Genomic DNA, 230686 nt, shown 5'->3' on the forward strand with positions numbered 1-230686 from the left:
CTCATCTTTTCCGATTTTCTCTAGAACAAAGGACTTCGTCGCCAGCAGCGCCGCCGCCCTCGTCAGTGAGCGGACTTATAAGAGAACACCCCCAAACAAGTCAACAGACGTTTTTCAACAATTTCCACTTTTATCGTAAGTAACTGGTTTTAAACGATATTTTTCACCTCACCTTACGGAAGCCAGCAAATCCACCTTGCACCACCTTCCTATTTTCCCCCGTCCCAACATCGGATAGGGTTGTTTTATCGGCGCGCCATCGACTAAGGCCGGTCCAGTCATATTTGTGAGAGATAGGAAAGCCCGTGCGTATCCTGAAAGAAGCCGTCATCCCTGAACTTCCCAACTATTATCGTGGCAAGGTCCGCGAGAATTACGACTTGCCGGACGGCAACCGCATCATCATCTCCACCGACAGGCTGAGTGCATTCGACCGTATCCTCACCTGCATTCCTTATAAGGGACAGGTCCTGACTGAGACCGCGCGCTACTGGTTCGAAGAGACCAAGGACATCTGCCCCAACCATATCGTCTCCTATCCCGACCCCAATGTGGTTATCGGCAAGCGCTTGACCATCCTTCCCGTGGAGATCGTCGTTCGTGGTTATCTGGCCGGCACCACCGGTACATCGATCCTGACCCTCTATAAGAAGGGTGAGCGCAGCATGTATGGCGTGACCTTCCCGGATGGCATGAAGGACAACCAGGAACTGCCCGAGCCGATCATCACCCCCACCAGCAAGGAATTCGACGGCGGGCATGACGAACCGCTGACGCCTGCGGAGATCGTCGAGAAGAAGCTTCTCACAGAAGAGCAGTGGCAGACGCTGTCCAGCTATGCGCTGGCGCTCTTCAAGCGCGGCCAGGAGATCGCGGCCAAACGCGGCCTGATCCTCGTCGATACGAAATATGAATTCGGCACGGATGAAAACGGCACGATCATTCTGGCTGACGAGATCCATACGCCTGATAGCAGCCGTTACTGGATGGCAGACAGCTATCACCACGCCTTCGAGACCGGCGCCCGCCCGATCAGCTTCGACAAGGATTTCGTCCGCGCCTGGGTGGCCGAACGCTGCGATCCCTATAAGGATGACATTCCTGAAATCCCGGAGGAATTGGTTCTGCAGACATCTCGTGTCTATATGGAAGCCTACGAGCGCATTACCGGTCAGGCCTTCAAGCCAAATGATGACGACGCAACGCCGCTCGACAGAGTGAGACGGAACCTGGAGCCCTATTTCCCCGGAGCCTGAATGTGACCAAGGTTGCCGATAGCAATTTGACGAAAAGCGGCGAGGCGGTGGTGAAGAAGACCACCCGCCCTCGGCGTTCCGGCGAGGAAACCCGCCGCGATATTCTGGCGATGACCGACCGGCTGTTCCGTGAACGGGGTTTTTCTGCCGTCGCGATTGCCGATGTCGCCGCCGCACTCGGCATGTCGCCTGCCAATGTCTTCAAGCACTTTCATTCCAAGATCGCGCTGGTCGATGCGATCATGCTTCAACGCATCAAAGTCTTCGAAGAGAAGATGCATCTCCTTGACGAGACCCACACGCCGCATGATCGGATGCTGACGCTCGTGCGCACATTGATGCAAAACCATCGCAACGACCTGACCGACAACCCCTATATGATTGAGGTCTTCCTGCAAACGCCCAAGCGCGAGCTTTCCTGCGGCGCGCATTACCACCAGGTGCTGACACAGCAATTCGCCACCATTATCGGCGATGGCATTCAGCAGGGTATCTACCGCCGGGCAGATCCGGTGAAAGAAGCCACACTCGCGCTGACGGTGCTCTCCTGCGTGCTGCATCCCCTGCTGATTTCCCGCGAAGATGTTGGCATTTTGGCAACACGATGCGAGGATGTCGTTATGATGATTGATCGTTCACTGAAATACGCACTTGAAAAGTGACGATTTTAAATTTACGTCACTTACAACATTTCAACGCTTGGCCTGATCTGACGGGATATTTGCGTCGTTCAAGCTTTCAGACAAGATGAGTGCAAGTGCCGCCTCCAAACCGGAGGCCCAATTTTTAAAAAGACCGATCGACCGCAGCCATAGTCCTTCATACTCCAATATGAGAAAATTGATGACACGACGCCTTCAAGCCCTTTTTGCGACTGTTCTCATGGCGGGCGTCCTTTCGGGCTGCAGCGATAGCGGCGATGGCAAGGATGCCGGAGCCCAGCAGGCCAAGCGCCCGCCCTCGCCCGTCAGCGTCATCACCATGAAAGAGGGCGAAAATCCACTGACCACCGTGCTACCCGGTCGCGCCAGCGCCTATCAGAGCGCCGATATCCGCCCGCGCGTCTCCGGTATTATCCGCGAAATTCCCTACAAGGAAGGCAGCGAGGTCAAGCAGGGCACTGTTCTCTATCAAATCGACGACGACACCTACGGAGCCGAGGTCGCGCAGGCACAGGCGACCCTTGCCAAGGCGCAAGCAAGCATTCCCGCCGCGCAGGCAAATTTTGCGCGCTATGAGCGTCTGGTGAATAGCGGCGCCACCCAGATCGAGTTTGAAAATGCCAGAACCACGCTTGCGCAGGCGCAGGCCGATGTCGCGCAGGCACGCGCCGCACTCGAAACGGCGCAGATCAATCTCGACCTCACCAAGGTGCGCGCGCCCTTTGACGGCATCGTCTCCTTCACCAATGTTACCGTCGGCAACGTGGTGACGGCCAACCAGACGACGGCATTGACGACTCTGCGCCGCATCGACCCCATCTATATCGACCTGATCGAATCGAGCGCCAATCTGCTGCGCCTGCGCGATGCGATCGCGGCCGGAACCATCGGCAGCGGCGAGAAAAAGGCTGGCATTCACCTGACGCTGGAAGACGGCACCGAATATAAGCAGGACGGCAAGATCGACATGTCCGACATGGCGGTCAGCGAAACGACGGGCACGTTCTCCATCCGCGCGCTGTTCGACAACCCGAACGATCTCATTCTGCCGGGCATGTATGTGCGCGCCACGCTCGCGATCGGCAAGGAAAAGGGCTTCCTCATTCCGCAGAGAGCGGCAATGCGAAACGCCAATGGCGAACTGACGGCAAAGTTCGTTGGCGCGGAGAACAAGGTCGAAACCCGCACCTTCCCCAACAGCCGCCAGTCCGGCAACTCATGGCTGGTGACGGAGAACGTCAAGGATGGCGACAAGCTGATCGTCGACGGCTTTCAGTGGATCACCGAGGGCGTGACCATCGCGCCGGTCGAAGCCACTATCGACGATCGCGGCATCGTGGTTCCGCAAAAGCAGGCCCAGCCTGCTGCGCCCGCCAAGTAAGACCGGCATTATCCAAAATGTCCGGCTCAACTGTTCAATTCAGATAAGGCGCAGTCCAGATGGCTCATTTCTTTATCAAGCGCCCTGTTTTTGCCTGGGTCATTGCCATCGTCATTATGCTTGGCGGCGTCCTGGCGATCTTCACCCTGTCGATTTCGCAATATCCCGATATCGCGCCGACGACGGTGCGCATCAGCGCGTCTTATAATGGCGCGAGTGCCGAGACCGTGGAAAAATCGGTGACGACCGTCATCGAAGACGGCATGACCGGCCTCGATGACCTGACATATATGACGTCGACATCATCGACCGGCAGCGCCACCGTCACGCTCACCTTCGGCAACAGCATCCTGCCGGACATTGCCCAGGTTCAGGTGCAGAACAAACTTCAGCTGGTTCAGTCGCAGCTTCCAGATGTGGTCCAGCAGCAGGGTATCGAAGTCAGCCGTTCAACCTCGTCGATCCTGATGGTCGGCGCGCTGATCTCCACCGATGGCAAGCGCAACTCCGCCAATCTCGGCGACGTGTTTTCCACCCGCGTCGAAGACCAGATCAAGCGCCTCGAAGGTGTCGGCAGCATCAACGTCTTCGGCTCCGAATATGCCATGCGTGTCTGGCTCGATCCCTACAAGCTGAACAAGTATCAGTTGACGACCGCCGATGTAACCGGGGCGATCCAGAGCCAGAACACCCAGGTTTCGGTCGGTTCGCTCGGCGCACAGCCCTCCGTCAAGGGTCAGCAGCTGAACGTTACCGTCACGGCACAGAGCCAGTTGACCACCGTTTCCGACTTCGAGTCCATCATCCTGAAGGTGGAAAAGGACGGCGCCACGGTTCGCCTCAGCGATGTGGCCCGTGTGGAAATCGGCCAGGAAAGCTATGGCGGCGATTCCCGCTCAAATGGCCGCCCTTCCGCTGGCTTTGCAGTGAACCTTGCGACTGGCGCGAACGCGCTTGATACGGCAGCCCGCGTCAAGGACGCTCTGACGAGCGTTGCAGGCTCGCTGCCGGAAGGCGTGGTCATCGAATATCCTTACGACACCACACCCTTCGTCAAGCTGTCGATCGAGAAGGTCGTCCACACGCTGATCGAAGCCATCGTGCTGGTCTTCGTCGTTCTGCTCGTCTTCCTGCAAAACCTGCGCGCCACCTTCATTCCGATGATCGCCGTGCCCGTCGTTCTGCTCGGCACCTTCGGTGTGCTAGCGTTGACCGGCTACTCAATCAATACGCTCACCATGTTTGCCATGGTTCTGGCAATCGGCCTTCTGGTGGATGACGCGATCGTCGTGGTCGAAAACGTCGAGCGCATCATGTCGGAGGAAGGTCTCTCTCCGGTCGAGGCGACAGAAAAGTCGATGGGCGAAATCACCGGTGCAATCATCGGTATTGCGCTGGTCCTGACTGCCGTCTTCATTCCCATGGCCTTCTTCGGTGGTTCGACCGGTATCATCTATCGCCAGTTCTCCATCACCATCGTTTCGGCGATGCTGCTGTCTGCCGTTGTCGCCATCGTGCTCACACCAGCGCTCTGCGCCACGATGTTGAAGCCGGTCCATGCCAAGAAGGAGCGTGGCCCAGCCGCCTGGTTCAACCGTAATTTTGGTCGCACGACCGATCGTTATGTCGGCAGCATCGGCCATCTTCTGAAGCGCCCGGTTCGCGTCACGATCCTCTTCCTCATCGTGGTGGGCGGCTGCGCCTGGTTCTTCACCCGTCTGCCAAGCTCCTTCCTGCCACAGGAAGACCAGGGCGTGCTCCTGACCATCGTGCAGCTGCCGACAGGCGCCACGACAGAGCGCACCAATGAGGTGGTGAAGCAGGTGGAAAGCTATTTCCGTGAGAAGGAAGCAGGAAATGTCGAGTCCGTCTTCGGAGTTCTTGGCTTTAGCTTCGGCGGCTCTGGCCAGAACAATGCCATGGTCTTCACCAAGCTGAAGGACTTCTCCGAGCGCACGGCACCGGAAGCACATGCCGCAGCGATCGTGCAGCGCGCCATGGGCACCTTCCTGTCATTCCGCGACGCGCAGGTCTTCCCGCTGCTTCCCCCGGCAATCCAGGGTCTCGGCACCTCCAGCGGCTTCTCCATGTATCTGGTGGATAGCGGGCGAAATGGTACGGCTGCTCTGACCAACGCCTCGAAGGAACTGATCCAGCTTGCAAACGGCAATCCGAATATCAGCTCGCTACGCTCCAACAGCCGTGATGCCGAATCGCAGATGAAGATCGATCTCGACAAGGAAAAGATGGGCGCGATGGGCATCGATCTTGCCTCGGTCAACCTCATGCTTTCGACCATATTCGCCGGTCGCGACGTCAATGACTTCACCCTCAATGGCGAGCTGAAGCCGGTCTATGTGCAGGGTGACGCGCCCTACCGCATGCAGCCCGACGATCTGAAGCACTGGTATGCCCGCAATGCCAGCGGCGAGATGGTGCCATTCTCCTCCTTCAGCAACGTAAGCTGGGTAAACGCCGCTCCCACCCTTGCACGCTTCAACGGCACGAGCGCCATTTCGCTGGACGGCGCTGCAGGTGCCGGTGTTGCCTCGGGTGATGCGATGAACGAGATGGAACGGCTGACTGCCAGCCTACCCGGTGGCTACACCGTAGCCTGGCAAGGCATTTCCTATCAGGAACGACTGTCGGGGTCGCAAGCGCCTATGCTTTACGCGCTGTCTATTCTGATCGTGTTCCTGTGCCTTGCAGCGCTGTACGAGAGCTGGTCGATTCCCTTCTCGGTCATTCTAGCCGTGCCGGTCGGCGTACTGGGTGCGGTTACCGCAGCCCACTTCCTCGGCCAGTCCAACGACGTCTATTTCAAGGTGGGTCTGCTGACCACGATCGGCCTTGCCGCCAAGAACGCCATTCTCATCGTGGAGTTTGCGAAAGAACGGCAGGAACATGGTTTGAGCCTGCTGGATGCCACGCTGGAGGCCGCAAAGCTGCGCCTGCGACCCATTATTATGACATCTCTCGCCTTCATTCTGGGCGTCGTGCCTCTCGCCATTGCAACCGGCGCAGGCTCGGCGGCGCAGAATGCCATCGGTATTGGGGTGTTGGGTGGTATGCTTTCTGCAACACTGCTCGGAATTTTCTTCGTACCGTCCTTCTTCGTCATCATCAGGCGGCTTTCTAAACGTTAACAACTTTTGAAATATGCTAGCAATGCAGAAACAGGCTGATAAGAAGTATGGCAGATTCGTAAACGCTGCCTCTTCCGTCAGCACACAGCAAACATGCTCGCTTCGACTGAGAGGCGCCTCGTGCGCCGCACCAACCGGGATAACCACATGCTGTCACTTCGCGCGACCATTCCTTTGACACTGCTCCTGCTTTCAGGCTGCGTTGTCGGCCCTGACCACAAGGCGCCGGAAACCCAACTGCCAGCCAAATTCGCCGAAGGCGGTAAAACCAGCAATGGCGACATTGCGACGGTGGCATGGTGGACGGCATTCAACGACAGCCGCCTGAATTCCTACGTCTCCACGGGCCTCTCCCAGAACCTCACCGTTCTTCAGGCGATCGAGCGTATCAATCAGGCCGAATCGAACATCACGGTCGCTGGCGCAGGCTCGCTTCCCCAGCTCGGCTCGACCTTCCGTCATCAGACGCAGGGCAGCAAAGGCAGCTTGCCGAGCACCAATGAACGGGTGAGCAACACCACCAGCAACGCCTTCAATGTGTCTTGGCTGCTGGACCTCTTCGGTCGCTACCGTCGAGAAAAGGAAAGCGCCGCAGCCTCGCTCGACGCCGCTTATGCAACGGCGGACGTTCAGCGCCTGACGCTGATCTCGTCCGTAGCGTCCGCCTATATCGACGTGCGCTACTATCAGGAGCGTCTGGCAATTGCCCGCCAGAACCTTGGCTCGCGCCGCGAAACTCTCGACTTGACCAAGCTGCAGCTGGAAGCGGGTGCCGCGTCGCGTCTCGATGTCGTCCAGTCCGAAGGTCTGGTGAACTCGACGCTGGCGCAGATGCCGACGCTTGAAACCAATTACCGCCGTGCCGCCCACCGCATCGCAACGCTTCTTGGCATGCCAGCCGATTCGCTGGTTGTCGAACTGCAGCGCGGCGCGCGCCAGCCTGTGGCCCGCGCTATTCCGCGCACCGGTATCCCTGCGGACCTTATTCGCAACCGTCCGGACATTCGCGCAGCCGAGCGTCAGCTGGCCGCAGCCGTTGCCAATATCGGCGTTGCCGAAGCACAGCTTTACCCAAGCATCACGCTGAGCGGCTCGATCACGCCAAGCTACACCCGCATCAGCGGCGGCGCACGCGGCACGTCCAATGGCTGGGGCTTCGGCCCCACCATCACGCTGCCGATCCTCGACGGTGGCGCTCTGCGCGCAGGCGTCGATATTCAGAAGTCGGTCGCTCGTGAGCAGTACCTTGCCTGGAAGCAGACCGTGCTGAACGCCGTGGAAGAAGTCGAAAACGCACTGACGGCGCTCAACCGCGACCAGCAGACCGTCAGCGCCTATCGCAAGACGGTCGATTCCTACAAGGAAGCCCTCTCGCTTGCGACCGCGAGCTACCGCGACGGCGCCTCCTCGCTGCTCGACGTTCTCGATGCACAGCGCAACGTCTCCGACGCGCAGGCGAACCTTGCCACCGCGGTTCAGCAGGCAGCACAGGATTATGTGGCGCTGAGCGTCGCACTCGGCGGCGGCTACGCCGTGGGAACACCCAACTCGGTCGCAGCCGTCAAGGTCGCGTCCAACGTGCCGAAGGGCATGTAACGATCTCACCATTCCGGTGTTTTCAAAATCCCGCGGCCCTGGCTGCGGGATTTTTGTTTGTGCGGAGGGTTTGTTCGTGGATGGACCAAGGCGATGACGCCGTGGATAGACGCGACCTCTCTTCCGTATTCTTGATGTGCCGATCACTCCCCTTGCTCTGCCGCTCCCCTCAAGGAGGGGAGATCCGCACGAGGGGCTCTTAGAGAGCCACTTCTGACAGCAGCTTGGGACAAGACGGTGCAATGGTTCGATCCACCTTGAGCGGGACATGTGCAGCAGGGGCAGAGGGGTTGAGGCTCGTCTCGGGGCTTTACCTCAAGCGTTGAAGTGGGCTGACACAACAAGCCAACCCCTTCCTAAAGCAGATGTCTCGTTTTAGGCGAGCCAGCACTTGCCTGGGGCCGAGGATACATCTCTTCCAACCATGGCGTCGCCCCACCTCCCCCAAAAACAAAAAAAGCCCCGGATCGCTCCGAGGCTTCTCGATCTCAAATACGTGCTCGCACTTAGTTCTTGGCGCGCTCGACGTAGGAGTTGTCTTCGGTCGCGACGACCACGCGCACACCGGCGTCGATATGCGGCGGGACCATGGTGCGGATGCCGTTGGAGAGGATCGCGGGCTTGTAGGAGGACGATGCCGTCTGGCCCTTGACGACCGGCTCGGTCTCGACGATTTCCAGCGTCACGTGGCGCGGCAGCTCGATGGCGAGCGGGATGCCTTCGTGGATGGAGAGCACGCAGGTCATGCCTTCCTGGAGGTAGGCCTTCTGGTCACCCATTGTCTCGGCATCGACGACCACCTGGTCGTAGTTTTCCGGGTTCATGAAGTGGAAGCCTTCGCCATCCTCATAGAGGAACTGGAAGTTCAGGTCTTCGACGAAAGCGCGTTCGACCTGCTCGGTCGTGCGCCAGCGCTCCGATACCTTCACGCCGTCGACGATGCGGCGCATGTCCACCTGGGTCACGGGCGTGCCCTTGCCGGGGTGGAAGTTATTGGCCGTGAGCACGACGTAGAGCTTGCCCTCGACTTCGAGAACATTGCCCTTGCGGACGGATGAGGCGATAACCTTGACCATATGATTTCCTTGTAACTCAATGAAATGCGTCGTAAGGACGGCGCGGCTGCACTGACCCGATGGACGTTTTGTCTGTTTTCTGGGGCGCAACTACCTTAATTCCGGGAGAATTGCCAGCCTTTCAGACACGCGAAGCGAAAACTGTCATATGGTTTTCAAACGGGCGGCGCTGAAACAGACATTCAACCGGTGGATTAGGCAGCGTTGCCACGCACCTTGGTCAAGAGAGACAGCGGACAGACGGGCAGATGAGCACGCGCGCAGACACAACCTCATCCTGGTGGCAACCGGACGTCCATATGGACCGCCGCCCTTTCCTGATGGGCCGCAATGCCATCCAGCGCGCTTTCCGTTCTTTCTTTGCCGATCGCGATTTCATCGAAGTCGATACCGCGACATTGCAGATTTCGCCCGGAAACGAGGCGCATCTGCATGCCTTCGCCACGACGGGCATCACCACGAGTGGCGAGAACGCGCCCCTTTACCTGCACACATCGCCGGAATTTGCCTGCAAGAAACTGCTGGCCGCCGGTGAAACGCGCATTGCCTGCTTTGCCCATGTCTATCGCAACCGCGAGCGCGGGCCGTTGCACCACCCAGAATTCACCATGCTGGAATGGTACCGCGCAGGCGAGACCTATGAGAGCCTGATGGCCGACAGCGCCGAGCTTCTGGCGCTCGCCGCAGACACGGCAAAAACCAAACGCTTTGCCTATCGCGGACGCGAGATGGATCCGTTTCTTCCGCCCGAGCGGCTCAGCGTCGCCGAGGCCTTCCAGCGCTATGCATCAATCGACCTGCTGACAACAGTGTCGGCCAATGGCGAGAACGACCGCGATCATCTGGACCGGCTGGCAAAGGCTGCGGGCATCCGCACCGCGCATGACGACAGCTGGGCCGATATCTTCAGCCGCATCATCGTCGAGAAGGTGGAGCCGGAACTCGGTTTTGGCCGTGCCACCATCCTGGACGAATATCCCGTCAGCGAAGCCGCCCTTGCCCGCCGCTCGCCGCGCGAGCCTCGCGTTGCGGAGCGCTTCGAGCTTTATGGCTGCGGCGTGGAGCTTGCCAATGCCTTTGGCGAACTGACCGATGCCGACGAGCAGCGCCGCCGCTTCGAGATCGAGATGCAGGAAAAGAGCCGCATCTATGGCGAGACCTACCCGATCGATGAAGAGCTTCTGGCAGCGCTGACCATCATGCCGGCGGCGAGCGGTATCGCGCTTGGCTTCGACCGGCTGGTGATGCTGGCAACCGGCGCGCCGAGAATTGACCTTGTGATGTGGGCGCCCGTCGCGGCCTATGGATCATGACGACACGGGCGCTGAAATCGGCTGACGATCTTCACGACGCAGGCCTCATAGACCAGGCAGCGCTGGAGCGGGTGCGCCCGGTGGCGGAGCGCTATGCCGTGGCGCTGACGGCAAGCGTGGCCAGGCTGATCGATCCGGCCGATCCACAGGACCCGATCGGCCTGCAATTCATTCCAAGCGATGCGGAGTTGCGCCAGACCGATGAGGAACGCGCCGATCCCATCGGCGACGAGGCTCATAGCCCCGTTCCGGGCATCGTGCACCGCTACCCCGACCGGGTGCTGTTGAAGGCCGTGCATGTCTGCCCGGTCTATTGCCGCTTCTGCTTCCGCCGCGAAATGGTCGGGCCGGACGGCAATGGCATGATGAGCCCGGATGAGCTCGCGATCGCCTTCGATTATATCCGCTCCCGCCCAGAAATCTGGGAAGTGATCCTGACCGGCGGAGATCCGCTGGTGCTTTCGCCGCGCCGTCTGCTGACGATCATGCAGGGCCTGCACACCATCGCGCATGTAAAGATCGTGCGCTTCCACACCCGCGTGCCGGTGGTGGATCCGCAGAAGATCGATGCCGATCTGATTGCAGCGCTGAAGGCCAGCGGCAAGACCACCTATGTGGCGCTGCATGCCAACCACCCGCGCGAGATGACGCAAGAGGCGAAGGCGGCCTGCGCAAGGCTGGTCGATGCCGGCATTGCCATGGTCAGCCAGACGGTACTGCTGAAGGGCATCAATGACGATCCGGCCGTGCTGGCGGAGCTGATGCGCAGCTTCGTCGAAAACCGCATCAAGCCCTATTACCTGCACCATCCGGATCTCGCCCCCGGCACCAGCCACTTTCGGCTGAGCATAGAGGAAGGCCAGAAGATCGTGTCCGCCTTGCGCGGTCATGTGTCGGGTCTGTGCCAGCCGACTTACGTGCTGGATATTCCAGGCGGCCACGGAAAAGCCGTCATCGGTCAGAATGCGGCGACGAAACAGGCCGAGGGTTGTTACGCCGTCTCCGATTTCAACGGGAACGATCACCTCTACCCGCCTTCGGCAGATTAAACGGGCACGAAATCTTCGGCGTTTCCGGTGCTTTGATACAACCAAGCCGGATAAACAAAAATTTCACATTTCCGCCCCCGTCCTGTCATCATAAAGAAAAATATTCTACCTATATTGATAATCATTGATTCCGAGGCAAAACCGGGATATCAGTGATTCAACTGGAGAGTGATTCTTCGGTATTCCGGGTCAACACGAGCAGAGGAGAGTGTCATGTCGAAATTTATGCGCATTGCCGCGCTCCTGGGTCATCGGATCTCGAATGCCGGGCACAAATCCACGTGTTCCCGCTGCTGTCGAATGTGGTGACTTTTTAAGTCCCCTCAAATTTTCAATTCATTCAATTCGACATTTATGCTGTGCGATCAAGCCACAGCGGGAGTATGCACCATGCAAAAGCAAGTCATCGAATTCGCAGGCGAACCGGTCGGTATCGTCGTACCGGATAACAACCGGCTGAAGTTCATTGCCGTCAAGTTCCACGTCCATGATCTGGACGAGCAGCGCTTCGACAGCGCCGAGGATGTGCGCGTTGCCATCCGCAACCTCGTGCGCAACCGCAACGTGGCAGCGCTGGTTTGAGCCCATCTTCAGCCTGTTACGAAACCACATTTGAAAAACGATAAAGGCGATGCCCGTTCAACCCGGCATCGCCTTTTGATTTTCAGCCAGTATTTTTCAATCACGACACTGAATAAGTTCTTCGGCCATTTCCTCCACCCTAAACCGCGAGACGTCCACCTCCGCACGACGTTGCGATGAGGTTCAATCCCTCCTCCCCGTCATCCTCGGGCCTGACCCGAGGATCCACGTTTTCAGGCACTTACGGGTGGGGTGATAGATCCTCGGGTCAAGCCCGAGGATGACGAACGAGAGGGTGTCGCTCTCTCCTCCCTGGAAACCCTGTGTCGTCTCAAAACGCCGTAAACGTCAGCGTCGTCAGCGAGCGCACGATGCCCGGAATACTGACGATGTTATCATTGATGAATTTGCCGACATCCTGCTCCGGGCCAAGATAGATTTTCAACATGAGATCATACTCGCCGCTGGTGGAATAAAGCTCCGACACCAGTTCGGTCTTGTAGATGGCGTCCGCAACCTCATAGGTCTTGCCGGGTGCGCATTGGAGCTGAACGAAGATGGGCTTCATGACTGGTCTTCCTCGCCAAAAGGCTGATGTAAGCGTGGCGCGGTGGGGCAAAAGCCGCCGCCTGCGCGTGTGTGACACACTATTGGCTGAGGCAGCCCGCTCTTTCAAGCCTTTGGCGTCGCACGATCCCATGGCAACGCTGCCCGCTACTATTCCCGCCCGGCATGAATTGATGACGATATGTCGATGGTCAGCGATGAAGCGCCGCGATAGAGTTTTCGCCAAAGGGCGCTTCTTCGCGCCCAACCGCCTGCCCGGCAACTCTGCCTCATGATTGTGGATGCCTCCGATGTATAACGATCCCCGCTCGCATGGCCTTTGGGAAAAGACCGCTCCGCCACCGCCGCAAACGCGCGCGCTGGAAGGGGATGTGACGACGGATGTGGTGATCGTTGGCGGTGGCTTTACCGGCCTTTCGGCGGCCCTTCATCTGGCGGAACGCGGCATCAAGTGCATCGTGCTGGAAGGCAAGGAGATCGGCTTTGGTGGCGCTGGCCGCAATGTCGGCCTCATCAATGGCGGCATGTGGGTGATGCCGAAGGAGTTGCCCAATGTGCTGGGCCCCGTCTATGGCGACCGCCTGCTGGACCTTCTGGGCAACGCGCCCTTCCTGGTACGAGAGATCATCGAGAAACATGAGATTGCCTGCGAACTGGAAAAGAACGGCACGCTGCATTGCGCCGTCGGCGAAGCGGGGCTAACCGAAATTCGCGAGCGCTGCGACCAATGGGCCGCGCGCGGCGCGCCGGTGCGCATCCTCAGCGCCGAGGAAACCGCAAGGCGGGTCGGCACGACCGGCTACACGGGCGCGCTTCTGGATGAACGCGCCGGAACGCTGCAGCCGCTCGCCTATGTGCGCGGACTGGCCAACGCCGCACTGAAGGCGGGCGCCATCATCCACACGGCAAGCCCCGTGCATGCGACGGAAGCGAATGGCGAAGGCTGGACGGTACGCACCGATCGCGGCTCCGTCTCGGCGGGCTGGATCATCGTGGCGACGGAAGCCTACAGCGAAGGCCCGTGGAAGATCATCCGCGAGGAGCAGGTCTACCTCCCCTATTTCAACTTCGCCACCCGGCCGCTCGGCGATAATCTCGCCAAGTCCATTCTGCCTGGCCGCGAAGGCTGCTGGGACACCAAGGAAATCCTCTCCTCCTTCCGCATGGACAAGGCCGGCCGCCTCGTCTTCGGCAGCGTCGGCGCACTTCGCAACACAGGCGCTAGCGTCCATCGCGCCTGGGCCAAACGCGCGCTCAAACGCCTTTTCCCGCAGCTTGGCGATGTGGAGTTCGAATGCGAATGGTACGGCCAGATCGGCATGACCGACAACGCCGTCCCCCGCTTCCACCGCTTCGCCAAGAACGTCGTGGGCTTCTGCGGCTATAACGGCCGCGGCATCGCACCGGGCACCACCTTCGGCAAAACACTGGCAGCCCATGTGGCCGGCGAGATCACCGAAAGCGACCTGCCGCTGCCGGTTTCAGAGCCCAAGGCGCAGAGTTTGAGGGCGCTGAAGGAGGCCTATTATGAGGCGGGTGCGCAGGTGGCGCATTTTGCGGGTGAGCGGTTTTAGGAATTACAACGATGCACGCTTGGCTGATATAGTTTGGACAGAACGATAAGGAAAGTAAAAACCTCGAACAGTCTGATAGCGGTCCGTCACGCGACTTTAGATCGCTTTGGCGGGCCTCATTCCTACCCTGAACTCGCTTAACTCGGCTCAATCGTCAAACAAGTCCTTTGGGCGAGGGGGTGGCACTAACGGCGCTTCTCGCCTACGACGCTCCGCATCTTCGGCCATTTCCTTCAACAAAATTTGACGGGCTAGGTCTCGGGAGGTCAAGAATATTCCGACCGCATCATTAAGATCATGATCGCTCAAAAGATCATAATCGCCTCTGTTCCAAACCTCTGGTGCCCGCTTTAACTCCACGCCGTTATCGACTTTTGGAAAGAACAAAAACTCAGCCGGGGAGCTCTGATAATCAGTGAGTGACAGAAATGCGTCCTCGCATATCGTAACAAGCAGCCGCCGCTGAAAGTTAGTGAGGTTGAGCTCACTCCAGCCGCATACAAACAGCGGAACAAGTTTTCCCCGTTCTATAATAACACTTAACGGAGACACGGGGACCGCCACATCTCGTGAAATACGAAACCATTCCTTATCGAACTCGACGAAGCGATGCGCCGCGTATCGACGGTCGTCGTCATGTTCAAAAAAGCATCGAATTAGGGCTTCGTTCTGCTTCCGCCCCGCAGGAGCGCCAGAACGAGCCGCTACAGCAAGTGCCGTCTCCATATCTATGCCGAGCTGGATTCGGTCTCTAATAGCAGTGTAGCCAGTTGCATAAGTAAAACGAGGTGAACCTTTTACGAACGATACGATCGATTTCGTGGTACTAGCCACATCGTCTTGAACGAAGCGAACCCAGTTAGGCCCGGAAGGCGGTCTGTCAAGCTTCGCAATTAGCTTCAAATAGTCGAATGCCATCAGTGCTTCACCGTTCTTTCGTACCAGCTCTTAATTGCCTCATCCGAAATCCTCATTGAGGCATTCGTTCTTGTCTCATGATTCCACGTTTGATCCCACGGTCCGCCCTCAAGGTGAGATTGAGCGACGAGTACTCCTGGCGCCATAGAGGCATACTTTGCCGTAAGCTCGCGTAGAAATTCTTCCTCTTCTGCAGCGAACTTCCATTCTGCCCTCTGCTTTTGTCCTGTATTGGGGTCTAACCACCTAGCCCTCCCAACTATAGGTGCATCACCATACTGTTTGAACTCACGGTACAATTCGCGGAATACGGGGCCGTAGGTCCAAGCTTCGATCTTCGCTGATACTAAAGGCCGCGAGAAAGCAGCGAGAAAGTCTGCATGCAAAAAATAAACAATCTTATTGATGTGCAGATTGGAGACGACCCTGCCTTCCTCCTCTGCAACATCAAGAACGAAGTTGGCGACCGCACGAACATCATACATGGCTTAAATTACTTGATTCACAATTTGTTCACAACTCTGCACTGAATTATCCCCAACTTGCGCACTTTTACCTAAATAAAAAAAGAAACGTCTCATCTTTGGGAGAAGATGTCATCCGCCGGTACGCGGCAATCCAGTTTTGCAGCAGCCATCCTGGCCAGCGAGGCTCGCTAGAACTGACTAGCAGATAACTTGTCTACTCAGAATGGCAAATTTTCGGAAAACGTCAGTAAGCGGCTTTAATCAACCCTCTGTTGACGGCTTCGGAGGCGAGGCTCAAGTGGCATAAACGGGAAACCACCGAAGCGTTCTCGATCATATGCCAGCGCTATATCCTTGCAAACATAACCCCCATCCGTTACCACCGATATATCCAACCAGATATCTCGCTTGAGGTGCAGCCATCATGACATTCCACCGCCGCATCATCCTGAAAACCGCCGCATGGGCCATCGCCGCCGCGTGCATTGTGGCACCCGCCCTTTCCTCCCCGGCGCTGGCCGCGGAGAAGGTCACTGTCTTTGCTGCGGCCAGCATGAAGAATGCGCTGGATGCGGCTAATGCCGAATTCGCCAAGGAGAGCGGCGATGAGGTTGTGGTGTCCTATGCCGCAAGTTCGGCGCTGGCAAAGCAGGTTGAGGCGGGTGCGCCGGCGGATGTTTTTATTTCGGCGGATCTGGCCTGGATGGATTATCTGGCGGGCAAGGGGCTGATCAGGGAAGACACGCGGAGCAATCTTCTGGGCAACCGCCTCGTTCTGGTTGCGCCTGCGGCGAGCGCCAAGCCGGTGGAGATCCAGCCGGGGTTTGATCTTTCGGCTCTCGTGGGCAACGGCAAGCTTGCCATGGGAGCGGTGGATTCCGTGCCGGCGGGCAAATATGGCAAGGCGGCGCTGGAGAAGCTTGGGGTCTGGTCTGCGGTTTCCGGCAAGGTGGCGGGGGCGGAAAGTGTGCGCGCGGCGCTGCTCCTGGTCTCGCGCGGGGAAGCGCCCTATGGCATCGTCTACCAGACGGATGCGGCGGCTGATCCCGGCGTGAAGATCGTCGGCACCTTTCCGGAAGATTCGCATCCACCGATCATCTATCCCGTCGCGATGCTGAAGGATGCCAAAAGCCCGGCAGCGGCGGCCTATCTGGAATTTCTGAAATCGGCCAAGGCAGCGCCCTTCTTCGAGGCCCAGGGCTTTACGGTTCTGAAGTAAGGCAAGGACGCATGGTTTGAAACGGCGTGGCGGGCTTTCACAGCCGCATCACCGCGTCAGCTCTGATCGCGTTTGTGCCGAAACGCTGCGCGGCTTTGGCCAGAAGCGTATCGCGATCTTTCAGATTCGCTCCCGGCGCTCTCGACCCTTGTTCTGTCGCATGTCGTTATCGCGAAGCCGCTGCACAGTCTTGCGTGGACCATGCTTCAGAACGGGCATCGGAACAAATCCTTAAAGCAAATCGCGCAAAGTTGCTCAGCGGTTTGCGAGAACGACAGGCGGTCAGATCGCAAGCGTCGATGTCGCAAAAGTGGGGGCGATGTTGCGCACCTCGGCGCCTAAAGCATGTCGCGCAAAAGTGTGCAGCGGTTTTGCGACAGCGACATACTACAAAACAAAGACCTAAAGCGTAAGGAGCGACTCTGAAAGATCGTGACACGCTTTAAGAACAGGAATGGCAGTTTGGACTGGTTATCGCTGAGTGCGGAAGAATGGACGGCGATACGGTTGAGCCTGTGGGTCTCGACCGTTGCCATGCTGGCAAGCCTTCCCTTCGGCATTCTCATTGCGCTGGCGCTGGCGCGCGGGCGCTTCTTTGGCAAGTCGCTGCTGAACGGCATCGTGCATCTGCCGCTGATCCTGCCGCCGGTCGTCACCGGCTTTCTGCTGCTGATCCTCTTTGGCCGCAAGGGCGTGATCGGCGCGTTTCTCGATCAGCATTTCGGCATCGTCTTTTCCTTCCGCTGGACGGGTGCGGCGCTCGCCTGCGCCATCATGGCCTTTCCGCTGATGGTGCGCTCCATCCGCCTGTCGATCGAGGCGGTGGATCGCAAGCTGGAGGAAGCGGCGGGGACGCTCGGCGCAAGCCCGCTCTGGGTGTTCCTGACGGTAACACTGCCGCTCACACTTCCCGGCATCATTGCCGGCATGATTCTGGCCTTTGCCAAGGCGATGGGCGAGTTCGGCGCGACCATCACCTTCGTCTCCAACATTCCCGGCGAAACGCAAACGCTCTCAGCCGCGATCTACAGCCTCACCCAGGTGCCGGGCGGAGATGCGGGCGCCATGCGCCTGACGCTGGTGGCGATCGTCATTTCCATGGTGGCGCTGCTGGCATCGGAGTTTCTGGCGCGCATGGTCAGCAGAAGGGTGGCCGGGCAATGACGCTGTCCTTCTCCGCCCGCCACAGGCTGGGCAGCTTCACGCTGGATGCGGGTTTTACCGCAGACAAAGGGGTGACCGCGCTTTTCGGCCGCTCCGGCTCCGGCAAGACCTCGGTAATGCGCATCATTGCCGGGCTGACGAAGCCGGATGAAGGGCGGATCGAACTGGATGGCACGGTGCTGGCCGATCGGCAAAAACGCATCTTCACGCCCGCGCATAAAAGGCGCTTTGGTTATGTGTTTCAGGAAGCGCGGCTTTTTCCGCATTTGAGCGTGGAGCAGAACCTGCATTATGGCCGCTGGTTTTCCGGCGCGGGCGCGGATGCTACCGCCTCCACTCACGTGATCGAGATGCTAGGCATCGGCGCGCTGTTGCAGCGGCGGCCGGAAAAGCTCTCCGGTGGCGAAAAGCAGCGCGTGGCGATTGGCCGGGCTCTGCTCTCCTCCCCCCGCTTGCTCCTGATGGACGAGCCGCTGGCCGCCCTCGATGAGGCGCGCAAGGCCGAGATCATCCCCTATCTGGAGCGGCTGCGCGACGAGACGACCATTCCGATCCTTTATGTCAGCCACTCGGTCAGCGAAGTATCGCGCCTGGCAGACCAGGTGGTGGTGATGAAGGATGGCCGGATCGATGCCGCTGGCCCGGCATCGGACATCCTCTCCCAGCCCGCCTTCAGCACCTATCTGGAGCGGCGCGAAGCGGGCAGCATTCTTTCCGGCAGAGTGGAGGCCTTCGATGCCGCCCATCGGCTGGCGACCGTTCGGCTCGGTCAGACAGCACTTCAGGTGCCCGCGCAAAGCGCAGAGCCCGGCAGGGCGGTGCGCGTGCATATTCCGGCAAGAGACGTCATGCTGGCAACGGTGCGACCGGAGGGTTTGAGCGCGCTCAACATTCTCGAAGGCCATGTTACAGGCATTACGCTTGCCGATGGCATGGCGCTGGTGCAGGTGGCGTGCAGCGGCACATTGATCCAGTCGCGGGTGACAGGTCTTTCCATCGAGCGGCTGTCGCTCGAAGCCGGAAGCCCGGTCTTTGCCATCGTCAAATCGGCGGCACTTGATCCGTATTGAGTGGCCCTATTGCGGGGGCGCATCCTGCGTCTTGCGATCGTCGGCTCCCCGGTTGGCTTCCAGCCAGTCGAGATCGGCCTGCAGCGTCTCGCGCATGCGCGCTTCCATGCCGCGAAAGCGCGCCAGCAGTTCTTCGCCAAAAGGCGTCAGCCCCGCGCCGCCACCCTGCTTCCCGCCGCGCTGCGATTCGATCACCGGCTCTGTGAACATGTGGTTCAGCGCATCCACCAGCAGCCAAGCACGGCGATAGGACATGTCCATGGCGCGTCCGGCTGCAGAGATGGAGCCAGTGGCAACGATATGCTCCATCAGCTCGATCTTGCCACGACCAAGCCGCTCGCCCGGTGGAAAATCCACCCGCAGCACGGGCTTGAGAGGCGGGCGCGATGGCGTGTCGCTCATGGCTGCGCGGCTCCGAAGCGATCCCGCCAGGAAGGCTGCGCGCCCTCATGGGGAAGCGCGCTCGCCTCGAACACACCGCGGGCAATGGCACGTGCCATGACCAGCGTGGCGAGATGGCAGAGTTCGGCAAAATCGCTCGGCTGCGTGAGCGCTTTTTTACCCGTCGCTGCGGCAAACATCGTGTCGCCATCGCTGGAGAGGTGCGAGGGCAGCACGGCGCGCGCCAGCCCATCATGCGCTAGGATCGAAAGCCGATGCGCCTGCGCCTTCGTCAGCACCGCATCGGTGATCACCGCGCCAATGGTGGTGGCCGTCAGCGTCACGCCCTTGATGCGAAGCGCCGTATCGGCCTGGCTGAACTGTGTTGGCAGGCCAAGCCCGCCAAATTCGCCATTCTGTTCAAAGGGGGCGGACCAGAAGTTTTGCGTGGTGCCAACCGTTGCCGAGCCCAAGGCATTGACCGCGACAATCGCCGCAATCGTAATGCCGGAGGATGTCTTGTCGCTGGCAGAGCCCAGCCCGCCCTTCACCGTCGCGGTCGTGGCACCCGTTCCGGCCCCCACGGTGCCGAGCGCAAAGGGCGCGTGCGAAGCGGCCTTGAACGCCTCGTACCCCATGTCCCGATAGGGCGAATGCAGCCCCCAATCCTTGTTGCCGCCATTCAAAAGATCCATCAGGATCGCCTGCGGCACGATCGGCACGCGTGTATTGCCCACCGGAAAGCCGCGCCCGGCCTGGCGCAACCCCGCCTGCACACCACCTGCCGCATCCAGCCCAAAGGCCGACCCACCAGAGAGCACGAAGGCATCCACCGCCTCCACCGTCATCGATGGATCGAGAAGGGCCGTATCGCGCCCACCCGGCGCGCCACCCAGAACCGAGCCGGAAGCAATCGCAGGCTCATCGAAAACGATGGCTGTCACGCCGGAGCCAAGGGTGAGATCGGTGGCATGGCCCACCGCAACACCATCAATATCGATCAGCAGATTATGCAAGGGCGGCATTCCTTCTGTTGTCCTGCCGGTATCCCGCTGTGGGGCGGTGTTGTCAATTGCGGGATAGTCACTGTTGCCGGGGGTCAGCCTCACCCGCCCTCATTCCTGTGCTTGTCACAGGAATGAGGAGAGCAGGAGACCTCGCGCAAAACATGACAAGGGTGCCACCCCCTTACCAAGCCCTCACGAAAACACCGCCGTCCCGATCACCGGCGTGGACGGTACCGCCATGTCGCGCGGCTCCATCATGCCGGAGAGATAGGCCTCGCGCCCCGCCGTGACGGCTTTCGCAAAAGCCCCGGCCATGATCACCGGATTGCCCGCACCGGCCACCGCCGTATTGAGCAGCACCGCGTCATAGCCAAGCTCCATCACCGTTGCCGCATGCGATGGGCGGCCAAGGCCGGCGTCGACGATCATCGGCACATCGGGAAAATGCGCCCGCATGGATTTGAGTGCCACGAGGTTCAGCGGTCCCATGGCGCTGCCGATGGGCGCGCACCAGGGCATCAGCACCTTGCAGCCCGCATCGATCAGCCTTTCCGCCACCACCAGATCGTCGGTCGTATAGGGAAACACCTCGAAACCCTCCTCTGAGAGGATGCGGGCCGCTTCCACCAGCGCGAAGACATCCGGCTGCAGTGTGTCATGGTGGCCGATCACTTCCAGCTTGATCCAGTTGGTCTTGAACACCTCCCGCGCCATCTTCGCCGTCAGCACCGCTTCCTTGGCGGTATGGCAGCCCGCCGTGTTGGGCAGGATGAGCCGGTCGAGTTCGCGGATCAGCTCGAAGAACTGCCCGCCCTTTTTGCCGCCTGCGGTTTCCCGCCGCAGCGAAATGGTGAGAATGTCCGTCTTGCTGGCGCGAACGGCATCGGCCAGAACGGCGGGCGACGGATAGCGAGCAGTACCCAGCAACAACCTTGAGCTGACATCGCGATCATACAATCGAAGCATGGTTCATCCTCCCTGCATCGGGGAAAGGATTTCGATCCGGTCGGAATCCTTCAATTGAAATTGCGGGCGATCTTCCGCATGGACGAGATCGCCATTGACCGCCGTTGCCAGCCAGTCGCCCTCATAGTCAAGGACCGAGAGCAGTTCTGAGAGCGTGGCGGCGGAAAGATCATGCACTTCGCCGTTGACGTGGATCCGCATGGGACACCTCCTTTTGTTCGATGAAATCGGCAGCCTGCCGCGCCATGGCTGGCGAAAGCAGGAAGCCGTGCCGGTGCGCGCCATTGATTGAGAGCGTCTTTCCCTCCTCGACGATGCGCGGAAGATTGTCGGGAAAGGCAGGCCGGATGCCGGTTCCGGTTTCGATGATCTGCGCTTCTCCGAAGGACGGATGCAGCGCGTAAGCGGCGTTCAAGAACTCCATCATCGAGCGGGCGGAAATCGGCCCCGCCTCCTCCATCTCGATCATCGTTGCGCCCACCATGAAGCGCCCCGGCTCACGCGGGACGATGTAGAGCGGAATGCGCGGATGCAGGAGCCGCACCGGGCGCGATAGCGAAACCTCACTCGTGGCGAGATAGAGCATTTCACCGCGCACGCCCCGAAGTCCTGAGAGCGATCCGACCCGCGCATGGCCGGTGCAATCGACGATGCGATCGAAGCCGCCTTCATCGGGTGGCCCTCCGCCCAGATGGAAGGCGACGCCGCTTGCCACAAGACGCTGGTGCAGCGCCGCCATCGCCAGCCGCGGATCGAGATGACCTTCGCCCTCGAAGAACAGCCCATGGCGGAAGCGCCCGGCAAGGTCCGGCTCGAGTGCTGCAATCTCATCCTCATCCACCAGGCGGTAGCCGCTGGTGCGCGAGGCAAAGCGCGAGAGTTCCGCCTTGTCGCGTGCGGGTGCGACCACCAGCGTGCCATGGCGTGTGACGAGGCCGGGTGCGGCCTCCTCCCACCAGTCGAGCGCCGATTGTCCGAGGTCGAGCACCGCCTGTTCGGCGCTCTCCCTTTCGCACCACGGCGCCAGCATGCCGCCGGCAAACCAGGATGCGCCGTGGCCGATCTGCGGCGCGGTATCGAACACCGTCACCACACATCCGCGCCGCGTCAGCTCAAGAGCAGCCGTCAGACCGGCAACGCCTGCGCCTTTGATCAGGATGCGCATTTCATTCACCGGCCACGGGCTTTTCCAGCGGCATGTAGAGATCGCCACCCTGACGGAATTTCTCCGCCATCGCCTCCAGCCCCTCCTTCTGGGCTTCTGCGCGGATATCATGGGAAATGCGCATGGAGCAGAATTTCGGCCCGCACATGGAGCAGAAATGCGCGACCTTGTGCGCTTCCTTCGGCAGCGTCTCGTCGTGATATGAGCGCGCCGTTTCCGGATCGAGCGACAGGTTGAACTGGTCCTCCCAGCGGAATTCGAAGCGGGCGCGAGACAACGCATCGTCCCGCAACTGCGCCGCCGGATGGCCCTTGGCGAGATCGGCGGCGTGTGCGGCGATCTTGTAGGTGATGACGCCCACCTTCACGTCGTTTCGGTCCGGCAGACCCAGATGCTCCTTCGGCGTGACATAGCAGAGCATCGCCGTGCCGAACCAGCCGATCATCGCCGCACCGATGCCCGACGTGATGTGGTCGTAACCGGGGGCGATATCGGTGGTCAGCGGTCCAAGCGTGTAGAAGGGCGCCTCGCCGCAGGTCGTCAACTGCTTGTCCATGTTTTCCTTGATCTTGTGCATCGGCACATGGCCGGGGCCTTCGATCATCACCTGACAATCCTTTGCCCAGGCGATCTTCGTCAACTCGCCGAGCGTCTCCAGCTCGGCAAATTGCGCCGCATCATTGGCATCGGCAATCGAGCCCGGACGTAGTCCGTCCCCCAGTGAAAACGACACATCGTAAGCGCGGCAAATGTCGCAGATCTCGTCGAAATGCTCGTAGAGGAAGCTTTCCTTGTGGTGGTTCAGACACCACTTGGCCATGATCGATCCGCCGCGCGAGACGATGCCGGTGACGCGATTGACGGTCAGCGGAATGTAGTGCAGGCGAACGCCCGCATGGATGGTGAAGTAATCGACGCCCTGCTCGGCCTGCTCGATCAGCGTATCGCGAAACACCTCCCAGGTCAGATCCTCGGCAATGCCGTTGACCTTCTCCAGCGCCTGATAGAGCGGCACCGTGCCGATCGGCACCGGCGAATTGCGGATGATCCATTCGCGGATATTGTGAATGTTGCGCCCGGTGGAAAGGTCCATCACCGTATCGGCACCCCAGCGCGTGGCCCAGACCATCTTCTCCACCTCGTCCGCCATGGAGGAGGTGACGGCGGAGTTGCCGATATTGGCGTTGATCTTGACCAGGAAATTCCGCCCGATGATCATCGGCTCGGCTTCCGGGTGATTGATATTGGAGGGGATGATGGCGCGACCGGAGGCCACTTCCTGACGGACGAATTCCGGCGTGACGTGATCTGGAATATGCGCGCCGAAGCTTTCGCCATCGCGGAGAAGCTTCTCCTGCGCCGCCTCGCGTCCGAGATTTTCGCGGATGGCGATATATTCCATCTCCGGCGTGATGATGCCCGCCCGCGCATAGGCCAGCTGGGTGACGGCCTTCCCACCCTTGGCCCGCAGCGGCTGGTTGCGCACGGGAAATTCCGGCGTCAGGCGCTCGCCGGTGGCAAAGCCATTGTCTTCCGGCTTCACATGCCGGCCCTCATAGGCTTCGACATCGCCACGTGCGATAACCCATTCTTGGCGATGACGCGGCAGACCGGCATCGATGTTCACCAGATGCGTTGGATCGGTATAGGGACCGGAGGAATCATAGACCGTGACCGGCGGTTCGCCAGCGGTGGGATGGACCGCAATTTCGCGCATCGGCACGCGGATATACGGGTGAAGAACGCCCGGCTTGTACACCTTGGTGGAGGCCGGCAACGGACCGGTGGTAACGGTTGGGGTGAGGTTTTTAGCGGCAATGTTCATCGTGAGGCTCCAAAGCAAAACAGTGGAGACCCAGTTCGAGCATGAAGACGAAAAGCGCGGGGATAGACGTGATGACGGTTCCCCGGCGTGAAGCCGGTTCTGCCAGAATGCCCGCGTTTGCACCGTCCCTACGCCAGTATGAACTGGATCAGGTTCAACGGGTCACTGCGCGCTCTAGCAGTATCTCAGCCCCTTGCCGGGACCCCCCTGGTGAATGCCGCAATCAAAGACCCGATAACGCCGATTGTCAAGCTGGCCGTGGGCGCCCCAAAAAAGCTGAATAGCGCGCAAAGCAATGTCACCGGATATTAACCGCTCCACTTATGACAATGTTATTTTTTTAAATGTAACCACAAATGACGCTATGATGGCTCTAGTTTAGGGAGATGAGCTCAGATGAATTCTACTATCCGTGACGTGCTGGCAAAGTTTGGCCAGCTTCCCGTTTCCGTCGACACGCTTGCCGACGATGCCGATCTTTATGCGGCGGGCCTTTCCTCCTTCGCCTCCGTGCAATTGATGCTTGGCCTTGAGGAAGCTTTCGACATCGAGTTTCCCGACAGCATGCTGAACCGCAAGTCCTTTGCCAGCATCGCCGCCATCGAAACCACGGTCAAAGCCATCCTCGACGGGAAAGAGGCCGCCTGATGAACCTCGCCGTCGCGCCTCACCGTGAAGCACTGAGCGCCAGGGCGGCGCGGGTGGCGGCGATTGCCGCAAAACATGCCGACGTGGTGGATACCGAAGGCCGCTTCCCGAAGGAGGCTGTTGACGCGCTTCGGCAGGAAAAGCTGCTCGGCATCCAGGTTCCCGTTCATATGGGTGGCGAAGGCGCCACCATGCTGGAGCTTGCCAATATCTGCTCCATTCTCGGCCAGGCCTGTTCGGCAACGGCGATGATTTACGCCATGCACCACATCAAGGCCTCGAGCCTTGTGGAGCATGGCGAAGACAGTGAATGGCACAGCGCTTTCATGCGCCGCCTGGCAAACGAACAATTGCTGCTTGCCTCCGCCACCACCGAAGGCGGCATTGGCGGAAACCTGCGAAATTCCATTTGCGCCGTCGAGGTGGATGGCGATGTCTGCCGCCTGGAAAAGGACGCGACCGTCATTTCCTATGGCAGCGAGGCCGACGCCATTCTCATCACCTCGCGCAGCAACAAGGATGCCGCTCCCTCCGACCAGGTGATGACGGTGTTTCTGAAGCACCAGTACAGCCTGGAGCGCACCCACGTCTGGGATACGCTCGGCATGCGCGGCACCCGCTCCGACGGCTTCCTGTTCAAGGGCGAGGCTCCGGCGGAACAGATCTTTCCCAAGCCCTTTGCCGAAATCGCGGCCCAATCCATGCTGGCCACCTCGCATCTTCTGTGGAGCGGCGTGTGGTACGGCATCGCGTCCGACGCTGTGGCACGGGCGCAGAGCTTCGTGCGCGCCGCCGCCCGCAAATCGCCGGGGTCCGCACCGCCCGGCGCGCTGCGACTGGCCGAAGTGTCGAACAAGCTGCAGATCGTCAAATCCAACGTGATTGCCGGCATCAAGGCCTATGACGAGACCAGATCCGACCCGGACAAGCTGATGTCGATGGGCTTTGCCATTGCCATGAACAACGTCAAGATCTGCTCGTCCGAGACCATTCTGGAAATCATCGACCATGCCATGCTGATCTGCGGCATCATGGGTTACAAGAACGGCACGCCCTATAGCCTTGGCCGCCACCTGCGTGACGCGCATTCCGCCCGGCTGATGATTTCCAACGATCGAATCCTGAGCAATTCCGCCAATCTCCTGCTGGTTCAAAAGCAGGATACGAGCCTTCTGAGGTAGGACCATGGACGCACAAACATCTTTCCTCGACAGGCTCTTCGACAAGGGTTTGCTCATCGATACCGGCGTGGACGGTCTCTATGGCCGTAGCGGCCAGTTCGAGGACGTGATCACCGGTCTTGAAAGCCTTGTCAGCAAGGTGGGTGCCGGCGACAAGGCCGAAGCGATCCGCTTTCCGCCTGGCATCAACCGCGCTTACTTCGAAAAGAGCGGCTACATGAAAAGCTTCCCGCAGCTTGCCGGTACCGTCCATTCCTTCTGCGGCTGCGAGCTCGACCACGTCAACCTGTTGAAGACAATGGATGAGGGCGGCGACGACTGGGCGAAAGACCAGAAGATCACCGATATCGTGCTCACACCGGCCGCCTGCTATCCGCTCTATCCGACCATTGCCAAGCGCGGCAATCTGCCCGATGGCGGCGGTCTCTACGACATCCAGTCCTATTGCTTCCGCCATGAGCCTTCCAAGGACCCGGCGCGCCAGCAGCTCTTCCGCATGCGCGAATATGTCCGCATGGGCACCGAAAGCGACGTCACCGATTTCCGCCAGCTGTGGATGGATCGCGGCGTGGCAATGATGGAAGGCATCGGCCTCGACGTGAAGCTCGATATCGCCAACGATCCCTTCTTCGGACGCGCAGGCCGGATGCTGGCCAACAACCAGCGCGACCAGAACCTGAAGTTCGAACTGCTGATCCCGGTCACATCGACGACCAATCTGACCGCCTGCATGAGCTTCAACTACCACCAGGATGCCTTCGGCGCGAAGTGGGGCTTGAACCTTGCGGACGGCTCTGTCGCCCACACCGCCTGCGTCGGCTTCGGCCTGGAGCGACTGGCGCTCGCCCTCCTTGCCAAGCATGGTCTGGATGTCGATCAATGGCCGCAGTCGGTTCGCGACACGCTGTGGAACTGAGGCCTAAGAGGTACGCATGACGGCAATTTTTCCGGCCTTGAGCCTTGAGAGCCATGTCCCTCACCTGCTCCACGCATCCGACAGGATGTGGCCGGAAACCAATTGCTTTGTTGATTTGTGGATCGAGCTTGTGGCCTCGTGCGGCCTGCCGCCGGAAGCCATGTTCGGCTTTACCCTGACGCAGGATTTCGAGGGCGACCACTTCACCTTCTTCAAGATGCCGCTGGAAGACCTCGACGCGCTTTACGGCATCCGCTCCACCGAGCTTGCGATCTTCGACAATGTCGAAACCCATATCGAAACGCAGTTGAAGCGTGGCCGGATTTCTCTGATCGAGGTGGACAGCTTTTACCTGCCGGATACCCATGGCGTGGGCTACCGCAAGGATCACGGCAAGACGACGATTGCCATCAACCGCATCGATCGCGACAATCTCACGCTCGACTATTTCCACAATGCCGGCTACTTCGCGCTGAACGGCGAGGACTATGCGGGCATTTTCCAGCATCACCTGAAGGAGAGCGATCCGCCTTTCCTGCCCTATGCGGAGTTCGCCAAGTTCCCGGAAAAGCCAGTCCCCGAAGAGCACCGCCGCGCAGTTGCCGAACGGCTGCTGGTGCAGCATTTTTCCAGACGACCGGCAAACAATCCCATCCGCGCTTTCTCGCAGGTCTTCCCGGCACAGGTGGAAAAGGTTGCCGACCGCCCCTTCGGCTTCTTCCACAAATATGCCTTCAACACGCTGCGCCAGCTCGGCGCCAATTTCGAGCTGGCGGCCAGCCATCTGCAATGGCTGCGCGGCGCGCATGCTTTCGATGATGCGGCGATAGAGGCCCTGAAGATTGCCGAAGTGGCGAAGACCGTGCAGTTCCAGCTGGCACGCGCCGTTGCGCGCCGCAAGTTCGAACCGCTCGCAACCGTTCTCGATCCGGCGGCTGATGCCTGGGATCAGCTGATGGCAAAGCTCGACGCGACGCTCGATCACACGAGCGAAGCGGCGTGACGCGCCATATCCGCCATGATGCCCTTCCGGGCCGGCTTCTGACGGAAGGCTGGCGGCTGACGCTGTCAGAGGCCAATGTCTTCGCACGCCCGTCTTATATCCCCGCAGACACGGAGACCATCGCCGCCCCCGTTCCCGGCACGGTGGCCGAGGCACTGGAGAATGCGGGCCAGTTCGACCGTTACAATCAAAAGCCGCTCAACCATCTCGATGCATGGTACCGGGTGAGGCTGGAAAAGGGCGAACCGCAGACCGCGACATTGCATTTCGATGGCCTTGCCACCATTTCCGAAGTGTATCTGAATGACGAGATCGTCGCGCATTCGCAGAGCATGTTCGAAGCGCTTGAGGTCAATGTCGAGCTCTCCGGCTCAGACGAACTGGCGATCTGCTTCCGCGCCCTGAAACCGCATCTGGAAAAGACCGGCCCCCGCGCCCGCTGGCGTCCGCAGATGATGTCGACCCAGGGGCTTCGCCTGATCCGCACCACGGCGCTCGGTTACATGCCGGGCTGGTGCCCGGAGATCCACGCTGCAGGGCCATGGCGGCCGATCCGGCTGGTTTGCCATGGCGAAACGGCTTTCGATGTGACCACCTTCACCACCGAACTGACGGAGGACGGCACGGGCGTGATTCGCCTGAGCGTCGCGACGGCGGCCTCCCATGTGGAGATTGGCTGCAACGGAACATGGCAGGCCCTTTCGTCGTCCGGCGACGGCATCTTTACCGGAGAGCTCAGGCTCGACGGTATCACGCCCTGGTGGCCCGCCACCCATGGCACACCGGCCCTGCATGAGGTGGGCCTGCGCATCGACGGCAAGCCCCATACACTCGGCAAGACCGGCTTCCGCCGCATCGAGATCGATCATGGGGCGGATGGCAAAGGCTTCGGCCTGACGATCAACGGCGTCGCCATTTTCTGCCGGGGCGCCGTCTGGTCCAATGCCGATATCGTCCGGCTTCCCGGCGCCAAAGAGGATTACGCACCCTGGCTGCACCTTGCCGCAGAGGCGGGCATGAACATGATCCGCATTGGCGGAACCATGACCTATGAGACCAGAGACTTCTTTGGCCTTTGCGATGAACTCGGCCTGATGGTCTGGCAGGACATGATGCTGGCCAACTTCGATTACCCGGCGAAAGATGAAGGCTTTGTCACCCATATCGAGGAGGAAACGGCAGACCTTCTGGCCAACGCTGCTCTTTCGCCCTCTCTCACCGTGATTTGCGGCGGTAGCGAAGTCTATCAGCAGGGGGCAATGCTCGGTCTTGGCGAGACCTTCTGGAAAGGTCCGCTGACCGAAGAGATGCTGCCGCGCTTCGTCAAAGCCCGCCGCCCGGATGTCGCCTATGTGCCGAATTCGCCCTTTGGCGGCGCACAGCCCTTCTTCACCGATGAGAAGGTCGGCCATTATTACGGCGTCGGCGCCTATTGCCGACCGCTGGAGGATGCCCGCCGCGCCGATGTCCGCTTTGCCGGCGAGTGCCTGGCCTTCGCCAACGTGCCGCAGCAAAAGACGCTTGATCGGCACCTTCCCGTTGCCGCCGTTCATCATCCGGTGTGGAAAGCCCGCGTGCCGCGCGATCGCGGTGCCTCCTGGGATTTCGAGGATGTGCGCGACCATTATCTCAAGCTCCTCTACGATCTCGACCCTTCGAAGGTGAGACGCGAGGATAGCGAGCGCTATCTCGATCTGTCGCGTGCCGCCATTGCCGAGGTTATGGAAACCACCTTTGGCGAGTGGCGACGCAACGCCTCCTCCTGCCAGGGCGCCATGGTGCTGACCCTTCAGGATCTTGTACCGGGTGCGGGCTGGGGCGTGATCGATTCCACCGGCGAACCGAAGTCGGCCTGGTACGGGCTGAAGCGCGCATTTCGCCCGGTACAGCTGATCCTGACCGATGAAGGGACCAACGGGCTTGCCGTCCATCTCGTCAACGAGACGGCGGAAAGCCGCAAGCTCACCGTCGAACTCGCCTGCCTGCGCGATGGCCTGCAACCCGTCGTCCGCGGCCAGAAGCAACTCGATCTCGCACCGCGATCCAAGACAAGCCTTGCCGCCACCGATTGCTTCGGCGCATTCTTCGACACGACCTATGCCTATCGCTTCGGCCCACCTGCCCATGATGTGACGGTTGCAAGGCTGAAGAACGCTGTGACGGGAGAGGTTCTTGCCGAAGCCTTCAACTTTCCACGCGGCCGCAGCGCGGCGTTGCATGCCGCAAACCTGAGCGCAACGACAGAGCAGACGAACGGGCAATGGTTCCTGACGCTGACCACGGATCGGCTGGCCCAGTCGGTCAATATCAGTGCCGATGGCTTCCGCCCAGTCGATGACTGGTTCCATCTGGCTCCCGGTGAGGCCAAGACCATCGCACTGATCGCTGAGGAGAATGCCCCTGCCGAGCCCCATGGCGAAATCCGGTCGCTCGGCTCGCGCCTGCATTTTGGCTTCTAATAAAAAAGTTTCGCTTCCCTACGCGATATTGTAGGGAAGCGGCTTGTTTCACCACTATGTGAACCACCATATCCTATCCCCGTTTCAGCGCTCTCCTTCCCCCTCCAGAGCCGCTTTGACGCCAGCATGAACATCCATTACCTTCCACTTTATCCGGCACGGCATAGAAGTCCTCGATGGAAAAAAGTCTGACGCGTTACATCTGGACGCATACCAAGAAGCAGCAGCTTTTCATTCTGCTGATCGTGGCGCTGTCGATGATCCCGTACTTCCTGGCCTTCGATCTGCCCAAGCAGATCGTCAACGGGCCGATCCAGGGCGATGGCTTCGAAGGCGCCAACGCCACGCAGCTTTTCATGCATCTGACGCTTAACCTGCCTTACTTCGGCACGGTCACACTTTTTCCGGGTATCGAGCTGAACCGCATGGCCACCTTGATGGGCCTCAGCCTCACCTTCCTGGCGCTCGTCATCATCAACGGCCTCTTCAAATATTACATCAACACCTACAAGGGCCGACTTGGCGAGCGCCTGCTGCGCCGCATCCGCTTCCAGCTGATCGACCGGGTCCTGCGCTTTCCGCCCACGCACTTCAAGCGCGTCAAAGGCGCGGAAATCTCCAGCATGATCAAGGACGAGGTGGAGCCACTCGGCGGCTTTACCGGCGACGCCTTCGTCCAGCCTGCTTTGCTCGGCGGCCAAGCACTGTCGGCGCTGTTTTTCATTCTGGTGCAAAATTTCTGGCTCGGCATGATTGCCGCTTTCATGGCCGCCATTCAGGTGGGCATCATCCCGAAAATGCGCCGCCGCCTGATCGATCTTGGACGCCAGAGACAGCTGACCGCGCGCGAGCTTGCCGGTCGCATCGGAGAAATGGTCGATGGCATCGGCACCATCCACGCCTATGACACCTCGAACTACGAACGCGCAGATGCCGGCCAGCGTCTCGGCCAGATCTTCAAAATCCGATACGACCTTTATCAGTGGAAATTTCTGGTCAAGTTCATCAACAACTTCCTGGCGCAGCTGACGCCCTTCTTCTTCTATGCAGTCGGCGGTTACCTGACGCTGCGCGGCAGCCTCGATGTCGGTCAGCTCGTTGCCGTCATCAACGCCTACAAGGAACTGCCAGGACCACTGAAAGAGCTGATCGATTGGGATCAGGCCCGCCAGGACGTGCAGGTGAAATACGAACAGGTCTTCGAGCAGTTCGATTCTCCGAGCATGATCGACCCCAAAATCCAGGATCTGTCTCCGGCGGCAGCTGCCGCGATCACAGGCCCGATCGTCATTTCCGCACTTTCGCTCGATGACGACAGCGGGACGCGCCTCCTCGATCAGGCAACACTTACCATCAATCCCGGAGAAACCGTGGCGATCGTCGGCAGTGCCGGTGGCGAAGCCCTGGCAGATGCCCTGGGACGCACGCTCTGGCCAACATCGGGCAAGATTTCCATTGGCGACACCGATTTCCACGATCTGCCCGAATCCGTCACCGGACGGCGCATTTCATACGTCTCGGCTGACAGCTACTTCTTCCACGCAAGCCTGAAGGACAATCTTCTCTACGGATTGAAGCATGCGCCCCTCAAACCTAAGCAGTATGAAGGGACTGAACTCGAGCACCGAAAATGGGAAGTCCGCGAGGCCAAGCTTGCCGAGAACCCGGACATGGATCTCAACGGCGACTGGATCGATTACGAGTCGAGCCCGGCAGGCCGCGAGGACCCGGAGCAATTTCTCAAATCCATGCTCGCCGTTTTGGACACTGTTCAGCTTTCGCCGGACATTCTGGAATTTGCGCTCCGCTCCTCCATCGATCCAATGAGCGACCTGCATCTGGCAGCCCGCATCGTCGAACTGCGCCGGACGCTGCGCAGCGAGTTGGAGCGGGAAAACCTCTCTGGTCTCATCGTTCCCTTCGAGCCGGACAGCTACAACACCGAAGCGACCGTCGGCGAAAACATCCTGTTCGGCACGATGCGCGATGCGCAGACCGGCAGCAGCAAGATCATCGAGAGCAAGTATTTCCTGTCGCTCATGCGCGGAACGGGTCTTTCCCATACACTCTTCGACATGGGTTATACGATCGCCGAGAACATCGTCGAAATCTTCTCCGACCTGCCGCCTGACCATCCGCTCTACCAGCAGTTGACCTTCATGACCGCGGATGACATTCCAAACTATCAGCAGATCCTGCAGCGCCTGCAGGGCAAGCATTACGATGACGCGAACGAGGCAGACCGCCGTGCCATGATCCGCCTCAGCTTCTTCTATGTCGAACCAAGACAGCGTTTCGGTCTTCTGACACCGGAAGTGATGAACCGCATCGTTGAGGTGCGCCACATGTTCCACGAGAACCTGCCCGAAGAACTGCGCGACGTGATCGAGCCTTACGATCCCGATCAGTATGCCGCATCGACCAGCCTGCTCGACAACATCCTCTTCGGCAAGGTCAGCCATCGCTACACCGACGCCTCGCGCCGTATCACCCGGCTTGTGGCCGATGCCATGCGCAAGCAGGGTGTCTATGAGCGGGTTCTTGCCGTGGGGCTTGACTTCAATCTCGGTGCCGGCGGCAAGCGTCTTGGGCCATTGCAGCGCCAGAAGCTCAATCTCGCGCGCGCCTTGATGCGGCGCTCGGATTATTACGTGCTCAACCGTCCGCTACCGGGTCTCGACCATCGCCTGCAGCAGGAAATCGTCGATAACGTCATTGCCTTCCTGAGAAGAGACGGCGCAAATCCTGCAGTTCTGTGGGTCTTGTCAAACCCGTCGCTTTCCAAGATGTTCGATAGAGTTATCGTCGTTAACCACGGTACAATTGTCGCAGACGGATCATACGAGACTCTTGTGGAAGAAAACGGTACATTCAAGGAAATGATCGCTGCGTGACATGTCGCGGGCACACGACAGCAACGTGAACCGGTAATACCAACCAGGACAGGGCTATGCTTTTCAAAGATGAAATTCAGATGCTGAAGCGCGTCCCCTTCTTCAGTGAGATGGAGCCGTCGAAACTCAAGCTACTTGCTTTTGCTTCGGACCGCGTTTCCTATCTTGCAGGAGACGAGCTATTCCGGCAGGGCGACCTTGGCGATAGTGCCTATGTGCTTCTGACCGGCAAGGTCGATGTCCTGATCGACTCGCCATCGGGCCAGATCAAGCTGACGGAAATGAGCGGCAATGCCATCGTCGGCGAGATCGCCATTCTCTGCGACAGCGTACGTACGGCAACCGTGAAGGCTTCGACGCCGGTGGAAGCGCTGCGCATCGGCAAGGAGCAGTTCTTCAAGCTGATGTCGGACTTCCCGGAGATCACCATCAAGGTCATGCGGGTTCTTGCGGAGCGTCTGACGCAGACGACGACGGAACTGAGCAAGGCACGTGCGCATTCAAGCGTTTGATAATATATTCTTCCGCACCACGATATTTTAAGAGAAAAATAAAAGTGGTGCTGCAGTCATAAAACTGAAATGCTGCATGGAGTAGGCACGCGCCATTGAATGGCGAAGAGACAACGGCACCTGGCGGAGGAGCGTTGAGACGGTGGCCGTGGCAGGTTGGGGTGTATGATGGCGTTGAATTCCGACGGAGACCGTCGGGGCAATAGACAGGAATTGCGGGTCAAGATCTGGGGAGCGCGAGGAACGCTTCCTGTGTCGGGAGAAAAATTCCACAAATACGGCGGTAACACCATCTGCATCGAGGTTCGGTGCGGCGACCATATCCTGCTCTTCGATGCAGGCTCTGGTCTGCACCCCGCTGGCATGGCGCTGAAAGCCGAAGGCGCAACCAATGTGGATATGTTCTTCTCGCATTGCCACTACGACCACATTGTCGGATTTCCCTATTTCAAACCCTTCTTCAAGCGCGAGAACGATATTCGCATCTGGTCCGGCCATCTGGCAGGGCAGAAGACCACGCGCGAGATGCTGCGCGAATTCATGAGCCCGCCCTGGTTTCCGGCACCGCTCGATATTTGCTGCGCCCATCTGGAGACGCGCGATTTCGCGGCTGAGGACACGCTCCAAGTCAAGCCGGATCTGACGATCCGCACCGGCATGCTGACCCACCCCGGCAATGCCATCGGCTACCGGATCGACTGGCAGGGCAAGAGTCTTGCTATCATCACCGACACCGAGCACGAACCCGGCAAGCTGGACAAGGCAGTGCTGAAGCTGATCGACGATGTCGATCTGTTCCTCTATGACGCAAGCTTCACCGATGCGGAGATGGAGCTTTACAAGGGCTATGGCCACTCCTCCTGGCAACAGGGGATCAGACTGGCGAAGGCCGCAAATGCCAAATCGGTGGGCTTCATTCACCACGCGCCCTTCCGCACCGATGGCGAACTCGACCAGATCGACGAGGATGCGAAGAAGGAATTTGCCGGTGCCTTCTCAGCCTTCGACGGACAGACAATCGAGCTTTGAAACAGGCAGCCGCCTCGAATAAGACCAAATAGCATTATTTTCGTAAGGCCGATCAATCGCTCGATCTAAACCCGGCGATTCAGCATTTGAATATCCATTTTCCATTGAGAGAAATTTGAGGTCGGGATTGGCGCAGTATGTGACGGAGACCTCTTTGCGACGAGCGCGGTTGCTCTCGGGTCTCGTCATGCTGACCTTCGTGGCCTGCCACCTTTTCAACCATGCGCTGGCGCTGATCTCCATCGACACTGCTGAATATGGAAGGATATGGTTCAGCATCATCTGGCTGAACCCGGTCAGCAGCATCATCCTCTATGGCTCGGTCTTCGTCCACCTCATGCTCGTGCTGCGCTCCATCTATTTGCTGCGCTCCTTGCAAATGCCCTGGCGCGAGGCGATGCAGATTTTGCTTGGCCTGGCGATCCCGTTTCTCATCATCGACCACGCTGCGGGCATCCGCTTCTCACGCATGCTTTTCGGTATCGATGAAGGTTATGACGTTGTCATCAGACGGTTCTGGATCACGTCACCCTATCTCGGCCTGCGCCAGAGCATCGCACTGGTGCTGATCTGGGCGCATGGCTGTTTCGGCGTGTTCTTCTGGCTACGTTACCGAAGCTGGTACCGGCAGGTGGCGCCCTATCTGTTGATGATCGCCGTTCTATTGCCAATCATGGCGCTTCTGGGGTTCAGCGATGCAGGGCGGCAGATGGAGATGGATCTGCCTGCCGATCACCCCCATTCGGAAGCGGGCATGCGCTCGCCCTCCGATCCGCCTCTGCCACCTGTACGCCCACCGGGCTCATCCGCGCGCCAGGAGACCATCCAGCACATCACCTTCGGTCTTCGCCTCGCCTTTGGTGCAGCCGTCATTCTCACCTTTGCCGCCCGTGCCGTCCGAGGGTGGCGGCAGCGATCGAATGGTTTCGAAGTTCTCTATGAAGACGGACATGCGGTGCGCGCACCGGCAGGCTTCAGCATTCTGGAGGCGAGCAGGCTTGAGGGCGTTTCGCATTTCTCCGCCTGTGGCGGCAAGGGCCGCTGCTCCACCTGCCGGGTGAAGATACTGGAATCCGACGGCCCACTGCCGGAACCGAGCGATCTGGAACGTGCCACCTTGCAGCGCATCCACGCCGATTCCGATGTGAGGCTAGGTTGCCAGCTTCGCCCGACGGGGCGGGTCAAGGTCGCACTGCTTCTGTCCACGCGGCAAAAGGACGACAGCCCGGCGAATGACGAGCCCATTCGGCCCGGTCGCGAGGAGGAGATTGCGGTTCTCTTCTGCGATCTCAGAAACTTCACCTCGCTCTCCGAAGCGCGCCTGCCCTATGACATGGTGTTTCTGCTGAACCGCTATTTCACCGTGGTCGGTCAATCGGTGGAGCAGGCAGGCGGGCGCATCGACAAATTCATCGGCGACGGCGCCATGGCGCTTTTCGGCCTCGACGGCAACCAAGAGACTGCCTCGGCCGATGCGCTGAAAGCAGCCTGTCTGATCCTGCGCAATGTCGAGAAGCTGAACGAGGAACTGGAGCAGCAATTTGCCGTGCGCCTGCGCGTTGCGATCGGCATTCATGCCGGTCCGTCGGTTGTCGGCATCATGGGCTATGGCGCAGCAAAAACGCTGACGGCCATTGGCGATACGGTCAATGTCGCAAGCCGCCTGGAGACGGCGGCAAAGGAGTTCGGGGCCGCCATGGTCGTTTCCGAACCGGTCATGGTCCAGTCGGGCCTCAAGCGCGATACGCTTCGAAATCGCACCATTCCCATTCGCGGGCGCAGTTCCGAGATGCGGGTCTTCCTGCTGTCGGAAGACGAAAGCTATGGCCTTTTGTCGTAACACGAACGCGGCACGATGACCGCGTCATCTGATCGAACTAGCCATGTCGCCATCAACAGCGCTTAGAAATCCACCCCGACACCCAAGGGCACATTGCCCCGCCGAATGTCCTCCGGCGGGGCTCTACATCAATTACTCCGCAAGAAATCGTTCCGCCAGGCGCGCCCACAGAGCCGCACCCACGGTCAGGCTGCCATCGGCAAAATCATATTTGGGGCTGTGCAGAATAGCGGAGTCCATTCCGTTGCCCAAGCGCAGGAAGCTGCCTGGTTTTTTTTCGAGGAAGTAGGAAAAGTCCTCGCTGCCGGGAATGAGCGGGCAGGTAGCGACCTTGTCTGAGCCGATCAACTCTTGCGCCACGAGCCGCGCAAAGTCCGTCTCTGCCTCGGAGTTGGCGACCACCGGGTAGCCGTGCTCGTAATCGATCTCGATCGTAGCATCATAAGCCTCTGCCATGGATCGGGCGAGCTTGGTGATGCGCCGCTCCAGAAGTTCGCGGATCTTCGGCTCGAAGCAGCGCACGCTCAGCGCCAGCTTTGCATACTCGGGGATGACGTTTACCGCTTCTCCCGCATGGATGGTGCCGACGGTGACGACGGCTGTCTGTGTGGGATCGATGTTGCGCGAAACGACCGTCTGAAGCGAGACGACGAGGTTGCAGGCAACCACGATGGGGTCGATGGTAAGATGAGGACGCGAGGCATGGCCGCCCTTGCCCTTGATGGTGATGTTGACCGTATCGGATGATGCCATCATCGGCCCGGAGCGCGTTAAAATCGTGCCTTCCGGTGCGCCAGGATGATTATGCAGGCCGAAGATCGCGTCGATCGGGAAGCGCTCGAAAAGGCCATCCTCGATCATTTTCTGGGCGCCGGATGGCTTTCCATTCTCTTCCGCCGGTTGGAAGATCAGGGTCACCGTACCATCGAAACGGCGAGTGCGAGCGAGATACTCCGCTGCACCAAGCAGGACGGTCGTATGTCCGTCATGGCCACAGGCATGCATCTTGCCGGGCGTCTTGCTAGCATAGGGTAGTCCCGTTTCCTCCAGGATCGGAAGCGCGTCCATATCGGCGCGAATGCCGATGCTTTTGGTTCCAGTGCCATTCTTCAGACGAGCCACGACACCGTGACCGCCGACATTGCGCGCCACCTCGTAGCCCCAAGCGTCAAGCTTCTCCGCCACATAGCGGGCGGTTTCGGCCTCTTCCAGCGAAAGCTCAGGGTTGGCATGCAGATATTGGCGCGTGGCCTTGAGCTCTGCCTCCATCGGCTCGAAATCGGAAACGCGGGCATAGTGATTGTCGTTCAGCATTGGGTCCACCAGGGTCTTGGAAAAAGGACGCCAGCCGTGAGGCTGGCGCCAAGTTGGGGAAAAATCGCACGCTTACAGGAAGCGTGAGAGGAAGGCCTGCGTGCGTGGATGTTGCGGATTGCCGATCACTTCTTCCGGCTTGCCCATCTCCACAATATGTCCGCCGTCCATAAAGACCACACGATCCGCCGCCTCTTTGGCAAAGCCGATTTCGTGCGTGACGACGATCATCGTCAGGCCCTGACTTGCAAGATCCTTCATCGTGGCAAGCACTTCACCGACAAGTTCGGGGTCGAGTGCGGACGTTGGTTCATCGAACAGCATGAGCTTCGGCTTGATGGCCAACGCGCGCGCGATCGCGACACGCTGTTGCTGCCCACCGGAGAGCTGACGCGGATAGGCGGAGGCTTTTTCCGACAGGCCGACACGCTCCAAAAGGCGCATGGCATTTTCGGTCGCGTTCTTGCGGCTCTCCCCATGAACGCCGACGGGCGCTTCGATGATGTTTTGCAACACCGTCATATGCGGATAGAGGTTGAACTGCTGGAACACCATGCCGATCTTGCGGCGTTGGCGCGCAATGCCGTTGGCCGAGAGCTTCTCCAGCCGGTTGTTCTTCACCCGGTAGCCGATCTGTTCGCCGTCCACCGCAATCGCGCCCTGCTGGATCGTCTCCAGATGGTTGATGCAGCGCAGGAAGGTTGATTTGCCAGAACCCGAAGGGCCGAGAATAACCACGACCTCACCCGGCATCACATCCAGATTGATACCTTTCAAAACCTCAAGATGATCGAAGGATTTGTGAACGTTGCGCGCCTCCACGAGAGGCTTTGTGTCTGCGATCGCGGTCAATGGCTTGCCTCCACGTCCTGAGCAGGCTTGGCGACGCCGGCATTGCGGCGGTCGCTGCGACCGTAATAGGCTTCGATGTAGCTTTGGCCGATATTGAGGACCGACGTAATCAGCAGATACCAGATGACGGCTACGAGAAGCATCGGAATGATTTCGAACGTCCTGTTATAAATGGACTGCACCGAGTAGAGCAGGTCCGCCATGGCAATGACGCTGACAAGCGAGGTTGCCTTGATCATGCTGATCAGCTGATTGCCGGTTGGCGGAACGATGGAGCGCATGGCTTGCGGAATGATGATGCGCCACAGCGCGCGCGCCTTGGTCATGCCGAAGGCCTCTGCGGTTTCCGCCTGCCCGCGATCGACCGAAAGAAGGCCTCCGCGAATGATTTCCGCCATGTAAGCCGCTTCGTTGAGCGCCAACCCGACGATTGCCGCAGTCATCGGTGTGATGACGGAGTTGGTGTCCCAGCTTGCAAGCGTCGGTCCGAAGGGGATCGAAATGGAAAGCTGCGGAAACAGGGTAGACATGTTGTACCAGAAGATCAGCTGGACGAGCAGCGGCGTGCCGCGGAAGAACCAGATGAACAGGGAGGCAAAGGAGCTTGCCAGCCCATCCTGCGACATTCTGGCGATCGCGATGATCAGACCGAGAATGGTGCCGAGGATCATGGCGATGACCGTCAGCCCGAGGCTTACATACAGACCGCTGATGACGACCGGATCGAAGAAATACTGCGCAACGACGGGCCAGCCGAAGTTTTCGTTGTTGGCAACGATCCAGGCGAAGTTCATGACGAAGAGCGCTATGACCAGCCAAAGCACGAGACGGCCCGTGCGAAACGGGGTGTGGGCAGTTGCCACATCCCGCAGATCGGTGCCACCCATGGGCGGCACTTTGGTTTCAACAGGGCTCGTCATTTTGGCAACTGGCCCCCGAGGTTGATGCCCGGCTGCTTGAGGATATTGTTCTCAAGACCCCACTTCTTCATGATCGTTTCGTAAGTTCCGTTGGCCATGAGAACCTTGATAGCATCGAGAAGAACCGGGCCTAGCTCCGACCCCTTGGGAACGACTGCGCCTTGGTAGAGATCGTCGAAGCCGTTCTTCTGTCCGACGCCGGTCAGTTCCAGCTGGCCATTGGCCTGAGAAACGAAATAGGTCAACGGCGCCTGCGACGAGAAGAAGGCATCGGCGCGTTTGGAGCGAACCGCAAGGATCGAGCTTGGCTGGTCGGTATAGGACTGCACCTCGATCGCCGCCTTGCCATCGGTCTTGCACTTTTCCGCCTGAGCCTGGATGACGCGCTCCGCCGAGCCGCCGGCCATGACGGCGATGCGCTGGCCGCAGGACGTGTCGAGCGAAACGATGCCCTTGGGATTGCCCTTCTGAACGGCAAAGACCACGAATTCCTGCACCCAATCGACAAAATCATTCGATTCTTCGCGGCTCTTGAAATCACCCACAGGCCCGAAGGCAAACTGATAGCGCCCGGAATTCACGCCCGCCAGAAGCGCTGGCAGGCCACCAACCGTCGCGTGTTCGATCTTGATGCCCAGCACTTCGCCGAGCGCATCGGTCAGGTCGGCACTTGCGCCTTCCATCTTGGTGCCGGTCACGATTTCGTAGGGAGGGAAGGAGCCGTTGTTGACGGAAATCATCTTGCCCTCGGAGCGAATTTTTTCCGGCAGTCGGGCGCGAAGTTCCTCATTCACGCTCTGCTTGGGAATGGCAGCCGTTTCGGCAAAAGCGGTTCCGGCGAGAAGAAGCCCGGCGAGCGCGGCGGAGGCAATGAGTTTCGGATGCATTTTGGTATTCCCCTTTTTGTTTGCAGCGATTGAAAGTGCCAAGGCCTGACTATCCTCGTCAGTTGACCCCGGCTTGCAGCGGAAAAAGCTCCGCGGGCGTCAAGAGGCGCGGCAGAATGCCTTGAGCGTGAAGCTCTTGAGCGAAATCGGAGATCATGGCGTCGTTCTCCTTCAAGCCGCTGACATTCCAGTTCGGCGGCAGATCTGCGGCGCAACGGCGCAACTCATCGATCATCCAGGGCGTGGTATCGGCATATTTCTCCCGCTTTTCCAGCCACATGCGCTGTGAGGCATCGATGAGCGCGCTGAGCTCGTCCATAACCCACGGATTGTCGCGCACGAACTGCGCCTTGAAACCGATCAGATGCATGCCAGGCACGTAGCCAACATCGTTGAAATAGGCGACTTCGGACGCCCGGTAATCCGGCAGAACCTGACGGAACGGCGAGTCCTGATCGAAGAAACCCTTGGGCATGAAGGGTGTGAAGACAGCATCCAGCCCGCCCTCTTTCAGCAGATCCACCATCGGGCGTTCGCCAGGTGCCGCCTCGATCCGGCCCGGACGTCCGAAACCATCCAGACGGTCGGTGATGGGATGGGCGTCCGTCAGACGACCAGCATACCACATGGCGTCTTCCACGCCCACGCCCTCGCGACGGCACGCCGCACGGGTCCAGGTATTGCCGGAATCGCGCCAGCCAGTCACACCGATCTTCTTGCCGGCAAGATCGGCAAGCGTGCGGATCGGGCTATCCTTGGTGGTGATAATGCAGCGATGACGAAAACCGCGCATGATGAAGTTTGGCATACCGATGACGCGCTCATCGCCATCATGGCGCATCTGCGCATAGCGGCTGAAAGAGGTTTCGGCAGCGTCATGCGCATCGTCTTCGGCGACATTGGCAACAAGCGTACCGACGCGATCGACCTCGATCTGAAGCCTCGGAGACGATACGTCTCCCAGAACAAGCGGCGTCATATAGTCCCAGTCGCGAAGAGCCAGGCGAAGTTTCAACGGCATGATTTAGGTCTCATTTATTTTCCAATGCCGAAAGAATAAATGTACACTCGTAAGCGCACAAATGTTATTACGTTATTGAACATTTAAAGTGAGAGTTCCAAGTGAGCGATATTTGCGAGGCCCGCTGGCTCGCCGACAGAATAACCGACAAGACGATCCGGGGCATCGCACTGGAAACGAGCGCACTCGTGCGGGCTGGCGTTTTGCCGGTCGGCACGCGCCTGCCCGCCATGCGCGATCTGGCCTACGAACTCGGCGTCAGTCCCGCGACCATATCCGAAGCCTGGAGCGAGCTACGCCAGCAGAAGATCATCAGCGGTCGTGGGCGCAATGGCACGTGGGTCTGTGCGGAGCGCTTCGTTGCAAAGCCGGAGCGTCTGGCAAGTGCTGGTCACTATGGCGCCAATGTTCTCGATCTCTCGATGGCGGTACCGGATCAGGCGTTGCTGCCGCCGCTCGAGAAAGCAATGGTCTACGCCACTTCGGTCGGCGACCTGAACAGTTACGCCCGCAGCCGGATCGTTCCCGAACTGCGAGACGCGATTGCGGAAGGCTGGCCTTACGAGCCCGAAGCCTATCTCGCGATCAACGGCGGTTATAACGGTGTCTATACCACGCTGCGTGCGCTCGTACGGCCGGGATCGGTCGTTGCCGTCGAACATCCCACCGCCATGCGCCTTCTGGATATTCTCGAAGATCTCGGCGTGAAGATCGTGCCGATCCTGTCGGATCGCGAAGGCCCCCTGCCCGCATCCTTGAGGCAGGCACTCGCCGAGCGACCCGCAGCCTTTCTCTTCCAGCCCCGGCTGCACTCGGTCACGGGACAGACCGTAACCCCGGAGCGGATGCAGGCGCTTGGAGATGTTCTTGCCGAAACCGACACGCTGATCATCGAAGATGACGGCCTGGCAGATATTTCGGCGGAAAGACCGGTCTCTCTCGGCAAGCGCTTCCCGGACCGAACCGTGCGCATCGTCTCCTTTTCAAAGACCTTGGGTCCCGACTTGCGACTGGCAGTGCTTTCGGGTTCTGCCCCTATTGTCGAACAGATCCAATCCTACCGTGCCTTCAGCGCGGGATGGACCAGCCGCGTGCTGCAAGCGGCTGTTGCCTGGCTGATCAGGGACGAGGAAGCGTCCCGGATCGTCGCGAGAGCGCGCGCGACCTATCAGGAACGGCGCGATGCGCTGGCGCGTGAACTGCTGGAACGGGGCGTCGAAACCATGCCCGGCAGCGGCATGTGTCTCTGGGTGCCGGTAGAATCCGAGCCCTTCGCGATGGTGACCCTTGCGGCCAGGAACATCGCCGTTGTACCCGGCAATAAATTCTCCATCCTGCCGAGTGCCCATATTCGCGTGGCCACCAGCAAGCTCTCGTCAGGCCACGCGCAGGTAGCCGAGGCGATAGCGCTTGCGCATCTGAGATAGGGTGGCGCGCTAGATCTTCCGGTACAGGAAGTAACGATCCGTCGGCACGGTGTCAGGCACCGGCAGTGGATCGAGGCTAGGTTCCTTCAATGGCAGTCCGCTCACCGCGATACCGCCCTTGGCCAGCATGCCAGACACGATTTGCGGCAGCCACGTGAGCGTCACCGCATCCTTCTCGTCGTAACCGGTGCCGATATCGGCATGCACAAGTGCCGCCCCGATGCCGACCCAGTCTTTCGCCGTCTGGTGGATTTCGCCGAGAACCAGATTGCCCTCTTCCGGCACGGAAGATGCGTGTGCGCCCATGGCCCGGTCGAAGGCGACGATGCGGCGATCGGCAAACAGCTCGCGCAGATGGTTGAAGGTGCGCCCATTGCCAAGGCCGATTTCCATGATCGGACCGTCAGCCGGCAGATCGAGATCGCCATGCACATGGTTCAAGATATCGCGCTGGGCGCTGAGGCGGCGGATGAAACTGTCCAGTCTGCTCATGGGAGAAGGGTTTCCAATCAGGCTTTGATGATGTGGCTGGCGCTGATGCCGCGACGGGCAAAAGCGTTGCGCGTATCGATGATCAGCGGCGACCAGCCGGCAAGCTGCTGGTAATCGACGTTGTCATGGTCGGTGGCGACCAGCACCGCGTCGAAACCGCCAATGCTGTCCTTGGTCCAATCTGCAGACTTCATGCCCATCAGATCGCTATATTCGCGGGTCTTCGGGATTTCCGCCACGTAAGGGTCATGGAAGGCAACATCGCCGCCGCGCTCGAGTATGAGCTCGATCAGTTTCAAGGACGGGCTTTCGCGAATGTCCGGTACGTTCTTTTTGTACGCCAGCCCCAGAACTAGCACCTTCGAACGGCTGAGCGCCTTGCCCTGATGCACGTCCAGCGCTTCCGCCAGTCGCCCGACGACATGGCGCGGCATGGCCGTGTTGATCTGGCCTGCGAGTTCGATGAAGCGGGTGGGCAGTTCGTATTCCTTCGACTTCCACGTCAGATAGAACGGATCGATCGGAATGCAGTGGCCGCCAAGGCCGGGCCCTGGATAGAAGGGCATGTAGCCGAAGGGCTTGGTCTTGGCCGCATCCACCACTTCCCAGATGTCGATACCCATCGCCTCGTAGACGACCTTCAACTCGTTGACGAGCGCGATATTGACCGCGCGAAAGACGTTCTCGGTGATCTTCACCGCTTCTGCCGTCGCTGTAGTAGAGACCGGGATGACGGTCTTGACCACGGAGCCGTAGAAGGCCGTCATCAGCTCAGCAGCATCCGGTCCGTCACCGGCCACGACCTTCGGAATGGTGGAGGTGTGGAAGTCGCGGTTGCCGGGGTCTTCGCGCTCCGGGGAAAAGCCGAGGAAGAAATCCTGAGCCGACTTTAGCCCGGTCTTTTCCAGGATCGTCTTGACGATGCCATCTGTCGTCCCGGGATAGGTGGTCGATTCCAGCACAACAAGCTGGCCGGGACGCAGCGTCTCGGCAATCTCGCGGCAGGTGTTCTCCACATAGGAGAGATCGGGATCGCGATATTTCGTCAGCGGGGTGGGAACGCAAATGGCAATCACATCGCATTCGCCGAGCTTGGAAAAATCGCTGGTGGCTTCGAACGTGCCGTTCTCGCAGGTACCCGCCAAAATCTCATCCGGCACGGCCTCGATATAGCTCTTGCGCGCTTCGACGGCCTTGATCTTGCCCGGATCGATATCGAAACCTGTCACCTTGAAGCCGGATGTGGCGATCGTCATGGCAAGCGGCAGGCCCACATAGCCAAGGCCGATGACACCCGCCCGCGCCTCTTTCGATTGAATGAGGTCGAGAAGTCGCTGTGCATTTGGAGAAGAGGTCAAAGCGTTTTGCGTCCTGCGCGCGAGGAAAACTTGGCCTTTCAGTTGGGCAAGAAGACCCATGGTGTCAAGGCTGCGACGGTCTAAAATACAGTTGACGAAGACGCGGCTGAAAACGCATGACTGCAGCCATGAAGATCGCGTTCTACTGCCCGATGAAGTCTCCAAACCATCCGGTCCCCTCCGGCGACAGGCTGATGGCGCGGCTGTTGATGCAGGCGATGCAGCTTGCCGGCTACGAGGTCGAGGTGGTGTCGGAACTGCGATCCTTCCTGCGCCAGCCGGATGGCGAAGAGGCAGAAGCGCTGGCGCGGGACGCGGAGCAGGAACGGCAGCGCATATCGACGCTCTGGCAGGAAACGAGCCCGCCCGATCTCTGGTTCTGCTATCACCCCTATTACAAGGCGCTCGACCGTTTGGGACCTGAGCTCAGCCGCTCATTCGCCGTGCCCTATGTGACAGCGGAAGCCTCTTACTCCCCGAAACGCAATGCCACCGGCTGGGCTCAGATCCAGGCCCGGCTTCTGGACGATCTAAGCTCTGCTGCCGTCAACATCTGCTTCACCCATCGCGACCGAGACGGCCTTATGAAGGCCAATCCTGCGATGCGCACACAGATGCTGCCGCCCTTTCTGGACACGTCCCTGTTCTGCGCGCTGGACCCTGCCCCGCAAGCGAGCCGCATGGCAACTGTCGCGATGATGCGTCCTGGCGACAAGCTCAGCAGCTATGAAGCCTTGGCGGCTGCGTTGAATCGCCTTTCCCCCAATCTCGACTGGACGCTGGCCATCATTGGCGACGGGCCGGAGCGCGATACTGTCCAAAAGATCTTCAAAGACATCTCACCGCATCGCCTCGCCTGGCATGGCGAGAAGACCCCTCATGAGATCGCAGACATCCTGTCGCATGCCTCGCTCTATCTCTGGCCCGGCCATGGCGAAGCCTACGGACTTGCCTATCTGGAGGCACAAGCCGCAGGCCTGCCGGTCATCGCCGAGCGGATTGCCGGCGTGCCGGAAGTGGTGATCGATGGAAAGACCGGCATTCTGACGGAGCCGGGGAATACGCAGAGCTATGCGAATGCCATAGAAAAGCTGCTGACCGATCAGGAAAAGAGACAGTCCATGGCGCAAAGCGCGAGAGCATTCGTCAGTCAGGAGCGCTCCTTGCAAAAGGCAGCGTCGACGCTCGACCGGATTTTGCAAGACGCCAGAGGGTACGAACTATGACGGAAAAGAAACTTCTGGAAACGCTCGACAGCTTCGCCCATCGCGGCGTTGCCGCCGACCTCTGGCTGCGCGACGACGATGCGACGGAGCCGACACCGGCGCTCGATCGACTGCTGACGCTCTCCGATCGCTATGCCGTGCCGATGACGCTGGCCGTCATTCCTGAGCCCACCGGTAGTGCTCTCGCGAAGCGGCTTGAAAAGGCGCAGGCGATTGACGTCGCGGTGCATGGCTGGGCGCATCGAAACCATGCCGGGCCGAACGAGAAGAAGCGAGAGCTTGGCTTACATCGCCCGAAGGATACCGTGCTCGCAGAGCTGCAAAGCGGATTTGAAAAGCTGCAGAACCTCTATCCGAGCCGCTTCGTGCAAATCCTGGTGCCGCCGTGGAACCGCATCGACCCGGAGATCGTCGACGCTCTGCCATCGCTCGGCTATCAGGCGCTATCGGTCTATGGCCCGGAAAAGGCATCGCCCATTCACCTCTTGAACACCCATGTCGATATTATCGACTGGCGGGGAACGAGAGGCGGCAAGGACCACGATCTGCTATTTGGCGAAACCGCCGAGCGCATTGTGGTAGCAGAGCAAGAGGCAAGAACCACTGGCATCCTTACCCACCATCTCGATCATGATGAGGCGGCATGGGCTTTTCTCGACCGCCTATTCACGCTGACCGCCAACCATCCCGGCTGCCGTTGGCGCAGCGCCGGGTCGCTGGTCGAAAAGGCTGGCTCGACGGCCTGACATGGCGCGACAATATGTCGAGTATCAAGTCGGACTACTCAGGCGTAAGCACACGAACGAAGAGCCACTAAAGCGCCTTGCGTCCTGTTGGGCGCACAAAGGACGTTTTGGTTTTGCGTTTCCGCATCGCCGATGCTGCAGGCTCTGTTTGGAAAGTGTGACGAAGATGGAATGGTTCGAGTATTTTCCGATTGTAATGTTGCCGCTGAAGCTGCTCGTCGTCGGCATCGGCATGTATTATTCGATCAAGTGGCATTACGATCAAGGCAAGCTGAAGCGCGCGGAAGACGAGAAGCGCAAGCATCAGATGGCAGCCGCCGCGAAGGCCGCCGAGGACCGCGAGATCGCCTCGGCAGAACTCCCTCAACCTTCACCATGATTTCCACGCGATCAGCAGACCGTCGCTCTTGGCGCTGGCTTCGGCACGCGCCTCTTCCACCGCACTGAAATCCGCCCGGTCTGCCAGCAACGCCGCAACGAAATCGGCCCCCGCCAGCGTCACCGATCCCGCACGCGCCACCACGCTAAAGATCAGCGGACCCGTGCCCCACCATGCGGGCGCGCGCGGCAGGCGCTCGGCAATCTCCGGCAGCGCCTGCAAGATGCGCTCGAAGACGGGATGGCCGGGCGGTGTGGCGATAAAGGAATTGGCGAGTAGCACGCTTCCCTTCCCCGTCATGCGCGGCGTTTCCTCGGCAAAGGCGGTGAGCCCCACCATGGGGAGGATATCGCCAAAGCTGATGTCGTCGCGGGCCGGATAAAAATCACAGTCGAGATAGATGCCACCAACGCGCGACAGGATGAAATAGCGCGCAACATCGACCGCACCCGGATAATCCCCGTCCTCCAGCATCTGCCGGAAGATCGGATCGGCATCGATCCCTTCTGCTTCCAGATCGGCTTCCCGCCACAGCCGATAGGCGTAGCCATTCGCCTGCGCATGTTTGCGCCAGGCATCGGTTGAGGGTGGCACTGGTTTGTTGCCGATCCAGATCTGGTGGATCTTCCGTGGCACCGCCTCGCGGTTCCTCTGTGCAATCGCTCGTCTCTCATCCGCAGAGAAGCGGCCATAGGGCGCAAAGACTTCGGGCGGCGGCACGAGAAGATATTGGTAGCCGGCTTTGGCAACCGCATCTCCTTTGGCCTTGGCGAGCCTGAGATAGGCCGAATGCAGGCGGCGCGGCAGGCCGAGCGCTGTCACCTCCCCCATCAGATGCTGGTCGTGCGCATTCGATAGCTCGAGGAAACGATCTTCTGCCGCAGCGAAATCTTTTTCCGCCAGCAACCGCCTGATGTCTGCAAGCGTTGCATCAAAAGTGGCTTTGTCCGGCATGTTCGCTCCTGAGCTTAATAACCCCGACATATCTTCGGACTAGACGTTTCCCAAGAGCCCGAGACCATGCAGAAAGCCGGAAATTTTTCACGGTTTCAAGAGCATGGACAGAGCTTATACTGTGCGATAACGTGAATATAAGGGCCGCGTGATAATGCCACAGGCAAACAACAAGACGGCAAGGGAACCTATGGCATGACTGCAGGCGCAGATTTGCTTCGCATTGAAAATCTGCAGGTCTCTTTTTCCATTATGGGCGGAAAGATCGAAGCGGTCCGGGGCGCAAGCCTGCGCATCCTGCCAGGAAAGGTCACCGCGCTCGTCGGCGAATCCGGCTCCGGTAAATCGGTCATCGGCCAGACGATCATGGGAATCCAGCCGCGCACGGCCCACGTCAGAGGTCGCGTTCTTTTTTCCGACCCTTCGAGACCAGACGATCGTCCCATCGACCTCCTCCAACTGGAGCAGGACGGCAAGCCGATGCGCGCCATTCGCGGCAACCGCATCGGCCTGATCTTCCAGGAGCCGATGACCTCTTTTTCGCCTCTCCACACCGTCGGCAACCAGATCGACGAGGCGCTGCGCATCCATTCGGTTCTGACACCGAAGGAGCGGCAGGAAAAGATGGAGGAAACGCTTGATCTCGTCGGCTTTTCCAACCCCGCCAGGATCTGTCAGATGTATCCTTTCGAGCTTTCCGGCGGCATGCGCCAGCGCGCCATGATCGCCATGGCGCTGATCTGCCGCCCGGCGCTGTTGATCGCTGACGAGCCGACCACGGCACTCGATGTGACGATCCAGGCGCAGATTCTCAAGCTTCTGCGTGACCTTCAGAGCCGGCTCAATATGAGCATGCTGCTCATCACCCACGATCTTGGCGTCGTCGCCAACATCGCCGATGAGGTCGCCGTCATCTATCAAGGCGAAATCATGGAAGCGGGCACGGTAGACGACATCTTCCGCGCACCCTCGCATCCCTATCTGAAAGGCCTGATGGCGGCTGTCCCACATTTCGATATGAAGCCCGGTGAAAGGCTTAAAGCGCTACGCGATGTCACCCTCGACAAGGAAAGCCTGATCGGCAAAAAAACCGACAGCGTCGACAAGGCGCCGGGCGTCATTCTCAGCGTCAGGAATATCTCCAAGACCTACACCACCCGCAAGTCCACATGGTTTACCGCCGGCAATGCGAACAGCACCAAGGCGGTGGATGGCGTCAGCTTCGATATCATGCGCGGCGAATGTCTGGGCCTTGTCGGCGAAAGCGGCAGCGGCAAGACCACCGTCAGCAAGATCCTGATGCGCGCGGTAAAGCCTGAAGAAGGCTCGATCACCTTCCATAGCAAGAACGGCGACATCGACGTGCTGAATGCCGTAGATGGCGATCTGCGTGAGCTGCGCACCCGCATCCAGATGGTGTTTCAGGACCCGGTCTCCTCGCTGTCGCCACGCATGACGGTCGGCAATATCCTCAGCGAACCCTTGGAAATCCACGGGCGTGGCGACTCGAAATACCGGCAGGAGCGCGTCAAGAATTTGCTGCGCGCCATTGGCCTTGGCGATAACGCGCTGAACCGATATCCGCACAGCTTCTCAGGCGGTCAGCGCCAGCGCATCGGAATTGCGCGCGCGCTGATGCTGGGGCCGGAACTCTTGATCTGCGACGAGCCCGTCTCCGCGCTGGACGTTTCGGTACAGGCGCAGATCCTCAATCTGCTCAAGGATTTGCAGAAGGATCTCGGGCTCACCTATCTCTTCATCTCGCACAATCTGGCGGTCGTCGATTATATGGCCGACCGCGTCGCGGTGATGTGCGAGGGCAAGATCGTTGAGCTTGCGCCACGCGAGACGCTAATGCGCAATCCGGTTCATCCCTACACAAAGTCGCTTCTCGCCGCCGTTCCCTTCCCCGATCTCGACCGGCCACTGGATTTCAAGACGATCGGCAAGATCAGTGCCACCGGCAAGTTCGACTGGGGCAAGCAGTTTCGAGACGAAGACAACGGACAGATGATAACGGCCGATCTTGGCGGGGGGCATCTCGTGCTTGCCAATGCCAATGCGGATGTTCGGGAGCTACGGTCTTGATTACGCGCCGCACCACCCTTGCCCTGCTCGCCTCCGTTTTCGTTCCATGGAAAGCCTCCGCCGCCAACTATATCGACGCCGATTTCTTCAAGGAGAAGCTCGACAAGGGCGAATTGCCGCCTCTCGATCAGCGCCTGCCGAAAAACCCCCGCGTCATCGATCTGAAAGCCATGGGCCGCGAGACAGGTCAGCATGGCGGCAATATCCGCATGCTGATTGGCGGTCAGCGCGACATTCGCCTGATGCCGATCGACAGTTACGCCCGCCTCGTAGGCTATGACGAAAAGCTGAACTTCGTTCCCGACATCCTCGAATCCTACACGGTGGATGAGGAGCGCGTCTTCACACTGAAACTGCGCGAGGGCCACAAGTGGTCGGATGGCAGCGATTTTACCGCCGAAGATTTCCGCTACTTCTGGGAAGACGTGGCGCTTAATCTGGAAATCCACAAGGGCGGCCCACCCATCGAGCTTCTGGTCAACAAGAAGCCACCTTCGATCGAGGTTCTCGATCCGTTGACGGTGCGCTACACCTGGGACGGGCCGAATCCGGATTTTCTGGCCAAACTTGCCGGTGCGTCGCCCGCACGTCTGTTCCTTCCCGCCGCCTATATGAAGCAGTTCCACGTCAAATATCAGACGCCGGAAAAGCTCGCCAAGCTGATGAAGAAGAACAAGGTGGACGACTGGAGCAGCCTGCACGTCAAGATGTCGCGACAGCTCCGTCCGGAAAATCCCGATCTTCCTACGCTCGACGCCTGGCGCGTTATCACCGCACCGCCTGCCGAACAGTTCATCTTCGAGCGCAATCCCTACTACCACCGCGTCGATGAGAATGGTCGCCAGCTTCCTTACATCGACCGCTATCTGCTGAACGTCACATCGTCGGAAATCATCGCGGCAAAGACCGCGTCCGGTGACAGCGACCTGCAGTTCATGAACCTCGATTTCAACGACTACACCTTCCTGAAAGATGCCGAAGCGCGTTATCCGTTGAAGGTCAATTTGTGGAAGCGAAGCCAGGGTTCGCGCGTCTGCCTGCTGCCGAACCTCAACTGTGCCGACGACACCTGGCGCGCGCTGTTTCGCGATGTGCGCATGCGCCGGGCGCTCTCGGTGGCGATCAACCGGCATGAGATCAACATGGTCTGCTTCTACGGCCTCGCCAAGGAAAGCGCCGATACCGTGCTGCCGGAAAGCCCGCTCTTCCGGCCGGAATTCGCCACCGCCTGGGCGCAATTCGATCCCGAACTTGCCAATCGGCTTCTGGACGAGGTTGGCCTGACGGAGCGCAACGATCGCGGCATTCGCCTTCTGCCAGATGGCAGGCCCGCGCACGTGATCGTCGAGACCGCTGGCGAAAGCACGCTCGAAACCGACGTGCTGGAACTGATCACCGATCACTGGCGCAAGATCGGTATCTCCCTCTCCAGCCGCCCGACGCAGCGCGACGTCTTCCGCAAGCGTGCCATGGGCGGTGAGGTAATGATGTCGGTCTGGTTCGGCATGGATAACGCCATTCCCAACGCCGACATGCTGCCATCGGGTCTCGCACCCACCGGCGACGATCAGCTGCAATGGCCGGTCTGGGGTATCCATTATCTCTCCGGCGGGCGTGAAGGCAAACCGCCGGATCTGCCGGAAGCCGTGCAACTGCTCGATCTCCTCAAGAAATGGCGCCGCAGCGTCACCGCGCAGGAGCGCAAGGAGATCTGGCTGGAAATGCTGTCGATATACACTCAGCAAGTCTTCTCCATCGGCACGGTGAACGGCGCGCTGCAGCCGATCGTTCACAGAGCCCGACTGAAGAACGTGCCGGAGAAAGCGCTGTTTGGCTTCGAGCCGACCGCTTATCTCGGCATCTACATGCCAGATACGTTCTGGTACGACGGGAGCGCCTGACATGCTCAGATATATTATCGGGCGCATTCTCGTCATGATCCCGACATTGATCCTGATCTCGATGCTGGTCTTCACCATCATCGAACTGCCGCCAGGCGACTATTTCGAAAGCTACGTCGCCGAAATGCGCGCCATGGGCGAGACTGCCAACATGGCAGAAATCGAGGAGCTTCGCACGCGCTACGGTTTCGACCAGCCTGCCCCCGTGCGCTACTTCAAGTGGGCGACCGGCATGCTGGTCGGCGATTTCGGCTATTCCTTCGAGTACCAGCTTCCCGTCAGCGAAGTGGTGGGCGAACGTCTGTGGCTGACGGTTCTGGTCTCCTTCGTCACCATCATCGTCACTTGGCTCGTCGCCTTCCCGATCGGCATCTACTCTGCCACCCACAAATACAGCTGGGGCGATTACGGCCTGACCTTTTTCGGCCTGCTTGGCATTGCCATTCCCAACTTCATGCTGGCGCTGATCCTGATGTATTTCGCCAATATCTGGTTCGGCACGTCCATCGGCCACCTCATGGACCGCGAGTATCTGAATCAGCCGATGAGCTGGGACAAGTTCAAGTCGATCCTCGAGCATCTGTGGATCCCGGTCCTGATCATCAGCACGGCCGGAACGGCGGGCATGATCAGACGCCTGCGCGCCAACCTATTGGATGAATTGCAGAAGCAATATGTGGTGACGGCGCGCGCCAAGGGGCTTCACCCCTTCAAGGTACTGACCAAGTACCCGTTGCGCATGGCGTTGAACTTCTTCATTTCCGATATCGGCTCCATTCTGCCAGCCATTATTTCGGGTGCTGAAATCACCGCGGTCGTCCTGTCGCTGGAAACCACCGGCCCGATGCTGATCCGCGCGCTGCAAAGCCAGGACATGTATCTGGCCGGCTCCTTCCTGATGTTCCTCGCCTTCCTGACCGTCATTGGCGTGCTCGTTTCCGATATTGCGCTCGCCATTCTCGATCCTCGCATTCGATTGGGAGGTGGGAGCGTCAAATGACTTCATCGATTCCGAAGCCCGGCGAGCCCTTGCCGCATTACGTCTCTACAGCGCCCTTCGATCCCTATCTGGTCGAGCCCGCTACCAGCGCGCTTGCCATGGTGGGTCGCGCATCGCAATGGAAGCTGATGTGGTGGCAGTTCCGGCAGCACAAGCTTGCGCTCTACTCCGGCATCTTCCTGCTGGTGCTTTATCTCTCGATCTTCATATGCGAGTTTCTAGCACCCTATAATCTCCACACCCGCGACGTGGAAAACATCTACGCCCCGCCGCAAAGCATTCATCTCTTCCATGACGGCAAATTCGTCGGCCCCTTCGTCTATGGCCGCACCATGAGCCTCGACATGGACAATCTGCGCCGCGTCTACACCGACGTACCGACGGACGTGCAGAAGATTCGCTTCTTCTGCCGAGGTGACAGCTACCGCTTCTGGGGACTGTTCGATTCCAACGTCCACCTCGTCTGCCCGGCGAAAGACGGCCAGATGTTTCTGCTCGGCACCGACCGTCTTGGCCGCGACGTGCTTTCGCGCATCATCTATGGCGCACGCATTTCGCTCACCATCGGCCTCTTCGGTGTGGCCATGAGCTTCGTTCTCGGCATTGTGATCGGCGGTCTTGCAGGCTATCGCGGCGGCGTCTTCGATCTGATCGTCCAGCGCATCATCGAGGTATTGCAATCGATCCCCAGCATTCCGCTCTGGCTGGCGCTTGCCGCGATCATGCCGGTGACCTGGAGCCCGATCCTCGTCTATCTGGGCATTACCGTCATCCTCGGTCTATTGGACTGGACGGGGCTCGCGCGCGCCGTGCGCTCCAAGCTTTTGGCGCTACGCGAGGAGGATTACGTGCTCTCTGCCCAGTTGATGGGAGCCAGCACCAGCCGCATCATCGGCCGGCATCTGATCCCCGGCTTCATGTCACACCTGATCGCGTCGGCGACACTCACCATTCCAGGCATGATTCTGGGCGAAACGGCGCTCAGCTTCTTGGGCCTCGGCCTGCGTCCGCCGATCACAAGTTGGGGCATTCTGCTCACGGAAGCGAGAAGCGTCAGCGTGATTGCGCTTTATCCCTGGCTTTTGATCCCGATCCTTCCGGTCGTTCTGGTCGTGCTCGCCTTTAATTTCCTTGGCGATGGACTACGTGATGCAGCAGATCCGTTTAAATGACCGGATTTGCTGCCAGCATGTTTTGCGGTTTTCCGATCAGGGCATGTGACAAGACGAGGCGCTTCGGCGCCTTCCGCATAAAGACACGCGCCGCACGCTTTAGCGGTAAGAAGAGGTTCTGCTCGTGACAGTTCGTTTAAACGATGCACGCATTCTGATGTACAGCCACGATTCTTTCGGGCTTGGACATTTGCGTCGATGCCGCACCATTGCCCATGCGCTGGTGGAGGATTATCGCGGCCTGAATGTCCTGATCATCTCAGGAGCAACCATTGCAGGCGCCTTCGATTATCGCGCCCGCGTCGACTTTGTAAAAATCCCGAGTGTGATCAAGCTCAGAAACGGCGAATACACCTCGCTCGACCAGCATATCGATCTTCAGGAAACCCTGAAGATGCGCCGTTCGATCATCTACCACACCGCCGAAAGCTTCCAGCCGGACATCTTCATCGTTGACAAGGAGCCGATGGGTCTACGGGGCGAAGTGGAGGAAACCCTCACCTATCTGAAATCGCGCGGCACGAAGCTGGTCATCGGCTTGCGCGACGTCATGGATGCGCCGCAACTGCTTGAAGCCGAGTGGAAGCGCAACGACGTGCTGAACAAGATCGAACGCTTCTACGACCATGTCTGGGTCTACGGCCCGCCGGACTTCCACGACCCTCTGGCAGGTCTCGCTGTCCCACCCGGCGTCCACGAGAAGACCGAATTTGTCGGCTTTCTGCAGCGCTCCAAGACCCGCGGCGACAACCCGAGCCGGCATGAGGGCGACTATATTCTGGTGACCACGGGCGGCGGCGGCGATGGCAGCGAACTGATCGACGACGTGATCCGCGCCTACAAGTTCGATCGCACCCTGACCCAGAAAGCGTTGGTGGTGCTTGGCCCCTACATGCCGACGGAGCAGCGGCAGAAGTTTGCGGCGAACGTTGCGGATATTCCCCAGATGGAAATCATCGACTTCGACAACCGCATGGAAGATCTGGTTGCTGGCGCTCAGGCTGTCGTGTCGATGGGCGGCTATAACACTGTCTGCGAAATCCTCTCCTTCGACAAGCCAGCCCTTGTCGTGCCGCGCATCGTGCCGCGTGAGGAGCAGTTGATTCGCGCCAGCCGCGCGTCCGAGCTTGGCCTGTTCGACATGCTGTCGCCGGAAGATGCGGAGAACCCCGAACTGATGGCGAAAGCGCTGAAGGCGCTGATGCAGCGCCCGCCACCGTCTGCCAACGGCCGCAACCTGAAGCTCGACGGGCTTGAGAACATTTCCCGCCGCGTCGCCGAATGGCTGCAACCGGATGATACGCAGAGCGCAATCTCCGCGACTGCCTGACAGTAGGGGATGCGTAAAACGGTGGAGCCGAACATCTCGGTTTGCCGTGAGCTGCCGCAAATGAAAGAAGGCACGAAGACGTGACCGCAGACAAGAAAATCGTGGTGCTGCTGAAAGGCTATCCGCGCCTCTCCGAAACATTCATAGCGCAGGAATTGCTCGGCCTCGAAAAAGCTGGCTTGACGCTCGAACTCATGTCGATGCGCCGCCCGACCGACAAGAAGCGCCATCCGGTGCATGACGAAATCCGCGCACCCGTCAGCTATCTACCGGAATATCTTCATGAGGAGCCACTGCGTGTGCTGAAAGCGCTGTGGGCCTGCCGGAATAAGCCCGGCTTCGGAAGTGCGTTGCGCCAGTTCTTCCACGATCTCGCCCAAGACTTTTCTCGCAACCGCTTCCGTCGTTTCGGTCAGGCCGCAGTGCTGTCCCATGAATGGCCACAGGACGCCGGCTGGCTGCATGTTCACTTTATCCACACGCCAGCGTCGGTTGCCGCCTACACCCATCTGATCACCGGCATTCCCTGGACGATCTCGGCGCATGCAAAAGACATCTGGACCTCAACGGACGCCGATCTCTCTTACAAGCTCGGAAGCGCCCGCTGGGCGGTAACCTGCACCGCCAGCGGTTATCGCCATCTGCAAGACCTCTCGCCCAATCCAGCCACGGTCCATTTGAGCTATCACGGCCTCGACCTCACACGCTTCCCCCCGATGGAGGGTATGCGCCCGCCACGCGATGGTTCCGACCCCGCCGATCCGGTGCAGATCCTCAGTGTTGGCCGCGCGGTGAAGAAGAAGGGCATCGACATTCTGCTGAAGGCGCTCGCCGCCCTCCCAGCATCGCTGCACTGGCGCTTTACCCATATTGGTGGCGGCGATGAGCTGGCGACGCTGAAAGCGCTTGCTGAGCAGTTGCGCATCGCCGACAAGATCACCTGGACGGGTGCGATGGACCAGAAGCAGGTGCTGGAGCAATATCGAAAGGCCGATCTCTTCGCGCTTGCCTGCCGCATCACCGCCGATGGCGACCGCGATGGCCTGCCCAACGTGCTGGTGGAAGCCTCAAGCCAGGCGCTAACCTGCGTGTCCACCAACATCTCCGGCATTCCCGAATTCTTCGTCGATGGCGAAAACGGCCTGCTGACCGAGCCGGAAAATGAAGCCGCGTTCTCGAAAGCCCTGGAGCGCGCAATCTCCGATCCAGCGCTCAGATCAAGACTGGGCGCTGCCGCTGAGCATCGCGTGCGCACCGCCTTCGATCACCGCACCAGCATCACCGACCTGAAAAATCTCTTCGAACAGGAATGGGAGAAGACCTCGTGACAATCGCCTCCGCCCCTGCCAGCAAGGCTCCCAGAGTTTTCTTCTATGTCCAGCATCTGCTCGGCATCGGCCATATTGCCCGCGCCAGCCGCGTCGCCCATGCGCTGGTGGCAGACGGCTTTGACGTGACAATGGTGACGGGCGGAACGCCGGTGCCGGGCTTCCCCGGTGAGGGCATTCGCCATGTCGAACTGCCGCCGGTCGCCGTTGCCGATGGCAATTTCTCCGGCCTTGTCGATGCCAACGGCGCGCCGGTGGACGATGCCTTCAAGGATAACCGCACCAGCATGCTGCTCGGCGCTTATCACGGCGCAAAACCGGATATCGTCATCATCGAGGCCTTCCCCTTTGGCCGTCGACAAGTGCGATTCGAACTCTTGCCGCTGCTGGCGGCGATCGAGAAAAGTCTCAAGCGCCCGCTGGTCATGACCTCGCTGCGAGACATCCTGCAGGAACGCGCCAAGCCCGGTCGTGACGAAGAAACGATCGATCTCGTCAAGAAGCACTTCGATACTGTGCTGGTCCATGGCGATCCGAATTTCGTGCGGCTGGAAGAAACCTTTCCGCTGTCCGAACAGATCCGCCAGCGCATTGTCTATACCGGCCTGGTGGCACCCGGCAAACCGACGCCGCCGCAGGAGCGCTTCGATGTGGTGGTCTCGGCAGGCGGCGGTGCCGTCGGCGGCGCGCTTCTGAAAGCAGCGCTCGCAGCCGCACCACACATTCCGGAACTCAAGACATGGTGCCTGATCACCGGCCCGAACATGCCGCAGGCGGATTTCGATGCGATCTCGGCTGAAGCCGGCGACGCCATCTCCGTCTTCCGCTTCCGCAAGGATTTCGCCAGCCTTCTCTCCGGTGCGAAGCTCTCCATCTCGCAAGCCGGCTACAACACCGTCTGCGACATTCTGCAAGCCAAATGCCGCTCGCTGCTCATCCCCTTTGCCGCAGGCGGCGAAACCGAACAAGGCGCCCGCGCCTCACGGCTGGCAAAGCTCGGCCTTGCTCAGGTGCTGGAAGAACATGCCATCGCGCCGCAGTCCATGGCCGAGGCGATTCGTGCAGCATTGGCGCTACCGGAGCCTGGTGAGATCACCCTCAATCTGGATGGCGCAAACGGCACGGCGCGTGTGCTGCGCAGGCTCTATGCGGAACATCAGATGGATGATGAGTAGGTCTCAGCCCTTCAATAGGTAATCTTCTCGCGCCTGAAGCCGAGCCCGATCAGACGGCCAGCGAGATGGGCTAGAAGTGGGAAGCGCAGGATAGCGCGAACGAAGGCGGGCGGGCCTTTGGACTTGGGTGCGGCTTCGTGATCCTTACGGTTCTTGCTGCGCATCATCAATTGCAGCTTCTGCGTGGCTTTGGTCGGAAAGGTGCGGCGCTGTTGGATAGCCGTTAGATCGCCGTCGGAGATGACTCCTCTGTCACGCAGGGCGGGCACCAGAATATTGGCGGCCGCCACCGCATCCTGAATGGCGAGATTGACGCCGACGCCGCCGATCGGCGACATGGCGTGGGCGGCATCACCGATGCAGATGAGGCCCGGCTTCCACCATTGCGTCAGCCGGTCGATGCGCACGGTGAGAAGATAGACATCATCGAAGCTCTTGATTTCCTGCAGTCGATCAGCAGGCAGCGGGCAGACCTCGGCAACCCTATGGCGAAAAGCTTCAATGCCTTTTTCGCTGATCTCAGCATAGACGCCCCGGCGCACCACATAACCGCACTGCCAGTAATCGCCGCGATCGATCAGCACGAAGCCCTGCTGCGGACCGGCATGACCCATGGTTTCGTGAGGATCGCCTGGCTGTTTCGACAGCCGCATCCACAAAACCTCGGTCGGCACGCCGAAGCGTTCGATATGGAGACCGGCCTTGTCGCGCACCGTGGAATTGCGGCCATCGGCACCGACCACCAGATCGGCCTTCACGGTGAGTGTACCGGATGGGGTGGAGAGGACCACGCCGCTGACGCGCCCCTTCGTCTCGATGAGATCGCTGACAGCGGCGTTGTGCAGCAAACGGAAACTGTCGAACTGCCCAGCCTTGCCTGCCAGGAAATTGAGGAAGTCCCATTGCGGCATAAAGGCGATGAACTTGTTTTTGACCGGCAGCCAGGAGAAATCCGCGATGGTGCGCTTCTCGCCGCCAATCTCCGCATGCAGCTTTTCCGCCTTGGTGTGCGGCAGCACCAGAAACTCCTCTGCAAAACCGAGTTGTTCGATGAGCGCAATCGTCGAGGGATGAATCGTATCACCGCGAAAATCGCGCAGGAAATCGCCATGCTTCTCGATGACCGTCACGTCGATGCCCGCCCTCGCCAGAAGCAGGCCGAGCATCATGCCAGCGGGCCCGCCGCCGACGATGGCAACCGTGGTCTCTATTGCCTGAACATCGTCGCGGTGGTCGCTTGGCATGGCAATATCCTGTGTCATCATGCCTGATCTGCAGGCGGAAGCGGCTTGTTCTTCGGATAGGGCCAACCCTTGACCAAACGGAACAACCATTCCTTGCGGGCGAAGATAAAGGCGAAGAGCATGGACGTCCAGATACCGAGCAGAAGGCCAGCGGCCACATCGCTCGGATAATGCGCGCCGACGATCACCCGCGAAATGCCGATGACGAGCGCAAGGGCCATGAAGACGTAACGAAAACGCGGGATCAACATGGCAAAAGCACCGAAAAAGGCACCCGCCGCCGTAGAATGACCGGACGGGAAACTCTCATAGAGATTGTCGCCGGTAAACGGCGTCAGGCTATAGGCGCCAATATCGCCATAAAGCTCAGGCCGTCCGCGACCGATGAGGAATTTCAGGAGATGCACGAAGATGCTGGCGCTGCCGATGGTCAGGAAGAAATAGGCAAAGAGCCGCATCGCCGTCCCGATCCTTGCCGAATAAGGGCTCGCCAGCAGAAAGCGCCCGGCAATATAGGCGAGGATGGCAAAAAGCCCGGTGCTGTAGAGCATCCAGCGGAAGGTGCCGAAATCGGTGATCGCCTTGTTGAATCCGACGATCGCGCCCGGAAGGGCCTGCGCGCGCTGCGAAATGCGCGGATCGAAAGGGATGAAGACGAGCACCAGCAGAAGAGTGATGACAAAAATCCAGCCGCTCGAGATCAAAAATCGCTTCATGAAAATCCTCTATTTATCAATGCCGTATCAGCACTTCAGCACCGCGTCGCATCAGCCACTCAAACTGCATGCTCGCGCTGCCATTAGCAAGCGGCGCACGCAGATGTCATCGATGTGGAGAAGGACGCAGTGTGGCGAAAAATTGCTGACAGGCTTTGATCTTGTTCTGCCCCTGTTTCGCTTGTAGAGCCTTGAGGGAGAGTTTCCACGAAAGCCGGATTTCATATGACACGCCAAAAGGGCAGCAACCCGCCTGAAAAACTGACCGTCCTTGGCGCCACCGGCTCGATCGGTACAAACACGCTGGATGTCATTCGCCAGCTCGGTGGGCGGGACCGCTTCGAGGTTCTAGGCCTTACGGGTGCGGGCAATGTGGCGTTGCTGTCTGAACAGGCGCGCGAGTTCGGCGTGACGCTGGCAGTCACCGCCGACGACGAGAAATATGCCGAGTTGAAGGATGCGCTTTCCGGAAGCGGCATTACCGTCGCCTCTGGCAAAAGCGGCTTGCAGGAAGCCGCAAGTCTGGAGGCTGATTGGGTGATGGCGGCGATTGCCGGCACGCCTGGGCTCGAGCCGACGCTGACGGCGGCGCGGCGCGGTGCCAACATCGCGCTCGCCAACAAGGAGTGCCTGGTCACCGGCGGCGATGTCTTCATCTCCACCATGCGCGAGGGCGGCGGCACGCTCATTCCGGTCGATAGCGAACACAGCGCCATCTTCCAGTGCCTGGAACCCCAAAACCGCGACAAGGTGGAGCGCATCGTTCTCACTGCATCCGGCGGCCCCTTTCGCACCTGGAGCCGCGAACAGATGGACGGCGTCACCGCCGAGATCGCCCGTGCCCACCCCAACTGGTCCATGGGCTTGAAAGTCTCGATTGGCAGTGCCTCCATGTTCAACAAGGCGTTGGAAATGATCGAGGCAAAGTATCTCTTCGATCTTGAACCATCGCAGATCGAGGTGATCGTCCACCCGCAATCCATCATCCACTCCATGGTGGCCTATACCGACGGATCGGTCATCGCCCAGCTTGGTTGCCCGGATATGCGCACGGCGATTGGCTATGCGCTGACCTATCCCAGCCGCGGCACGCTCGATGTCGAGCGGCTCGATTTCGCCAAGCTGGCACGGCTTGATTTCGAAGCGCCCGACGAGGAACGCTTTCCCTCGATCAGGCTCGCACGTCTGGCGCTGGAGCGCGGCGGTGTGCAAGGTGCGGTGCTGAACGCGGCGGAAGAAACAGCCTTCCACGCCTTCGTCGACGGAAAGATCGGCTTTCTGCATATGGCCGATACCGTCGAATCCGTCATGGAGAAAATGAATGACGGCAGGTCAGCTGACACGATCGATGCCATCTTGGCCGCCGATGCCGAGGCGCGCGCCTACGCCGAGGATGTCATTTCGCAAAAGCAGAAGCCCGCTTAGGCACAATAGCCGAAGATGACGCTTACAAGAGAAGACCTGCGAGACCCGCAGGCTGCAGCTGGAAAACCTGTTTTATAGTGGAAATGGTATAGAGCTGAATTAATATGAGATTAAATTATTAATGATAATTCCGACGACATAGTCGTTGGAGATATTGCAATGTTCGGTTTTGCCCGCCCGAAAGAAGATTTTCGCCGTGAGCTTGCATCGTTTCTTTTCGAGAGCTCGCCGGATGCTTACTGCGTTCTGCGCGAAGGCAGGGTCGTCGCCTTCAACGACGCGTTCCAGAAAGCCCTTCGTCAGCCGGCCGACACGATCAATGGCCTGACGCCTCCGGATTTTTCGCCGGAACGTCAGCCGGATGGGGAACGCTCCGACCAGAAGGCAAACGTGCATATCGGTCTGGCCATGAAGGAAGGATTTTCCCGCTTCGAATGGGAAGGACAGCGCCGCGACGGCAGCCTTTTCCAGGTTCAGGTTACGCTCATTTCCTGGAAGCGGAACGATGAAACACTGCTGATCGTCGTCTGGCAGGACATTGAAGAAATGATCCGGCTGCGCAATGCCGAACGCCAGCGCCAGGAACAGGCCGCACGGGAGGCAGAGGAAGACCGCGCGGCAATCGAGCAGCTGGCAGCAGGTCTTCGTCAGTTGGCCGATGGCAACTTGACACAACAGATCGACCGCGCCTTCTCCCCAAAGACCGATAGCCTCCGACAGAATTTCAACGTTGCCACAGAGCAATTGCGCGCGCTCGTCAGTGAGGTGTCGAACGCCGTGACCTCGGTGCTGCATCGCTGTCGGGAGATTGGCTCCGCTTCCTCGGAACTGGCAGGTCGCACCGAGCGCCAGGCTGCAAGCATCGAAGAAGCGTCGGGAGCACTTTCACAGATCGTCAATACCGTGAGCGATGCGGCGAGCGCCTCTCGGTCCGCCAAAAAGACGATCGCACTCGCCAGCAATGACAGCGGCGAAGGCCATGTGATTGTCGAGAAGGCAATCGCTGCCATGGAAGCCATCGACCGATCCTCCGGCGAAATCGCCAAGATCATCGGCGTCATCGATGAGATCGCCTTCCAGACCAATTTGCTGGCCCTGAACGCCGGCGTGGAAGCCGCCCGTGCGGGTGAAGCGGGCAAGGGGTTTGCCGTGGTGGCGCAGGAAGTGCGCGAGCTTGCCCAACGCTCTGCGACAGCGGCCCGGGAAATCCGCGCGCTGATCACCACGTCGAGCCAATTGGTGGAAAATGGCGTCGGCCTCGTCAACGAAACAGGCTCGGCCCTTGGTCGCATCTCTGCCCACATTGCGCAGGTCGGCGGCTCCGTCGAAACCATCGAACGCTCCGCCAGTGACCAGGAAGCCGCCATTCGCGAAATCGATAGCGTTATTGGACAGGTTGATCAGGTCACGCAGAAGAATGCGGCGATGGTGGAAGAAACGGCTGCGGCATCCAATGCGATGATCGACGAAATGGTGGAGATCGCGCGCAAGCTGCAAAGTTTCCGCACCGCCGGTGCCGAGCAAAGCTCTCGCCGCTGGGCGGCCTGACGGTTGAACGGCAACATGCTCGGCCACGTCGCGCAGACTGTTTAAAACATGCACTGGTTTAAGGGTGGAGTGACCGATTTTGGCATCTCCGCCCTTCTTATTATGACTGACAGTCAGCGCGAAATGAGAAAGACGCCTGAAGGCTTCAGAAGCGAGGGCCATTGCTGATGGCTTGATGGCTAAAATCAAGATCTGCGGGACGCCGTGCTGTCGTCCCTTTTTCAACACCCTTCCTATTATTTAAAGTTCCGGAAACGGACTTGCCACCTCCATGCTTTCCCGTTATGTCGCCTTTTGTTACGTTATTACATCACAATGAGGAAACACGATGAAACTCACGCAAGCCCTCGCCCTTTCCGTTAGCTCGCTGCTGCTTCTGTCCGCCGCTGCGGTGGCGCAGGAGAAATCGGCACCATCGAAGTCCGAAACCCACAATCACGCCCATAACCATTCCCATGGGCATTCACATGGTTCCAGCGACGTCTATAAGGGCTACTTTGAAGACAGCGCCGTTAAGGAACGCCCGCTCTCTGATTGGGAAGGCGATTGGCAGTCGGTTTATCCTTATCTCAAGGATGGCACGCTCGATCCGGTGATGCAGCACAAGGCCGAGCACGGCAAGAAGAGCGCCAAGGAGTTTCGTGAGGAATATGATGTCGGCTACAAGACCGACGTCAACCGCATCACCATCAAGGGTGAAGACGTAACCTTCTACCGTGACGGCAAGGCCACCGAAGGCAAATATGCGAGCGACGGCTACGAGATCCTGACCTACAAGAAGGGCAATCGCGGCGTTCGCTACATCTTCAAGAAGACCGGCGGCGATGCATCCGCACCGCAATATATCCAGTTCAGCGACCACACCATCGCACCGCAAAAGGCTGGCCACTACCACCTTTACTGGGGTGACGACCGCGCCACGGTGCTGAAGGAACTCACCAATTGGCCGACCTACTACCCGTCGTCGCTGTCAGGCAAGGAAATTGTCCAGGAGATGCTTGAGCATTAAATGCAAAAGGGGCGCAGCCGATAAGCTGCGCCCCTCTTTTCATTCCACGTCTTGTTGATCAGGCGACAGCGCGTGCGAGCGCGCAACGCGACCAGAGCTGATGAAGCGCTCCGACGAGCCGTTCCATATCCGCATCGGTGTGAAGTGGCGTCGGCGTGATGCGCAAACGCTCGGTCTTGCGCGGCACCGTCGGATAATTGATCGGCTGCACGTAGACACCGTGATCGTCGAGCAGGATATCGGAAATCCATTTGCACTTGGCGGCGTCGCCCACCATCACCGGAACGATATGGCTGGGATTGGTCATGTGGGGAATACCGGCAGCGTCCAGCATGGAGCGTAGCGTGCGCACGCGCTCCTGGTGACGGGCGCGCTCGAAGGGGCTCGCCTTCAAATGCTGAATCGATGCGACCGCTCCAGCTGCCAGAGACGGCGGAAGTGCGGTGGTGAAGATGAAGCCGGACGCAAACGAACGGATGAAATCGCAGAGCGCTTCCGAAGCCGCAATGTAACCACCCATCACGCCGAAAGCCTTACCAAGCGTTCCTTCGATGATCGTCAGGCGATCCATCAGTCCTTCACGCTCGGCAATGCCGCCGCCACGAGGACCATACATGCCGACCGCATGCACTTCGTCGAGATAGGTCATGGCGCCGTATTTATCGGCGAGATCACAGATTTCCTTGATCGGCGAAATATCGCCATCCATCGAATAGACAGATTCGAAAGCGATCATCTTCGGCGCTGCGGGATCGGCGGCCTTCAACTTGGCTTCCAGATCGTCCAGATCGTTATGCTTCCAGATGACCTTCTCGCAGCGACCATAGCGAATGCCTTCGATCATCGAGGCATGGTTCAGCGCATCCGAGAAGATGATGAGGCCGGGGATCTTCTGACCGAGCGTACCGAGGGTCGCCCAGTTGGAAATATAGCCGGAGGTGAAGATCAGCGCCGATTCCTTGCCGTGCAGGTCGGCCAGTTCGCGCTCGAGCTTGACGTGGTGGTGGTTGGTGCCAGAAATATTCCGGGTGCCTCCCGCACCCGCGCCACAGTGATCGATGGCGGCCTTCATTGCCTCGATGACCTTTGGGTTCTGACCCATACCGAGATAGTCGTTGGAGCACCAAACCGTGACATCGCGCTGTTCACCGTCGGCGGTGTAACGGGTTGCTTTCGGAAAGTGTCCCTGTTGTCGCTCGAGATCGGCAAAAACGCGGTAGCGACCTTCCGAATGCAAGCCATCCAGCTCGGTCTTGAAAAATGCCTCGAAGTCCATTCCATGCTCCAGAATACGTGCAAGCGTTTTCGGCCCACCTCCTTGAACCGTCAACCCCCTCGACGCCGATATCGAACCGATGCGTCAATTCGCCTCCACTTTTGAACCGTTCCAATATACTTATAAGAGTCTTGAGGAATGACAAACTTGATTCATGTCAAACCGCTAAAAAATTTGGAACCTTTTAATTCAGCCGCCGTTGAGTAGGGCACAATCGATTGGCCCGGGGAGCGCAGCCTTACAAGGGGGCTTCCAAAGAAACATTCGACTTGTTAGATATCTGCGGCGGTCGGAGGTAGCAGTCGCCGCAGACTTATTGGGACGCCTACCGAGAGCCATCGAGCTCAAATGTAACGTGGAGAGAGTTCATGAAAAAGGCTGTTATTTTTGCTGTTATGGGTCTGGCGCTGGCAAGCTGCACGCAGACTGAAAAGACCACCGGCGGCGGCGCGGTGATCGGCGCACTGGCTGGCGGCGCAATTACCGGTAACGTCCGTGGCGCAGCGGTTGGCGGCCTCATCGGCGGCGCAACCGGTTACCTGATCGGCCGCGCTTCCGAGCCTGGCTACTGCTACTACCGTGACCAGTACGGCCAGCGCTACACGGCACGTTGCCGCTAACAGCGTGACAGAATTGCATCAAAAGCCCCGGCAATCGTCGGGGCTTTTTTTGTTTCCCCGCATTGGCCCTTTTTTGGGGTGCCCCTCCTTGTCTAATTATGATTAAATTTGCGCATTAACGAAGGATAAACGGGCAGGAGCAATAATAAATGCTCAACCATAAAGCACCGCATGCCGAAAAAACGGACTGACCAACGGAAGAGTATAGCGTACTGGAGGGCAGGCACTGCATTGGCGGTGGCGGCAGCCATGAGCGTTTATCCCGTCTTCGTTCGCGAAGCCTTCGCTTTGAAGATCTTCGGCATCCAGCTATGGGGCTCGGACAAGGACGAGGCAAACGAAGTTCTCGATCCCGTCCGCTTTACCGTGACGCTCAATACGCCGGGAGCAGACAGCAAACTCAGAGACAGTCTGGAAAACAGCTCCCTGATGGTGACCGAGCCGGAAAAGCCGGCATCGGGCGATCTCGGCCTGCTCATTCGCGCCAAGGACGACCGCGACCGGTTGATCGCCGCACTTTACGAGAATGCCCGCTATGGCGGTATCGTTACGGTCAAGATCGCCGGGCGGGATATTGATTCCATTCCGCCCAATCCGACATTCAACAGAGCAGGCCCCGTGCCGGTTGTAATCGATGTGACGCCGGGCCCGGTCTTCAAGCTCGGAACGGTCAGGCTGCAAGGCGATATCACGGGGCACGACCCCGCAGATTACGGTCTGGTAACCGGCGGCGACGCGGGCTCGCTTGCCATCATCCGCGCAGGCAACAAACTGATAGACGACCTGAAGGCGGAAGGTCGCCCGCTGGCAAAGCTCACAAAGCGCGAGGCGGTGGCAAACCACGCCACCAACACGGTGGATCTGACCATGGTGGCCGAAGGTGGCCCGGTGGCGCCGCTGGGAGACGTGGCGGTCAAGGGCGACAAGGCCGTCGATCCGGACTTCATCCGTCGTTACTCACGCCTCAACAGCGGAGAGCCCTATTCGCCGGACAAGCTGCGCAAGGCCTCCGACAGGCTGCGCAAACTCGGCGTGTTTTCCAGCGTCGCAATCAAGGAAGCCAATACGCTTGCACCCAATGGCAGCCTTCCTTTGACCATCGAGGTTTCCGAAGGCAAATTTCGCTATTTTGGCGTGGGCGCGCAATATTCGACGACGGAAGGAGCAGGCTTGCAGGGCTATTGGGGCCACCGCAACCTGTTCGGCAAAGCCGAATCGCTTCGCATCGAGGGTGCCGTGACGCGCCTTGGCGAGGCATCGACCGTTCAGGACATAGACTATTCCGCCGGCATTATCTTTACCAAGCCCGGAATCTTCAATCCGCAGACGACCTTTACCGCAAGCCTCAAGGCCAAGACCGAGCACCCCGACAGCTATGATGCGCAGACGGTGACCGGATATGGCGGATTCGCGTATGATTTCAACGATTACGATACAGCAGCAGCCGGTCTCGAAGTCGAATGGGCGAGCACCGAAGACGCTTTCGGCACGAATGATTATCTGACGACCTCTGTGCCGTTGGAGTTCGTGCGAGACAGGCGCAATGACAAGCTGAACCCGACCGATGGTTTCCGCGCATCGATTTCCGCCAAACCGAGCTATGAAGCGCTGAACGGTACCATCTTCTCGTCGTTCGAGGCATCGACCACCGGCTACAAGGGCCTGGGCTCGGACGATCAGGTGGTGCTGGCCGGCAAGATCGCAGGCGGCGTTCTCTTCGGCGGCGGTTCGCTTGAGGACATTCCCACGACACGCCGCTTCTTCGCTGGCGGCGGCGGCTCTGTGCGCGGTTACAGCTATCAGGAGATCTCGCCCTATGATGTCAATGGCAAGGCCACCGGCGGCCGGTCCTATGTCGTCACCTCGCTTGAAGCGCGTGTGAAGGTGACGGAAACCATTGGCATTGTTCCCTTCATCGATGCGGGCGTGGTTTCCTCCGAAGTCACACCGGATTTTTCTGATATTCGCGCAGGTGCCGGCATCGGTCTTCGCTATGCGACACCGTTCGGGCCTCTGCGTCTTGATGTCGCCATGCCGCTGGAAAAATATCCGAGCGGCAGCAGTTTCGGCATTTACGCCGGCATCGGACAATCCTTCTGAGGAAGGAGCGTTCAAAAACGCCGGGCTTTGCGCCGCAGTAAACCCAACCCTGTCACGACGACCAAGCGAAGTGTAGATTGTCCTTTATGAACATGCTGATTCGATTGCTGAAGTGGTTCGCCTGCATCGCACTCGGGGCCGTCGCGCTTCTTGTGGTCGTGTTGCTGTTTTTTGGCTTGAGCCCCTTCGGCGCGCGATTCCTTGCAAACGAGGTGTCTCGCATTGCTTCCAGCACGGACCAGACGATCACTATCTCGCCACCGAAGGGTCTGCTGACCGGCAGATTGAGACTGGATAACGTCACCATTGCCGATCGTGAAGGCAGCTATGCGACACTCGACGGTGTGGAGCTCGACTGGTCGCCGCTCGATCTCCTGACAGGAACGTTTCACGCCGAACGGCTGACGGCTGCCAATATCCGTGTCGACCGGGCACCGCTGCCAGCATCGCAACAGGCAGAGCCAAGCTCCGGCAGCTTCTCCCTTCCCCTGAAAGTGACCGTCGACGATCTGTCGCTTCCCAACATCGAGCTTGGCGAGAAGCTGGCCGGACGCGCCTTCGCTCTGTCGGCATCGGGCCATGGCTATGCCACCTCCGACACCATCACGGCGTCGCTCTCAGCCTCCCGCAAGGATGAGCAGCGCGCGTCGATAGATGCGGATCTGGCCTATATCCCGGCTGAAAACGTGCTGAAACTTCAGGCGCTGCTGAACGAGCCGGAGGGTGGCCTGCTTGCAAACCTTCTGCGTCTACCGGGCGCGCCTGCGGTCTCCATAAAGCTCAGCGGCGAAGGCCCTCTCTCCGACTGGTCGGGGAAACTCGCCGGTTCCGTTTCCGGAAACGAAGTCGTCGCGCTCAATGGCCACCACAGCCTGGCGCAGGACGGAACGCGGCGCGTGACGCTGCAAGGCGGCGGTCATCCGGATCGGCTGTTGCCGCCGCTGGTGCGCCAGCTCTTCAGCGGAGAAACGAAGATCGACCTGGCCGCGACCATGTCGCCGGAAGGTCGTATCAGTGTCGAGAACGGCAATCTGGAAACCGGCGCGCTGATACTCACGGCATCCGGCAGCGTCGATCCCCAGGGCCAGAACGACCTTTCCGCCAATCTGATCGGAACCAACGGACCCGTCGATATCCGCCTGCCGCTGGCGGATGGCGAGCTCCAGGCGCTGGTGGATGGCATTGACCTCAGCCTGCGCGGCAACGCCGACGCAGCACGCCTGAACACCGTCGCCTCGCTTCGTTCTCTCAAGGTGCCACAGGGTACCCTTCAGGGCGTGAAGCTTACCGCAGCCAGCGAAGATCTCGACGTGGCGAGCATGACCGGCACGATCCGTACCCTGCTGTCGGTCGATCAGTCGGCGCTGACCTCGCCGGACCTGGAGCGCATCGTCAAGGCTCCGTTAAAGCTCAGCGCACCGCTGCGCGTCTCGCCACAGACCATCGCCTTTGAAGGCGCAACGCTCGAAAGCGCCAGCATCGGCGGAACGGCAAGCGGCGCCTATGATCTTTCGGCTGGAAAAGTCTCGTCGAACCTGCGCCTCTTCGTTCTGCCGTCCGTGCTTCCCCCGGCGCTGGCGGAAAAATTCGACGGCACGATTGCGATCAACGGCTATGTCGAGAGCCTGATGGGCGGCGCGACAAGTCTAGAGAACCTCGTCATCAAGTCCACCACGCTCGAAGCCAATGGCGGCGTGTCGCTCGACAATGGCGCGATCGCCGCCAAACTCTCCGGTCGGCTGCCGGCATTGGAGAAGTTGTCGCCGCAGGCCGCCGGTTCACTCGATTTCTCTCTTCAGGCAAACGGACCGATCAGCGCTGCCGACTTCACCGCAGATATCTCTGCGGCGCGCGCCACGCTTGCGGGACGTTCGCTGCAATCGCTGAAGGTTTTGGCGAGTGGCAAGGCGGATGTGGCCGCGCCGCAGGCCAAGTTTCAAGCGACCGGCACACTGGACAACCAGCCGATCGACGCCTCTGCCGCGCTGGTGCAGACGGGCGAAGGCACCGCCATTCCGGAGCTGAACGTCAAGGTCGGCCCCAACGTGATGACGGGCAAGCTGCAACTGACGCCGCAATTCCTGCCGTCCGGCGCTCTGTCTTTCGATTTTCCCGATATCTCGCTTCTGGCAGCGCTTGCCGCCCAGCAAGCGAGCGGCGACCTGAAGGGCGATATCGCCATCAGCAACGCCGATGGCAAGATTGCCGCCACCATTCGCGCCAATGGCAAAACGATCCGCAAGGACACGACAGCAATTTCCGGATTGGTTGCCGACCTCAAGGTGGACGATCTCCTGGCTCTGGCCATCAACGGCACGGTGAAGGCGCAGAGCATCAATGCCGGTGCAGCAGCACTCTCAGGTCTCGAACTCGATATCGATCACGCAGCAAATGCCACGACATTCGATCTCAATGGCCGCTATGACAATGCCCCGCTGGTGCTGAAAGGCCGGGCAGACACCGGCGCTTCGCCCATGCGCGTCGCTTTGGAAAGCTTTTCCGCCACGCCGCGCGGCATCCCCGTTCGCCTTGCCGCTCCGAGCGTCATCACGGTGGAGAATGGCAATGCGCGCATATCCGGGTTGACCATCCAGACCGGCAACGGTCGGGTCGAAGTCAACGGTAGCGCCGGATCGACGCTCGACGTCAATGCCGCCATACGCGCCCTTCCGGCCAGTCTCGCCAATGCCTTTTCACCTGGGCTCGATGCGGCAGGCACCATTTCCGGCACGGTTGTCGCCAAGGGTTCGGCCGCAGATCCCGCCATCGATTACGATCTGACCTGGTCCGATGCAGCTATTGCCCAGACGCGCGCCGCAGGGCTCGGCGCGCTGGGGATCAAGGCCAATGGCCGCTTTGCCAACCAGTCGCTCCAACTCGATACCAGCCTGACAGGCGGCGGTGGGCTGACGGTTTCCGGCGGCGGTACGCTTGGCCTTTCCGGCAACCGCCCGCTTGCCATGAGCTTCAAGGGGCAACTGCCCTTTGCCGCGCTTGCGGCCCAAACATCCGAACAGGGCCTGGTCGTCGATGGTTCGGCGGCAGTTGATATCCGCATCGAAGGCAGCGTCGCCGCGCCTTCCGTGACGGGGACGATCAGCACCCAGGGTACGCGCGTTACCGATGTGCGACGCAACCTTACCCTCAACAATCTTGCCGCAACGATTACCTTCAACCGCGATGTCGCGACCATATCGAGGCTGACGGGAAGCCTGTCGGGCGGTGGAACCATTTCCGGGTCCGGTACTGTCGGCATCAACCCCGCATCAGGGTTTCCGGCAGATCTCAGCATCACGCTGAACCGCGCAACCTACGCGGACGGAACACTGTTCACCACGCAGGCAAGCGGCACGCTGACGCTGAAGGGTCCGGTCCTGTCGTCGCCGCTTCTCGCCGGTACGCTGACACTGGATAAAAGCGCGATCACCATTCCGGAACGCCTGCCCGCATCGCTGACGGAAATCGATATCAAGCACAAGAACGCGCCACGGGCGGTGAGACGCCAGGAGGCGGAGATCCGCGCTGACGAAGGTGGCAGCGGTAGTTCATCAACAATTGGTCTCGATCTCCAGATCAATGCACCAAGCGGCATCTTCGTGCGCGGACGCGGCATCGATGCGGAACTGACCGGCAACCTGACGATACGCGGCACGGCCGCTAGCCCTCAGATCTCCGGCGGTTTCACCATGCGTCGTGGCCGTCTCGAAATCCTGACGCGGCGGCTGGATTTCACCAATGGCGAAATCACCTTCGGCGGCGGGCTGATCCCGGTTCTCAACCTCTCTGCCGATTCGAGCGTCGGCTCCAACACCGTGACGGTGACCGTCAGCGGCAACGCCAACGATCCATCTTTCGCCTTCACATCGTCCCCGGCGCTGCCCCAGGATGAGGTGATGGCACAGCTGATCTTCGGCCAGTCCATGTCCAAACTGTCACCTCTGCAGATTGCCAGACTGGCGGAAGCGGCAAGTCAGCTGGCGGGCGGGCGCTCAACCTCCCTGTTCGATAGCCTGCGAAGCAACCTCGGCATCGACGATCTCGATATATCCACCGATTCCGAAGGACGGGCGCGGGTATCGGCAGGCAAATATATCAATGAGCGTACCTATCTCCAGCTCGAGCAGAGCGGCGATTCCGGCGCAAAAGCAGTCATCAATCTCGACGTCGGACGCGGCGTCAAGCTGCGCGGCGAAGCGGGAGCCAGCGGCGAAGGTGCAGCCGGCATCTTCTATGAAAAGGAGTACTGATCAACTTATGCGTGAACCACAAGAATTCAGGTCACGTCGTTAAGGAAATCGTTAAACTTTTTCGAGTTCAGAGATTGTTAAATTTGATGAGCTAAACAATTGTTGTTGCCTTGAACCTTTCGCGGCTGTTGTGCTTTAGGATCTTGTCTTCACGCACCACAATACCGGTCCGACCAAGGGGTTGAGCCGTGACGGAGTTCACTGAATGCTCTCTCTTCCCGGGACCCATGCAAAAGCGGTCCTTGCAGCGTTAGGCCGCTCGCTGGCCGTTATCGAATTCGACACTTCCGGACATATACTCTCAGCCAACGAAAATTTTTGCAAAGCGATGGGCTATACCGCCGATCAGCTGATCGGCAAGCACCACCGCATTTTCTGCGAACCCTCCTATGCCGATAGCGATGCTTACCAGCAGTTCTGGGCGAATCTTAGAGCCGGTCGCTTCGACAAGCAGCAATACAAGCGGATCGCCAAAGGCGGAAATGAGGTCTGGATCGAGGCCTCTTACAACCCCGTCATGGAGGGCAACAGGGTCACGAGCGTCGTCAAGCTTGCCACCGTCATCACCGATGCGAAGCGCAAGGCGGCTGAAGATGCTGGTAAGCTGGACGCTATTTCCCGCGCGCAGGCCATCATCGAATTCACCCCGACCGGTGAGATCGTTACAGCAAACCAGAATTTTCTGAACGCTGTCGGCTATAGCCTTGAGGAGATCCGCGGCAAGCATCACCGCATTTTCTGCGAAGACAGCATCCGCAACGATCCGTCCTATGGCGAATTCTGGAGAAGACTGGGCTCCGGCGAGTATATGTCAGCAGAGTACAAGCGCATTGCCAAGAGCGGCAAACCGATCTGGATCCAGGCGTCCTACAATCCAATTTTTGATGAAAACGGCAAGGTCTTCAAGATCATCAAGTTCGCAACCGACGTGACCGATCGCGTCACCGCCGTGGACGATCTTGCCTCCAGCCTGACGGCTCTGTCGAATGGCGACCTGACCGGCACGATCTCAGTCTCCTTTACCCCCACCCTCGAAAAGGTCCGGCACGATCTCAATGCCTCGCTGCATAAACTCCAGCACGCCATGCGCAACGTGGCGGAAAGCACCAAGAGCATTACCGAGGGTGCGCGCGAAATCAGCGAAGCCACCGACAACCTTGCCCGGCGTACCGAGCAGCAGGCGGCAGCAGTGGAGGAAACCTCCGCCGCCTTACAGGAGATTACCCGAACGGTGGCGCAGAACGCGGAGCGTGCGGAACAATCCAGCCGTCTGGTCACCAATACGAAAAACGATGCGGAACAGTCCGGCCTGATCGTCAGCAAGGCCATCGACGCCATGGGGCGCATCTCGCAATCGTCCAATGAAATCGGCAGCATCATCAGCGTTATCGATGAGATCGCCTTCCAGACGAACCTCCTGGCGCTGAACGCCGGCGTGGAAGCCGCCCGCGCGGGTGAAGCTGGAAAAGGCTTTGCCGTTGTGGCGCAAGAGGTGCGCGCACTGGCGCAACGCTCCGCACAGGCCGCAAAGGAGATCAAGACGCTGATCGACACGTCCGCGCGCCAGGTCGACGAAGGCGTCGACCTCGTGGGTGAAACCGGCAAGGCACTCGGCAAGATCGTCACCCAAGTCGGAGAGATCAATACCAACGTCGCAGCCATTGTCGAAACCGCCCATGATCAGGCCAATGGCATCAAGGAAATCAATCACGCCATCGCAGCCATGGATACCAACACCCAGCAGAACGCCGCAATGGTGGAACAGACGACCGCGTCCAGCCACGGGCTGGCGCATGAGGCTTATCTTCTGCAGGAATTGCTCACGCAATTTAGATTTGGGAAACAATCTTCTGTTACGAATCAATCACTGCAGCCTGAACGGAAGGTGCCGGTCACACGCGCCCCTGAAAGAAAGCCGAAGCCCGCTCTCTATGCGACGTCCGGCTCTCTCGCTTTGGCTCCGACACAAAAGGATTGGGAAGAATTCTGATGGCAACGATCAATTCGACAAATTTTGGCGGTGAGACACTCGAAATCATCGCTTTTCGCCTCCACGATCAGGAATTCTGCGTCAAGACCACGACGATCCGCGAAATTCGCGGCTGGGCGCCATCCACGCCCATCCCGCACGCGCCGCCGGATGTCATCGGCGTCATGAACCTTCGCGGCTCGGTTATTCCGATCATCGACCTGGCTTACAAGCTTGGCATGAAGAGCACCGTGGCCAATGAGCGCAGCGCCATCGTGGTGGCTGAAGTCCACAACATGGTCATCGGCATGCTGGTCGATCGCGTCTCCGATATTCTGACGATCCCGGCAAACCAGGTTCAGCCCGTGCCGGAAGTATCCGCCTCCTTCGACAAGTCCTTCTCCGAAGGCATCATCGCCAACGAACATGGCATGATCTGCTTCCTGAACCTCGCCAAGATGTTCAAGGGAAGCGAGATGGAAGAACTGGCGGCCTGATACGCGCCCGACATACGAAGTCATCGAAAAAGCCGCGCGGACGCCCTCCGCGCGGCTTTTTTATGTCGCATCCATCCACGCGTAAGTGGAAAGCAGGTAGCGATTTCCGAGATTCGCTCTGCACCCTTTGGGCTCTTCTTCTGCGGCATGTCGCTCTGGCAAAACCGCTGTACACTTCTACAAGAGATGCTTTAGTCAGGTATCAAAGAGATCGTATTATTTCGTCAATTCTAAGAAAGAAACTTTTAATATTGATTTGCTCTAATGAAACCTGTGCGAGCGCAGAAATCAATCAGCCAGTGCGCAAGTAGCAGTTTCGGAAACCTTTCGTCTTTCCTCCAAACTGCCACCACGATTTCGGCTGTCCTGGGGGTCAAGATGTTTTTGCTGGGGCAAGGTGCAGATAACAGTAATATCGTGAGGGCGATTGCCGCATCACATGCCGTTATCGAGTTCGATCTAAGCGGTACGGTCCTTCACGCCAACACCAATTTCTGTTCGGAACTCGGTTACGAGCTTGCCGAAATCGTCGGGCAGCATCACCGGATATTCTGTGATGCCGATCATTGTGCCTCTCAAGCCTACCGCGACTTCTGGGAAGACCTCAAGACGGGTAAAGCCCGAACCGGAGAATTCAAGCGGCTGCGCAAGGATGGCCGCGAGATCTGGATAGAGGCGTCCTACAATCCGGTCTTTCGCGGCAGCAAGCCTTACAAGGTCGTGAAGATAGCAACCGACATTACCGCAAGGAAGCTCAAGGCAAATGAGGACAACAGCAAGCTGGAGGCAATCTCACGCTCACAGGCGGTCATAGAGTTCACGCCGACCGGACATATCCTCACTGCAAACCGTAATTTCTGCGACGGGCTGGGCTACGCTCTGGAAGAAATCGAAGGCCGTCATCACCGGATGTTTTGCGATCCAGCCTATGTCGCCTCTGATGCCTATAGCAACTTCTGGCGGCGCCTGGCATCCGGAGAGTTCATCTCCGACGAGTTCGTGCGCTACGGCAAACACGGCAAGGAAGTATGGATACAGGCTGCCTATAACCCTATCCTGGATGACACGGGAGCGGTGGTTAAAGTCGTCAAATTCGCCACCGACGTCACCCCGCGCATGAGCGCGATCACGACGCTCGGGCAGGCCCTGCGCGCGCTGGCCGAGGGCAATCTGCGGCAAAGCCTCGATACGCCCTTCGTCCCGAGCATGGAAAAGCTCAGGAGCGACTTCAACGAGGTAATCGAAAAGCTGCGTCTGACGATGCTCACCGTTGCCCAGAATGCCGAGACCATTGCATCCGGCTCATCCGAAATTCGTTCGGCGGCAGATGATCTGGCAAGGCGCACAGAGCAGCAGGCAGCCTCGCTGGAAGAAAGTGCTGCGGCTATCGAGCAGATTACCACCACGGGCGCCGATGCCAGCAGGCGGGCCGATGAGGCAGGACGGCTCGTCAGCGAGACCAAAGCCCAGGCCGAACGCTCCGGTACGATTGTGGACAAGGCGATTGCCGCTATGGATGCCATTTCACAATCCGCCGGCGAAATCACCAACATCATCGGCGTCATCGATACGATCGCCTTTCAGACCAATCTCCTGGCCCTGAATGCAGGGGTCGAGGCGGCGCGGGCGGGTGAATCCGGCAAAGGCTTTGCCGTCGTGGCACAGGAGGTACGCGATCTGGCGCAGCGCTCCGCCAGTGCAGCCAAGGAGATCCGGCAACTGATCAACACCTCGGGCCAGCATGTGGCGCACGGCGTCGACCTCGTTGGCGAGGCGGGGCAAGCGCTGCAACATATTGCCACTCAGGTGGACAGGATTGACACCAATGTTGCGGCCATCGTCGAGGCGGCCCGCGAGCAGGCCAATGGGCTCAGCGAAATCAACCACGCCGTCAACCTCATGGACCAGGCCACGCAAAAAAATGCCGCGATGGTCGAGGAGACGAATGCGGCGAGCCACGGTCTGGCGCGCGAAGCAGACGCTCTGCACCAGCTACTCACCCAGTTCGACGTGGGGCTGGCAGGCGCGCCCTCCCCTGCATCCGCGCACTCAGCGTCTGCGGCAAGGCACTCTGTGACGCCGCTTGCTGGACGTCGAAATGGCTCTGCAGCGGTAGCGCCGAAATGGACTGAGTTCTGAGGGCATAGCATGTTGCCCTCCGTTGGCCTCACACATCAGGCGTCGGTCAGAGACGCCGTGTGACGATGCCATCGCAGGAGAGCGCCGTTTTTGATGGTGAGTGGCCAGCTATCCTCTGCGCCTCCTGCCGAGGCTAGAAAAACAAAAAGCGGCCATAAAAGCCGCTTTCGTCTGAGCTTATATGTGGACGGTTGCTCAACTTAACCCGCCCGGTCCTTTCAAGCGGCGACGAGAACCTCGTGCAGGTCCGTCAACTCGTAAAGGTACTTTTCAAGCTTCGTCAGATGATCGTGGTGGTGGTTGCCTTCCTCGATCTCCGAACGGGCAGCAGCGATGCGCTTCTGCAGATCGTCAGGTGTCATGTCGTCAGCCGAAACGGCAGATTCGGCGAGCAATGTGCAACCGGTCGGCAGGATATCGGCAAAACCGCCGAAAACCACATACTTGTGCGTTTCGCCAGATGCCGTCTTTACCCGGACGATTCCAGGCTTGATCGTCGTCATGACCGGCGCGTGATTGACCAGAACCGTCATTTCGCCTTCCGTTGCCGGAATAACGACTTCGCTGACCGTCTCGGACACCAGCAGACGTTCGGGAGAAACAAGTTCGAATTTGAAAGTGTCGGCCATGGCTATTCACTTCTTCTGATTGCGCGACAGACGATGTCGCGGGGGGCAACGGCGCGCGGCGAAAAACCGCGCACCAGTTCAATCACATCAAGCGGCTTCGCCAGCCAGCTTCTTTGCCTTCTCGATAGCTTCGTCCATGGAGCCGACCATGTAGAAAGCCGCTTCCGGCAGGTGGTCGTACTCGCCGTTGACGAGACCCTTGAAGCCCTTGATCGTGTCTTCGAGAGCCACGAGCTTGCCCGGAGAACCGGTGAAGACTTCGGCGACGAAGAACGGCTGGGACAGAAAGCGCTCGATCTTGCGGGCGCGGGCAACCGACAGCTTGTCTTCTTCCGACAGTTCGTCCATGCCGAGGATGGCGATGATGTCCTGAAGAGCCTTGTAGCGCTGCAGGGTCGACTGAACCTTACGAGCCACTTCGTAGTGCTCTTCGCCGACGATCAGCGGATCGAGCATGCGCGACGTGGAGTCGAGCGGGTCAACAGCCGGGTAGATACCCTTTTCCGCGATCGAACGCGACAGAACCGTCGTTGCGTCCAAGTGGGCGAACGAGGTTGCAGGTGCCGGGTCGGTCAAGTCGTCGGCAGGAACGTAAATGGCCTGAACCGAGGTGATCGAACCCTTGGTTGTGGTGGTGATGCGTTCCTGCATCTGGCCCATGTCCGTTGCCAGTGTCGGCTGATAGCCAACGGCAGACGGGATACGGCCAAGCAGAGCGGACACTTCCGAGCCAGCCTGCGTGAAGCGGAAGATGTTGTCCACGAAGAACAGAACGTCCTGGCCTTCGTCGCGGAAGTTTTCAGCGATCGTCAGACCGGTCAGAGCAACGCGGGCACGCGCGCCTGGCGGCTCGTTCATCTGGCCGTAAACGAGCGCAGCCTTGGATCCTTCGCCGCCGCCGTGCTTGTTAACGCCGGACTCGATCATTTCGTGGTAAAGGTCGTTACCTTCACGGGTACGTTCACCCACACCTGCGAAGACGGAGTAACCGCCATGCGCCTTGGCGACGTTGTTGATGAGTTCCATGATCAGAACCGTCTTGCCAACGCCCGCGCCGCCGAACAGACCGATCTTGCCGCCCTTTGCGTAAGGTGCGAGCAGGTCGACAACCTTGATGCCGGTGACGAGGATCTGCGCTTCCGTCGACTGGTCGACGTAGGACGGAGCTTCCTGGTGGATGGCGCGCTTGGACGCAGTGTTCAGCGGGCCAGCTTCGTCAACCGGCTCGCCAATGACGTTCATGATACGGCCGAGCGTTTCAGGACCGACCGGAACCGAGATCGGCGCGCCGGTGTTGGCGACCGGCTGGCCGCGAACGAGGCCTTCGGTGGAGTCCATCGCGATGGTACGAACGACGTTTTCGCCGAGGTGCTGCGCAACTTCGAGAACGAGGCGGTTGCCGTTGTTGTCGGTTTCGAGCGCGTTCAGGATCGCCGGCAGTTCGCCTTCGAACGCAACGTCCACAACAGCGCCGATAACCTGCGTAACCTTGCCGGTAGCGCCCTCGGTCGCTGCGGTCTTAATGGGGGTAGCTGCCTGAGCCATTATCCTTACCCTCTTTCCTTACCTCAGAGCGCTTCCGCGCCCGAAATGATTTCGATGAGTTCCTTGGTGATCTGAGCCTGACGCTGACGGTTGTAGGACAGCGTCAACTTGTGGATCATTTCACCGGCATTGCGGGTTGCGTTGTCCATCGCGCTCATCTTGGCGCCCATTTCGCCAGCCACGTTTTCCAGCAGTGCGCGGAAAACCTGGACGGAAATGTTGCGCGGAATGAGGTCTTCCAGAATGGAGGCCGCATCCGGCTCGTATTCGTAGATCGCCGTATTGTTGGTCGCTGCCTGCTCGGTGGCTGGAACAGCAGCCGGGATCAACTGAAGGCCGGTCGGGATCTGGCTGATCACGGACTTGAATTCCGAGTAGATCAGCGTGCAGACATCGAACTCGCCGGCATTGAAACGGGCAATGATGTTCTTGGCGATCATATCGGCATTGGCAAAGCCCACCCGCTTCACGTCACGCAGTTCGATACGCTCGATGATGTTGGATGAGAATTCGCGACGCAGGCTGTCGTAGCCCTTCTTGCCGACAGTGATGATCTTGACCGTCTTACCCTGCACCATCAGCTTGCGGGCATGATCGCGGGCAAAACGGGAAATCTGTGAGTTGAAACCGCCGCACAGACCGCGCTCCGCCGTGCAGACGACGAGCAGATGCACATCGTCCTTGCCGGTTCCGGTCATCAGCGCCGGAGCGACATCGGCTTCCACCGCCTGAGCGATGTTGGCCAGCACGGCGCTCATGCGCTGCGAATATGGGCGGGCGGCCTCCGCAGCTTCCTGGGCGCGCCGAAGCTTCGCCGCGGCGACCATTTTCATCGCCTTGGTTATCTTCTGCGTCGCCTTTACGGAGGCAATGCGGTTTTTCAGATCCTTTAGTGAAGGCATCCGTTATCCGTCCCAGTCAGAGCCTAATCAGGAGAAAGACTTGGCGAAGTTATCGAGAGCAGCCTTGAGCTTGCCCTTGGTATCGTCGCTGATAGCCTTTTCCGTGCGGATGGTGTCGAGGATCGCCTTGCCTTCGGAACGAAGGTAGGACAGCAGACCCTGTTCGAACTTGCCGACCTGGTTTACCGCGACTTTGTCGAGGTAGCCATTGACGCCAGCGAAGATCACCGCAACCTGCTCTTCCGTCTTGAGCGGAGAGAACTGCGGCTGCTTCAGAAGTTCGGTCAGACGCGCACCACGGTTCAGCAGGCGCTGCGTGGAGGCATCGAGGTCCGAACCGAACTGGGCGAATGCTGCCATTTCGCGATACTGGGCGAGTTCACCCTTGATCGAGCCGGCAACCTGCTTCATGGCCTTGATCTGAGCGGCAGAACCAACGCGCGAAACCGACAGACCGACGTTAACAGCCGGACGGATACCCTGGTAGAACAGGTCGGTTTCGAGGAAGATCTGGCCGTCGGTGATCGAGATCACGTTGGTCGGAATAAAGGCGGAAACGTCGTTGCCCTGGGTTTCGATGACCGGCAGAGCCGTCAGCGAGCCAGCGCCCATTTCGTCGCTCATCTTTGCAGCGCGCTCGAGGAGACGCGAGTGCAGATAGAAAACGTCGCCAGGGTAAGCTTCGCGGCCCGGAGGACGACGCAGAAGAAGCGACATCTGACGGTAGGCAACAGCCTGCTTGGACAGGTCGTCATAGCCGATCAGGGCATGCTTGCCGTTGTCACGGAAGTATTCGCCCATGGCGCAGCCGGCAAACGGTGCGAGGAACTGCATCGGAGCAGCGTCCGAAGCAGTCGCCGCGATGACGATGGAATACTGCAGAGCGCCACGCTCTTCCAGAACCTTGACGAACTGGGCAACGGTCGAACGCTTCTGGCCGACGGCGACGTAGACGCAGTACAGCTTGTCGTTGTCCGGGCCGTTGTCGTGGATCGGCTTCTGGTTCAGGAACGTGTCGAGAATGATGGCGGTCTTGCCGGTCTGGCGGTCGCCGATGACGAGCTCGCGCTGGCCACGGCCAACCGGGATCAGAGCGTCGATAGCCTTGAGGCCGGTCGACATCGGCTCATGAACCGACTTGCGCGGAATGATGCCAGGAGCCTTGACGTCAACGCGGCGGCGTTCCGTCGCATTGATCGGGCCCTTGCCGTCGATCGGGTTGCCGAGGGCGTCAACGACGCGGCCAAGCAACTCGGGACCGACGGGAACGTCAACGATCGCACCTGTGCGCTTGACGGTGTCGCCTTCCTTGATGTCACGGTCGGAACCGAAAATAACCACACCGACATTGTCGGCTTCAAGGTTCAGCGCCATGCCGCGAATGCCGCCGGGGAACTCGACCATTTCACCAGCCTGAACATTGTCGAGGCCGTAAACGCGAGCAATACCGTCACCAACGGACAGAACCTGGCCGACTTCGGAGACTTCCGCCTCGTTGCCGAAATTTTTGATTTGATCTTTCAGAATTGCGGAAATTTCCGCGGCGCGGATATCCATCAGCCAACCTCTTTCAGTGCAAGCTTAAGGGTAGAAAGTTTGGTGCGAAGAGACGTATCGATCTGGCGTGAACCGACCTTGACGATGAGACCGCCGAGGATGGAAGGATCGACCGTAAGAGCGATCGCCACGTCCTTGCCGGTCACACTCTTCAGCGCCGCTTTCAGTTCAGTTTCCTGCGCTTCGTCGAGCGCATGCGCCGAAGTAACTTCGGCAACAATTTCGCCGCGGTGAGCAGCAGCAATAGTACGGTAGGAGGCAATCATGCCGGGAACGGCAAAGAGGCGGCGGTTATTGGCCACGACCTTGAGGAAATTGGCAGCAAGACCGGAAATGCCAGCTTTTTCAGCGATGGCCGAAATGGCCTTCGACTGATCTTCCGAAGAGAAGACCGGGCTCGCAACCAGACGCTTCAAGTCGTCGCTTTCATCGAGCAAGGCTTGGAACCTGTCGAGATCGGCGCTGACTGCCTCAACAACACCCGCTTCCAAGGCAAGCTCGAAAAGCGAAGACGCATACCTTTCCGCTACACCGGATGTTCCATGGGAGGTATCTGCCACGGGCAATTTTTCCCTGCTATTCATCCAAGAAAACGCAGCCGAGAGATCGGCTTCGTCAAATTCTTGAATTCGTTTCAATTTCCCCGAAAAAGGCTGGAATTCCCCCCTGCCTTATCTCGATTTCGCGGTCCGTCTAGCATAGGACGCCGGGACTCGCAACACGCGTAATAGCGGAAACCTTCTTTTGAACAAGGGGTAATGCGGTTTAATTTTCCCAATGACGCGCTTGTGACGCTACCAGCGGGAGGAAATGCTTTGAAGCCGATGTTAAACGAGGCCGAAAACATACATCAGTGGGAAAGCGGCAAGAACAACATGCACAACCATAAGTAATAAATTGCGAAGCGTTGCGCCTCCATCCGACAGGATGGAAAGCAGCGCGCCAAAGACCGAAAGTGCGAAAGCCGCCCCAAAGGCCAGATAGACCATGGGCTGGGCGAGCAGAAGCGCGGACACACCCAGGCCGAGATAAAGTCCGGCAAGCGACGAGCGGATCAACACCAGACCATCGCGGCGTTCGCCCGTCACCTGAAGCCCGAAGAGACGAAAGGTGATCATCGGCGCAAACATCACCAGCAGGCCTATCAGCGACGACAACACCGCTGCCCCGAAAGCGAGCTGTTCACCCAGCTCTGTCGGAAAATAAAACTCCATTGATCATCCCCAAATCGCGAATCCCTTGGGCCGCCTTATGCCACGGCGGGAGCGAGGCCGAAAGATGGTCGTGCCACAGCCCTTACAGGAAGCTTTGCGGATCGATATCGGTCTGCACGTGGATGGAGCCGCGCTCCTTCGGGCCATTGGTGATCATCGCCCGCAGGAAGGACTGCATGTCGGAATTGCGCTTGCCATGGACCAGAAGCCGGAAGCGATGGCGTCCACGGATCAAGGCGAGTGGCGCTTCCGCCGGACCGAGCAGCATGATGCCCGGCGCTTGCGGAGCGGATGCACGAAGCGCTCGCGCATGGGTTTCCGCTTCCGCCCGGCTATCGGCGGACACGATGATGGAGGCCAGACGCCCAAAGGGCGGCAAGAGCGCCTTTTCGCGCTCGATGATTTCGCGCTCATAGAATGCTTCCGCATCACCCGACACGATCGCCTGCATCACCGGATGTTGCGGCTGGTAGGTCTGCAATAGACCATGGCTCTTGCGCCCGGTTCGACCGGCACGGCCCGTCACCTGCGACAAGAGCTGGAAGGTGCGCTCGGCTGCGCGCGGATCACCATTGGCAAGCCCTAGATCGGCGTCGACAATGCCGACCAGCGTCATCAGCGGGAAGTTATGCCCTTTGGCGACGAGCTGAGTGCCGATGACGATATCCGCCTCGCCCTTGACAATCGCTTCTAGTTCCAGCCGCAGGCGCTTCACGCCCATCAGGTCGGAGGACAGTACGATCGTGCGGGCTTCTGGAAAATGCTTCTCGACCTCTTCAGCAATACGCTCCACCCCTGGACCGCAGGCGGCCAGATGGTCGAAGGTGCCGCATTCCGGGCAATGATCCGGCGTCGGCTCGCTGTGTCCACATTGATGGCATTGCAGCTGACTGCGGAACCGGTGCTCCACCAGCCAGCTTGAACATTGCGGGCACTGGAAGCGATGGCCACAGACACGGCAGAGCGTCAGCGGCGCATAACCACGACGGTTGAGGAAGAGCAGCGCCTGCTCTCCCTTCGCGATGGTCTTGGCAATACCGCGCAACAGGACGGGCGAGAGAAAGCCCCCACGTTCCGGCGGGTGACGGCGCATATCGACCAGATGCAGATCGGGCATGGCCGCATCACCGAAGCGCGTATGCAAATGAATGGTGTTGTAGCGACCGGAATTGCCGTTGACCTGGCTTTCCACCGAAGGCGTGGCGGACACCAGCACGATCGGGAAATCACCGATCCGTGCCCGCACCACCGCCATGTCCCGCGCATTATAGAAGACGCGGTCTTCCTGCTTGTAGGCTGGGTCGTGCTCTTCATCGACGATGATGAGGCCGAGATTGTCGAAGGGCAGGAAGAGTGCAGAACGCGCACCCGCAACCACCCTCACCTCACCCGTCACCGCCTGGCGCCAGACCCGTTCGCGCATGCGCGGCGAAATATCGGAATGCCACTCTGCCGGACGCGAGCCAAAGCGGTCTTCGAAGCGATCGAGGAAGGCGGCGGTCAGCGCGATTTCTGGCAACAGGATCAGCACCTGCTTGCCTTGGCGCAGGGTCTCGGCAACCGCCTCGAAATAGACTTCCGTCTTGCCGGAGCCCGTCACGCCATCGATCAGCGACACGGCAAAGCCGCCTTTGCGCACGTCCTCCAGAATTTCGGATGCGGCCTGCTTCTGCGGACCTTCCAGTCGCGACGGCGCATATTCCGGGTCGGGCTCCGCCACCACGGGAGGCGCTGGCAGGAAGATGGTTTCGAATACGCCCTGCTTGGCAAGCCCCTCGACCACGCTTGTGGAGACACCCGCCGCATGGGCAAGCCCGCTGCGCGTCCAGCCATGACCTTCACCGGCAAGCTCGATTACCCGCTCGCGGGCGGGGGTGAGCCGTTCAGGCCGGGCTTCGGTCAGCCGCAATCCTTCGACCATCGGCTCCGGATCGAAGGCGGCGGGCGCACGCAATGCCATCTTCGCCACCAGCCCCGGCGGCGAGAGCGTATAGGATGCCACCCAATCGATGAAGCGGCGCATCTCTTCGCGAAGCGGCGGGCAGTCGAAGGTTTTCGTGATCGGGCGAAGCTTCTTCGAGTCGACGGGCGGCCCGTCGCTCTTGTCCCACACCACGCCGATGACCTGCCTCGGACCGAGCGGCACCTGCACGATGGAGCCCGGCTCCACCACCATATCCTCCGGCACGCCATAGCTATAGGGCCCCGGCGCCGGCATCGGCACCAGAACGGGAACGGCAACGGTTGGCGAAGCGTCACCCGGTTTCATGCTGCCGGATGCAGGGCCAAATAGAGCGCCAAAAAGATCGGTCGAATCGTCTGCCATGGTTGCGGCGACATTGTCCTTTAGGAAACGAAAAGGGAACCTCTATAGCATTGGCAGGAAAATCGGAACGGTTTTCGAACACGCAATTGGGCAGAGGTCATCACGCCGTTATCAAGCCTTTAACCAAATACTGACCGCATGAGCCTATGATGGATACCCAATCGAAACGGGATGCACGACGTGGATGAAATTCTCACCTTTGCCGATCCGGAGCTTCTGGAAAAGCGCCGGGAATGGCTGGCCGGCCTGGAAGACGAACGCCGTTTGTCGCGCCACACGCTGGATGCCTATGAGCGTGACACGCGCCAATTCCTGATCTTCATGACCGGCTATAACGGCCATCCCGCCCGCATCAAGGATATCGAAAATCTCCGCGCCACCGATCTGCGCGCCTTTCTGGCTGCGCGGCGCAAAGAGGGCACAGGCGCACGTTCGCTCGGGCGCAATCTGGCGGGTCTACGCTCCCTCTTGCGCTTTCTGGAGAAGACCGGGCTGGTCAATGCCGCAGGTGCCACCGCCATGCGCGCGCCCAAACAGCCAAAGTCGCTGCCCAAACCGCTGACAGATGGTCAGGCGCTGAGGATTACCACCCAAGAGGGGCAACTGGCAGAAGAGCCGTGGATTGCCGCGCGCAACGCGGCAGTGCTTGCACTGCTTTATGGCTGCGGTCTTCGTATCTCCGAAGCGCTCGATCTTAGGCCCGGTGATTTCCCTGCGGGTGCCAGAAGTCTTCGCGTCATCGGCAAGGGCAAGAAGATGCGGCTCGTGCCGCTGCTGCCCGTCGTGCTGGAAGCGGTGGAGGCCTATCGCAAGCTCTGCCCCTATGCGCTCTCAAACGACGAGCCGATCTTTCTCGGCGCACGCGGCGGCAAGCTCCAGCCAGCCATCATCCAGCGCGAAATGCAAAAGATGCGCAGCGCCTTCAACCTGCCGGATAACGCCACGCCGCATGCGCTGCGCCATTCCTTCGCCACCCATCTTCTGGCAGGCGGCGGCGATCTCCGCACCATTCAGGAACTCCTCGGCCACGCCAGCCTGTCGACGACGCAGATCTATACCGGTGTCGATACGGCACGCCTACTGGACATTTACGACAGGGCCCACCCAAGGGCTTGAGACCTTGTTAACACATTGGAAACCATGAGCATTAACCGTCCGTGCAAATCCCCTCCCCTATAAGCCATAACACGCAGACGGAGGTGATTCGATGACCGTTCTCTTGCGGCCGCAAGGCCTGACAGCACTCTTGATGGGCCGGTTCGGCAACGCACTTCTGTGGCTACTTGCCGCCCTGCACGTGGCTGCGCTTTCCATTCTGCTCGTGACGCTCTTTACCATATCGGAGGCGGGCGCCGCCGAAAATGGCGACGTGACCTGTGGCGGCAAGGATATTCTTGTCGACATGCGAAAGACCGATCCGGCTGCCTATGCCGCGATCGTTGCCGAGGCGGAAAAGACGCCGAACGGCAGAGGCACTCTCTGGAAGATTGAGAAGGAAGGCAAGCAACCTTCCTGGCTTCTCGGCACCATGCATCTTGCCGATCCCCGCGTTGTTGCGATGCCCAAAGGCGCGAAGGAAGCCTTTGCGAATGCCCAGACAGTCATCGTCGAATCCGATGAGATCACCGACGAAAAGAAGGCTACCGGCTCACTGCTTGCCAAGCCTGAACTCACAATGTTTCTCGATGGCAAGTCTATGACCGATATGCTGTCCAAGGAGGATGTGGCAAAGCTTGAACGCGGTCTAAAGGAGCGCGGCATACCGCTGAATGCGGTGATGAAGATGAAGCCATGGATACTGTCCAGCTTCGTTGCCCTGCCCGCCTGCGAACTGGCCCGCAAGGCAAAGGGTGCCGAATTTCTCGACATGAAGCTTGCCAATGACGCTTTGAAACAAGGCAAGCATCTCGTCGGGCTGGAAACGGTGGCGGAGCAATTGACCGCCATGTCCGAGTTGCCCATGACATTTCATGTGCAGTCGCTGATCGAGATGCTGGACATGGGTGACAAGATGGAGGACCTCATGGCCACCATGATTGACCTTTATCTGAAGGGCGAGATCGCCACGATCACGCCGATGATGAAAAGCATCGACCCCACAAAGGACAAAAACTCCGATGACGGCTACGCCGCCTTCGAGCAACGGCTGATCACCGACCGCAACCACGTGATGGCGGATCGCGCCGACCACTACCTCGATGAAGGCGGCGTGTTCATGGCCGTCGGCGCGCTTCACCTGCCGGGCAATGAGGGCGTGATCGAACTCCTTCGTAAAAAGGGCTTTACGCTGAGCCTGGTGAACTAACAGGTTTCCTCAAGCGAGACCGAATGAACGTGCTTGCAAAAGGGTCGCATCGTCGTCGGCACGATGCGGCGATGAAACGGCCCAACAGCGAAGAGATAGATCCTGCCGAACAGGTTCTTGCGCCGAACCAGGGTTGTCACGCGCACCACGCTGCCATCTTCCATTTCCTGCAGATCGACGACGATCCTGAAATCCAGATGACGATCATCGAAACCGAGAACCGTCCGCTCCGGTGACGACGAAACGACAGGAAATCCGCCGGCCGATTCGCCGGCCGCAAGCGCCACCGCTTTCAGCCCGACGAGCGATACGATGCGGTTGCGAAGCGCCATCAACCCGCTGATCCATGCTGGTGGATGATCGAGAAGACGCCGGGCGATCTCGAGCGAGTGAGACTGGTGATCGCCCACCTCTCCTTCGAAGCAATCGCGCCAATCGGCACCCGGCAATATGCCGTTTAAATCTCTCACACCCAACGCCCCCGCCTTCCATCGCGACACCCATGAAAGGCACTATCGCCCTTTTCGTAAGGCGCGAATACGCGACAATCCGACGCTGCTGCGACTTCGGCAGCTTCGGCTTCAGCGTGTATTAGAGTCCGCGTACGAAAACGGACATGCATACGCAACTATTTGGCGCGCAATACATTTGCGGCATGAGCGCGTTTAGCGTGGGGCATGCGCGCCCGCGCAATAGGTATTTGATCACGTTATCGATTGAGAGGGAAAACAGATGGGCGAAGAACAAGCGTCTGAAGACACGAAGCCTATGGGGTTGATGGAAGGCGTCAATAAACCCGTATTTTTCTGGTCGGCCGGTTTGACCGCCATCTTCGTGCTGGCCGGCGTCATCTGGCCTCAGGGCTCCGCTTCCGTCTTCAGTGCGGTACAGTCATGGATTGTTACCGAACTCGGTTGGGTCTACCTGCTGTCGGTCGCGATCTTTCTGATCTTCATGCTCTATCTTGGCTGTTCCAGCTATGGCCGCATCAAGCTCGGTCCGAACCATGCGGAGCCGGACTACAGTTATAGCGCATGGTTCTCCATGCTGTTTGCAGCCGGCATGGGCATCGGTCTGGTCTTCTTCGGCGTTGCCGAGCCAATCAAGCATTTCACCGCACCGCCGATCGGCGACCCAGAGACGGTCGAAGCGGCGAGAACCGCGATGGAAATCAGCTATTTCCATTGGGGCCTGCATGCCTGGGCCGTTTACGCGGTTATCGGCCTGTCGCTTGCCTACTTCTCCTTCCGCCATGGTCTTCCACTCACCATGCGCTCGGCGCTCTATCCTCTGATCGGAGACCGCATCTACGGTCCGATTGGCAACGCCGTCGATATCTTCGCCGTTATCGGTACGTTGTTCGGCGTCGCGACATCGCTTGGACTTGGTGTGCTTCAGGTCAATGCCGGATTCAACCACGTGCTCGGCTGGTCGATCTCGTTTTGGGTGCAGCTACCGCTCATCGTCATCATCACCGCCATGGCGACCGTCTCCGTGGCGACAGGCCTCGACAAGGGCATCAAGTTTCTGTCGAACATGAACATGTTGATGGCCGTCGCGTTGATGCTCTTCGTCTTTGTCATGGGGCCGACGACCTTCCTGATGCGCGCCTTCGTCCAGAATCTAGGCGCCTATCTCGATCACTTCGTCATGCGCACCTTCTACATGTATGCCTATTCGCCGGATGAGGGTCCAAGCAAATGGCTCGGCAACTGGACGCTGTTTTACTGGGGCTGGTGGATTGCTTGGTCGCCCTTCGTCGGCATGTTCATCGCCCGCATCTCGCGGGGTCGCACCATCCGTGAATTCATCGCCGGTGTTCTTATCGTGCCGGCTGGCTTCAGCTTCGCCTGGATGACCGTCTTTGGCGATACGGCCTTGTCGCTCCACCTGACGGGCGCCACCACCGCCGTCTCCGAGGCCGTGTCGAAGGACGTTTCACTGGCGCTCTTCGTGCTTCTGGAACAGTTCCCGCTTGGACTTTACGTGTCCTGGTTCGCAATGGCGCTGATCGTCTTCTTCTTCGTCACCGGGGCGGATTCGGCAGCACTCGTCATCGATACGCTGACATCGGGCGGACGTGAAGACGGACCAGTGGCGCGCCGTGTTTTCTGGGCCATCATATCCGGTGTCATCGGCGCGATCCTGCTCTACGCGGGCGGCCTCGACGCCTTGCAAACGGCCTCCATAGCAGGCGCCCTACCCTTCACCTTCGTCATGCTGTTGATGTGCTGGGGCCTGTGGAAGGGTCTGAGACGCGAGGGTGCGCGCCAGAACGCGTTGGTCCAAAACCTGCGACCGCGCAACGCGGTCTCCTGGCAGCGACAGTTGCAGGGCATTCTGCATCATCCGTCAAAGGCAGAAGGCGAACGCTTCATGAGCGGCATCGCCACCGAGGCGCTACGCGCCGTGGCGACCGAACTGGAAAAACGTTCACTGGTCACGACACTTGGCGAAGAGCCGGGCAAGCTGAAGCTGACGGTAGCGCCTGGTGAGCCGGAGGAATTCGTCTATGGCGTGCGCATGCGCCGCTACGAGACCCCGGGCTATAGCTTCTTCGAAAGCCAGAGCAACCGCCGACGCGCCGAATATTACTACCGTGCCGAGGTCTTCCTCCTCGATGGCGGCCAGGACTACGACGTCATGGAGTTCTCAAAGGACGAACTGATCCAGGATGTGCTGGAACAGTATGAGCGCCACTTCCAGTACCTCCACGCCATTCGCGCATAGCTTGGTCTTGTAGAAATCCCGAGGGGCAGGTCGCGATCAAGTAGCCCGCCCCTCGTCTCATTTGCCCGACGCTTCAGGCCATGCGTCGCAGCAGGTTTGTGCGCCAGAGGAACTGGTGAACCAGCACGCCCAGAATGTGCAAGCCGATCAGTGCCCACAGCAGAATCTTGATCGGTCCGCCATGCAGCTCTCCTGCAATGTCATTGCCAAAGTAATATTTGCCGATGCCGCTGAGAGGCATGGCCAGGAAGATTGCGTAGAAAGCCCAGTGCGTAACCTTGGCGACCAGCTTTGCGATTGGCGGCTCGTCGGCAGGCGCCGCAGGCACCCCTTGCACCACCCGAAGACAGAGACGCACAAGACAGAGCACCAGAATGGCGATTCCGACATAGGCATGGATATTGGCTGAGAAAATATCGTCCGGCGTGATCGGCTCGCCGCGGCGCATCAACCGGTTCCAGTGCTCCATGCCATCGGAAAAGATGAGGTTGAAGAGGATGAGCAGCGCCATCATCCAGTGGAGCGCTTTCTGCGGAATGCTGTAGCCGGTGACGGACGTTGAACCCATGGACTATCCCTCTCGATGGAGTTGTTCGAAAGGCCACAATAAAAGCCGCATCCTGAAGAACAAGATGCGGCTTTCAAGCTTACCGAAATATAATGTTCGGCCCGCCTCACCTGCGAGAGAGCCGAACGCGCCGATTACATGTGGATCGGCTTGAAGAAGGTTGCGAGTGCCGCTTCCTTTACCGCTTCCGACATGGTCGGATGCGCATGGCAGGTACGACCCAGATCTTCGGACGAACCGCTGAATTCCATCAGAACCGAGATTTCCTGGATCAGTTCGCCAGCGCCAAAGCCGAGGATGTGGCCGCCGAGCACGCGGTCGGTTTCCTTGTCGGCGAGGATCTTGACGAAGCCGTCGGTGACCTGCATGGCGCGTGCGCGGCCATTGGCGGTGAAGGGGAACTTGCCGACCTTGTAGGCAATGCCCGCCGCCTTCAGTTCCTCTTCGGTCTTGCCGACGGAAGCGACTTCCGGCTGGGTGTAGACCACGCCCGGGATGACGTCGTAATTGACGTGACCGTGCTGACCGGCAAGGATTTCGGCAAGGGCCACGCCCTCGTCTTCTGCCTTGTGCGCCAGCATCGGGCCCTTCACCACGTCGCCGATAGCATAGATGCCGGCAACATTGGTCTTGTAGTGACCGTCGATTTCAACGCGACCGCGGCTGTCGAGCGCCACGCCGGCTTCGGCCAGACCGAGACCATCCGTGTAGGGCTTACGACCGGTGGAGATCAGCACGACGTCAGCTTCCAGCGTTTCGGCTGCACCGCCCTTGACCGGCTCGAACGTGACCTTGGCGCCAGCGCCGGTCTTTTCGACCGCCGTCACCTTGGCGCCAAGCTTGAAGTCGATGCCCTGCTTGGCAAACAGACGCTGCGCCTGCTTGGACAGTTCGCCATCCATGCTGCCGAGAATGTTGTCGAGATATTCGACGACAGTCACCTTGGCGCCGAGACGCTGCCAAACGGAACCGAGTTCGAGACCGATGACACCGCCACCAACGACGATGAGCTTTTCCGGAACCTTCGGCAACGCAATCGCGCCGGTGGAGGAGACGATGATCTGCTCGTCCAGATCGACCTGAACGCCTGGGATGCCAGCGACATCCGAACCCGTGGCAATCACGATGTTCTTGGTTTCCAGTTCCTGCACCGAGCCATCTTCGGCGGTGACGGATACCTTACCGGCGGACACGACCTTGCCGGTGCCCTGGAAGGCATCGATCTTATTCTTCTTGAACAGGAACGCCACGCCATCGACATTGGCCTTCACCACGCCGTCCTTGTGCCCCATCATCTTCTCAAGATTGAGCGTCGGTGCTGCAACTTCGATGCCGAGGCTATCCATGCCATGGGCAACATGGGCGAACATTTCCGATGCATGCAGCAGTGCCTTGGAAGGAATGCAACCAACGTTCAGGCAGGTGCCTCCATAGGTCGAGCGCTTCTCGACAACGGCGACCTTGAGACCGAGCTGTGCGGCCTTGACGGCGCAAACATAACCACCAGGGCCGGTACCGATAACAACTACATCATAAGCCATTGGATTTCCTTTATTGTTGGGCAGCTATCTGCCGCCGCTCACATTCAATATGGCGCCCGTCACATAGGACGCCTCGGGCGAAAGAAGGTAGAGGACCGCGTCCGCGATCTCCTGAGCTGTACCGGGTCTTTGCATCGGCACGATGGGGGCCAGATCCGTTGCACGGTTCGGCAGCCCACCCGATGCATGGATATCGGTATCGATGATGCCGGGGCGGATCGCGTTGACGCGGATACCCTCCGCCGCGACTTCCCGCGACAGCCCAATAGTAAACGTGTCCACCGCCCCCTTGGACGCGGCATAGTCCACATACTGGCCGGCACTTCCAAGCACTGCAGCCATCGACGAAATGTTGACGATCGAGCCGCCGCGCCCACCATGCTTGGTGGACATGCGCCGGACGGCTTCGGAAGCGCAACGGATCTTGCCGATGACGTTGATCGCAAACATCCGGTCGAGCCGCTCGCGCGAATACTCATCGACGCGGGCCGTCTGGTCGACGACGCCGGCATTGTTGACCAGGCCGTCGATGCGACCGAAGCGGCTATCCAATGCGGCAAAGATCGAGGCGATGCCCTCTTCCGTCCCGGTGTCGCCCTGCACGATATGGGCAGTGCTGCCATCGCGGGCAATATCATCGGCCACGCTTTGTGCCGCCGCTTCGTTGGTAGCGTAATTGATGAGCACGCGCCAGCCGCGTTTGGCGGCAAGACGCGCTGTGGCGGCGCCTATACCACGGCTGCCACCCGTCACGAGGAGAACCGGTCCCTCACCCATCAGCGCTCACTCCGCCAGAAAACCGACTGCATATCAGGCCGCTTTTTCCGTTGCGAGTTTGATGCCGAGCGCGATGAAGACCACGCCGCTTGTGCGGTCGATCCACTGGCTGGCGCTGGCAAAGGCTGAGCGCATGCGCGGCGTCGTCATGAAGAGGCTGACGCCGACGAACCATGCGATGAGGCAGCTTGCCATGACGATGCCGTAGCCGAACTTGATCATGACCGGCGTGTGGGCATGCACCACGGTGGAGAAGATGGACAGGAAGAAGAAGACGGGCTTCGGGTTCAGCGCATTGGCGGCAAAGCCAAGCGTGAAGGATTTGAGAGCGGACTGACGCTTATGCGCTACCGCGTTCTCCGAAACCTCCGGCAGTTCCATCTTGCCAGCGCGCAAGGCCTTGATGCCGATGTAGATGAGGTAAGCGACGCCGAGCCACTTGACGATATTGAAGAGATAGATCGACTGCGAGATGATCAGGCCAAGACCGAGGATCGTGTAGGTGACGTGAAACATCAGCGACGTGCCGATACCGAAGCTGGTGATGATGGCCTCGCGACGTCCGTGCACCATGGCCTGACGCATGACCATGGCGAGGTCAGCGCCGGGGGAGACGATCGCGAATGCAAAAATGGCCATCAGGGATGCAAGTTCGACCACATACTGGTGCATGATTTGACCGCCCTTAGAACATCAATACGAAGAACATCAGCAGCAAGCCGATCATCGATCCGACCCAGATGAGGGACCGGATATAAGGTATGCCCATCAGATAGAGCGGGATGTAGATGATGCGGCACACCAACCAGATCCATGCGCCGATCAAAGCAAAACCGGACGGGTCGCCCGCCATGATCACGCCGAAGGCGAGAGCGATGAAGGCTGGATAGGTCTCGCGAAAATTAGCCGAAGCGCGCTTGGCGCGACCGGCAAGCTTGCCCTTGGCCTGGCGCTCGTCATCACGCGGACCGGCATTCCACTCGCGCCCAAGCTCCTTGGTCGCGATTAGCGCCTGCAACATCACATGGATCACGAGGATCATGACGCTCAAGCCGATAACCGGCAGAAAGGGCGAAGCGGCGAGGAATGTCGGTTGCAAGGGATGCTCCTTATAGGAATTCAGCGGGATTTCACTTGAAACCCCGCTGAAACGAAAAGCAAGTCGATTAGAGATCGAGAACCAGACGTTCCGGATCTTCCAGGCTTTCCTTGACGCGCACGAGGAAGGTCACGGCTTCCTTGCCGTCAACGATGCGGTGATCGTAGGAGAGCGCCAGATACATCATCGGACGGATGACGACCTGACCGCCGATGGCGACCGGACGCTCCTGGATCTTGTGCATGCCGAGAATACCGGACTGCGGTGCGTTGAGGATCGGCGAGGACATCAGCGAACCGTAAACGCCACCATTGGTGATGGTGAAGGTACCGCCCTGCATGTCTGCCATGCCGAGCGAGCCATCACGGGCTGCCTTGGCAAGACGGCCAAGTTCCTTTTCGACGCCAGCAATGGAGAGCTGGTCCGCATCGCGGATGACTGGAACGACAAGACCCTTGTCCGTGCCGACAGCCATGCCGACGTGACAATAGTTCTTGTAGATGATGTCGTTGCCGTCGATCTCGGCATTGACGGCAGGCAGTTCCTTCAGCGCGTGGGTCACGGCCTTGGTGAAGAAGCCCATGAAGCCGAGCTTCACGCCGTGCTTCTTCTCGAACACGTCCTTGTAGCGGTTGCGCAGATCCATCACCGCCTTCATGTCCACCTCGTTATAGGTGGTCAGCATGGCAGCGGTGTTCTGCGCGTCCTTGAGGCGGCGAGCGATCGTCTGGCGCAGGCGCGTCATCTTCACGCGCTCTTCGCGAACGGCGTCCTGCTCTGCAGAAACCGGACGCGCTGCGGCAACCGGTGCAGGGGCAGCGGCAGGAGCCGACACGCCCTTGGCGACAGCAGCCAGAACGTCACCCTTCAGAACCTGACCGCGCTTGCCCGAACCATCGACCTGATCGGCAGACAGGTTGTTTTCCGACAGGAGCTTGCCGGCAGCAGGCGCTGGCGGAACCGAGCCGGAAGCGGCAGGCGCCGGTGCTGCAGCAGCAGGCGCTGCGGCAGGAGTCGGAGCGGCAGCAGGAGCAGGAGCGGCAGGAGCCGGTGCAGAGGTTGCGGCACCAGCAGCACCTTCGGCGATCTGGCCGAGGAGTGCGTCGAGGCCGACGGTTTCGCCATTCTGGGCAACGATCTCGGTCAGTACGCCGGAGGCAGGAGCCGGGACTTCGACGGTAACCTTATCGGTTTCCAGTTCGACTAGCGGCTCGTCAGCCTTGACGGTATCGCCGACTTTCTTGAACCAGGTGCCGACAGTCGCTTCGCTGACGGACTCACCCAGTGTTGGTACGCGGATTTCAGTGGCCATGTTATCGTTCCGTTATTCAGGTGTCTTTGTTGCGAGGGTCGAAGCGGGAGAGCGGTTACTCTCCCAATGCGTCTTCGAGGAACGCAGCAAGCTGCGCCAGATGCTTGGACATCAGGCCGGTCGCCGGAGAGGCGGCAGCCGGACGGCCCGTGTAACGGACCTTCTGGTACTTGGCGTCGATATGCGCCAGAACCCATTCGAGATACGGGTCGATGAAGGACCACGCGCCCATGTTCTTCGGCTCTTCCTGGCACCAGACCATCTCCGCATTGCGGAAGCGGGACAGCTCGTTGATGAGCGCCTTGGCCGGGAACGGATAGAGCTGTTCGATACGCAGCAGGTAGACATCGTCCACACCGCGCTTCTCACGCTCTTCCAGAAGGTCGTAATAGACCTTGCCGGTGCAGAGCACGACGCGACGGATCTTGGAATCCTTCTGCAGCTTGATCGGACCATCCTTGATGACTTCCGCATCGTCCCACAGCAGACGGTGGAAGGAGGATTCGCCCGCCATTTCCGTCAGAGACGAGGTCGCACGCTTGTGGCGCAGTAGGGACTTCGGCGTCATCATGATCAGCGGCTTGCGGAAGTCGCGCTTCACCTGACGGCGCAGAATGTGGAAGTAGTTGGCAGGCGTGGTGCAGTTGGCAACCTGCATGTTATCTTCGGCGCAAAGCTGGAGGAAACGCTCCAGACGGGCGGAAGAGTGCTCCGGACCCTGACCTTCATAGCCATGCGGCAGAAGGCAGACGAGACCGGACATGCGAAGCCACTTGCGTTCACCAGACGAGATGAACTGGTCGAACACCACCTGGGCGCCGTTGGCGAAGTCGCCGAACTGGGCCTCCCAAAGGGTCAGCGCATTCGGACGAGCAAGCGAATAGCCGTATTCAAAACCGAGAACGGCTTCTTCAGACAGCATCGAGTTGATGACTTCGTAACGCGCCTGGGTCGGCGACAGGTTTGCCAGCGGAATGTAGCGCTCTTCTGTCTCCTGATCGTAGAGAACCGAGTGACGCTGCGAGAAGGTGCCGCGTTCGCAATCCTGACCGGAAAGACGGATCTTGTGGCCGTCGACGGCAAGCGAACCGAAGGCAAAGGCTTCGGCCATCGCCCAATCGATTCCTTCACCGGTTTCGACCATCTGTGCGCGGTTTTCCATAAAACGCTGGATCGTGCGGTGCGCGGTAAAGCCTTCCGGAATGGTCGACAGCTTCTTACCGATTTCCTTCAGCTGCTTCATCGGCACGCCGGTCTTGCCGCGACGCTGCTCATCGGCATTGTCAGCTGCGCGCAGACCCGACCACTGACCGTCCAGCCAGTCGGCCTTGTTCGGCTTGTAGCTCTGGCCGGCTTCGAATTCCTGCTCCAGATGGCCGCGCCAGTCCGCCTTCATCTTTTCGAATTCGCCTTCGTTCATCAGCCCTTCGGCGATGAGGCGGTCGGCATAGATGCGGGCAACGGTCTTGTGGCCACGAATGACCTTGTACATCTTCGGCTGCGTGAAGGACGGCTCATCGCCTTCGTTATGGCCGAAGCGGCGGTAGCAGAACATGTCGATGACGACAGGCTTGTGGAACTTCATGCGATATTCGGTCGCGATCTTGGCCGCATAGACCACCGCTTCCGGATCATCGCCATTGACGTGGAAGATCGGCGCTTCGATCATCTTGGCAACGTCGGACGGATAAGGCGACGAGCGCGAGAAAGCGGGGTTCGTCGTAAAGCCGATCTGGTTGTTGATGATGAAGTGCATGGTGCCGGCAACGCGGTGACCGCGAAGACCGGACAGTCCGAGAATTTCGGCAACGACACCCTGGCCTGCGAATGCGGCATCGCCGTGCAGCAGAAGCGGCAGTACCTTGGCGCGCTCCGACAGCGGAATGGTGTCGCCATCCCAGACCTTCGCCAACTGGTCCTGCTTGGCGCGGGCCTTGCCCATGACCACAGGGTTGACGATTTCCAGGTGCGAGGGGTTTGCCGTCAGCGACAGGTGAACCTTGTTGCCGTCGAATTCGCGGTCGGAAGAGGCACCGAGGTGGTACTTCACGTCACCCGAGCCTTCGACATCGTCAGGCTTAAAGGAGCCGCCCTTGAACTCGTGGAACACGGCGCGGTGTGGCTTGCCCATGACGTTGGTCAGGACGTTCAGACGGCCACGGTGAGCCATACCGAGAACGACTTCTTCCAGACCGTCCTGGCCGCCGCGCTTGATGATCTGTTCGAGCGCCGGGATCAGCGATTCACCGCCATCCAGACCGAAACGCTTGGTGCCCTTGAAGCGCACGTCGAGGAACTGCTCGTAGCCTTCAGCCTCGACGAGCTTCGACAGGATTGCCTTCTTGCCTTCGGCAGTGAAGGCAACGCCCTTGTCCGGACCTTCGATGCGTTCCTGGATCCAGCCCTTTTCGTCCGGGTTGGACATGTGCATGAATTCGACGCCGATGGTGGAGCAGTAGGTGCGCTCCAGAATATCGATCATCTCGCGCACGGTCGCATATTCGAGACCAAGCACGTTATCGATGAAAATCTTGCGGTCGTAGTCGCTTTCCTCGAAGCCGTAGGACTTCGGCGACAGCTCGTTGTAATCCTCGACAGCGCTGGCAATGCCGAGCGGATCGAGCTTGGCATGCAGGTGGCCGCGCATGCGGTAGGCGCGGATCATCATGATAGCGCGAACGCTGTCACGGGTCGCCTGCAGCACTTCGGCTTCGGAGACCGGCTTGCCGGTCGCAGCACCCTTGGCTTCGGCCTTGGCCTGAACCTTCTTCTCGATGGCCTTTTCGACCGTCGCCCAATTGCCGTCGAGTGCGGAAATCAGCTCACCGCCAGCCGCGATCGGCCAGTTGTCGCGCTTCCAGGAGGCGCCCTTGGCGGCCTTCTTCACATCGTCGGGATTGTCGGACAGACCCTTGAAGAAACTCTGCCACTCAGGCGATACCGAGGAAGGGTCCTCTTCGTACCGGGCATAGAGCTGCTCGATATAGGCCGCATTCGCGCCGTCGAGAAACGACGTGATCTGAAACTGCTCGTTGGCTTCTTGCCTTGCCATTGTTTTTCCGCGGACGTGGTGGTCCGCCTCCTCAATCCCGTTGATGGTCATTCGCGACCGGTCGCTTGCATTCTTGCCGCTTGAGCATCGCCATGTTTCTGAGAAGAAACGCCGGGATGCTCGAAAGCCTCTGGTCTTGCATGTCAGACGCGAAAACCGATCGACCCATCGTGGTCAGGCTCTTGCATCCGTCTTCATGCGGCTTCGGGCAGGCTACCGTCTCCGGCCCCTGCCCGCTGCCAGATTATGTCAGTCTCAGCCCTTGAGGACTTCGACCAGCGTCTTGCCAAGACGTGCCGGAGAGGGCGAAACCTTGATGCCCGCTGCTTCCATGGCAGAGATCTTCGATTCCGCGTCGCCCTTGCCGCCGGAAACCACAGCACCGGCATGACCCATGGTGCGGCCCTTGGGCGCCGTACGACCGGCAATGAAGCCAGCCATTGGCTTCTTGCGGCCCTTCTTGGCTTCGTCGATCAGGAACTGGGCTGCATCTTCTTCAGCCGAACCGCCGATTTCGCCGATCATGATGATCGAGGTCGTGGCTTCGTCTGCGAGGAACATTTCCAGCACGTCGATGAATTCCGTACCCTTGACCGGGTCGCCACCGATACCGACAGCCGTCGTCTGGCCGAGGCCTTCGTTGGATGTCTGGAACACGGCTTCATAGGTCAGCGTGCCGGAGCGCGACACGATACCGACCGAACCCTTGCGGAAGATCGAGCCCGGCATGATGCCGATCTTGCATTCTTCCGGCGTCAGGATACCTGGGCAGTTCGGGCCAAGCAGGCGCGAGTTCGAACGGTCGAGGCGAGCCTTGACGCGAACCATGTCTGCGACCGGAATACCTTCGGTGATGCAGGTGATGAACGGGATCTCGGCGTCGATCGCTTCGATGATCGCGTCCGCTGCACCTGCTGGCGGAACGTAGATCACGGATGCGTCTGCACCGGTCTTTTCCTTGGCTTCGGCAACGGTTGCGAAGATCGGCAGGGTTTCGCCCTTGGAGCCGGTCCAGTTGGTGCCGCCCTTGGAGGGGTGAATACCGCCGACCATCTGCGTGCCGTAATAGGCAAGCGCCTGTTCGGTGTGGAACGTACCGGTCTTGCCGGTCAGGCCCTGCACGAGGATCTTTGTGTCTTTATTGACGAGAATGGACATGAATCAGGATCCTTAAAATTAGCCGTTGACCGCGGCGACGATCTTCTTGGCAGCATCGTCCAGATCGTCGGCAGCCGTGATGGCGAGGCCGGATTCGTTCAGGAGCTTCTTGCCAAGTTCGACATTCGTGCCTTCCAGGCGCACGACGAGCGGAACCTTAAGACCGACTTCCTTCACTGCGGCGATAACGCCTTCAGCGATGACGTCGCACTTCATGATGCCGCCGAAGATGTTGACGAGGATACCCTCGACCTTCGGGTCTGCGGTGATGATCTTGAAGGCTGCAGCGACCTTCTCCTTGCCGGCGCCACCGCCGACGTCGCAGAAGTTTGCAGGCTCTTTGCCGTACAGCTTGATGATGTCCATCGTTGCCATGGCAAGACCGGCGCCATTGACCATGCAGCCGATGTTGCCGTCGAGCGCCACGTAAGCGAGGTCCCACTTGGAGGCTTCGATTTCCTTGGCGTCTTCTTCGGTCTCGTCGCGCAAAGCCTTGACGTCGTCATGGCGGAACAGCGCGTTGCCATCGAAGGACACCTTGGCGTCGAGAACGCGCAGATGGCCATTTTCCATGACGATCAGCGGGTTGATCTCGAGAAGCGCCATGTCCTTTTCGACGAAGGCCTTGTAGAGGATCGGGAACAGCGACTTTGCGTCTTCGGCAGCAGCGCCATCAAGTTCCAGCGCGCTGGAGATCTTGGCGACGTCTTCAGCCGTTACACCGGCTTGCGGATCGATAGCAATCGTATGGATCTTCTCGGGCGTGTCGTGGGCGACAGCTTCGATGTCCATGCCGCCTTCGGTCGAAACGACGAAAGCAACCTTGCCGACCGAACGGTCAACCAGCAGCGAGCAATAGAGTTCGCGAGCAATGTCGGCGCCGTCTTCGATGTAGAGACGGTTGACCTGCTTGCCGGCGTCGCCCGTCTGGGCGGTAACCAGCGTGTTTCCGAGCATGTCCTTGGCGTGGGAAACGACTTCCTCGATGGACTTTGCAAGGCGAACGCCGCCCTTGGCATCGGGGCCGAGTTCCTTGAACTTGCCCTTGCCGCGGCCACCGGCGTGGATCTGGCTCTTGACCACGTAAAGCGGGCCAGGAAGCTGCTTGGCAGCAGCTTCGGCTTCTTCGACCTTGAGGATGGCAACCCCTTCGGCAACCGGCGCACCAAAGCTCTTCAGAAGAGCCTTGGCCTGATATTCATGAATATTCATGGATTATTCCCTGTTTACAGCCTGAGAGGCGATTACTTCAGCGACGGAGCGATGTTGACGCAGGCTTCGCAAAGACCGGCAACGGCACCGACAGACTTCTGGAAGGCTGCTTCCTCGTCCTTGTTGAGTTCGATCTCGATGATGCGCTCGATACCGCCAGCACCGATAACAGTCGGCACGCCGACATACATGTCGTTGACGCCGTACTGGCCGGAAAGGTAGGCGGCAGCAGGCAGAACGCGCTTCTTGTCCTTGAGGTAGGATTCGGCCATCTCGATGGCGGAAGCTGCAGGTGCGTAGTAGGCAGAACCGGTCTTCAAGAGGCCAACGATTTCGGCGCCGCCGTCACGGGTGCGCTGAATGATCTGCTCGAGACGCTCTGCAGAAACCCAGCCAAGCTTGACGAGGTCGGTCAGCGGAATGCCGGCAACGGTGGAGTAACGGGCAAGCGGCACCATCGTGTCGCCGTGGCCGCCGAGAACGAAGGCGGTGACGTCTTCAACCGAAACGTTGAACTCTTCGGAGAGGAAGAGGCGGAAACGGGCGCTGTCGAGAACGCCGGCCATGCCGACGACCTTGTTCTTCGGCAGGCCGGAGAACTTCTGCAGAGCCCAGACCATGGCGTCGAGCGGGTTGGTGATGCAGATCACGAATGCGTTGGGGGCGTACTTCTTGATGCCCGCGCCAACCTGTTCCATGACTTTTAGGTTGATGCCGAGAAGATCGTCACGGCTCATGCCAGGCTTGCGGGCGACGCCTGCGGTGACGATGCAAACGTCTGCACCTTCGATGGCAGCGTAGTCGGACGCGCCGGTGAGCTTTGCGTTGAAGCCTTCGACCGGACCGGACTGGGCAATATCCAGACCCTTGCCCTGCGGAATACCGTCAGCAATATCGAAGAGGACGATGTCGCCCAATTCCTTCAGGCTGGCGAGATGCGCCAGCGTGCCGCCGATCATGCCAGAACCAATAAGTGCAATTTTTTTGCGAGACATCGAATGCTTCCTCTTAAGCTTCAACTCAATTTTCCGCAGACGGACTGCGGCTGAAATTGTCGCACTCGGCTTAGACGCATTGGCCAAAAATGGCAACCGATTCTTTCAGAGCAAGGTTTTTCAATCGTTTAGATGATAAAATTCTTACGTAAACGTAATATATTGTGTCATTAAAACGTCATGCTGTCTGCCGCTTTTCATTGTGCAGCGCGAGATAGTCGGCACTTCGCATCTCAAACAGACGCGAGGCGGTGCGATCGAACTCGAAACCTTCGGTACCCTTTCTGGTCCCCAGAAGATCCTCCGGCATGGCCGCGGCGGAAGCGAAGAGCCGAACGGTGTGATCGTAAAGCGTGTCGATCAGAATGATGAAGCGCTTGGTCTCATTGCGGCGATCCGCGCTCAGCATCGGAATGTGATCGATGAAGACGGTATCGAACCGGTCGGCGATGGCCAGAAAGTCGGACGCGCCGAGGGGCTTCTCGCAGAGGTCGCGGAAGGTGAAGCGTGCGACCCGCCCCGCCGCTCGTGGCACGAGGACCGAGCGACCCTTCATCTCGATCTCCACCGGCGCGACGGCCTGCCCCGCAGTCAGATGATGCCAGGCCATGTCCATCGCCTGATCGGCCGCACCATCGAGCGGCGTCACATAGACGGGCAGGCTCTTGACCTTCTCCATCCGGTAGTCGATCGGGCTATCAAGGCTGACGACCTCGACATTCTGCTGCAAGAGATCGATGAACGGCAGGAAGAGACCGCGATTGAGGCCATCCTTGTAGAGATTGTCTGGCACGACGTTGGAGGTCGTCACCAGCGTGCAGCCATTGGCGAAGAGTTCTGTGAAGAGCCGGGCCAGGATCATCGCATCGGCAATGTCCGTTACGGTGAACTCGTCGAAGCAAAGCAGTTCAGCTTCGGCAAGCAACTGCGCGGCCACCGGCGGGATTGGGTCGGCCTGCTTGGTCTCACCGCTTTTCAGCTTCTGCCGGTGCGCATGGACCCGGTTATGTACATCGGCCATGAATTCATGGAAATGGCAACGCCGCTTCTTCTCGATCGGCGCCATCTGGAAGAACATGTCCATCAGCATGGTCTTGCCGCGCCCGACACTGCCATGAACGTAAAGACCCTTGACCGAAGGGGAAGATGCAGCCTTGCGGGCAAACATCCAGCCGAGCGCGCTTTTCTTCTTGGCTGGCTTGCGCAGCTTCAGATCGGAGAGGATTCTGTCGAGATGGGCCGCAACACCGAGTTGGGCGGCATCGGCCTTCAACTCGCCGGACGCCGTCAATGCGTTGAGTTGCTCAACGACACTCTGGTTATAGGCCGGCACTGGCTGCATGGAGAAAGACCCCGCGCGCGAAGCGCACGTCGCTTGAAGCAGACGCGCGCTCCCCGTCGATCTGTTATCGGCTCAGACTCAGAGGCTGGCCGTTATTGGTCGTACCGTCGTAGCGAGCGTCAGACGTCTTGTAGACGCGGCCGATCGTATCGCCTGCACGGTTCTTGAACTGAACCATCTTGCCAGAGACTTCCCAGGAGCCCATGGCCGTCAGATCGCCGGTGCAACCGCGCGTACCGCCACGCGAGCCGCTGCCGAGATTGGTGAGCGTCAGGAACATGTCGCAATTGGCGGCACCGTTGGAAACGCGCCAGTTGCCAACCATCGATTCCTTGGTCACGTCGAGCGCCGTCGTCGGCGCAGATGCCATTGTCGTGCTTGTCGGTGCTGCCGCTGCCGGCGCTGTCGGGAACTGCGACGAGCCGCCGGGAGGAGGAAGAGCGCCGGACTGGACGGAGGGAACGGGCTGAGCCTGAAGCGGCGGCGTATAGCCGGGTCCAGCATTGGAATTGCTGCTATAGTCGTAAGAGGTACGCTGGCAACCGGCGAGGCCGATAACGACCATAAGGCCCGTCACCACATATCTAACTTGCATCTCAAGCTCCCGATTCTCTTCGCTTCGGAAAATTCATGGTTACACAAAGCGGCTGAATTATTACCAAAGCCTTAGCTAACGCAAGACGCAGCAACGATAATTGCCATTTCGAGGGCATTTTAGGAAAATTCCTGGCCGCTTGCGAATAAAGAAGCCGCGACCTCGGGCCGCGGCTTGGACATGTCTCAAGGATCAGGCCACCATCAAACGCGACGCTCGACCATCATCTTCTTGATCTCGGCAATCGCCTTGGCAGGGTTAAGACCCTTCGGGCAGGCCTGCGCGCAGTTCATAATCGTGTGGCAGCGATACAGACGGAAGGGGTCCTCGAGGTTGTCGAGACGCTCGCCCGTTGCTTCGTCGCGGCTATCGATCAGCCAGCGGTAGGCCTGGAGCAGAACGGCTGGACCAAGGTAACGGTCGCCATTCCACCAGTAGCTGGGACAGGAGGTGGAGCAGCAGGCGCACAGAATGCACTCGTAAAGACCATCCAGCTTCTGGCGGTCTTCATGGCTCTGCTTCCATTCCTTGGCAGGCGTCGGAGATACCGTCTTCAGCCATGGCTCGATGGAGCGGTGCTGGGCGTAGAAGTTCGATAGATCCGGCACAAGATCCTTGACCACCGGCATATGCGGCAGAGGATAGACCTTCACCGTGCCGTTGATCTCTTCCATACCCTTTGTGCAGGCCAGCGTATTCGTGCCGTCGATATTCATCGCGCAGGAACCGCAGATACCTTCACGACAGGAACGGCGAAGCGTCAGCGTCGGGTCGATCTTGTTCTTGATGTAAAGAAGCGCATCGAGAACCATCGGGCCGCAATCGTCGATATCGATGTAATAGGTATCGATACGCGGGTTCTGACCGTCGTCGGGGTTCCAGCGATAGATCCGGTACTCGCGAACATTCTTCGCGCCTGCGGGCTTCGGCCAGACCTTGCCTTCGGTCATCTGAGAGTTTTTTGGGAGAGCAAGTTCAACCATGTCCAATACCTCTCAAATCAATAGACGCGTGCTTTTGGCTCGATCTTTTTAGGATCGATGCCATCGGCAATGAGTTCGGTGTGAACCGGACGGTAGTCGAGCTTGACGTCGCCCGCTTCACTGACCCAGGCCAGCGTGTGCTTCCGCCAGTTGACGTCGTCGCGACCGGCAAACGGACCATCGGTATAGTCCTCGCGTGCATGCGAGCCGCGGCTTTCCTTGCGGGCTTCCGCGCCGTAGACGGTAGTGATGGCGTTGGCCATCAGGTTTTCCAGCTCCAGCGTTTCCACCAAATCGGAGTTCCACACCATCGAACGGTCGGTGACCTTCACGTCCGGAAGTTCCTTCCAGATGGCGGAGAGACGCTGGCAACCGTTTGCAAGCGATTCCTGCGTGCGGAACACGGCGGCATCTTCCTGCATGGCGCGCTGCATCTTGTCGCGCAGCACCGCCGTCGGCGTGCTGCCGCTGGCGTTGCGCAGACGATCGAAGCGATCCATGATCTTGTCGCAGGCAGCAATGTTGAGCGCCGGAACCGGCTCGTCGCGGTCGATGACCTGGGCCGCACGGATGGCGGCCGCGCGACCGAAGACCACGAGGTCGATGAGCGAGTTGGAGCCGAGACGGTTTGCACCGTGGACCGAGGCGCAGCCCGCTTCGCCCACAGCCATGAGGCCGGGTGCGATGCGACCAGGATTTTCGCTGTCGGCATTCAGCACTTCGCCCCAATAGTTGGTCGGAATGCCGCCCATATTGTAGTGAACCGTCGGCAGAACCGGGATCGGCTCGCGCGTCACGTCCACGCCTGCGAAGATCTTGGCGCTTTCGGAAATGCCCGGAAGACGCTCATGGAGAACCGCCGGATCAAGGTGATCGAGGTGGAGGAAGATGTGATCCTTGTTCTTGCCAACGCCGCGGCCTTCGCGAATTTCCATGGTCATGCAGCGCGACACGACGTCACGCGATGCCAGGTCCTTGGCCGACGGAGCGTAACGCTCCATGAAGCGCTCGCCTTCGGAGTTGACGAGATAACCGCCTTCGCCGCGTGCGCCTTCTGTGATCAGGCAGCCCGCACCGTAGATGCCGGTCGGGTGGAACTGCACGAATTCCATGTCCTGAAGCGGAAGGCCGGCACGCGCGATCATGCCGCCGCCGTCACCCGTGCAGGTATGCGCGGAGGTAGCGGAGAAATAGGCGCGGCCGTAACCGCCGGTGGCCAGAACGACCATCTTGGCGGAGAAACGGTGAATGGTGCCGTCGTCCAGGTTCCAGGCAACGACGCCGGTGCAGCGACCGTCATCCGACATGATCAGGTCGAGCGCGAAATACTCGATGAAGAATTCCGCATTGTTGCGCAGCGACTGGCCGTAAAGCGTGTGCAGAATGGCATGGCCGGTACGGTCGGCGGCAGCGCAGGTGCGCTGTACCGGCGGGCCTTCGCCGTAATTCTGCATGTGGCCGCCGAAGGGGCGCTGGTAGATCTTGCCTTCGGCGTTACGCGAAAACGGCACGCCGTAATGCTCAAGCTCATAGACCGCCTTCGGCGCTTCCATGGCGAGATATTGCATGGCGTCCACGTCGCCGAGCCAGTCGGAGCCCTTCACGGTGTCGTAAAGGTGCCACTGCCAACAGTCGGGCGTCATGTTGACGAGCGAGGCGGCAATACCGCCCTGGGCCGCAACAGTGTGCGAGCGGGTGGGGAAAACCTTGGTGATGCAGGCTGTCTTGAAGCCCTGCTCGGCCATGCCGAGCGTTGCGCGCAAGCCAGCGCCGCCCGCACCCACGACGATGACGTCATAGGAATGGTCGACGTAGGTATAGGCCTTGCCGTTCTGGGAAGATGAACTGTTCGGTGCCATGACGGATTATCCTGCGAATGCGATTTTCAGAACGGCGAAGAGACAGAGACCGCCGACGACTACCGCGAAGAAGGTGTTCAGCATCAGAAGAACCAGCTTGGGAACTTCTGCATGAATATAGTCCTCGATAATGACCTGCATGCCAAGCTTCATATGGATGAGGCCGGACACGACGACGAGCGCCATGATCACTGCAACGAGCGGATTTGAAAGAGCCGAAACGACGACCTCATAGGGTGCGCCGCCATACATGACCAGGAAACCGACGAAGAAGATCAGCAGCGGCACGTTGGCAACAGCCGTCACGCGCTGGCGCCAGAAGTGCTCGGTGCCTTCCTTGGCGGAGCCGAGACCACGAACCTTGCCGAGAGGGGTGCGCATATCCATGATTATATCTCCTCAGCGCACGATCAGGGCGACAACCCAGATCAGCGCGGTCAGACAGATCGAAACGACGAAGGACGCCTTGGCGAGCTTGGTGGTAAAATGCTTCTCGAAGCCGTGGCCGAGATCCCACATGAAGTGGCGCAGGCCGCCTAGCATGTGGTGAACCAGCGCCCAGGTATAACCAATCAAGATCAGCTTGCCGATCAGCGAGCTCATGGCCCATTGCACCCACGCGTAGGCATCGACGCCAGACGCGGTCGCGATCAACCACCAGGCAACCAGAAGCGTGCCGAAATAGAGTGCGCCACCGGTAATACGGTGTACAATGGACGCAACCATCGTCGGAATGGGCTTATAGATTTGAAGATGCGGCGACAAAGGCCGATTGTTTGTCGTGTTCGCCATATGAACCTCACGGCGTTTTTGGCGCCGATCATAGCCGGGCGCCCCCAAACAACGCACATGACGAAAGAATGTGCATTGCACCAAGCGCGACCTTTAATCGCACGAGGGCATCACGACAAGTACAATCGGCAACCGTTTTGAATTTAATCGATTGTGGTCTAAAAATTCTGCGTGATTCTTGGGATCGAAAATAAAATGTCGAGCGTTTCCAGACGTCAACATTCAAATTAATTTACGTAAACGTAAACACAAAAATGCCTTTCCGACTCAACGGAGAGCTTAAAAAACTAGATGGAGAAGATCATGTTCAAGCAGGCCCATTGGATCATTCCAATCCTCCTGATCGCCATTGGTTTCCCCTCTCTTGCGAGGGCGAACGACGGCCACCGCGACCATCGCTCGTACCGTCCTTACAGCCATTCGCAGCCCTCTGTCGTCGGCGGTTATGGTCTGCCGTCTTATATCAGAGGCCTTGGCACCTATGCAGGCGGACTGTCGGCGGCGCGTTTTCCTGGCAACGGAAACTATTTCTACGCCCAAAGCGGCGGTGCTTATCTGCCGGATGGATACCGCAAGACGACGGTCGAACCGCGCATCATCCATGTGAACCAGCGCACGATGAACGCCAACTGCCAATATGAATCCGGCGTCTGCGTCATTCGCCCTTAACAGCCTAGCCTGAAGCGCGATGCTGTAGCTTTACGATAGACACCAGACGGTCGTCTGCTTGATTTCGCTGTCTTCCAGCGCGCGCGTGACTGGCACCTGATAGGTGGCGCAGGCGGTCAACTTGGTCTTCGGGAGATAGGCGCGACCCGGATCGCCGACCAGCACGGCAATACCTCCGGCGGCGAGGGCTGAGAACCAAGGGATGAGCGCATCGGCAAATCCCTTGTCGTAGAACACGTCGCCGGCAAGCAGAACGTCCGTGTCGATGTCATTGCCGATCAGGTCGTCGGAGATCACATCGATCGTCACCCCGTTCACCGCGGCGTTCAGCAGAACCGCGCTCTTTGCCCAGGGATCGATATCGACCGCCTGCACTTGTGCGGCACCAGCAAGAGCCGCAGCAATCGCCACCATACCTGAGCCGCTGGCAAAATCGACGACGCGCTTGCCGCGAACAATCTCGGGATTGTCGAGGATATAGCGCGCCAGACCCTGGCCGCCGGCCCATGCGAAAGCCCAAAAGGGCGGAGGTAGGCCGATCTCTTCCAGTTCTTCTTCCGTCTTCAGCCACAGATCATGCGCTTCACTTGCCAGATGGAGGGCAAGCTCCGGCACATGCGGCGGCGCCATGATGCTGGTATTGGCGCGAATGAAGTCGTCTGGCGCGGTTTTCAACGGGGAAGATCAGTCTGGCGAGCGCGGTGGCTTGTCGACGCCCGCCATATGGCAGACTTCCAGATATTCCTCTTCCGTCACCGGCTGGACGGAAAGACGCATGGAGGTGACGAGCGACATGTCGGCAAGCTTCGGATTGGCCTTCACCGCCTTCAAGGTCACGGGCTTTGGCACATCGCGGACCGCCTTGATGTGCACGCAGTCCCAGCGCGCATCCCCCTCTGCAGAGGAATCCGGCTTCGACAATTCGCAAACCTCGACGATGCCGACGACTTCCAGCCCCTCATTGGAGTGGTAGAAGAAGCCCTTGTCGCCAAGCTTCATGGCCCGCATGTTGTTGCGTGCCTGATAGTTGCGCACGCCGGTCCATTCCTCGCCAGACTCGCCCTTGGCCTTCTGCTGTTCCCAGGACCATGTGTCGGGTTCGGATTTGAAAAGCCAGTAATTCGCCATATCGTTGTTTGTCCTCACGCCGCCGGATTGTTGAAGACCCAGTTATAGGGCTTCACATCGACGCTCTCGAACAGCCCTGCCTTCGCATAAGGATCGGCATCGGCGAGAGCGCGCGCAGCCTCGATATCGGCGGCTTCAACGATCACCAAGCTGCCATTCGGCTTGCCTTCGGCATCGAGAAACGGGCCAGCGATCTTCAGCGTGCCTTCGGCGTTGAGCTTGTTGAGATGCTCCAGATGCGCCGGGCGCGTATCCATACGCACGTTAAGGTGGCCGGGCTTATCCTTGCAGATAAAGGCAAACAGCATTGTCTTCTCCTCTTGTCGCCCAGTCACTACTCAGTGGTGATGGGCCGTGTCATCAATTGTCGCATGGCGGTCAGAATGTCCAGCCGTCCGTCGATGATCGCCGCAACCGCATCGGTCACCGGCATATCGACCTGATGCTTTGCCGCAAGACGCGAGGCCACGGAGGCTGCATAAGCGCCCTCGACCAGCCCGCCATGGAAGGCGGACGGCGAGTCCCCCTGCCCCAACGCTATGCCGAAGCGCAGATTGCGCGATTGGTGGCTGGTGGCCGTCAGCACAAGATCGCCGAGACCGGAAAGCCCGCGAACCGTATCCGCCTGCCCGCCGATTGCCACGACAAGCCGCGACATTTCGGCAAGTCCGCGCGCAATCAGTGCAGCACGTGCCGATTCTCCGAGGCCCGCCCCTTCGACAATCCCGGCGGCAATCGCCAGCACGTTCTTCAAAGCGCCGCCAAGCTGCACGCCGATCCGATCGGTCGACGCATAAAGCCGGAAGGTCTGTCCGGAAATGGTTTGCGCCAGATGCTCTGCAAGCGCTGCGTCGCTTGCAGCAACCGCCATGGCTGTCGGCAGCCCCTTGGCGATATCGGCGGCAAAGCCCGGACCCGAGAGCACGGCGACAGGGTGCGAAGGCAGTTCCTTTTCCAGCACGTCCGTCAGCAACTGGCCGGAGGAGCGGTCGATACCCTTGGCGAGCGTCATCACCACAGCATCCTTAGCCAGATAAGGACCATAGTGACGCGCCGCATCGCCTTGCGCCTGCGAAGGCATGGCGAAGAGCACGATGTCTGCATTGCGCAACACCTCCGGCTCGGCCGAGTATTTCAGCGCATCGGGGAGCGTAATGCCGGGGAGTGCTGCCTCATGCACGCCATCGGCCTGCAAGTCTGCCATCAGCGACGGATCGCGACCGAGCAGCGTCACCTCATGACGATTTTCCAGCGCAATCACCACCGCAATCGCCGTGCCGAACGCACCGGAACCGATGACGACGATGGTTTCGCGCTTGCTCATGCCTTGGCCCCACGCTTGCCGAAGCCGACAAGGGTCTGAGCCTCGGCATCGAGCGGCCAGCGCGAGCGCGGCTGCACATCGAGACTATCCGGCTCCATGCCTTGCGCCATGCGCTCGAGCCCCGCCCATGCGATCATCGCCGCATTGTCGGTGCAGAGTTGCAATGGCGGCGCAATGAAGCGGAAGCGGTGCTTGTCGCAGAGCGCCTGCAGGGTGCCGCGCAGTTCCTGATTGGCGGCAACACCACCGGCAACGACCAGGGCCGGGCCACCCTCTACAGTAGGAAATGTTTCGGTAAAACGCTGAAGTCCGCGGCCGATCCGGTCCTGAAGGGTGCGCGACACCGCTTTCTGAAACGAGGCGCAGATATCGGCAATGTCCTGGTCCGTCAGCGGCGCAATGGCGGTCGCCGCCTGCCGCACGGCGGTCTTCAGACCGGAGAAGGAGAAGTCGAGCCGTGCCTCACCCACCATCGGGCGCGGCAGGGGAAAACGATCCGGGTTACCGGTCTTTGCCGCTTTTTCAACCGCCGGTCCGCCAGGATAGGGCAGACCAAGCAGCTTGGCCGTCTTGTCGAAGGCTTCGCCGAGTGCATCATCGATGGTCGTTCCCCAGCGCTCGTACTGGCCGACACCGCGCACCAGAATGAGCTGCGTATGGCCGCCGGAAACGAGCAGCATCAGATAGGGGAATGACAACCCATCCGTCAGCCGCGCCGTCAGCGCATGGCCTTCCAGATGGTTGACGGCATAGAGTGGCTTGCCCGCCGCTTTGGCAATCGCCTTGCCGGTCATCAGCCCGACGATCAGCCCGCCGATGAGACCGGGTCCAGATGTGGCGGCAATCGCATCGACGTCTTTCAGCGTTACTCCGGCCTTGCCGAGCGCTTCCTCGATCAGCGTATCGAGCGCTTCCACATGGGCACGCGCAGCAATCTCCGGTACCACGCCACCATAGGCGCTGTGTTCTTCCAGCTGCGACAAAACGACGTCGGAGATGATCTCGCCACGGCCATCGGCATGCCGAACCACCACAGATGCAGCGGTTTCGTCACAACTGGTCTCTATGCCGAGGATACGAAGAAAGGGGGTCATCTGCCGGTTCGTTGATTGCGGTGCTTTTGAAACTTAGGTACGAACACCTCCGGTAACAACGGATAGATGCCGATGCAAACAAAACCTTTCCGAATAGGCACGCGCGGTAGCCCGCTGGCACTGGCGCAGGCGTTCGAAACGCGCGACCGGCTGGCGGCAGCGCATGACTTGCCCCCGGAGATGTTCGAAATCGTGCCGCTGGCAACCAAGGGCGACCGCATGACCGACCGCCCCTTGTCGGAAATCGGCGGCAAGGGTCTGTTCACCGAGGAACTGGAAGCGCAACTGCTGTCCGGCGATCTCGACTTTGCCGTCCACTCCTCCAAAGACATGGCGACCAAGCTGCCGGAGGGACTGGAGCTTCGCGCCTTCCTGCCGCGCGAAGACGTGCGCGATGCCTTCATCGGCAGAACAGCGCCTCGCCTTCTGGAGCTACCGCATGGCGCAATCGTCGGCTCGGCCTCGTTGCGTCGTCAGGCACTCATCCGTCGCCTGCGCCCAGATCTTGAGGTCATCATCTTTCGCGGGCTCGTCGATACGAGACTGCGCAAGCTGGCGGAAGGTCAGGCGGACGCCACTCTGCTTGCCTTCGCCGGCCTGAAGCGGCTGAACAAGGACGAGGTTCCAACCGAACTGTTGGACCCAAAGGCGTTTCCCCCTGCCCCAGCCCAAGGCGCCATCGGTATTGAATGTCGCATCGGCGATAGCCGGATTCAGGACCTGCTCTCGGCCATCAACGACGTGCCGACCTATGATGCAGTGATGTGCGAACGCGCCTTTCTAGCAGCGCTCGACGGCTCCTGTCGAACCCCGATTGCAGGCCTTGCCACCTGTCATGGTGAGGAGCTGCACTTCCACGGAGTCATCCTTACACCCGATGGGCAGACGGAGCATGCCGTAGAAGTTTCGGGCAGACTTGCAGATGCCGAAACGCTCGGACGTCAGGCTGGCGAAAAAGTGCGCCAAGCCGCCGGTCCCAGCTTCTTCGAAAGCTGGACATAAGCCATGCGCGTCGTCGTGACCCGTCCGATCCGTTCGGGGCAGAAGACGGCGACGCTTTTGCGCGAGCGCGGCCACCAGCCGATCCTCCTGCCCATGACGGAGCCTGTCTACAAGACGGACGTCACCAGAGAGACACTGGCGCGCAAGCCCGCCGCTTTGGCCGTCACCAGCGCCGAGGCAATCCGCGCCTTGAGCGCGTCCAGCGTGGATTTGTCCAACCACCTGGACCGCCCACTCTTTGCCGTGGGAGAGGCCACCGCCAAGGCGGCACGCGACATCGGCTTCAGAACCATCATCAGCGGCGATGGTGATGGCGTGGCGCTGGCGCGGCTGGTGCAAACCACATTTAAGCCGCAGGCAAGCAAGCCCGCGCCCGATGATGGGTCGCCGCATCTGCTTTATCTTGCCGGACGCCCGCGTGAAGGCGGATTCGAAAGCACTCTTGCAGAGAACGCGATACGAGTGAGTGTGGCGGAGATTTACGAGATGCAGCCGGTTCATTGGGAACGACCGACGCTGCAAGCGCGCTTCGAACCGCTTCCGGACGTGGTTCTGCTCTACTCTCGGGAAACCGCCCGGATTTTCTTCGAGCTTTCCGACAGGCTCGATCTGGCACCGCTGATCAGCGCGATACGTTTCATCTGCATCAGCGAGAATGTTCTGGACGTCGTTCCGGCCATACATCGCAGTCGCGCGTTGGCAAGCGCTACACCACGCGAGGACGCAATGTTCCATCTTCTGGACCGAGGTACTGGAACCTAATTCCCTTTCACCTCTTTCCTTTGCCACCATCACTGACTAGGTTTGCAATGTGGCGACCAGCGACCCCGTCTTTCCGAAAGGTGGTACGTCGCCACCGCGACCGAGGAATAGACAAGACGAAATGAGGTTGTCATGGTATCCGGAAAGCCGCCACGCCACTCCAAATCCAAGACCGAACCGGTCACGATCGATCTGGATGCCAAAGACGTGACGGATATCAGTGCGGCCAAGCCATCGAGCGATACGCAAGAGCAGTCAAAGCCTGCTGCCGATGAACCAACGTCGGTCACGGAAACAAGCGCATCCGAGCCGGTAAAACCTGCCACCAGCGCGACGGACACCGAGAAGGCCGAGACACTGAAGCCGATCTGGGAGCAGCCGACGAAACCGCCGATCGAACCGGAGCCGAATGTCTCCAAGACGGAAGCTTCGATCAAAAAAGACACAACCGGAAAGCAGGATAGCGCGGAGAACGCAGCCGGAAAGCAGGACGCGCAAAAGCCTGTCACCTCCGCGACCGCAGCAGCCTCTGCGGCCTCCGCTGCGCCATCTTCCGATGCGACCAAAAACACCGCCGCGGGGTCATTTGGCGACTCCCCAAAAGACGCGCTCAAAAGTGACAGCTTCAAGCCGCAAAGCTCCGCATCGTCGTCATCCGCCACATCGGCCGCGGATAAGCCAGCGACAGCCTCGACGACCGCATCGCGCGATACGAAAACGCAGGGAAGCTCCGGCCTGATGGCTGCGGGTATCGTCGGCGGGCTGATTGCGCTTCTCGCCGCCGGTAGCATGCAATATGCAGGCTATCTGCCGTCCAGCACAGCGGATGGCGGATCGTCGTCGGAACTTGCCGCGCTAAAATCTCAGGTCGCGACCCTGCAGCAGCAGATCGCGGACGCGCCCAAGACGCAGACAGGAGATGCCTCGGCGCTTGAGCAACGCCTTGCCGCGCTGGAAAGCTCCACCGCCTCCGGCGGCGATGCTTCCGCCAAGATCGCCGAGCTCGAAAAGACGATTTCGACCTTGCAATCCGAGCGCTCCGCCGAGAGCCAGACGATCGCGACGCTGACGCAGCGACTGGATGCAGCAGAAGCCAAGATCAACGAGCCGCGTGACGATGTCGAAGTGGCACGCGCGATAGCCTCGGCAGCGCTGAAGGCGGCGATCGATCGCGGCGGCCCCTTCCTCACCGAACTCGATACGCTGTCGAAGGTCACGCCGGACGACCCCGCGGTCCAGGCTCTGAAGCCCTTCGCCAATACTGGCGTGCCGACCCGCGCCGAACTGGTACGCCGTTTCCCCGATGTGGCCAACGGGATGCTTGCAGCAATGACACCGTCCGATCCAAACCAGGGCATCTTCGACCGCCTCGCAGACAGCGCCATGTCGTTGGTCAAGGTTCGTCCCGTCGGCAATGTCGAAGGCGAAGGCGCGGATGCAAAGATCGCGCGCATGGAAGACAAGCTGCAGAATGGCGATCTGAAGGGTGCCGCACTCGAATGGGATGCACTGCCGGAACCGGCCAGAACCTCATCCGCCGACTACAAGAAATCTCTCGATGCCCGCATTCAGGTCGAGGATCTCGTCAACAGTACATTGAATCGCGCTGTCAGCAGCACGGGCCAGCAGGGGTAAGACATGACCAGGATCGTTAGCTTCGTCGTCATCGTCCTTCTCATTGCGGTCGGCTTCGCCTGGCTGGCGGATCGTCCGGGCGTCCTCGCCATCACCTGGCAGGGACAGTTGATCGAGATGAGCCTTATGGTGGCCGCCACCATCGTCGCCACGCTGGTTGCCGCAATTATGCTGGTATGGTGGATGATCAGCACACTGTGGAACTCGCCGCACATGGCAAGGCGCTATTTCCGGGCCCGCAAGCGTGACCGCGGCTATCAGGCCCTCTCCACCGGTCTGATTGCCGCTGGCGCTGGCAACGCCCTCCTCGCCCGCAAGATGACAGCAAGGACGCAAGGCCTGCTCAGTGCAGACCAGGAACCGTTGATCCATTTGCTGGAAGCGCAGGCCGATCTGATCGAAGGCAAGTATGACGCCGCGCGTCGCAAGTTCGAGGCGATGGCGAACGATCCCGAAACACGCGAGCTCGGCCTTCGCGGTCTTTATATCGAAGCTCGCCGCCAAGGCGCGCACGAGGCTGCTCTGCAATATGCCGAGGACGCTGCACGAAACGCGCCCTACCTACCCTGGGCTGCTCAGGCAACGCTGGAAAGCAAATGCCGTAGTGGCGAGTGGGATGACGCAATCCGTCTGCTCGACCAGCAAAAAGCCGCCCACGTCATCGAGCGGGGCGAAGCCGAACGTCTGAAGGCTGTTCTTCTGACGGCCAAGGCTGAAGAAAAGTTCGAAAGCGATCCTAAAGCTGCACGCGACGATGCGAAGGCTGCGTTGAAGCTCTCAAAGGCATTGGTTCCAGCGGCGCTCGTGGCTGCTAAATCCTATTTGCGCGAGGACAATCTACGCAAGGCCGCAGCCGTTCTGGAACCTGTCTGGAGGGCCGAACCGCATCCTCAGATCGCCGAGCTTTATGTCCGAGCCCGTAGCGGCGACACTGCCATTGACAGGCTGAAGCGTGCCGAGCGTCTGGAGAGCCTGAAGCCCAACAATATCGAGTCACTGTTTGCCGTGGCGCAAGCCGCGCTCGCCGCACAGGATTTCGACAAGGCGAGAGCAAAGGCCCAGGCCGCAGCCCGCATCGCACCCCGCGAAAGCATTTTCCTGCTGCTTGCCGATATAGAAGAGGCCGAAAGCGGCGATCAGGGCCGTATACGCCATTGGATGGCGCAGGCGTTGCGCGCGCCACGCGACCCGGCATGGGTAGCGGACGGTATCGTTTCGGAAAAGTGGCACCCCGTCTCGCCCGTCTCCGGTCGTCTCGATGCCTTTGAATGGAAGGCGCCTTTCGGCCAGCTCGAGGGCCCGGTGGAAGATGTGAGCGTCGACACGGCACTTGCATCACTGCCTGACGTGGCGCAGCCTGAAATCCGTGAGCGGATTATCGAAATCCCAGTTCCGGTGAAGACCGAACCCAAGCCGCATATCGAGCCTAAGGCCGATGCTAAAATTGAGCCGATGTCTGAGATCAAGCCCGTGATCGAGGCATCGAAGCCAAAGGCTCCACCAGCACCAGCACAATCGCCGCAGGCAGTCTCTCCTGCAAAGACGGAGGAGCCGGTTCCTTTCTTCGGCGGTGCGCCGGATGATCCGGGCGTTAAAAAAGCAGAGGGCAGTCCCCTTGTCGAACCCGCAAAGCCCGTGGTCCCGAAAAGCCCCGACGCCAAACCATCCGTGCAGAAAACCACAGCTGCTGAAAAGGACGGTGAAGCCGTGCCTTTCTTCGGCGGTCTGCCGGATGATCCGGGCGTAAAGAAAACCTCTGCCGCCACCGACGGAAAAACTCGCCTCAATCTGTTTTAAGGCGCCATTGATGCTCAAGGAGAGCCATGCTCGAACGTATCCAGTCCTTCTTTCAAAGCCTGACGAACAGCGATACGTCTCGCGATTTTCCGCCCGATGACCTGCGCGTCGCCATCGCTGCTCTCTGCTTTCAGGTGATGGAAGCGGATGGCACGGTGTCCAAGGTGGAGCGCCAACGCCTGCGCGAATTGCTACAGGAGCATTACGACCTCAGTTCAGGCAAGCTGGACGCGCTGATGGATGCAGGCCAGGAGGCCGGCAAGGAGGCCGTGGATTACTACCGCTTCACCACCGATATCCGCCGCCATCTGAACGAGCAGGAGCGCGTCGAACTCATCGGCATCCTTTGGGACATCGTCTACGCAGACGGCGAGCGCAACGAGATGGAAGACAACGTGATCTGGCGTATCGCAGAGCTTCTTGGCGTCTCCGTCCGAGACCGCGTCCTCCAGCGCCAGCAAGTGGAAGGCCACAAGCACCTTGAGGTCCAAGACGCAAGCGAGGCTGACGTCACCTGATCGGTAACAGTACCCGTCTAAAACTCGAAGCCGATTTTGACCGGATGACGGTAGATGCAAGATATGAATCGTCCTTTGTGCGTCCAAAAGGGCGCGTAACGCTTAAGAGCCGGTGGCACCCGCCGGCTTCTTCGTCTCGTGTTAAGGCTGATTTTGAAAACGCTCGCTGGATGGCGCGCAATTGATCTGTTCCCGCACCGCACCACTTGTCGGCTCATCTGGCAATGTCTAAATGTCTTCCAACAACATAGGAGACACGGATGCCAGGGTTTATTGATGCAGTGATTACCGTCATTAGCTTGGCGCTTGACATCTATTGGTGGATTCTGATCGCGAGCGCGATCTTCTCCTGGCTCTATGCGTTCAACGTCATCAATTCTTCCAATCAGTTCGTCAACGCGATCGGCAACTTCCTCTATCAAGCCACCGAGCCTGTCCTGCGCCCGATCCGTAACCGCCTTCCCAATATGGGCGGTATCGATCTGTCGCCGCTCATCGTGCTGCTGGCCATCGTCTTTATCAAGATGATCCTGATGAATCCGATCAGACCTTTCCTGATCTCGCTCTTCATTTGACGCTGAAGCCCTGGAAGATCGTCGGTTCGCAGATTGAACTGAGGGTAAGGCTCACGCCCTCTGGCGGGCGTGACGCGATCGACGGCGTAGAGCGGGACGCCGAAGGGCAGGCTTACCTGAAAGCCCGCGTGACCGCCGTGCCGGAAGATGGCAAAGCGAACAAGGCGCTGATTGCGCTTCTTTCGAAGACGGTGAAGATCCCAAAGTCCTCGATCAAATTCATTTCCGGCGAAACATCGCGCAAAAAAATCCTCCGGCTCGAGGGCGAACCGGAGGAGATCATTTTAAAACTTGATAAGGTGCTGGACTGAAATCAGCCCTGAGCCTTGTAACGCTCGACAGCTTCGACGATCAGCTTCTTGGCAACGTCGACATCCTGCCAGCCGCCCATCTTCACCCACTTGCCGGGTTCCAGATCCTTGTAGTGCTCGAAGAAGTGCTCGATCTGCTTCAGCGTGATTTCTGGCAGGTCCGTGTAGTTGACGACCTTGTCGTAACGGCGCGTCAACTTTGGAACCGGAACCGCGAGGATCTTTTCGTCCTTGCCGCCATCGTCTTCCATGATCATCACGCCGATCGGGCGGACATTGATGACGCAGCCTGGAACCAGTGGGCGGGTATTGCAGATCAACACATCGATCGGGTCGCCATCATCCGAGAGCGTGTGCGGCACGAAGCCGTAATTGCCCGGATAGGTCATCGGCGTGTAAAGGAAGCGATCGACGATCAGTGCGCCTGCATCCTTGTCCATCTCGTACTTGATAGGATGGCCGCCGACCGGCACTTCAACGATCACATTGACGTCTTCAGGCGGGTTCTTGCCGACGGAGATTGCATCTATACGCATACTCTTTCCTTATTTCGGTGAGTTGAGATGGTTCTCGATACTGGGAAAGCAGCCTTATTGCAACATCACCCGCCGCAACCTTTGCGCTTTTGGCGAACCAAGAATGGGCGCAGTCTAAAGGATTGAGACGGTTACAAGAAACAGCGGGCGAGAAGTCCTAACGCACACGCGTTCCAACCTTCGACGATCGATATCATCGTGTTGCTCATATATAGCCTGCAGCTCGAAGCGTCCTTAGCGCCAGGCAAAACCGATCTTGCGCAACTGCTTGTCGGCAAAGTCTTCCATGCCTTCGGCAATATCCTTTCCGCCATGCGAGCGGAAAAAGCGGCTCGCGACATCGCTGTCTTCGAGGCACCACGCCACTACGCCGTTGCAGCCGAGCGACTTCAACAGGCGGCGGCCTTCTTTGAAAAGCACGGTACCGAGCCCGATGCCCTGATATTCCGGACGCAGATAAAGCTCGTAGATCTCGCCATCATAGGGAAGACCGCGGGCACGGTTCAGCCCAAGCGTCGTGTAACCGGCCAGGACGCCGGCAACCTCCACCACCAGAAGTGTTGCGGAGCCACGGGCAGCGCGCCGCCACCAGTCCTCGTCGCGGCGGTCCAGCATCTGCCATAGCGGCTTGTGCGGGATAAGACCCGAATAGGCCTGTTCCCAGGACAGCCTGTGCGTCTGTGCAATAGCGCCAGCGTCTTCCGGTTCAGCCCGGCGAACATCTATGGATAACGTCTTCATAACGCGATTCTGGCCCCAGCCATGAAAACTTACCAGCCATAAAGGTTAACGGCGGGAAGCTTACCCACAGCCTATTCATGTGGACGATGGCGCTGAGATTAACGCTTTTTTTACCAATCAGACAAGCGGGCCTGATTCGCCTGCACAAAGAAAAACCCGGCCTGAGGGGTGCTCCGGCCGGGTTTCGCAAAAACTGGTTAATGGCTGTGATCAGCCGGCCATCTTGGCCTTTTCGAAGCGCTTGCGATCGTTTGGATCAAGGTGCAGCTTGCGCAAACGAAGCGACTTCGGCGTGACTTCCATCAACTCGTCGTCCTGGATCCACGACAGCGCGCGGTCGAGCGTCATGCGGATCGGCGGCGTCAGCTTCACGGCTTCATCCTTGCCGGCGGCGCGAATGTTGGTGAGCTGCTTGCCCTTCAGCACGTTGACTTCGAGATCGTTGTCGCGGGTGTGAATGCCGATGATCATGCCGGCATAGACCTTTTCACCCGGCTCGATGATCATCGGGCCACGGTCTTCCAGGTTGAACATGGCGTAAGCGACAGCTTCGCCCGAACCGTTCGACAAGAGAACGCCGTTGACGCGCCCAGCGATCTGACCCTTGAAGGGCTGATAGTCGTGGAACAGGCGGTTCATGATCGCCGTGCCGCGCGTGTCGGTCAACAGTTCCGACTGGTAGCCGATCAGGCCACGGGTCGGGGCATAGAACTTCAGGCGAACGCGGTTGCCACCGGACGGACGAAGCTCGGCCATTTCAGCCTTGCGCTCGGACATCTTCTGAACGACGACACCGGAATGCTCTTCATCGACGTCGATGACGACTTCTTCGATCGGCTCCAAGAGGGTGCCGTTCTCATCCTTGTGCATGACGACGCGCGGACGCGACACGGCAAGCTCGAAGCCTTCGCGACGCATGGTTTCGATCAGAACGGCCAGCTGCAATTCGCCACGACCGGACACGAAGAACGAGTCCTTGCCTTCGGCCTCTTCGATCTTCAGCGCAACGTTGCCTTCGGCTTCCTTGAGGAGACGATCACGGATGACGCGGCTCGTCACCTTGTCGCCTTCGGTGCCAGCCAGCGGACTGTCATTGACGATGAAGGACATGGTCACGGTCGGCGGGTCGATCGGCTGCGCCGTCATCGCTTCGGTGACCGACGGGTCACAGAAGGTATCGGCGACGGTGCCCTTGGAAAGACCGGCAATCGCAACGATGTCGCCCGCATGGGCTTCTTCGATGGCGGTGCGCTCAATGCCGCGGAAGGCAAGGATCTTCGAAATACGGCCGGTTTCGATCGTCTTGCCATCCTGGCCCAGAACCTTGACGGCCTGGTTCGGCTTGATCGAGCCGGACGCGATACGGCCGGTGATGATACGGCCAAGGAAGTTGTTGGCTTCGAGGATCGTACCGATCATGCGGAACGGACCTTCTTCGACCTTGGGCTCCGGAACGTGCTCGAGAACCAGATCGAGCAGCGGTGCCAGACCCTGATCCTTCGGACCTTCCGGGTTGACGTTCATCCAGCCATCACGACCGGAGCCGTAAAGGATCGGGAAGTCCAGCTGCTCGTCGGTCGCGTCGAGGTTGGCGAAAAGGTCGAAGACTTCGTTGATGACTTCTTCGTGGCGGCCATCCGGACGGTCGATCTTGTTGATCGCGACGATCGGGCGGAGACCAACCTTCAGCGCCTTGGAGACGACGAATTTCGTCTGCGGCATCGGGCCTTCGGAGCTGTCGACCAGAACGATGGCGCCGTCCACCATGGACAGGATACGCTCGACTTCACCACCGAAGTCGGCGTGGCCGGGGGTGTCGACGATGTTGATGCGAACACCCTTCCACTCAACCGACGTCGCCTTGGCGAGAATGGTGATGCCGCGTTCTTTTTCCAGATCGTTGCTATCCATAACACGCTCGGCAACGCGCTGGTTGTCGCGGAACGAACCAGACTGCTTCAAAAGCTCGTCAACAAGTGTCGTTTTTCCATGGTCAACGTGCGCGATGATCGCGATGTTGCGAAGGGCCATATGATTATATCTCTGAGGTTGGGGCGCTGATCGTATGGGATGCGCCAATTTAGTTTGGCGGGCTCATAACCTTTTTTTTGCAAATGCGAAAGGGGGGCTTACGACATAAGCCCCTTGCGAAAACGCCGTATCAGAGATGTGTGACAGGTTTTTGCGCCCTGAACGGGGTCAGGCTGCCACCAGTCCGCGCTTCTTAAGCATGGCCTCGGGGCTCGGCATCTTGCCGCGGAAGGCCTTGTAGGTCTCCTCCGGATCGACCGCACCACCGACGGAATAGACATTGTCGAGAAGCCTGCGCGCCGTTTCCGGATCGAAGGGATTGCCGGTTTCCTCGAAAGCCTCGAAGGCGTCGGCATCCAGCACTTCCGACCACATGTAGGAATAGTAGCCAGCCGAATAGCCATCGCCGGAAAACACATGCTGGAAGTGCGGCGTTGCATGACGCATGGTGATCGACTTCGGCATACGGAGCGAGGACAGAACCTCTGCCTGCACCGCCATCGGATCCTCCACTGTGCCGCGGGTATGGAATGCCATGTCGACCAGCGCGGAAGACGTGAACTCCACCGTGTTGAAGCCGGCATTGAATGTCTGGGCCGCCAGCACCTTGTCGAGCAGCGCCTTCGGCATGGGCTCGCCGGTCTCGTAATGCAGCGCATAGGTTTCGAGGATTTCCGGCACCGTCAGCCAGTGCTCGTAAAGCTGCGAAGGCAGTTCGACGAAATCGCGCGAAACGCCGGTGCCTGAGACCGACGGATAGGTGACGTTCGACATCATGCCATGCAGAGCATGGCCAAACTCGTGGAACAGCGTGCGTGCATCATCGAGTGACAGAAGCGCTGGCTTGCCTGCCGATGGCTTGGCGAAGTTGCAGACATTGTAGATAATCGGCAATTCGCCAACCGCGCCATTCTTCAGCGGCAGCTTGTGCTGCGACTGGAAGGAACTCATCCATGCGCCCGACCGCTTGGAGGGCCGGGCGAAATAATCGCCAAGGAACATCGCCTTCAGTTCGCCATTGGCATCGCGGATTTCGAAGGTGCGCACATCCGGATGATAGGCCTGCACGTCTTTCAACTCGACGGCACGAATGCCGAAGAGACGTGTGGCCACATCGAAGCAGGCCTCGATGATTTTCTCCAGTTGCAGATAGGGCTTCAGCTCGGTTTCGGAGAAGTTGAAGCGTTTTGCTCTGAGCTTTTCGGCATAATGGCGCCAGTCCCAGGGCATGACCTCATGGTTCTTGCCCTCCTGCGCAATGATCGTGGCAAGCTCGGCTTCCTCTTCGCCTGCACGCGCAACAGCCTGTTCCCAAACCTCTGTCAAAAGACCGTTCACCGCATCCGGCGTCTTCGCCATCGTGTCATACAGCTTGTAGGCGGCAAAACTGTCATAGCCGAGCAACTTTGCCTTTTCCTCGCGCAACGCCAGCGTCTTCTTGACGATCTCGCGATTGTCGCTCTCACCACCATTTTCACCCCGCGCCACCCAGGCTTTGAAGGCCTGCTCGCGCAGATCGCGGCTTTCGGAAAAGGTGAGGAAAGGCTCGATGATGGAGCGCGACAGCGTGACTGCGAACTTGCCTTCTTCGCCATGCTCCTTCGCGGCACCTGCCATGGCGTCGCGCAGGAAATCTGGAATACCGACGAGCTCTTCATCTGAGGACAGCAATAGCTTCCAGCTCTTCTCATCCGCCAGAACATTCTGGCCAAACTGGGCGCCAAGACCTGCGAGCTCTTCGTTGATCGCGGCCAAGCGCTCCTGCTGCGGCTTTTCGAGCTTGGCGCCTGCGCGCACGAAGCCCTTCCAGTGGCGTTCCAAGACCCGCAGTTCCTCATTGGTCAGTCCAAGCGTCTCGCGCTTCTCCCAGAGCGTATCGATGCGCTTGAACAGCGCCTCATTCATGCCGATGCGCGAGTAGTGGCGCGACATCTTGGGCGCGATCTCACGCTCCAACGCTTGGATTTGCGGATTGGTGTGGGCGCCAGCCTTGTTCCAGAACAGGGCCGAAACGCGAGAGAGTTCGTCGCCAGCAATTTCCAGCGCAACAACCGTATCGGCGAATGTCGGCGCTTCGCCATCGCCTGCTATGGTGTCGATCTCCGTATTGTGGGCTGTCAGTGCCGCATCGAAAGCACCGGCAAAATCCTCATCCCTGACAGTATCGAAACGCGGCAGCCCGTTTTTCCCGTTCCAGTCGGTCAGAGCGGAGTAGTGCGCGATCGTCGATGTCATGGTTTGTCCTCATGCAAATGTGATTGTCAGCCATATGGGCATGCCCGCTACCAGCTTTCAATATCTGACGCCAAGAACGGCCAGGGCATCGCCGCGAAAACCGGGTTGGATTTTGGAAAAATCAAGAAGTGGAGATTGAAAGCGCATGAGCGCCTGCATCCAAGAGACGCGCACGCACCATGTGCAGCGACGTGGCGATGACTTTCTCCTTTTGTCGGATTGCATGGAAGACGAGAAATTGTCACAAAGTAGAAGAATTCTAATGAAAAGCACCGATTGATGACATCAAATCCCGAACGAGAGCCGCTGGCCTTTCTGCTGAACAGCAGCGCCCGTTTTCTCAACAGCGTTTTCGAGCGACGCATCGCAACGGCTGGCCTTGGGCTGACACCGGGCGAAGCCCGCGCGCTGTTGACGGTTGCTGCCATCGACGGCGCCAAGCAGGCCGATATTGCCGCCCGCATCGGTCTCGAACCGATGACGGTCTGCACCTATCTCGACAAGCTGGAATCGCTTGCACTCGTGGAGCGCCGCCCGAACCCGGACGACCGCCGGTCGAAATGCATCTACCTGACCGAAAGCTCGACAGACATGCTGAAATCCGTTCGCGAGGAGGTGGATGGCCTGATGGCGCAGGCGACAGAAGGTTTGGACAGGGAAGATATCGAACGCTTCCATGCGCTGCTGTCTGTCATGCAAAAGAACCTTCACACCGCCGCCATGGACAAGACCCGCGCGGAAAGCTGACATGAGGGCATGAAAAAGCCCCGCCTTTAAGCGGGGCTTTGATAACGCGAGGTTACGCGCAGACTTACTTGCCGAGATTACGCTTGGCGAGCGTGCGCAGGCGCAGAGCGTTGAGCTTGATGAACCCTGCCGCATCCTTCTGGTCATAAGCGCCCTGGTCGTCTTCGAAGGTAACGAGCTTGTCGGAATAGAGCGACTTGGCAGACTCGCGACCTGTGACCATGACGTTGCCCTTGTAGAGCTTCAGCGTCACTTCGCCTTCCACATGCTCCTGGCTCTTGTCGATCAGGGCCTGCAGCATCTCGCGCTCCGGCGAGAACCAGAAGCCGTAATAGATCAGCTCGGCATAACGTGGCATCAACTCGTCTTTGAGGTGGGCTGCACCGCGGTCGAGCGTGATGGATTCGATGGCGCGGTGGGCTGCCAGCAGGATCGTGCCGCCGGGGGTTTCGTAGACGCCGCGGCTCTTCATGCCGACGAAGCGGTTTTCTACGAGATCGAGACGACCGATGCCATTGTCGCGGCCATAATCGTTCAGCGTCTTGAGAATTGTCGCTGGCGACATTTCAACGCCGTTGATCGAGCAGGCATCACCCTTGCGGAAACCGACCTTGATGATGGTTGCCTTGTCGGGAGCCGCTTCCGGAGAAATGGTACGCATATGCACGTATTCCGGGGCTTCCTGTGCAGGGTCTTCCAGAACCTTGCCCTCGGAGGAGGAGTGCAGCAGGTTGGCGTCGACGGAGAACGGTGCCTCACCCTTCTTGTCCTTGGCAACCGGGATCTGGTGCTGTTCGGCGAAGTTCAAGAGATCCGTACGGCTCTTGAACGTCCAGTCGCGCCAAGGGGCGATGATCTTGATATCCGGGTTCAGCGCGTAAGCGGAAAGCTCGAAGCGAACCTGGTCGTTGCCCTTGCCGGTGGCGCCATGGGCAATGGCATCAGCGCCGGTCTTCTTGGCGATTTCGATCAGGTGCTTGGAAATCAGCGGGCGGGCAATCGAGGTGCCCAGCAGATAGACGCCTTCATAGACGGCATTGGCGCGGAACATCGGGAAGACGAAATCGCGAACGAATTCCTCGCGCACATCCTCGATAAAGATTTCCTTGATGCCGAGCATTTCGGCCTTCTTGCGCGCCGGCTCGAGCTCTTCGCCCTGACCGAGATCGGCGGTGAAGGTGACGACTTCCGCCCCGAGTTCGGTCTGGAGCCACTTCAGGATGATCGAGGTATCGAGACCGCCGGAATAGGCGAGAACGACTTTTTTAACGTCTTTCGGGAGTGCCATTCGTGAAATCCATTTGCATAACCGGCGATCGCTTCAAGCCTCGCCTTTCCTTGGGATTGCGGCACTTTTAGCGAGTTTATCGGTCGGCGCAAGAGATAATGAAAACGGATCGGACCTGGGAACGCTTTGCTTGCCGGATGACTTGTCACGTGACTGAGACGAGAAAAGCGATAGATTTCATAAGGCGCGCCAAAAGGCGTCTGGTTGCATGGGATGCCACTGCCGTTTGATAAGGACGGCCCTGGAGAAGGAGAAACCAATGTCGACATTTCACCCCGCATTCCAACAGGATAATGTTGCCGTCATCACCGGAGCCGCCTCCGGCATAGGTCTTGCAGCGGCAAAACAATGTGCCGGCTTCGGCATGAGCGTCGTGCTGGTCGATCTGGACGGTGAGAAATTGCGAGCGGCAGAACGTGACATTGCCGCCACGGTTGAGGATGGCGCAGCGAAGATCGTCGCCATCCCGACGGACGTCTCCAAGCTCGCCGAACTCGAGGCACTCGAACGAGCGGTGATCCAGCGCTTTGGCCGCGTCCATGTGCTGATGAACAATGCCGGCATCCAGCCGGGCAGCGCCCTTTTCGGCCCCCAGGTCAACTGGGACAGGGTGATCGGCGTCAACCTTATGGGCGTCATCAACGGCACCCGCGTATTCGGCGGGGGCATGGTCGCCCATGGAGAGCCGGGCCTCATCATAAATACCGGCTCGAAACAGGGCATCACCACGCCGCCCGGCGATCCGGCCTATAACGTATCGAAAGCGGGCGTGAAGGCGTTCACCGAAGCGCTTCAACATGAGCTGCGCACTTCAAACACCGGCGCGATTTCAGCGCATCTCCTGGTTCCCGGCTTCGTCTTCACCGGTCTTACCGCAGGCGAGCGTACGGAAAAGCCGGATGGCGCATGGACGCCGGAGCAGACCGTGGACTTCATGCTCGAGAGCATTGGGCGCGGCGATTTCTACATTCTCTGCCCCGACAACGAGGTGGATAGAAAGACCGACGAGAAGCGCATTCTTTGGGCTGCCAACGACATTGTCCAGAACAGACCACCGCTGTCGCGCTGGCATGGCGATTATGCCGAGCACTTCAAGACGTTTTTGAATAGCTGACGCAATACGAAGAGGAATTGGCAGGCTCACGAAACGGCGTTATGAGTATGCAATAACCCCGTTTTGGATGGTATCACCGTGGACTTCATTCCGAGCCTGCCAACCCTGATTGCCTTTACCGTCGCCATCCTGGTTCTGGCGGTGACGCCCGGTCCGGACATGACGCTCTGGATCAGCCGCTCCCTGCGCGAGGGACGCAAGGCAGGCTTTATGACGCTCGTGGGCACCAATCTCGGTATCACCGTCCATACGCTGCTGGTCGCCTTTGGCGTGGCAGCCCTCATCGTCGCTTCACCGACAGCCTTCATGGTGCTGAAGACAGGCGGTGCCGCCTATCTCGTCTGGCTGGCCATCCAGGCCATCCGCCACGGTTCCAACTTCGTCATGGAGCGCCCGAAGGAACAGAAGGCGGGCGCATCGATGACATCGGCTCTGGTCAACGGTCTATGGGTCAACCTGCTCAACCCGAAAGTCATCATCTTCTTCATGACCTTCCTGCCGCAATTCGTCACGGCGACAGATCCGCACGTTACCGGAAAGCTGATCTTCCTCGGTCTCTGGTCGATCATCGTCGCGCTGCCCATCGGCATCGGAATCGTGGTGGCTGCAGACTCGCTCTCCGACTGGCTGCAGCGCAATCGCAAGGTTTTGCGCGGTCTGGATTACACCATCGCTGGCGTCTTCTCGCTCTTCGCCGTCAAGATTTTCCTGACGCAGGCGAAGTAAGGCGAGAGCTGTCAAAAGCGTTTCGCGATCTTTCAGATCTGCTCACAAGCTCTGGATCCTAGTTTTATCGCATGTCGGTATCGCAACCGTTGCACATTTTTGCGTAGACCATACTGCCGCCGCAACTTCGTGGGGTCTGGCTTTTCAAGACCGTTTATAAGTCATCGTAGTGAATTGATCTCCGCCTCGAGGGCGAGGATGACGGTGAGCTTACAAGTCAGCGCCCATCAGCACCTGTTGCCGTTAAATGAACTGATCAGCCAGCTATAGTTCATGTTCAACTGACGGCCATCCGTGTAAACGGGATCTTGGATGGTGTTGACGTAGCGAGGATCAATTTCTACGCTGTAATCGCCCTTTTCCGCTCTTTGCACGGCTGTGCGTGCGCCAGCTATGAAGGTGTTGATAGCGCTCATCGTCGCGGGACATCCCTTCGCATCGCTGGACCGAAGTTTCTTGTCCCATGCCACCGACACATCATTCAGGCGGTTAAGGCTGGCTTTCGTATCATCGCGGAGATTGGCGTCACCAGGTGCTGCGAACATGGCAGTCAGTTTGGAGACTGTGTCCTTCGAAAACAAAATGATCCCTGCTCGATCACGCTCCACACTATCCGGCGCAGCCTCGTCATAGGCTTTGCGCGCCAAATCGTGATCGTGCTTCTGCATACTATTGAAGAAGGCCTCCTCTGCCGCCGCTACCTTCTTCAGGGCATCCACAAAGGCTGGATCCTTCTCACGTGCGGTCTTGCCACCATCTGCGAGATACCCTTTGGATTGCGCATAATTCGCAAGGTCAGTGTTGATCGGCTCGAAACCGGCCAGAGCATCGGCATAAGACTTCGCTGCAGGATCGATATCTGCAAACGTCGCCTCCTTGACGAACGCCTCATTCAGGGCAGACTTGACCTTGGTAACGTCTATGGGGCTTGCGACGGAGTAATTCTGAAGCGGTTTGTCGCCAGCCAAGGCACGAGCATATGTCTGAGCGTGGCTTTGCAGAACCTGGTTGAAGCTCACGGCCAGCGAATTGGCTGCCTTGACATAAGCGTTGTATTTGGAAACCGCCGCCTGGTCTGCCGCTGGGGCGACAACACCCTTATTTTCATTATCCTTGTCGTTGCAACCGGTCAGAAGAATTGCAAAAGCGGCGGCGAGTGCGGCGAAAAGACTTTTTCTGAAAAACATCATTTCTCCATGACTGTGACATTCGACCTGAAACGAACATGACAGGACATCCAGTCCCTCGTGAGGGATTGGATGTGGTAGAAATGGTGCAGCGGTCGTGAAGTTCCAGCGTTGTCTTTTTGCCCACTCACTAAGCGTGACAGGAGCGTAGCCCGCCCTGTGCATCACCCGATGAGCAATTCATCATCATCGAGAGTCTGACCACGGATCTTGCGGAACATCTCGATCAGATCTTCCACCTGGAGACCCTTGCGGCTTTCGCCGGAAACATCGAGCACGATTTCACCGGCATGCAGCATGATGGTGCGGTCCCCGTAATCCAGCGCCTGGCGCATGGAGTGCGTCACCATGAGCGTGGTAAGCTTGCGCTCCTCCACCACCTTGCGGGTCAGTTCCATGACGAATTCGGCCATGCCCGGATCGAGCGCTGCGGTATGTTCATCCAGCAGCAGAACATCGGATCCGGCAAGCGTTGCCATGACCAGCGAGACCGCCTGGCGCTGGCCACCGGAGAGAAGATCCATGCGGTCCTTCAACCGGTTTTCCAGCCCAAGGCCAAGCGAGGCGATGCGGTCCTGGAAGAAGGCACGACGGCCGCCGCCAAGCGCCGGAAGCAGACCGCGCACCTTGCCGCGTGCAGCCGCGAGCGCCAGATTTTCCTCAATGGTCAGCGCACCGCAGCTTCCGGCCAACGGATCCTGAAACACACGCGCCACCTGGCCCGCACGGCTGGCGGTTGGCTTGCGTGTGACGTCCACGCCGCTGATCGTGACCTTGCCAGCACTCGGCAGCACGTCGCCCGCCAGAACGCCGAGAAGCGTCGACTTGCCAGCACCGTTCGAGCCGATCACGGTGACGAAGGAGCCGGTTTCAATCGTGAGATTGATCTTCGCCAGCGCCTGCTTTTGCAGCGGCGTTCCCTTGCCGAAGATGACCTGAATATCGGACAGCGAAATCATGATGCGGCTCCTCCACGGCGCAGGCGCGGCAGGATGAGGGCGACGGCAACCAGAACGGCGGTAACGAAATTGAGGTCGGAGGCCTTGAGGCCAAGCGCATCACTCGACAACGCAAGCTGGATAGCCAGCCGATAGGCAATAGAGCCGAAGACGCAGCCGATCAGCGCGATCAGAATGCCGCGAGAGCCGAACAGCGTTTCGCCGATGATGACGGCGGCAAGCCCGACAACGATGGTGCCGACACCCGATGTCACATCGGCAAAGCCGTTAGTCTGGGCAAACAGCGCCCCGCCCAGCGCAACGAGCGCATTGGAAAGCGCCATGCCGAGATAGATCTGGTTGCCGGTCTTTACCCCTTGAGCGCGGGCCATGCGGGCATTCGCGCCAGTGGCGCGCATGGCAAGCCCGGCATCGCTTTCCAGAAAGCGCCACACGAGGATGACGGCAACGATAACCAGCAGGCCGACGAAGAGCGGCCGCACCAGATAATCGGATATGCCAAGACCATAGAAGGGCTCGATGACCGTTTCCTGATTGAGAAGCGCGACATTCGGCTTGCCCATGACGCGCAGATTGACCGAAAACAGCGCAATCATCGTCAGGATCGAGGCCAGAAGATTGAGGATCTTGAAGCGGACATTCAAAAGTGCTGTGACCATGCCGGCGCCAGCACCGGCAATCATCGCAACGCCTGTCGCAAGCCATGGATTGAGACCGGCAATGATCAGCACCGCCGCCACGGCAGCGCCGAGCGGAAAAGAACCATCAACGGTCAGATCGGGAAAATCGAGCACGCGAAAGGCGAGATAAACACCGATCGCGACAAAGGCGAAGACCAGCCCCAGTTCGACGGCACCCCAGAAGGCGATTTGGCTCACGACAGAAGTCCTTGGTTTTTCGACCGGGCGTTTCGCCGGGCCGATAGAGCAAGAGTGCCGCTGAAGCGCGGCACTCTCGATTGGAAGTGATGTATCTCAGTGATCCGGCCTTGTGTGGACGAAACGACATAAACAATGTCGATCGCGCGAGGCGGACGAGGAGACCTTACTCGATCACCTTCGTAGCGCGCTTCACGACGCTCTCAGGGAAGGTCACGCCAATCTTTTCAGCGGCTTTCTTGTTGAGAACGAGGTCGGTGCCGACAGCTGTAGTTGCCGCAATATCGCCAGGCTTCTCACCCTTCAGGATACGCACAACGACAGCACCCGTCTGCTTGCCCACATCGAAATAGTTGAAGCCGAGCGCTGCGATAGCGCCACGTGCCACGGAATCCGTATCGGCAGCAAAGAGCGGGATCTTCGCCTCAGCCGCAACACCGGCAGCCGCCTCGAAGGCGGAAACGATGGTGTTGTCGGTCGGAACGTAGATTACATCCGCCTTGCCGACCAATGCGCGGGTCGCGCCCTGAACTTCGGAGGACTTGGTGGCGACGGATTCGACAACCGTCAGACCGGCCTTTGCCGCTGCTTCCTTCAACAGAGCGAGCGTCGAGACAGAGTTGGCCTCGGCCGAGTTGTAGATGTAGCCGATCGTCTTGGCAGACGGCACGATTTCCTTGACCAGAGCCAGATGCTCGTTGACGGGAAGCGCGTCCGAAAGACCCGTCACGTTGCGGCCGGGCTTTTCCATCGACTTGATAAGCTGCGCGCCGACCGGATCGGAAACCGCGGTGAAAACAACCGGAATGTCGCGCGTTGCGGCAACGACGGCCTGCGCCGACGGCGTGGAGATCGGCACGATGACATTTGGAGCGTCGCCGACGAACTGACGAGCGATCTGCGCGGCGGTACCTGGGTTGCCCTGCGCGGACTGGTAGACGAACTTGAGATTCTCGCCTTCCTTGTAGCCAGCTTCGGCAAGTGCTGCCTTTACGCCATCACGTGCGGCATCGAGGGCCGGATGTTCGACGATGGCAGTCACAGCGACGGTCACGTCTTGCGCTTTGGCAGGCAGGACGAGAGCCGTGGCGGCGGCAAGAGCCAGAATAAGTGCGCGCATAGGGTATTCCTCCGATTATTTTGCTTTTCCCGCTCTCTTTAAGAAAGGGTTAAGCCGAAATCAATCGCGCGGGAGAGATCGGAGCGATCAAATATTTGATTGGGTGGAGGGGTAAGGTTCAATCAAAAGCTGCTGAGGTTTATAAGTCCGTCGAAGAATGGAACGAAACTGCCGATCCTCTACTCGCAAATGCGGTCTATACCGCGCAACCCTGATACTCCGAGGCCCGAAGCGCACAACCACTTGACGTAAAACAAGTTTTCCGCAGTCGCGATGGAGGTTTGTTCTTGCAATAAGCACTCAAACCTCCCGCAAACAGGACGTCTTACGCCTTTGTCGGCATGCACTATCCTGGATAGGTCACCAAAGTCACAGGAATGAGGGTCTTGAGACGGTGGCTGGGAAATGTCATCGGGATGTTCAGGACACCATCCTGCGCGATTGGTGGCGTCAGCCTTTGAGTGAGACTTGATTTGGCAAAGATTATTCTGGCTGCCGGTCGCCGTTTCGGGCGATTTACCTTACTGTTTCTGATCGCGCTGCTGGCGCTCATCATGAGCCTGTTGTTCTTTTTGTTAGATCAGCACTTCATCTGGCTTTTTGTTCTGATCGGCTTTGCCCTGTGGACGGTAGACATCACGATCGCTTTGCTGAAGGGCATATTCTTTACAAATCTATCGCGTGAAAAGGTCAATGGGATCAGTCGAGCCCAAGCCCCTGGACTATGGTCCATGTGGGAAGCTGTCGCTGGAAAGGCCACAGCCAGGAAAACCGCGATTACATTGAGTGACGCGATGAATGCGGGCGTCAGGATGCATCGTACTCTGCTCGGATTGCGCCGCCATTACGAGTTGATAGTCGGCATTCCTTTGCTGGCAGTCACAGATAAAGAAGCGATGTTCGCCATTCTGATGCATGAGAATGGTCACGTGCTGAACGAGGATGTGAACGGAAAGCTCCGTCTGGCAGAACTCGAAGAAAGCCTCAACATCGTCTTCGACTTCGCTTCACCGGAGAAATCAATCACCGGACACCTGCTCTACTCCTTATGGAAAACACTCTCACCATCATTTGAGCTTGAGAAGATGCGCCTATCTCGAGACGCCGAGATTAAGGCCGATCTTGAAGCGGCGAATGGTGGTCACGGCGAAGAGGCCGCTCGCGCCCTGCTTCTGGTCGATGCGTCCGCCATATTTCTGGAGCAAACATTTTATGAGTCGTTGCGGAAAGAACCTACGGATACAATCCCAACTGTCATTTCGCCCACGAAACGCCTTTTGAACGCGGTGTCTATGCTCAATATGAGTGAGCTGTTAAACATCTATGCGCGCCACGCATGGTCGATGGAGGTCGACGAACTATCCTCTCATCCCTCCTGTGCTCAACGCCTTTCAGCGCTGGGCTATCCCGAACGGTTTACCATAGAACCAGTGGCAACATCCGCACTTGCCCTCTTGGAAGACGATTTTGCCAAGCAAATGTTTGCTAAGCTGGATGAGTTATGGATGAACCCCGTGCCGAGCAAGCTGCAATCGCCAGCGGAACACAGCGGATAAGGTAAAAGCTGCCGGTGACAGCGGGAGATGATCTGGCTTCAGGCGTGACGTCGGAAAGAGCGTCGCCACAGACCCGTACCGGAGAAGCTCAAGACTGAAGCTGCTCTCGGAGCGACGACACCGTAAAATCAGTCATCAGCCCCGTGATTGGCAATCATCATCGCTTCAAACGCCAGGCGCTCGGTCTTGCGCATGCGTTCCGATTCCGACTTCAACTGGCCACAGGCTGCCAGAATATCGCGCCCGCGCGGGGTGCGGATCGGTGAGGCGTAGCCGGCCTGGTTGATGAAGTCGGCGAACTTCTCGATCTGCGCCCAGTCCGAGCACTGGTAATTGGTCCCTGGCCATGGGTTGAAGGGGATGAGATTGATCTTGGCTGGAACGCCCTTAAGAAGCTGGATCAGCATCTTGGCATCTTCCAGGCTGTCATTGACGTCCTTCAGCATCACGTATTCGAAGGTGATACGGCGCGCATTGGAAAGACCCGGATAGTTGCGGCAGGCTTCGATCAGTTCCTTCAGCGGATACTTCTTGTTGATAGGCACCAGCATGTCGCGCAGTTCGTCGCGCACGGCATGAAGGGAGATCGCCAGCATCACGCCGATCTCGTCGCCGGTGCGGAAGATTTCCGGCACGACGCCGGAGGTGGAGAGCGTCACGCGGCGCTTGGACAGCGACAGGCCGTCGCCATCGGTGGCGATCAAAAGTGCGGTCTTCACATGCTCGAAATTATAAAGCGGCTCGCCCATGCCCATCATCACGATGTTGGACACCTTGCGGCCCTCGCTCGGAACATAGGCGCCGACCGGCGTTGAGCCATCCGGGAAATCGCCCAGACGATCACGCGCAAGCAGAAGCTGCGAGAGAATTTCCTCGGCCGTCAGATTACGCACCAGACGCTGCGTGCCGGTGTGGCAGAAGGAGCAGGTGAGCGAACAGCCAACCTGGCTGGAGATGCACAGCGTCCCGCGGCCTTCTTCTGGAATATAAACGGTCTCGATTTCCACCGGGCGACCGGCACCACGCGGGGGAAAACGCATCAGCCACTTGCGTGTGCCGTCATTGGAAATCTGCTCTTCGACGATCTCGGGCCGGGCAATGGTAAACTTCGCTTTCAGCCTCTCGCGGAGGTCTTTCGCGACATTGGTCATGTTGTCGAAATCGGAGACGCCGCGCACGTAAAGCCAGTTCCACAACTGGCTGACACGCATCTTGACCTGCTTTTGCGGTACGCCGATCTCCATCAGCGCGTCGGCCATCTCTTCGCGCGTCATGCCGATGAGCGACGGCTTGTCCGACATGAGATCGCTGTTGGCGACCAGAGGCGCTTTGACTGCAAGACCGGGTGTAGCTTCCAAAGTGGACATCGTCCTATCCCATCATCCAATGCACGAGCGAAACCGACCTGTCGAAACGGCGGAACGTCATCTGCATGTCGAGAAATCCAAAACTGCTGCGATCATCTCGGTGTCGCCAGCATTCGTGTTGGGCGCGCATCTAGCATCAAACCGGCCAAAACGCAAATGGCCGGTCAAAGACCGGCCATCAGACTTGATCGTCAAAATTGCTTACTTGCAGCTTTCGATCTGCTTCAGCGCTGCCGAGATGCCAGACAGCGAATAGGAATAGGAGGTTGCCGTGCCACGACCCGACGTCGCCTTGACGGTCATGCTCTTGCCCGTCTTCATGGCTGCAACAAGTGCCGGCTCTTCAGCGGCGTTCTCGACCCAAGCCGCCTTGTCCTTTGTGAACATGACGAAGTTCTTGGCATCGATCGTCACATTGACCTTGGAGCCTTCCTTCAAAGGATAGCCCACCATGGCCTGCGGCTCATAGGAGATGTTCTGGCCAGGGCGCTGCGACACGATGAAAAAGATATCGCCATGATCGACGCTCGCCGGCTCCTTGGCGGTTGGGACGGACAGAACATAGCAAACGGTGCTTTTACCCGATTTGTACGAATAGGCACCCCAAGCGTTGAACTGCTGGATGCGCGTGGGCGACTGTGCAGAGGCAATGCTGACACTGGTCAGCAAAATGGCGGCTGCGGTTGCTACACTTCTTACAAACATTGAATTTCCTGCCGGGTTTATTGTCTTCCAGTTGCCCGAACGGCTAGGCCGGGCCGGTGCTAGGTGAAGGCCGTCATCTTTATTTTGGCTAAGGAACGGTTACCAAACCGTCAACGCCATCGTTAAAAGGTGAGAATTGTATCGCGGTGTTACAGTTCGGATACTTCCCGCGCGCCCTGAGAAGCCTGCCCTACCGAAGCTTACGAAAGCTCGGACAAAGCACATGCGTCAGAACGTCCTGACGCATGCAAGAAGATGCTCCAGGCGACGCGAGACAGCGCCACATCCACAGCTATGACACGCCAATTCAGGCAAGAATTTGTCAGGATTTGGAAGCGTTGCGAACGGCGCATCACAGGGCCGTTACTCTTCGCGCATCTTCTCCAGCGCCGCATCCGCAGCGTCGTAGTGCTCCATCGTGATATGGGCACGGATCATGGCGAGCGCTGCGGTCAAAACGGCGATATCATCGGTGAAGCCGATGACCGCCAACATATCCGGCACAACATCGATGGGCATGATGAAATAGCCAAGCGCGGCAAGAAGAATACCCTTCGCACGAAGCGGCGTTCCCGGATCGACCGCGCAATAATAGGCAGCCGCAGCGTCTCTCGCAAAAGGCACCTTGCTGACGACCCGCTTCATCTTGGGCCAGAACTTGGAGCGCACCGTCTGTTCGCGCTCTCTCTGCGTGTCGGGATCACCGGGAAGCAGGATTTCACCGATCTTGACGTCATCCATGGTCGAGTTTCCTTTGGTCATGGCCATGATATAGGAAAGCTGGTGCAGCGTTCAATTGCCGCGCCCGGCAGCCGCCTTCTCCATCGCCTTGGCCAGCAGGATGTCACGCTCGGTGATCCCCTGGGAATCATGCGTGGTGAGACAGACCTTCACCCGCGAATAGACATTCGACCATTCAGGATGGTGGTTAAGCTTCTCTGCCACGAGCGCGCATTCCGCCATGAAGCCGAAAGCCTCGGCGAAACTGGCGAATTTGTATGCCTTGACGATCGCCAAACCATCTTCGCGCAGTGACCAACCGTCAATCTCCTCAAGCGCCGTCAGCACCGCGTCCGTTTCAAGCTTCGCGTAGGTCACGACGAACCCTCCCCTCGCATTCCTGTTTCGCCCGGGATTCAACGGAAATGCATGCACTTTGGTTCATTCGGGGCCCACAGACCACCGTCTGATAATGGCGCACGACCAAGCCGGCAGCCAGGCGATGCTATGATCGGCCGTTTCCAAGACACGTTTCAGAACAGCGTCTTTTCCGGAAGCAGGCCGGCATCGGCATAGATGCCGCCCGAACGACTTTCATACAATGGAAAAGCCTCTTCGACGATGTAAGGACCGCCACCGACCGACTCCTTCGACGACATCAGGACGAAGCGTCCGACGGTGAAGGTGGAAGTGCGAAAATCCCCGCGGCCCGAAAGATAATGGACCACATCGTCTAGCCTCGAATTGCGAAGCCTTGCCAGCGTGACATGCGGCGTGAACTTTCGCGGATCCGGCGGCAGGCCAAGTCTTTGGCAAATGCGCTCGATTTCTGCCTGGAGAGCCACCATTTCCGGGGAAGGAGACACCCCGGCCCAGATGGAGTGCGGCTTCTTCGATCCGAAGGAACCGATGCCCGTCAGGTTGATCTGAAATTCCTCACGCTCGATGCGATCCAGCCGGTCGACCACCTCATCGGCAGTGCGACCGTCTATATCCCCGATAAAGCGCAAGGTGATGTGATAATTCTCCACGTCAATCCACCGGGCTCCCGGTAGACCACCGCGCAACAATGAAAGGCTCATCGCCGCGTTGCGCGGAATTTCGAGGGCGGTAAACAGTCTCGGCATGGCGAGCTCCCCGAATCTTTTGGCAGAACAAGAACAGCGAATCATGCAACGCTTGGCTGCGCAAGTGCTTATTTTTTTTGCGCACTGATAGTCTTAACAAAGGCCTCGACGGCTGGCAGAGACTTCTCCACCATCACCGCCACACCCTTGGCATTGGGATGCATTCTGTCTTCCAGTTGCAGGCTCTGATCGAGCACCACACCATCCAGGAAGAACGGATAGAGCGGCAGCTGATACTTCTGCGCCAGGCGCTCATAGATCGGGTTGAACGCCTTACCGTAATCGCCGCCCATATTCGGCGGCACGATGATGCCCACCAACAGGACCGGAATTTTGCGCTTCTGGAACCCTTCGATGATGGCTGAGAGGTTCTTCTCGGTATCGGCCGGTGGAATGCCACGAAGCGCGTCGTTGGCACCAAGTTCCAGGATTACGCCGTCCGTCCCGTCCGGGACCGACCATTCGGCACGGGCGAGCCCGGCGGAGCTCGTATCGCCCGAAACGCCGGCATTGGTGACCACCACATTGACGCCCTTGGCCTTCAGCGCCGCTTCAAGCTGCGCGGCATAGCTCTCGTTTGGCGCCAGCTGATAACCAGCCATCAAACTATCGCCGAAGCCGACGATCTGTAATGGCTTGTCTTGAGACTGCGCATAAGAGGATGAAAAGAGCGCTCCACAAATGACGACTAAGTGAGCGGCAGCGGCTTTAAAATTCATACCAGCCTTCCTAATTGGTGAAGCCGGGCAAGGCTTCTGCACTCTTGGATATATAGGAACGCGAAACGTGGCGAAAAGCACCATCGAGCTGAAGAAAGCGGATCTCACTCTTGGCAGTGCTGCTGCTTCCGTCCACGTTTTGAAACGCATCGATCTCACTATCCAGGAAGGCGAAGCCGTCGGTATTGTAGGGCCTTCCGGCTCCGGCAAGTCGACCCTGCTGATGGTGCTGGCGGGTCTTGAGAGACTGGATAGCGGCGAGATCACGATTGCGGGAACGCATCTTCATTCGCTTGGAGAGGACGCGCTGGCCGATTTTCGCGGCAAGAATATCGGCATCGTCTTCCAGTCCTTTCACCTGATTGCCAACATGACGGCACTGGAAAATGTCGCAGTGCCGCTGGAACTTGCCAATGTTCCTAATGCCTTCGAGATTGCGACCCGCGAATTGACCGCCGTTGGTCTCGGGCAACGCCTCAACCACTACCCCGGCCAATTGTCGGGCGGTGAACAGCAGCGCGTGGCGATTGCCAGAGCGCTGGCGCCTTCGCCTGCCGTGCTGATTGCGGATGAGCCCACCGGCAATCTCGACACCGACACCGGCAAGCAGATCGCCGACCTTCTTTTCTCCAAGCAGGCCGAACGCGGGATGACGATGATCCTCGTCACGCATGATCCCTCGCTCGCCGCCCGATGCACGCGCCAGATCAAGGTGCGCTCCGGACAGATCGAGGGTGACAGCGCCGGTTCCACCGCCGCCAGACAGGCGGCAAGCGCATGATTCCGTCAGCCGCCAACATTCGAAATGCGCTGAGATTGGCGCGCCGGGAAATCCGCGGCGGTTTCGGCGGTTTTTACATTTTCCTCGCCTGCATTGCACTTGGCACCGGAGCGATTGCCGCCGTCAATTCCGTCTCGCGGGCCGTCACCAGCGCCATTGCCGATGAGGGTCAGTCCATTCTCGCCGGTGATGTGCGTTTCGAGCTGAGAAATCGCGAGGCCAATACAGAGGAACGCGCCTATATCGACAGTCTCGGCGAGGTCGCCGTCTCCGACGGTCTGCGGTCCATGGCCCGCCTTGAGGACGGATCGCAGCAGACGCTCGCCGAAGTGAAGGCCGTCGATGGTGCCTATCCACTCTACGGGGATTTCGTTTCCGAACCGGCACGTCCGCTTCCCGAGCTTCTGGCTAGACAGGGTGAGAGCTTCGGCGCGGTCGCGGCGCCGATGCTGCTTGAGCGCCTCGGCATCAAGGTCGGCGACGACCTGCTTCTTGGCAATGCAAGGCTGAAACTGACGGGCACCATCGTGACCGAACCGGACACGCTTTCCGACGGCTTCGGCTTCGCCCCCCGCCTGCTCATCAGCCGGGATGCACTTGTCGCCTCCGGTCTGATCCAGATAGGAAGCCTGATCGAGCATGCTTACAAGGTTCGCCTGACCGACCAATCCAAGCGCGCAACGATTATTGAGACGACCAACAAGGAATTTCCCAATGCCGGTTGGTCCATTCGCACCAGCGACCGCGCAGCACCGCAACTGACCGAAAACGTCAACCGCTTCTCGCAATTTCTGACTCTGGTTGGTCTGACGGCGCTGATCGTCGGCGGTGTCGGAGTGGCGAATGCCGTGCGCGCCTTTCTCGATTCCAAGCGCACGACTATTGCTTCGCTGAAATGCCTCGGCGCACCGGCAAGCGTGGTAACAATGACCTATCTCTTCCAGATCGGCTTCATTGCCTGCGTCGGAATCCTGATTGGACTACTTTTCGGTGCCGTAGCACCCCTCATCGCCATGCGCTTTCTGGACGGCGTGCTGCCGGTGCCGAAAGAGCTTGCCTTCTATCCAGCGGCGCTGTGGCTTGCTGCCGTCTTCGGCATGCTCACGACACTTGCTTTTGCCATCGTGCCGCTCGGTCAGGCGCGTGAAGTGCCCGCCACGGCTCTCTTCCGCGAACAGGGGTTCGACGAGGGTAAGCTTCCTTCCTGGCCGTATCTCGCTGCCACGGCAGTTCTTCTCGCAGTGCTCGCGAGCCTTGCGATTTTCACGGCGGATGACCGCTTCATCGCATCGGTGTTCCTTGGCGCCATCGCATTTGCTTTCGTCGTCTTGCGGCTGGTCGCCGCTGGCATCAAAGCCTTGGCGAAACGCAGCCCACGCGTCCATTCCGCAGCTCTCAGACTTGCGATCGGCAATATCCACCGCCCAGGCGCACTCACCCCTTCTGTCGTCCTGTCGCTCGGTCTTGGGCTGACGCTGCTGGTGACGCTGACGCTGATCGATGGCAACCTGCGGCGGGAATTCACCTCGACGCTGCCGGAGAAAGCGCCGAATTTCTTCTTCGTGGATATCCAGGGAAGCGAGCGCGACGGTTTCCGCGACCTCGTCAAGCGCGAAGCGCCGGAAGGCACCCTCACCGAGGTCCCAATGCTGCGCGGCCGTATCCTGGCGCTCAACGGTCAGGACGTCACCAAGATCGAGGTGCCACCATCGGGCCGCTGGGTTCTGCGCGGCGATCGCGGCATCACCTATTCTCAAGATCTGCCCGAAAATACCAAGCTCACGCAAGGCACGTGGTGGGGCAAGGATTATAGCGGCGAGCCGCTGGTGTCCTTTGCCGCCGAAGAAGCGCGCGAGCTTGGCCTGAAGATCGGCGATACGGTGACCGTCAACGTCCTTGGCCGTAGCATCACCGCCAGGATCGCCAATCTGCGTGACGTGCAATGGCAGTCCATGTCGATCAATTTCGTCATGGTCTTTTCGCCCAACACCTTCCGCGGTGCACCGCATGCCTGGCTCGCAACCCTCGCTGACCCTTCGGCGACACCCGCCAAGGAAGGCGAGATCCTGCGCAGCATCACCAATGCTTATCCGACGATCACCACCGTGCGAGTCAAGGATGCGCTCGATATCGTCGACAGGCTGGTGGGACAGTTGGCCACCGCGATCCGTGCGGCGGCTGCCGTTGCGCTGATTGCCTCCGTGCTGGTGCTGGCCGGTGCTCTGGCGGCGGGGAACCGTGCGCGCACCCGTGATGCGGTGATTTTGAAGACGCTCGGCGGCACCCGCTCCATGCTGATCCGAGCCTTCTCCTATGAGTACATCATCCTCGGCTTTGCGACCGCCACCTTTGCCCTTCTGGCGGGTGGTGTCTCCGCGTGGTTCGTCATTTCCCGCATCATGAAGCTGCCGTCCAGCTTCCTGCCAGATGTGGCGATCGGCACGCTTGTCGTGTCGCTCCTCATGACGGTGGGCATCGGCCTGATCGGCACATGGCGCATTCTCGGGCAGAAGGCAGCACCTGTGCTGCGCCAGGCGGGTGAATAATCCACTAGATGCAAAGCAGAAGCTAAAATCGGAAAAGTTGTGCGCGATTTAACTTTTACGATTAATTCTTCGTAATGATGTCAAAAACGTTATCGCTTTTCGCGCATACGGTGTTTTTTCGGCATTCTCCGCTCTTGTAACAAATGCGCCATCGTCTCATATTCTCTGGTAGGCTTGCTGTAGCTCCGCAGCGGCGCCTGGGGTAATGTCCGTACAACGGTCTTATCCCGACACCGTAGCAACTTCGGAGCTAAAAGAGGAAACAATGGCTGACTTTAACAACTACCAGAACCGCGTGGCCCAGGGCCGTGCTCAGTCTGGTGCGATGATCGACGAAGGTCTTCGCTCCTACATGGTGAAGGTCTACAACCTTATGGCGCTCGCACTGGTGATTACCGGTGTTGCTGCCTTCGGTTTTGCTAGCCTCGCTGTGACATCTGATCCAGCTGCGGCTGTCGCGACTTTGCCCAACGGCAAGATGCTGACGGAATTGGGCTATGCGATCTATGCATCCCCGCTTCGCTGGGCCGTCATGCTGGCTCCGCTAGCTTTGGTTTTCTTCCTGAGCTTCCGCGTGCATAAGATGAGCGTGTCTGCCGCCCAGTCGACCTTCTGGGTCTATGCGGCACTCGTCGGTCTCTCGATCTCTTCGATCTTCCTGAGATATACTGAAGCCAGCATCGTCCAGACGTTCTTCATTACGGCTGCTTCTTTCGGCGCGCTGTCGCTCTACGGCTACACGACCAAGAAGGACCTGTCCGCCATGGGCTCGTTCCTGATCATGGGCCTGTTCGGCCTGATCATCGCGTCGATCGTCAACATCTTCCTTAAGTCCGACGGCTTAGGCTTCGCTGTCTCTGCAATCGGTGTCCTGATCTTTGCGGGTCTGACGGCTTACGATACGCAGAAGATCAAGGAAATGTACTTCGAAGGTGACGACGTTCTCGTAGCCGGTCGCAAGGCGATCATGGGTGCGCTGACGCTCTACCTCGACTTCCTGAACCTGTTCATGTTCCTGCTTCAGTTCCTGGGCAACCGGAACAACTAAGGGTCGCGACAGCGCTCAAACATAAAGGCGGCCACCGGCCGCCTTTTTCATGTCCACTTACGAGGCAGAGGAAGCGCCGCTTCCGACTGTTTTTTAGCACCGGCCCTACAATCGGACCCGATCTGCGGAAAGCACGATACATCAATTCAAAGCGGCGAAGCGCTCGTTGCGCGTCCAATAGGCGCACGGCGCTCTAGTCGATCAGCTTCAAAGCCTTGTCGAATACCTTCAGCACCTGAGGCAACTCATGCCCACGCTTGAGAATGCGGCCATCGGTGTTGATAACGCAGTAAGCGCCCTGCTTGGCAGCTAGCTTCGGGTTTTTCTCGATCCTGAACAGCGGCATTTCGCCGGAGCGCTTGAAGACGGAGAACACCGCCTTTTCCTTCATGTGGTCGATGGCATAGTCGCGCCACTCGCCCTCGCCCACCATGCGGCCATAGATGCGCAGAATCGCGTCCAATTCCCGGCGGTGGAAGGTGACAGGCAAGGGATCCTTGCTTTGTTTATACTCCCGAAGATCAACGACGGTTGAGCCTTCTCGCGTCTGAGAATTCGCGTAATGCAAATCCGGCTGATCGGTCATCCGGCACCTCGCTCGACTGCATATGACATCTGCGCGACAGTCTGTGCCCGGCTTGGACAAATTGCAAGCCCGCAACGTCGATGCGCAAACGACACCATGATCGGTAACCAATGAGGCACGTAAACGGGCTTAAATGCCCAATTTCAAACAAATCATGGCCCGAATTCGATGGAATAGTGCGATCGTCAATTGATGCCTAGGCACCAAGATGACCCGGTCCGGTGCATTGACCCTTTACCCCCAGCCCCCAATGCCCGGACCGGATCTCCCCCTCGCGGGGATCGGGGTAACCTGTTCCGAGAGCCTTACCCCTCAGAATGCATCAGCACATTCGCGCCGACGATAGCTGAGGGATTGCCCGCTGCATCCATTTTTTGCAGCAACACGGCGCAACCGCCGGACTTGGCCTTTGCCATCACACTTGCCGGCAGCTTGACCGTCATAGCCTTGCCATCCCACATGCCCACCGTCTGCACGTCATAGACACTGTGCCAGTAGGAAATGGTCTTGCCCTGGTTCTCGCCCTTCTGGACGTCCACGACCTGCTCGCGGTTGAAATAGGCAACCACGACTTCTGCCTTGCCCTCACCGGCGCCAATGTCGATCTCGATCTCGTCGCCGACGCGCTCGGTGCTGACGGGAACGCTCAGGCCCTCTCCCGCATGATTGAAATCGTCGAGCCGCTTGTAGATCGTCTGGATATCCGCGCCCTTCACATGGTCGCGTCCGTTGACCACGGCCTGTGGCGTATAGACATTGTTGCGCCCGAGCGCCCGGGCATAGCCATATTGCCGCTCGGTGTTTTCCTTCGACGCCAGCGAATCCGTCCAGCCGAGATAGTTCCAGTAGTCCACGTGATAGGACAGGCCAATCACATCGCCGTTCTGGATAAGCTTGCGCAAATTGGCATCCGCCGGTGGGCAGGACGCGCAGCCCTGCGAGGTAAAGAGTTCGACCACGCCTTTCAGCCCGTCCTGTGCATAGGCTGCACCGCCAGAAAGCCCGCCGAAAAGGCACAGGGAAACGCCGAAGCTGCGAAGCCCATTTCTAAAAGTGCCGCTTCGCTGCGGGCCAATTTTATTCGGCATGATATGAACCCTTGTCTGAATGCCGGTCCGAACCATTGATGCAATCAATTTGGGTGTGGAGGCAAGGCGGAAAATAGCCTCGAACTCTGTTCAAGAGGAAGTCACGATGGGGTGAGCATCGCAAGCCCCATGCGGAGCAAAAGACCTGAATGGCGAGCCGTCGCGTTCACGCACTTCCCAAACAAGATCTCATGCGCGGAGCGTCCCGATCGGACACAAAAAAACGCCGGGATTGCTCCCGGCGTTCGATGTCTTTGACGGATAGATCAGGCTGCCAGATCGCGAAGAACGGTCTGCAGAATGCCGCCATTGTCCATGTAGGTCACTTCGTCCAGCGTATCGATGCGGCAAAGCAGCGGAACTTCCTTCACTGTGCCGTCCGAATAGGTGATCTTCGCGATCTTGGTTTCGCGCGGCTTGATCTCGCCTTCGAGGCCCTCGATGGTGACGGTTTCGTCGCCCTTCAGACCCAGGCTTGCCCAAGTGGTGCCTTCCTGGAAGGTGAAGGGCACGACGCCCATGCCGACCAGGTTGGAGCGGTGAATACGCTCGAAGGACTGCGCCACCACGGCCTTGACGCCGAGCAGGTTGGTGCCCTTTGCCGCCCAGTCACGCGAGGAGCCGTTGCCGTACTCGACACCGGCGAAGATGACGAGCGGAACGCCCTCATCCTTGTACTTCATCGCAGCGTCGTAAATCGACATCTCTTCCTTGGACGGATAGTGGATGGTGTAGCCACCTTCCTTGCCGTTCGGCCCGAGCATGTGGTTACGAATGCGGATGTTGGCGAACGTGCCGCGCATCATCACTTCGTGGTTGCCACGGCGCGTGCCGTACTGGTTGAAGTCGGCAACCGCCACACCGTTTTCGGTGAGATAAGCACCGGCAGGAGACGCTGCCTTGATCGAACCGGCCGGAGAGATGTGGTCGGTGGTGATCTTGTCGCCGAAGAGACCGAGAACGCGAGCGCCCTTGATGTCCTTGAGACCAGTGCCCTTCTTGCCCATGCCGACGAAGTAAGGCGGGTTCTGGACGTAGGTGGAGTTGTCGTCCCAGGCATAGGTCTGACCATCAGGAACCTGAACGGCCTGCCAGTTCTCGTCGCCCTTGAACACGTCCGCGTACTTGGTCTCGAACAGTTCACGGGTCACGTATTTCTGGATGAATTCCTGGACTTCCGCAGAGGTCGGCCAGATGTCCTTCAGATAGACCGGGTTGCCGTTCTGGTCTTCACCGAGCGGCTCCTTCGTCAAGTCCTTCTGCACCGTGCCGGCCAGCGCATAAGCGACGACGAGCGGCGGGGAAGCGAGGTAGTTCGCCTGGACGTCCGGCGAAATGCGGCCTTCGAAGTTACGGTTGCCGGAAAGAACGCCAGCGGTGATCAGACCCTTGTCGTTGATGGTTTTGGAGATCGGCGCTGGCAGCGGGCCGGAGTTGCCGATGCAGGTCGTGCAGCCGAAGCCGACGAGGTTGAAGCCGAGCGCGTCGAGCTCCTTCTGCAGGCCAGCCTTTTCCAGATATTCCGCCACGACCTGGCTTCCAGGTGCAAGCGATGTCTTTACCCACGGCTTGGACTTCAGGCCCTTGGCAACGGCGTTGCGGGCGAGAAGACCGGCAGCGATCAGCACCGACGGGTTGGAGGTGTTGGTGCAAGACGTGATGGCGGCAATTGCCACATCACCATGTCCGAGGTCGTAGCTTTCGCCTTCCACCGCATAGCGGGTGTCGATCTGGCCAGGCTTCTTGTAGTCGTTCTCGAGAGCGGTCGCGAAGTTCGAAGCAATGGTTTCGAGCGGCAGGCGGCCTTCCGGACGCTTCGGACCGGCCATGGATGGCACGACGTCGTTGAGGTCGAGTTCCAGCGTGTCGGTGAAGACGAGCTGCGAGCCGTCATTGTCGCGCCACATGCCCTGCGCCTTGGAATAGGCTTCGACGAGCGCGATACGATCCTTCGCGCGGCCGGACATGTTGAGGTAGCCAACGGTGGCGGTATCGACAGGGAAGAAGCCGCAGGTCGCGCCGTATTCCGGACCCATATTGCCGATCGTCGCACGGTCTGCGACCGGCAGCGTGTCGAGGCCGGGGCCGAAGAATTCGACGAACTTGGACACGACGCCCTTCTTGCGCAGCATCTGCACGACCGTCAGAACGAGGTCGGTCGCGGTAACGCCTTCCTTCAGCGTGCCCGTCAGCTTGAAGCCGATGACTTCGGGCAGAAGCATGGACACCGGCTGGCCGAGCATGGCCGCTTCGGCTTCGATGCCGCCAACGCCCCAGCCCAGAACGCCAAGACCATTGATCATCGTCGTGTGGCTGTCGGTGCCGACGCAGGTATCCGGATAAGCGATCGTCTCGCCATCCTCATCCTTCGTCCAGACAGTCTGGCCGAGATATTCGAAGTTCACCTGGTGACAGATGCCGGTGCCTGGCGGAACGACGCGGAAGTTCTTGAACGCCTGCTGGCCCCACTTGAGGAAGCGGTAACGCTCGCCGTTGCGCTCATATTCGAGCTCGACGTTGCGGGCAAAAGCACTCGGATTGCCGAATTCGTCGACGATGACCGAGTGGTCGATGACGAGGTCGACGGGAACGAGCGGGTTGATCTTTTCCGGATCGCCGCCGAGAGCCTTGATGCCATCGCGCATGGCTGCGAGATCGACGACGGCGGGAACGCCGGTGAAGTCCTGCATCAGAACACGGGCGGGACGGTAAGCGATTTCCGCTTCCTTCAGACCCTTGTTGTTCAGCCACTCGGCAACAGCCTCGATATCGGACTTGCGAACCGAACGGCCGTCTTCATTGCGCAGCAGGTTCTCAAGCAGAACCTTCATCGAATAGGGGAGATTGGCGACGCCCTTGAGGCCGTTCGCTTCCGCTTTCGGCAGGCTGTAATAGACATATTCCTTACCGTCGACGGTAAGAACGGAACGACAATTGAAACTGTCGAGAGATTTTGCCACGGTAGTAAACCCCGTTCATTCTGATAGCCAACACGCGCGTGCGGACACCTATGCACTATCATGCACATCAGGATGCGGGTACGACCATTTCCGCTGTCCGCACGAGAAAATTGCTTCCGCAATATTCAGGTCCGGCGCTAGGTGATGTTCACGCCGGCCGCTGGCGTGGTTGAGACCCATATAGATAATTTCGCCAAAACGTGCCAGACCAACTCATGGCTAAAATCGATTTTTTTTGATCGAGATGACGAAATTCTTAAACGAGGCGGAGCAGTGCATCTGACAGCGGAAAATCTTGGCGTCAGACGGGGCGAAGATTTTATATTCATGAACGTTTCTCTCCAGTTAACGGATGGCGACGCCCTCGTTCTCACCGGCGCCAACGGGTCAGGCAAATCCACGCTTCTACGCGTCCTTGCAGGCCTGCTGCCTGCCGAGACCGGGACCATAAAGATAGCCGGCGAAGGAATTGAAGAGGGCACACGGCCCGCTGAAGTCAGCCACTATCTCGGCCACCGCAACGCCATGAAACAGGAAATGACAGTTTACGAGAACCTCTCCTTCTGGAAGCGTTTCTTAGGTGACTTCAACGGCGTGCCCTCTGCCTCCATCGAAGACGCTGCCGAGATCGTCGGCCTTGCCGGTATCACCCACCTGCCCTTCGGATATCTTTCCGCCGGCCAGCAACGGCGGTTTGCCATGGCCAAGCTGCTCGTGGCTTGGAAGCCGATCTGGATTTTGGATGAGCCAACGGCAGCGCTGGATGCAGAGGCGGACCGCATGTTTACCGGATTGGTGAAGGCGCATCTGGCAAGGGGTGGTCTCGTGGTCGCGGCAACGCACCAGCCGCTTGGACTGGAGGATGCCAAAGAGTTGCGGATGACTGGGTTTGCCGGAGTGGGGGAGGTTTATTGATGAGCTTCCTCACCTGTACCGAGCATACTCTCAAGCGCAAACGCCCCGGAAGCAGGAACCCCGCCCGATGATCGCGCTGTTCCTGCGAGACCTTAAGCTCTCCATCCGCGCTGGCGGAGGTGCACTGATCGGCGTCCTGTTCTTCATGACGGTCGTTGCCGTCATCCCCTTCGGCGTCGGCCCGGACCTCAATCTCCTTTCCCGCATCGGCCCTGCCATCGTCTGGATCGGCGCCCTGCTTGCAGCGCTTCTCGGCCTGGACCGGCTGTTTCAGGCAGAAAGGGACGACGGCTCCCTTGATCTGATCCTGATGCATGAAAATCCGCTGGTGCTGACGGTTCTGGTCAAATGCCTGGCGCACTGGACGGCAACCGGCCTGCCGCTGGTCATCGCTTCGCCGCTGCTGGGCCTGTTCATGAACATGGGAGAGGTGGCCATCGGCGCCGTCATGCTGACGCTGCTCGTCGGAACCCCTGCCCTCACCTTCATCGGCGCAGTGGGTGCGGCGGTTGCCGTGGCGCTGCCACGCGGTGGCCTGCTGGTCTCGATCCTCGTCCTGCCGCTTGCCATCCCCGTGCTGATCTTCGGCGTCAGCGCGTCTTACGCAGCGGTGGAAGATCCCGCCCCATTCCTTCCGCCCTTCATGATCCTGATTGCCATCACGCTCTTTTCATCGGTGGTCGGCCCGTTCTTTGCCGCTTTGGCACTGCGCAACTCCACGGATTGATAAGGATCAATTGCCGCGGCTTCGTCCTCACTGTAAAAGGACCTTGCCCGCGGCCAGAAAGATGCCATGACCCAGACGAGCCTAGCCATCACCAAGTTCAGCGATCTTGCCAATCCCACCCGGTTTTTGGCGCTGTCATCGCGCATTCTGCCATGGCTGGCAGGGCTCTCCGCCCTGTGTCTGCTGGCTGGTCTCTATCTCGCCTTCTCCACGGAGGGCGATTACCAGCAGGGCAACACCGTGCGCATCATGTATGTGCATGTGCCCGCCGCGTGGCTCTCCATGATGTGCTATACCGTCATGGCGCTGTCGGCCATCGGCACGCTGGTCTGGCGCCATCCACTGGCCGATGTCAGCCACAAATCGGCGGCACCGATCGGTGCGGCCTTCACACTGATTGCACTGATCACCGGCTCACTTTGGGGCAAGCCCATGTGGGGTACGTGGTGGGTCTGGGACGCACGCCTCACATCCGTCTTCATCCTGTTTTTGATGTATCTCGGCCTCATTGCCTTCAACAAGGCGATGGACGATCCGTCGAAGGCGGCGCGTGTCAGCGCCGTTCTGATCCTCGTCGGCTTCGTCAACATTCCGATCATCAAGTTTTCGGTGGAGTGGTGGAACACGCTGCATCAACCGGCAAGCGTAATGCGCATGGACGGTCCGGCCATCGACCCGGAATTTCTCTGGCCGTTGCTGACCATGGCAATCGGCTTCACCCTGCTGTTCTTCACGCTTCACCTTGCCGCCATGCGCAATGAAATCATGCGCCGTCGCATCGCCGCACAACGGCGCCTTGCCGCGCGTGCGGCTGGACGAGGAGCGTAAAAGAGATGACCCACGCGTTTTACATCGGCATGTCCTACGCCCTCACCGGCCTGATTGTGTTGTCCCTCATCGCCTGGGTCTGGCTCGATGGGCGCGCCCGCAAGCGCGAGCTGAAAGAGTTGGAAGCGCTCGGCATTCGCCGCCGCTCGCGTCCGGCCAAAACCGAGGCGCCTTCGGCATGAGCGACAAAGAAGCCTCTCCACCGTCCGCATCGCGTGGCCGATCGCGCTATGTGCTGGCGCTTCTGCCACTGCTGATCTTTGGCGGCTTTGCCGCCATCGCTGCCAAGATGCTCTATGAGCAGGACGTCAACGGCCTCGATGTCAGCGCTATTCCCTCGGCACTGATCGGCACCAAGGCACCTTCGCTCACACTGCCGCCGCTGGAGGGCTCCAATGTGCCCGCGCTGACCGATGCGGCGATTGCCGGCAAGCTGACGCTGGTCAACGTCTTCGCATCCTGGTGCGTGCCCTGCCGGCAGGAGCACCCGATGCTGAAGGAGCTGTCCAAGGACAAACGTCTCAACATTGTCGGCATCAATTACAAGGACAAGACCGATAACGCCGTGCGTTTTCTCGGCGAACTCGGCAACCCTTATGCCGCCATCGGTATCGATCCGAACGGCAGGGCTGCGATTGACTGGGGCGTGTACGGTATTCCGGAGACCTATCTGGTCGGTCCGGACGGCACGATCATCTACAAGAAGGTCGGCCCGATCGACGTGACGACCTACGAACGAGAACTCATCCCGGCCATCGAAAGCGCTGCTGCCGGAGATTGATGGCTGCGGTGGTGAACGTCAGCTCGCAACGATCTTGAGGCTGGCCGCAGGCGTGACACTCACAACAGCAACTCCTTCGTGAACTACCTGATTTCGTCCTGCCTGCTTTGCTTTGTAGAGGAAGCCATCCGCGCGCGAGATCGCATCATGGATGGAGTGGTCGCCAAGCGCGATCGCGGATACGCCGAAGCTGCTGGTGATGTGAACCGGAAACGGCCCGTTTGACCAGTTACGCGCGGCAAAGGCGCTGCGCACCATATTGGCAAGCACCGCCAGCTGCGACGCCGGGAGATCGGGAACGTAAGCAACGAATTCCTCGCCGCCAAAGCGCGCAATCTTGGCATTGGCAGGCAGCGTGTCCTTAAGGAGCGACGCAAGCGCGATGATGACCCGATCGCCGGTTGCATGGCCAAAGCGGTCATTGACCGTCTTGAAGTGATCGATATCGCAGATCAGCACGGCACCGGAAGGTAGCGGCGATACGCGAAAATCCGGCGCGCCCAGATCGAAGCCTCGCCGATTTAACAGCCCTGTCAGCGAATCCTGGTCTGCCAGCAGCCGATGCTGATCCAGCACCCGCGCGGCGCCACTCGCCAACACAGACAGCGCCATCAGAAATCCGCAAATGCTGGCGGCAAACTGAGCAATATAGGCGTAGTCGGAGGAGAGATAGGTATCGAGGCTTTCCATCGACGCGGCGCTGGTTTGCGTCAACAACAGTGTCACCCGCGTCATCGTCTCCATCACCACGAGGCTGACCGCCACCAGCAGCAGCTTATCCATGAGATTGCGCGCTTGCCTGCGCGCCAGGAAGATTGATGGTGCGAGAAGCAGCGCTAGCCCCGTGTCGGACGTTGCCAGCCCGTTTCTCAAATTCGGCTCGATGAAGATGAAGAAGCACACCGCGCAATATCCGGCAGCGGCGAAAGCAAGCCGCAGCCTCCAATGCGTCTTCACGCCAAAATGGACAAGCAGCGCGTGGCCATAAAAGAAGAAAGCCGCGAAGAACACCAGGTTGGAGACGACCGCCTGGGTAATCAGAAACGTGTCCGTCAGCACCATCGGGAGGGCAAAGCCGCTGGCGGCTGAAAGAAAGCCCATGCCCCAGTAGCGTCCGGACTGAAACCCCACGGTCTGGAGGCTAAGAAAGATCAACCCGAATGTGAGCAGGATAAAGGGCAGCAGATAAGCAAAATTGTCCTGCAAGACGGACGCCTCTGAAGAAATCATAAAACAGGCATCGAGATATACGGCGCGTTTGTTAATAAAGCGCCCGCTCGCACGCTGACAAATTCGGGATCAGGCGCCAGGAAGCGCGTTTTGCCACTCCTTGATAGCGTCTACCGGCCAGACCAGCATCAGCACATTCAAGGTAAGATTGTCGCGGATCAGCCAGCCGGTAAATATCTCGAAGAAGATCGCAATCAGGATCGTCAGCCAAACCGGCATGCGTGCAGCGAAGAAGAAGCCCACGATCATGAAGACCGTGTCCATCGCCGAATTGAGAATGCTGTCGCCGCTATAGCCGAGCGCCATGGTGGCAGTGCGATAGCGGTCAATGATGATCGGCGAGTTTTCCAGGATTTCCCAGGCAGCCTCGACCAGAACCGCAAGAGACAGCCGGAACGACAGAGGCTTGCTACGGAACAGAAGCCATGCGAGCCCATAGAACAGGAAGCCATGGATGATGTGGGACGGCGTGTACCAGTCGGCAATGTGTTGCGAATTGCCGGGCGTGTTCACCCCCGGCTCGAACAGTTTCACATAGCCGCATTCGCAGATTGGAACGCGGCCCATCATGTAGAGAATGACGATCTGCGCGACGAGGAGCCCCGCTGCCATCCAATACCATTTGACCGAAGACGCGCGAGAGGCAGGCACAACCGAAACCGTCATTTGTCGTCCTTGGTCATTTATCATCTTTGGTCAGGGGCTCGACCGAGTGACGCATGACAAGCGGCATCTGCGCCATGGTGAAGATGATGGTGATCGGCATGGTGCCCCAGACCTTGAAGGCAACCCATGTATCGGTGGAGAAATTGCGCCAGACGACTTCGTTCAGCACTGCAAGAAACAGGAAGAATACGCCCCAGCGGAGTGTCAGCTTGCGCCAGCCCTCATCATCCAACTTGAAGGCGGAGTTGAAGACATAGCCGAGAAGCGATTGACCGAAGAACAGCCCGCCGAGCAGAATGACGCCGAACAGCGTATTGACGATGGTGGGCTTCATCTTGATAAAGGTGTCGTTCTGCAAATAGAGCGTCAGTGCGCCGAAGACGAGAACGACGAGACCGGAGATCAGCGGCATCATCGGCAATGTGCGCGTGAGAATCCAGGAGACGGTGAGCGCCAGCGCCGTCGCGATCATGAAGAGGCCGGTGGCGATGAAGATCGGCCCACCGAACTCATGCAGAACGGGAAGCTTTTCCGCCAGCCAGTCGCCCTTGGAGTTGGCGAAGAAGAAGACGACAAGCGGTCCGAGTTCCAGAACGAACTTCAGAAGCGGGCTGACCTCCCGCACCATCTTTTCGCTTTCGCGCTGATTGCTTTCCACGTCCATACTCAAACTCCCGCAATCGCCTTGGCGAAATCTTCTGCTTCGAACGGCTCCAGATCGTCCACGCCTTCGCCAACGCCGATGAAATAGACCGGCAGCTTGTGCTTGGCAGCGATGGCAACGAGGATACCGCCCCGCGCCGTGCCATCCAACTTTGTCATAATCAGGCCCGAGACGCCGGCAACGTTGCGGAATATCTCCACCTGGTTCATGGCATTCTGGCCGGTCGTCGCATCCAGCGTCTGCAGAACCGTGTGCGGCGCGTCCGGATCGAGTTTTGCAAGAACGCGCACTATCTTTTCCAGCTCCGCCATCAGTTCGGTCTTGTTCTGCAGACGGCCTGCCGTGTCGATGATCAGCACGTCGCTCTTCTTCGCTCGTGCCTGTTCATAGGCATCATAGGCAAGCCCTGCCGCATCGGCCCCGAGCTTGGTACCGATGAATTCCGAGCCGGTGCGATCGGCCCAGATCTTCAGCTGCTCGATGGCAGCCGCACGGAATGTATCGCCCGCGGCCAGCATCACCTTCAGGCCGGAGCCGGAGAGTTTTGCCGCAAGCTTGCCGATGGTGGTGGTCTTGCCGGTGCCATTGACGCCGACCACCAGAATGACATGCGGCTTGTGCGACAGATCGAGTTCCAGCGGCTTGGCGACGGGCAACAGAACCTTGGTGATTTCGGTTGCCATGATCTTGGCGACATCTTCGCCGCTGACATCCTTGCCGTAGCGCTCCGATGACAGGGCACCGGTGATGCGCATGGCGGTCTCGACGCCGAGGTCGGACTGGATCAGCAGGTCTTCGAGCTCATCCAGCGTGTCTTCATCCAGCTTGCGCTTGGTGAAGAGCGCCGAAATCTGGTTCGTCAGCTGCGAAGAGGTGCGTGCGAGACCGGCGCGCAGGCGCTGGAACCAGGTGAGCTTCAGCTCAGGTGCAGCCTCGACCGGCTCGACACGATCGGCCGCAGAGGCAAAGCCTTTTGGTAGAGCCGGGGGAAGTGCAGCTGGAACAGCAGGTGAAAGCGCAGCCGGCGGAATGCCGCTTGCCGCTTCCGCTTCATCCAGAATGCCGCCCAGAGCATTGTCGTCCAGCGGTGCTTGCGCATCCACCTGCTCGGCACCATCCACGTCCTCACCGGCCTCAGCTTCCGCCTCCAGCAAAGAGAGCGGCACCATGCCGATATCGCCAACCAGCTCAGGCCCGGGCAGAAGCGGCGCTTCCTCGTCCTCGTCTCCAGCGGTTTCACTTACCTGCCCGACATCGTCAGAGACAGGGCCTGCGGCGCTTTCCATCTCTACATCAGGCACAGGATCTTCAGCTGGCAGCGTGTGGGCTTCTGCCTCGTTCAGTGCCTCTTCGAAGGCGCTACGGTCCTCCTGGCGAGAAGCGGCCTCTTCGCCTTCCGGACTATCCGTCTCGGCCTTGTCCTTGCCGAACGAAAAGACTTTTTTGATGAAGCCGAGGGCCATGACTTTCCCGTCTCGTGATTTTTCAGGCCGCTTGCGCTGCCAGATATTGCATCTTCAAGTGCTTACCGTTGTGGCCCGTAATGGCAACCCGCGCAAGAGTGCGGGGCGCAAGATCAGGGGCCGCCACCAGGGTAAAGTTATCCGTATGGGCAAAACCATTGTTTTCCACCAGGATCGTCTGCTCACTTCCCACCATAGCGTCGAGATGCGCGATGCGCAGCGTGTCGCCGCGAGCACGAAGCCTTGCCGCCCGTTCCTTCACCAGCGCACGGTCGAGCTGCGGCATTCGCGCGGCTGGCGTTCCCGGACGCGGGCTGTAGGGAAACACGTGCAAGCTGGAAATTCCGCACTCTTCCGCAAGTGTGGCGGCATTCTCCGCCATCTCGTCGGTCTCGGTTGGAAAGCCAGCGATCATGTCGGCGCCAAACGCCATCTCCGGGCGAAGAGCGCGCACCTCGCGGCAGAAGCGAATGGCATCGTCTCGCAGATGGCGGCGCTTCATCCGCTTCAGGATCATGTCGTCGCCATGCTGCAACGACAGATGCAGATGCGGCATGAAGCGCGACTCGTCAGCGATCAGATCCATCAGATGACGGTCTGCCTCGATGCTGTCGATGGAGGATAGCCTGAGCCTGAGAATATCCGGCACCTGCTTCAACAGCGTCTTCGCCAAATAACCGAGCGAGGGTTCGCCCGGCAGATCGACACCATAACTCGTGGCATCGACACCCGTCAGCACGATCTCCCGATAACCGCTCTCGGTCAGCTTGCGTGCCTGATCCACCACTGCACCCATCGGCACGGAGCGGGAATTGCCGCGTCCGTAGGGGATGATGCAGAAGGTACAGCGGTGATCGCAGCCATTCTGCACCTGGATGAAAGCCCGCACATGCCCATCGATGTGCTTGACCATCTGCGGCGCAGTGGCCTTCACACTCATGATGTCGTTGACGCGCAGCTTCTCTTCCGCCGAGACGCCGAAATCCGGCAGGGCACGGTAGGAGGTGCTCTTCAGCTTCTCCTCATTGCCGAGAACGGCATCGACTTCCGGCATGGCGGCAAAGGTCTGCTTCTCGGTCTGGGCAGCGCAGCCGGTGACGATGATGCGCGCATGCGGATTGTCGCGGCGCGCCCGGCGGATCGCCTGACGCGCCTGGCGCACGGCCTCGCCCGTCACCGCGCAGGTATTGACCAGCACCGCGTTGTTGAGCCCCGCCTTTTCGGCCTCAGCCCGCATCACTTCCGATTCATAGGTATTGAGGCGGCAGCCGAAGGTTATGACCTCGACACCGCTCATAAGACGCCCTGCTTCACGCCCGCCTCACGCGTCCATTGGCCGGTGACGGGATCCACTTGTCCAGCCCATTCCCATTCAGCGGGACCGGTCATGATGACGTGGTTGTCCTCGCGCCATTCTATGGTGAGTGGAATACGCACGGGACTGGAAGCCACATCGATCTCGACGCGACGACCGGTGCGACCGGTCCGCGCCCCCGAGACGGCAGCAGCGCAGGCGGCCGATCCGCAGGCAAGCGTCAGCCCAGCACCACGCTCGAAAGTGCGGGTGCGAAGGCGGGTGTCGGAAATGACCTGCGCAAGCGTGATATTGGCTTTTTCCGGAAACATCGGATGGTTTTCTAGCAGCGGCCCGAAGCGCGCCAGATCGAATTCCATCGGATCGCCATCCACCCAGAAGATGGCGTGCGGGTTGCCCATGGACATGACGGCAGGCGAATGCAGCACCGGCTCGTCGATCGGGCCGATCTGCAATTCGATGCGGCTGGTATCGTGAAACTCTTCCGCAAGCGGAATATCGCGCCAGTGAAAGCGGGGTTGCCCCATATCGACGGAGATCATCCCGTCCTCATGCTCGGTGGCATTCAGGATGCCCGCGACCGTCTGAAAGGTGAAGGCCTTCTTGCCGGTCTCTGACGCCAGTGCCTGCACCACGCAGCGTGTGCCATTGCCACAGGCCTGCGCCTTGGTGCCATCGCAGTTGAGAATATCGATATAGGCATCGGTGCCAGCAAGACGCGGATCGTGGATCGCCATGATCTGGTCAAAGGCGGTCTCGGCATCGGCATTCAGCGCGATGGCCGCTTGCGGGGAGACCATGTCCTTGCGGCCGCGCATATCGACAACCAGGATCTTGTTGCCAAGCCCGTTCATCTTCGCGAATTCGACCGTCTGCGTCATGTGCCTGACCTTGCTGGGAGGAGCGCGCAACAAGCGCCTCATTTGCCCCTATATGGCGGAATTGCAGGGGAATTACCAGTCTGGCTGCAGGAAAAGCAGATGCGCAGAGAGCCAGAAAAAACACCCCCGGAATGACCCGGGGGTGCGAAAGTCTCCATCACGGAGAATGCTTACTGCCACTCACGCACATCGACGAAGTGACCGGCAACCGCTGCGGCTGCCGCCATGGCAGGAGAGACCAGATGCGTGCGGCTCTTGTAGCCCTGACGTCCTTCGAAGTTGCGGTTCGAGGTGGAGGCACAACGCTCGCCGGGTGCCAGACGGTCGTCATTCATCGCCAGGCACATGGAGCAGCCCGGCTCGCGCCACTCGAAGCCTGCCTCGAGGAAGATCTTGTCCAGACCTTCCTTCTCGGCCTGTTCCTTGACGAGGCCGGAGCCCGGCACGATCATGGCCGAAACGGTTGGCGCTACCTTGCGGCCTTCGACGATCTTGGCGGCGGCGCGCAGATCCTCGATGCGGCCATTGGTGCAGGAGCCGATGAACACGCGATCGATGGCGATATCGGTCATCTTGGTGCCGGGCTTCAGGCCCATATAGTCGAGCGCGCGCCACTTGGAATTGCGCTTGTTCTCATCGGCAATATCGTCCGGGTTCGGCACGATGCCCTGAACCGAAACGACGTCTTCCGGAGACGAGCCCCAGGAGACGATGGGCGGCAGGTTGGCGGCATCCAGCACCACGACCTTGTCGTAATGGGCGCCTTCGTCCGACTTCAGCGTCTTCCAATAGGCAATCGCCTGTTCCAGCGTCTCGCCCTTCGGCGCGCGCGGCTTGTCCTTTATGTATTCGAAGGTCGTCTCATCGGGGGCAATCAGGCCAGCGCGCGCGCCGCCCTCGATCGTCATGTTGCAGACCGTCATGCGGCCTTCCATCGACAGCGACTGGATCGCCTCACCGGCAAATTCGATGACGTGGCCCGTGCCGCCTGCCGTGCCGATCTCGCCGATGATGGCGAGAATGATGTCCTTGGCCGTAACGCCTTCGGGAATCTTGCCATCGACACGCACCAGCATGTTCTTGGCCTTCCTCTGGATCAGCGTCTGCGTTGCCAGAACATGCTCGACTTCGGACGTGCCAATACCATGCGCCAGCGCACCGAAAGCGCCATGGGTGGAGGTGTGGCTATCGCCGCAGACGATGGTCATGCCCGGCAGGGTAAAGCCCTGCTCCGGCCCGACGATGTGGACAATGCCCTGGCGCTTGTCGCGCTCGGAATAATATTCGAGGCCGAATTCCTTGGCGTTTTGCGCCAGCGCTTCCACCTGGATTCGGCTTTCCTCGTTCTTGATGCCTTCCACGCGATCAGCCGTGGTCGGCACGTTGTGGTCGACGACGGCGAGCGTGCGGGTGGGGGAATGAACCGGACGACCGGCCATGCGCAGGCCTTCGAATGCTTGCGGCGACGTCACCTCATGCACCAGGTGACGGTCTATATAGAGAAGACAGGTTCCATCGGGATCGCGATTGACGACGTGATCATCCCAGATTTTATCATACAGAGTACGCGGTGCGCTCATGGCTTTATCCATTCGAATGTCAAAAAGGAAAGTGGGGATGTGGAGTAAAGGCCGACAGCCTTCTCAGGCCATCAGGCGGACGTAAGTCGGCCATTGAACGCGCCGGAAATACGCGCGAAAAATCGTGCAGGCAGACGCTTGTGATCCTGCAACACGAAAATATTTGGCGCGAGACATCCGAATTTCGATCCCATGGCCATTTCATAGCAGATCGGCTTTTCAACAGCAACATGGCGCTTTGTGATTGAAAACGGCTGGTAGGATATTTAAGAAATCTCTTTTTGTGCAATGCAAAAAGAAATGCCGGACGTTGCGTGCGGGATAAATGTCTCGCGTCTGACGTTAGGACGGCACCGGAACCGCTTGCTCAACCATGCCGTGAAGGCTGCGTGAGACACGGTCTCGTCAACTCGGGCAGCACCTCGGCGTGCCGCCGACAGGGAGGGATACACATTGGTATCTGAAAAAACACTTATTTCAAAAATCACATGGCGCCTGATGCCATTTCTCGGCATCCTTTATCTCATCGCCTATATCGACCGTCAGAATGTCAGCTTCGCCAAGCTGCAGATGGTCGGCGATCTGGGGCTGAGCGAATATGCCTATGGCCTTGGCGCGTCGCTGTTCTTCATCGGCTATTTCATCTTCGAAGTGCCGAGCAACCTTCTGCTGAACCGCTTTGGCGCAAGGCTCTGGTTTGCCCGCATCATCATCTCCTGGGGGCTTGTGACGATTGCGCTCGCCTATACCAGCAGCCCCACCATGTTCTATATCCTGCGCTTTCTTCTCGGCGTCTGCGAGGCCGGTTTCTTTCCCGGCGTCCTCTATCTCCTGACGCTGTGGTTCCCGCGCGATTATCGCGGCCGCATGGTCGGTCTGTTCATGATCTTCTCCGCACTTGCCAATGCCGTTGGCGCACCGCTTGGCGGCATGTTGCTCGATCTGGACGGCCTTTGGGGCTATGCAGGCTGGGAGTGGGTCTTCCTTGCCACCGGCATTCCGGCCGTGATTGCTGGTATCGTCACCATCTTCTATCTCGACGACAAGCCGGAAACGGCTGCATTCCTGTCGCAGGACGAGAAGGACTGGCTGAACAAGCGCATCGCATCGGAAAACTCCGGCATGGACGAACATGCAGAGGACGGTTTCCGCGCGCTGATCAATCCGCGCGTCCTTTTCATGTCGCTTTGCTATGTCGGCTTTCCGCTTGCCGCCTATGGCCTCAGCTACTGGCTGCCGACCATCGTCAAGAGCTTCGGCGTGTCGAACACGACAAACGGCTTCATCAACATCATTCCGTGGCTGATCGTTGCCGTTGCACTTTATCTGGTGCCGTCGGCTGCCGACCGGTCTGAGAAGAAGATCACCTATATCGTCGTGCCTGCCTTTGTCGGCGCCTTCTGCCTGCTGATGTCCGCTTTGATGACCGCGCCGGTTGCGCAGTTCGCCTTCCTCTGCATCGCAGCCGCTGGCATCTTTGCCGGACAGCCTGTGTTCTGGAGCCTTCCAGGACGCTTCCTGAGGGGTGCCGGTGCAGCCGCAGGTCTTGCCGCAATCAACTCGGTCGGCAATCTCGGCGGCTTCGTTGCCCAGAACGTCGTTCCCTGGATTCGTGACGAGACGGGAAGCACCATCGCTCCAATGTTCTTCCTCTCGGCCTGCCTTGCTATTGCTGGCGTCCTCGTCATCATCGCCGGTCGCATGATTGCTAGGCAGATTTCTTCGCAGCCCAATGTGAAGGCCTGATCGGCTTCAACGCCCCTGCTTGCGGCGCATCCCTTTTTCGATGCGCCGCAGGATCAAAGACAATCCAAGCGTCAGGATCAGATAGACGTAAGCCACGATGGAATAGGTCTCGAAGAAGCGGAACGATCCTGCCGCATAGACCTTGCCGAGCTGGGTAATATCCGCTACCCCCAGCACCGAGACCAGCGAGCTATCCTTCACCATCGAAACGAAATCATTGGAGAGCGGCGGAAAGATAGTCCGCACCGCCTGGGGAAAGATCACCAGCCTGAAACGCTGGTAGCGGCTAAGCCCAAGCGCCTTTGCCGCCTCGATCTGGCCTTGATCGACAGCCTCGATACCCGCCCTGAAGATTTCGGCGAGGAACGCTCCGTAGCAGAGCGTCAGTGCAAGGATCGCACGCCACATCAAAGAGAAGTCGCGCACGATAACCGGCTCGACCCAACCCGCAGCAATCAACGGCGTCAACAGCCAGTTGATGAAATCGACCAGCAGCGGCGCCCCGGCAAAGGCGATGTAGAACAGCACGACCAGGATCGGAATGCCGCGCATGGTCTCGATGTAAAACCGCGCGATCTGTCGCAGCACGATGCTGTCTGCCATGCCGAGAAGCGCGATCAGCAGGCCCCAGAGGCAGGCAAGCAAGAAGGCGGCCAGCGTCACGAAGACCGTCATGCCGATGCCGTTGATTACCGTGGTGAAGACCTGCGCATAGATGCCGTTGACGGCAATTACCACCGCAAGAATGGCGCCGATACCAATCAGAGCCACCAGCCACCAGGGAAAATCATCGGCCGCATGTCTCGAAGGCGGGCGCTTCAAGGCCGAACGCCCGGGCAGAACGAAAGGCCCATTCGCTTATTCGCCAAGCTTGTAGTCCAGGAACCACTTCTTATCGAGCGCGGCAAAGGTGCCGTCTGCCTTCAAGGCAGCAATCGCGGCATTGACGGGGGCCACGAGATCGGAGCCCTTCTTGAAGATGAAGCCGAAATCGTCGCCGCCGAGCGGCCCGCCGATCAGCTTCAGCATGCCATTCGACGAATCGACATAGCCTTTGCCCGCAACACCATCGGTCAGAACCAGATCGACATCGCCGGTGCGCAGCGCCTGCACGGTGGCACCGAAGGTCTCCATCAGCTTGATGCGCGGGTTCTGCTCATTGCCATCGAGAATATCGTAAACGGCCGTGTAGAAAGGCGTTGTGCCGGCCTGAGCGCCGACCAGCCCCTTGTCGAAGGCGGCAAAGCTCTTGGCATCGGTAAAGCGGGTCTCGTCTGCGCGCACGAGCATGAACATTTCCGAGCGCATGTAGGGATTGGAAAAATCCACCTTCTCCTTGCGCTCGTCCTTGATGCTGATGCCGGTCATGCCGATGTCGTACTGTCCGGCGGAGACAGCTGGAATCATCGCATCCCATGAGGCGTTCTGATATTCGACCTTGGCATTCAGCCGCTTGGCGATCTCGTTCATCGCATCATATTCCCAACCGATCGGCTGGCCCGTCTTCGGATCGACGAATTGCAGCGGCGGATAGGCATTCTCCGTCACCACGACGATCTCGCGACCCTTCAGATCCGGCAGATCGGCGGCCGATGCGAGAACCGGCGATAGCAGCGTTGCGGCGATGGCAATGAAAAACGAGCGTCTGAACAATGGCGGTCTCCTGAAAACAATGGCGGAAATTGACACGCTTTAAACCCGCCACGCAAGAGATATGCGTTTCAAGAAAACGGCGGCGGTTAGAATGCCATCCGTCTTTTAACCTGGCCTCCGAGTAGAACGCTCGTGGCGCGGCACGCAACGAAATCCCAAAACAAAAAAGGCGGCCCGAAGACCGCCTTTTCGAAAATCCCAAAAGCGAAAGCTTATTCAGCTGCACCTTCAGCAGCCTTTGCTGCTGCAGCTTCTTCAGCTGCCTTGGCTTCAGCGGCTTCTGCTGCTGCCTTTTCGGCGGCCAGAGCCTGTGCTGCTGCAACCTTTTCAGCTTCGATACGTGCCTTTTCGTCGGCAGCAGCCTGACGCTCGGCGTCGTTGAGCTTGCGAGCGCGAACGCCGGTGTCTTCAACGATACGAGCGGACTTACCGCGACGGTCGCGCAGGTAGTAGAGCTTCGCACGGCGAACCTTACCACGGCGAACGATCTCAACGCCTTCAACCAGCGGAGAGTAAACCGGGAATACGCGCTCTACGCCTTCGCCGTAGGAGATCTTGCGAACGGTGAAGTTCTCGTTGAGACCGCCGCCGGAGCGAGCGATAACGACGCCTTCGTAAGCCTGTACGCGGGTACGGTTACCTTCCGTAACGCGCACGTTGACGCGAACGGTGTCACCAGGAGAAAATTCAGGAAGCTTGCGCTTTGCTTCGATCTTGGCGGCCTGTTCGGCTTCCAGCTGTGCAATAATGTTGGTCATGTTAACCTCTGAGTTCTTCTGAAACAGCCAGAGCGCTCAACGAGATCATTCCTTGGATCTTGTCCTTGGAATTATGCCTTGCGGCAGGAGCGGGTTCGCCATTCTTTGCTTGCGGTTAATGGGCATAAGCCCAATTCCACGCGGGCCAATACAGGAAGATCGCCGCTTTGTCATCCCTTTCGTGACAATATTTTGTCGGTCGTGACCTGATTGTCGGAAACCATATCTGCTTATATGGGAGATGGAACGCCGGGAGGGGCCATGTCCATTGCAATCATTCTCATGCTGTTCGTCAGCGGTTTTCTGTCCGGCGCGGTCAATGCCATTGCCGGCGGCGGTACATTCCTGACTTTCGGTGCCATGACCGTGGCGGGTATCGCCCCCATTTCCGCCAATGCCACCTCCTCCATCGTCCAGTTTCCCGGCTACGTCACCTCGGTCATCGCCTACTGGCCGGAAATTCGCGCCCACTGGAAGGGCGCGGTCCTGCTCTCCATTCTCTCGATCCTTGGCTCGACGGGGGGCGCCCTGCTGCTTCTCTCGCTCGACAACCCGTCCTTCCGCCAGATGGTGCCGTGGCTGCTGCTTGCTGCCACCGCCCTCTTTGCCGCAGGCCCCTGGCTTCGCCCGCGCTCGGACGAAGAGCATCCGAAGAGCAATGTCGCCAGCCTAATCGGCCAGTTCTTCACCTCGATCTATGGCGGATTCTTTGGTGCCGGCATGGGCATCATGATGCTGGCGGTGCTAGGATTGACCGCAGGCGGCACCTATCATCATCTCAACGCGCTGAAGAACCTGCTCGCGGTCGTCATTGCCGCTGTCGCCATCGTCGTCTTCGTCGGCGGTGGCGTGGTTGCTTGGCACGCGGCGCTGATCATGATCCCGGCATCGGCTCTCGGCGGCTATTGCGGCGTCTATCTCGCCCGCCGCGTTCCACAATGGATCATCCGAGCATTGGTGATCACGGTCGGGCTATTGCTGACGGGCTACTACTTCTTCACCGCTTGAGTTTCGGCCAGCAGATCCGGGCGGCGCTCTCTCGTCAGAGCCAGCGCCTGCTCATGCCGCCATTTGTCGATCAGCTTGTGATTGCCCGAGGTCAAAACGGTGGGAATGTCCCGGCCCTCCCATACCTGCGGCCTTGTGTAGTGCGGATGTTCCAGAAGCCCGCCTTCGAAACTCTCATGCACGCCGGACAGATCGTTGCCCATCACGCCGGGAAGAATGCGCACCACCGCATCGAGAAGCGTCAGCGCTGCGGGCTCGCCGCCCGAAAGAATATAGTCGCCGATGCAAACCTCTTCGAGACCGCGCGCATCGATCACCCGTTGATCCACGCCTTCGAAACGACCGCAGATGATGATGACGCCTTCGCCTGCCGCCAGTTCCCGCACGCGTTCCTGCGTCAAAGGCTTGCCACGCGGGCTCATCAGCAGGCGTGGTCGCGTATCGCCTTCAGAGACGGCGTCGATGGCCGCTGCCAGCACATCGGGTTTCAGCACCATGCCAGCACCGCCACCTGCTGGGGTGTCATCGACGCTGCGATGCTTGTCGGTGGCAAAATCGCGGATCTGCACCGGCTCCATCTGCCATTGGCCGCGCTCCAGCGCCTTGCCTGCCAGCGAATAGGAAAGATGCCCCGGAAACATTTCCGGGTAGAGCGTCAGCACGGTTGCCTTGAAGCGCATCGGCTTACTTCTTGCCCTTGCCGAAGATCGGATGATCGGGATCGTCCTTGCCGTCTTCCGGATTGTCGATCAGCCCCGCGGCAAAAGGATCGATCAGGATCTTTCCGCCCTCCAGATCGATTTCGAGAACGGCGGCTTCGGTGAACGGGATGAGTGCCGGACGGCGTCCCGCCCCTTTGAGTTCCAGGAGATCGCCCGCACCGAAATCGTGCACGGCGCTGACCGAACCATAGCTCTTGCCCTCGGCATCGACCACATCGAGACCTTCCAGATCGGTGTAGAAGAATTCGTCCTCATCCAGATCTTCGTCCGGCAGATTATCGCGATCGATGAACAGCTCGAGTCCGTTCAGAGCCTCGGCAGCGTTGCGGTCGTTGATGCCGCGGAAGCGCACGATGACAACATTCTTGCCTTGGCGCGCCTCTAGAATTTCGAACACGCGCCCGTCTGCGGCGACCAGATTGCCGTAATCGCCAAGCGCCATGGGATCGTCGGTATAGGAGCTGACCCGCACCTCGCCGCGCAAGCCTTGAGCTGCGCCAATCTTGGCCATGAGAATGGGGTTTTCCAGCTTTGCCATTGAACCGTCCGTTGTCGCGTCTTGTGCGAATGATTTTAGTGCCTGGCCGATCTGTCGCCAAGCCCTTGGGGAGTAAACATGAAAACGGGCGGCGCGGAAACCGTGCCACCCGTTTCTATAAAGGATAAACCAGACTTATTCTGCAGCAGCAGCTTCAGCGGCAGCAGCAGCGGCGTCTTCAGCCTTCTGCTTCTTCTCGGCAACGCGCTCGAGAGCCTTCTTGCCTGGCTTTGCCTTTTCAGGGTTGCTGCGAGCGTCGCGCGTGGCAATGCCGGCTTCAGCGAGGAAGCGCAGAACGCGGTCGGTCGGCTGTGCGCCCTTTGCGAGCCATTCCTTGACGAGATCGCCATTGATCTGGATGCGATCGGCGCTGTCCTTAGGCAGCATCGGGTTCCAGGAGCCGACCTTCTCGAGGAAGCGGCCGTCACGCGGGCTGCGTGCGTCAGCTACGACGATCTGGTAGTACGGGCGCTTCTTGGAACCACCGCGTGCGAGACGAATTTTCAGTGCCATGTGAGTTCTCCTTATAATGGCTTGCCCGCCGGTCAGGCGGTCTTTTCTGTGCCGTTGTGTTCAGCGGCAATGGCTTCATGATGCCGGATGACTTCCTTGATGATGAAGTTCAGGAACTTCTCGGCGAAATCCGGATCCAGATTGGCATCCTTGGCCAGACGGCGCAGGCGTTCGATCTGGTATTCTTCGCGCGCCGGGTCCGCCGGCGGCAAATCGTAGGTGGCCTTCAACACGCCCACCGCCTTGGTACAGCGGAAACGTTCGGCCAGCATGTGCACCAGTGCGGCATCGACATTGTCGATGGACTGGCGGTATTCAGCGAGTTTTTCTTTGACGTCTGTCGTGGTCACGGATGGCCTCACTTCTTCTTGCCAAAACCGGGCAGACCCGGGAGACCGCCGAGACCCGGCAGCTTGCTGCCACCGAGACCAGGCAATCCGCCCGGCAACCCACCAAGACCGGGAGGCAGAGCACCCGGCTTGCCGAGACCTGCGGCTTCCGCCTGCCTCTGCAGCGCTTCAAGCTGCTTGGGGTCCATATTGGCGAGATCAGGCATACCACCCATGCCGCCGAGACCCATCTTGCCGGCCAGACCGCCCATCATCTGCTTCATAATACCGCCCTTGCCCTTGCCGCCCATGGCTTTCATCATATCGGCCATGCCGCGATGCATCTTGAGCAGCTTGTTGATTTCGGCGGCATCCGTGCCCGAACCGGCAGCGATGCGCTTCTTGCGGCTATGTTTGAGAATATCCGGATTGGCGCGCTCGGCCTTGGTCATCGAGGAGATGATCGCCAGTTGACGGTCGAACATCTTGTCGTTCAGACCGGCAGAGGCCATCTTGTCCTTCATGCCGGCCATGCCGGGCATCAGGCCCATGATGCCGCCCATGCCGCCCATCTTCTGCATCTGGCGCAGCTGATCGGCCAGATCGTTGAGGTCGAACTTGCCCTTGGCCATCTTCTCGGCCATGGCGCGGGCTTTTTCCGCATCGATATTTTCGGCCGCCTTTTCGACCAGCGAAACGATATCGCCCATGCCGAGAATGCGGTCTGCAATACGGCGTGGATGAAACTCATCCAGCTCGTTCATGCGCTCGCCGGTACCGATCAGCTTGATCGGCTTGCCGGTGACGGCGCGCATCGAAAGGGCTGCACCGCCGCGGCCATCGCCATCCATACGGGTCAGAACGAGACCGGTAATGCCGACGCGCTCATCGAAATTGCGCGCCAGATTGACGGCGTCCTGACCGGTCAGGCTGTCGGCAACCAGCAGGATTTCGTGCGGATTGGCCTTCTTCTTGATGTCGGCCATTTCCAGCATCAACGGCTCGTCGATGTGGGTACGACCGGCGGTATCGAGGATCACGACATCATGGCCGCCAAGCTTTGCCGCCTGAACCGCGCGCGAAGCGATATCGGTCGGAGACTGGCCGGCGACGATCGGCAGCGTGTCGATGCCGGTCTGCACGCCAAGCTGGCGCAGCTGCTCCTGGGCTGCGGGACGGCGCGTATCGAGAGATGCCATCAGCACCTTCTTCTTCTCGCGATCCGTCAGCCGCTTGGCAATCTTGCCGGTGGTGGTCGTCTTACCCGAACCCTGCAGACCCACCATCATGATGACGACGGGGGCCGGCGCATGCAGATCGACCGACACGCCTTCCGAACCCAGCATCTCGACAAGCTCGTCATGGACGATCTTGACGACCATCTGGCCGGGCTTGATGGATTTCAGAACAGAGGCGCCAACCGCCTTCTCACGCACCTTTTCGGTGAAGGTGCGAACGACTTCCAGCGCCACGTCCGCTTCAAGAAGCGCACGGCGAACCTCACGCAGCGCTGCGGAAACATCGGCTTCCGAAAGCGAGCCACGGCCGGTCAGTCCATTCAGAATGGAGCCAAGGCGGTCCTGGAGGTTTTCAAACATCTGTTCTTCCTTCTTCGTTTCGGTTTCCCGAAACGTCGGTGCTTTTACTGGCAAAAACAAGACGCCCAAGAACGCGCAAAGCCAAAAAGCACCCGAGGGCGCATCGCGCTGTCGGGTGTTGACCTCCGGGATCTCTTTATACCTTTGCGGGTCCCGGTCGGTGGCTTGGAGTCTTGAAACTGCCAGCTGATCGGGCGGGATAAACAGGAAATGCGCGCCAAAGTCAAGGCAAGTCCGGCGTTTTGGCGAAACGCCCTCAATTTGACGACTTCGGGGAGCGTCTTCTACGGGTCAGGCGCTTGTCGTTTATCCATCCGCTTCCTATAGCTTATATCATGAACCGTCGAAACTTCTTTCGCCTCTCCGCCATTGGCGGCATCCTGCTTGCCAGCGGCGGCATTTTTGCCAGCCGCTCCTATGCCAGCGCTTACTACAAAGGCCCCGTTTCGGACCATTTCGACGGTGTTCGCTTCTTCAATCCCAATGGCGAACAGCCGAACGGCTTTGGCGACCTGATGAAATGGCGCTTCAACGGCCAAAAGGCGCAGTGGCCGGAGAGCTACCCAAGCCCCTATCCGACAGCCAAGCCTCAGGCCCGCGTCGAGGGCAAGGATCTGCGCGTCACATTCGTTGGCCACGCCTCCTTCCTCATCCAGACGGCGGGCTTGAATATTCTGATCGATCCGGTCTGGTCGCAGCGCACCAGTCCCTTCAGCTTTGTCGGACCCAAGCGCGTCAATCCGCCCGGTATTCGGTTCGAGGATCTGCCGCCGATCGATCTCGTTCTGGTCACGCATAACCACTACGACCACCTTGATCTTGAAACGCTTCACCGGCTGCATGTCGAGCACAAGCCGCATTTCGTCACGCCGCTTGGCAATGATGCGATCATCCGTACCCAGGTCGAGGCGGCGAAGATTTCGGTCGGAGACTGGGGCGACGCACTTGCCGTCAGCCCCGATGTCAAAATCCATTTCGAACCCTGCCACCACTGGTCGGCGCGCGGCGTCAATGATCGTCGCATGGCGCTATGGGCTGCCTTTGTTATCGAAACGCCAGGCGGCAAGATCTACCATATCGGCGATACCGGGTTTCACAGCGGATTGAACTATCACGCCGTCGCCAAGAAGCATGGCAGCTTCCGCCTCGCCAACCTGCCCTTCGGCGCCTATGAGCCGCGCTGGTTCATGAAGGGCCAGCACCAGAATCCCGCGGAAGCGGTCGAGGGCATGAAGATTTGCAATGCGGCCTATGCCTGCGGCCATCATTGGGGAACCGTGCAACTGACCGATGAGGCGATCGATGCGCCCATCATAGCGCTGGAAGCAGCACTAAAGGATCAGGGTGTCGCACGCGAAAAATTCCGCCCGATGCGTCCAGGCGAAGTGTTCGACGTTCCGACAGTCTGAGCGAGACTATGCATGTGAGGGCGCGGTCACGCGCTCCGCTTACTCCGAAATGATCTTGACGCGCTGTCCCGGCTCGACGGCAGCCGTGGTGCTGAGTGCGTTCAGCACGCGGAAAAGCTCCAGCTTGCGATCCGTCCCCATCATCCGCGCGGCAAGCGAGGCGACTGTTTCACCCGGCTTGACGGTGACGACGCGCACACGAAGCGGCTTCAGCGAAGAAATTTCGGCAGGCGTCATCTTGCGGAAGCTGGAGCGCAGGAGATTTGCAACCGTTTCCAATTGCGTGCTGCCCTTCGGCACGGCAGTGAGGAAACGGAAAATCTGGTTACCGACACGGATGACGGTGACGTCGAAATCCCACTTGTCGGCGCTGGCGCGGGCGGTGGCCGCTGGCAAGCCGTTGACCTGTATTTCCCGAACCGTATCCGGCAAAAGACCGGCCACCCAGCCGCTCGTCAGATAGTTGGGCAGACTCGTCTGCTTGGGATCGGCCACGCCATCGAAACGGATCGCCATATCGCCGGGGCCGGTAGCCAGAACCGCTTCCACCTTGTTGTCGATCTGGAAGCCTTCCGGCACGTCGAAGCGGATGCCGAGATTGCCATGCAGAAAGGTGTTGCCTCGGACATAGCCCTCTTGCGGGCTATCGCCATAGAGCAGACCATCGATGCCCGTGAGGAACCAGTCGCGACCCTTGTCACCCACCTGGCCTTCCTGGCCAAAGGCGCGGGCATGGCGCTTGGCAAGCTCGATACGCTGCGGCGTATTCGGATGGCTCGACAGGAAGTCGAGGCTCTGGTCGCTATCGGGATCGGCCGAGGTAAAGCGCGCATAAGCCGCCATGGAATCGAGGAAGCGCGGCGAGGCGTAAGGGTCGTAACCCGCCTCACCCAGCATCCGCACGCCGATCACGTCGGCCTGCAATTCCTGCTGGCGCGAGAAGGCAGCCAGACGAAGCTTGCCGCGCGCAAGCGCCTGCTTGCCGGCGAGATCGCTGGAAAGAACCTCCGCCACCACGCGGCTTGCAATGACTTCCGCCTCTTCACGACGCTGACGCTCGATGCCATGATTGGCCGTGACGTGGCCCATTTCGTGCGACAGCACGGCTGCCACTTCAGACGCGTCATTGGCAAGCGCCAGCAGGCCGCGGGTCACATAGAGATAGCCGCCCGGCAGCGCGAAAGCGTTAATGGCTGGCGAATTTAAAATGGTGATGCGGTAGGACTGCTGTGGATTTTCCGACACCGCCGTCAGCGCACCGGTGATACGGGCGACCAGACGCTCGGTCTTCTCGTCGTGATATTCACCGCCATAGCTTGCGACGATGCGCGGATGCTCGCGCGCTCCCATCTGCGCACGCGGATCGTTCTTCTGCACCTCTTCCACGGTCTGTGGATTGTCTGAGGGTTTGAGTGTGGATTGGTAAGCCGGGCTGAACAGTGACTGGCATGAGGACAGCATCAATGCCGCGGCACCGAGGGCTACGATGCCCCGCCGCGAAATCGACCGCTTTTCCCTTTCGTGACCGTAGCGGCCCTTTGAGGCCTTCACACGCGTCATCATCCTGCCAGTCCGCTCCAAACGTTCCTGATCATCCGTTATATGCAGACCAGAATATCAGCTTACACCCCGCAGGCACCGAAATGCCTGAACATCCAAAACGATCCATATTTCGGAAAGACCCTGAAAAAAGACGTTCTCTATACATGTCTCAAATAGTTGAGCCTGATTGGCAAGTGCAAAAAATGAGCAGCTTCACTGCGTGTGTGGAGGATTGACACCCCCCCGCGTCCAAATTGTGGCGCAGCCATGCGCTACTGGTGGAGGAAATCCATCACCTGTGGGTGATCGGTTGCTGAGAAGAACGCCTGAGTCGTTCCCTGAAACACGATCTCGCCGTTGGACAGAAGGACCACTGTATCGGCCAGCCGGCGAATGTCGTCGGGATGATGGGTGACGAGGAGAACGGTGTTGTTGCTCTCCGCATGAAGCGCTTTCAACAGGCTTGCCATGCCTGCGCGTAAACCCGGGTCGAGCGCTGCGAAGGGTTCGTCCAGCAGCATGACGGAACGTTCGCGTACCAGCGCACGCGCAAGGGCTGCCCGCTGGCGTTCTCCCCCAGACATGCTCGACGGAAAGCGCTTCTCGAAACCGGCGAGCCCGACGCGTTCCAGCGCGGTCGTAATCCGAGCCTTATCTTCGCTGGACAGACGCAAAGAAGGATGGATGCCAAGCCCGATATTGGTGGCGATATCGAGATGGGCGAAGAGGTTGTTATCCTGAAAGATCAGCGACACTGGGCGTTCGGCCGGATCGTACTCGCTCATATCCTTAACCCCGATCAGCACACGGCCAGTTGCCGGCCTCTCGAAACCTGCGACGAGGTTGAGAAGGGTGGATTTACCCGAACCCGATGAGCCGACGACCGCCGTGACCCTGCCCGCCTGGAAGGACGTATCGAAGAGGAAATCCTGTTCCCCAAGCCTGAGCGACACCTGTTCGAGCCGCACATCCGCCTGACCGATATTCATGCTTTCGCTCTCTCGGATTGGCGCAAGACACCGCCCGCTGCTAGGATGAGGCAGATGATGCCAAGGATGAAGGCATAGCCCGCCGCGTCATTGCTGCGGTAGCTTCCCATATTGCTGTAGACCAGCCACGGCAAGGTGACGAAGCTTTCCGAACCGAAGAGCGCGACGGCGCCAAGATCACCAAGCGACAGCGCCATGGCAAAGGAAAAGGCCATGGCAAAGGCACGCCACAGAACCGGTAGATCGATCAGGCGAAAGCGCGAAAAGCCGGTGAGACCAAGACTGGCAACCAACCTGCCGGTTCTGGCCTGATGGGTGGCGAAGGCGGGTTCAAGAACGCGCATGGCGAAGGGCAAGGCCATCAGCATGTTGATGAGTGCCACAAGCAATGGCGCGAAGACGGAAACATCGCCGAAGGGGCGCAGCAGCAAAAACCATCCACTGCCCAGCACCACGGGCGGCACCAGAAGCACCATCGACGCGCCGCCACCCAAAATCGCCGAGAGAAGCTTCGCAAGCCGCCCAGGCTTGCTGCTATCCGAAATCACTTGCCGGGCGCGGATAAGCGCGACCGAGATCAGCACGGCCAGCGACGCGGAAACGAGCGCGATGGACAGGCTGGTGATCGCCGCACGACGGAACACCTCGGCACTCAAGAGGCGCCACAGGTCGGCAGTCAGGCCGGAGGCAGCGACTGCCACGAGCGGCGTCCCCACCAGAAGCACCGCAAGGACGAGGATTATACCGTCCCACAGCCGCCGTAACGGACGCGAAGCATCGAAACGACGAACCGCCTGGCCTTGCGTTTGCCCCTCCGCATCTGCCCCCGGCAGAAGCGAAAGCAGAGCCAGCAACAGGCCGGTCATGGCGATCTGCATCAGTGACAGCGCAATGGCGCGTGGCGGATCGAAATCGAAGCGCAATGCCTGATAGATCGCGACTTCGATGGTCGTCGCAGCCGGACCGCCGCCAAGTAGCAGTACCAGCGTGAAGCTTGTGGCGCAGAGCATGAAGATCAGCCCCGCCACCCCCGGCACCAACCGACGCACCACCGGCCATTCGATGAAGCGGAAGGCGGAGATAGCGTTCATGCCGAGAACGCTGCTCATGCGCCAATATTCACCCGGTATTCTTTCCAGCCCCGCCAAAAAGAAGCGCACGGCCAGAGGCAGATTGAAGAAGACATGGGCAATGAGAATGCCGGAAAGACCATAGATGCTGAAGGGCTGCTCCACCCCTGCGTAAAGAAGGGCCGTATTGAGCAGTCCCTGCCTACCCCAGATGGCTATCAGCCCCAAGGCACCGACGATCACCGGCAGCCCCATCGGCACCGCCATCAACCTTATGATCCAGATGCGGCCCGGAAAATCTCTCTGCCTCGCGAGTGCCAAGGCAACAGGCAGTCCGAGAGCCACCGAAAGCACGGTCGAGAGCGTTGCCTGCCAAAGGGTGAACCGGAGGATGCGCAGCGTATAGGGTTCGAAGAGGGCGCTCGACGCCGCATTGCTGTCAAAGGAAAGAAGCGCCGCGACCGCTAGCGCGATGAAGAGCAGCACGGCGGTGAATGCCGCCATGCCTCCCATCAAGAACCTGCGTCTGTCGCTGCGCGCAATCACCTGCGGCGTCGCCTAGCGCTTACTTCACGCTCATCGCGGTCAGCCACTCATCGATCCAGGCCTTGCGGTTCTTCGCCACCTCTTCCGGCGACATCAGGAACGTCTTGGTCGGCTGCACCAGCTTGCTGAACGCATCCGGCAGCGGCTGCGACGTGGCAGTGACCGGCATCATCCAGTTGTTTTCCGGAATGGCATCCTGAAAGCCGGGCGTAAGCATGAAGGCCAAGAATTTCTTGCCAAGCTCCTTTTCGGGCGCATTTTTCAACAGGCCAGCGACCTCGATCTGGATGTAATGGCCTTCCTCGAAGCTTGCGGCCTGATAGCGCTCGCTGTGCTCGGCCACCATATGGTAGGCGGGAGAGGTGGTATAGGAGAGCACCATCGGCACTTCGCCCTTGGTGAAGAGACCGTAGGATTCCGACCAGCCGGGCGTGACCGTCAGAACGCGGTTCTTGAGCTTCGTCCAAGCCTCCGGCGCCTTGTCGCCATAGACCGACTTGACCCACAGCAGCAGGCCGAGACCCGGCGTCGAGGTCCGAGGGTCCTGAATGGCGATCTTCTGCGACGGGTCGCCCTCCACCAGCTCTTTCAGGCTTTTGGGCGGGTTCTTCAGCGTCTGGGTGTCATAGATGACGGCGAAGTGGCCGTAGTCATATGGGACGAAGACGTCATCCTTGAAGCCGCCTGGGACTTTTGCCCCGGAAGCATCGACACCCGACGCTTCGAAAAGCCCGGTGTCCTTGGCTTCGGCGACAAGATTGGTATCGAGACCGACCACCACATCCGCCTTGGAGCCCGCACCTTCCAGCTTCAACCGGTTGAGGAGCGCCACGCCATCGGCCACGCCGACGAAGTTGACGGTGCAATCGCAGGTCTTCTCGAACGCTGCCTTCACCTTTGGGCCTGGACCCCACTCGGAAACGAAGCTCTCATAAGTATAGACGGTGAGGACTTTTTTATCCTGCGCAGAGGCGATGCCCGGCAGGAGGAAGGATGCGGCAACGAGGCCGGACAGCAAAAAACAACGGTTCATCAGACACCTTCTCGAATGGGTTACGGGAATAGGCGTCTGGATGGAAGCCGTCTAATCCCTCCGCCGGTGTTAACCGGATCAGGTTCTTCGGGTTGGCATTCGCCTCTCAGCCTTGTCCCGAAAGACAAAGCACCCCGTTAGAGCGAGAAAAGATGTAATGTGACAATCGGTTATTGGCAAGACGCGAGAAGCTATGCCTGCTCCGTCATATGCACGAGTTCCCAGACGTGGCCGTCTGGATCCTGGAAGCTGCCTGCATACATGAAGCCTTGATTCTGTACCGGCTTCCACTCCTGCCCGCCGGAAGAGAGTGCCGTTTTCAACATGCTGTCGATTTCCTCACGGCTGGAGGCGGATAGGCAGGTCAGAACTTCCGTGCTGCTCTTTGCATCGGCAATCTCGCCATTGATGAAATCGCGAAACCGCTCCTCCTGAAGCAGCATGACGAAGATGTTCTTCTCGACGATCATGCACAGCGTGCGCTCATCCGAATATTCCGGATTGAAACTGAAGCCGAGCGCGGTGAAGAAGGCTTTCGATGTCTCGATATTCTTGACCGGCATATTGACGAAGATCATGCGCATGGGCGGGCTCCTCCCTGTTGGAACAAAGCAGAGCCCATATTCACGCGCCTGTCAAAGAGGCCTAGCCTTCCATCTCTTCGCGCAGCATCTCAAGCTCCAGCCATTCTTCCTCCATGACCTCCAGCTTTTGGCGAAGCTTTGCCATTTCCTCCGCCAGCTTGTTGAAAGCGCCGGGGTCCTTGGCGAAAAGCTGCGGATCGGCCATTCGCTCTTCGCGCTTGGCGATTTCTTGCTGCAGCTTTTCCATTTCCTTCGGCAGATTTTCCAGCGCAAATTTCTGCTTGAAGGACAGCTTGCCCTTGCCCTTTGCAGGTTCAGTAGCGGGAGCGGCATTGGCCGAGACTTTCGCCTTCTCCTGCTTGTCCGAGCGCTTCTTGTCTTCTGCCGCACCCTTACGCTGCGCCATCATGTCGGAATAGCCGCCTGCATATTCGATCCAGCGGCCATCCGGCGCATCCGGATTGGCGGGCGCAATGGTCGAGGTCACGGTGCGATCAAGGAAATCACGGTCGTGGCTGACGAGAATGACGGTGCCCGAGAAGCTTGCGACGATTTCCTGAAGCAGGTCCAGCGTCTCGATATCGAGATCGTTCGTCGGCTCATCGAGGATGAGAAGGTTGGTCGGTCTTGCCAGGATACGCGCTAGAATAAGACGGGCGCGCTCGCCACCGGACAGATTGCGGATCGGCGTGCGGGCCTGTTCCGGCTGGAAGAGGAAGTCCTTCATATAGCCGGTCACATGCTTCTGCTCGCCGTTGACCAGCAGGCTTTCACCACGACCGTCGGTCAGGTAATGTGCCAGCGTGTCGTTCGGATTGAGGTCTTCGCGCTTCTGGTCGAGTGTCGCGATTTCCAGATTGGTGCCGAGCTTCACCGTGCCGCTATCGGGCGCGAGCGTACCTGTCAGCATCTTGAGCAGCGTGGTCTTGCCTGCACCATTCGGCCCGACGAGACCGATGCAATCGCCGCGATGCACCCGCAGCGAAAAGGGTGCGACGATGGTACGATCGCCATAGGCCTTGGTGATGGCCTCCGCCTCGATCACCAGCTTGCCGGATTCGCGCGCTTCCACGGCTGTGGCCTGTACCGAGCCCTGCGGCCCCTTGTGGCCGCGATAGGCGGCGCGCATGTCGCGCAACTCTCCGACGCGGCGCATGTTGCGCTTGCGCCGTGCCGTCACGCCATAGCGCATCCAGTGCTCTTCGCGCTCGATGGCCTTGCCGAGCTTGTGCTGCTCAAGCTCTTCCTCTTCCAGCACCTTGTCGCGCCATTCCTCGAAATGGCCGAAGCCACGGCTGAGCCTGCGGGACTGGCCGCGATCGAGCCAGACGGTGGCGGTCGACACCTTCTCAAGGAAGCGACGGTCGTGCGAAATCAGCACAAGCGCGCTTCGCGTCTGCTGCAATTCGCTTTCCAGCCATTCGATGGTCGGAAGATCCAGATGGTTGGTCGGCTCGTCCAGCATCAGAATATCCGGCTCGGGCGCCATCACTCGGGCAAGTGCGGCACGGCGCGCTTCCCCACCGGAAAGGCTCGAAGGATTTTCTTGGCCGGTCAGCCCTAGATGTTCGAGAATATAGCTGACGCGATACGGATCGTCGCCCGGCCCCAGACCCGACTCGGCATAGGCCTGCACCGTCTCGTAAGCGCCGAAATCCGGCGCCTGCTCCAGATAGCGGATCGTCGCGGACGGATGACGGAACACCTCGCCGGACTGCGCTTCCACCAGACCGGCGGCAATCTTCATCAGCGTCGATTTGCCCGAACCGTTACGGCCGACAAGGCAGATGCGGTCGCCCGGCTCCACCTGCAGATTGGCGCCGTCGAGCAGCGGGGTCACGCCGAAGGTCAGCTTGATGTCGTCGAGTTTCAGAATGGGGGGTGCCAAGGCATCAGGCTCCGGTCAGATCGTAAGGACGGGCAAGGACGATAGCCTTGCCGCTTTTAAGGCGAAGGCGAATGTCGCCCTCAGCCACGTTGGACATAGTGCGCGATGAGCCGAAGGCAAGCGCAAAATCACTGAGGGGATAGCGGGCGCTCTCGATATCGAGACCGGAAAGTGCGGTAAATCCCGCCACCGAGAACAGCGATCCGCGTGGCAGATCGAGGGCAAGTTCACCTTCAATCAGCGGAAACGCTTCTTCATTGCCGGAGGTCAGCATAACCTCGAAACCCCGCTCGGCCAGCGCCACGGCGTAAAGCAGATGAAACTGCGCATGGTCGGAGCGTTCCCCCGCCAGCGCGCCGACGAGCGTCAGCCGCTTCGCGCCGCGCGCCAAAGCCTCAGAAACGGCAATCTCGCCATCCGTTTCGCCTTTGGCAGCTGGAAAAGGCTGTTGCGGCACATCCGGCCATTCCTGCACTAGAAACGCATCGGCGGAATCGAAATCGCCCACCCACAGTTCCGGTTGAAGCCCGAGCGGCGTGGCATGTTTCATGCCGCTATCGGCGGCAATCACCCGCGATCCGGCAACCGCACGGCGCAGGCGCTCCGTCACGACGATATCGCCGCCCAGCAGAATGGTGAAATGATCCGATGTCATGCCCTGCCTTATCGCGAAACATCACCTCAAGGAAAGGCGCAAACGCCGCAAAAGGCGGCGATATTGATTTTTCAGCCAGACAGGATTATGACAGCCAGCAGTGGTGATTTGCCGACCGGCTTGCAGCCACTTTAAAGAAGTCGCTAAAGGGTCGAGGAAAAAGGCAATTTCCGAGGACCGGTCGCGATTTCGCTGCCGGTTTTTTTGTGTTTGGACGTGAGAGTTCGCGATGCCCATCAAGATTCCCGATACGCTTCCCGCCTTCGAAACCCTCGTCAATGAGGGTGTACGGGTGATGACCGAGACCATGGCGATCCGTCAGGATATCCGCCCGCTCCAGATCGGGCTCTTGAACCTCATGCCGAACAAGATCAAGACCGAAATCCAGATGGCTCGCCTTGTCGGTGCCTCGCCGCTGCAGGTGGAGCTCTCATTGGTGCGGATTGGCGGACACCGTGCCAAGAACACGCCGGAAGAACACCTCCTCTCCTTCTACGAGACGTGGGAAGAGGTCCGTCACCGCAAGTTCGATGGCTTCATCATCACCGGCGCGCCCGTCGAGACGCTGGCCTATGAGGACGTGACCTACTGGGATGAGATGAAGAAAATCTTCGACTGGACAGAAACCAATGTCCATTCGACGCTCAATGTCTGCTGGGGGGCAATGGCGGCGATCTATCATTTCCATGGCGTGCCGAAGCATGAATTGAAGCAGAAGGCCTTCGGCGTCTATCGCCACCGCAATCTCTGCCCTGCTTCCATCTATCTCAACGGCTTCTCCGACGATTTCCAGGTGCCGGTGTCGCGCTGGACGGAGGTGCGTCGCGCCGACATCGAGAAGCATCCCGATCTCGAAATCCTGATGGAATCCGAGGAAATGGGCGTGTGTCTCGTGCATGAGAAGCGCGGCAAGCGGCTCTACATGTTTAACCATGTGGAATATGACTCCACCTCGCTCGGGGACGAGTATTTCCGCGACGTCAATTCCGGCGTTCCGATCAAGCTGCCGCATGATTATTTCCCGCACAACGACCCATCGCTGACGCCGCTCAACCGCTGGCGCAGCCATGCGCACCTTTTCTTCGGCAACTGGATCAACGAGATCTATCAGACGACCCCTTACGCATTGGAGGAGATCGGCGAGGCCTCGGCCTGACACGATCGCTTCTGCGAAAAACGCATTTTCCGACGTTGCGTCAGCCGCCAAAATGGCGCAACGTCCGGCACAAATTGCAAGTGATAGGGAGAATGTCGGATGAGTGACGCAAGCGTTCGGGAGAATTTTGGCCTGACAGCGACCGGCGAAAAGGTCGAACGGGTGACGATCAGCGCTGGCGGCCTGACGGCCAAGGTTATCACCTGGGGTGCGGTCATTCAGGATCTGCGGCTTGAGGGACATCAGCCGCCGCTGGTTCTTGGCTTCGACGGGTTTGACGACTATCCGAAATACTCATCCTATTTCGGCGCGACACCGGGCCGAAACGCCAATCGTATCGGTGGCGGCAAGTTTTCCATCGACGGCAAAGACTACCAGCTGGAGCTGAACGAGAAGGGCGTGTCGCATTTGCATGGCGGAAGCGACGGCACGGGCAAGCGCAACTGGATGATCATGGAGCACGGACCAAGCCATGTCGTGCTGCAGATCATCGATCCCAACGGTCGCGCTGGTTACCCAGGCAATTGCACGATGACGGCAACCTACACGATCCGCGAGGGCGGCGTGCTGTCGGTTGTCTATGAGACGACGACCGACCTGCCGACTATCGCCAATGTCTGCCAGCATTCCTATTTCAATCTCGACGGCGCCGAGACCGCCCTCGGCCATCATATCGAAATTGCCGCCGATCATTATCTGCCAACCGATGAGCGCCAGATTCCAACCGGCGAAATCCGCTCCGTCTCCGGAACGGTCTTCGATCTGCGTGAGCCGACATTGATGAGCCGGAAGGACGACCATGGCGAACAGGTGCTCTACGACCACAATTTCTGCCTTTCGGCAGAGCGTGTGGCCAAGCGCATGGTCGCGCATGTCCACGCGCCAGCCTCCGGCATTTCGCTCGATGTTCACACAACCGAACCCGGCGTTCAGTTCTATTCTGGTTTCAAGCTGAACACTGCCGTTCCGGGACATGACGGACGCCATTACGGCCCCTTCGCGGGCTTCTGCCTGGAAACGCAGATCTGGCCGGATGCCATCAATCACGAAGGCTTCCCGAAAGCGATCCTGCGTCCCGGCGAAACGCTTCGCCAGGAAACGGATTACATCTTCACCAAAGACTAAAGCCTATCGGTCCAGCACGCAGCCGACATAAGCGCCGGAGCCTCTTGCCCGGCGCTCGATAAGCCCCGCGAGACGCTGCATCCCGCGACCGGGCTTGCTAGCATTGCGATCGATCGGGTTCGGCAAGGACACGGCAAGTAATGCTGCCTGCCGGGAGCTGAGTTTCGACGCTGGCACCTTGAAATGGTACTGCGCCGCGGCCTCGATGCCGTAGATACCGGGGCCCCATTCGGCGATGTTGAGATAGATTTCCATCATCCGCTGTTTCGACCAGATGAAGTCGGATACGAGCGCAAGCGGCAGTTCCAGTCCCTTGCGGATGAAGGACCGACCGTTCCAGAGAAATAGGTTCTTGGCCGTCTGCATCGGAATGGTGCTGGCGCCTCGTGTCGCCTCGCCTTCCAGTGCGTCATTGACGACTCCCTGCATCTGATTCCAGTCCACCCCGCCATGGAAACAGAACTGGCCGTCTTCCGACATCATCACCGACTGGATGAGCCGAGGCGAGATATCCTCCAGAGGCACCCATTGCCGGTCGTAGCCTTGGAAAGTCACCAGATCGGCAAGCATTAGCGTCGAGATGGGTCGGATGAAGGGAATGGCATAAACGGGGATCAGCAGATAGGGCAGGACTAACAGCGCCAGCAGAAACATGCCGACACGTTTGGCGAGGCTCTTGATATCCAATTTGGGCCTGCTCTCCTCGTCGGGAAGCGCCTCATACTCCCTTTCGCTTTCCGGCGTACTGCTCACATCCCGTCCCCACTCGTTCAGATCAAGCCTTTCATATTCCGCTCGCACCATCAAGGCTACTCACCAGGGCGAAGTTCCACACCCGTTCAACAAAACATTTGCCAGCCCTTTTACCCCATGCCAAACAGCCGCGAGATGTAAGGAAGCGGTGCCATGACATTCGAGACACGGCTGCGCGATAACGCGGCAAGCACGGAAAAACTGCTGGCAGAGATCCTGACGGACAAGGTCGGTTATGACGAGATCGCACGGCCGGCCAACCTGCTGGATGCCATGCGCCATGGCGTGCTGAACGGCGGCAAGCGCCTTCGGCCTTTCCTCGTCATCGAGACAGCGCGGCTGCTCGACGGCAATGAGGCTGCAGCGCTGCGTGTGGGCGCCGCGCTTGAATGTCTCCATTGCTACTCGCTGGTGCATGACGATCTACCCGCCATGGACGATGACGATCTGCGTCGCGGCCAGCCGACGGTCCACAAGAAGTTCGATGAGGCCACAGCCATTCTGGCGGGCGACAGCCTCCTGACGCTCGCTTTCGATATTATCGCGAGCCCGCAAACGCCGCTGACCGGCGATCAGAAGACGGCACTGGTGTTGGCGCTTTCGCGCGCTGCCGGCATTGGCGGCATGGCAGGCGGTCAGGCGCTCGATCTGGCGGCAGAAAAGCAGGCGCCGGATGAAGCGGGCATCGTGACCTTGCAGGCGATGAAAACAGGCGCGTTGCTGCGCTTTGCCTGCGAGGCAGGTGCAATCATTGCCGGAAACGACGCATCTCACCGCAAGACGCTGCGCAGCTTCGGCGAAAAGATCGGCCTCGCCTTCCAGCTTGCCGACGATCTTCTCGACCTCACCTCGGATGCCGCTACCATGGGCAAGGCAACCGGCAAGGATGCCGCTCGCGGCAAGGGCACGCTTGTGGCGTTACGCGGGGAAGACTGGGCGCGTGAAAAACTTCAGGAACAGGTGTGCGACGCGGCAACCCTGTTGGCCCCCTACGGAGAGAAGGCCGATATTCTGGTGCAAGCGGCCCGCTTCATAGCCGAGCGCAAAAGCTGAGAGCTAGAGCGCCATGCGTCTCACTGGACGCACCAAGGCGCTCTATCCTGTTTAATCTACGCATCATGCTTTTCCGAAAATCGATTCCGATTTTCGGGCCGATGTTGAAGCGCCTACCACGCCTGCACACCGTCTACACACACCAAAAAGGGCCGCCAAAGCAGCCCTCTTCGAAAACGATCATTGAGGTAAAAGGCTATTAGCCGTTTTGCGTCAACGGCGAGATCAGCACTTCCACGCGACGGTTCTGGGCGCGGCCGTCGGGCGTTGCGTTGGATGCCACTGGCTGCGACGGGCCGAAGCCCATGGTGGACATGCGGCGCTGATCGACGCCCTGGCTTCCCAAATAATTGGCAACCGAGGCGGCACGACGCTGCGAGAGCAACTGGTTGTGGTTCAGGCTGCCGGTGGAGTCGGTAAAGCCGTTGACGTCGATATAGGTCTTGTTGAACTTGTTCAGAACGATCGCCACAGAGTTCAGCGTCGGGTAGAATGGCGGAATCACCTGGTCTTGATCGGTTGCGAAGGTGATGTTGGACGGCATGTTGAGAACGATGCTGTCGCCACGGCGCGTCACCGATACGCCTGTACCCTGCAGCTGCTGGCGCAGTTCCGCTTCCTGATTGTCCATATAGCCGCCGATCGCGCCACCGGCGAGCGCGCCGATACCAGCACCGATCAGGGCGTTGCGGCCCTTGTTGCCGCCGCCGATGGCTAGGCCGCCAACCGCACCGGCCAGCGCGCCAAGCCCGGCACCGCCCGCCATGTTGGAGACCTTCTGCTCACCCGTATAGGGGTCGGTCGTGGTGCAGGCGGACAGGTAGGTTGCGGCAAGCGCAAGAACAGCAAACTTCTTGATCATTGAAATCATTGCTCCGTGAGTTTTTGGAGGTAAGACACAGCAATTCTGGCATTTTCACGGTCGCTACTCACTCTGCCGCGTCCTTTTGGCCAAAACGTTTTTCGATATAGTCGATGACCAGCGCCTCGAAGTCCTGGGCGATATTCGGTCCGCGCAGTGTCAGCGCCTTTTCGCCATCGATGAAGACAGGTGCCGAAGGGCTCTCACCCGTGCCGGGTAACGAAATGCCGATATCGGCATGCTTGCTTTCGCCCGGGCCATTGACGATGCAGCCCATGACGGCGACGTTCAGCGCCTCGACGCCTGGATATTTCTCACGCCAGACGGGCATGTTCTTGCGAATGTCGTTCTGGATATTCTGTGCCAGTTCCTGGAAGACGGTAGACGTCGTGCGCCCGCATCCCGGACAGGCCGCGACCACGGGGATGAACTGACGAAAGCCCATGACCTGCAAAAGTTCCTGCGCCACCTGCACCTCGCGGGTGCGGTCGCCATTCGGCTCCGGCGTCAGAGATACACGGATCGTGTCACCAATACCCTGTTGCAACACATAGCCCATGGCAGCAGACGAGGCGACAATGCCCTTCGAACCCATGCCGGCTTCGGTGAGGCCGAGATGCAGCGCGTGGTCGGAGCGCTCCGAGAGCATGGAATAGACCGCGATCAGGTCCTGAACCTGGCTGACCTTGGCAGACAGAATGATGCGGTTGCGTGGCAGGCCGATCTCTTCGGCGAGCTCGGCGGAAATCAGCGCCGATTGCACGATGGCTTCACGTGTGACCTGACGGGCGGACAGCGGAAAGCCGGCGTCCTTGTTCTTGTCCATCAGACTGGTCAGCAGTTCCTGGTCGAGCGACCCCCAGTTGACGCCGATGCGCACCGGCTTGTCATAGCGGATCGCCATCTCGATGATGTCACCGAACTGCTTGTCCTTCTTGTCCTTGAAGCCGACATTACCGGGATTGATGCGGTACTTTGCCAGAGCCTCGGCACAGGCCGGATGATCGGCCAAGAGCTTGTGGCCGATATAATGAAAGTCGCCGACGAGCGGCACATCGATGCCAAGCCGCAGCAAACGGTCGCGGATTTTCGGAACGGCCGCAGCACTCTCGTCGCGGTCGACCGTGATGCGGACGATTTCGGAACCGGCGCGATGCAGTGCCGCGACCTGTTGGACCGTTGCATCGATATCGGCGGTATCCGTATTGGTCATGGACTGCACCACGACGGGTGCGCCACCGCCGACGATAACGCCGCCCACATCGACGGCAACGGAGGCGCGGCGTGGCTTCGGATCGTAATCGGAGTGTGCGTTCATGACGGTCTCTACAACTGCGGTGAGTGTGGTCTTTCAGGTGGATCAAGGCGAGCGCCTTGTCAACATCGAAGCAGTCAACTGGTAGTTTACTGCAATCGTGGCGAAATTCGAGCCTGTCTGCCAGCTTACCAAAACGAAAGGGCTTCCATGGGCAATGGAAGCGCTTTGATGAAGTGGAGCAGGCAAAGTCTAGTCTTCAGTGTCCACTTGCGCCATCCGCATGGCGTGCGAGCCTGGAGAGCAGCAGCACGACGACATGCAGAAGCGGAATGAACAGGAAGACGGTTGCAAGACCGGTATGTTCGGCAATGAAGCCGATGGCCGATGGTGCAACGAGAATACCGGAATAACCCATGGTGGTGACCACAGACAGACCGATCCCCGGCGCCAGTCCCGGCATGTTGCCCGCGGCGGAGAAGGCAATCGGCACCATGTTGGAAATGCCGATACCCGCAATGGCAAAGCCGATAATGGCGATGAACGCGTTGCCAGCTGTACCCGCGATCAGAAGCCCGACGATCGACATGATCGAGCAGACCTGCAATGTGCGCACTGCTCCCAGACGCTCGCGCACCAGATCGCCGGCAAAGCGCATGACGGCCATGGTGAGGGAGAAGGCGGCGAAGGCAAAGCCCGAAACGGCAACCGACGCACCAAGCTCGTTGCGCAGGTAGAGCGCGCCCCAATCAAGCACCGCACCCTCGGGCACCATGGAAAACAGCGCCATGAGGCCGATGATCCAGGGAAGCGGTGTAAGCGGCAGGCGGCCTTTCGGGCGCTCTTCTTCCGGATGCGGACGATCCACCATGACGCGCGGCCAAGCGATCGCCAGCAGCGCTGCAGAAATGATGGTCAGGGCAATAGCGTGGCCGTAAATACCGATCTTGGTGATCAGCAAACCGCCAAGACCCGCGCCGATCAATCCGCCAAGGCTCCAAAAGGCGTGGCAGGAGGACATGATGGCGCGCCGCATGCCACGCTCCACAGCAACGGCATTTGCATTCATCGCCACATCCATGGCACCCGTCAGCCCGCCGAAGAGGAACACGGTGATCACGCCCGCCCAGACGGTGTTGGAGAGTGTGATGAGAAGCAGCGTCGGCACAAAGATCGCCGCACAGAACAGCGTGACCGTGCGCGAGCCGACACGGGCGATCTGTGAACCGGCCACCGGCATACAGGAAAGCGAGCCAAGACCGAAGACGAGAATGACCAGACCAAGTTCGCTCTCGCTCAGGGAAAGACGCTTGGCGAACTCGGGGATCATCGGCGCCCACGACCCCATCATGAAACCATTCATGAGGAACAGTAGGGAAACGCCGAAGCGTGTGCGCGTCATATAGGGGGTGCGGGCCGTGGAGACGGACATCGGGGAGCCGGTCATGCGGGCTGGTCCTTCAGTGAATGCGGATGGGATGAGGCACGGGTATTGCGCCCGGCAAGATGAATATCGAGCTTGTGTCTGCGCAGATCGCGGACAAAGGCTTCGTCGGCGTCATCTTCCAGAACAAGGGTGAGATCGGGGTTGAGCGGCGCCACATGGAAGGCAGCGCCAGCGCCCAGCTTCTCGCTGGTAATCGCAGCCATAGTTCTGCGGCTCGCCTTGCAGGCCAGTCGCTTGAACGTGGCGTCCTGATAGATATCGGCTGAAAGGCCGTCGGCAGCGGTCATGCCGCAGACGCCGAGGATACAGAGATCCGGCCGCATATCATCCAGCTGCGCAATAGCCGTCATATCGATGGCGGCACCGACGGCAGGATCGATCCTGCCACCGACGACGATCAGTTCCAGGTCGGCACGGCCTGAGAGTTCTGCCGCGATAACCGGCGTATTGGTGATGACGGTGAGCCCAACGCCCTCCGGCAGGTGTCGGGCGATGGCAAGATTGGTGGAACCCGCATCAAGGAAGATCGTCGCTCCTTGCGCGATGCACGCGGCAGCCGCTTGGCCGAGAGCATCCTTGCGGTCCTGCATATCCGTCATGCGATGGCTGAGTGGCACGGTCTTGCCACTGGAAATCAGTGCGCCGCCATAGACCCGTTCGCACAGGCCGCGCGCTGCCATATCGCGAAGATCGCGCCGGATCGTGTCGTCCGACACATCGAATGTCTGCGCCAGGTCCTGCGCTAGAACGCGCCCCTTGCTTTGCAGCTCGGCGAAGATGAGCGTCTGGCGCTCGCTGACAAAGTGATCGATCTTGGACATTCGGCATCAACATGTAGAATCGTGTATAAACATGCATACATGCGGGATGCCTCACCTACAAGCAGAAATGCCCGCACAATGGCGGGCATTCTTGTCACTCTTGATGTCGGTTCGTTACTGTGCGTAGACGACCAGCAAATCCTTGGCGTCGATCTGATCGCTTGGCCGAACAAGCACTTCGGCGATCTTGCCGTCCCGCTCGGCGTGAAGCGCGGTTTCCATCTTCATGGCCTCGATGGAAACCAGAACGTCACCGGCCTTTACCTCTTGACCGGCATTGGCGAAGACGCGGGAAATGACACCCGGCATCGGCGCGCCGACATGCGCGGCATTACCTGGTTCTGCCTTCCGGCGGGCAGCGGCGCCCGTTGCGCCATGGGCGCGGTTCGGCACCTTGATGCGACGCGGCTGGCCGTTGATTTCGAAGAACACCGTGACCATGCCCTTGTCATCGACGCCCGACGACGCCTGGTTGACGATGACGAGCGTCTTGCCGCGTTCGATATCGGCAAACAGTTCCTCGCCATCTTCCATGCCGTAGAAGTAAGCATGTGTCGGCAGCACAGACACCGGACCGTAGGTCTCCGAAGCCAGCGCGAAATCGGTGAACACCTTCGGATACATCAGGTAAGAGGCGAACTCGAAATCATCGACCGGACGCTCAAGCTTGGTTTCGATTGCCTTGCGCTCGGCCTCCAGATCGGCATCTTCCAGCAGCGAGCCTGGACGGACCGTGTAAGGCTTATCGCCCTTCAACGCCTTTTTCTGCAACGCTTCTGGCCAGCCACCCGGCGATTGGCCGAGATCGCCCTTCAGCATGGAGACGACCGAATCGGGGAAGGAGACTTCCTTCTCCGGGTTTTCGACATCGGCCACCGTCAGATCCTGGCTCACCATCATCAGCGCCATGTCGCCGACGACCTTGGAGGATGGCGTGACCTTGACGATATCGCCGAACATCCTGTTGGCATCGGCATAGGCCTGCGCCACTTCGTGCCAACGGCTTTCGAGACCGAGCGAGCGCGCCTGCTCCTTGAGGTTGGTGAACTGGCCGCCGGGCATTTCGTGCAGATAGACTTCCGATGCCGGTCCCTTGAGATCGCTTTCGAAGGCGACATACTGGTTGCGCACGGCTTCCCAATAGAAGGAAATGCGGCGGATCCACTCGGCGTCGAGACCGGTATCGCGCTCCGAACCGGCCAGCGCCTCGACGATGGAGCCGAGGCAAGGCTGCGACGTGGTGCCGGAGAAGGCGTCCATCGCCGCATCCACGGCATCCACACCTGCATCGACGGCGGCAAGAACTGTTGCGGCAGCAATGCCGGAGGTGTCATGCGTGTGGAAATGGATCGGCAGGCTGGTGGCTTCACGCAGCGCCTTGAACAGCACCTTGGCGGCGGCAGGCTTGAGAAGGCCAGCCATGTCCTTGACGGCAATGATATGGGCGCCGGCCTTTTCCAGCTCGACTGCGAGGTTGGTATAATATTTGAGGTCGTATTTCGGGCGCGCCGAATTCAGAAGATCACCCGTATAGCAGATCGTCGCTTCGCAGAGTTTGTTCTCTTCGGCGATCGCATCCATCGACACGCGCATGTTTTCGACCCAGTTCAGGCAGTCGAAGACCCGGAACAGGTCCACGCCACCCTTGGCCGCCTGACGGACAAAGTATTTGACGACATTATCTGGATAGTTCTTGTAGCCGACGCCGTTGGCGCCACGCAAAAGCATCTGCAAGAGCAGGTTCGGCGCGCCTTCGCGGATCAGCGCCAGACGCTCCCACGGGTCTTCGGTGAGAAAGCGCATGGAGACGTCGAAGGTCGCGCCACCCCAACATTCCAGCGAGAGAAGCTGCGGCAGGGCCTTGGCATACACACTTGCAACGCGAGAAATGTCATGAGTGCGCACGCGCGTTGCCAGAAGCGACTGATGGCCGTCGCGCATGGTGGTGTCGGTGACGAGAACACGCTTTTCGTTGCGCATCCACTCGGCAAAGCCCTTTGGCCCAAGTGTGTCCAAAAGCTGCTTGGTGCCATCCGGCGTTGGCGCGTCGATGTAGGGCACGACAGGCTTGACGGCCTTGTCGGAGGGCGTTGCGCGGCCCTTGGTCTCCGGGTGACCGTTGACTGTGACATCGGCCAGATAGGTGAGAAGCTTGGTGGCTCGGTCCTGACGCTTCACCTGGGCAAAAAGCTCTGGCGTCGAGTCGATGAAGCGCGTCGTGTAGGTGTTGTTGCGGAAGCTCTCGTGACCGATGATAGCCTCAAGGAAGGTGAGGTTTGTCGCCACGCCACGAATACGGAATTCGCGCAGCGCACGATCCATACGGCTGATCGCTTCATCCGGCTGCGGCGCCCAGGCGGTCACCTTGACAAGAAGCGGATCGTAATAGCGGGTGATCACGGCGCCGGTATAGGAGGTGCCACCATCCAGACGAATGCCGAAGCCCGAAGCAGAACGATAGGCCGTGATACGTCCGTAGTCCGGAATGAAATTGTGCTCGGGATCTTCGGTGGTGATACGGCACTGCAGCGCGTGGCCGTTAAGACGGATATCCTTCTGCTCGGGAACGCCCGATTCCGGCGTGCCGATGGCAGCCCCTTCAAGAATGTGGATCTGCGCCTTGACGATATCGATGCCGGTGACGACTTCGGTCACCGTGTGTTCTACTTGGATGCGCGGATTGACCTCGATGAAGTAAAATTTGCCGGTATCGGCATCCATCAGATATTCGACCGTGCCTGCGCCGATATAATTCGTCGCCGATGCGATCTTCAGCGAGTAACTGGCAAGTTCCTGACGCTGCGCTTCTGTCAGGTAGGGCGCAGGCGCGCGCTCGACCACCTTCTGGTTACGGCGTTGGATGGAGCAGTCGCGCTCGAAGAGGTGAACGACATTGCCATGTGTATCGCCAAGGATCTGGCTTTCCACATGGCGGGCACGCTCCACCAGCTTTTCGAGATAGACTTCGTCCTTGCCAAAGGCCGCCTTGGCTTCGCGCTTGGCCTCGGTCACTTCGCGGGCAAGGTCCTCCTTCTTGCGGATGGCGCGCATGCCGCGACCGCCACCGCCCCAGGAGGCTTTGAGCATTACTGGATATCCGATTTCCTCGGCCATGCGCTCAACCTGGGCGAGATCATCCGGAAGGGGTTCAGTTGCCGGAACCACCGGAACGCCAACCGAGATCGCCAGATTGCGTGCGGCTACCTTGTTACCGAGCTGGCGCATGGTTGAAGGCCGTGGGCCGATGAAGGTAATACCCGCCGCATCGCAAGCATCGACGAATTCGGGGCTTTCCGACAGAAGGCCGTAGCCTGGATGAATGGCATCGGCACCGGACAGCTTGGCGACGCGGATGACTTCTTCGATCGACAGGTAGCTCTCGATCGGTCCCATATCCTTGGCAAGGTGCGGACCGCGACCGACCTGATAGCTTTCATCCGCCTTGAAGCGATGAAGCGACAGCTTGTCCTCTTCCGCCCAGATGGCGACCGTTTTTATACCGAGCTCGTTGGCGGCACGAAATACGCGGATTGCGATCTCCGAACGATTGGCAACGAGAATTTTCGATATCTTCAAAACGGCCTCCCAAGAACCTAGAGCAAGTCAACATGCTGCAGCGCGAAACTAAGCAGTAAAATCAGATGTTGGAAAGGCCGATTTTCAACTTCACGGTTCTGGTGCGCTCGTCTGGATGCGTCAGGCAATCAGACCACAGCGAAACGCAAGCGCGATAACATGCTGACGGTTGCGCGCGTCGAGCTTGCGCTGAATACCATTGATGTACCAATCCACCGTGTGGCTCGAAATGGAAAGGGCGTGGCCGATCTCCGGGGAGGTGTTGCCGAGCGCCAGCAGGTTCAGCACATCCCGTTCCCGGCGCGTCAGTTGCGCCACCGAAAGATTGGGGCGAGCCAGCAGCTCTTGCATGTGACCGGCAAACCCGGCAAGACGCCAAAATGTGGCGCGCATGGCCGCATCAAGGGTGCAAAGCTCCGCCGCGCTAAACTCGCATCCCCGACCACTGATGAAAACGCCACCGAGCAACCCGTTGCGACCATGGATCGGAAATGCGTATCCCTCGCCCAATCCAGAGCGCGCTGCATCCTGAAAAAGTTTCGACGCCCGTTTGCGATGTGTCGCCTGCGACAGAAATGCGACCCCATCACGCCATCTGAATGGGACTTGCATCAGGTAGAACGCTCTCTCGACCGGATCCACTTCCACATATTTCTTGGCGCGGTAGAGGTCAGCCCAGCCATCCGGCAGGTGCTCTGAAAGAGTGATGTCGGTGACACTTGCATGGCTGACGACGCGGCGGAAGACACGGTAATGATCGAACCCGTAGTGGCTGATGAGGCTTTGAAAAACGGAAAGAAACTCGCTCCTTCCCATGGGCTCGGCATGGGTGTAGAGAAAATCAAATACCTTCTGCATTTCAAGACGTATCCTGGCACTCGAATAGATCGTGACCGTAGCGAGAGGGGCCCTCCTGCCCTCATGGATCAGGCGTTGTCACGACAAAATTGCAATCAGTCGACAGCACTACAAAACTTATCCGCGAATTATGATGATTTGACAATCTTTCGCGGCAAATTTCCGACCTGCGATTCTATTGGCCTCGCGCCGAGAATCCCCGTTAAGCGCCCATTCATGTAGAAAGTGCAATAAAACAACTGCTTGCCTAACCCGCAATCGCCCTTGTCGCTCAAGGCTTCAGGGTTTCGCCCCAACCGGGCACGACTGAAATGAAGACGGGATTTGGAAATTGACACTGTTTCAAGTTTACACGCGCGCACTGCGCTACCTTGCAACCAACAAGTGGCGGGTCACGATCGTCGTTGTTGCAAACGTTATTCTTGCGGCAATCACCATTGCGGAGCCGGTTCTTTTCGGCCGCATCATCGATGCGTTGTCCACGGGTTCCGTTCCGACCAATATCCTCATTCTCTGGGGCGCTTTCGGCCTGTTCAACACGGTCGCTTACGTCGCTGTGGCGCGTGAGGCAGACCGGCTTGCCCATGGACGCCGCGCATCGCTTTTGACCGAAGCTTTCGGTCGTATCATTTCCATGCCGCTGTCCTGGCATCACCAGCGTGGTACCTCCAACGCGCTGCATACGCTGCTGCGCGCCAGCGAGACGCTGTTCGGCCTGTGGCTCGAATTCATGCGCACGCATCTGGCAACCTTCGTTGCCGTTGCGTTGCTGATTCCGACTGCATTCTCGATGGATATCCGCCTCAGCTTCGTGCTGGTGGGCCTCGGCATCTTCTACTGGTTCATCGGCAAGTGGGTAATGAACCGCACGAAGGAAGGCCAGGCCTCCGTCGAGGAGCACTACCACACCGTTTTTGCCCATGTGAGCGACTCGATCAGCAACGTCTCGGTGCTGCACAGCTACAACCGTATCGAAGCGGAAACCAAGGCTCTGAAGTCTTTCACCGAACGGTTGCTGAGTGCCCAGTACCCGGTTCTCGACTGGTGGGCGTTTGCCAGCGCGCTGAACCGCACGGCCTCGACGCTGTCGATGATGATCATCCTGATCATCGGTACGATCCTGGTGAAGAACGGCGAGCTTCGCGTGGGTGACGTCATTGCCTTTATCGGCTTTGCCAACCTTCTCATCGGTCGCCTTGACCAGATGCGCGCCTTCGTTAGCCAGATTTTCGAAGCCCGCGCCAAGCTCGAGGACTTCTTCAAGCTCGAAGATTCCGTTCAGGAGCGTGAAGAACCGAGTTCGGCCGGCGAACTTGGTCACGTCAAAGGCACGGTTGAATTCCGCAATGTCAACTTCGGCTTTGCCAACACCAAGCAGGGCGTCCACGACGTTTCCTTCGTTGCCAATGCTGGCGAAACGGTTGCCATCGTCGGCCCGACGGGCGCAGGCAAGACGACGCTCATCAACCTGTTGCAGCGTGTCTACGACCCCAACTCGGGCCAGATTCTCGTCGATGGCACCGATATCTCGACGGTCACCCGCCAGTCGCTCAGAAGCTCGATCGCAACCGTGTTCCAGGATGCCGGCCTTCTGAACCGCTCGATCCGCGATAACATCCGCCTTGGCCGCGAAACGGCCACCGACGATGAGATCGTCCAGGCCGCAACTGCGGCGGCCGCGACCGACTTCATCGACAGCAGGCTGAACGGCTACATGACCCAGGTCGGTGAGCGCGGCAACCGTTTGTCCGGTGGTGAGCGCCAGCGTATCGCCATCGCCCGTGCGGTTCTGAAAAATGCGCCGATCCTCGTGCTCGACGAAGCGACCAGTGCGCTCGACGTGGAAACCGAAGCACGCGTCAAGGACGCGGTCGATGCGCTGCGCAAGGACCGTACCACCTTCATCATCGCCCACCGCCTATCGACGGTCCGCGACGCCGATCTGGTGCTGTTCATGGAGAATGGCCGGATTATCGAAAAGGGCACCTTCGATGAGCTCAGCATGCGCGGCGGTCGCTTCACATCGCTGCTCAGAGCGAGCGGCCTCGTCAACGACGATGAGAAGACCGGCACGCCGTCGCTCAATATGCCACAGCGGCAGTTGAACCACGCATAAGATAAAAAGACCTCGTGATCTAAGACTGACCTCCGCCGCTTCGCGCTGCGGGGGTTTTTCTTTTCTCAGGCCTCGTCTCAAGAACAAAAAAGCCCCGGCTTGAACCGGGGCTGTCATAGAAGTAGCGCTGATGCTGGACTGGGGCTGCCGCAAAGCGGATAACCCCGATCGAACGTCTCAATAATTGTCGTCTTCGTCTTCGTCCTTGCGGGTAGACTTGAGCGAGGAGAGCTTGGCGAAAACGGCGTTGGCGTCGATTTCCTTCTCTTCTTCGCGCTCGTAGCTAAAGTCGAGCTTCTCGGTGGTGCTTGCCGGCTGGAGGGTTGCGTCCAGCTCTTCCTGGGTCGGAAGCGGACGACCGCGCGATGCGCGTTCAACTTCAAGGTCGAGATCGATCTGGCTGCAAAGGCCGAGCGTGACCGGATCCATCGGCGTCAGATTGGCCGCGTTCCAGTGCGTGCGGTCACGGATCTGCTCGATGGTCGACTTGGTGGTGCCGACGAGGCGCGAAATCTGCGCATCCTTCAGCTCCGCATGGTTGCGTACCAGCCAGAGAATGGCATTGGGACGGTCCTGGCGCTTGGAAACAGGCGTGTAGCGCGGGCCACGGCGCTTGGATTCGGGAACGCGAACCTTCGGCTCCGAAAGCTTGAGCTTGTGGTTTGGATTGGCTTCTGCGCGCTGGATTTCGTCGCGGGAAAGCTGCCCGGTCGCGATCGGATCGAGACCTTTAATACCCTGCGCTGCTTCACCATCGGCGATTGCCTTGACCTCAAGCGGATGAAGCTTGCAGAACGTGGCAATCTGATCGAACGACAGCGCCGTGTTGTCAACGAGCCAAACGGCCGTCGCTTTCGGCATGAGCAGTGTTTGAGCCATAGATACAATCCTTCTGAGCGTCCGCGCCGGTGTCGCGGGCGTGGGATGAAACCACTGATTTCCGGGAATATGACCGTTCTATAACCGGACTGCATCAGAATTGCAATTGTTCGCGCGACAAATGACCTTTGTCTAATTGCCGGACGTCACCAACCTGTTATGAATTGAGCACATGACTGGAGAAAGGAGTCTCCAGACTTAAAAAGACAATCTGCATGAGGAGGAGTTCATGGCTTCGAAGATCTACCCGGTTCTCAAATCGGCCAAGACCGGCACGCTGATCGACAATGACCGCTATCTGAAATGGTATCAGGACAGCGTGGAAGATCCGGAAAAGTTCTGGGGCAAGCACGGCAAGCGGATCGACTGGTTCAAACCCTATACCAAGGTCAAGAACACCTCCTTCAAGGGCAAGGTACCGATCAAGTGGTTCGAGGACGGCCAGACAAACGTCTCCTACAACTGCATCGACCGTCACCTGAAAACCCACGGCGAGCGCACCGCGATCATCTGGGAAGGCGACAACCCCTATATCGACAAGAAGATCACCTATAATCAGCTCTATGACGCCGTCTGCCGCCTTTCCAACGTGCTGAAAAAGCATGGCGTCAAGAAGGGCGACCGCGTCACGATCTACATGCCGATGATCCCGGAAGCGGCCTATGCGATGCTTGCCTGCGCCCGCATCGGCGCCATCCATTCCGTGGTCTTTGGCGGCTTTTCGCCGGAAGCGCTGGCGGGGCGCATCGTCGACTGCCAGTCCACCTTCGTCATCACCTGCGATGAAGGCGTGCGCGGCGGCAAGCCCATTCCGCTCAAGGAAAACACCGACAAGGCGATCCATATCGCCGCGCGCCAGCATGTCATCGTCAACAAGGTTCTGGTCGTGCGCCGCACCGGCGGCAAGACCAACTGGGCGCCCGGTCGCGACCTCTGGTATCATCAGGAAACCGCAAACGTAAAACCCCATTGCGAGCCGGTGAAGATGAAGGCGGAAGACCCGCTCTTCATTCTCTACACCTCAGGCTCCACCGGCAAGCCGAAGGGTGTTCTGCACACCACGGGCGGCTATCTCGTCTATGTGTCGATGACGCATGAATATGTCTTCGATTACAAGGATGGCGATATCTACTGGTGTACGGCCGATGTCGGCTGGGTGACCGGCCACTCCTATATCGTCTACGGACCGCTCGCCAATTGTGCCACGACGCTGATGTTTGAAGGCGTACCGAACTTCCCCGACCAAGGACGTTTCTGGGAAGTCATCGACAAGCACAAGGTCAATATCTTCTACACCGCACCCACCGCGCTTCGGTCGCTGATGGGTGCCGGCGACGAATTCGTCAAACGGTCCGAGCGTTCCAGCATCCGCCTGCTCGGCACGGTCGGCGAGCCGATCAACCCGGAAGCCTGGGAGTGGTATTATCACGTGGTCGGCGAGGACAAGAGCCCGATCGTCGACACATGGTGGCAGACGGAAACCGGCGGCATTCTGATTTCGCCGCTCCCCGGCGCAACCGACCTGAAGCCCGGCTCTGCCACCCGTCCCTTCTTCGGTGTCCAGCCGCAGCTCGTCGATGCCGAAGGCAAGGTGCTGGAAGGGGCAGCCGACGGCAACCTCTGCATCATCGACAGCTGGCCGGGACAGGCACGCACCGTCTATGGCGATCACCAGCGGTTCATCGAGACCTATTTCTCCACCTATAAGGGGAAGTACTTCACCGGCGATGGATGCCGGCGCGACGAGGACGGCTATTACTGGATCACCGGCCGCGTCGATGACGTGCTGAACGTCTCTGGCCACCGCCTCGGCACCGCGGAAGTGGAATCGGCGCTCGTCTCGCACAGCGCCGTTTCGGAAGCGGCTGTGGTTGGCTATCCGCACCATATCAAGGGACAGGGCATTTATTGCTATGTCACGCTGATGGCGGGCAAGACCGGCGACGAAGCGCTACGCGCCGAACTTATCAAGCATGTGCGCGATGAGATCGGACCGGTGGCAACGCCGGACAAGATCCAGTTCGCACCGGGCCTGCCGAAAACCCGATCCGGCAAGATCATGCGCCGCATTCTGCGCAAGATCGCCGAAGACGATTTTGGCGCGCTGGGGGATACCTCGACACTTGCCGATCCCGCAGTCGTCGACGACCTGATCGAGAACCGCCAGAACAAGCCTGTGGCGGCGTAAGGTCTTCATCAACCCGTAGGTCCTACGAAACGACAAACGCCCGGCGACGATCTGTCACCGGGCGTTTTTCATCTGAGGCTCTACGTCGCGCAATCTGTTCAAGAATTGCCGCTGGCCTGCCGAAAATAGTAATTTCGAGAACCGGAGCGCAGCGTACTTGAGTACGTGAGCACCGGAAGCGCAGAAATTGCCATTTGCAGGCGGCCAGCGGCGATTATGGGATAGACTGTTACTGGGCGCGAACTTCCTTGAGCTTGGCCTGAATGCCGTCAACGACATCCGCACCGATTTCAGCCTTGTGCTTTTCGTAGACGACCGCAGACTTTTCGCGGATACGCGCCTGCTCTTCCGCAGACAGAACGTTCACCTTCAGACCAGCTTCCTTGATCTTGTCGAGCGACTTCTGGTTCAGCGCGCGGATGACCTTGCGCTCTTCGTCACGACCAACGATCGCGCATTCGCGCAGAGCCGTCTGCTCTTCGGGCGTGTAGCTGTCAAAGATCGGCTTGGAGAAGAGGAAGAGGAACGGCGTGTAAGCGTGGTTCGTCTCGGTGACGAATTTCTGCACCTCGTAGAACTTGGAGGTGTCGATCGTCACATAGGGGTTTTCTTGTGCGTCGATCGCGTTGGTTTCCAGCGCCGAGAACACTTCACCGAAGGCCATCGGCGTGGCATTGGCACCGAGGTTCTGGAAGGTGTCGAGGAAGATGTTGTTCTGCATCACGCGGACTTTGAGGCCGGAGAAGTCTTCCCACTTGTCGACCGCGCGCTTGGAGTTGGACAGATTGCGGAAGCCGTTTTCCCAATAGGCAAGGTTTACGAGGCCCTGCTCTTCCAGCTTCTTGTTCATCATGTCGCCGAACTCGCCGTCGAGAACGGCGTCGACTTCCTTCGTGTTGGAGAACAGGAAGGGCAGATCGAAGACGCCGAGTGCCGGGATCAGGCCGACGAGCGGTGAGGAGGACGTCACGACTGCTTCCTGGACGCCAGAACGCAGTGCCTGCGTTGCCTGAAGGTCGCCGCCGAGAGCGCCGCCCCAGAAGGCCGTCATCTTCAGCTTGCCACCGGTCTTGTCATCGAGGCAGGCCTGCATGGCCTTGATGCCGTTGCCGACCGGGTGGTCCTGATTGATGCCATTCGACACGCGGATCATGCGGCTGTTGTATTCGGCGAAAGCAGGTGCCGTGGCACCGGCGGTGAAGGCGATGGCTGTTGTGAGTAGAAGTAGCTTTCTCATGTTTTCCTCCCTTGGAATTGAGCAAGTCCAGTCAAGATGTGTGCGGCTTTACGGCCGCGAATGTGGTGGAGTGAGGAGTATTCCTCACCGCAGATATTGCAGCGGCACCATGACGATCTGCGGAAAGATCACCAGAAGAGCGAGCACGATGGTTTCGGCGACCAGGAACGGCCAGACGCCGACCGTCACCTTGCCCAGCGGAATGCGCCCGACGCCCGACACCACGTTGAGGACAACACCGACCGGCGGCGTAATGAGGCCGATGGCATTGTTGATGATGAAGAGCACGCCGAAATAGACCGGATCGATACCCGCCTGCTTGATGATCGGCATCAGAACGGGCGTCAGGATCAGGATAGTCGGCGTCAGATCGAGCGCGGTACCGACCACGAAGACCAGCACCATGATTACGGCCATGAGCAGCATCGGACGGTCGATCAGCGGCTCGATATAGCCCGCAACTTCCGCCGGAATATTGGCAGCGGTTATCAACCAGGCCGAAACCAGCGCTGCAGCAACGAGGAACATGATGATCGATGTGCTCTTGGCAGCGCGAAGCAGCACATGCCACAGATCCGCAGGCTTCAGCTCGCGGTAGATGACCATACCGACGAAGAGTGCATAAGCGGCGGCAATGACCGCGGCTTCCGTCGGCGTCATGATCCCGGCCTTGATGCCACCGAGAATGATAACCGGCATGCCGAGCGCCCATCCGGCGCGACCCGTTGCCACGAGACGTTCCTTTGCCGTCGTCTTCGGCAGCGGCTGGACATTGTCCTTACGCACGACGATCAGCCAGGCGATGATCAGGGATGCGCCCATCAGGACGCCAGGCACGATGCCGGCAAGGAAGAGTTGGGTAATCGACACGTTTGCCGCCACACCGAAGACGATAAAGGCCATGGACGGTGGGATAACGGGGGCGATGATGCCACCGGCAGCAATCAGACCGCCGGAACGGGGAATGTTGTAACCGGCCTTCGCCATCATCGGGATGAGGATCGCCGCAAGTGCTGCGGTATCGGCTGCGGCCGAACCGGAAATCGATGCCATGATGATCGCAGCGACGATGGCAACGATACCGAGACCGCCGCGAATATGGCCCACGAGTGCAATGGCAAAATCGATGATGCGGCGCGACAGTCCGCCGGAATTCATCAACTCACCCGCCAGGATGAAGAAGGGAATGGCGAGCAGCGTGAAGGTATCGGCGCCGGAAATCATGTTCTGGGCGATGATCGCCGTGTTGAACATGCCCATGTACCACATCAGCACGACGCCGCAGAACATCAGCGAGAAGGCGACCGGAACACCGATGGCCATGGCGCCGAGGAGCGAGCCGACAAAAACGAAAAGTGTCATGTGTCAGCGCTCCGAAAGCTGTTCGATGGTGAGATTTTCACCGGCAAAGGCGGCAATCTCGTCTTCGCGAACCTTGCCCGTCAGAAACCGGTAGAGCCGTTCCAGTGCGATGATGAACATAATGCCGCCGGTGAACATGCCGATGCCATAAACCCAGATCATCGACAGACCCGTGACCGGCGCATGCATGCTGGCATTGATGCCGGACTGCTTCCATGTCCCCCAGAAGAAGATCGCCGAGCAAAGAAGGATGATGATGTTCGACAGGATCATGCAGAATATGCGCATGCGCCGCGACAGGAACATCACCAGCGTTTCGATGCCCATATGGCTGTTTTCACGGAAGGTCACGACCGCACCGACGAAGGTGATCCAGACGAAGAAATAGCGCGCCAGTTCTTCCGAGACATTGATGCCGGAATTCATGGTGTAGCGCATGACCACATTGACGAAGACCATGATTGCCATGCCTGCGAGAAGCGCGACGAGAATGGTCTCGAGGATGCGGTAAAAAAGATTGATGACTTTCTGCATCTTCCCCTCCCGAGAATGCTGCGAGGCGGCGCGGACACACGAAGGTGCGCGCGCAACGGTCTAAGCCTTAAGGATATGCGTGCCGCGCCAGGCGAACTCGCCCGGCAACGGAGATTATAGAAGCCCGCGCTTTGCGAGATTGCGCATCAATGCCGTGGTGCCGAAGGTCCATTCCGGACAATCGGATGTGCTGGCCACCCAGTTGACCAGCTTACCCAACCTCGGGCTTGAGATTTCCACGCGGTCACCCTTGGCATGGGTGAAACCAAGGCCCGGGCCATGACGATCCTTGACCGGAGCGAACATCGTGCCGAGAAAGAAGACGGCGCCGTCCGGATACTGGTGATCGCGGTTCAAGAGCTGCGACACCAGGTTTTCCGGCGTGCGGCTGATCGCCTGCATTGGGCTCACACCCGTCATGGTGAAACCATCTTCACCTTCGACGAGCAACGAAATCTGCGCCTGCTTGACGTCGTCCAGCGTGAACTTGCCATCGAAAAGACGGATGAACGGGCCGATCGAGCAGGAAGCGTTGTTGTCTTTCGCCTTGCTGAGCAACAGGGCGGAGCGCCCTTCGAAATCTCGCAAGTTGACGTCGTTACCGAGCGCTGCACCGACGATGCGACCGTCGGAGGTGACGGCCAGCACGACTTCCGGCTCGGGATTGTTCCACTGCGACTTCGGATGAACACCGATCAACGAGCCGCAGCCAACGGACGACAAGGGCTGCGCCTTGGAGAAAATCTCCGCGTCGGGGCCGATACCGACCTCCAGATATTGCGACCAAAGGCCCATTTCCTGCAGCAGGCGCTTAACCTCGGCAGCCTTTTCGGAGCCCGCCTCGACACCCTTGAGGCTATCGCCAAGCACGGGGGCCAGGCGGCCGCGAATTTCCTGTGCGCGCTGCGGATCACCCTTTGCCTGTTCTTCGATGACGCGTTCCAGCATACTATCGGCGAAGGTAACGCCGGCAGCCTTCACCGCCTGAATGTCGTTCGGCGCAAGCAGTTGTCCAGCCGAACCATCAAGAAAAGCGTCAAAGGCCCCGAGTGCAGCAAATTGCATGGTGTCGGCCAGACGATTGATGAGATCATGCTTTTCCAGCAGTTCCGAAACGGTCGGCGCGAGGCTGGAAAGATCGTAGAGAACACCGTCCTTCAACAGGACGGGACACGGGCCATCTTCGCTCTTGGACCAGACGCGACCGATCAGGATGGCATCCTGATGGTCTTCCGGCAAAATTGCAGCTGATTCGACAGTCCTGATTCCGACCAAGCCTTATCCCTCCCACTTTCAGACCATCCGACAGCTGCCTCCACAGCACCTATATTGTCTGGATGTCTGACAACCTGAATACGTACATCTTCTTAGTATGAGAAAAACGCTTAGTCCAGCCTGCATTGCTTCGAATCTCGGCGGAAAGTCGTAAAATCAAAACCGGCGCGGACAAGCAGTAGTGCCCTTGCTCAGGAATAGACTTCGAGATGGAGATTGACGCGCTCGGCGGCACCGGACAGATGCGCGCGCATTGCAGCCCGGGCAGCCGACGAATCTGAGGCGGCAACCGCTTCATAGATCGCCACATGCTCAGCAATCGTGGTTTCAAGAATCTCGCCGAAGACGGCGCGGGAAAAGGCTGTGTTGATGGCCGAACTGATCCGTTCTGCAATAAAGCCCAGGAACATCGAGAAGTAATCGTTCTGGGTGGCGTCGGCGAGCGTCCGATGGAAATCGAGATCGGCCGCAATCCCGTCCTTTTCCCATACCGGCGCGTGGCGCATGTTGTGGACCGCCGTCTTCAGCCGCTCCAGTTGCGCGTCCGTGCGGTGGACGGCAGCAAGTCCTGCCGCCTCTATTTCAAGAGGCATGCGCAACTGAAAGAGATCGCGGAAATTATCCGGATCGTTGAGTTTGGATCGTTCGATACGGATAGAAACGCGCTGCCTCGGATCGGTGACGAAAGCGCCGACACCCTGGCGGGTTTCGACCGCACCCTCGTTGCGCAGCTGAGCAATCGCTTCGCGGATGACAGAGCGACTAACCCCGAAGGTTTTGGAGAGCGCATGCTCCGTCGGTAGCTTGTCACCGGCTTTCAGCTTTCCATCATTGATCTCACGCGCGATCTCCGCAGCAATACGGCCGGGAAGATGATCTGCGCGGTGAATCTGATTGAACTCCAACGTCATGATGGCTCCCGGTGGACACGAAACGCCGATGAGGGCGCATTTCTACTTCTTCTAGCTAGCCACTTGTACGGCAAGCTGGCAACCGGGATTCATGCGAAGCTGCGGATCGAAAGCGGCTTTCAGCCGCTCGATCATATCCCGCTGCACGTAACCAAGCCGGCTTTCGAAATCCTCCCGCTTCAATCGGCCAATGCCGTGTTCAGCGCTGATGCTGCCTGCGTAGCGGTCGAGCACCGTGTTGACGATGACCTTGGCCTTATAGATGAACGCATCCCGCTCTTCCCGCGTGCTGCCGTTAGGCGGAAGCACGTTGAGATGCACATTGCCGTCTCCGACATGACCATAGGAAACCGCCAGGCATTCCGGCAATTGTTTGGCGAGCTCGGCTTCCGCCTCCGCAACGAACTGAGCAAGGCGGGAAAGCGGCACGGAAATATCGGTGCGCATATGGGCGCCACGCAGCGCCTGCCCCTCATTCATGCCCTCGCGGAACAGCCAGAGCGATTGCGCCTGCGCACGCGAGGAGGCAATGACGCCATCGAGCACAAGCCCGTCTTCCATAACGCCTTCGAGGAAGCGGCTCATAAGATCGCCGGTATCGACCAGACCCGAGCCGGAAATTTCCATCAGCACATAGGCTGCGTAATTGTCCGCGATCGGCATTTTCAGAGCGGGAATTGCTTCCATGGCAAGTGCGAAGGCGACCGGAGGCATGAATTCGAAGGCTGACATCAGATCGCAGCACTCCCGGCGGGCGCGACGGTAAAGCTTGATCGCGTCATCAAGCGAGTTCAACCCGAGGAGCGCGGTCTCGACATGATCGGGATTTGGATAGAGCTTGACCGACACGGCAGTGACGATGCCGAGCGTGCCTTCCGCGCCAATGAAAAGCTGCTTGAGGTCGATGCCGCGATTGTCCTTGCGAAGTGTCGAGAGACCGTTCCAGATCGTTCCATCCGGCAGCACCACTTCAAGACCGAGCACCAGCTCTCGCGTCATGCCATAGCGAAGCACATTGATGCCGCCGGCATTGGTCGAGACATTACCGCCGATGCGGCATGACCCTTGCGCACCGAGAGACAGTGGGAAAAACATGCCCTTTTCCTGCACCGCATCCTTGAATTCCGACAGGATGCAGCCCGCCTCCACCACGGCAGAAAAGTCTTCCGTATCGATGGAACGGATAGCGTTCATGCGCTCGAGGCTGAGAACGACCTGGCGGTCCGGCGCGTCGGGAACGCCGCCGAGCACGAGACCGGTATTGCCGCCCTGCGGCACGATAGCAAGACCAAGCTCTGCGCAGAGCCTGACGGCGGCGGCGACGTCCTCCACATTACGGGGGCGAATGACGGCGACCGCGCCACTGGACACATCGCCATGCCAGTCGCGACAATAGCGAACCATGTCTGTCGTGTCCGTCAGAACCAGCTCATCGCCAAGACTGGCCGTTAAGGACGCCTGCAACTCCTCGCGTGATCGCTCTTGACCCTTGAGCATCTGCCCTCTCGCCTCCACCCCGGCGGTAACGCTACTTTGGCGTCTCCGCTCTTAAATTTTTCGGTTTTTCAAAATACTGTTTTCAAGCTAGCAATATAAGGTTATCAGACAACCTTACAAGTTAAATTTTTGGACGGTGAGGAGGAGACACAGGATGCATATCGCGATTATCGGGGCAGCCGGAATGGTGGGGCGAAAGCTGACCGAAAGATTGGTTCGTGAAGGAGGTCTGAGCGGCAGGGCCATCGAGAAATTCACGCTGATCGACGTGTTTCAACCAGAGCCGCCCGCCGGCTTCGATGGCACGGTCGATGCGCGCGCAGCCGATCTTTCCGCGCCCGGCGAGGCCGAAAAGCTGGTTTCCGCAAGACCCGATGTGATCTTCCATCTGGCGGCCATCGTCTCTGGCGAAGCCGAGCTCGATTTCGACAAGGGCTATCGCATCAATCTGGATGGCACGCGCTATCTTTTCGACGCAATCCGAATTGCCAACGGTCAGGATGGCTACAAGCCGCGTGTGGTCTTCACCTCGTCCATCGCCGTCTTCGGCGCGCCGCTGCCATACCCGATCCCCGACGATTTCCACACCACGCCTTTGACCAGCTATGGTACGCAGAAAGCGATTTCGGAGTTGCTGCTGTCCGATTACACCCGCCGCGGTTTCTTCGAAGGCATCGGCATTCGCCTGCCGACGATCTGCATCCGTCCCGGAAAGCCGAATGCTGCCGCGTCCGGCTTCTTCTCCAACATTCTGCGCGAGCCGCTGGTAGGCCAGGAAGCCGTGCTGCCAGTGCCAGAGACCATCCGCCACTGGCATGCTTCGCCGCGTTCGGCTGTCGGCTTCCTGCTGCATGGCGCAACCATCGATTCCGACAAGGTCGGTCCCCGGCGCAATCTTTCCATGCCGGGCCTGAGTGCAACGGTCGGCGAGCAGATCGAGGCGCTGCGTAAGGTCGCCGGCGAAAAGGCCGTCAGCCTTATCCGCCGCGAGCCGAATGAGATGATCATGCGCATGTGCGAAGGCTGGGCTCCCGGCTTTGAAGCCACCCGCGCCCGCGAACTGGGCTTCACCGCCGAAACGAATTTCGAAGAGATCATCAAGGTCCATATCGAAGACGAGCTGGGAGGTTCGCTGAAATGACGGGATCTGACAAACAAGCACGCACCATAGCCTTTCTCGGCACCGGCCTGATGGGCGGACCGATGGCCCGCAACCTGTTGAAGGCAGGCTTCACAGTTCGCGTCTGGAACCGCAGCACGGAGAAAGCACAGGCGCTGATGGAGGATGGCGCCATGCTTGCCGCCTCTCCCGCTGAGGCCGCCAAAGGCGCCAATATCGTCATCACGATGCTGAGCGATGGCAACGCTGTCGGCAATGTGCTGTTCGACATGGGCGTTGCCAACGCGCTGGGAAAAGGCGCCATCGTCATCGATAGCAGTTCGATTGCACCGCCAATTGCCCGTGACCATTCGCAAAAACTGAAAGCGCTGGGCATTGCTCATGTGGACGCACCCGTCTCCGGCGGCGTGCCGGGGGCGACAGCCGGAACGCTGGCGATCATGGCCGGTGGCGACGAGGCGACGGTGACAAGCCTTGGCGATATCTTCTCCGCCATGGGGCGGTTGACCTATGTTGGACCATCCGGGGCGGGACAGCTTTGCAAGCTCGCCAACCAGCAGATCGTCGCCATCACCATCGGCGCGGTGGCAGAAGCCATGATGCTGGTCGAAGCGGGTGGCGCATCGCGTGAAGGCTTCCGCAACGCCATCCGTGGCGGCTTTGCCGAAAGCCGCATTCTGGAACTGCATGGCGAGCGCATGGTGAAACGCAACTTCACCCCCGGCGGTCCGTCGAAGTTCCAGCTGAAGGATTTGAACGGCGTTCTGGCAACCGCCAAGGATCTCGATCTGGCGCTGCCACTGACGGAAGAAGTGACCCGCGCCTTCGATGCCTTCGTCAACGACGGTGGCGCAGACAAGGATCATAGCGGCCTGCTGCTGCATCTGGAAAGGCTCAACAAGCGAGAGCATGAGAGCTGATTAAAAAATCATACAATTAGATGGGCAGACGCCTTTCGCGATGGGATGACATGACATAGGGTCACCGCCGACGTCGTCGCGCGTAGTCGTGCGACGCACCCGCACGGGAGGAAGGCAGCGCCCAGACGCTGCCAGAACGCCGAAGAATTCAAGATATTATAGGGAGTACACCCATGACAATTCATCAAAACCTTATCAACGGCGAGTGGATCGGCGCTGACACGTCGAAGAACATCAATCCATCCGACACAAACGAAGTCGTCGGTCATTACGCCCAGGCTTCCGCCGATGACGCGAAGCAGGCGATTGCAGCAGCCAAGGCCGCATTTCCGGCCTGGTCGCGCTCCGGCATTCTTGAGCGTCACGCCATCCTGAAGAAGACCGCCGACGAAATTCTCGCCCGCAAGGACGAGCTCGGCGCGCTTCTGGCCCGCGAAGAAGGAAAGGTTCTTGCCGAAGGCATCGGCGAAACGATCCGTGCCGCGCAGATTTTCGATTTCTTTGCCGGCGAAGCATTGCGCCTGGCAGGCGAGGTCATTCCGTCCGCTCGCCCGAATATCGGCGTCGAAGTCACACGCGAGCCTCTCGGCGTCATCGGCATCATCACGCCCTGGAACTTCCCGATCGCCATTCCGGCCTGGAAGATTGCACCGGCGCTTTGCTACGGCAACACCATCGTCTTCAAGCCTGCCGACCTCGTTCCCGGTTGCGCATGGGCGATCGTCGATATCCTGCATCGCGCAGGCCTGCCGAATGGCGTTCTGAACCTCGTCATGGGTCGCGGCTCCGTCGTCGGCCAAGCCATGCTCGACAGCCCGGATCTTGCCGGCATCACCTTTACCGGCTCCACCGGCACTGGCCAGCGCGTCGCAGCTTCGTCGCTGCCTTTCAACCGCAAGTTCCAGCTGGAAATGGGCGGCAAGAACCCCTTCGTCGTTCTCGATGATGCGGATCTCGGCGTCGCCGTGGAAGCTGCAGCCAACTCCGGCTTCTACTCTACCGGACAGCGTTGCACCGCCTCTTCGCGCATCATCGTCACCGAAGGCATTCACGACAAGTTCGTGTCAGCGCTTTCCGAGCGTCTGGCCAAGATCAATGTCGGCAATGCCATGTCGAAGGACACCCATGTCGGACCGGTCGTCGATGAAAAGCAGCTGAAGCAGGATTGCGACTATATCGAAATCGGCAAAAAAGAGGGCGCGAAGCTGGCCTTTGGCGGCGAAGTGCTGAAGCGCGAAACCCCCGGCTTCTTCCTGCAGCCGACCCTGTTCACCGAAGCCACCAATGACATGCGCATCTCGCGCGAGGAAATCTTCGGACCGGTCGCCTCAGTCATCCGCGTCAAGGATTACGACGAGGCTCTGGCCGTTGCCAACGACACGCCCTTCGGCCTGTCCTCCGGCATCGCCACCACCAGCCTGAAGCACGCCACCCACTTCAAGCGCAATGCCGAAGCCGGCATGGTCATGGTCAACCTGCCAACCGCAGGCGTCGACTTCCACGTTCCCTTCGGCGGCCGTAAGGCATCGTCCTTCGGCCCGCGTGAGCAGGGCAAGTATGCCAACGAATTCTTCACCACGGTGAAGACGGCCTACACGCTGGCATAATTTCAAACTCAGACGCACAAAGATCCCCGGCTTCGACCGGGGATTTTTTGGCTTCACGTCGCCGCATTTGGCCCTATGGTAGCCTGCAGTTCGAATGACGTGAGACGATGATGACCGATATTGCGATGATCGAAGCGGCCCGCCAGCGCATGAATGGCGAGGCCATCCGCACCCCCTTGATGTCCTCCCCTTTTCTTGACGAGATTGCCGGACGCAAGGTCCTGGTCAAGCCGGAATGCCTGCAGCGCACCGGCTCCTTCAAGTTTCGCGGCGGCTGGTCGGCGGTCTCGGCACTGGAACCAGAGGTGCGAAAGCGCGGCGTCATCGCCTTTTCCTCCGGCAATCACGCCCAGGGCGTCGCACTGGCGGCAAGCCTGCACGGCGTGCCCGCCGTCATCATCATGCCGCGCGATGCACCGAAGATCAAAATCGAAAACACCAAAGCCTATGGCGCCGAGGTCGTGCTCTATGATCGCGCCAATGAAGACCGTGACGCAATCGGCGCGACGTTGTCCGAAGAACGCGGCCTGACCTTGATTCGCCCCTATGACGAACCGCTGGTGATCGCAGGCCAGGGAACGGTCGGGCTGGAGATTGCCGAACAGGCGCAGGAGGCTGGCATCGAGAAAGCAGAGGTGCTGGTTTGCTGCGGTGGCGGCGGGCTGACATCGGGTGTCGCGCTTGCCTTAGAAGCCAAGGCCCTAGGCCTGAAGGTCCGTACCGCAGAACCCGAACATTTCGACGACGTGGCGCGCTCGCTCGCCTCGGGAAAGATCGAGAGAAACGTAGCCCTCAGTGGCTCCATCTGCGACGCGATCATCACGCCGCAGCCCGGCAACATCACCTTTCCGATCCTCAAGCGCCTGTGTGGTGCTGGCGTTGCCGTCACCGAAGAAGAAGCGCTGCGGGCCATGGTGCTCGCCTTCCAGCGCCTGAAAATCGTGGTGGAACCGGGCGGTGCCGTGGCACTGGCAGCCGCCCTTTTCCATGGCAATGAGCTGGAAACCGATACCGTCATCGCTGTTGCATCCGGGGGCAATGTCGATAGCGCCATCATGGCGGACGCGCTGTCGAAATACGCGTGATCTTCGAGATTTTAACGAGACGAGGAACATGATCATGGAAATCACCCGCGCTGGCACGAAACCATCGGGCAAAGGCTCTTCCGACTATTTCACCGGAACGGTCCGCATCGATCCACTGTTCAATCCGCATGATGCAGAGCGCGTGCAGGGCGCGCAGGTAACTTTTGAGCCCGGTGCCCGCACAGCTTGGCATACCCATCCGCTTGGTCAGACACTGATCGTGACCTCCGGATCGGGACTGGTGCAGCGTGAAGGCGGCCCTATCGAGAAGATCGCGCCCGGCGATATCGTCTGGTTTGCACCGGAGGAAAAGCATTGGCATGGCGCGTCGCCGCAAACTGCCATGACCCACATTGCCATTCAGGAAGTGAAGGACGGCAAGGTGGTGGACTGGATGGAGCATGTAACCGACACGCAATACGCGGGCGGTTGACGATCGGCGAGAGTGTAACTACGCCAATCTCAAAACCACCTCATCCGCAATCGCCAGAGAGGCCGTGAGCCCAGGGCTTTCGATACCGAAAAGATTGACGAGGCCGGCAACGCCATGGCGCTCCGGTCCATCGATGCGAAAATCCATCGCGGGCTCTGAAGGTCCAGAAATCTTCGGCCTGATGCCGGAATAGGCGGGCTGGAGCGCATTATCCGGCAATCCCGGCCAATATCGACGGATCGCCTCGTCAAAGCCCGCCGAGCGCTTTGGATCGACGACGTAATCGATGCGGTCGATCCACTCGATATCCGGACCGAAGCGCGCCTGTCCGGCAATGTCGAGCGTCAGGTGGACGCCAAGCCCATGGGCATGGGGTGCCGGATAGATGAGTCGCGAAAATGGCGCTCTGCCTTTCAGCGAGAAATAGGAGCCCTTGGCATAATAGGCTTCAGGAACATGTGCCGAAGGCAGTCCTTCGATGGCGCTGGCAATCTGCGGCGCAACCAGCCCTCCCGCATTGATCAGCGTTCGGCCGGTCAATTCCACCGGCTCGCTCCCGCCGACGAAGACCCGGAAGCCATCCTCCTCCACGACCGCGCGCAGGAACGGCGCCCTGTAGGCCAAGCTGCCGCCCGCATCTTCCATATCGCCAAGCAGCGCCAGCATGTAGCCATGGCTATCGATGATGCCGGTCATCGGTGACGACAAGGCCGCCTTGCAGGAGAGTGCCGGTTCCAGACGCCGGGCCTCGGACGCACTGATCAGATCCAGCGCCTCGCAGCCGTTATCGAGACCGCGGCGCTGCAAGTCCTCGATCAGCAGAACTTCTGCCTCGTCTGTTGCCACGATCAACTTGCCACAGCGACGGTGTGCGACCCCGTGGCTCTCGCAATAGTGATAAAGCTGATTTCGCCCTTCGATACAGAGTCTGGCCTTCAGGCTGCCCTGCGGATAGTAAAGTCCGGCATGGATCACCTCGCTGTTTCGCGAGGAGGTCGCGGCTCCAAATTCGCCTTCTTTTTCAAGGACGATGACGGAGTGGCCAGCACGAGCAAGCCTGCGTCCGATTGCAAGGCCGATGACGCCCGCCCCTATGATAATCGCATCGATATCCGCCAACATTGCGCCTTCTTATGCTTGAACCGAAACACCAGTCACGCGTTAAGGAATCGTGAATGCGGTAGATCGGACCTTGTTGGGAGGCAAGTCACGACCAGTATTTTCCCCGCAAGACCAATCTTATGGAAATTTGTGCCTACTTGAACCCGTGTGAATAGCGATATTCTCAGTGTCATGATCCCGCAGATCGGCGGTACCGATTTTTGGACGAACAGGAGGGTGCGATGTCTTATTCCAAAGCAGGAAAAGCGAGAGATTTCACGCCATCAACCGCGCCGCACCGCGGCTGGCAGGCATCGATCCACACAGCGCTCGTCGGCATCTGCTTCGCCTTTGTCGCCGCGGTGATCTTCGGCCTCGTGCCTTGATGACAGCCTAGCCGATCCGGTCCCCAGAATAAGGGGCAGCTCGATCGGATGGCGTTGGTGCGGTACGCCCCTTCAGGCAACCATCACGATCGAATACCAGAATGTCGAGAGCAATATCATTACGGCCAAGTGCGCTCGCTGCTGTGGCCCAGGCCTTTTCCGCGACCATACCACCAAGATCGATCCCCGCCGCCTCGGCCAATTGAAAGGCGTGCGCTACCATATTGGCTTGACGGAGAGCGCCCGATAGCTCGGTCGTCGCACCTGCCTCTTCCGCAAGTTTTGCCAGCGCTTCCAGATCTGCCAGTCCCCGCTTGGAATGCACGTCCAGCATACCTTGGGCCAACTTGGTCATCTTCGCAACACCACCCGCAACTGTTACCCTTGGAACCGGATGGCTTTTTAAGTATTTGAGCATACCGCCAATGAAATCGCCCATGTCGATAAGGGCGGTCTCGGGCAGCCCGTAAAAGGCTTGCCCCGCCTTTTCCGATGTATCGCCCGTCGCTCCCAGTAGATGGGGAAGCCCTTCAGCACGCGCCACATCGATACCGCGCCAGATCGAGTGGATCCAGGCCGAGCAGGAAAAGGGAATGACGATGCCGGTGGTGCCGAGAATGGAGAGGCCACCGACGATGCCAAGCCGTCCATTCAGCGTTTTTTCCGCCAGTTTCTCGCCGTCGCGCACTGAGATTTCTACCTCGAAATCGGCGTCCGAGCCCGCTACCTCATGGATTGCCGAAGCGATCATCTGCCTTGGAACAGGATTGATCGCGGGCTCTCCGACCGAAAGCGGCAGACCGGGCCGGGTGACGATACCCACTCCCTTGCCAGCCTTGAAACGGATGCCGCTCCCCTTCGCGGTTCGGCGCACGGCGCTTTCGATCAGCGCGCCATGAGTCACATCGGGATCATCGCCGGCATCCTTGACGATGCCTGCGCGGGCGAACCCGTCGCCCTTCTCTTCAGTCGCCAGGACGAAAGCCGGGCGCGACCCATTTGGGAGTTCGACGTCGACAAGATCAGGAAAGGAACCGGTCAAAAGCGCCTGACAGGCGGCCTTCGTCGCCGCGGCAGCGCATGTGCCGGTGGTCCAGCCACGCCGAAGGTTTTTGCCATCCGTTTCCATGAATATCCTATAGACCTTGCAGCGCGAGCCGTCATCGGTAAACAACAGACCAACTGCACGATCGAAAGCGCCGAAAGTTGAGACAATCGCCATGACCGCAAAAGCCCTCATCATCGGTGCGCCACGCTCCAGCTCCGGCAAGACCAGCGTGACCATCGGTTTGCTGCGCGCCTTTGCCCGGCGCGGCGTCAAGGTGCGCGGCATCAAGACTGGACCGGATTATATCGATCCCGGCTTTCACGCCGTCGCAACCGGAACGCCCGGCCTCAACCTGGATAGCTGGGCGATGCAGCCGGATCTGCTGCGCCACCTTCTCACCCAGCAGGCAGAGGGTGCAGATCTCCTACTCATCGAAAGCGCCATGGGATTGTTTGACGGTATTGCCGTCTCCGACAACCGCACCGGTTCGGCGGCAGATCTGGCGCGCCTGTTCCACATTCCCGTGCTGCTGGTGCTGGATGTGTCCGGCCAGTCGCAGACGGCAGCCGCCATGGCACATGGATTTGCCCATTACGATCCCGCAGTAAAAATGGCTGCCATCATCCTCAATCGGACTGGCAGCGAACGCCACCGCACACTCTGCACCGAGGCTATCGAAAAGATCGGCCTGCCTGTTGCCGGCTGCGTCATGCGCGATCCGACGCTCACCCTGCCCGAGCGGCATCTCGGATTGGTGCAGGCGAGCGAACATCCCGAAATCGACGCCCATATCGAAAGACTGGCGGACACCATGGAGCGCGCCATCGATCTCGATGCATTGCTCGCTCTCGCTAGCCCCATCGATCTGGTTAAGGGCTCAACGCAAGCCGGCATCGCCCCGCCCGGCCAGCGCATTGCTCTGGCCGAAGATGCTGCCTTCACCTTCCTCTATCCACACCTGAAACGCCAATGGCTGGAAGCAGGCACCGAGATCTTGCCTTTCTCGCCGCTTGCCGATGAAGGCCCCGATGCCTCCTGCGATATCTGCTGGCTGCCGGGCGGCTACCCGGAGCTTTTTGCCGGACAGCTTGCTGCCGCCTCGCAATTCAAGGCGTCGCTCGCACGCTTTGCGCAAGCAAAGCCGGTCCATGGTGAATGCGGAGGCTACATGGTGCTGGGGGAAGCCCTGGAGGACGCGAACGGGGTGACGCATACAATGATGGGCCTGCTCTCCCATGCCACCAGCTTTGCCAAGCGAAAAATGAACCTTGGCTATCGTCAGGCAACGATCGCGCATAGCGGGCCGCTTGGCCAAGCAGGCGATGTCCTACGCGGCCATGAGTTCCATTATGCCAGCGTCATGGATACCGGAAACGATCAGCCGTTCGCAGACATAGCCGACGGTCTTGGCAAGCCCTTAGGACCATCCGGCGGCAGGCGTGGCCTTGTCAGCGGAACATTTTTTCACGCGATCGCAAAGGCTTAGCGGTTTCTTTTTCATAAAGGCTGGTATTACGTCAGCCGCGGGAGTGGAGGAATGGCTTTGCGTTTCCTATATTGCAAGAACACAGCATCCACACCTGAAACTGCAAACCGGAACAAGGACGGATCTTCATGACCGACAAGTCTCCTGAAAACAATTTTCCCGCAGGCTACCAGCCGCCTGAGGTCTGGCAGTGGGAAAAGGGCAATGGCGGCGCATTTGCCAGCATCAACAGGCCAACCGCTGGTCCGACCCATGAGAAGGAACTGCCGGTCGGCAAACATCCGCTGCAGCTCTATTCGCTGGCCACCCCAAACGGCCAGAAGGTCGGCATCCTTCTGGAAGAGCTTCTGGCAGCCGGTCATTCGGGCGCCGAATACGATGCGTGGCTGATCAAGATCGGCGATGGCGATCAGTTCGGCTCGGGCTTCGTCGAGGCCAATCCCAACTCCAAGATCCCGGCTCTCATCGATCACTCCACGCCGGAACCGACCCGCGTTTTCGAAAGCGGCTCGATCCTGCTTTATCTCGCGGAAAAATTCGGTGCCTTCCTGCCGAAGGAGCATAAGGCTCGTACCGAAGCGCTGAACTGGCTTTTCTGGCAGATGGGCTCTGCTCCTTTCCTCGGCGGTGGTTTCGGCCACTTCTATGCCTATGCGCCGATCCACATCAAATACGCCATCGACCGCTTTGCGATGGAAGCCAAGCGCCAGATGGACGTACTTGATCGCCATCTCGCCGAAAACCGTTACGTGGCAGGCGATGAATACTCGATTGCCGATATCGCCATCTGGCCATGGTACGGCAACCTGGCACGCGGACAATCCTACCCGAACGCGGAAGTGTTCCTGGAGGCCGCAAGCTACAAAAATGTGAAGCGCTGGGCCGATGAAATCGCCGATCGGCCCGCCGTCAAACGCGGACGAATGGTCAACAAAGCTTCCGGTGATCCCTCAGAACAGCTACATGAGCGTCATGACGCGTCCGATTTCGATACCAAGACGCAGGACAAGATCGGCAAAAGCTGAAGGATAAAGTAATGGCGAACCTGCCCGACATGACCAAACACCGTGGTTTTCCATCCGGCATGCCGGGTACAGGCGTCCAGTTCACCATACGCCGCGCCAATCCGCGCGGCGTCACCCCCATCAAGCAGTTGCCACGCAAGGCACGCCCCGGCACGCCCGAACATCGCATCGATGCCGCTTTCCTGCATGCGCTTTGGCACCATTTCGGCGCTGAACCCTTTGAGCGGGGCAATCTCGATGCCGCCCGCCTCAGCCTGCTCTTCGGACGTGAAGTTCTCCCCGCCGAGAAGAATTTCGACCCGCTCTCCTATGAGGCGATGCTGGTCATCGATGAACGCGTGGCACGCCAGAGCTTCCCAGAATCCTTCGAGAACTACTTCGAGATCTGAGGGCCCAAGCCTCCCCGCGACAAAGTGGAGCGCTTGAAGAAAGTTTCTGTGCGCGGCGCAAAGAAGATGGTATAGAGCCACCGGTTTCATCATTTCCGGCGGCTCTGACATGGTCAGGCAATTTGCTCATTTCCTTGCCGCTTCGGCACTGATCCTTCTTCCCGTGGCCTTGGGCCTGGGCGGGACGGCCCATGGCGGCACCGATTATCCGACCATCGAGAAGCTTGGCGACGCGCTGTTTCACGACGCCAATCTGTCGATGAACCGGACCATGTCCTGCTCTACCTGCCACACATCTGCCAACGGCTTTACCGATATTCGTGACACCGAGAAGGTGGGCCATGCTGTCTCGCTCGGCGATGACGGAAAGTCGCTCGGTGATCGCAACGCGCCGACCGCGACCTATGCCAAGTTCTCACCACCCTTTGGCAAGGACGCGGAGGGGAATTATGTCGGCGGCCAGTTCTGGGATGGACGCGCCGCAACGCTGGAAGATCAGGCCGGTGGCCCGCCACTCAATCCCATTGAAATGGGCATGGGCGACAAGGGCAGCGTCGTAAAACGGCTGAAAGAAAACCCGGACTACATGAGCGCTTTCGCCACCCATTTCGGGCCCGATGTGTTCGAAAATGACGAGGCGGCCTTTGCCGCCATGGGCAAGGCGCTCGCCGCTTACGAACGCTCCGACGCGCTTTCAACCTTCGATTCCAAATATGACCGCTTCCTGCGCGGCGAGGAAAAGCTGACCGATCAGGAAGAACTTGGCCGCGTTCTGATGTCCTCGACGCAGTTCACCAACTGCAACACCTGCCACACGATCAAGGGTGAGCATGGCCTTTCAGATGGCGTCTTCACCAACCACAAATATTTCAATATCGGCGTTCCGGCCAACAAGCTCGCCCGTGCCGCCAATGGCTCCAAGCCGGATGCCGTCGATCTCGGTCTGGCGCAAAACCCGGCGGTCGGCGACGATCCGACGCAACGCGGCAAGTTCAAGGTGCCGTCACTGCGCAATATCGCAGTGACCGGACCCTATATGCATAATGGCGTGTTCAAGGACCTGCGCACCGTCGTGCTCTTTTACGTGAAGTACAAAAGCAAGAAGCCGAGCCGCCAGATCAACCCGGAAACCGGCGAGAAGTGGGATGCGCCGGAAGTGCCCGACAACATCGCCATGGAAGAACTGACATCCGCGCCGGCACTCGACGACAAGCGTGTCGACGCAATCGTGGCGTTCCTGAAGACGTTGACCGACAAGCGCTACGAACCGCTGCTTGCCAAGGGTGAGAATATCGGCCGACCGGAAGATCCAGCAGTGCATTCTGTCTCCGCTACCCCCCGTGAGGCAGCGAAGAACTGAGCATGCACCGAGGCTTTTCAAAGGTCGCTCGGCTACCGATCAGCCGTCATCACGCAGTTTGCGTGCCATAACGTGGCTCTGGCAATGAGAAGGCTGCCAGTGCCGCGAGGACCGCTGGCAGAGCAAAGAGCGCAAACAGCCACGTTCCGGCAGATGCCGCCCCTTCAACGCCACCCGGATTGAGAAGGCCGGTGCTGTTGACGATGACACCGGAGAGTGCCGCGCCAAAGGCGCTGCCAAGAGACTGCATGGTGGTGATGCCAGCCGATGCCTTGTCCTTCTCATCGGGCTCGGCGAGATGCAGAATATGGGTCACCAGATGCGCCCAGCCCAGTCCGACGCCAAAGCCCATGCCGAAGATCAGAAGCGCGGCTGCACTCAGCACCAGCACATCGCCTTCGGGATTGGGCCGCGCCAGGGTCACCGCCAGCAGGCCAATGCAGACAGATTCCAGAATGGCGCCAGCAAGGATAGAGCGGCGCATGGCCTTGCCTTTCAAATCGCTGCACAGAAATGCAGACGCTGTCCAGCCGAGAGCCACGAGAGCAACGATATAGCCAGAGATCAGCGGCGGCACCGCATGCAGATTCTGCAGGAAATACGGAATGTAGATGTCGCAGGTCAGCGCCGCCAGCAGCATGAACATGGCGCCATAAACGCGGGCGATCGGCATTGACAGCACCGTTCCGCCGCGTGGCAGAATGCGCAGGGTCGCCCGTCGCTCCACCCATAAAAGGGCCGCTATGGCGAAGAGGGCGCCGATAACAAGCCAGATGCGCAGATCGAACTTTTCAGCGGTGCTGGCAAAACTGACCAGCAACAGCGAGGCAGACAGCAGGATCATCAGCAGCGCGAAAGGGACGATGACCGCAAACGCGTGGCGCCAGGCGCTCCCATCGGCAAAAAATCCGCCGAGCGTTGGGCCAATGAAGGTCGAGATGCCCCAGATCGCCGCGTAGAGCGTCGTTGCCTTGCTCCATAAATGCTCCGGATAGACGTAGCGTATGAAAGCATAGCCGAGCGTTGCCAGGGTCCCGGCCCCGAACCCCTGCACAGCGCGCCCGGCAAGAACGATTTCCATGGTGGGGGCAGCCGCGCAGATCGCCGAACCGAGAAGAAAGAGCGCTGCGCCGACACTATAGGTGCGATTGAGGCTGAGGCCCCTTGGGCGGATGGCGATGAAGACCGAACCGAGCACGGAGGCCGTGACGTAAAGCGTCGTCACCCAGGCAAAAAGGGGCAGACCACCAATATCTCGCACAACAGACGGCATGATGGTGGCTGTCACATAGGTCTCGATCGCATAGAGCGCGATGCCACTGGCGAGCATCAGGCTTGCCCCCAGATGCTTGGCTGAGAACAGAGCCCAGAGGCTGGTTGATGAAGGAGCGTCGGCAGGAGGCATGATCGGATTTCCGGTAAAGGCCGTTGCAATCTCGACGGCGAGGCATTATTCCAATTTATAACTTGGAAATTACACTTCAAGCCGAATTATGCAAGCGGCAGGACAGATAATAATGCGCCCTTCTCCCCGTGACAGATTGCTCTTTCTTTTGAAGACCGAAGGCCCGCAAGCGACGTCGGCCCTCAGTGACGCCCTTGGCCTGACGGGTGAGGCGGCACGCCAGCAGCTTGCCAAACTCGCAGATGAAGGACTGGTGGAAAGCATCACGCAACCGGCCATCGGTCGCGGTCGGCCACGTCAAAGCTGGCGTCTGACGAGTGCTGGCCATCGCGAGTTTCCGGATGGTCATGCCGATGTTGCCGTTTCGCTTATCGATGCCATCGGCAGCGAGCTTGGCAAGGATGCGCTGGACACGATCATGGTAGCGCGGGAGCGCAAGACAGAGGCGATCTATCGCGCAGCGCTTGCCGACGCCGAAACGCTGGAGGAACGGGTTGCGCGGCTGTCAGCCTTGCGGGTGACTGAGGGCTATATGGCAAGCTGGTGGCAGGAGGCAGATGGGCATTTCATCCTGGTGGAAAATCATTGTCCGATCTGCGCCGCGGCAACCGCTTGCCGAGGCTTTTGCCAATCGGAAATCGATATTTTCCGAAGCGTGCTGGCCGCGCCCGTTGAGCGGACCGAGCACCTTCTGCAGGGCGCACGGCGATGCGCCTATCGGATTGGTTAGAACAAGCTACCGATCCCTAACAAGAGTCACGCCCGAGGCAGGCCCGGGCGCGATGAACCGTAGCAGGGCTCTTACAGAGCCTTGAATTCCGCCAGAACGGCATCGCCCATGTCGGAGGTGCTGACCTGACGTGCGCCTTCCGCCATGATGTCGGCGGTGCGAATGCCCTTTTCCAGAACATTGGCGATGGCGGTTTCCAGCTTCGTGGCATCATCCACCAAGTTGAAGGAATAGCGCAGGCACATGGCAAAGGAAGCGATCATCGCAATCGGGTTGGCGATGCCCTGGCCGGCGATATCCGGGGCGGAGCCGTGAACCGGCTCATACATCGCCTTGCGCTTACCGGTCTTTGCATCCGGCGCGCCGAGCGAGGCGGATGGCAGCATGCCGAGCGAGCCGGTGAGCATGGCGGCGACGTCGGAGAGCATGTCGCCGAAGAGATTGTCGGTGACGATGACGTCGAACTGCTTCGGCTTGCGCACCAGTTGCATGCCACCGGCATCCGCCAGCATATGCTCCAGCTGGACATCCTTGTACTTTGCCGCATGCGTTTCGGTGACGACCTGGTTCCACAGGACGCCGGATTTCATCACATTGCGCTTTTCCATGGAGCAAACGCGGTTGCCACGGGTGCGGGCCAGTTCAAAGGCAACGCTGGCGATACGCTCGATTTCGAACGTGTCGTAAATCTGCGTGTCGATACCGCGCTTCTGACCGTTACCGAGATCGATGATCTGCTTCGGCTCGCCGAAATAGACGCCACCTGTCAACTCGCGAACGATGAGAACATCGAGACCTTCGACCAACTCCGGCTTTAGCGACGAGGCAGAAGCGAGCGCCGGGTAGCAGATGGCAGGACGCAGATTTGCGAAAAGCTCGAGATCCTTGCGCAGACGAAGAAGACCGGCTTCGGGGCGAACGTCATACGGCACGCCATCCCACTTCGGTCCACCAACGGCACCAAACAGAATGGCATCGGCGGCCAGCGCCTTTTCCATATCGGCATCGGAAATCGCCACACCATGCGCATCATAGGCTGAGCCGCCGACGAGACCTTCCTCGACCGTGAAGCCAGCATTCTTCTCGCTGTTCATGTAATCGATCAGCTTGCGGACCTCGGCCATGGCTTCGGGTCCAATACCGTCGCCGGGCAACAGGAAGAGCGAGCGCACAGTCATGAAATCCTCCTTGGGCGCTTAATGAGAAGCGCGCGTCAAAACATGGTTTGCAATGCCGAAAGCCTGCAAGATGCGGGCTTCTTAACGCTCACCCTTGCGCATTTCAAGCAAAGCAAAAGCCGATTCGGTACGGGTGACGCACCAAACCGGCTTTCACATCGTCTCAGTTTTATCTCATGCCCCCATTATATGACACACGATGTATCAGGCATCGACTGCGTGGTTGGAGGTCAGAGGGCGTCTTCGGCACAAAGCCCTCGTGAGGTCAAAGCTCTCCTCCTCGTCACCCACGGGCACGACCCGCGAACCCATAACTCATTGACGAGACTGGAAGACATGGATCCTCGGCTCAAGGCCGAGGATGACGACGGAGAGGTGTTGGGCTTCGTTGGAAGGATGATCAAGCCCAGGGTCGGGCGGAGGCATTGCTCTTCTCAAAGCTATCGATCGCGCCTGCATGTTCGAGCGTCAGGCCGATATCATCAAGACCATTCAGCAGGCAGTGGCGCTTGAATGCGTCGATCTCAAAGCTGATGCGCCCGCCATCGGGGCCGCTGATTTCCTGGTTTTCCAGATCGACGGTGATCACCGCATTCGAGCCGCGCGAAGCATCGTCCAAGAGCTTCTCGAGGTTTTCCGGGCTGACGACGATCGGGAGGATGCCGTTCTTGAAGCAGTTGCTGTAAAAAATATCGGCAAAGCTGGTGGAGATAACGCAGCGGATACCGAAATCGAGCAGCGCCCAAGGCGCATGTTCACGCGAGGAGCCACAGCCGAAATTGTCTCCGGCAACCAGGATCTGCGCATTCTGATAAGCAGGCTTGTTGAGTACGAAATCAGGGTTGGGCGAACCGTCTTCCAGATAGCGCGACTCGGCAAACAGGCCCTTGCCGAGGCCGGTGCGCTTGATCGTCTTCAGGTAATCCTTTGGAATGATCATGTCCGTGTCGACATTGACGACCGGCATGGGGGCGGCGACACCCGTCAGCTTGGTGAACTTATCCATCTCTCACTCCGAAATTCTACTGCGGTATCAGACCGCGTCATCACCGCCATTAAAGCAAAAAGGCGCGCTTTTGAAGATCAAAGCACGCCAATGCGGTACGCCGCTAATAATATGGGTCTAAACGCCTGAAGGCCGGCTGATGCGATCAGAGATCGATGATCGTGCCGCGACCGTCGTTCCACACACGCATGTTCTGCTGGCGGCGATGCTGAGTCTTGACGCGGATCGGCTCCGCCTTCATCCGGGCAGAGAACATCTTGGCGATGCTAAGGACCGCAAGCGTTCCGACGAATGCGATCGTCAAAGATGCGGTGAAGAGCGCGGCCAACGCCAGAACTGCAATGCTGGAGGCTGCGATGAAGAATGTACGAATGCCCTGCATGGTCCAAACCTTTCTGTCCAGACGAATGTGGGCCTTCTTCTTGACGCTTGCAAGAGGTTTCACACCGTCATCGATCTTGCAGATGTAACAAAAGATTGACACAAGTGGGGCATGGCCGAATTTTTTGTCGATAATACTGCACGCCCGCGCCGCTCGTTGCTTTCAGTGCCTGCTATCAATCTGCGAGCCTTACAAAAACTGAGCTCTCTTACCTGCGATGGCGCGATCTTCGATCTGGAAGATTCGGTCGCACCGGAGGTGAAGGACGAGGCAAGGGACAATCTCCTCTCCGTCTTTCGCGAGACGCCGCTTGTTAACCGTGAAGCGATCATCCGCATCAATCCTCTATCGTCCACAGCGGGACGCAAGGATGTGGACGCGGTTCTGAGCTGCCTGCCCCAAGCCGTGCTGCTGCCGAAAGTCGAGCAGCCCTCCGATATTCATGAACTGGCCGATCTGCTGGATGAGGCCGATGCTCCCGAAGGCATGCAAATCTGGGCGATGATCGAAACCCCGCGCGGCATTTTGAACGCCGCGGCGATTGCGGAGGCCGCACACACCACGGGCAGCAGGCTCGGCGCTTTCGTCGTGGGGCTAAACGATCTGCGCAAGGATACCCGCGTTCCGGCAAGACCCGGACGCACCTATCTCGTCCCCTGGCTGATGCAGATCTTGCTCGCAGCCCGCGCCTACGGCCTCGACGTCATCGACAGCGTTTCCAACGATTTTCGCGATTTGGATGCCTTTGCCACGGAATGCGAACAAGGCCGCGATATGGGCTTCGATGGCAAGATGCTGATCCACCCGGCGCAGATCGAAGCGGCGAACGCTGCTTTCGCTCCGGATGAGGCCGCACTTGCCGAGGCGCGAGAGACGATCGCGGCTTTCGCAAAACCCGAATCTGTGGGATTGAACGTCATCAACATGAACGGGCGAATGATCGAACGGCTGCATGTGACGGGTGCAGAGCGCCTTGTCGCCATTGCCGGGATCATCGCCGCAAGAAAGGCAGAAAACCAATGAAGGTCTATCGTTTCATCACCGGTCCCGACGATGCCAAGTTTTGTCACCGCGTCACCGAAGCCCTGAACAAAGGCTGGGAACTCGCCGGCTCTCCAAGCTACGCCTTCAATGCTGCCGCCGGTGTGATGCACTGCGGCCAGGCGGTTACCAAAACCGTAGAGGGCAAGGAATATCATCCTGATATGAAGCTGGGCGAACAGTAAGGGCTGCTGTGTCATCGACCGTTGTCGTGACGGTCGACACCTTCTCTGCCGTCATCCTCGGCCTTGAGCCGAGGATCCACCGACGCCCCAAAAACCTCGATGGCTTATGGATCCTCGCCTCGAGGGCGAGGGTGACGAAAAGCAAGCGTTAAGGGTGCCTCACTCGGCAGCACCCTCTCCCACAACATTCACCCGCGGTCCGTCGCCGCGTCGTCCGCGCTTTCCTCGATCCGCTCCATGTCATCATCGGAGAGGCCGAAGTGATGGCCAATTTCATGGATGAGGACGTGGGTGATGATGTCACCGAGCGTCTCTTCGTTTTCGGCCCAATAATCCAGGATAGGGCGACGATAGAGGGTGATACGATTCACCATCTCGCCGGTTTCCATGGTGAAGCGCTCCGACAGACCGCGACCTTCGAAAAGGCCCAGCAGGTCGAACGGGGTTTCGAGCGCCATATCCTCGAACACATCATCGGTCGGAAACTCCGAGATCTCGATGATGAGGTCTTTGGTCAGGGCGCGAAATTCTTCCGGCAGGTGGCCATATGCCTCAATGGCAAGCGATTCAAACGCTGATATTGTCGGCGCGTGGCGATCCCGCCAATCGTCGGTACTGTCTATGCGGGCCATTTCTGCTCCTTGCTGTGGGGCTGATATAAACCCTTGCGATGCAAAATTCGAGACCTGTTTGCAACAACCGCATAAAAGGCCTGATTTTCTAGGAGAGACCGTTGTTTTTAGGCCGCTGTGAACCTTGACATAAGCGGCTCTCTCGCGTAACTCCGCAGCCAAATTGAGGGCGTATTGCGCCTTCCGTTTAATCCGCTTTGAAAAAAGCGGCCCACCGGCAGAGTTTCAAGGGGCATTTGCCTCGACGAATTTCCGCTACTCCGACTGATAAAAAGACGGCCAGCGTCAAAAGCGCAGAGCCGGAACGAACATGAAAGGATAAAAAATGTTCGCAGTCATCAAGACCGGCGGTAAGCAGTACCGCGTAAGCGCCAACGACGTGCTGACCATCGAAAAGCTGGAAGCAGACGCAGGCGCAACTGTAGAATTCACTGAAGTTCTCGTTGTCGGCGTTGGCGCTGATGCAAAGTTCGGCGCACCTTTCGTTGCAGGCGCAACGGTCAAGGCTGAAGTTGTAGAACACAATCGCGGCAAGAAGGTCATCGCCTTCAAGAAGCGTCGTCGTCAGAACTCCAAGCGTACGCGCGGCCATCGTCAGCATCACACTGTCGTCCGCATCACGGACATCGTTGCTGCCTAATCGGCGCGACACGGGAAACTAGGTTTAAAGGAGCAATCCAATGGCACACAAAAAAGCTGGCGGTTCTTCGCGTAACGGTCGCGATTCCAACTCCAAGCGCCTTGGCGTGAAGAAGTTCGGCGGCGAAGCCGTCATTCCAGGCAACATTATTGTTCGTCAGCGTGGCACGCAGTGGCATCCCGACGCCAATGTCGGCATGGGCAAAGATCATACGCTTTTTGCACTCACAGCAGGCAACGTAAACTTCCGCACGAAGGCCAATGGTCGCGTATTCGTGTCCGTAGCGCCGAAAGCGGAAGCCGCAGAATAAGCCGGTAAGCGTCATATGCAGCCGGTGTCCCAATGACCCGGCTGAGACGTAACAGGTTCAGTCACAAAAAAGGGGAGTTGGGGCACCACCCAACTCCCCTTTTTTCTTAACTCCACGGAGGACTGAACCATGCAAGCTGAATTGTTGAGGGTCGACCAATCACGGTCACCCGAAGAACGGATAAGACCTGAACGGTCAAGGAGCGATTGCCCCGTCTTGTTGTCGCAGAGATTAGTTCTGCGCAAACCCCACGAAGAAGACATCGACGCCCTTGCCCATCTTGCCAACAACGCCAACATCGCGACCATGGTGTCGCGCATGCCGCACCCTTACACGGCGAAAGACGCCGCGGATTTCGTGCGCCGTGCAGCAAATGGCGAGATTGGCAAGTGCGTCTATGCGATTACGCGCATGGACAATGGCGAGTTCATGGGGTGCTGCGGACTGGAGCCGCAGGAAGACGAAAAGACCCTTGAAATGGGCTACTGGCTTGGCGAACCCTATTGGAACAGGGGCTACACCACAGAAGCGGCTCATGCGCTGATCGATATGGCCTTCCGCACCCGTGAGATAGATCAGATCGATGCGCGGTGCCGGGTCACCAATATCGGCTCGCGACGGGTCATACAAAAGTGCGGCTTTCAGTTGCAGGGTTCCGGCATGGTCGGATCGCTGGCGCTTGGCGGCATGGTCCCGGTAGAATGGTACAGGCTGGATCGCAAGACATGGGTATCATTGAGAAGCTGGGGAGACATGCGATGAGTACGGCTCAGTTGATGCGTCCGCGCAGCGTTCAAACCATGGCTGCCCCAGGCCCCTGCCCGACGATCGAAACCAGGCGCCTGGTGCTTCGGCCCCAGCGGCTTACCGATGCCGGCTCGATTGCGGAAACGCTTGCCGACTTCCAGGTCACCCGGATGTTGGCCCGCGTTCCCGCACCCTACTACGAGCAGGATGCGCTAGAGTGGCTGATCCTGCGTACCTCCGGCACCCTGCCCGATTGGGATTTCGCCATCACCTCAGGTGATGACACCCTGATCGGCGTGGTTTCGGTGGAGCGGCGTCACGGCCAGTGGCATCTCGGCTACTGGCTGAACCGCTTCTACTGGGGCAAGGGCTATATGACCGAGGCTGTTGGCGCTGTCGTCGAGCGCTTCTTCCGGCGCATGCCGAACGAAGTGCTGCATTCGGGCATATTTGCCGATAACCCGGCGTCGCTTAAGGTGCAGCAAAAGCTCGGCTTCAACATTACCGGCTGCAGCGAGATCTATGCGGTCGCACGCTCCACCATGGTGGCGCATATCGATACCGAGCTGACGGCGGAAGACTTCGTCCGACCGTAAGGCAACTCATGAGTGACAAGGCCGGTTTCGTTGCAAACCGGCCTTGTTCCATAGGCGCTTGGCCATGATAATCTTTGACCTTCGGGGCAAGCGGCTATATTCCAGGCGACAGAACCTTTTTGACGCGGCTGGCAAGGCCATGACCGCATGCAAGCTGACAGAACGGCAGTCCGATGAAATTTCTCGATGAAGCAAAAGTCTATATCAAGTCCGGCGATGGCGGCGCAGGTGCCGTCTCCTTCCGGCGCGAAAAATTCATCGAGTTCGGCGGCCCGGATGGCGGTGACGGCGGACGCGGCGGCGATGTGTGGGTCGAGGTCGTCAACGGCCTCAACACGCTGATCGACTTCCGCTTTCAGCAGCACTTCAAAGCCTCCATCGGCCAGCATGGCATGGGCAAGACCCGCACCGGCGCCAAGGGCTCCGACGTCGTACTGAAAGTCCCTGTCGGCACGCAGATTTTCGAAGAAGACAACGAAACGCTGATCGTCGACCTGACCAAGGAAGGCCAGCGCTTTCGTCTGGCCGCTGGCGGCAATGGCGGTTTCGGCAATGCCTATTTCAAATCCTCGACCAACCAGGCGCCAACACACGCCAACCCAGGCCTGGCAGGTGAAGAAAAGACCATCTGGCTTCGACTGAAGCTGATCGCCGATGCGGGTCTGGTCGGCCTGCCCAATGCCGGTAAGTCCACCTTCCTGGCAACCGTCACACGCGCACGTCCGAAGATCGCCAACTATCCTTTCACCACGCTTCACCCCAATCTCGGCGTTGCTACGATTGACGGTCGCGAATTTGTTCTTGCCGATATTCCGGGTCTGATCGAGGGCGCGCATGAAGGTGTGGGCATCGGCGACCGCTTCCTCGGCCATGTGGAGCGCACCCGCGTGCTGCTTCATCTGGTTTCCGCGCAGGAAGAGAAGGTTGGCCAGGCCTACAAGACCGTCAAGGCGGAACTGAACGCCTATGGCGGCGGCCTAACCGACAAGCGCGAGATCGTGGCATTGTCGCAGATCGACGTGCTGGACGAGAAGGAGCTGAAGAAGAAGGCCAAGGAACTGGAAAAGGCCTGTGGCCGTCCTCCGCTTCTTCTATCTGCTGCCGCCCATATCGGCATGACGGAAGCATTGCGCGCACTGCGTGACGTGATCGTCGATGCCAGCGAAGGTGGCGAGACCGCCCTTCCCGACCGCTCCATGCCCATCGAAGAGCTGGAAGACGGAGACGACCGTCTATGACGCTTGCGCGAAAACCGCTCGGCAGCCATCATCGCATCGTCATCAAGATCGGTTCTGCCCTGCTGGTGGACCGCAAGACGGGGCTGAAGAAGGATTGGCTGGACGCGATCTGCGATGACATAGCAGAGCTGAAGAAGAACGGCGCCGATGTACAGGTCGTCTCTTCGGGCGCGATCGCGCTTGGCCGAACGGTTCTCAACCTGCCCTCTGGCGCCTTGAAGCTGGAGGAAAGCCAGGCGGCAGCGGCTGTCGGGCAGATCGCGCTGGCACGCGCCTGGTCCGAAAGCCTTTCCAAGCACGATATCGTTGCGGGGCAAATCCTGCTGACGCTTTCCGACACGGAAGAACGTCGCCGCTATCTCAATGCGCGCGCGACGATCAACCAGCTGCTGAAGATCGGTGCCACGCCGATCATCAACGAGAATGACACGGTGGCGACCACCGAAATCCGCTATGGCGATAATGATCGCCTCGCCGCCCGCGTTGCGACCATGACCGGCGCTGATCTTCTGGTGCTGCTCTCCGACATCGACGGCCTCTATACCGCGCCGCCGCATCTCGATCCTGACGCCAAGTTCCTCGAGACCATCGCGGAAATCACGCCCGAGATTGAGGCTATGGCAGGGGGGGCTGCATCGGAACTGTCGCGTGGCGGCATGCGCACCAAGATCGATGCCGGAAAGATCGCCACTGCCGCTGGCTGCGCCATGATCATCGCGTCAGGCAAGACACTGCATCCGTTGAAGGCCATCGAAGAGGGAGCACGCTCCTCTTGGTTTGCGCCTTCCGGAACGCCGGTGACAGCCCGCAAGACATGGATCGCCGGTCAGCTTCAGCCAGCAGGCGAGGTGCACGTGGATGAGGGCGCGGAAAAGGCGCTGCATCAGGGCAAGAGCCTGCTGCCTGCCGGGGTCAAGCTCGTCAAAGGCAATTTCGGACGTGGCGATGCCGTTGCGATCATCGGGGTGCAAGGCCGGGAGATTGCGCGCGGGCTTGCCGGTTACGATGCCGACGAGGCGCGCCGCATCAACGGTCACAAGTCGAACGAGATCGAAGCCATTCTCGGTTATGTCGGACGCTCGGCGATGATCCATCGCGACGATCTGGTGATGACCGGAGCCGCCGTCAAAGTGAAAAAAGCAAAGAAGGATGAAGTCGATGCCTGACCAGGCCGTGAAGCAAAGCCAGTCCGTTGATGCGCTGATGATGAATATCGGCGCACAGGCGAAGGCTGCTTCACGACCGTTGTCCATCGCTTCGACCGCGCAGAAGAACCGTGCGCTTCTGGCCATGGCATCCGCCATCGATGCATCGGTGGACCGGATCCTCGACGCCAACAAAAAGGATGTAGCGGCTGCCGAACAGGCGGGCGTGACGGGCTCCTTCATCGATCGCCTGAAGCTTGACCCTTCGCGCATTTCCAGCATTTCCGAAGGCATCCGGGCAATCGCAGAACTCGCCGATCCCGTCGGCGAGATGATTGCCTCCTGGGACCGTCCAAACGGTTTGAAGATTGAGCGCGTACGCACACCACTTGGCGTTATCGGTGTGATCTATGAAAGCCGTCCGAATGTGACGGCGGATGCCGGTGCGCTGTGCCTCAAGGCCGGTAACGCCGTGATCCTGCGCGGCGGATCGGATTCGCAATATTCATCGCGCGCTATCCATGCCTGCCTAGTGGAGGGCCTGAAGATCGCTGGGCTTCCAGAGCATGCGATCCAACTGGTGCCGGTGACCGACCGCGCCGCGGTCGGCCTGCTGCTCGGCGGCCTTGGCGGGACTGTCGATGTGATCGTGCCGCGCGGCGGAAAGAGCCTCGTAGGCCGAGTACAGACGGAAGCCCGCGTACCGGTCTTTGCGCATCTGGAAGGCATCTGCCACGTCTATGTCGACAAATCCGCCGACCTCGATATGGCACAGAAGATCGTGCTGAACGCCAAGATGCGCCGCACCGGCATTTGCGGCTCCGCCGAAACCTTGCTGGTCGATCGCGCCGTGGCGGCAACCCACCTTGAACCCCTGGTAAAAATCCTGCTGGAGGCAGGCTGCGAGGTACGCGGTTCGGATGAGGTGCAAAACGCCGTTGCAGGCGTGACGCTGGCGAATGAGGAAGACTGGCGCACGGAATATCTCGACGCCATCATCTCGGTGACCCTGGTGGATGGTATCGACGGTGCGATACAGCATATCGGCACCTATTCCTCAAACCACACCGAAGCGGTGATCGCCGAAGATCCGCAAGTCGTTGCCCGCTTCTTCAACGAGATCGATAGCGCCATTCTTCTGCACAATGCCTCCACGCAGTTTGCCGATGGCGGCGAGTTCGGCATGGGCGCTGAAATCGGCATTGCGACCGGCAAGATGCATGCGCGCGGTCCGGTCGGCGTCGAACAGTTGACCTCCTTCAAATACCGTGTGCACGGCACCGGCCAGACGCGGATCTGATATTTGGCGGCTGATCCGGTTCTTGACCAACGTTACCTGACCATGCCGCACACCGAGCGCGGCATGGTGATCGGGCTATTTGGCGGGTCCTTCAATCCCCCGCATGATGGCCACGCACTGGTGGCGGAAATCGCTATGCGTCGTTTGGGCCTCGATCAACTCTGGTGGATGGTGACACCCGGCAACCCGCTGAAGAGCAAGACGGGACTGGCGCCACTTGCCGAACGGATCGCCGCCTGTGAGGACCTCGTCACCGATCCGCGCATCAAGATCACCGCATTCGAGCAGACCCTTGGGGTCAGCTACACGGCCAATACGCTCGCCAAGATCAAAGCGCGAAATCCGCACGCCCGTTTCATCTGGGTCATGGGTGCGGATAATCTGAGGACCTTCCACCATTGGCAGAAATGGCGCGTGATTGCTGAGACCTTTCCAATTGCCGTCATCGACCGCCCGGGGGCAACGCTTGCCTACCTCTCCTCCACCATGGCGCAGGCCTTCAGCCATGCGCGGATCGATGAGGACGATGCCGGGGTCTTGTGGAAGAAGGACGCCCCCGCTTGGGTTTTCATTCACGGTCCGCGCTCGACCTTGAGTTCCACTGCCATACGCAACGGGCATAAATGAAGTATGAGCCTCTGCGCTACGGCCCACCATCTTGAAAAGTGAATATAATGATGCCACCTTTACTGTGTGCCGTGGTGAATCGCGGCGCTCAGTATCTGTTTTGTCATTTCGGAAAGGAAAACCTCTGACAACAGTACACACTAAGGGAAGAGCTTACAGCGCTATCCCGAAGGGCCAGGAGAGTGGCGTCGATGCCGCCCGCCGTGCCCTGGAAACCGTCCTTGCGAGTGTCGAGGACTCCAAAGCAGAAGATATCGTTTCCCTGAACATTGCCGGAAAGTCGGCGCTGGCAGATTACATGGTGGTCGTGTCCGGGCGTTCGAGCAGGCATGTGACGGCGATCTGCGAACATCTCATCACCGACATGAAGGATGAGGGTTTCGGCGGCGCGCGTGTTGAAGGCCTGGAGGCTGGCGACTGGGTGCTGATCGACGCAGGCGATGTCATCATCCATGTGTTCCGTCCAGAAGTGCGGGCGTTCTACAACATCGAAAAGATGTGGGCGACCCCGGACATCGAGGAAGAAACACTGCATTGATCGCGGGTTGGTGCATGCCGCGCAAATATATGCAGCGGTTTTGCATTAACGACATGCGATGAAGCATAGGAATAAGGCGTAAGCGCCAATCTGAGAGGTCGCGACACGCTTTAGGCCGAAGGCTCTTCTCGGTCGCATGGAAATCCGCAGCCAGTTCTGCTACAAGCCGCAGCCTTACAGGGTTGCGAACGGGCTGATATGTGAATGCGGATTTCAATTTTTGCGGTGGGACGGCTGAAATCCGGCCCCGAGAAAGAGCTTGCGTCTCGCTACCTGGATCGCTTCGCCAAGGCCGGCCCGGCCATCGGGCTGGAATTCGGCAAGATGATCGAGGTGCAGGAAAGCCGCGCCTCCAACCCGGATACGCGCAAACGCGAAGAAGCGGCGATGCTGGAAAAGCACCTGGCCGATGGCGCCGCACTGATCCTTCTGGACGAGCGCGGCAAGGCGCTCGACAGTCCCGCTTTCGCCGAGCTTTTCGCCACCATGCGCGATAATGGCAAGCGCGATGTCATCATCGCAATCGGCGGTGCGGACGGGCTGGACCAATCGCTGACGGAGAAGGCAGCCGCCACGCTCTGCCTCGGCAAGCTGACATGGCCGCACCAGATCGTGCGCTTCCTCATTTCCGAACAGCTTTACCGGGCCGTGACCATTTTATCAGGCCATCCCTACCACCGCGTATAGAGCTTCCTTTGTGCGTCCTTCAGGGTGCACAAAGGAAGCTCTAACTTTTCGAATCTACGCATCGTGCTCTCCGAAAATCGATTCGATTTTCGGGCCGATGCTGCAGACAATCTCCTCTCTGCGGCTCTCACCGACATGCTTTCGTCGCAAACGCGCATCTATGTCGGCTGGCTTTCATGCCTATTGGCGCAAAGCCGCGAAGCAGCGTATGGTCGCCAATCTTATCGAGCGGGTAGAAGAACGACGTCATGGGTCAAACGTACGACAAATTCCGGCTTGCGCTGACGACGGGCGTGGCACTTGTCGTCCTTGGCGCCGCATCCCTTCACACGCCCCAAGCTTCCGCCCAGGACGCAGCGCCAGCCACACCCCCAGCCACGCAACCGGCAGAGACGCCAAGCGAATTGCAGGAACTGGAGACGCGCCGTGACCAGAACCGCCAGGATTTGGAGGAACTGGTGGACAGTATTGGTTTGTCTGAAGACAAGGCGCGCCAGCTTGAAGAGAGCATCGCGGCGCTGAACCAGGATACCGCGAGGATCAAGGAAGAGCTGATCGCGTCCGCCCAGCGACGCAAGGATCTGGAAGCCAAAATCAATGATGGGCAGGACCGCCTGGCAAAGCTGAGCGTGCGCGAGGATTCCGTAAAGGCGTCACTTCGCGAGCGCCGCGGCGTTCTGGCCGAAGTTCTGGCCGCCCTCCAGCGCATGGGCCGCAACCCGCCACCCGCCCTTCTGGTGTCACCTGAAGATGCGCTCGCCTCCGTCAGAAGCGCGATCCTGCTGGGAGCTGTGGTTCCGGGCATCCGGGCCGAAACCGACAAGCTCATCACCGCTCTCAAAGAATTGACTGATCTGCGCCAGGCGATCGCTGTGGAGCGTGAGCAGTTGACAGGCATGATGACGGCAAGTCTGGAGGAGGAAAAACGCCTCGATCTGCTGCGCGCCGAAAACGACAAGAAGAACAGCCAGACCGCAGCCGAACTGGAAGCAGAACGCAAGCGATCTGAAGAACTTGCCAGCAAGGCGACAAGCCTTGAAGGCCTCGTTTCATCGCTCGAAAACGAGATATCGTCGGTACGCGAGGCCAAGGAAAAGGCGCGTTTGGAAGAAGAGCGGATCGCCCGTCTTCCGCCTGCTGAACGTGACAAATTGGAGGCGCAGAGCGAGGCTGGAACGCCCGATAAAAACCGCATTGCGCCCGCATATCCATTTTCGAGCTTGAAGGGTAAGCTGGCAATGCCGGTTTCAGGCGAAGTGCTTCGACGCTTCGGCGATGCCGATGGAACCGGGCATTTCTCCAAGGGAATCGTCGTCGCGACCGGCCCGGAAGCACTCGTTACAGCACCAGCGGACGGCTTCGTGGTTTTTGCTGGAGAATTTCGAAGCTACGGCCGCATGATCATCCTCAATGCTGGTGACGGTTATCATCTGGTCCTGACAGGCATGGACAATGTGAGAACGCGGCAGGGCATGTTTGTTTTCTCCGGTGAACCGATTGCCTCCATGGGCGTAAAAAGAGTGGCAAGTGCAGCGGCTTTGGCGCTGGAAACTGACAAGCCAACGCTTTACATTGAATTCAGAAAGGACGGAGTGCCGGTTGATTCTCAACCCTGGTGGTCCGCAAAAAATACCGGAAGGGCGCGTAATGATTCGTAAGGCTTCGCTTCTTCTCATCGGTGGGCTCATGGGCGCCACAGCGATGAGCGTTATCTATTCTGCCAGCCTGCCGGCGCAGGCCGCAGGCCCTTCCACATACAAGGAACTGTCGATCTTCGGCGATGTCTTCGAGCGCGTGCGTGCGCAATATGTAACGCCGCCGGATGACAAGAAGCTGGTCGAAAACGCCATCAACGGAATGTTGAGCTCGCTTGATCCGCATTCGAGCTTCATGAATGCCGAAGATGCCAACGACATGCGCACCCAGACCAAGGGTGAGTTCGGCGGTCTCGGCATCGAAGTGACGATGGAAAACGAACTGGTGAAGGTCATCTCTCCGATGGACGATACGCCGGCCGCCAAGGCTGGTATTCTCGCAGGCGACTTCATCTCCGAAATCGACGGTCAGCCGGTGCGTGGCCTGAAGCTCGAAGAAGCGGTCGAGAAGATGCGCGGCGCCGTCAAGACGCCGATCAAGCTTACCATTATTCGTCAGGGCGCCGACAAGCCGCTCGACATCACCGTCATGCGTGACATCATCGCAGTTCGCGCGGTCAAGTCCCGCGTCGAAGGTGGCGATGTCGGTTATCTGCGCGTCATCTCCTTTACCGAGAAGACCTATGACGATCTCGAAAAGGCGATCAAGAAGATCAAGCAGGATGTACCGGCCGACAAGCTCAAGGGCTATGTGCTCGATCTGCGCTTGAACCCGGGTGGTCTGCTCGATCAGGCGATCAATGTTTCCGATGCGTTTCTGGAGCGCGGCGAGGTGGTTTCCACCCGCGGACGTAACCCGGATGAAACCCGTCGCTTCAATGCAACGGCTGGCGACCTGACCGATGGCAA

At 59.2% G+C, this 230686-nt stretch carries 208 protein-coding genes and 3 riboswitches (1 of these 211 cut by a window edge); of the genes, 97 read left to right on the top strand and 111 right to left on the bottom strand.

The features are described 5' to 3' along the window. The first annotated feature begins 305 nt into the window (after positions 1 to 305). The 5 genes from QZ862_RS07575 to QZ862_RS07595 all read left to right on the top strand — a co-directional run bounded on the left by QZ862_RS07575 (position 306) and on the right by QZ862_RS07595 (position 8041). Positions 306 to 1256: a phosphoribosylaminoimidazolesuccinocarboxamide synthase gene (locus QZ862_RS07575; protein WP_296098731.1), complete on the top strand. Its 951-nt coding sequence runs from the start codon at positions 306 to 308 to the stop codon at positions 1254 to 1256. 2 nt (positions 1257 to 1258) lie between these two features. Beyond that, positions 1259 to 1918, top strand: a complete 660-nt coding sequence (locus QZ862_RS07580; RefSeq protein WP_296037629.1) for a TetR family transcriptional regulator — start codon at positions 1259 to 1261, stop codon at positions 1916 to 1918. A gap of 181 nt (positions 1919 to 2099) precedes the next feature. Continuing rightward, positions 2100 to 3299, top strand: a complete 1200-nt coding sequence (locus QZ862_RS07585; protein ID WP_296016287.1) for an efflux RND transporter periplasmic adaptor subunit — start codon at positions 2100 to 2102, stop codon at positions 3297 to 3299. A 59-nt stretch (positions 3300 to 3358) separates the two neighbouring features. Then, positions 3359 to 6445, top strand: a complete 3087-nt coding sequence (locus QZ862_RS07590; RefSeq protein WP_296016289.1) for an efflux RND transporter permease subunit — start codon at positions 3359 to 3361, stop codon at positions 6443 to 6445. Between the two features lie 147 nt (positions 6446 to 6592). Further along, positions 6593 to 8041, top strand: a complete 1449-nt coding sequence (locus QZ862_RS07595) for an efflux transporter outer membrane subunit (RefSeq protein WP_296016290.1) — start codon at positions 6593 to 6595, stop codon at positions 8039 to 8041. A gap of 506 nt (positions 8042 to 8547) precedes the next feature. On the opposite strand, the gene efp is transcribed toward QZ862_RS07595, so the two are convergent. Then, a complete protein-coding gene (efp, locus tag QZ862_RS07600; RefSeq protein ID WP_296098733.1) occupies positions 8548 to 9117 on the bottom strand; it encodes an elongation factor P in 570 nt (189 codons plus the stop codon). Between the two features lie 248 nt (positions 9118 to 9365). Here efp and epmA point away from each other — a divergent pair, with 248 nt between their 5' ends. The 3 genes from epmA to QZ862_RS07615 all read left to right on the top strand — a co-directional run bounded on the left by epmA (position 9366) and on the right by QZ862_RS07615 (position 12061). Then, positions 9366 to 10430 carry an EF-P lysine aminoacylase EpmA gene (gene epmA / locus QZ862_RS07605; protein WP_296098735.1) on the top strand — a complete coding sequence of 355 codons (1065 nt, stop codon included), beginning with the start codon at positions 9366 to 9368 and terminating at the stop codon, positions 10428 to 10430. Continuing rightward, positions 10427 to 11479 (top strand): lysine-2,3-aminomutase-like protein, encoded by a 1053-nt coding sequence (locus QZ862_RS07610; RefSeq protein ID WP_296098738.1) that lies wholly within the window; start codon positions 10427 to 10429, stop codon positions 11477 to 11479. Before epmA ends, QZ862_RS07610 begins: the two co-directional genes overlap by 4 nt. A 390-nt stretch (positions 11480 to 11869) precedes the next feature. Beyond that, complete coding sequence (locus tag QZ862_RS07615) at positions 11870 to 12061, top strand: hypothetical protein (RefSeq protein ID WP_274103336.1); 192 nt, start codon at positions 11870 to 11872, stop codon at positions 12059 to 12061. Between the two features lie 331 nt (positions 12062 to 12392). Here QZ862_RS07615 and QZ862_RS07620 read toward each other — a convergent pair whose 3' ends face one another. Next, positions 12393 to 12629, bottom strand: coding sequence for an Lrp/AsnC ligand binding domain-containing protein (locus QZ862_RS07620; protein WP_274103337.1), 237 nt, complete (start codon positions 12627 to 12629; stop codon positions 12393 to 12395). A gap of 289 nt (positions 12630 to 12918) precedes the next feature. Here QZ862_RS07620 and QZ862_RS07625 point away from each other — a divergent pair, with 289 nt between their 5' ends. Then, a complete protein-coding gene (locus QZ862_RS07625) occupies positions 12919 to 14202 on the top strand; it encodes an FAD-binding oxidoreductase (protein ID WP_296098742.1) in 1284 nt (427 codons plus the stop codon). Positions 14203 to 14349: 147 nt separating this feature from the next. Here QZ862_RS07625 and QZ862_RS07630 read toward each other — a convergent pair whose 3' ends face one another. Together QZ862_RS07630 and QZ862_RS07635 are read right to left on the bottom strand one after the other, a co-directional pair. Beyond that, the gene (locus tag QZ862_RS07630; RefSeq protein WP_296098745.1) at positions 14350 to 15120 is read right to left on the bottom strand and encodes a hypothetical protein; all 771 of its coding nucleotides are present in this window, start codon (positions 15118 to 15120) and stop codon (positions 14350 to 14352) included. Continuing rightward, entirely contained in the window at positions 15120 to 15605 is a 486-nt protein-coding gene (locus QZ862_RS07635) for a type II toxin-antitoxin system antitoxin SocA domain-containing protein (RefSeq protein ID WP_296098748.1), read from the bottom strand. Before QZ862_RS07635 ends, QZ862_RS07630 begins: the two co-directional genes overlap by 1 nt. Positions 15606 to 16011: 406 nt before the next feature. Between QZ862_RS07635 and modA the strand changes: the two genes are divergently transcribed. The 3 genes from modA (at position 16012) to modC (ending at position 19040) form a co-directional block, all read left to right on the top strand. After that, positions 16012 to 16806: a molybdate ABC transporter substrate-binding protein gene (modA, locus tag QZ862_RS07640; protein WP_296098750.1), complete on the top strand. Its 795-nt coding sequence runs from the start codon at positions 16012 to 16014 to the stop codon at positions 16804 to 16806. A gap of 462 nt (positions 16807 to 17268) precedes the next feature. After that, a complete protein-coding gene (gene modB, locus QZ862_RS07645) occupies positions 17269 to 17970 on the top strand; it encodes a molybdate ABC transporter permease subunit (RefSeq protein WP_062424827.1) in 702 nt (233 codons plus the stop codon). Further along, positions 17967 to 19040, top strand: coding sequence for a molybdenum ABC transporter ATP-binding protein (gene modC, locus QZ862_RS07650; protein WP_296098754.1), 1074 nt, complete (start codon positions 17967 to 17969; stop codon positions 19038 to 19040). The genes modB and modC overlap by 4 nt, the downstream gene beginning before the upstream one ends. A gap of 6 nt (positions 19041 to 19046) precedes the next feature. Here modC and QZ862_RS07655 read toward each other — a convergent pair whose 3' ends face one another. The 6 genes from QZ862_RS07655 to thiC form a co-directional block, all read right to left on the bottom strand. Next, entirely contained in the window at positions 19047 to 19442 is a 396-nt protein-coding gene (locus tag QZ862_RS07655) for a winged helix-turn-helix domain-containing protein (protein ID WP_296098757.1), read from the bottom strand. Continuing rightward, positions 19439 to 20446: a P1 family peptidase gene (locus QZ862_RS07660; RefSeq protein WP_296099096.1), complete on the bottom strand. Its 1008-nt coding sequence runs from the start codon at positions 20444 to 20446 to the stop codon at positions 19439 to 19441. Before QZ862_RS07660 ends, QZ862_RS07655 begins: the two co-directional genes overlap by 4 nt. Positions 20447 to 20620: 174 nt before the next feature. Further along, on the bottom strand, positions 20621 to 21394 hold the full coding sequence (locus tag QZ862_RS07665) for a thiazole synthase (protein WP_296098759.1): 774 nt from the start codon (positions 21392 to 21394) through the stop codon (positions 20621 to 20623). Between the two features lie 3 nt (positions 21395 to 21397). After that, a complete protein-coding gene (gene thiS / locus QZ862_RS07670; protein WP_296020276.1) occupies positions 21398 to 21595 on the bottom strand; it encodes a sulfur carrier protein ThiS in 198 nt (65 codons plus the stop codon). Next, positions 21564 to 22559, bottom strand: coding sequence for a glycine oxidase ThiO (thiO, locus tag QZ862_RS07675; protein WP_296098761.1), 996 nt, complete (start codon positions 22557 to 22559; stop codon positions 21564 to 21566). Before thiO ends, thiS begins: the two co-directional genes overlap by 32 nt. 1 nt (position 22560) lies before the next feature. After that, on the bottom strand, positions 22561 to 24384 hold the full coding sequence (gene thiC, locus QZ862_RS07680; protein WP_296098763.1) for a phosphomethylpyrimidine synthase ThiC: 1824 nt from the start codon (positions 24382 to 24384) through the stop codon (positions 22561 to 22563). A gap of 107 nt (positions 24385 to 24491) precedes the next feature. After that, a riboswitch (TPP riboswitch) is annotated at positions 24492 to 24603 on the bottom strand. Between the two features lie 177 nt (positions 24604 to 24780). Between thiC and QZ862_RS07685 the strand changes: the two genes are divergently transcribed. The 9 genes from QZ862_RS07685 to QZ862_RS07725 all read left to right on the top strand — a co-directional run bounded on the left by QZ862_RS07685 (position 24781) and on the right by QZ862_RS07725 (position 36866). Next, the gene (locus QZ862_RS07685; RefSeq protein WP_062424835.1) at positions 24781 to 25032 is read left to right on the top strand and encodes an acyl carrier protein; all 252 of its coding nucleotides are present in this window, start codon (positions 24781 to 24783) and stop codon (positions 25030 to 25032) included. Next, entirely contained in the window at positions 25032 to 26213 is a 1182-nt protein-coding gene (locus QZ862_RS07690) for an acyl-CoA dehydrogenase family protein (RefSeq protein WP_296098765.1), read from the top strand. Before QZ862_RS07685 ends, QZ862_RS07690 begins: the two co-directional genes overlap by 1 nt. A gap of 4 nt (positions 26214 to 26217) precedes the next feature. After that, entirely contained in the window at positions 26218 to 27129 is a 912-nt protein-coding gene (locus tag QZ862_RS07695; RefSeq protein WP_062444285.1) for an amino acid--[acyl-carrier-protein] ligase, read from the top strand. Between the two features lie 16 nt (positions 27130 to 27145). Beyond that, positions 27146 to 28132, top strand: a complete 987-nt coding sequence (locus tag QZ862_RS07700) for a DUF1839 family protein (RefSeq protein WP_296098769.1) — start codon at positions 27146 to 27148, stop codon at positions 28130 to 28132. Next, the gene (locus QZ862_RS07705) at positions 28129 to 30591 is read left to right on the top strand and encodes a glycoside hydrolase family 2 protein (RefSeq protein ID WP_296098772.1); all 2463 of its coding nucleotides are present in this window, start codon (positions 28129 to 28131) and stop codon (positions 30589 to 30591) included. The genes QZ862_RS07700 and QZ862_RS07705 overlap by 4 nt, the downstream gene beginning before the upstream one ends. Positions 30592 to 30767: 176 nt before the next feature. Beyond that, on the top strand, positions 30768 to 33485 hold the full coding sequence (locus QZ862_RS07710; RefSeq protein ID WP_296020299.1) for an ABC transporter transmembrane domain-containing protein: 2718 nt from the start codon (positions 30768 to 30770) through the stop codon (positions 33483 to 33485). Positions 33486 to 33541: 56 nt separating this feature from the next. Further along, the gene (locus QZ862_RS07715; RefSeq protein ID WP_112954666.1) at positions 33542 to 33997 is read left to right on the top strand and encodes a cyclic nucleotide-binding domain-containing protein; all 456 of its coding nucleotides are present in this window, start codon (positions 33542 to 33544) and stop codon (positions 33995 to 33997) included. A gap of 168 nt (positions 33998 to 34165) precedes the next feature. Further along, positions 34166 to 35026 (top strand): MBL fold metallo-hydrolase, encoded by an 861-nt coding sequence (locus QZ862_RS07720; RefSeq protein WP_296037681.1) that lies wholly within the window; start codon positions 34166 to 34168, stop codon positions 35024 to 35026. A 127-nt stretch (positions 35027 to 35153) separates the two neighbouring features. Then, positions 35154 to 36866, top strand: a complete 1713-nt coding sequence (locus QZ862_RS07725; RefSeq protein WP_296099100.1) for an adenylate/guanylate cyclase domain-containing protein — start codon at positions 35154 to 35156, stop codon at positions 36864 to 36866. Between the two features lie 132 nt (positions 36867 to 36998). On the opposite strand, the gene QZ862_RS07730 is transcribed toward QZ862_RS07725, so the two are convergent. From QZ862_RS07730 to QZ862_RS07750, 5 genes are all read right to left on the bottom strand, one after another. Further along, a complete protein-coding gene (locus QZ862_RS07730) occupies positions 36999 to 38180 on the bottom strand; it encodes a M20 aminoacylase family protein (protein ID WP_296098774.1) in 1182 nt (393 codons plus the stop codon). Positions 38181 to 38252: 72 nt separating this feature from the next. Then, positions 38253 to 39032, bottom strand: coding sequence for an amino acid ABC transporter ATP-binding protein (locus QZ862_RS07735; RefSeq protein WP_296098775.1), 780 nt, complete (start codon positions 39030 to 39032; stop codon positions 38253 to 38255). Next, positions 39029 to 39952 carry an amino acid ABC transporter permease gene (locus tag QZ862_RS07740; RefSeq protein ID WP_296098778.1) on the bottom strand — a complete coding sequence of 308 codons (924 nt, stop codon included), beginning with the start codon at positions 39950 to 39952 and terminating at the stop codon, positions 39029 to 39031. Before QZ862_RS07740 ends, QZ862_RS07735 begins: the two co-directional genes overlap by 4 nt. Beyond that, positions 39949 to 40839: an ABC transporter substrate-binding protein gene (locus QZ862_RS07745; protein ID WP_296076414.1), complete on the bottom strand. Its 891-nt coding sequence runs from the start codon at positions 40837 to 40839 to the stop codon at positions 39949 to 39951. The genes QZ862_RS07740 and QZ862_RS07745 overlap by 4 nt, the downstream gene beginning before the upstream one ends. Before the next feature lie 58 nt (positions 40840 to 40897). Then, positions 40898 to 41860 (bottom strand): ABC transporter substrate-binding protein, encoded by a 963-nt coding sequence (locus tag QZ862_RS07750; RefSeq protein WP_296037691.1) that lies wholly within the window; start codon positions 41858 to 41860, stop codon positions 40898 to 40900. A 101-nt stretch (positions 41861 to 41961) separates the two neighbouring features. Between QZ862_RS07750 and QZ862_RS07755 the strand changes: the two genes are divergently transcribed. Continuing rightward, positions 41962 to 43287: a PLP-dependent aminotransferase family protein gene (locus tag QZ862_RS07755; protein WP_296098781.1), complete on the top strand. Its 1326-nt coding sequence runs from the start codon at positions 41962 to 41964 to the stop codon at positions 43285 to 43287. A 9-nt stretch (positions 43288 to 43296) separates the two neighbouring features. Here the strand turns inward: QZ862_RS07755 and QZ862_RS07760 are convergent, their stop codons facing one another. Then, on the bottom strand, positions 43297 to 43779 hold the full coding sequence (locus tag QZ862_RS07760; RefSeq protein WP_296098783.1) for a class I SAM-dependent methyltransferase: 483 nt from the start codon (positions 43777 to 43779) through the stop codon (positions 43297 to 43299). A 17-nt stretch (positions 43780 to 43796) separates the two neighbouring features. Then, on the bottom strand, positions 43797 to 45137 hold the full coding sequence (locus tag QZ862_RS07765; protein ID WP_296098786.1) for a nucleotide sugar dehydrogenase: 1341 nt from the start codon (positions 45135 to 45137) through the stop codon (positions 43797 to 43799). A gap of 128 nt (positions 45138 to 45265) precedes the next feature. Here QZ862_RS07765 and QZ862_RS07770 point away from each other — a divergent pair, with 128 nt between their 5' ends. From QZ862_RS07770 to QZ862_RS07780, 3 genes are all read left to right on the top strand, one after another. Then, on the top strand, positions 45266 to 46363 hold the full coding sequence (locus QZ862_RS07770; RefSeq protein WP_296099103.1) for a glycosyltransferase family 4 protein: 1098 nt from the start codon (positions 45266 to 45268) through the stop codon (positions 46361 to 46363). Beyond that, positions 46360 to 47109: a polysaccharide deacetylase family protein gene (locus QZ862_RS07775; protein WP_296098789.1), complete on the top strand. Its 750-nt coding sequence runs from the start codon at positions 46360 to 46362 to the stop codon at positions 47107 to 47109. The genes QZ862_RS07770 and QZ862_RS07775 overlap by 4 nt, the downstream gene beginning before the upstream one ends. A gap of 166 nt (positions 47110 to 47275) precedes the next feature. Then, positions 47276 to 47488, top strand: coding sequence for a hypothetical protein (locus QZ862_RS07780; RefSeq protein ID WP_296099136.1), 213 nt, complete (start codon positions 47276 to 47278; stop codon positions 47486 to 47488). Here the strand turns inward: QZ862_RS07780 and QZ862_RS07785 are convergent. Beyond that, positions 47480 to 48442, bottom strand: a complete 963-nt coding sequence (locus QZ862_RS07785) for a glycosyltransferase (protein WP_296098791.1) — start codon at positions 48440 to 48442, stop codon at positions 47480 to 47482. The genes QZ862_RS07780 and QZ862_RS07785 overlap by 9 nt on opposite strands. A 195-nt stretch (positions 48443 to 48637) precedes the next feature. On the opposite strand from QZ862_RS07785, the gene QZ862_RS07790 reads away from it, so the two are divergent. From QZ862_RS07790 to QZ862_RS07820, 7 genes are all read left to right on the top strand, one after another. Beyond that, complete coding sequence (locus QZ862_RS07790; protein WP_296098794.1) at positions 48638 to 50530, top strand: ABC transporter ATP-binding protein; 1893 nt, start codon at positions 48638 to 48640, stop codon at positions 50528 to 50530. Further along, positions 50527 to 52431, top strand: coding sequence for an ABC transporter substrate-binding protein (locus tag QZ862_RS07795; RefSeq protein ID WP_296098797.1), 1905 nt, complete (start codon positions 50527 to 50529; stop codon positions 52429 to 52431). Before QZ862_RS07790 ends, QZ862_RS07795 begins: the two co-directional genes overlap by 4 nt. A gap of 1 nt (position 52432) precedes the next feature. Next, positions 52433 to 53431, top strand: a complete 999-nt coding sequence (locus tag QZ862_RS07800) for an ABC transporter permease (RefSeq protein ID WP_296020343.1) — start codon at positions 52433 to 52435, stop codon at positions 53429 to 53431. Beyond that, entirely contained in the window at positions 53428 to 54603 is a 1176-nt protein-coding gene (locus QZ862_RS07805) for an ABC transporter permease (protein WP_296020345.1), read from the top strand. Before QZ862_RS07800 ends, QZ862_RS07805 begins: the two co-directional genes overlap by 4 nt. Before the next feature lie 124 nt (positions 54604 to 54727). Next, complete coding sequence (locus tag QZ862_RS07810; RefSeq protein WP_296020347.1) at positions 54728 to 55933, top strand: glycosyltransferase family protein; 1206 nt, start codon at positions 54728 to 54730, stop codon at positions 55931 to 55933. 80 nt (positions 55934 to 56013) lie between these two features. Continuing rightward, positions 56014 to 57261, top strand: a complete 1248-nt coding sequence (locus QZ862_RS07815; protein WP_296098800.1) for a glycosyltransferase — start codon at positions 56014 to 56016, stop codon at positions 57259 to 57261. Then, entirely contained in the window at positions 57258 to 58436 is a 1179-nt protein-coding gene (locus QZ862_RS07820) for a glycosyltransferase (protein ID WP_296098803.1), read from the top strand. Before QZ862_RS07815 ends, QZ862_RS07820 begins: the two co-directional genes overlap by 4 nt. Before the next feature lie 11 nt (positions 58437 to 58447). Here QZ862_RS07820 and QZ862_RS07825 read toward each other — a convergent pair whose 3' ends face one another. Next, on the bottom strand, positions 58448 to 59680 hold the full coding sequence (locus QZ862_RS07825) for an FAD-dependent oxidoreductase (RefSeq protein ID WP_296098805.1): 1233 nt from the start codon (positions 59678 to 59680) through the stop codon (positions 58448 to 58450). Positions 59681 to 59697: 17 nt separating this feature from the next. Next, positions 59698 to 60396 (bottom strand): phosphatase PAP2 family protein, encoded by a 699-nt coding sequence (locus QZ862_RS07830; RefSeq protein ID WP_296098809.1) that lies wholly within the window; start codon positions 60394 to 60396, stop codon positions 59698 to 59700. Between the two features lie 225 nt (positions 60397 to 60621). Here QZ862_RS07830 and dxr point away from each other — a divergent pair, with 225 nt between their 5' ends. The 3 genes from dxr to QZ862_RS07845 all read left to right on the top strand — a co-directional run bounded on the left by dxr (position 60622) and on the right by QZ862_RS07845 (position 64378). Further along, positions 60622 to 61821, top strand: coding sequence for a 1-deoxy-D-xylulose-5-phosphate reductoisomerase (gene dxr / locus QZ862_RS07835; RefSeq protein WP_296098812.1), 1200 nt, complete (start codon positions 60622 to 60624; stop codon positions 61819 to 61821). A gap of 159 nt (positions 61822 to 61980) precedes the next feature. Further along, on the top strand, positions 61981 to 63369 hold the full coding sequence (locus QZ862_RS07840; RefSeq protein WP_296098815.1) for a methyl-accepting chemotaxis protein: 1389 nt from the start codon (positions 61981 to 61983) through the stop codon (positions 63367 to 63369). Positions 63370 to 63697: 328 nt separating this feature from the next. After that, complete coding sequence (locus tag QZ862_RS07845) at positions 63698 to 64378, top strand: metal-binding protein ZinT (protein WP_296098818.1); 681 nt, start codon at positions 63698 to 63700, stop codon at positions 64376 to 64378. Between the two features lie 58 nt (positions 64379 to 64436). Here the strand turns inward: QZ862_RS07845 and hemA are convergent, their stop codons facing one another. Continuing rightward, entirely contained in the window at positions 64437 to 65654 is a 1218-nt protein-coding gene (gene hemA, locus QZ862_RS07850) for a 5-aminolevulinate synthase (RefSeq protein ID WP_296020364.1), read from the bottom strand. Positions 65655 to 66022: 368 nt separating this feature from the next. Here hemA and QZ862_RS07855 point away from each other — a divergent pair, with 368 nt between their 5' ends. The 6 genes from QZ862_RS07855 (at position 66023) to QZ862_RS07880 (ending at position 77226) form a co-directional block, all read left to right on the top strand. Beyond that, positions 66023 to 66274 carry a glycine zipper domain-containing protein gene (locus QZ862_RS07855; protein WP_296020367.1) on the top strand — a complete coding sequence of 84 codons (252 nt, stop codon included), beginning with the start codon at positions 66023 to 66025 and terminating at the stop codon, positions 66272 to 66274. A 171-nt stretch (positions 66275 to 66445) separates the two neighbouring features. Further along, a complete protein-coding gene (locus tag QZ862_RS07860; protein ID WP_296098821.1) occupies positions 66446 to 68374 on the top strand; it encodes an autotransporter assembly complex family protein in 1929 nt (642 codons plus the stop codon). Between the two features lie 86 nt (positions 68375 to 68460). Next, a complete protein-coding gene (locus QZ862_RS07865; RefSeq protein WP_296098824.1) occupies positions 68461 to 72621 on the top strand; it encodes a translocation/assembly module TamB domain-containing protein in 4161 nt (1386 codons plus the stop codon). A 205-nt stretch (positions 72622 to 72826) separates the two neighbouring features. Next, on the top strand, positions 72827 to 74611 hold the full coding sequence (locus QZ862_RS07870) for a PAS domain-containing methyl-accepting chemotaxis protein (RefSeq protein ID WP_296098826.1): 1785 nt from the start codon (positions 72827 to 72829) through the stop codon (positions 74609 to 74611). Then, positions 74611 to 75087, top strand: coding sequence for a chemotaxis protein CheW (locus QZ862_RS07875; protein WP_296020376.1), 477 nt, complete (start codon positions 74611 to 74613; stop codon positions 75085 to 75087). The genes QZ862_RS07870 and QZ862_RS07875 overlap by 1 nt, the downstream gene beginning before the upstream one ends. 378 nt (positions 75088 to 75465) lie before the next feature. Beyond that, the gene (locus tag QZ862_RS07880; RefSeq protein ID WP_296098827.1) at positions 75466 to 77226 is read left to right on the top strand and encodes a PAS domain-containing methyl-accepting chemotaxis protein; all 1761 of its coding nucleotides are present in this window, start codon (positions 75466 to 75468) and stop codon (positions 77224 to 77226) included. 218 nt (positions 77227 to 77444) lie between these two features. Here the strand turns inward: QZ862_RS07880 and QZ862_RS07885 are convergent, their stop codons facing one another. The 7 genes from QZ862_RS07885 to QZ862_RS07915 all read right to left on the bottom strand — a co-directional run bounded on the left by QZ862_RS07885 (position 77445) and on the right by QZ862_RS07915 (position 85399). Continuing rightward, positions 77445 to 77855, bottom strand: coding sequence for a F0F1 ATP synthase subunit epsilon (locus QZ862_RS07885; RefSeq protein WP_296020380.1), 411 nt, complete (start codon positions 77853 to 77855; stop codon positions 77445 to 77447). Positions 77856 to 77942: 87 nt separating this feature from the next. Next, entirely contained in the window at positions 77943 to 79400 is a 1458-nt protein-coding gene (atpD, locus tag QZ862_RS07890; RefSeq protein WP_296020383.1) for a F0F1 ATP synthase subunit beta, read from the bottom strand. 23 nt (positions 79401 to 79423) lie between these two features. Beyond that, positions 79424 to 80302, bottom strand: coding sequence for a F0F1 ATP synthase subunit gamma (locus tag QZ862_RS07895; protein WP_296098829.1), 879 nt, complete (start codon positions 80300 to 80302; stop codon positions 79424 to 79426). A 27-nt stretch (positions 80303 to 80329) separates the two neighbouring features. Continuing rightward, entirely contained in the window at positions 80330 to 81859 is a 1530-nt protein-coding gene (gene atpA, locus QZ862_RS07900) for a F0F1 ATP synthase subunit alpha (protein ID WP_296020386.1), read from the bottom strand. Further along, entirely contained in the window at positions 81859 to 82425 is a 567-nt protein-coding gene (locus QZ862_RS07905) for a F0F1 ATP synthase subunit delta (protein ID WP_296098834.1), read from the bottom strand. Before QZ862_RS07905 ends, atpA begins: the two co-directional genes overlap by 1 nt. 261 nt (positions 82426 to 82686) lie before the next feature. Next, positions 82687 to 83073, bottom strand: coding sequence for a DUF4345 domain-containing protein (locus QZ862_RS07910; RefSeq protein WP_296098836.1), 387 nt, complete (start codon positions 83071 to 83073; stop codon positions 82687 to 82689). Between the two features lie 82 nt (positions 83074 to 83155). Further along, positions 83156 to 85399 carry a primosomal protein N' gene (locus tag QZ862_RS07915; protein ID WP_296098840.1) on the bottom strand — a complete coding sequence of 748 codons (2244 nt, stop codon included), beginning with the start codon at positions 85397 to 85399 and terminating at the stop codon, positions 83156 to 83158. Between the two features lie 180 nt (positions 85400 to 85579). On the opposite strand from QZ862_RS07915, the gene QZ862_RS07920 reads away from it, so the two are divergent. Then, positions 85580 to 86515 carry a tyrosine recombinase XerC gene (locus QZ862_RS07920; RefSeq protein ID WP_296098842.1) on the top strand — a complete coding sequence of 312 codons (936 nt, stop codon included), beginning with the start codon at positions 85580 to 85582 and terminating at the stop codon, positions 86513 to 86515. Positions 86516 to 86606: 91 nt separating this feature from the next. Continuing rightward, on the top strand, positions 86607 to 87704 hold the full coding sequence (locus tag QZ862_RS07925; protein WP_296098845.1) for a TraB/GumN family protein: 1098 nt from the start codon (positions 86607 to 86609) through the stop codon (positions 87702 to 87704). Here the strand turns inward: QZ862_RS07925 and QZ862_RS07930 are convergent. Beyond that, positions 87701 to 88174, bottom strand: coding sequence for a DUF2867 domain-containing protein (locus QZ862_RS07930; protein ID WP_296098847.1), 474 nt, complete (start codon positions 88172 to 88174; stop codon positions 87701 to 87703). The two genes, QZ862_RS07925 and QZ862_RS07930, sit on opposite strands and share 4 nt — an antisense overlap. Positions 88175 to 88436: 262 nt before the next feature. On the opposite strand from QZ862_RS07930, the gene QZ862_RS07935 reads away from it, so the two are divergent. Beyond that, the gene (locus tag QZ862_RS07935; protein WP_296081299.1) at positions 88437 to 90434 is read left to right on the top strand and encodes a BCCT family transporter; all 1998 of its coding nucleotides are present in this window, start codon (positions 88437 to 88439) and stop codon (positions 90432 to 90434) included. A 73-nt stretch (positions 90435 to 90507) separates the two neighbouring features. Here the strand turns inward: QZ862_RS07935 and QZ862_RS07940 are convergent, their stop codons facing one another. The 16 genes from QZ862_RS07940 to sdhC form a co-directional block, all read right to left on the bottom strand. After that, a complete protein-coding gene (locus QZ862_RS07940; protein ID WP_296035238.1) occupies positions 90508 to 91002 on the bottom strand; it encodes a cytochrome b/b6 domain-containing protein in 495 nt (164 codons plus the stop codon). A 134-nt stretch (positions 91003 to 91136) separates the two neighbouring features. Beyond that, the gene (lpdA, locus tag QZ862_RS07945; RefSeq protein ID WP_296081302.1) at positions 91137 to 92543 is read right to left on the bottom strand and encodes a dihydrolipoyl dehydrogenase; all 1407 of its coding nucleotides are present in this window, start codon (positions 92541 to 92543) and stop codon (positions 91137 to 91139) included. A 24-nt stretch (positions 92544 to 92567) separates the two neighbouring features. Continuing rightward, entirely contained in the window at positions 92568 to 93320 is a 753-nt protein-coding gene (locus tag QZ862_RS07950; RefSeq protein ID WP_296098850.1) for an SDR family oxidoreductase, read from the bottom strand. A 33-nt stretch (positions 93321 to 93353) separates the two neighbouring features. Beyond that, entirely contained in the window at positions 93354 to 93992 is a 639-nt protein-coding gene (locus QZ862_RS07955; protein WP_296098853.1) for a LysE family translocator, read from the bottom strand. Between the two features lie 13 nt (positions 93993 to 94005). After that, positions 94006 to 94419: an MAPEG family protein gene (locus QZ862_RS07960; RefSeq protein ID WP_296020412.1), complete on the bottom strand. Its 414-nt coding sequence runs from the start codon at positions 94417 to 94419 to the stop codon at positions 94006 to 94008. A 67-nt stretch (positions 94420 to 94486) separates the two neighbouring features. After that, entirely contained in the window at positions 94487 to 95731 is a 1245-nt protein-coding gene (odhB, locus tag QZ862_RS07965; RefSeq protein ID WP_296035227.1) for a 2-oxoglutarate dehydrogenase complex dihydrolipoyllysine-residue succinyltransferase, read from the bottom strand. Positions 95732 to 95786: 55 nt separating this feature from the next. Then, on the bottom strand, positions 95787 to 98783 hold the full coding sequence (locus QZ862_RS07970; protein ID WP_296020415.1) for a 2-oxoglutarate dehydrogenase E1 component: 2997 nt from the start codon (positions 98781 to 98783) through the stop codon (positions 95787 to 95789). 255 nt (positions 98784 to 99038) lie between these two features. Continuing rightward, positions 99039 to 99941, bottom strand: a complete 903-nt coding sequence (gene sucD / locus QZ862_RS07975) for a succinate--CoA ligase subunit alpha (protein ID WP_296035224.1) — start codon at positions 99939 to 99941, stop codon at positions 99039 to 99041. Positions 99942 to 99959: 18 nt separating this feature from the next. Then, the gene (sucC, locus tag QZ862_RS07980; RefSeq protein ID WP_296020420.1) at positions 99960 to 101153 is read right to left on the bottom strand and encodes an ADP-forming succinate--CoA ligase subunit beta; all 1194 of its coding nucleotides are present in this window, start codon (positions 101151 to 101153) and stop codon (positions 99960 to 99962) included. 32 nt (positions 101154 to 101185) lie between these two features. Next, the gene (mdh, locus tag QZ862_RS07985; protein WP_062424888.1) at positions 101186 to 102148 is read right to left on the bottom strand and encodes a malate dehydrogenase; all 963 of its coding nucleotides are present in this window, start codon (positions 102146 to 102148) and stop codon (positions 101186 to 101188) included. A gap of 178 nt (positions 102149 to 102326) precedes the next feature. Then, complete coding sequence (gene zapE / locus QZ862_RS07990; protein WP_296098856.1) at positions 102327 to 103490, bottom strand: cell division protein ZapE; 1164 nt, start codon at positions 103488 to 103490, stop codon at positions 102327 to 102329. A gap of 64 nt (positions 103491 to 103554) precedes the next feature. Next, complete coding sequence (locus QZ862_RS07995) at positions 103555 to 104085, bottom strand: protease inhibitor Inh/omp19 family protein (protein WP_296020427.1); 531 nt, start codon at positions 104083 to 104085, stop codon at positions 103555 to 103557. A 203-nt stretch (positions 104086 to 104288) separates the two neighbouring features. Beyond that, the gene (locus QZ862_RS08000) at positions 104289 to 105068 is read right to left on the bottom strand and encodes a succinate dehydrogenase iron-sulfur subunit (RefSeq protein WP_296020430.1); all 780 of its coding nucleotides are present in this window, start codon (positions 105066 to 105068) and stop codon (positions 104289 to 104291) included. Between the two features lie 17 nt (positions 105069 to 105085). Then, positions 105086 to 106927: a succinate dehydrogenase flavoprotein subunit gene (gene sdhA / locus QZ862_RS08005; RefSeq protein WP_296098860.1), complete on the bottom strand. Its 1842-nt coding sequence runs from the start codon at positions 106925 to 106927 to the stop codon at positions 105086 to 105088. 6 nt (positions 106928 to 106933) lie between these two features. Continuing rightward, positions 106934 to 107314 (bottom strand): succinate dehydrogenase, hydrophobic membrane anchor protein, encoded by a 381-nt coding sequence (gene sdhD / locus QZ862_RS08010; RefSeq protein ID WP_296020435.1) that lies wholly within the window; start codon positions 107312 to 107314, stop codon positions 106934 to 106936. A 12-nt stretch (positions 107315 to 107326) separates the two neighbouring features. Beyond that, entirely contained in the window at positions 107327 to 107719 is a 393-nt protein-coding gene (gene sdhC, locus QZ862_RS08015) for a succinate dehydrogenase, cytochrome b556 subunit (RefSeq protein ID WP_296035216.1), read from the bottom strand. A 303-nt stretch (positions 107720 to 108022) separates the two neighbouring features. Here sdhC and QZ862_RS08020 point away from each other — a divergent pair, with 303 nt between their 5' ends. Then, the gene (locus QZ862_RS08020) at positions 108023 to 108388 is read left to right on the top strand and encodes a hypothetical protein (protein WP_296098864.1); all 366 of its coding nucleotides are present in this window, start codon (positions 108023 to 108025) and stop codon (positions 108386 to 108388) included. A gap of 30 nt (positions 108389 to 108418) precedes the next feature. Here QZ862_RS08020 and QZ862_RS08025 read toward each other — a convergent pair whose 3' ends face one another. From QZ862_RS08025 to tsaD, 5 genes are read right to left on the bottom strand one after another with little or no spacing between them, the layout of a single operon-like run. Beyond that, entirely contained in the window at positions 108419 to 109063 is a 645-nt protein-coding gene (locus tag QZ862_RS08025) for a methyltransferase (RefSeq protein WP_296098866.1), read from the bottom strand. A gap of 9 nt (positions 109064 to 109072) precedes the next feature. Continuing rightward, entirely contained in the window at positions 109073 to 109516 is a 444-nt protein-coding gene (locus tag QZ862_RS08030) for an EVE domain-containing protein (RefSeq protein ID WP_296020442.1), read from the bottom strand. Positions 109517 to 109530: 14 nt separating this feature from the next. Then, a complete protein-coding gene (locus QZ862_RS08035; protein WP_296020444.1) occupies positions 109531 to 109824 on the bottom strand; it encodes a YciI-like protein in 294 nt (97 codons plus the stop codon). Between the two features lie 26 nt (positions 109825 to 109850). Then, positions 109851 to 110840, bottom strand: a complete 990-nt coding sequence (locus QZ862_RS08040) for an NAD(P)H-dependent glycerol-3-phosphate dehydrogenase (protein ID WP_296073663.1) — start codon at positions 110838 to 110840, stop codon at positions 109851 to 109853. After that, positions 110837 to 111934 carry a tRNA (adenosine(37)-N6)-threonylcarbamoyltransferase complex transferase subunit TsaD gene (gene tsaD, locus QZ862_RS08045; RefSeq protein WP_296020448.1) on the bottom strand — a complete coding sequence of 366 codons (1098 nt, stop codon included), beginning with the start codon at positions 111932 to 111934 and terminating at the stop codon, positions 110837 to 110839. Before tsaD ends, QZ862_RS08040 begins: the two co-directional genes overlap by 4 nt. A 72-nt stretch (positions 111935 to 112006) precedes the next feature. Here tsaD and hemC point away from each other — a divergent pair, with 72 nt between their 5' ends. The 7 genes from hemC (at position 112007) to QZ862_RS08080 (ending at position 118534) form a co-directional block, all read left to right on the top strand. Further along, positions 112007 to 112936: a hydroxymethylbilane synthase gene (hemC, locus tag QZ862_RS08050; protein WP_296035205.1), complete on the top strand. Its 930-nt coding sequence runs from the start codon at positions 112007 to 112009 to the stop codon at positions 112934 to 112936. Positions 112937 to 112939: 3 nt separating this feature from the next. Then, the gene (locus QZ862_RS08055; RefSeq protein ID WP_296020453.1) at positions 112940 to 113698 is read left to right on the top strand and encodes a uroporphyrinogen-III synthase; all 759 of its coding nucleotides are present in this window, start codon (positions 112940 to 112942) and stop codon (positions 113696 to 113698) included. 132 nt (positions 113699 to 113830) lie between these two features. Further along, positions 113831 to 115333, top strand: a complete 1503-nt coding sequence (locus QZ862_RS08060) for a hypothetical protein (protein WP_296020454.1) — start codon at positions 113831 to 113833, stop codon at positions 115331 to 115333. 3 nt (positions 115334 to 115336) lie between these two features. Beyond that, positions 115337 to 117130 (top strand): heme biosynthesis protein HemY, encoded by a 1794-nt coding sequence (locus QZ862_RS08065; protein WP_296098868.1) that lies wholly within the window; start codon positions 115337 to 115339, stop codon positions 117128 to 117130. A 26-nt stretch (positions 117131 to 117156) separates the two neighbouring features. Further along, positions 117157 to 117648 carry a TerB family tellurite resistance protein gene (locus QZ862_RS08070; RefSeq protein WP_296020458.1) on the top strand — a complete coding sequence of 164 codons (492 nt, stop codon included), beginning with the start codon at positions 117157 to 117159 and terminating at the stop codon, positions 117646 to 117648. 260 nt (positions 117649 to 117908) lie between these two features. Then, entirely contained in the window at positions 117909 to 118223 is a 315-nt protein-coding gene (locus QZ862_RS08075; protein WP_296020460.1) for a YggT family protein, read from the top strand. Between the two features lie 2 nt (positions 118224 to 118225). After that, positions 118226 to 118534: a DUF167 domain-containing protein gene (locus QZ862_RS08080; RefSeq protein WP_296082705.1), complete on the top strand. Its 309-nt coding sequence runs from the start codon at positions 118226 to 118228 to the stop codon at positions 118532 to 118534. A gap of 2 nt (positions 118535 to 118536) precedes the next feature. On the opposite strand, the gene ppa is transcribed toward QZ862_RS08080, so the two are convergent. The 4 genes from ppa to QZ862_RS08100 form a co-directional block, all read right to left on the bottom strand. Beyond that, entirely contained in the window at positions 118537 to 119070 is a 534-nt protein-coding gene (gene ppa / locus QZ862_RS08085; protein WP_296020462.1) for an inorganic diphosphatase, read from the bottom strand. Positions 119071 to 119304: 234 nt separating this feature from the next. Further along, complete coding sequence (locus QZ862_RS08090) at positions 119305 to 119811, bottom strand: GNAT family N-acetyltransferase (RefSeq protein WP_296020465.1); 507 nt, start codon at positions 119809 to 119811, stop codon at positions 119305 to 119307. Positions 119812 to 120021: 210 nt separating this feature from the next. Then, entirely contained in the window at positions 120022 to 121842 is a 1821-nt protein-coding gene (typA, locus tag QZ862_RS08095; protein WP_296039711.1) for a translational GTPase TypA, read from the bottom strand. Between the two features lie 168 nt (positions 121843 to 122010). Then, complete coding sequence (locus tag QZ862_RS08100; protein ID WP_296098872.1) at positions 122011 to 124077, bottom strand: M3 family metallopeptidase; 2067 nt, start codon at positions 124075 to 124077, stop codon at positions 122011 to 122013. Between the two features lie 279 nt (positions 124078 to 124356). Between QZ862_RS08100 and QZ862_RS08105 the strand changes: the two genes are divergently transcribed. Then, positions 124357 to 124824, top strand: a complete 468-nt coding sequence (locus QZ862_RS08105) for a MarR family transcriptional regulator (RefSeq protein WP_296039714.1) — start codon at positions 124357 to 124359, stop codon at positions 124822 to 124824. 64 nt (positions 124825 to 124888) lie between these two features. On the opposite strand, the gene QZ862_RS08110 is transcribed toward QZ862_RS08105, so the two are convergent. Then, positions 124889 to 126112, bottom strand: coding sequence for an argininosuccinate synthase (locus QZ862_RS08110; RefSeq protein WP_112359232.1), 1224 nt, complete (start codon positions 126110 to 126112; stop codon positions 124889 to 124891). Positions 126113 to 126371: 259 nt separating this feature from the next. Here QZ862_RS08110 and QZ862_RS08115 point away from each other — a divergent pair, with 259 nt between their 5' ends. Then, the gene (locus QZ862_RS08115; RefSeq protein WP_296098874.1) at positions 126372 to 127226 is read left to right on the top strand and encodes an SDR family NAD(P)-dependent oxidoreductase; all 855 of its coding nucleotides are present in this window, start codon (positions 126372 to 126374) and stop codon (positions 127224 to 127226) included. A 78-nt stretch (positions 127227 to 127304) separates the two neighbouring features. Further along, on the top strand, positions 127305 to 127952 hold the full coding sequence (locus QZ862_RS08120) for a LysE family translocator (RefSeq protein ID WP_112519415.1): 648 nt from the start codon (positions 127305 to 127307) through the stop codon (positions 127950 to 127952). Positions 127953 to 128179: 227 nt separating this feature from the next. On the opposite strand, the gene QZ862_RS08125 is transcribed toward QZ862_RS08120, so the two are convergent. The 4 genes from QZ862_RS08125 to QZ862_RS08140 form a co-directional block, all read right to left on the bottom strand. Next, on the bottom strand, positions 128180 to 129139 hold the full coding sequence (locus tag QZ862_RS08125; RefSeq protein ID WP_296098878.1) for a DUF3829 domain-containing protein: 960 nt from the start codon (positions 129137 to 129139) through the stop codon (positions 128180 to 128182). 164 nt (positions 129140 to 129303) lie between these two features. Then, on the bottom strand, positions 129304 to 130098 hold the full coding sequence (locus tag QZ862_RS08130) for an ABC transporter ATP-binding protein (RefSeq protein ID WP_062424915.1): 795 nt from the start codon (positions 130096 to 130098) through the stop codon (positions 129304 to 129306). Beyond that, positions 130095 to 130976 (bottom strand): ABC transporter permease, encoded by an 882-nt coding sequence (locus QZ862_RS08135; protein WP_274103422.1) that lies wholly within the window; start codon positions 130974 to 130976, stop codon positions 130095 to 130097. The genes QZ862_RS08130 and QZ862_RS08135 overlap by 4 nt, the downstream gene beginning before the upstream one ends. A gap of 166 nt (positions 130977 to 131142) precedes the next feature. Then, on the bottom strand, positions 131143 to 132096 hold the full coding sequence (locus tag QZ862_RS08140; RefSeq protein WP_296098881.1) for an ABC transporter substrate-binding protein: 954 nt from the start codon (positions 132094 to 132096) through the stop codon (positions 131143 to 131145). 473 nt (positions 132097 to 132569) lie between these two features. On the opposite strand from QZ862_RS08140, the gene QZ862_RS08145 reads away from it, so the two are divergent. Then, on the top strand, positions 132570 to 133652 hold the full coding sequence (locus QZ862_RS08145; RefSeq protein ID WP_296098884.1) for a M48 family metalloprotease: 1083 nt from the start codon (positions 132570 to 132572) through the stop codon (positions 133650 to 133652). Positions 133653 to 133780: 128 nt separating this feature from the next. Here QZ862_RS08145 and rlmN read toward each other — a convergent pair whose 3' ends face one another. The 6 genes from rlmN to QZ862_RS08175 all read right to left on the bottom strand — a co-directional run bounded on the left by rlmN (position 133781) and on the right by QZ862_RS08175 (position 138290). After that, positions 133781 to 134953, bottom strand: coding sequence for a 23S rRNA (adenine(2503)-C(2))-methyltransferase RlmN (rlmN, locus tag QZ862_RS08150; RefSeq protein ID WP_296099107.1), 1173 nt, complete (start codon positions 134951 to 134953; stop codon positions 133781 to 133783). 267 nt (positions 134954 to 135220) lie between these two features. Next, positions 135221 to 135724 carry an invasion associated locus B family protein gene (locus QZ862_RS08155; RefSeq protein WP_112519410.1) on the bottom strand — a complete coding sequence of 168 codons (504 nt, stop codon included), beginning with the start codon at positions 135722 to 135724 and terminating at the stop codon, positions 135221 to 135223. Between the two features lie 363 nt (positions 135725 to 136087). Continuing rightward, entirely contained in the window at positions 136088 to 136465 is a 378-nt protein-coding gene (locus tag QZ862_RS08160; RefSeq protein ID WP_296098887.1) for a YkvA family protein, read from the bottom strand. A gap of 51 nt (positions 136466 to 136516) precedes the next feature. Further along, a complete protein-coding gene (locus QZ862_RS08165) occupies positions 136517 to 136822 on the bottom strand; it encodes a 4a-hydroxytetrahydrobiopterin dehydratase (RefSeq protein ID WP_112519409.1) in 306 nt (101 codons plus the stop codon). A gap of 155 nt (positions 136823 to 136977) precedes the next feature. Beyond that, on the bottom strand, positions 136978 to 137571 hold the full coding sequence (gene thpR / locus QZ862_RS08170; RefSeq protein ID WP_296020490.1) for an RNA 2',3'-cyclic phosphodiesterase: 594 nt from the start codon (positions 137569 to 137571) through the stop codon (positions 136978 to 136980). A 68-nt stretch (positions 137572 to 137639) separates the two neighbouring features. Continuing rightward, positions 137640 to 138290, bottom strand: coding sequence for an arylesterase (locus tag QZ862_RS08175; RefSeq protein WP_296098889.1), 651 nt, complete (start codon positions 138288 to 138290; stop codon positions 137640 to 137642). Positions 138291 to 138357: 67 nt separating this feature from the next. Here QZ862_RS08175 and QZ862_RS08180 point away from each other — a divergent pair, with 67 nt between their 5' ends. From QZ862_RS08180 to QZ862_RS08190, 3 genes are all read left to right on the top strand, one after another. Continuing rightward, on the top strand, positions 138358 to 139071 hold the full coding sequence (locus QZ862_RS08180) for an ABC transporter ATP-binding protein (RefSeq protein ID WP_296098892.1): 714 nt from the start codon (positions 138358 to 138360) through the stop codon (positions 139069 to 139071). Further along, entirely contained in the window at positions 139068 to 141617 is a 2550-nt protein-coding gene (locus QZ862_RS08185) for an ABC transporter permease (protein ID WP_296098895.1), read from the top strand. Before QZ862_RS08180 ends, QZ862_RS08185 begins: the two co-directional genes overlap by 4 nt. Before the next feature lie 265 nt (positions 141618 to 141882). Continuing rightward, positions 141883 to 142665, top strand: coding sequence for a Bax inhibitor-1/YccA family protein (locus tag QZ862_RS08190; RefSeq protein ID WP_296020503.1), 783 nt, complete (start codon positions 141883 to 141885; stop codon positions 142663 to 142665). Positions 142666 to 142858: 193 nt separating this feature from the next. Here the strand turns inward: QZ862_RS08190 and QZ862_RS08195 are convergent, their stop codons facing one another. From QZ862_RS08195 to acnA, 3 genes are all read right to left on the bottom strand, one after another. Then, complete coding sequence (locus tag QZ862_RS08195) at positions 142859 to 143251, bottom strand: DUF2794 domain-containing protein (RefSeq protein ID WP_296020505.1); 393 nt, start codon at positions 143249 to 143251, stop codon at positions 142859 to 142861. A gap of 305 nt (positions 143252 to 143556) precedes the next feature. Beyond that, positions 143557 to 144339 (bottom strand): thioredoxin family protein, encoded by a 783-nt coding sequence (locus tag QZ862_RS08200; RefSeq protein ID WP_296020507.1) that lies wholly within the window; start codon positions 144337 to 144339, stop codon positions 143557 to 143559. Between the two features lie 266 nt (positions 144340 to 144605). Further along, entirely contained in the window at positions 144606 to 147299 is a 2694-nt protein-coding gene (gene acnA / locus QZ862_RS08205) for an aconitate hydratase AcnA (protein ID WP_296098897.1), read from the bottom strand. Positions 147300 to 147572: 273 nt separating this feature from the next. Here acnA and ccmA point away from each other — a divergent pair, with 273 nt between their 5' ends. The 5 genes from ccmA to QZ862_RS08230 all read left to right on the top strand — a co-directional run bounded on the left by ccmA (position 147573) and on the right by QZ862_RS08230 (position 150550). After that, positions 147573 to 148214: a heme ABC exporter ATP-binding protein CcmA gene (gene ccmA / locus QZ862_RS08210; RefSeq protein WP_296098899.1), complete on the top strand. Its 642-nt coding sequence runs from the start codon at positions 147573 to 147575 to the stop codon at positions 148212 to 148214. Between the two features lie 67 nt (positions 148215 to 148281). Continuing rightward, positions 148282 to 148941, top strand: coding sequence for a heme exporter protein CcmB (ccmB, locus tag QZ862_RS08215; protein ID WP_296020514.1), 660 nt, complete (start codon positions 148282 to 148284; stop codon positions 148939 to 148941). 66 nt (positions 148942 to 149007) lie between these two features. After that, a complete protein-coding gene (locus tag QZ862_RS08220) occupies positions 149008 to 149769 on the top strand; it encodes a heme ABC transporter permease (protein WP_296020516.1) in 762 nt (253 codons plus the stop codon). A gap of 5 nt (positions 149770 to 149774) precedes the next feature. Next, the gene (gene ccmD, locus QZ862_RS08225; RefSeq protein WP_296039737.1) at positions 149775 to 149951 is read left to right on the top strand and encodes a heme exporter protein CcmD; all 177 of its coding nucleotides are present in this window, start codon (positions 149775 to 149777) and stop codon (positions 149949 to 149951) included. Next, positions 149948 to 150550: a DsbE family thiol:disulfide interchange protein gene (locus QZ862_RS08230; RefSeq protein ID WP_296098901.1), complete on the top strand. Its 603-nt coding sequence runs from the start codon at positions 149948 to 149950 to the stop codon at positions 150548 to 150550. Before ccmD ends, QZ862_RS08230 begins: the two co-directional genes overlap by 4 nt. Before the next feature lie 18 nt (positions 150551 to 150568). On the opposite strand, the gene QZ862_RS08235 is transcribed toward QZ862_RS08230, so the two are convergent. The 7 genes from QZ862_RS08235 to leuC all read right to left on the bottom strand — a co-directional run bounded on the left by QZ862_RS08235 (position 150569) and on the right by leuC (position 158349). After that, positions 150569 to 151756, bottom strand: a complete 1188-nt coding sequence (locus QZ862_RS08235; protein WP_296098903.1) for a GGDEF domain-containing protein — start codon at positions 151754 to 151756, stop codon at positions 150569 to 150571. 93 nt (positions 151757 to 151849) lie between these two features. After that, complete coding sequence (locus tag QZ862_RS08240; protein WP_296020526.1) at positions 151850 to 152446, bottom strand: DUF2585 domain-containing protein; 597 nt, start codon at positions 152444 to 152446, stop codon at positions 151850 to 151852. A 13-nt stretch (positions 152447 to 152459) separates the two neighbouring features. Further along, complete coding sequence (locus tag QZ862_RS08245) at positions 152460 to 153110, bottom strand: septation protein A (RefSeq protein ID WP_296020528.1); 651 nt, start codon at positions 153108 to 153110, stop codon at positions 152460 to 152462. A 2-nt stretch (positions 153111 to 153112) separates the two neighbouring features. Then, a complete protein-coding gene (gene ftsY / locus QZ862_RS08250; protein ID WP_296098905.1) occupies positions 153113 to 154573 on the bottom strand; it encodes a signal recognition particle-docking protein FtsY in 1461 nt (486 codons plus the stop codon). Positions 154574 to 154595: 22 nt separating this feature from the next. Beyond that, entirely contained in the window at positions 154596 to 155870 is a 1275-nt protein-coding gene (gene mtaB / locus QZ862_RS08255; RefSeq protein ID WP_296098907.1) for a tRNA (N(6)-L-threonylcarbamoyladenosine(37)-C(2))-methylthiotransferase MtaB, read from the bottom strand. Beyond that, positions 155867 to 156769, bottom strand: coding sequence for a diaminopimelate epimerase (dapF, locus tag QZ862_RS08260; RefSeq protein ID WP_296098910.1), 903 nt, complete (start codon positions 156767 to 156769; stop codon positions 155867 to 155869). The genes mtaB and dapF overlap by 4 nt, the downstream gene beginning before the upstream one ends. A 170-nt stretch (positions 156770 to 156939) precedes the next feature. Beyond that, positions 156940 to 158349, bottom strand: a complete 1410-nt coding sequence (leuC, locus tag QZ862_RS08265; RefSeq protein ID WP_296013993.1) for a 3-isopropylmalate dehydratase large subunit — start codon at positions 158347 to 158349, stop codon at positions 156940 to 156942. A gap of 453 nt (positions 158350 to 158802) precedes the next feature. On the opposite strand from leuC, the gene QZ862_RS08270 reads away from it, so the two are divergent. Continuing rightward, positions 158803 to 160095: an MFS transporter gene (locus QZ862_RS08270; RefSeq protein WP_296098913.1), complete on the top strand. Its 1293-nt coding sequence runs from the start codon at positions 158803 to 158805 to the stop codon at positions 160093 to 160095. A 6-nt stretch (positions 160096 to 160101) separates the two neighbouring features. Here the strand turns inward: QZ862_RS08270 and QZ862_RS08275 are convergent, their stop codons facing one another. The 3 genes from QZ862_RS08275 to rplS all read right to left on the bottom strand — a co-directional run bounded on the left by QZ862_RS08275 (position 160102) and on the right by rplS (position 162506). Continuing rightward, positions 160102 to 160917, bottom strand: coding sequence for an amino acid ABC transporter permease (locus QZ862_RS08275; RefSeq protein WP_296098916.1), 816 nt, complete (start codon positions 160915 to 160917; stop codon positions 160102 to 160104). Positions 160918 to 160953: 36 nt separating this feature from the next. Further along, positions 160954 to 161748 carry a transporter substrate-binding domain-containing protein gene (locus QZ862_RS08280; protein ID WP_296098918.1) on the bottom strand — a complete coding sequence of 265 codons (795 nt, stop codon included), beginning with the start codon at positions 161746 to 161748 and terminating at the stop codon, positions 160954 to 160956. 212 nt (positions 161749 to 161960) lie between these two features. Next, the gene (gene rplS / locus QZ862_RS08285) at positions 161961 to 162506 is read right to left on the bottom strand and encodes a 50S ribosomal protein L19 (protein ID WP_296076383.1); all 546 of its coding nucleotides are present in this window, start codon (positions 162504 to 162506) and stop codon (positions 161961 to 161963) included. 261 nt (positions 162507 to 162767) lie between these two features. On the opposite strand from rplS, the gene QZ862_RS08290 reads away from it, so the two are divergent. Then, positions 162768 to 163514, top strand: coding sequence for a sulfite exporter TauE/SafE family protein (locus tag QZ862_RS08290; protein WP_296098920.1), 747 nt, complete (start codon positions 162768 to 162770; stop codon positions 163512 to 163514). On the opposite strand, the gene trmD is transcribed toward QZ862_RS08290, so the two are convergent. The 5 genes from trmD to ffh all read right to left on the bottom strand — a co-directional run bounded on the left by trmD (position 163496) and on the right by ffh (position 167214). Then, complete coding sequence (gene trmD / locus QZ862_RS08295; protein WP_296098922.1) at positions 163496 to 164194, bottom strand: tRNA (guanosine(37)-N1)-methyltransferase TrmD; 699 nt, start codon at positions 164192 to 164194, stop codon at positions 163496 to 163498. The genes QZ862_RS08290 and trmD overlap by 19 nt on opposite strands. Before the next feature lie 4 nt (positions 164195 to 164198). Beyond that, positions 164199 to 164774, bottom strand: coding sequence for a ribosome maturation factor RimM (gene rimM, locus QZ862_RS08300; protein ID WP_296098924.1), 576 nt, complete (start codon positions 164772 to 164774; stop codon positions 164199 to 164201). A 135-nt stretch (positions 164775 to 164909) separates the two neighbouring features. Beyond that, positions 164910 to 165287 (bottom strand): 30S ribosomal protein S16, encoded by a 378-nt coding sequence (gene rpsP, locus QZ862_RS08305; RefSeq protein WP_296013982.1) that lies wholly within the window; start codon positions 165285 to 165287, stop codon positions 164910 to 164912. Between the two features lie 32 nt (positions 165288 to 165319). Beyond that, entirely contained in the window at positions 165320 to 165637 is a 318-nt protein-coding gene (locus QZ862_RS08310) for a chorismate mutase (protein WP_062444677.1), read from the bottom strand. Between the two features lie 8 nt (positions 165638 to 165645). After that, positions 165646 to 167214 (bottom strand): signal recognition particle protein, encoded by a 1569-nt coding sequence (gene ffh / locus QZ862_RS08315; protein WP_296098926.1) that lies wholly within the window; start codon positions 167212 to 167214, stop codon positions 165646 to 165648. Positions 167215 to 167549: 335 nt separating this feature from the next. On the opposite strand from ffh, the gene QZ862_RS08320 reads away from it, so the two are divergent. Next, the gene (locus tag QZ862_RS08320; protein WP_296098930.1) at positions 167550 to 168623 is read left to right on the top strand and encodes an MBL fold metallo-hydrolase; all 1074 of its coding nucleotides are present in this window, start codon (positions 167550 to 167552) and stop codon (positions 168621 to 168623) included. 39 nt (positions 168624 to 168662) lie between these two features. Here QZ862_RS08320 and QZ862_RS08325 read toward each other — a convergent pair whose 3' ends face one another. The 7 genes from QZ862_RS08325 to QZ862_RS08355 all read right to left on the bottom strand — a co-directional run bounded on the left by QZ862_RS08325 (position 168663) and on the right by QZ862_RS08355 (position 176930). After that, positions 168663 to 170084 carry a M48 family metalloprotease gene (locus QZ862_RS08325; RefSeq protein ID WP_296073726.1) on the bottom strand — a complete coding sequence of 474 codons (1422 nt, stop codon included), beginning with the start codon at positions 170082 to 170084 and terminating at the stop codon, positions 168663 to 168665. Positions 170085 to 170437: 353 nt separating this feature from the next. Beyond that, positions 170438 to 171154, bottom strand: a complete 717-nt coding sequence (locus QZ862_RS08330; protein WP_296073699.1) for an ATP-binding cassette domain-containing protein — start codon at positions 171152 to 171154, stop codon at positions 170438 to 170440. Beyond that, entirely contained in the window at positions 171151 to 172770 is a 1620-nt protein-coding gene (gene thiP / locus QZ862_RS08335; RefSeq protein WP_296098932.1) for a thiamine/thiamine pyrophosphate ABC transporter permease ThiP, read from the bottom strand. Before thiP ends, QZ862_RS08330 begins: the two co-directional genes overlap by 4 nt. Before the next feature lie 19 nt (positions 172771 to 172789). After that, positions 172790 to 173803, bottom strand: a complete 1014-nt coding sequence (gene thiB / locus QZ862_RS08340) for a thiamine ABC transporter substrate binding subunit (RefSeq protein ID WP_296098935.1) — start codon at positions 173801 to 173803, stop codon at positions 172790 to 172792. A gap of 38 nt (positions 173804 to 173841) precedes the next feature. Beyond that, positions 173842 to 173950: riboswitch (TPP riboswitch) on the bottom strand. 44 nt (positions 173951 to 173994) lie between these two features. Continuing rightward, positions 173995 to 174387 (bottom strand): VOC family protein, encoded by a 393-nt coding sequence (locus QZ862_RS08345; RefSeq protein ID WP_296098937.1) that lies wholly within the window; start codon positions 174385 to 174387, stop codon positions 173995 to 173997. Between the two features lie 61 nt (positions 174388 to 174448). Continuing rightward, positions 174449 to 176275, bottom strand: a complete 1827-nt coding sequence (locus QZ862_RS08350) for an ABC-F family ATP-binding cassette domain-containing protein (protein WP_296073708.1) — start codon at positions 176273 to 176275, stop codon at positions 174449 to 174451. A 4-nt stretch (positions 176276 to 176279) separates the two neighbouring features. Beyond that, complete coding sequence (locus QZ862_RS08355; RefSeq protein ID WP_296073710.1) at positions 176280 to 176930, bottom strand: thiamine diphosphokinase; 651 nt, start codon at positions 176928 to 176930, stop codon at positions 176280 to 176282. Between the two features lie 90 nt (positions 176931 to 177020). Beyond that, positions 177021 to 177097: riboswitch (SAM riboswitch) on the top strand. A gap of 62 nt (positions 177098 to 177159) precedes the next feature. Between QZ862_RS08355 and metA the strand changes: the two genes are divergently transcribed. Both metA and QZ862_RS08365 read left to right on the top strand, forming a co-directional pair. Then, positions 177160 to 178086 (top strand): homoserine O-succinyltransferase, encoded by a 927-nt coding sequence (gene metA, locus QZ862_RS08360; protein WP_296013966.1) that lies wholly within the window; start codon positions 177160 to 177162, stop codon positions 178084 to 178086. 99 nt (positions 178087 to 178185) lie between these two features. Next, positions 178186 to 179211: an aldose epimerase family protein gene (locus tag QZ862_RS08365; protein ID WP_296013965.1), complete on the top strand. Its 1026-nt coding sequence runs from the start codon at positions 178186 to 178188 to the stop codon at positions 179209 to 179211. Positions 179212 to 179214: 3 nt separating this feature from the next. Here the strand turns inward: QZ862_RS08365 and mtgA are convergent, their stop codons facing one another. Beyond that, positions 179215 to 179865 (bottom strand): monofunctional biosynthetic peptidoglycan transglycosylase, encoded by a 651-nt coding sequence (gene mtgA / locus QZ862_RS08370; RefSeq protein WP_363315912.1) that lies wholly within the window; start codon positions 179863 to 179865, stop codon positions 179215 to 179217. Positions 179866 to 180117: 252 nt separating this feature from the next. On the opposite strand from mtgA, the gene QZ862_RS08375 reads away from it, so the two are divergent. Then, on the top strand, positions 180118 to 181017 hold the full coding sequence (locus QZ862_RS08375; protein ID WP_296098941.1) for a polyprenyl synthetase family protein: 900 nt from the start codon (positions 180118 to 180120) through the stop codon (positions 181015 to 181017). A 199-nt stretch (positions 181018 to 181216) separates the two neighbouring features. Here QZ862_RS08375 and QZ862_RS08380 read toward each other — a convergent pair whose 3' ends face one another. The 6 genes from QZ862_RS08380 to QZ862_RS08405 all read right to left on the bottom strand — a co-directional run bounded on the left by QZ862_RS08380 (position 181217) and on the right by QZ862_RS08405 (position 189836). Continuing rightward, on the bottom strand, positions 181217 to 181879 hold the full coding sequence (locus QZ862_RS08380; RefSeq protein WP_296073717.1) for an OmpA family protein: 663 nt from the start codon (positions 181877 to 181879) through the stop codon (positions 181217 to 181219). Between the two features lie 67 nt (positions 181880 to 181946). Further along, positions 181947 to 183197 carry a flavodoxin-dependent (E)-4-hydroxy-3-methylbut-2-enyl-diphosphate synthase gene (gene ispG, locus QZ862_RS08385; protein ID WP_296034813.1) on the bottom strand — a complete coding sequence of 417 codons (1251 nt, stop codon included), beginning with the start codon at positions 183195 to 183197 and terminating at the stop codon, positions 181947 to 181949. Positions 183198 to 183393: 196 nt separating this feature from the next. Next, on the bottom strand, positions 183394 to 184581 hold the full coding sequence (locus QZ862_RS08390) for an MFS transporter (RefSeq protein WP_296013958.1): 1188 nt from the start codon (positions 184579 to 184581) through the stop codon (positions 183394 to 183396). Further along, positions 184578 to 185402 carry a DeoR/GlpR family DNA-binding transcription regulator gene (locus QZ862_RS08395; RefSeq protein WP_296098944.1) on the bottom strand — a complete coding sequence of 275 codons (825 nt, stop codon included), beginning with the start codon at positions 185400 to 185402 and terminating at the stop codon, positions 184578 to 184580. The genes QZ862_RS08390 and QZ862_RS08395 overlap by 4 nt, the downstream gene beginning before the upstream one ends. Positions 185403 to 185516: 114 nt before the next feature. Further along, positions 185517 to 188978 carry a pyruvate carboxylase gene (pyc, locus tag QZ862_RS08400; protein ID WP_296098947.1) on the bottom strand — a complete coding sequence of 1154 codons (3462 nt, stop codon included), beginning with the start codon at positions 188976 to 188978 and terminating at the stop codon, positions 185517 to 185519. Positions 188979 to 189098: 120 nt separating this feature from the next. After that, a complete protein-coding gene (locus QZ862_RS08405) occupies positions 189099 to 189836 on the bottom strand; it encodes a LuxR family transcriptional regulator (protein ID WP_296098950.1) in 738 nt (245 codons plus the stop codon). 331 nt (positions 189837 to 190167) lie between these two features. Here QZ862_RS08405 and QZ862_RS08410 point away from each other — a divergent pair, with 331 nt between their 5' ends. Then, positions 190168 to 191952, top strand: coding sequence for a glucan ABC transporter ATP-binding protein/ permease (locus tag QZ862_RS08410; protein WP_296019303.1), 1785 nt, complete (start codon positions 190168 to 190170; stop codon positions 191950 to 191952). A 177-nt stretch (positions 191953 to 192129) separates the two neighbouring features. On the opposite strand, the gene QZ862_RS08415 is transcribed toward QZ862_RS08410, so the two are convergent. Continuing rightward, positions 192130 to 192831 carry a DUF1013 domain-containing protein gene (locus tag QZ862_RS08415; protein WP_296019301.1) on the bottom strand — a complete coding sequence of 234 codons (702 nt, stop codon included), beginning with the start codon at positions 192829 to 192831 and terminating at the stop codon, positions 192130 to 192132. Between the two features lie 229 nt (positions 192832 to 193060). Here QZ862_RS08415 and acs point away from each other — a divergent pair, with 229 nt between their 5' ends. Next, positions 193061 to 195019: an acetate--CoA ligase gene (gene acs / locus QZ862_RS08420; protein ID WP_296098953.1), complete on the top strand. Its 1959-nt coding sequence runs from the start codon at positions 193061 to 193063 to the stop codon at positions 195017 to 195019. Between the two features lie 229 nt (positions 195020 to 195248). On the opposite strand, the gene QZ862_RS08425 is transcribed toward acs, so the two are convergent. From QZ862_RS08425 to QZ862_RS08450, 6 genes are all read right to left on the bottom strand, one after another. Next, entirely contained in the window at positions 195249 to 196256 is a 1008-nt protein-coding gene (locus tag QZ862_RS08425; protein WP_296019297.1) for a TRAP transporter substrate-binding protein, read from the bottom strand. An 84-nt stretch (positions 196257 to 196340) separates the two neighbouring features. Beyond that, positions 196341 to 197618, bottom strand: a complete 1278-nt coding sequence (locus tag QZ862_RS08430) for a TRAP transporter large permease subunit (protein ID WP_296034827.1) — start codon at positions 197616 to 197618, stop codon at positions 196341 to 196343. A gap of 3 nt (positions 197619 to 197621) precedes the next feature. Continuing rightward, positions 197622 to 198152 (bottom strand): TRAP transporter small permease, encoded by a 531-nt coding sequence (locus QZ862_RS08435; protein ID WP_296098955.1) that lies wholly within the window; start codon positions 198150 to 198152, stop codon positions 197622 to 197624. Between the two features lie 114 nt (positions 198153 to 198266). Beyond that, the gene (locus QZ862_RS08440; protein WP_296098958.1) at positions 198267 to 199427 is read right to left on the bottom strand and encodes a fumarylacetoacetate hydrolase family protein; all 1161 of its coding nucleotides are present in this window, start codon (positions 199425 to 199427) and stop codon (positions 198267 to 198269) included. A gap of 191 nt (positions 199428 to 199618) precedes the next feature. Further along, the gene (locus QZ862_RS08445; protein WP_296098960.1) at positions 199619 to 200338 is read right to left on the bottom strand and encodes a FadR/GntR family transcriptional regulator; all 720 of its coding nucleotides are present in this window, start codon (positions 200336 to 200338) and stop codon (positions 199619 to 199621) included. 51 nt (positions 200339 to 200389) lie between these two features. After that, a complete protein-coding gene (locus QZ862_RS08450) occupies positions 200390 to 201835 on the bottom strand; it encodes an FAD-binding oxidoreductase (protein ID WP_296098963.1) in 1446 nt (481 codons plus the stop codon). A 154-nt stretch (positions 201836 to 201989) separates the two neighbouring features. On the opposite strand from QZ862_RS08450, the gene denD reads away from it, so the two are divergent. From denD to QZ862_RS08475, 5 genes are all read left to right on the top strand, one after another. Continuing rightward, complete coding sequence (gene denD / locus QZ862_RS08455) at positions 201990 to 202976, top strand: D-erythronate dehydrogenase (RefSeq protein ID WP_296019277.1); 987 nt, start codon at positions 201990 to 201992, stop codon at positions 202974 to 202976. After that, entirely contained in the window at positions 202973 to 203875 is a 903-nt protein-coding gene (locus QZ862_RS08460; protein WP_296098966.1) for an NAD(P)-dependent oxidoreductase, read from the top strand. The genes denD and QZ862_RS08460 overlap by 4 nt, the downstream gene beginning before the upstream one ends. Positions 203876 to 204048: 173 nt before the next feature. Then, a complete protein-coding gene (locus QZ862_RS08465) occupies positions 204049 to 205482 on the top strand; it encodes an aldehyde dehydrogenase family protein (RefSeq protein ID WP_296098967.1) in 1434 nt (477 codons plus the stop codon). Positions 205483 to 205592: 110 nt separating this feature from the next. Next, the gene (locus QZ862_RS08470; protein ID WP_296099110.1) at positions 205593 to 206567 is read left to right on the top strand and encodes a threonine/serine dehydratase; all 975 of its coding nucleotides are present in this window, start codon (positions 205593 to 205595) and stop codon (positions 206565 to 206567) included. A gap of 34 nt (positions 206568 to 206601) precedes the next feature. Then, on the top strand, positions 206602 to 207000 hold the full coding sequence (locus QZ862_RS08475; RefSeq protein WP_296098968.1) for a cupin domain-containing protein: 399 nt from the start codon (positions 206602 to 206604) through the stop codon (positions 206998 to 207000). A gap of 18 nt (positions 207001 to 207018) precedes the next feature. Here QZ862_RS08475 and QZ862_RS08480 read toward each other — a convergent pair whose 3' ends face one another. Further along, a complete protein-coding gene (locus tag QZ862_RS08480; protein WP_296099113.1) occupies positions 207019 to 208119 on the bottom strand; it encodes an NAD(P)/FAD-dependent oxidoreductase in 1101 nt (366 codons plus the stop codon). A 224-nt stretch (positions 208120 to 208343) separates the two neighbouring features. Between QZ862_RS08480 and QZ862_RS08485 the strand changes: the two genes are divergently transcribed. Continuing rightward, a complete protein-coding gene (locus QZ862_RS08485) occupies positions 208344 to 208487 on the top strand; it encodes a hypothetical protein (RefSeq protein WP_165457044.1) in 144 nt (47 codons plus the stop codon). Positions 208488 to 208494: 7 nt separating this feature from the next. On the opposite strand, the gene QZ862_RS08490 is transcribed toward QZ862_RS08485, so the two are convergent. Continuing rightward, entirely contained in the window at positions 208495 to 209616 is a 1122-nt protein-coding gene (locus QZ862_RS08490; protein ID WP_296099116.1) for a cobalt-precorrin-5B (C(1))-methyltransferase, read from the bottom strand. A gap of 91 nt (positions 209617 to 209707) precedes the next feature. Here QZ862_RS08490 and QZ862_RS08495 point away from each other — a divergent pair, with 91 nt between their 5' ends. The 4 genes from QZ862_RS08495 (at position 209708) to QZ862_RS08510 (ending at position 213795) form a co-directional block, all read left to right on the top strand. Continuing rightward, entirely contained in the window at positions 209708 to 211021 is a 1314-nt protein-coding gene (locus QZ862_RS08495; protein ID WP_296098972.1) for a cobyrinate a,c-diamide synthase, read from the top strand. 128 nt (positions 211022 to 211149) lie between these two features. After that, entirely contained in the window at positions 211150 to 212046 is an 897-nt protein-coding gene (gene yghU, locus QZ862_RS08500; protein WP_296098974.1) for a glutathione-dependent disulfide-bond oxidoreductase, read from the top strand. Positions 212047 to 212057: 11 nt separating this feature from the next. Then, positions 212058 to 212435: a hypothetical protein gene (locus QZ862_RS08505; protein WP_296019261.1), complete on the top strand. Its 378-nt coding sequence runs from the start codon at positions 212058 to 212060 to the stop codon at positions 212433 to 212435. A 109-nt stretch (positions 212436 to 212544) separates the two neighbouring features. Further along, the gene (locus QZ862_RS08510; RefSeq protein ID WP_296098977.1) at positions 212545 to 213795 is read left to right on the top strand and encodes a cytochrome-c peroxidase; all 1251 of its coding nucleotides are present in this window, start codon (positions 212545 to 212547) and stop codon (positions 213793 to 213795) included. 49 nt (positions 213796 to 213844) lie between these two features. Here QZ862_RS08510 and QZ862_RS08515 read toward each other — a convergent pair whose 3' ends face one another. Continuing rightward, positions 213845 to 215200 (bottom strand): MFS transporter, encoded by a 1356-nt coding sequence (locus tag QZ862_RS08515; RefSeq protein WP_296098979.1) that lies wholly within the window; start codon positions 215198 to 215200, stop codon positions 213845 to 213847. 112 nt (positions 215201 to 215312) lie between these two features. On the opposite strand from QZ862_RS08515, the gene QZ862_RS08520 reads away from it, so the two are divergent. After that, positions 215313 to 215930 carry a metalloregulator ArsR/SmtB family transcription factor gene (locus tag QZ862_RS08520; protein WP_296098981.1) on the top strand — a complete coding sequence of 206 codons (618 nt, stop codon included), beginning with the start codon at positions 215313 to 215315 and terminating at the stop codon, positions 215928 to 215930. A gap of 71 nt (positions 215931 to 216001) precedes the next feature. On the opposite strand, the gene leuB is transcribed toward QZ862_RS08520, so the two are convergent. The 3 genes from leuB to QZ862_RS08535 all read right to left on the bottom strand — a co-directional run bounded on the left by leuB (position 216002) and on the right by QZ862_RS08535 (position 218496). Continuing rightward, entirely contained in the window at positions 216002 to 217108 is a 1107-nt protein-coding gene (gene leuB / locus QZ862_RS08525) for a 3-isopropylmalate dehydrogenase (protein WP_296098984.1), read from the bottom strand. Between the two features lie 400 nt (positions 217109 to 217508). Continuing rightward, positions 217509 to 218114 carry a 3-isopropylmalate dehydratase small subunit gene (gene leuD, locus QZ862_RS08530; protein WP_296098987.1) on the bottom strand — a complete coding sequence of 202 codons (606 nt, stop codon included), beginning with the start codon at positions 218112 to 218114 and terminating at the stop codon, positions 217509 to 217511. A 145-nt stretch (positions 218115 to 218259) separates the two neighbouring features. Beyond that, complete coding sequence (locus QZ862_RS08535) at positions 218260 to 218496, bottom strand: hypothetical protein (RefSeq protein WP_296098990.1); 237 nt, start codon at positions 218494 to 218496, stop codon at positions 218260 to 218262. 111 nt (positions 218497 to 218607) lie between these two features. On the opposite strand from QZ862_RS08535, the gene QZ862_RS08540 reads away from it, so the two are divergent. Continuing rightward, positions 218608 to 219519 (top strand): CoA ester lyase, encoded by a 912-nt coding sequence (locus tag QZ862_RS08540; protein WP_296098991.1) that lies wholly within the window; start codon positions 218608 to 218610, stop codon positions 219517 to 219519. Continuing rightward, positions 219516 to 219722, top strand: a complete 207-nt coding sequence (locus QZ862_RS08545; RefSeq protein WP_296019239.1) for a DUF1737 domain-containing protein — start codon at positions 219516 to 219518, stop codon at positions 219720 to 219722. The genes QZ862_RS08540 and QZ862_RS08545 overlap by 4 nt, the downstream gene beginning before the upstream one ends. Positions 219723 to 219910: 188 nt before the next feature. On the opposite strand, the gene QZ862_RS08550 is transcribed toward QZ862_RS08545, so the two are convergent. Then, positions 219911 to 220354 carry a metallopeptidase family protein gene (locus QZ862_RS08550; RefSeq protein WP_296019237.1) on the bottom strand — a complete coding sequence of 148 codons (444 nt, stop codon included), beginning with the start codon at positions 220352 to 220354 and terminating at the stop codon, positions 219911 to 219913. A 325-nt stretch (positions 220355 to 220679) separates the two neighbouring features. Here QZ862_RS08550 and rplU point away from each other — a divergent pair, with 325 nt between their 5' ends. The 12 genes from rplU to QZ862_RS08610 form a co-directional block, all read left to right on the top strand. Beyond that, positions 220680 to 220994 carry a 50S ribosomal protein L21 gene (rplU, locus tag QZ862_RS08555; RefSeq protein ID WP_062424762.1) on the top strand — a complete coding sequence of 105 codons (315 nt, stop codon included), beginning with the start codon at positions 220680 to 220682 and terminating at the stop codon, positions 220992 to 220994. A gap of 40 nt (positions 220995 to 221034) precedes the next feature. Further along, positions 221035 to 221304 carry a 50S ribosomal protein L27 gene (gene rpmA / locus QZ862_RS08560; RefSeq protein WP_062424761.1) on the top strand — a complete coding sequence of 90 codons (270 nt, stop codon included), beginning with the start codon at positions 221035 to 221037 and terminating at the stop codon, positions 221302 to 221304. Between the two features lie 129 nt (positions 221305 to 221433). Continuing rightward, positions 221434 to 222066: a GNAT family protein gene (locus QZ862_RS08565; protein WP_296019232.1), complete on the top strand. Its 633-nt coding sequence runs from the start codon at positions 221434 to 221436 to the stop codon at positions 222064 to 222066. Next, positions 222063 to 222647 (top strand): GNAT family N-acetyltransferase, encoded by a 585-nt coding sequence (locus QZ862_RS08570; RefSeq protein WP_296019230.1) that lies wholly within the window; start codon positions 222063 to 222065, stop codon positions 222645 to 222647. The genes QZ862_RS08565 and QZ862_RS08570 overlap by 4 nt, the downstream gene beginning before the upstream one ends. A 173-nt stretch (positions 222648 to 222820) precedes the next feature. Continuing rightward, positions 222821 to 223885, top strand: a complete 1065-nt coding sequence (obgE, locus tag QZ862_RS08575; protein WP_296019228.1) for a GTPase ObgE — start codon at positions 222821 to 222823, stop codon at positions 223883 to 223885. Beyond that, positions 223882 to 225051, top strand: a complete 1170-nt coding sequence (gene proB, locus QZ862_RS08580) for a glutamate 5-kinase (protein ID WP_296098995.1) — start codon at positions 223882 to 223884, stop codon at positions 225049 to 225051. Before obgE ends, proB begins: the two co-directional genes overlap by 4 nt. After that, positions 225044 to 226330 (top strand): glutamate-5-semialdehyde dehydrogenase, encoded by a 1287-nt coding sequence (locus QZ862_RS08585; protein WP_296098997.1) that lies wholly within the window; start codon positions 225044 to 225046, stop codon positions 226328 to 226330. The genes proB and QZ862_RS08585 overlap by 8 nt, the downstream gene beginning before the upstream one ends. Before the next feature lie 42 nt (positions 226331 to 226372). Next, positions 226373 to 226957: a nicotinate-nucleotide adenylyltransferase gene (locus QZ862_RS08590; RefSeq protein ID WP_296019317.1), complete on the top strand. Its 585-nt coding sequence runs from the start codon at positions 226373 to 226375 to the stop codon at positions 226955 to 226957. A gap of 100 nt (positions 226958 to 227057) precedes the next feature. After that, on the top strand, positions 227058 to 227495 hold the full coding sequence (gene rsfS / locus QZ862_RS08595) for a ribosome silencing factor (protein ID WP_296019221.1): 438 nt from the start codon (positions 227058 to 227060) through the stop codon (positions 227493 to 227495). A gap of 204 nt (positions 227496 to 227699) precedes the next feature. Then, positions 227700 to 228182 carry a 23S rRNA (pseudouridine(1915)-N(3))-methyltransferase RlmH gene (gene rlmH, locus QZ862_RS08600; protein ID WP_296019219.1) on the top strand — a complete coding sequence of 161 codons (483 nt, stop codon included), beginning with the start codon at positions 227700 to 227702 and terminating at the stop codon, positions 228180 to 228182. Positions 228183 to 228430: 248 nt separating this feature from the next. After that, a complete protein-coding gene (locus QZ862_RS08605) occupies positions 228431 to 229840 on the top strand; it encodes a murein hydrolase activator EnvC (RefSeq protein ID WP_296099000.1) in 1410 nt (469 codons plus the stop codon). After that, positions 229830 to 230686, top strand: the 5' portion of a protein-coding gene (locus QZ862_RS08610; RefSeq protein WP_296034870.1) for a S41 family peptidase. Its footprint extends 472 nt past the window's final position; only the first 857 of its 1329 coding nucleotides appear in the window; it begins with the start codon at positions 229830 to 229832; the stop codon falls past the right edge of the window. The genes QZ862_RS08605 and QZ862_RS08610 overlap by 11 nt, the downstream gene beginning before the upstream one ends.

This window comes from uncultured Agrobacterium sp., assembly GCA_913777615.1.
GTDB lineage: Bacteria > Pseudomonadota > Alphaproteobacteria > Rhizobiales > Rhizobiaceae > Agrobacterium.

Excerpts from the sequence above, each read along its gene's own strand:
- QZ862_RS07585 (WP_296016287.1), top strand. The coding sequence starts at position 2,100 with ATGACACGACGCCTTCAAGCCCTTTTTGCGACTGTTCTCATGGCGGGC.
- QZ862_RS07590 (WP_296016289.1), top strand. The coding sequence starts at position 3,359 with ATGGCTCATTTCTTTATCAAGCGCCCTGTTTTTGCCTGGGTCATTGCC.
- QZ862_RS07595 (WP_296016290.1), top strand. The coding sequence starts at position 6,593 with ATGCTGTCACTTCGCGCGACCATTCCTTTGACACTGCTCCTGCTTTCA.
- efp (WP_296098733.1), bottom strand. The coding sequence starts at position 9,117 with ATGGTCAAGGTTATCGCCTCATCCGTCCGCAAGGGCAATGTTCTCGAA.
- epmA (WP_296098735.1), top strand. The coding sequence starts at position 9,366 with ATGAGCACGCGCGCAGACACAACCTCATCCTGGTGGCAACCGGACGTC.
- QZ862_RS07610 (WP_296098738.1), top strand. The coding sequence starts at position 10,427 with ATGACGACACGGGCGCTGAAATCGGCTGACGATCTTCACGACGCAGGC.
- QZ862_RS07615 (WP_274103336.1), top strand. The coding sequence starts at position 11,870 with ATGCAAAAGCAAGTCATCGAATTCGCAGGCGAACCGGTCGGTATCGTC.
- QZ862_RS07620 (WP_274103337.1), bottom strand. The coding sequence starts at position 12,629 with ATGAAGCCCATCTTCGTTCAGCTCCAATGCGCACCCGGCAAGACCTAT.
- QZ862_RS07625 (WP_296098742.1), top strand. The coding sequence starts at position 12,919 with ATGTATAACGATCCCCGCTCGCATGGCCTTTGGGAAAAGACCGCTCCG.
- QZ862_RS07630 (WP_296098745.1), bottom strand. The coding sequence starts at position 15,120 with ATGGCATTCGACTATTTGAAGCTAATTGCGAAGCTTGACAGACCGCCT.
- QZ862_RS07635 (WP_296098748.1), bottom strand. The coding sequence starts at position 15,605 with ATGTATGATGTTCGTGCGGTCGCCAACTTCGTTCTTGATGTTGCAGAG.
- modA (WP_296098750.1), top strand. The coding sequence starts at position 16,012 with ATGACATTCCACCGCCGCATCATCCTGAAAACCGCCGCATGGGCCATC.
- modC (WP_296098754.1), top strand. The coding sequence starts at position 17,967 with ATGACGCTGTCCTTCTCCGCCCGCCACAGGCTGGGCAGCTTCACGCTG.
- QZ862_RS07655 (WP_296098757.1), bottom strand. The coding sequence starts at position 19,442 with ATGAGCGACACGCCATCGCGCCCGCCTCTCAAGCCCGTGCTGCGGGTG.
- QZ862_RS07660 (WP_296099096.1), bottom strand. The coding sequence starts at position 20,446 with ATGCCGCCCTTGCATAATCTGCTGATCGATATTGATGGTGTTGCGGTG.
- QZ862_RS07665 (WP_296098759.1), bottom strand. The coding sequence starts at position 21,394 with ATGCTTCGATTGTATGATCGCGATGTCAGCTCAAGGTTGTTGCTGGGT.
- thiS (WP_296020276.1), bottom strand. The coding sequence starts at position 21,595 with ATGCGGATCCACGTCAACGGCGAAGTGCATGATCTTTCCGCCGCCACG.
- thiO (WP_296098761.1), bottom strand. The coding sequence starts at position 22,559 with ATGCGCATCCTGATCAAAGGCGCAGGCGTTGCCGGTCTGACGGCTGCT.
- thiC (WP_296098763.1), bottom strand. The coding sequence starts at position 24,384 with ATGAACATTGCCGCTAAAAACCTCACCCCAACCGTTACCACCGGTCCG.
- QZ862_RS07685 (WP_062424835.1), top strand. The coding sequence starts at position 24,781 with ATGAATTCTACTATCCGTGACGTGCTGGCAAAGTTTGGCCAGCTTCCC.
- QZ862_RS07690 (WP_296098765.1), top strand. The coding sequence starts at position 25,032 with ATGAACCTCGCCGTCGCGCCTCACCGTGAAGCACTGAGCGCCAGGGCG.
- QZ862_RS07695 (WP_062444285.1), top strand. The coding sequence starts at position 26,218 with ATGGACGCACAAACATCTTTCCTCGACAGGCTCTTCGACAAGGGTTTG.
- QZ862_RS07700 (WP_296098769.1), top strand. The coding sequence starts at position 27,146 with ATGACGGCAATTTTTCCGGCCTTGAGCCTTGAGAGCCATGTCCCTCAC.
- QZ862_RS07710 (WP_296020299.1), top strand. The coding sequence starts at position 30,768 with ATGGAAAAAAGTCTGACGCGTTACATCTGGACGCATACCAAGAAGCAG.
- QZ862_RS07715 (WP_112954666.1), top strand. The coding sequence starts at position 33,542 with ATGCTTTTCAAAGATGAAATTCAGATGCTGAAGCGCGTCCCCTTCTTC.
- QZ862_RS07720 (WP_296037681.1), top strand. The coding sequence starts at position 34,166 with ATGGCGTTGAATTCCGACGGAGACCGTCGGGGCAATAGACAGGAATTG.
- QZ862_RS07730 (WP_296098774.1), bottom strand. The coding sequence starts at position 38,180 with ATGCTGAACGACAATCACTATGCCCGCGTTTCCGATTTCGAGCCGATG.
- QZ862_RS07740 (WP_296098778.1), bottom strand. The coding sequence starts at position 39,952 with ATGACGAGCCCTGTTGAAACCAAAGTGCCGCCCATGGGTGGCACCGAT.
- QZ862_RS07745 (WP_296076414.1), bottom strand. The coding sequence starts at position 40,839 with ATGCATCCGAAACTCATTGCCTCCGCCGCGCTCGCCGGGCTTCTTCTC.
- QZ862_RS07750 (WP_296037691.1), bottom strand. The coding sequence starts at position 41,860 with ATGCCGTTGAAACTTCGCCTGGCTCTTCGCGACTGGGACTATATGACG.
- QZ862_RS07760 (WP_296098783.1), bottom strand. The coding sequence starts at position 43,779 with ATGAGCAGACTGGACAGTTTCATCCGCCGCCTCAGCGCCCAGCGCGAT.
- QZ862_RS07770 (WP_296099103.1), top strand. The coding sequence starts at position 45,266 with ATGAAGATCGCGTTCTACTGCCCGATGAAGTCTCCAAACCATCCGGTC.
- QZ862_RS07775 (WP_296098789.1), top strand. The coding sequence starts at position 46,360 with ATGACGGAAAAGAAACTTCTGGAAACGCTCGACAGCTTCGCCCATCGC.
- QZ862_RS07780 (WP_296099136.1), top strand. The coding sequence starts at position 47,276 with ATGGAATGGTTCGAGTATTTTCCGATTGTAATGTTGCCGCTGAAGCTG.
- QZ862_RS07785 (WP_296098791.1), bottom strand. The coding sequence starts at position 48,442 with ATGCCGGACAAAGCCACTTTTGATGCAACGCTTGCAGACATCAGGCGG.
- QZ862_RS07790 (WP_296098794.1), top strand. The coding sequence starts at position 48,638 with ATGACTGCAGGCGCAGATTTGCTTCGCATTGAAAATCTGCAGGTCTCT.
- QZ862_RS07800 (WP_296020343.1), top strand. The coding sequence starts at position 52,433 with ATGCTCAGATATATTATCGGGCGCATTCTCGTCATGATCCCGACATTG.
- QZ862_RS07805 (WP_296020345.1), top strand. The coding sequence starts at position 53,428 with ATGACTTCATCGATTCCGAAGCCCGGCGAGCCCTTGCCGCATTACGTC.
- QZ862_RS07825 (WP_296098805.1), bottom strand. The coding sequence starts at position 59,680 with ATGCCAAGCGACCACCGCGACGATGTTCAGGCAATAGAGACCACGGTT.
- QZ862_RS07830 (WP_296098809.1), bottom strand. The coding sequence starts at position 60,396 with ATGAAGCGATTTTTGATCTCGAGCGGCTGGATTTTTGTCATCACTCTT.
- dxr (WP_296098812.1), top strand. The coding sequence starts at position 60,622 with ATGACACGCCAAAAGGGCAGCAACCCGCCTGAAAAACTGACCGTCCTT.
- QZ862_RS07840 (WP_296098815.1), top strand. The coding sequence starts at position 61,981 with ATGTTCGGTTTTGCCCGCCCGAAAGAAGATTTTCGCCGTGAGCTTGCA.
- QZ862_RS07845 (WP_296098818.1), top strand. The coding sequence starts at position 63,698 with ATGAAACTCACGCAAGCCCTCGCCCTTTCCGTTAGCTCGCTGCTGCTT.
- hemA (WP_296020364.1), bottom strand. The coding sequence starts at position 65,654 with ATGGACTTCGAGGCATTTTTCAAGACCGAGCTGGATGGCTTGCATTCG.
- QZ862_RS07855 (WP_296020367.1), top strand. The coding sequence starts at position 66,023 with ATGAAAAAGGCTGTTATTTTTGCTGTTATGGGTCTGGCGCTGGCAAGC.
- QZ862_RS07860 (WP_296098821.1), top strand. The coding sequence starts at position 66,446 with ATGCCGAAAAAACGGACTGACCAACGGAAGAGTATAGCGTACTGGAGG.
- QZ862_RS07865 (WP_296098824.1), top strand. The coding sequence starts at position 68,461 with ATGAACATGCTGATTCGATTGCTGAAGTGGTTCGCCTGCATCGCACTC.
- QZ862_RS07870 (WP_296098826.1), top strand. The coding sequence starts at position 72,827 with ATGCTCTCTCTTCCCGGGACCCATGCAAAAGCGGTCCTTGCAGCGTTA.
- QZ862_RS07875 (WP_296020376.1), top strand. The coding sequence starts at position 74,611 with ATGGCAACGATCAATTCGACAAATTTTGGCGGTGAGACACTCGAAATC.
- QZ862_RS07880 (WP_296098827.1), top strand. The coding sequence starts at position 75,466 with ATGTTTTTGCTGGGGCAAGGTGCAGATAACAGTAATATCGTGAGGGCG.
- QZ862_RS07885 (WP_296020380.1), bottom strand. The coding sequence starts at position 77,855 with ATGGCCGACACTTTCAAATTCGAACTTGTTTCTCCCGAACGTCTGCTG.
- atpD (WP_296020383.1), bottom strand. The coding sequence starts at position 79,400 with ATGGCTCAGGCAGCTACCCCCATTAAGACCGCAGCGACCGAGGGCGCT.
- QZ862_RS07895 (WP_296098829.1), bottom strand. The coding sequence starts at position 80,302 with ATGCCTTCACTAAAGGATCTGAAAAACCGCATTGCCTCCGTAAAGGCG.
- atpA (WP_296020386.1), bottom strand. The coding sequence starts at position 81,859 with ATGGATATCCGCGCCGCGGAAATTTCCGCAATTCTGAAAGATCAAATC.
- QZ862_RS07910 (WP_296098836.1), bottom strand. The coding sequence starts at position 83,073 with ATGGAGTTTTATTTTCCGACAGAGCTGGGTGAACAGCTCGCTTTCGGG.
- QZ862_RS07915 (WP_296098840.1), bottom strand. The coding sequence starts at position 85,399 with ATGGCAGACGATTCGACCGATCTTTTTGGCGCTCTATTTGGCCCTGCA.
- QZ862_RS07925 (WP_296098845.1), top strand. The coding sequence starts at position 86,607 with ATGACCGTTCTCTTGCGGCCGCAAGGCCTGACAGCACTCTTGATGGGC.
- QZ862_RS07935 (WP_296081299.1), top strand. The coding sequence starts at position 88,437 with ATGGGCGAAGAACAAGCGTCTGAAGACACGAAGCCTATGGGGTTGATG.
- QZ862_RS07940 (WP_296035238.1), bottom strand. The coding sequence starts at position 91,002 with ATGGGTTCAACGTCCGTCACCGGCTACAGCATTCCGCAGAAAGCGCTC.
- lpdA (WP_296081302.1), bottom strand. The coding sequence starts at position 92,543 with ATGGCTTATGATGTAGTTGTTATCGGTACCGGCCCTGGTGGTTATGTT.
- QZ862_RS07950 (WP_296098850.1), bottom strand. The coding sequence starts at position 93,320 with ATGGGTGAGGGACCGGTTCTCCTCGTGACGGGTGGCAGCCGTGGTATA.
- QZ862_RS07955 (WP_296098853.1), bottom strand. The coding sequence starts at position 93,992 with ATGCACCAGTATGTGGTCGAACTTGCATCCCTGATGGCCATTTTTGCA.
- odhB (WP_296035227.1), bottom strand. The coding sequence starts at position 95,731 with ATGGCCACTGAAATCCGCGTACCAACACTGGGTGAGTCCGTCAGCGAA.
- QZ862_RS07970 (WP_296020415.1), bottom strand. The coding sequence starts at position 98,783 with ATGGCAAGGCAAGAAGCCAACGAGCAGTTTCAGATCACGTCGTTTCTC.
- sucD (WP_296035224.1), bottom strand. The coding sequence starts at position 99,941 with ATGTCCATTCTCGTCAATAAAGACACAAAGATCCTCGTGCAGGGCCTG.
- sucC (WP_296020420.1), bottom strand. The coding sequence starts at position 101,153 with ATGAATATTCATGAATATCAGGCCAAGGCTCTTCTGAAGAGCTTTGGT.
- mdh (WP_062424888.1), bottom strand. The coding sequence starts at position 102,148 with ATGTCTCGCAAAAAAATTGCACTTATTGGTTCTGGCATGATCGGCGGC.
- zapE (WP_296098856.1), bottom strand. The coding sequence starts at position 103,490 with ATGCAGCCAGTGCCGGCCTATAACCAGAGTGTCGTTGAGCAACTCAAC.
- QZ862_RS07995 (WP_296020427.1), bottom strand. The coding sequence starts at position 104,085 with ATGCAAGTTAGATATGTGGTGACGGGCCTTATGGTCGTTATCGGCCTC.
- QZ862_RS08000 (WP_296020430.1), bottom strand. The coding sequence starts at position 105,068 with ATGGTTGAACTTGCTCTCCCAAAAAACTCTCAGATGACCGAAGGCAAG.
- sdhA (WP_296098860.1), bottom strand. The coding sequence starts at position 106,927 with ATGGCACCGAACAGTTCATCTTCCCAGAACGGCAAGGCCTATACCTAC.
- sdhD (WP_296020435.1), bottom strand. The coding sequence starts at position 107,314 with ATGGATATGCGCACCCCTCTCGGCAAGGTTCGTGGTCTCGGCTCCGCC.
- sdhC (WP_296035216.1), bottom strand. The coding sequence starts at position 107,719 with ATGGCGAACACGACAAACAATCGGCCTTTGTCGCCGCATCTTCAAATC.
- QZ862_RS08020 (WP_296098864.1), top strand. The coding sequence starts at position 108,023 with ATGTTCAAGCAGGCCCATTGGATCATTCCAATCCTCCTGATCGCCATT.
- QZ862_RS08030 (WP_296020442.1), bottom strand. The coding sequence starts at position 109,516 with ATGGCGAATTACTGGCTTTTCAAATCCGAACCCGACACATGGTCCTGG.
- QZ862_RS08035 (WP_296020444.1), bottom strand. The coding sequence starts at position 109,824 with ATGCTGTTTGCCTTTATCTGCAAGGATAAGCCCGGCCACCTTAACGTG.
- QZ862_RS08040 (WP_296073663.1), bottom strand. The coding sequence starts at position 110,840 with ATGAGCAAGCGCGAAACCATCGTCGTCATCGGTTCCGGTGCGTTCGGC.
- tsaD (WP_296020448.1), bottom strand. The coding sequence starts at position 111,934 with ATGACCCCCTTTCTTCGTATCCTCGGCATAGAGACCAGTTGTGACGAA.
- hemC (WP_296035205.1), top strand. The coding sequence starts at position 112,007 with ATGCAAACAAAACCTTTCCGAATAGGCACGCGCGGTAGCCCGCTGGCA.
- QZ862_RS08055 (WP_296020453.1), top strand. The coding sequence starts at position 112,940 with ATGCGCGTCGTCGTGACCCGTCCGATCCGTTCGGGGCAGAAGACGGCG.
- QZ862_RS08060 (WP_296020454.1), top strand. The coding sequence starts at position 113,831 with ATGGTATCCGGAAAGCCGCCACGCCACTCCAAATCCAAGACCGAACCG.
- QZ862_RS08065 (WP_296098868.1), top strand. The coding sequence starts at position 115,337 with ATGACCAGGATCGTTAGCTTCGTCGTCATCGTCCTTCTCATTGCGGTC.
- QZ862_RS08070 (WP_296020458.1), top strand. The coding sequence starts at position 117,157 with ATGCTCGAACGTATCCAGTCCTTCTTTCAAAGCCTGACGAACAGCGAT.
- QZ862_RS08075 (WP_296020460.1), top strand. The coding sequence starts at position 117,909 with ATGCCAGGGTTTATTGATGCAGTGATTACCGTCATTAGCTTGGCGCTT.
- ppa (WP_296020462.1), bottom strand. The coding sequence starts at position 119,070 with ATGCGTATAGATGCAATCTCCGTCGGCAAGAACCCGCCTGAAGACGTC.
- QZ862_RS08090 (WP_296020465.1), bottom strand. The coding sequence starts at position 119,811 with ATGAAGACGTTATCCATAGATGTTCGCCGGGCTGAACCGGAAGACGCT.
- typA (WP_296039711.1), bottom strand. The coding sequence starts at position 121,842 with ATGGCCCTTCGCAACATCGCGATCATCGCGCACGTTGACCATGGAAAA.
- QZ862_RS08100 (WP_296098872.1), bottom strand. The coding sequence starts at position 124,077 with ATGACATCGACGATCGCGCACTACTCCGCTCTGACCGACTGGAACGGG.
- QZ862_RS08105 (WP_296039714.1), top strand. The coding sequence starts at position 124,357 with ATGACATCAAATCCCGAACGAGAGCCGCTGGCCTTTCTGCTGAACAGC.
- QZ862_RS08110 (WP_112359232.1), bottom strand. The coding sequence starts at position 126,112 with ATGGCACTCCCGAAAGACGTTAAAAAAGTCGTTCTCGCCTATTCCGGC.
- QZ862_RS08115 (WP_296098874.1), top strand. The coding sequence starts at position 126,372 with ATGTCGACATTTCACCCCGCATTCCAACAGGATAATGTTGCCGTCATC.
- QZ862_RS08125 (WP_296098878.1), bottom strand. The coding sequence starts at position 129,139 with ATGTTTTTCAGAAAAAGTCTTTTCGCCGCACTCGCCGCCGCTTTTGCA.
- QZ862_RS08130 (WP_062424915.1), bottom strand. The coding sequence starts at position 130,098 with ATGATTTCGCTGTCCGATATTCAGGTCATCTTCGGCAAGGGAACGCCG.
- QZ862_RS08140 (WP_296098881.1), bottom strand. The coding sequence starts at position 132,096 with ATGCGCGCACTTATTCTGGCTCTTGCCGCCGCCACGGCTCTCGTCCTG.
- rlmN (WP_296099107.1), bottom strand. The coding sequence starts at position 134,953 with ATGTCGGACAAGCCGTCGCTCATCGGCATGACGCGCGAAGAGATGGCC.
- QZ862_RS08155 (WP_112519410.1), bottom strand. The coding sequence starts at position 135,724 with ATGTTTGTAAGAAGTGTAGCAACCGCAGCCGCCATTTTGCTGACCAGT.
- QZ862_RS08160 (WP_296098887.1), bottom strand. The coding sequence starts at position 136,465 with ATGGATGACGTCAAGATCGGTGAAATCCTGCTTCCCGGTGATCCCGAC.
- thpR (WP_296020490.1), bottom strand. The coding sequence starts at position 137,571 with ATGCCGAGACTGTTTACCGCCCTCGAAATTCCGCGCAACGCGGCGATG.
- QZ862_RS08175 (WP_296098889.1), bottom strand. The coding sequence starts at position 138,290 with ATGAATTTTAAAGCCGCTGCCGCTCACTTAGTCGTCATTTGTGGAGCG.
- QZ862_RS08185 (WP_296098895.1), top strand. The coding sequence starts at position 139,068 with ATGATTCCGTCAGCCGCCAACATTCGAAATGCGCTGAGATTGGCGCGC.
- QZ862_RS08190 (WP_296020503.1), top strand. The coding sequence starts at position 141,883 with ATGGCTGACTTTAACAACTACCAGAACCGCGTGGCCCAGGGCCGTGCT.
- QZ862_RS08195 (WP_296020505.1), bottom strand. The coding sequence starts at position 143,251 with ATGACCGATCAGCCGGATTTGCATTACGCGAATTCTCAGACGCGAGAA.
- QZ862_RS08200 (WP_296020507.1), bottom strand. The coding sequence starts at position 144,339 with ATGCCGAATAAAATTGGCCCGCAGCGAAGCGGCACTTTTAGAAATGGG.
- ccmB (WP_296020514.1), top strand. The coding sequence starts at position 148,282 with ATGATCGCGCTGTTCCTGCGAGACCTTAAGCTCTCCATCCGCGCTGGC.
- QZ862_RS08220 (WP_296020516.1), top strand. The coding sequence starts at position 149,008 with ATGACCCAGACGAGCCTAGCCATCACCAAGTTCAGCGATCTTGCCAAT.
- ccmD (WP_296039737.1), top strand. The coding sequence starts at position 149,775 with ATGACCCACGCGTTTTACATCGGCATGTCCTACGCCCTCACCGGCCTG.
- QZ862_RS08230 (WP_296098901.1), top strand. The coding sequence starts at position 149,948 with ATGAGCGACAAAGAAGCCTCTCCACCGTCCGCATCGCGTGGCCGATCG.
- QZ862_RS08240 (WP_296020526.1), bottom strand. The coding sequence starts at position 152,446 with ATGACGGTTTCGGTTGTGCCTGCCTCTCGCGCGTCTTCGGTCAAATGG.
- QZ862_RS08245 (WP_296020528.1), bottom strand. The coding sequence starts at position 153,110 with ATGGACGTGGAAAGCAATCAGCGCGAAAGCGAAAAGATGGTGCGGGAG.
- ftsY (WP_296098905.1), bottom strand. The coding sequence starts at position 154,573 with ATGGCCCTCGGCTTCATCAAAAAAGTCTTTTCGTTCGGCAAGGACAAG.
- mtaB (WP_296098907.1), bottom strand. The coding sequence starts at position 155,870 with ATGAGCGGTGTCGAGGTCATAACCTTCGGCTGCCGCCTCAATACCTAT.
- dapF (WP_296098910.1), bottom strand. The coding sequence starts at position 156,769 with ATGACGCAGACGGTCGAATTCGCGAAGATGAACGGGCTTGGCAACAAG.
- leuC (WP_296013993.1), bottom strand. The coding sequence starts at position 158,349 with ATGAGCGCACCGCGTACTCTGTATGATAAAATCTGGGATGATCACGTC.
- rplS (WP_296076383.1), bottom strand. The coding sequence starts at position 162,506 with ATGACCAACATTATTGCACAGCTGGAAGCCGAACAGGCCGCCAAGATC.
- QZ862_RS08290 (WP_296098920.1), top strand. The coding sequence starts at position 162,768 with ATGTCCATTGCAATCATTCTCATGCTGTTCGTCAGCGGTTTTCTGTCC.
- trmD (WP_296098922.1), bottom strand. The coding sequence starts at position 164,194 with ATGCGCTTCAAGGCAACCGTGCTGACGCTCTACCCGGAAATGTTTCCG.
- rimM (WP_296098924.1), bottom strand. The coding sequence starts at position 164,774 with ATGGCAAAGCTGGAAAACCCCATTCTCATGGCCAAGATTGGCGCAGCT.
- rpsP (WP_296013982.1), bottom strand. The coding sequence starts at position 165,287 with ATGGCACTGAAAATTCGTCTCGCACGCGGTGGTTCCAAGAAGCGCCCG.
- ffh (WP_296098926.1), bottom strand. The coding sequence starts at position 167,214 with ATGTTTGAAAACCTCCAGGACCGCCTTGGCTCCATTCTGAATGGACTG.
- QZ862_RS08320 (WP_296098930.1), top strand. The coding sequence starts at position 167,550 with ATGAACCGTCGAAACTTCTTTCGCCTCTCCGCCATTGGCGGCATCCTG.
- QZ862_RS08325 (WP_296073726.1), bottom strand. The coding sequence starts at position 170,084 with ATGCTGTCCTCATGCCAGTCACTGTTCAGCCCGGCTTACCAATCCACA.
- QZ862_RS08330 (WP_296073699.1), bottom strand. The coding sequence starts at position 171,154 with ATGAATATCGGTCAGGCGGATGTGCGGCTCGAACAGGTGTCGCTCAGG.
- thiB (WP_296098935.1), bottom strand. The coding sequence starts at position 173,803 with ATGAACCGTTGTTTTTTGCTGTCCGGCCTCGTTGCCGCATCCTTCCTC.
- QZ862_RS08345 (WP_296098937.1), bottom strand. The coding sequence starts at position 174,387 with ATGCGCATGATCTTCGTCAATATGCCGGTCAAGAATATCGAGACATCG.
- QZ862_RS08355 (WP_296073710.1), bottom strand. The coding sequence starts at position 176,930 with ATGACATCGGATCATTTCACCATTCTGCTGGGCGGCGATATCGTCGTG.
- metA (WP_296013966.1), top strand. The coding sequence starts at position 177,160 with ATGCCCATCAAGATTCCCGATACGCTTCCCGCCTTCGAAACCCTCGTC.
- QZ862_RS08365 (WP_296013965.1), top strand. The coding sequence starts at position 178,186 with ATGAGTGACGCAAGCGTTCGGGAGAATTTTGGCCTGACAGCGACCGGC.
- mtgA (WP_363315912.1), bottom strand. The coding sequence starts at position 179,865 with ATGTTTCTGCTGGCGCTGTTAGTCCTGCCCTATCTGCTGATCCCCGTT.
- QZ862_RS08375 (WP_296098941.1), top strand. The coding sequence starts at position 180,118 with ATGACATTCGAGACACGGCTGCGCGATAACGCGGCAAGCACGGAAAAA.
- QZ862_RS08380 (WP_296073717.1), bottom strand. The coding sequence starts at position 181,879 with ATGATCAAGAAGTTTGCTGTTCTTGCGCTTGCCGCAACCTACCTGTCC.
- ispG (WP_296034813.1), bottom strand. The coding sequence starts at position 183,197 with ATGAACGCACACTCCGATTACGATCCGAAGCCACGCCGCGCCTCCGTT.
- QZ862_RS08390 (WP_296013958.1), bottom strand. The coding sequence starts at position 184,581 with ATGACCGGCTCCCCGATGTCCGTCTCCACGGCCCGCACCCCCTATATG.
- QZ862_RS08395 (WP_296098944.1), bottom strand. The coding sequence starts at position 185,402 with ATGTCCAAGATCGATCACTTTGTCAGCGAGCGCCAGACGCTCATCTTC.
- QZ862_RS08405 (WP_296098950.1), bottom strand. The coding sequence starts at position 189,836 with ATGCAGAAGGTATTTGATTTTCTCTACACCCATGCCGAGCCCATGGGA.
- QZ862_RS08415 (WP_296019301.1), bottom strand. The coding sequence starts at position 192,831 with ATGGCTCAAACACTGCTCATGCCGAAAGCGACGGCCGTTTGGCTCGTT.
- acs (WP_296098953.1), top strand. The coding sequence starts at position 193,061 with ATGGCTTCGAAGATCTACCCGGTTCTCAAATCGGCCAAGACCGGCACG.
- QZ862_RS08425 (WP_296019297.1), bottom strand. The coding sequence starts at position 196,256 with ATGAGAAAGCTACTTCTACTCACAACAGCCATCGCCTTCACCGCCGGT.
- QZ862_RS08430 (WP_296034827.1), bottom strand. The coding sequence starts at position 197,618 with ATGACACTTTTCGTTTTTGTCGGCTCGCTCCTCGGCGCCATGGCCATC.
- QZ862_RS08435 (WP_296098955.1), bottom strand. The coding sequence starts at position 198,152 with ATGCAGAAAGTCATCAATCTTTTTTACCGCATCCTCGAGACCATTCTC.
- QZ862_RS08445 (WP_296098960.1), bottom strand. The coding sequence starts at position 200,338 with ATGACGTTGGAGTTCAATCAGATTCACCGCGCAGATCATCTTCCCGGC.
- QZ862_RS08450 (WP_296098963.1), bottom strand. The coding sequence starts at position 201,835 with ATGCTCAAGGGTCAAGAGCGATCACGCGAGGAGTTGCAGGCGTCCTTA.
- denD (WP_296019277.1), top strand. The coding sequence starts at position 201,990 with ATGCATATCGCGATTATCGGGGCAGCCGGAATGGTGGGGCGAAAGCTG.
- QZ862_RS08460 (WP_296098966.1), top strand. The coding sequence starts at position 202,973 with ATGACGGGATCTGACAAACAAGCACGCACCATAGCCTTTCTCGGCACC.
- QZ862_RS08465 (WP_296098967.1), top strand. The coding sequence starts at position 204,049 with ATGACAATTCATCAAAACCTTATCAACGGCGAGTGGATCGGCGCTGAC.
- QZ862_RS08470 (WP_296099110.1), top strand. The coding sequence starts at position 205,593 with ATGACCGATATTGCGATGATCGAAGCGGCCCGCCAGCGCATGAATGGC.
- QZ862_RS08475 (WP_296098968.1), top strand. The coding sequence starts at position 206,602 with ATGGAAATCACCCGCGCTGGCACGAAACCATCGGGCAAAGGCTCTTCC.
- QZ862_RS08485 (WP_165457044.1), top strand. The coding sequence starts at position 208,344 with ATGTCTTATTCCAAAGCAGGAAAAGCGAGAGATTTCACGCCATCAACC.
- QZ862_RS08490 (WP_296099116.1), bottom strand. The coding sequence starts at position 209,616 with ATGGAAACGGATGGCAAAAACCTTCGGCGTGGCTGGACCACCGGCACA.
- QZ862_RS08495 (WP_296098972.1), top strand. The coding sequence starts at position 209,708 with ATGACCGCAAAAGCCCTCATCATCGGTGCGCCACGCTCCAGCTCCGGC.
- yghU (WP_296098974.1), top strand. The coding sequence starts at position 211,150 with ATGACCGACAAGTCTCCTGAAAACAATTTTCCCGCAGGCTACCAGCCG.
- QZ862_RS08505 (WP_296019261.1), top strand. The coding sequence starts at position 212,058 with ATGGCGAACCTGCCCGACATGACCAAACACCGTGGTTTTCCATCCGGC.
- QZ862_RS08510 (WP_296098977.1), top strand. The coding sequence starts at position 212,545 with ATGGTCAGGCAATTTGCTCATTTCCTTGCCGCTTCGGCACTGATCCTT.
- QZ862_RS08515 (WP_296098979.1), bottom strand. The coding sequence starts at position 215,200 with ATGCCTCCTGCCGACGCTCCTTCATCAACCAGCCTCTGGGCTCTGTTC.
- QZ862_RS08520 (WP_296098981.1), top strand. The coding sequence starts at position 215,313 with ATGCGCCCTTCTCCCCGTGACAGATTGCTCTTTCTTTTGAAGACCGAA.
- leuB (WP_296098984.1), bottom strand. The coding sequence starts at position 217,108 with ATGACTGTGCGCTCGCTCTTCCTGTTGCCCGGCGACGGTATTGGACCC.
- leuD (WP_296098987.1), bottom strand. The coding sequence starts at position 218,114 with ATGGATAAGTTCACCAAGCTGACGGGTGTCGCCGCCCCCATGCCGGTC.
- QZ862_RS08535 (WP_296098990.1), bottom strand. The coding sequence starts at position 218,496 with ATGCAGGGCATTCGTACATTCTTCATCGCAGCCTCCAGCATTGCAGTT.
- QZ862_RS08540 (WP_296098991.1), top strand. The coding sequence starts at position 218,608 with ATGGCCGAATTTTTTGTCGATAATACTGCACGCCCGCGCCGCTCGTTG.
- QZ862_RS08545 (WP_296019239.1), top strand. The coding sequence starts at position 219,516 with ATGAAGGTCTATCGTTTCATCACCGGTCCCGACGATGCCAAGTTTTGT.
- QZ862_RS08550 (WP_296019237.1), bottom strand. The coding sequence starts at position 220,354 with ATGGCCCGCATAGACAGTACCGACGATTGGCGGGATCGCCACGCGCCG.
- rplU (WP_062424762.1), top strand. The coding sequence starts at position 220,680 with ATGTTCGCAGTCATCAAGACCGGCGGTAAGCAGTACCGCGTAAGCGCC.
- rpmA (WP_062424761.1), top strand. The coding sequence starts at position 221,035 with ATGGCACACAAAAAAGCTGGCGGTTCTTCGCGTAACGGTCGCGATTCC.
- QZ862_RS08565 (WP_296019232.1), top strand. The coding sequence starts at position 221,434 with ATGCAAGCTGAATTGTTGAGGGTCGACCAATCACGGTCACCCGAAGAA.
- QZ862_RS08570 (WP_296019230.1), top strand. The coding sequence starts at position 222,063 with ATGAGTACGGCTCAGTTGATGCGTCCGCGCAGCGTTCAAACCATGGCT.
- obgE (WP_296019228.1), top strand. The coding sequence starts at position 222,821 with ATGAAATTTCTCGATGAAGCAAAAGTCTATATCAAGTCCGGCGATGGC.
- proB (WP_296098995.1), top strand. The coding sequence starts at position 223,882 with ATGACGCTTGCGCGAAAACCGCTCGGCAGCCATCATCGCATCGTCATC.
- QZ862_RS08585 (WP_296098997.1), top strand. The coding sequence starts at position 225,044 with ATGCCTGACCAGGCCGTGAAGCAAAGCCAGTCCGTTGATGCGCTGATG.
- QZ862_RS08590 (WP_296019317.1), top strand. The coding sequence starts at position 226,373 with ATGCCGCACACCGAGCGCGGCATGGTGATCGGGCTATTTGGCGGGTCC.
- rlmH (WP_296019219.1), top strand. The coding sequence starts at position 227,700 with ATGCGGATTTCAATTTTTGCGGTGGGACGGCTGAAATCCGGCCCCGAG.
- QZ862_RS08605 (WP_296099000.1), top strand. The coding sequence starts at position 228,431 with ATGGGTCAAACGTACGACAAATTCCGGCTTGCGCTGACGACGGGCGTG.